Raw genomic sequence first — 229,121 nt, forward strand, 5'->3', positions numbered from 1 at the left:
CCTCGCGGCCCAGCATCAGCACGAGCCCGACGCGCGGGAAGTGGACGGTGTCGCCGCCCAGTCCCTCGCTCATGCCGATGGCCTCGCGCAGCATGCGTTCGCCGTCCTCGCCCTCCTCCGGTACCGAGTCGTCGCCGCCCTCCACCAGGACCATCGCCAACCGGGCCCGTAGCACCGGGACCTGGGCCTCCGCGCCCAGTTCGCGCGCGACACCGGCGGCCCGGCGGTAGTCCCCGGCGGCCTCGGCCAGCCGTCCGCGCCGCTCGTACGCCTCACCCCGTACGGCCAGGGCCTCCGCGACACCCCACCGGTCACCGAGGCGGGTGAAGAGCGCGAGGCTCTCCTCGGCGTCCCGGACGCTCCGGTCGAAGGTGCCGGGGAGTTCGTTGAGCATCCGGCAGCGCATGTGGAGCATCATCGCCAGCTCCCAGTCGCTGCCGGTGTCCCGGCAGCCGCGCACCCCGGCGTCGAGGACCTCGCCGAGGTCCACCGGGTCCCCCAGCAGGAGCATGGCGAAGAACCAGGCCGAGGCGGGCGGGCGGCACACCTGCGGCTGGCCGGGGCGGTACGCGTCCGCGAGGGCCCGCAGCCGCGCGCGGCCCTCGTCGGTGTCGGTCCAGGCGGCGGGGGGTTGGGCGGCGGCGAAGTGGATGATCCACACCTGCCGCCGGGCCTCGGCGAGCATCTCCGGCGCCATGGGCGGGGGTGCGACGGTGCAGCGTTCGGCCAGGGAGGGGGCGCGTACGCCGGGGGTGCCGAACGGGTCGGGGCCGAGGTCGGAGGCCGCCTTCGTCCACGTCACGGCGTCGGAGCTGTGTCCGCGCAGCTCCCAGAACCAGTACAGCGACAGCACCAGGCACAGCGCCTCGTGCTCGTCGCGCGCGGCGACGGCGCGGCGGAGGGCGGTGCGGAGGTTGTCGTGGTCATCCTCCAGCCGTTCCAGCCACTCGCGTTGGGCGGGGCCGCGGAGCAACGGGTCGCCGGTGCGGGCGAGTTCGCGGTACGTGACGAGGTGGCGCCGTTCCACCGCGGCCCGTTCGGCCGCCTCGTCGAGGCGTTCGGCGGCGTACTCCGCGACGGTCTCCAGCAGGCGGTAGTGCATGCCGTCCGGGCCGGACGGGGCCGCGACGACCAACGACTTGTCGACAAGTGCACCCAGCAGGGCGGCCACGTCGCGCGGGAGGACCGCTGGCGCCACGGGCGCGGGCGGGTCCGCCGTACCGCCGACGCCACCGTCCGCGCAGACGGCCTCCGCCTGGTCGAGACGGCAGCCGCCAGAGAACACGGAAAGGCGCCGCAGCACGGCGTGCTCCGCCGCGTCCAGCAGGTCCCAGGACCAGTCGACGACGGCACGCAGCGCCTGCTGCCGCGGCAGCACGGTGCGGCTGCCGCCCGTCAGCAGCCGGAACCGGTCGTCCAGCCGGTCCGCGAGCTGCCTCGGGGTGAGCGAACGGAGCCGCGCGGCGGCCAGTTCGATGGCCAACGGCAGCCCGTCCAGCCTGCGGCAGATCTCGGCGCACGCCTCCGGGTCGGCCTCGATCCGGAAGCCCGGCTGCGCCGCCGCTCCCCGGTCGGCCAGCAGCCGCAGCGCCACGGGCGCGGGCAGCGGCTCCACCGGCCGTACGCACTCCCCCGGCACCCCCAGCGGCTCCCGGCTGGTCGCCAGCACGGTGACCTGCGGGCACTCCAGCAGCAGCGTCTCGGCGAGAGTCGCGGCGGCGTCGATCACGTGCTCGCAGTTGTCCAGCACGAGCAGCATGCGGCGGCTCGCGCAGCGCTCCGCGAGCTGGCCGAGCGGGTCGGAGGCGTGCGGGTCGACGGCGGCCCGCAGCCCCTCAGCCGGGCTGCCGCGCAGCACCGTCTCGCGCCCGCCGAGGGCGGTCAGGACGGTCTCGGCGACGGTGTCCGGGTCGCGTACGGGGGCGAGTTCGGCCAGCCACACCCCGTCGGGCCAGTGGTCGGCGACGGACTCGGCGGCCTCCTGCGAGAGCCGCGTCTTGCCCGCGCCGCCGGGGCCGAGGAGCGTCACGAGCCGGGCGCCGTCCAGGTCGGCGCGGAGGGCGTCGAGGTCCGTCTCGCGGCCGACGAAGGAGGTGAGCCGGGAGCGCAGGTTCCCGGCGGCGGGCGTACGGGCGGGGGCGGGCGCGGTACGGGCGGGGGCGGGCGTACGGGGACGGGTGGCGGGGTGCGCGTCGGGCGTACGGGTCGCGTCCGGCGTACGGGGCGAGCGCGGCTCGTCCGGCCCGTCGCCGGGCCGCAGCAACTCCGCGTGCAGCGAACGGAGTTCGGCCCCCGGGTCGGTGCCGAGGCGATCGGCCAGCACGGCCCGTACCTCCTCGTAGGCCGCCAGGGCCTCCGCCGGGCGCCCCGCGTCGCGCAGCGCCCGCAGGCGCAGCGCGTGCAGCGGCTCGTCCAGCGGGTGGGCGGCGGCGAGTTCGCGCAGCGCGGGCAGCGCCTCCTCGGCGCGGCCGAGCGCGCATTCGGCGGCCAGCCGGTCCCGGCGCGCGGCGAGGTGCCGGGCGCGGGCGCGTACGCCGGTGGCGTCGCCGCCGTCGGGTAGGTCCGCGCAGACGGGCCCGCGCCAGAGGGCGAGCGCCGCGTCCAGTCGCTCGGCGGCCTTGTGCGGGTCGCCGTCGGCCAGCGCGCGGGCGCCCTCGGCGGCCAGCCGCTCGAAGCGGAAGAGGTCGATGTCGTCGCGGTCGGCCACCAGCCGGTACCCGCCGGTCCCCGACGCCACGGCCTCCCGGCCGAGGGCCCGGCGCAACCGCCCGACCAGGGCCTGGAGGGCGGCGGGCGCGTCGCCCGGCGGGTCCTCGCCGGGTCCCCACACCGAGGCGACCAGCGCGCCCGTGCCCACCGTGCCGCCGTCCGCGACCGCCAGCGCGGTCAGCAGCGCGCGCAGGCGCGCGCCGCCGAGCGGCACCGTGGTGCCGTCCGTACGGATGGCCTGCGTGGTCCCCAGCACGGAGAAGCGGTAGCGCACCTGTTCATCCTGCCAGGCCGCGCGGGGCGCCGGACGGCATACGCCGGGGCCCGCGCCCGTACGCCCGTAGGCCGCACGCCCGTACGTCCGCACGCGCGGTGCCCCCGGGTGCCGCACCCGTGCGGGCCGCGCCCCGCGACCGGTACGGTCTGACGCCATGACCAGCGCCGCGTCCGTACACCGTGACCACCGTCGGCCCAGCCCCGTCTTCCTCGGCCTGGTCGCCGTCATGGGGCTGTCCGGATGGCTGGTCTGGTCCGAGCCCGCGTCGCTGACGGGGCTCGCGGTGTTCGTGTTCGTGGTGTCGGGCTGGATCGTCTCGCTCTGCCTGCACGAGTACGCGCACGCCCGTACGGCGCTGCACGGCGGTGACGTGTCGGTCGGCGCCAAGGGCTACCTGACGCTCAACCCCCTGAAGTACACCCACGCGCTGCTGTCCGTCGTCCTGCCGGTGATCTTCGTGATCATGGGCGGCATCGGGCTGCCGGGCGGCGCCGTCTTCATCGAACGCGGTCGGGTACGCGGCCGGTGGCGGCACAGCCTGATCTCCGCCGCGGGCCCGCTGACGAACATGCTGTTCGCCCTCGTCCTCACCGCCCCGTGGTGGCTGGACGCCGTGGACGGGGTGCCGGTGCCGTTCCGCTGCGCGCTGGCCTTCCTGGCGCTGCTCCAGGTGACGGCCGCGCTCCTCAACTCCCTGCCGGTGCCCGGCCTCGACGGCTACGGCGTACTGGAGCCGTGGCTGTCGCCCCGCGCGCGCGGCCAGGCGGAGCCGTTCGCGCCGTACGGGCTGCTGATCGTCTTCGGCTGCCTGTGGATCCCCGAGGTCAACGGGGTGTTCTGGGACGGCATCGACGCGGTGCTGCGGTCGCTGGGCGTCTCGGAGGCGGAGACGTACTTCGGGCTGGAGTTCTTCCGCTTCTGGTCGGGCGAGCCCGACCCGCTGTACGTGGGCCAGCCGTAGTACGTGGGCCCGATCAGCCCTGAGCGGCCGGACCGGCGGCGTTCTCGGCGGCGATGATGCGGTCCCGACGGGCGTAGTACCACGCCATGTTGGACGTCAGCCCGGCGAGCAGCACCCACACGACGCCGAGCCAGCTGCCGCGCGTGAACGCGACGACCGCCGCGACCGTCGCCAGCAGGCAGAGGACCGTGCTGTAGAGCGCGATCCCGCGCGGCACGCGCGGCAGCCGGGAACGCGCCGGGGACGGGGTCGGCGCGGCGGCGGGTCGGGCGGCGGGGTCGGGGGCCGGGGCGGTCATCGGTGCGGACTCCAGGTCGGCGGTGCGGGCGGGGGCGGGCGTACGGAGGTGGGCGTACGGCTGCCATTGTCGCCCCTCGCCCGCCCGCCCCGGTGGCCCGCCCCCGTGCGCGGCCCCGGGCGGCCACGCGCCGACCCCGCGCGGCTCAGACGTCGGTGAGGCGGACGCCCGCGTGCGCGCGGTAACGACGGTTCACCGAGATGAGGTTGGCGACCAGCGACTCGACCTGGTGCGCGTTGCGCAGCCGCCCGGCGTAGACGCCGCGCATACCGGGGATGCGGCCCGCGAGGGCCTGCACGATCTCGACGTCGTCCCGTACCTCGCCCAGCACCATGACGTCCGTCTCGATCTCCTCGACGGCGGGGTCCGCGAGCAGCACGGCCGACAGGTGGTGGAACGCGGCCGTCACGCGGGAGTCCGGCAGGAGCGCGGCGGCCTGCTCGGCGGCGCTGCCCTCCTCGGGCTTCAGCGCGTAGGCACCCTTCTTGTCGAAGCCGAGCGGGTTCACGCAGTCCACGACGAGCTTGCCCGCCAGGTCGTCGCGCAGCGCCTCCAGCGTCTTGGCGTGCCCGTCCCAGGGCACCGCCACGATGACCACGTCGGAACGGCGCGCGCACTCGGCGTTGTCGGCGCCCTCGACGCCCGCGCCGAGTTCGGCGGCGGCCTGCTCGGCGCGTTCGGCGGCGCGCGAGCCGATGACCACGCGCTGACCGGCCCTGGCCAGGCGGTAGGCGAGGCCGCGGCCCTGGTCGCCGGTGCCGCCGAGGACGCCGACGGTCAGCGCGGAGACGTCGGGCAGGTCCCAGGGGTCCTTGCGCGGCGCGGGCTTCGACCCGGCGGCGGGATCGGCGGAGGTGGCGGAGGTGGCGGCGGACGGGGCGGGGTCAGCGGGAGACGTCATACGAAGATCCTGCCAGCCCGTTCCGGACCCCGCCCTACCGGCCGGTAGTGAACGTCGTCACGGGCACCCCGGACCGTTCCGGCGGAACCGCCGCGCCGCACCCGTACCGTCCGGCATCATGCGCGCCATGGATGCCTTACGGGTCGCCCTGCTGCGCGAGGTCCTCGCCGGAACGGAGTGGTCGGAGTCCACGCGCCGCTTCGCCGCGTCGCTGCGCACGTCCGTGGCGCCGCGCGGACGCGGCGGGCTGCTGCTCGTCGGGAGCGAGCGGCACGAGCCGTGGCACCTGGCCGCGCACCTCGACGACGAGGCCGCCTGGTCGGGGCTGCCGGAGCTGTCGCCCACGCTCGTACGGCACCGGGTGCCGGAGTCCGCGCCCGCGCACCTGTCCGTCGGGCTGGGCCGCGTGGCGGCGGCGGGGCGGGGCGAGACGCTGCTCGTGGTGGCGGCGGAACCGCCGGGCGAGGGGCTGCTGGAACGCGTCCACGACGCGCGCCGCGCGGGGGCGACGGTGCTCGCCCTGGACGGCGGCGGGGACCGTACGGGCGGGGGCGCGGGCACGCGCGGTACGGGCGGGGGCGGCGCGGTCGAGTTGCGGGGGCTCGCGCACGACGCGCTGAGCGCCGACCCGGACGCGCTGGACCTGGACACCCTCCAGCACCTGGTGTGCGCGGCGGCCGGGGAGGAGTCGGCGGGGCCGTACGGGACGAACGCCGGGGCGGGCGGCCCCGCGAAGCGCGGGCGCGGCCTCCGCGACCGGCTGTCGCGGCTGGCGGACGGTCTGACGGCGCCGCCCCCGGCGCGCTGGTGACACCCGGCGGGGCGGGGGCGCGGGGCGCGTACGGCGCGCGCCGAAATCCCGTTGCCGCCCGCGAACGGCACGGGGACGATGACCCCTTGTGTCCCCCAAGCTGAGGGCGTTGCTGCCCGACCTCTCCCCCTGGCACGCCTCCCGGGACTTCCGTCTCATGTGGTGCGCCGGTGCCGTCACCGTGTTCGGCAGTTTCCTGACGTTCGTCGCCCTGCCCTTCCAGCTCAAGGAGTTGACGGGGTCGCCGGTCGCGGTCGGCGCGCTCGGCGCCGTGCAGTTGGTGCCGCTGGTCGTCTTCGGGCTGTACGGCGGGGCGCTCGCCGACGCCGTGGACAAGCGGAAGCTGATCCTCTGGAGCGAGATCGCGCTCGGCTTCTCCGCGCTGGGCCTGCTCGTCAACACCCTGCTGCCGTCGCCCATGGTCTGGCCGCTGTACGCGGCCGGCGCCCTGACCAGCGCGCTCGCCGGAATCCAGCAGCCCGCGCTCGACGCGATCGTGCCGCGCATCGTCGCCCACGACCAGCTGAGCGCCGCCGCCGCGCTGAACGCCCTGCGCTGGCAGATCGGCGGCGTCGTCGGCCCGGCGCTGGCCGGGCTGCTGATCGCGTACGCCGGGCTCGAAGTGGCGTACGCGCTCGACGCGTTCACCTTCGTGGTGTCCGTCTCGCTGGCGTGGGGCCTGCGCCCGTCGCCCGCCGCGCACGACGCGGAGAAGCCGTCGCTGAGCGGCATCCTGGCGGGCGCCCGTTACGCGTGGGGCCGGAAGGACCTGCTGGGCACGTACGCGATCGACCTGGCGGCCATGCTGTTCGCCTTCCCGCTCGCGCTGTTCCCGTTCCTCGCGGAACGGCTGGACGCCGAGTGGGCGCTCGGCCTGATGTACGCGACGCTGCCCTTCGGCTCCATGCTGGTGAGCGCGACCAGCGGCTGGACCCGGCGCGTGCACCGGCACGGCCGGATGGTCGCGCTCGCGGCGGTGGGCTGGGGCGCGTCGATGGCGCTGGCGGGGGCGATGGACGACATCTGGCTGGTGCTGCTGTTCCTGACCGTGTCGGGCTGCTTCGACATGGTGAGCGGCATCTTCCGTACGACGATGTGGAACCAGTCCGTGCCCGACGAGCTGCGCGGGCGCCTCGCCGGGATCGAGCTGCTGTCGTACTCGCTGGGCCCGCAGCTCGGGCAGGTGCGCTCGGGCGGTGTCGCGGCGCTGACGTCCGTACGGACGTCGGTGTGGAGCGGCGGGCTCGCGTGCGTCGCGGCGGCGGGGCTGCTGGCGGTGGCGCTGCCGAAGCTGATGTCGTACGACGCCCGTACGGACCCGCACGCGCGGGCGGTCGCGGAGCAGCGCCGGGCCGCGGCGGCGAAGGCCGGGGGCACGGGCGCCGGGACGGCCGAGGAGACGGCCGCCCCGGCCTGACGGGGCGGGGCGTGCGGTACGGCGCCCCGCCCCGGTGCCGGGGCGGGCTCACGGCGTCAGCGCCGCTCCTCCTCGTCGGCGTCCGCGTCGGCGGCGGGCGGCGCGTCGTTCCAGCGGGGGTCGTTCTCCCACTTCAGGTTCCGCTCGCGGGCCGACTCCATCGCGTGCGCGGCCTCCTCGCGGCTCGCGTACGGACCGAAGCGGTCCTTGCCCGGACAGTCCGGGCCCTCCTCGACCGTCTGGTGCTCCAGGCAGTAGAACCACTCACCCGGTCTGCCCGGTGTCTTGCGCTTGAAGAGTGCCATGCCCTCATGCTCCCGCAGGGCCGCTCCGGTGACCACAGCTACACTCGCGGCATGTCTGGCCAGTCTCTTCTCGTCCCCGGCACGCTCTCCCCGCAGCGTGACGTCCCCTCCTCGATCGCCCGCCCCGAGTACGTCGGCAAGCCCGCGCCCACCCCGTACACCGGGCCCGAGGTGCAGGACGACGAAACGATCGAGCGGATGCGCGTGGCGGGCCGTATCGCGGCGCGGGCCATGGAGGAGGCCGCCCGGCACATCGCGCCCGGCGTGACGACGGACGAGCTGGACGCGATCGCGCACACGTACATGTGCGACCACGGCGCGTACCCCTCGACCCTCGGCTACCGCGGTTTCCCCAAGTCCCTGTGCAGCTCGGTCAACGAGGTGATCTGCCACGGCATCCCCGACTCCACCGTGCTGCGCGACGGCGACATCGTGAACCTCGACGTGACCGCCTTCATCGGCGGCGTCCACGGCGACAACAACGCCACGTACCTGTGCGGCGACGTCGACGAGGAGTCGCGGCTGCTCGTCGAGCGCACCCGGGAGTCGCTGAACCGCGCGATCAAGGCGGTGCGCCCGGGGCGGCAGGTGAACGTGATCGGGCGGGTCATCGAGTCGTACGCCAAGCGCTTCGGCTACGGCGTCGTACGGGACTTCACCGGGCACGGCGTCAACTCGTCGTTCCACTCCGGGCTGATCATCCCGCACTACGACGACGAGCGGGCCACCACCGTGATGCGGCCCGGCATGACGTTCACCATCGAGCCGATGCTGACGCTGGGCACGTACGAGTGGGACATGTGGGAGGACGGCTGGACGGTCGTCACCAAGGACCGCAGGCGCACGGCGCAGTTCGAGCACACGCTCGTGGTCACGGAGTCGGGGGCGGAGATCCTCACCCTGCCGTGAGCCGGGGGCCGTTGGGCGGGCGCCGCGCGGAGTGCGGTGCGCGGGGCCGGAGTTGCCGGCGTGGTGGCCGGCAGGGTTGCCGACGGGGCGTCGGGAAGGCGTTGACTTAGGTAAACCTAAGTAGGAGGATCGGCGGTGCGCCGTTCCGCTCGTACGGCGTGCCCGACTCCCCTTTCCGCTTCGGCACCCACGGAGGCCCCGCGATGGCCGCGTCCGATGTCACGCCCGATGCCAGGTCCCACGCCCCGTCCGACGCCACCGCTCCGTCCGACGCGCCACGCGAAGCACCCGCCGGGGCGTCGGCGTTCTCCACGCTCATCCGCACCGCGTCGCGGCAGCAGCACGAGGAGGCGGAGACCTCCGCCTTCATGGGCGACCTGCTCGGGGGACGGCTCGGCGTGGCGGCCTACCGCCGCTACACCGAGCAACTGTGGTTCGTCTACGAGGCGTTGGAGTCCGCCGCCGAGGACCTGCGGGCGGACCCGGTCGCCGGGCCGTTCGTCCAGCCGGGGCTGTTCCGGCTGGCGGCGCTGCGGCGGGACCTGGACCACCTGCACGACGGCGCGGACTGGCGGGCGCGCGTACGGCCGTTGCCCGCCACCGAGGCGTACGCCGCGCGGATAGCCGAGCTGGCCGACGGCTGGCCCGGCGGATACGTGGCGCACCACTACACCCGCTACCTGGGCGACCTCTCCGGCGGCCAGATCATCCGCGGCACGGCGGAACGGACCTGGGGGTTCGCGCGCAAGGGCGACGGCGTGCGGTTCTACGTCTTCGAGGACATCGGCAACCCGGCGGCGTTCAAGCGCGCCTACCGGGAGCTGCTCGACGCGCTGCCCCTGGACGACCTGGAGAAGCAGCGGGTCGTGGAGGAGTGCAAGCGGGCGTTCGCGCTGAACACGGCGGTGTTCCGGGAGTTGGGCGAGGAGTTCCCGCTCAGCGCGTGAGCACGGCGTACGGCCCTACGGGCGCGTCCCCCGGGGCGCGCCCGTACGCGTGCGCGCAGCGCTGTGGCGGTACGCGCACGCGTGCCGTACGCGCCACGGGCCGCGGCCGTGTCCCCGCCCGGAGGGGGTCGGGGACACGGCCGCGGTGGTGCGGGGTCGACTCGCGTCAACTCCGCGCGACGCGGCGGCGGGTGGCGTAGGCCGCCGCCGCGCCGGTCAGGGCCAGGGCGCCCGCGGCGCCCAGCAGACCGGCGACCGGGGTGCCGGAGCCGGTGGACGCGAGGCTGCCCAGGTCGGTGCCGCCCACCGTGCCCGCCGGGCCGGACGAACCGCCGGTGGCGCCCGTACCGCCGTCGGACGCGTCCGACGAGCCGCCGGGACCGCCGGAGCCCGCGCCCGGCAGCCGCGCGCCCTCGTCCAGGGCGACGGAGACGGTGACCGGGTCGAGGGCGTCGCCCTCCTGGTAGAAGCCGCCGAACGCCTCGACGCCCTCCTTCGTCAGCGACGCGGGCAGCTTCGAGAGCGTGACGACGTCCTTCTCCGGCGTCAGGGCACCCTCGGGGACCTCGAGCGCGGCGACCGCCACGGCGTCGTACTCGCTGACCTCACCCGTCGTACGGTCCTTCGACGACACGTCGGCGACCAGCGAGCCCTTCGTGCCGTCGTTCTCCACGCGCAGCGCGGAGAACTTCAGGTCGAGGGCGTACGCGTCGTCCTCCTTGTGCGCGAGGAAGCGGACCGCCCCGTCGAAGTCGGCGCCGAGCGTGGCCGCTTCGGTGTCGAGGTCGCCGCTGCCGCCCGCGAAGCGGTAGCCGTCGCCGTTGTCGCGCGCGCCGCCCGACAGGTCGATCCTCCCGCCGCCGATGGGGCCGGTGACGTACGAGCGGAAGGACTTCTTCACGCCCCAGTCGAGGGTGCCGTCGACGACCGTGCCGTCGGCGGCGGGCTCGCCGGAGCCGGTGCCGGGGCCGGACGCGGGGTCGGCGGAGCCCGTACCGGAGTCCCCGCCGGACGTGCCGGTGGTGCCCGTGGTGCCCGTGGTGCCGGACGTTCCGGTGGTGCCCGTGCCCGAAGTGCCGTTGGTGCCGGAGCCGTTCGCGCCGTTCCCGCTGTCGCCTCCGGTACCGCCGCCGCCCGTGCCCCCCGTGCCGCCGGGCTGGGTGCCGCCCGCCGCCGGGGTCACGGCGAGGGTGGCGGAGTCGAGGGCTTCGCCCCCCTCGTAGAACCCGTTGAACGCCTCCGCGCCCTCGGCGGTCAGCGTCGCGGGCACGTCCGCGAAGGTCATCCCGCCACCGTCGCCGTGCCCGGGCTCGACGGCGCCGAGGTCCAGCGAGGCCACCTCGACGTCGTCGCGCGTGGTGCCGCCGGAGCTGACGTCCGCCGTGATCGCGCCCGCCACCCCGTCGTCCGAGGTCACCTTCAGGTCCGCGAAGGTCAGGTCCAACTGCCCGCCGTGCGCGGCGAAGTGGACGCTGCCCTGGAACGCGACGTCCACGCCGTGGCTGCCCTGGTCGTACGAGCCGGTGCCGTCGGTGAAGCGGAAGGTGCCGTCGGCGTTCAACGCTGCGCCGTCTCCGACGGTGATCTCGCCGCCGCCGATCGGGCCCGTGACGTAGTCCCGGAACGACTTCTTGACCCCCCAGTCCAGGGTGCCGTCGGTCAGGTCGATCGCGGCGGGCGCCCGCTCGCCCGTACGGTCGCGGGCCGCGCCGTCGGCGGCGGTCGCGGGCAGGGTGAGGAACGCGGTCGCGGCGAGGACGGTGGCGGTGGCCGCGGCGAGCGCCGTGCCGGGTCTGGTGAGGCCGTTGGGGGTCATTCGGGCTGATGCTCCTCGGAGTCGGCGGCCGGGTCGGCCGTACGGGTCGGGTCGGGTGTGCCGGGCGACGCGCCCGCCGGGTCGGCGGCCACGGCGCGGTCGGGAAGGTCGGCGGGGTCGGCGGGGTCGGCAGGGGGTGCGGGCGCCGGGGCGGCGGCGGACCGGGCGCGCCGGTACCAGAACGCGCCGCCGAGCAGCGCCAGCGAGCCCGCCGCGAGCCCCACCGGCAGCGCCGTGGAGGACGCGGAGGAGCCGGAGTCGGCGTCCGTTGCCTCGTCCGTACGGGCCGACGCGGACGCGGTGGGCGCGGCGGACGGTGCCGTGGCGGCGTCGCTGCCGAGGTCGGGCAGGGCGGGCAGTTCGGCGTCCCGGGTGAGCGCGACCGCGAGGGACACGGGCGCCATGCCGGTGCCCTTCCGGTAGACGCCGCCGAAGAACTCGGCGCCCTCGGCGGTCAGTTCGGCCGGTGCCTCGGTGACGCGCAGCAGGCCGTCCGCCATGTCGCGAGCGGCGTCACCGCCCGCCGTCAGCGCCTTCACCGGGAAGGTCACCAGCGGCGTACCGTCCGCGGAGAGCGTGCCGCGCCCGTCCCGCACCCGTACGGACACGCCGTCGAGCGCCGTGTCGAGGTGCTCGCCGGTGAAGCGGACGGTGCCGTCGAACTCCGCGTCGAGTTCGCCCTTGGCCAGGTCGTAGCGGCCCTCGCCGGAGGGGAAGCGGTAGACGGCGCCGCCGTCGCGCGCCCCGCCCGACAGCTGCCAGCGGCCCTTGGCGACGGGCCCGGTGACGTACTCGCGGAAGGTGCGCCGTACGCCCCAGTCGACGGCCGCGTCAGCGAACTCCCCGCGTACGGCGGCCTGTCGGGGCGGCGCGGAGGACGCGTCGCGGTCACCGCCCTCGCCCCCGTCGCCGCCGTCGTCACCGCCGCCACCCCCGGCCCGTACGTCGACGGACAGGCTGACCGGGTCGAGCGGGGTGCCCGCCGGGTAGTAGCCCGCGAACGACTTCGCGCCCTCGGCGGTGAGCGTCGCGGGTACGCCCGTGAGCGCGACCGGCGAGCCGCCGCCGCGCATCTCCACGCCGGACAGGTCGAGGGACGCGAGCGGCACCTGGCTGCTGACGGTCACCTTCCCGGAGCCCTTCGCCTTGCTGCGCAGGTCGGCGTGGAGCGCACCCGAACCGCCGCCGGAGACACGGACGGTGGGGTTGCTGATCGTCAGGTCCAGCTCGTGCCCGCCGTCCGCCGTCGGGTGCCCGGTGAAGCGCACGCCGCCGCGGAAGCCCGCCCGGAACGTGCCGTCCCCGGGGTCGTACGCGCCGGTGGCGGAGTGGAAGCGGAACTGGCTCTCGCCGACGGTCCCCGCGCCCCCGCTCAGCTCCCAACCGCCCTCGGCGATCGGGCCGGTGACGTACTGCTGGAAGGACGCCTTGACGCCCCAGTCGAGCCGCCCGCCCGCTACCGTACGGTCCGCCGCCCGGGCGTCGTCGGCCGGGAGCAGCACGGCGGCGAGCGCCGCCAACGGCAGTACGGCGGCGAGCGCACGGAGGGTTCTGGACGCGGGCACGACGGATCTCCTCGGGCAGACCGGGACTGGCAATGAAGGTAAGGCTAACCTAAGCTAACTCCGACCCCGTCTGGAACCCCTCACCCCCGGAAGGCAGTGCGCCGTGCGTCAACCTCCCCGAGCCACGGGCGCGTTGGCCGCCCTGCTCGCCTCCGTCCTCGTACTCGCCGGATGCGGCGGCACGGACGGCGGGGACGCGGACGGCGAGCCCGCCCGCGCGAAGGCGTCCGCCGCACCCGACCGGATCGAGCCGCTGGCGGGCCCGGCGCCCGCACCCCGGCTCCCGGCGACGGTCGCCCCGGACGAGGGCGAGGCGGACGGCGCGGGGGACGGCGGCGGGAAGGTGACCGTACGGAGCGCCGCCCGCGTCGTACCGCTCTCCGGCTCCCTCTCCGAGATCGTCTTCTCCCTCGGCCTGGGGGAACGGGTGGTGGCCCGCGACGTCTCCGCCACCTTCGAACAGGCCGCCGACCTCCCGCTGGTGACGCGCGGCCACGACGTCTCCGCCGAGGGCGTCCTCGCGCTCAAGCCGACGCTCGTACTGGCCGAGACGACCACCGGCCCCGCCGAGGCCGTACGCCAGATACGGGACGCTGGCGTGCCCGTCGTCGTGACCGACACGGCGCGGGAGCTGGACGACGTCGGCTCCCGCATCGACCGGGTCGCGACCGCCCTCGGCGTGCCCGACGCGGGCGACGCGCTGCGCGAGCGCAGCGAACGGCGGATCGCGAAGGTCCGCGCGGACGTCCCCGACGGCGGGGGTGGCGGGAAGGGGAGCGACGGGAAGGGCGGCGGTGGGAAGGGTGACCGGCCGCGCGTCGCGTTCCTGTACCTGCGCGGGACCGCCTCCGTGTACCTTCTCGGCGGCGCCGAGTCGGGCGCGGGCTCGCTCATCGAGGCCGCGGGCGGCGTCGACGCGGGCGCGGAGTCCGGGCTGCGCAAGGACTTCACGGCCCTCACCAGCGAGGCCCTGGTGAAGGCGGCGCCCGACGTGATCCTGGTGATGACGAAGGGACTCGAATCGGTGGGCGGCGTCGACGGGTTGGTCGAGATCCCGGGCATCGCGCAGACCCCGGCGGGCATGGACCGGCGGGTCGCGAGCGTCGACGACGGCGTGCTGCTGAGCTACGGTCCGCGTACGGACGAGGTGCTGCGCTCCCTGGTGCGGCAGATCCACGAGGGTGCCCGGTGACGACGGAACCACGCGCCCCCGCCGGGCGCGAGCGGCAGGACGGCCCGGCCCGGCCCACGGGGCGGGGCGGGGCGGACGAACGGGACCGGGAGGACGCGCCGGACCCGGCGGGTGAACGGGAGTCGGCGGGTGAACCGGACCGGTCGACCGGCCCGGAGCGGCCCGCCGTGCCGGAGCAGCGCACCGTACCGGAGCGGTCCGCCGCGCCCGACGTGTACGCCGTACGGGACACGGCACCCGTACCCGAGGCGCTGCCGCCCCGCGCGAAGGCGCCGTCCCTCCCCCGTACCCGCCGCACCCCCGCGGCCGTACTGACCGTCGCGCTCGTCGTCGCGCTCGCCGTGCTCACGCTCGTGTCCGTCGGCAGCGGCGCGTACGCGATCCCGCTCACCGACGTGCTCGACTCCCTCCTCCACCGGGCCGGGCTCGGCGGGGCGCCGCTGGACCGGGTCGGGGAGAGCGTCCTGTGGGACGTACGCCTCCCGCGCGTCGTCCTCGGCGCGCTCGTCGGGGCGTCGTTGGGCTGCGCGGGCGCGCTCATGCAGGGCATGTTCGGCAACCCGCTCGCGGAGCCGGGCGTCATCGGCATCTCGTCGGGCGCGGCCGTCGGCGCCGTCGCGTCGATCGCGCTGGGGCTGTCGTTCCTCGGGGACTGGACGGTGGCGGCGTGCGCGTTCACCTCGGGGCTGGCCACGGTGCTGGTGGTGTACGTGCTGTCGCGGTCCGGCGGCCGTACGGAGGTCGTGACGCTGATCCTCACCGGCATCGCCGTGAACGCGTTCGCGGGCGCCCTCATCGGCCTCTTCCTCTTCTTCGCGGACAACGCCGCGCTCACCCAGATCACGTTCTGGCAGCTCGGCTCGCTCGCGCAGGCCACCTGGCCGAAGGTGCTCGCGGTGCTGCCGTGCGCGCTGATCGGGCTGCTGCTGGCACCCCGGTACGCGCGGCGGCTGGACCTGCTCGCGCTCGGCGAGCGGCCCGCGCGCCATCTCGGCGTGGACGTCGAACGGTTGCGGCTCGCGCTCGTGCTGGTGGTCGCGCTGCTCACGGCGGCGGCCGTGGCGGTGGCGGGCGTCATCACGTTCGTCGGACTGCTGGTCCCGCACCTGCTGCGGATGGCCGCGGGCCCGGGGCACCGCTTCCTGGTGCCGGGCAGCGCGCTCGGCGGCGCGGTGGTGCTGGTGGCGGCGGACCTCACGGCCCGTACGGCCGTGGCGCCCGCCGAACTGCCGCTGGGCGTACTGACGGCGCTGATCGGCTCGCCGTTCTTCTTCTGGCTGCTGCGCAGGACGCGGCGGCGGCAGGGTGGTTGGGCGTGAACGGACAGCAGGGGCACCACGGACACCGGGGGCAGGACCAGCACGGCCCGCACGGGCCGCGGGCGCGGGGGCGGCAGCCGTACGGGAAGCGGGTGCGCGGGCGGCCCCCCGTGCGCGACGGCGCCCCCGACGGGCCCGGCGCCGACGCGGGTACGGGCACGGGCGGCCCGCGCCCGCGCCGTACCCGGTGGCTGCCCTCCGTCCGCGCCTGGGCCCGGCAGGGCGCGGCGCCGCCGGAGCCGCCGGTGGCGGCCCGTGCGGGGAGCACCGTCGCCTCGGCGCACGGGCTGACCGTGCGGCACGGCGACCGGACGGTGCTGCACGGTGTCGAACTGTCCCTCGCGGCGGGCGAGTTGCTCGCCCTCGTCGGCCCGAACGGCGCGGGCAAGTCCACCCTGCTGGCCGCCCTCGCCGGTGACCTCGCGCCCGACGCGGGCGAGGCGCGCCTCGGCGACCGCCGCTGCCTGGACTGGCCCGCACCCGAACTGGCCCTGCGCCGCGCCGTGTTGCCGCAGTCGGCGGAGCTGGCGTTCCCGTTCACCGTCGAGGAGGTCGTACGGATGGGGCGGGCTCCGTGGGCCGGTACGGACGCGGAGGACGAGGACGCGGAGGCCGTCGCGGAGGCCATGGCGGACACGGAGGTCGGGGAGTTCGCGGGGCGCCCGTTCTCCTCCCTCTCCGGCGGCGAACGCGCCCGCGTCGCGCTCGCCCGCGTCCTCGCGCAGCGCGCCCCCGTACTGCTGCTGGACGAGCCGACCGCCGCCCTCGACCTGCGGCACCAGGAACTGGTGCTGCGCCTGTGCCGGGAGCGGGCCGCCGAGGGCACGGCGGTGGCGGTGGTCCTGCACGACCTGGGGCTGGCGGCGGCGTACGCGGACCGGGCGGCGGTCCTCGACGGTGGCCGCGTGGCGCTGGACGGGCCGCCGGACGAGGTGTTCACGGCGGAGGCGCTGTCGCGGATCTACCAGCAGCCGGTGGAGGTCGTCCGCCACCCGCGCACGGCCGCCCGCCTGGTCCTGCCGGTCCGCGACCGGCGGGACGGCTGAGGAGGCGACGGGCGGGGACGGGCCGGGTGGGAGCGCCGCGACCTTCGGGGCGCGGGCGGTACGAAAGGTGGAGTGCGGGGGCCCGGCTTCGACTTCCGGCGGAGCGCGGTCGATACCGGCGCCCGATATCCCCTGGTGAGCGCCGTACCTAGGGTCCGGACATGCCCGACTCCCCCACTCCCGCGCCCCGTTCACCCGCGTCACCGACGGTCGCGCGCGGCCCCGTACGGCCCGGCGAGCGCGCCCTCGCGCCCGACCTCGCGCGGGGCGCGATGCTGCTGCTGATCGTCCTGTCCAACACCGGCTTCCACCTGTGGGCCGCGCGGCACGGCGCGTCCGGCTGGCAGCCCGTGGACGGTTCGGCGGTGGACCGGGCCGTGCAGTTCGCCATGATCGCGACGCTGGACCTGCGCACGTACCCCCTGTTCGCGTTCCTCTTCGGCTACGGCATGATGCGCCTCCACCAGCGCCAGACGGAGGCGGGCGCCTCCCCGCGCGCCGGGGTCGCGCTGCTGCGCAGGCGCAGTCTGTGGCTGGTCGCGTTCGGGTCGGTGCACGCGTTCCTGCTGATGGCGGGTGACATCACCGGCTGCTACGGGGTGGCGAGCCTGCTGCTGGGCTGGCTGTTCGTACGCCGTGGCGACCGCGTGCTGCTGCTCGCGGCGGGCGGGGCGCTGGCGCTGCTGTTCCTCACCTCCACGCTGCCCGCCCTCGTCGAGGTGCTGGCCGGCGAGCTGGGCCGGTCCGGCGACGCGCCGTCGGAGCCGACGACCGAGGTGTACGCGTCGGGCGAGCCCGACCGGCTCGCCGCGGCCGGGACGCGGATGGCGACCTGGGCGTTCGTCACGCTCGGCGGCGGCCTGCTGGGCTTCGGCGGGCACGCCATGATGCTGCTGGGGTGCTGGGCGGCACGGCGCCGCGTACTGGAACGGCCGTCCGCGCACCTGCCGTTGCTCCGCCGTACGGCCGTCGCGGGCGTCGCCGTGGGCTGGTCGGGCGGGCTGCCGTCGGCGCTGGGGCACGTCGGCGCGTGGCACGTGCCCGCCGACGCCATGGCGGAGGGCGGCGCGCTGCCCGCGCTGCACGAGGCGACGGGGCTGGGGGCGGGGCTCGGGTACGTGGCGCTGTTCGCGCTGTTCGCGCACCGGGTGGCCGTACGGGCGGAGCACGCGCGGGCGGCGGGTGCGGGAGCGGCCGGCGGGCCGGGGCGGGTGGTGCGCGCGGTGGCGGCGCTGGGCAAGCGCTCGCTGTCGGGCTACCTGGCGCACTCGCTGCTGTTCGCGCCGGTGCTCGCCGCCTGGGGTCTCGGGCTCGGGCGGCATCTCTCCAGCGCGACGATGGCGGCGTACGCGTGCGGGGTGTGGCTGGTGACCGTCGTGGCCGCCGACGCGTGCGAACGGGCGGGGCTGCCGGGGCCCGCCGAGACGGTGCTGCGGCGGCTCGTCTACCGCCGTTCCGCGCGCGGGGGTTGAGGGGCGCGCGAGTGGTGGTCGGCGGGGCGTGCGGAGCGCCGTCACCCGCGCCTCCGACTCACCCTCCGTGATGCTCACCGGAATGGTTCCGTCATGTGCAACACCCCAGCTCGGCACGGCGCTGTAGAGCTGTACGCGTATTCCAACCGCCGCGTCCGCGGCGGCCCGTGGGGGTTCCCCGACCGCCGCGCGCCGCGCGGGTCCGGGACCGGGCGGCACCGCCGGTCCCGGGCGCGGCCGGGACAGCGAGGAGCCCGACGATGCAGGTTTCCGGCCAGCACCCCGTACCCGCGCGGCGGCGCCGCTCCGCCCGCCGCGCCGACGACCCCGATCCACGCGCCGCCCGCGCCACCGACACCCACCGCGGCGACGGACGGCGGGAGGCCACGGCATGAGCGAGGCACTGGAGTTGCGGCTGTGCCGGTGGTGCGGACGGCTGACCGTACCGGAGCGCGCCCGGACCGGCACGGAGTGCGTGTACGTGTGCGGCACCTGCCGCAAGCGCGGCGCGACCGAGCAGCTGGCGCCGCCACCGCGTACGTGCGTCGCGCACCCGGCACACCCGGCACACTCCACGCGGACCCACTGACCCACCGACCCACCGACCCACCGACCCGCCGACCCGCCGACCCGCCGACCACGGCGGACCCCGTCCACACGACGCCAACCGACACCGACCCGACGCCAACTCGACGTCACGGGTGGTCACTTCACGTCACCAGCAGTCGCTTCGCGCCAGGAGTGTGCGACGGGCGCGGCGCGCTGCGATCCTGGCGCGATGAGGGCAGACGCACGCGTGCCGCTCGGCCGTACCGGCCTCTCCGTGACCCGGCTGGGCCTCGGACTCGCCTCGATCGGCGGCCTGTTCACGCCCGTGTCCGAGGAGCGGGCGCGCGCGACCGTCGACCGCGCGTGGGAGTGCGGCCTGCGCTTCTTCGACACGGCGCCGGTCTACGGCTACGGCCGCTCCGAGTCCCGTACGGGCCGCGCGCTGCGGACCCGGCCGCGCGCCGAGTACGTGCTGTGCACGAAGGTCGGCCGCCTCATCGAGCCCGGCGGCCCCGACACGCAGCCGGTGTGGGCCGATCCCCCGCCGGGTCTCGGGCCGCGCCGCGACCACTCGTACGGCGCCGTGCTGCGCTCCGTCACGGAGAGCCTGGACCGGCTGGGTCTGGACCGGGTCGACGTGCTGCACGTGCACGACCCCGACGAGGACTACCCCACCGCCCTGACCGGCGCCTACCCCGCGCTGGCCGAGCTGCGCGAGCGCGGCGCCGTACGGGCGGTGTCCCTCGGCGTCAACCACGCCGACGTCGCCGCCCGCTTCCTGCGCGACGCCCCGGCGCCGGGCCCCGACTGCGTGCTCCTGGCCGGGCGTTACGGGCTGCTGGACCAGTCGGGGCTCACCGAGCTGCTGCCCCTCTGCCTGGAGCGCGGCGTCTCCGTCATCGCGGCGGGCGTCTTCCAGGGCGGGCTGCTGACGCGTACGGACAGCGACGACCCGCGCGTGCGCGCGCTGCGCGAGGTGTGCGCGCGGTACGGGGTGTCGCCGCTCGCCGCCGCGCTCCAGTTCCCGCTGGCGCACCCGGCGGTGGACACGGCGCTCGTCGGCGCCCGTACACCCGGTGAAGTGACGGCGGCCGTGGGGCACTTGGAGAACTCCGTACCCACCGCGCTGTGGGCCGCGCTGAAATCCGAAGGGCTGCTCCCGAGCGACGCGCCGACTCCGGCTCCGGACGCCTGAGACGGAGCGTGGTGACGCCGGAAAAGGCTCCGTAAAACCTCACCGTACGGAAAGGGCTTACGGGCAACGCACCGTGACGACCTGCGTGTTCGCTCAGGAACGGCTCGAAAACGCCCCAACCTTCCACAACAAGATGGACATCACAGAGAATCTTGAACAAACATCGACCGAATCCCTTACGTATGACTTATGGTCGCTGGCACACGCGGACGCCGGGCTTGGGGAGGCTCCGTGCGCGTACCGGGGTTGGAGCTTCAGGGGGGTTCGGGTTCATGCGGCGTGACGCCATTTTCCTGTCCGGAGGACCCGGTCGCCCCGGACAGCCGGAACGGGCCCGGGACCCGGAACGGATACCCGCCGCGTCGGCACCCGAGGAGAAGCGCGCACCCGACGCACGGCCGATGCCCGGCAGCGGGCCGGCGCACGACCCGGCGCACGGCGCGGCGCCCGCGCCCGGCGACGGGCTGCGCCGCGTACGGGACAAGGCGGCCTGGTACGCGCCGACGGCCCTGCTCGTCGGCGTGCTGGGAACCGGGCTGCCGGTGCTGCTGGTGTACCGGGCGGCGGCGCAGCCGGGCCCCGGAGCCGCCGCCGTGACGGCGGTCGCCGTCTGGCAGGGCGTGCAGCTCGCGCACAACCGTTACGCCCACCGGTTCCTTGGCGAGTCCCGCGGCCTCGTCTCCGCGCTCCAGGACTGGCTCACGCTGCTCGGCGCGCTGGCCGTCATACGCGCCGCGACCGGTGAGAGTTCCGCGCCCGGGTACGCGCTGCTGGCCCTCGCCCCCGTCCTCGTGCTGACCGGCGCGCTGCGCGTGCTGACCCACCGGCACCTCACCGCGCAGCGGCGCGCGGCGCAGGCCGTCCGCCGCGCGCTGGTCGTCGGCGAGGCCGGGGCGGTGGACGAGGTCGTCGGGCAGCTGGCGTCCCGTACGGACCACGCGTACGTGGTGATAGGAGCGGTGGCGGTCGGTGACTCCGCCCTCCGCGGCGGCGTACCGGAGGCGGGACGGCTCAACGCGTCGCCGTACGGGCCCCACGAGCCCCACGGGCCGTACGCGGCGGGCGGCGCCGACCCGGCGGCGGGCACGGCCGTCGCGGCCGTCACGGCGGACGCCGGTGGCGGGCCCGGCGCCGAAGCCGGGGAGCCGGGGCCGGAGGCCCCGCGCGCGGCGGCGTACGCGGCGGACGGCGAAACGGTTCTGGACGCGGCGCGGCGCTACGGCGCCGAGGTCGTGCTCGTCGTGCCGGGCGCCCGCCTCGGCGGCGACCGGCTGCGCCGCCTGTCGTGGGCGGTGCAGGACGCGGGCCTGCACCTGGTGGTCGCCTCCGGGCTGACCGAGGTGGCGCTGCGCCGCGTACGGCTGGACACCGCCGCCGGACTGAACCTGCTGCACGTGGCGCCACCCGTACGGCGCGGCCCGCAGCTCGCCGCCAAGGGCGCGCTCGACCGGGCCGCCGCGGCGCTCCTCCTGCTGCTGCTGGCGCCGCTGTTCGCGGTGCTGGCGGCGGTCGTACGGCTCGGCTCACGCGGTCCGGCGCTCTACCGGCAGCGGCGGATCGGGCACCTGGGCGTCCCGTTCACGATGTGGAAGTTCCGCTCGATGGTGACGGACGCCGACCGGCTGCGGCCCCTGCTGGCGGCGGCGGACGAGCAGGACGGGCCCGCGTTCAAGATCCGCCGCGACCCGCGCGTGACGCGCGCGGGGCGGCTGCTGCGGCGCACGTCGCTGGACGAACTCCCGCAGCTGGTCAACGTGTTGCGCGGCGAGATGTCACTCGTCGGCCCGCGCCCGCCGCTGCCCGACGAGGTCGCCGCGTACGGGCAGGTCGAGCTGCGGCGGCTGCACGTGAAGCCGGGCATGACCGGACCGTGGCAGGTCGGCGGGCGTTCGGACCTGTCGTGGGACGAGAGCCTGGCGCTGGACCTGCGGTACGCGGACAACTGGTCGCTCACCACCGACGTGGACGTGCTCGCCCGCACCTTCCGCGCGGTGGCCGACGGCCGCGGGGCGTACTGATGCGGCGCGTACCGACGCGGGCCCGACCGGCCCGCGCCGCGCGGCCGTCCGACGCGCCACGCCTACGCGGGCGCGCCCTCCGCCCCGGACCGCAGCCACCACTCGTACGTGTCGCGGATGCCGTCGGCCAGCGCCACGCGCGGGGTGAAGCCGAGCCGCGTCAGCCGCGACACGTCCAGCAGCTTGCGCGGCGTCCCGTCGGGCTTCGAGGTGTCGAAGGCGATCCGGCCGGTGTAGCCGACCACGTCCCGTACGGTCTCGGCGAGTTCGCGGATGGTGAGGTCCGTGCCACAGCCGACGTTCACGGGCCGCTCGTCGTCGTACGTGCGCAGCAGCAGCCCGCACGCCCGCGCCAGGTCGTCGACGTGCAGGAACTCGCGGCGCGGTGTGCCGCTCCCCCACAGCACGACCTCCTCCCGCCCGTCCCGCGCGGCCTCGTGGAAGCGGCGGACCAGGGCGGGCAGGACGTGCGAGGTCTCCAGGTCGAAGTTGTCGCCGGGGCCGTAGAGGTTGGTGGGCATGGCGGAGATGTACGCGGCGCCGTACTGGCGCCGGTAGCCGCGCACCTGGGTGATCCCGGCGATCTTGGCGATGGCGTACGGCTCGTTGGTCTCCTCCAACGGGCCGGTGAGCAGCGCCTCCTCGGTGATCGGCTGGGGCGCCAGCCGCGGGTAGATGCAGGACGAGCCGAGGAACAGCAGCCGGGGGACACCGGCCGCGTGCGCGCCGCCGATGACGCTCAGCTGGATGCGGAGGTTGTCCTCCAGGAACGGCACGGGGTACGTCTTGTTGGCCATGATGCCGCCCACCCGGGCGGCCGCCAGCACGACGGCGTCGGGCCGTACGTCCCGCAGGTACGCCCCCGTCGACTCGGCGTCGCGCAGGTCGAGTTCGGCCCGCGCGCGCGTCAGCACCTCGTGGCCCTCGGCGGCCAGGTGCCGGGCGACGGCGGAGCCGACCAGGCCGCGGTGGCCCGCGACGAAGATCCGCGCGCGGGGCGGCAGCAACAGTCTCGGTGGCGTCATACCACCGGATTCTGCCAGCGCGTCGAGCGCGGCGGACGACGGATCCCGACCACACATCCCGAACAGGGGGCACACGATGGCTGACGGCACCGGCGACGGACCCGGCGGTACGGGCGCTACGGGCGGCGGTGCGGACGGTTCCGACCGTACGCGTCCGACGCGTGGCAGGACCGCCCTGATCACCGGCGTCACCGGCCAGGACGGCTCGTACCTCGCCGAACTGCTGCTGTCGAAGGGCTACACGGTGCACGGCCTCGTCCGCCGCTCCTCGTCCTTCAACACCGCCCGCCTGGACCACTTCTACCAGGACCCGCACGAGTCGGAGCGGTCGCTGATCCTGCACCACGCCGACCTCACCGACGGCGTCGCGCTGGTCAACCTCCTGCGGGACCTGGCGCCGGACGAGGTCTACAACCTCGGCGCGCAGTCGCACGTACGGGTCTCCTTCGACGCCCCCCTCTACACCGGGGACGTCACCGCGATGGGCGCGCTGCGGCTGCTGGAGGCGGTGCGGGCGAGCGGCATCGACACCCGCGTCTACCAGGCGTCGTCCTCGGAGATGTTCGGCGCGGCCCCGCCCCCGCAGCACGAGCGCACACCGTTCCACCCGCGCAGCCCGTACGGCTGCGCCAAGGTCTTCGGCTACTGGTCGACGGTCAACTACCGTGAGGCGTACGGTCTGTTCGCCTGCAACGGCATCCTCTTCAACCACGAGTCCCCGCGCCGCGGCGAGACGTTCGTGACCCGCAAGATCACGCGCGCGGTGGCCCGTATCCGCGCGGGGCTCCAGGAGACGCTGTACCTCGGCAACCTGGACGCCGTACGCGACTGGGGCTACGCGCCCGAGTACGTCGAGGCGATGTGGCGCATGCTCCAGCACGACGAGCCGGACGACTTCGTCGTGGCCACCGGGGAGGCGGCGTCCGTACGGGACTTCCTCGACGCGTCGTTCCGGGCGGCGGGGATGGAGTGGCGGGAGCACGTGCGGTTCGACCCGAAGTACGAACGGCCCAGCGAGGTCGACGCGTTGATCGGGGACGCGGAGAAGGCGGAGCGGCTGCTCGGCTGGAAACCGCGGGTGCGCTGGGAGGAGTTGGCGCGGATCATGGTCGAGGCGGACATCGACGCGCTGGACGCGGAGCTGGCCGGGGCGACGGTCCGCGTCGACCGGTGAGCGGGCGACGGGCGTACGGGCGCGGGAAGTCGCGGGCGTACGGGCGCGGGCGGCGGGCCCGGCGGGTGACGTACGGGTGACGTACGGGGCGCGGCGGGCGCAGTAGCAGGCACGACGGCACGTCGGACACAGGCACGGCGGGCACGAGCACGGCGACAGGCACGGCGGCGGCAAGAGGTGGGGATCATGGGCAGAGCGGTGGCGGGCAGCGGCGGCGGCCTCGGGAGACGGCTCCGGGCGGCGCGGCCCCGGGCGGGGGGCGGCGCGCGGAAGGCCGCCGTGGTCGGCACGGCGCTGGCCGTGGCGTTCGGCGGCTGGAGCGGCGTACAGCTGGTCAACGCCGACCGGGCGCGGGCGGTGACCCCGCCCGTCGGCTTCACCGCCGACGACCTGCCGACCTGGCAGACCAACGGCGTGGTCTGGGCGATGGCGCAGCAGGACGGGGTGGTCTTCGCGGGCGGCACGTTCTCCGCGATCCGGCCGCCGGGCGCGGAGGCGGGCAGCAGCGAGCGCGCCGCCGTGAACTTCGCGGCGTTCGACGCGGCGACCGGCGCCCCCACCGACTGCAAGCTGAGCTTCACCGTCGGCAGCGGCGGCGCGACCGTACGGGCCCTGGAGGTGTCGCCGGACGGCAGGACGCTCTACGCGGGCGGCAAGTTCGGCTCCGTCAACGGCACCCCCGTCAGCAACGTGGCGGCCGTCGACATCGCCTCCTGCACCGTCAAGAGCGGCTTCAAGGTGTCGGTCTCGGCGACCGTACGGACCCTGGACGTCACCGCCGACACCGTCTACCTCGGCGGCGACTTCCTCACCGTCGCGGGCCAGTCCCGCAGCCGCTTCGCCGCCGTCAGCACCGGCGGCGCGCTCCGCGCGTGGAACCCGAACGCCGACAAGGTCGCCCGCGCCCTGGAGGTCACCCCGGACGGCCGACACGTCGTCCTCGGCGGCGACTTCGACACGGTCGGCGGCAAGTCCTCGCACGCGCTGGCCGTCGTCGACTCGTCGGCGGGGGCGGTGAAGAAGGCGTACGGGTCGACGTTCATCCACCGCGCCTCCGTCATCAAGGGCATGACGATGGACGACGACACCGTCTACACCGCGCACGAGGGCAACGGCACCGGCGTCTTCGACGGCCGGATCGCCCTCGGCCTCGACGACTTCGAGCAGCGCTGGCGCGACACCTGCCTCGGCGCCACGCAGGACCTCGCCGTGCACGACTCGGTGCTCTACAGCGTGTCGCACGCGCACAACTGCTCCAGCATGGGCCAGTTCCCCGAACTGCGGGAGCGGCAGCACCTGTTGGCCGAGTCGACCGACAACCCGAAGCCGCTGCTGTCCTGGTTCCCGGACACCGACGACGGGCCGTCCGGCACCGAGCAGATCGGCCCGCGCGCCATGGTCGCCTCCCGCAGCGGCGACACCGACTACATGTGGGTCGGCGGCGAGTTCACCCGGATCGTCACGCACGGGAACATGAAGCAGCAGGGCCTCGTACGGTTCGCGGACGGCCCCGACACCGGGGCGCCCAGCGTGCCCGACGAGGTGACGGCGGCCAACGCCTCCGGCGGTGACGTGAAGCTCAGCTGGCAGGCGGCGCTCGACGAGGACGACAGCAGGCTGACGTACCGGGTCTACCGGAACGGCTCCACCACACCCGTCGGCACCGTCACCGCCGACTCGGTGTTCTGGAAGCGGCCCACCGTGACCTTCACCGACAAGGACGCCGACAGCGGCACCGCGTACTCCTACCGCGTCACCGCCTCCGACGCCGGGGACGCCAACACCAGCGCCCGGTCCACGGCCGCCACGGTGACCACGCCGGGCACCCCGAAGCAGACCACCGTCACCCGCGAGGCCACCGCCGACGCGTACGTCAACGGCGCCTCCACCGGCACCAACTACGGCACGCACCAGCAGCTCGCGGTGCGCGGCACGGCGGCGTACGAGACGTACGCGCGGTTCTCGCTGCCCGCGGCGCCCAGCGGCATGAAGCTCACCAAGGCGCAGCTCGGCGTGACCACGAGCAACGACCCGAACGCCGCCTCCGCCGACTCCCACCGGGTGCGGCTGGTCACCGGCGGCTGGACGGAGGCGGGGGTCACGTACGCCACCCGGCCGTCCCTGGACGGCACCACGCTGGGCACCCTGGCGGGCGCCGCGCAGGCCAACACCGAGCAGGCGGTCACCCTCGACCCGGCGGCGCTCACCCCGAAGCTGGGCGGCACCCTCGACCTGGCGCTGACCGGCACCGGCACGGACAGCCTGTGGCTCTGGTCGAAGGACCGGTCGGCGGCCTCGGGGCCGCGGCTGACCCTCACGTTCGAGGTGCCGTGAGCACCCGTACGCTCCCCGGCGCCGCGGCGGTCCTGGTGACGGCCGCCGCGGTGCTGCTCGCGGGCTGCTCCGGCGGCGGGGACGGCAAGGACGGGGGCTCGGGTGCGCGGCCCTCGGCGGCGAGCACGCCCACGGCGGGCACGGGCGGCGAGGACGGCACGGGTACGGAGGACGGGGAGGACGCCGAGGAGCCCGACCGGGACGAGGCGGCCAAGGGCCCGAAGGTGCCGGAGGCCGAACTCACCCCGGCCACCGGCTCGTTCAGCAAGAAGCAGAAGAAGTACCTGGTCGACCGGGTGCCCGAGGGCATGGACCCGGCGGCCGTCCTCGAAGCGGGCACCGCCGCCTGCGACCGCATCGGCACGACCGCCGACGCCGACCGCGAGGCGGCCGTCAGCGCCCTGAAGGAGGGCGAGATCGCCAACGCGGAGGCGGCCGTCGACCACCTCTGCCCGGAGTACGAGCCGCTGCTGAAGGCCGCCGGTCTGAAGTGACGCACGGCGGGCCCGGAGCCACGGGCCCGCACGAGGAGGAGCACACGCGTGGAGAAGCTGCCGATCGTCGTCGCGATCCCGACGAAGAACGAGGCGGAGAACATCACGACGACCGTCCGCTCGGTCGTCGACCACTTCGAGTCCGTCGTCGTCGTCGACTCCGACAGCACCGACGACACCCGGGCGCTCGCCGAGAAGGCGGGCGCCGAGGTGCTGCCGTACGTCTGGGACGGGCGCTACCCGAAGAAGAAGCAGTGGTGCCTGGAGCACGTCCGCCCCGAACGGGACTGGCTGCTGTTCCTCGACGGCGACGAGACGCCGAGCCCCGAACTCCTCGCCGAGCTGCGGCGGATCTTCACGGTGCCGCCGGGCCGCGCGGTGCGCCCGGCCGCGTTCGACGTCCCCCTCGGCTACTGGTTCGGGGGCCGCCGCCTGCGGCACGGCCACACCATCGTCAAACGGGCGCTGCTGGACCGTACGCGCAGCCGCTTCCCCGAGCCCGACGACCTGGCCGCGCCGGGCATGGGCGAGCAGGAGGGGCACTACCAGCCGCTCGTCGACGAGGGCGCCACCGTCGCCAGGCTGCGGTCGCCCATCGAGCACCGGGACCTGGACCCGGTGCGGACGTGGTTCGACCGGCACAACCGCTACTCCGACTGGGAGGCGTGGCTGGAGCACCACCCGGAGGTGCGGGAGCAGATCCGGCGGGCGAAGACCCGGCAGGGGCAGCTGTTCCACCGGGCGCCGTTCAAGCCGCTGATGTCGTTCGGCTACGCGTACGTGTTCCGGCGCGGCTTCCTCGACGGGCGCGCGGGCCTGGACTACGCCCTGGCCATGAGCTTCTACCGGTGGCAGATCGGGCTCAAGGCCAGGGAGCTGCGGCAGGCCGAACGGGCTGCGGACGCCCCGCCGTTCAGTGCTCCGCGATGACCCGCTCGTAGATCCCGTGCAGGGTCTCCACCACCCCGTCGACGGTGAACTCGTCGCGGACCAGCTCCCACGCGGCCCGCGACGCCGCCCGGTTGGCCGCCGGTTCCAGCAGCTCCAGGATCGCGCGGCCGACCAGCTCGCCGTTGTCGGCGTCGGGACGGCTGTCCACCACCCGTCCCGCGCCCGCGGCGGCCACGTCGGGCGCCAGCCCGCCCGTACCGGTCACCACCACGGGCAGCCCCACGGACATCGCCTCCAGCACGGAGACGGCGAACGGCTCGACCACGGACGGCAGTACGTACACGTCCGCGCTCCGCAGCCGCTTCAGCACGTCCGCGTGGTCGAGCGCGCCCACGTACTCCACGGCGTGGCCCACGCCCAGCCGCCGGGCCAGCGCCAGCATGTCCCCGGCCAGCGCGCCGGTGTCCGGCCCGGCCAGCACGAAGCGCGCGTCGGGGTACCGCGCCAGCACGGTGGGCACGGCCGCCACGAAGTCCTGCGGGCGCTTGCGCTCCTGCACCCGGGCGACGTACAGCACGGTGGGCGCGGCCGGGTCGCCGTCCGTACGGGGCGACTTGATCGGCTGCGGCTGGACCCCGTTGACGAGCCGGTACGCGGGTGCCATCGGCTCCGGGGCCACCACGGCGCGGGTGTCGTCGCGTTCCCGCTCGGTGAGGTGGAGGACGGCGTCGGCGCGCTTCAGGACGCGGCGCAGGCCGAGGACGTCCACGAGCTGCGCGACGCGCTTCTCCGTCGGGTCGATCATGCCGTGCGTCTGGAGGACCAGCGGCCGCCCGCACCGGAGCGCGATCAGCGCCAGCGGCAGCGTGACCAGGTCCCGCATCAGGTGCACGTGCACGACGTCGGCGGAGCGCACCAGCCGCCGCGCGTCGGCGAGCAGCGCGGGCGAGGTGATGCCGCTGACCTCGAACCGGGGCAGCACGTGCCGCGCCTGGTACAGCCGCGCGGGCACCCCGTCCACCTCGCGCGGCAGCGGCCCGTCGAACCCGTCCCCGAGCGCGACGACGGCCGCCTGGACGCCCCGCGCGCGCAGTCCCCGCGAGAGGTTCAGCGCGACGCGGGTCGGCCCGCCGAAGTCGTGCGTGGGCGTGTGGAGCGTGACGGCGTGCAGGACCTTCAACGGAATCCCCTCCCCAGAGTCCCCGAATCCCCGAACGCGCACTCCCCAGGGCGCGTTCGGCCCAGCTTAACGGCGGCGTCACCCGGGCGACGCGGAACGCGGGGCGCGGTCGCGCCACTCGGTAGACTGCGCCGGGGCAGGCGAAGGGGGGCGGCCGCATGACGCTGGACACCGCGCCCGGCACCCGCCGTCCCGGCGGCACGGGCGGACCCGGCAGGCCGGGCGGCACGGGCGGTACGGGTGGCACCGGCCGTACGGTCCCGCCGTACGACCCCGCCGAGCTGCGCCGCTCCACCCCCCGCGCCGCGCTGTCCCGCGCCCTCGCCGTGCCGCTCGTGCTCGGCATGGTCGCCGTACTGCCGGGCGCCGTCGCCACGCAGCCCGGTCCGGGCGTACGGGACACCGCGTTCTGGCTCCAGCTCACCCTGTGCTGCTACGCGGGCGCGCGCCTGTCCTCGATGGTGCTCACCGCCCGGCGGCGGCTGATCCAGGGCTCGTTCTGGCTGTTCACGTACATCGCGATGGGGGTCGCGCCGCTCGCGCAGACCGTGCTGGACCGGACGCCGACGCCCGTGGTGGGGCCGCGCTCCGACACGGTGCTGGCGGTCGCGCTGGTGCTGTGCGGGGTCGTCGCCTTCGACGTGGGCGCGCTGCTGGCCCGGCACCGGCCCGCGCCGCGCCGCAGGCGGGCGCGGGGACCGGCGTCGGTGCACCGGCCGCGGCTGTACGCGCTGGTGCTGTTCTCGTACGCCGCCAGCGCGCTGATGGTCGTCCAACTCGGCGGCGTGGGCGTGTTCTTCAGCAGCCGCGAGGAGATCGGCGCGAGCGTCGGCGCGGCCACCGGCGCCGCCGCGGCGGACGCCGCCGCGTCGCAGGCCGGTTCGGCGTTCCTGCGGGGCTTCGGCACGGTGCCGGTGCTGCTCTCGTTGCTGTTCCTGACGCGCTGGCTGGTGACGTCGCGGACGGCGCGGCGCAGGCCGCTGGTGATCGGGCTGTGGACGGTGACGCTCGGCGTCAACGTGATCGTCAACAACCCGGTTTCCAACCCGCGTTACTGGTTCCTCACGGTGCTGTTCGCGCTGCTGTTCACGGCCTTCCCGCGCAGCCCCGTGATGTACCGCGGCGCGCTGGCGCTCGGCGCGGTCGTCGCGCTGGTCGTCTTCCCGTACGCGGACCGCTTCCGCTACGCCGAGGACGCCGCGCGGCCCGAGACGGAGTCCGTGCTGGAGCCGTTGACGCTCAAGGACTACGACCAGATCGGCATGTTCGCCAACACCATCTCGTACGCCGACGCCGGGGAGGGCCACACCTACGGGCGGCAGGCGGCCGGGACGGTGCTGTTCTTCGTGCCGCGCTCCGTGTGGACCGGGAAACCGGAGGACACGGGCGTGCGCGTCGGCCAGTGGATGGGCATGCGCAACACCAACCTGTCGGCGCCGCTCTGGGCCGAACTGTGGCTGGACTTCGGCCCGTTGGGCATGACCGGCGGTTTCCTCGCCGCCGGGTACGTGGCGTCGCGCGCGGACCGGCGGTACGTACGGCACACGGCGGCGGGCACCGGGTACGCGCCGGGCGCCGTCGCCGCGATCGTCACCCCGCTCGTCGCGGGCTACGGCTTCATCCTGCTGCGCGGCCCGCTGCTCCAGGCCATGGGGCGCATCGGCATCGCCGTGGTGTGCCTGACGCTGGTCACGACGTTCCGTACGGAGGAGCGGGCAGGTCCGGGCCGCCGGGGGAACGCGGCGCGGAAGCTGCTGCGCTGACGGGGCCGTCCGGGTCGGTGGGTACGGCGCCCGGGATGCGCAGCACGCGCCGCACGCGCCGCCAGCTCGCCGCCGCCTTGCACACCGAGCCCAGGCAGAGGCCCCACGCGGCGCCCGGCACACCGCCGAGCGCGTAGCCGCCGAGCAGGAAGCAGACCGTCAGCGACGAGAACGCCACCTGGATGGGCAGCGTCGTACGGGGGCGCAGCACGCGCAGCGCGAGGAGGCCGCACGTGCCGAGCGCCATCGCCGCGTACTGGCTCCCCGTGGCGGGCAGCAGCGCCGACGCGGCGGACCAGGTGTCGCCGAGGAGCATCCGCCCGTACCGGTCCGGCAGCAGCACCAGCGTCAGCGCCCACAGCGCCGCGACGGCCGCGAGCACGCCGCCCGCCGCCGCGGCGGCGCGGGCGGAGCGGCGGGGGCCGCCCGCGCGGCGCAGCAGCGGCGGGCCGAAGCCGGTGGCGGCGTTGAACAGCACGTTCATCGGGCCGAACAGCGTGGTGGCGCCGCGCAGCGCGCCGACGGCCAGCGGGTTGGCCCACAACCCGAGGGCGATGACGGCGAGTTGGGTCCCGGCGTTGCCCACGGCGAACTCCAGGGCGAAGCGCACCCCGAGGTGGCCGCGGCCCAGGTAGCGGCGCACGCCCGGCCGTACGGACACCGGTACGGGCCCGGCCTCGGCACCGGCTCCCGTGGGCTCCGCCGCACCGGTGGGCTCCGCCGCACCGTCCGCGCCGCCGCCGCGACCGGCGCGGAGCAGCAGCAGGAGGCCCAGCAGCAGCGCCGGGAGCGCCGACGCGCCCCACACCGCGATCATCCGGTCCGCGCCCGCCCCGCGCGGCTGCGCGCCCAGCGCCGCCACCGCACCGGCGAGCCGCAGCACGTCCGCCGCCAGCGCGTGGTGCGGGCGTTGGAGCGCGGAGAACGCGTACCGCAGGCAGTCGTGCGTCAGCACCACCGGCAGCACCAGCGCCAGCGCGCCCAGCCCGGCCGCGAGCCGCCCCTCGAAGCCCGTCGCCGCCCACAGCGCGACGCCGCACACGGCGGCGACCGCCGTCGACGCCAGCGCGGTGAACGCGACGGCCGCGCGGCACGCCGCGCGCACCACGTGCGCCGGGCCGCGTTCCAGTACGAGGGCCTGCCCCACGTAGCCGACGCTGAGGCCCAGCAGCACCGTGAACACCGTGTAGACCACGGAGAACGCGGCGAACCCGGCCGCGGTGCTCTGCCGCGCCGCGACCACCAGCACCGCGATGTTCGTGAGCGCGGAGACGCCCTGGTCCGCGACGGAGCAGGCCACCGCGGCGCGGGTGCGCAGCGGCCGGGCGGTCACGGCTGCGAGTTGCGTTCTTCGAGGTCGGCCGGGTCCACGATGCGCAGGCCCCCGGTGTCGACGCCCACGTCGCGGTGCGCGTACGGCACGCCCTGGCGCGTACGGTCCCCGGACCGCCCGTCGCCGCGCCCGTCCGTCCGGGCGCCGCCCGGCGCCCCGCCCGCGCCCGGGTCCGCCGCGCGTCCGCGCCCGCGGCCCGCCGTCACGCGGGGCCGGGCGCGCTCCGCGCCGATGCCCGTACCGCCGTGGTCGCCGCCCTCCCCGGCCCGGGTCTCGCCCGCGCCGTACGAGTGCAGCACCGCGCCGAGCAGTATGCCGCCCGCGCCGACGACCAGTTCCCGCACCCGGTCCAGGTCGTCGCGGCGCACCTCGCGGGGGTCGCAGACGACCAGCACGCCGTCCACGCGGTCGGTGAGCGCGATGGCGTCGGCGTACGACAGGACGGCGGGCGCCAGCACCACCAGCACCGAGTCGCGGGCGTCGGCCTGCGCGATGAGCTGGGTGGCGGCGACGGAGGTCAGCGCGCGCGGCACGTTCCGCACGCGGTGGCCCGGCACCAGGTCGAAGTAGCCGGACTCGCCCGCGTCGATGGGGACGCGGCGGCCCGCGGGCCAGCCGGTGTTGCTGTGCTCGGGGGCGCGGGCCCAGCCCGGTCGGCCGCCGTCCGCGTGGTGCAGCTGGTCGGTGAGGGTGGGGGTGCGCAGGTCGGCCTCGACGAGCAGCACGTCCTTGCCCATCTCCGCGAACGCGGCCGACAGGTTGACGGACGCGGCCAGCGCCGTCTCGATGCTGCCGCGCGGCGCGACGACGAGCAGCCGGCGGCGTTCCGCGAAGACCTCGTCGTACGCCAGCCGGAAGGCCACCGAGCGGTACTCCTCCGCGAGCCGCCCCTCCGCCAGCAGCGTGTCCGGCTGCCCGCGCCGCAGCGGCGGCAGGGTGCCCAGGACGGGCGCGCGCAGGGCCCGTACGACGTCGCCCTGCGAACGTACCGTCGGGTCGAAGACCAGCCGCACCCACGCGGCGAGCATGCCGAGCCCGACGCCGACGGCGGCGCCGAGGCCCAGCAGCAGCAACAGGCCCGGCCCGGCGGGGGACTTGGGCGGCGTGGCGGTCGACACGACGGTGCCGGGCGTCGTGTCGAGCGCCTCCAGCTTGCCGATGTCGCTGTTGATCTCCGCGATACGGCCCACCACGGACGTCTGCGCCGACAGCGCCGAGTCCAGCGCCCGCCCCTCGGACAGGCCGCCCATCTCCTCGGCCAGCCGGTCGCGTTCCTCCTCCAGCGGGGCGCGCTGCTCCCGGTAGGAGAGGACCATGTGCTCGATCAGCCGGTCGGTGCCGAACTGCCGGTTGTCCAGGTACGCCCGCGCGAACGCGTCGGCGCGCTCGGCGGCCTTCTTCGGGCCGTCCGCGGTGTACTCGAAGCGCAGCACCACCGTGTTCGGCGGGTTGACGACCTGGAGGTCGCGGCCCAGCCTGCGGGCGTTGCCCGACCCGTCGGACTCCCCCAGCTTCTCGGCGGCGAGCTTCGCGACGACCTGGCTCAGCGCGGTGCGCCGCTCCGAGCCCATGCTGATCTCCGTCTTCCCGGCCCCGCTGTCGGCGAGCGGGTCGGTGGTGGTGGAGCGTACGGTCACCTCGGTCGACGCCGCGTACGAGTCGCCGCCGGTGATCCCCAGCCAGGCGCCGCCGAGCAGGCCGACCGCCAGGCCCAGCGCGATCAGCGTGCGGTAGCGCAGGAGCTGTCTGAACTGCTCGCGGAGCAGGTCCGGTTCGTCGTACGCGTGCACGCCGCGGGTGTCCTCCCGCGTGCCGCCGCCGTCCGTCATGCGCTGGCCCCCTTCTCCGGCACGCCCGGCCCGGCGGCGCGCCCCGGGGAGCGTACTGCGGGGTGGCCGGGGGTGCTCCCGCCGGTCCCCTCCACTCCCGTCGCGGGGCCCGCCGCGCCCCGGGGGGGTCCGGCGGCGTGCGCCGCGACCGCCTCGTCGAGCAGGTCGGTGATCCGGGCGAGCCCGGCGGCGCGGCTCAGCCGCGAGGCGACGTAGCCGGGGCCGTGCGCCCCGAGCGCGTCCGCCGCGTCCGGGTCGGCGGCCAACTCCCGTACGGCCGCGGCGAACGCCTTCGGGTCCTCCGGCGGCACCAGCCTGCCCGCGCCCGAGCGGCGCACCTCCTCGGCGGTGCCGCCCGCGTCCGCGACGGAGGCGAGGACGGGGCGGCCGGTGGCGAAGTACGAGGTGAGCTTGGACGGCACGCTCATGTCCAGGACGGACGCCCGCTGGGTGACGGCGAGGACGTCGGCGGCGGCCAGGGTGTCGGGGAAGTCGGCGTCGGCGGCGGGCGGCAGGAAGTCGACGTTGGGCAGTCCGGCGGCGAGGGCGCGCAGCCGCGCGTGCTGGTTCCCGTCGCCCATCAGCACGATCCGCAGCCCCGGATCGCGGCGGGCGGTGTCGACCAGCACGTCGAGGCCCTGCTTCAGCCCCATGTTCCCGGAGTGGAGGACGACGGTGCGCCCGTCGTCCCAGCCGAGGCGCCGCCGGGTCTGCGCGCGGGGCCGCGAAGGGGCGGGCACGTGCGACCAGTTGGGCACCAGCCGTATCCGCTCGCGCGGCACACCCATCGCGGCGACCCGGTCGACGAAGCTCTCGTGGATGACGCCGGTGAGCGTCGCGGCGCGCAGCACCCGCCGTTCGACGGCCGCCGCGACGGCCGCCGCGCGGTCCCCGCCGCGTATCCCGCTCTGCGCCGCCGCCGCGCCCATCAGGTCCTGCACGACGGGCACGAACGGCGCGCCGTGCCGCCGCGCGAGCCGCGCGCCGAGCAACCCGCCCGCGAGGCTGGGCAGTTGGGCCAGTACCGCCTGTACGGGCCCACCCGTGCGGGGTGGCGCGACCAGGCCGTGCGCGAGGATCGACGCCTCGTACAGCGCCCGCCGTACGGCCGTCTGCCGCGCGGGCACCGTGTGCCGCCTGCGGTGGACGCGGACCCCGGCGCGGTCCTCGACCGTGCGCCACACGCCCCGGTAAGCGGGGTCGACGCGCCACGCGGGGTAGTGCGGCAGACCGGCCAGCACGTGCGCCTCGGTGGCCGCGTCGGACGCCCAGTGCTCGGCGATCTGCGTGGCGTACGGGCCGATACCGGCCTGCTCCGGCGCGTAGTTGGTGGACACCAGCAGCAGACGCCGTACGGGCTGCACCGCCATGACGGTTCCCCTCCCCCTCAATTCCCCCGATCAGCACTTTAGCGGTACGTCGTACACCATCCGCACGACTTCACCCCGTTGTGTTCTCCTTGTGGTTGGATCGGTGTCACCGCCGCGCCCGGCCCGCGTCATCCGCGTCGCCAGGGCCGCCGTGGCGCGCCGAGTTCGCTGAGTTCCGTGGGGGGAATGGCGGATGAGTCAGACCGTGGGCTACGCGCCCGGAGCGTACGACCTGTTCCACGTGGGGCACCTCAACCTGCTGCGGCACGCCCGCGACCGCTGCGACTACCTGGTCGCGGGCGTCGTCTCGGACGAGATGGCCGCGCGCGCCAAGGGGCGGCCGCCGGTGGTGCCGCTGGTGGAGCGGCTGGAGATCGTCCGCAGCATCCGCTTCGTGGACGCCGCGTTCGTGGAGACCGTGCCGGACAAGCTGGAGACCTGGCAGCAGGTCCGTTTCGACGTGCTGTTCAAGGGCGACGACTGGCGGGGCACCCCGAAGGGCGACAAGCTGGAGGCGGACTTCCGCACGGTGGGCGTGGAGGTCGTCTACTTCCCGTACACGGTGCACACGTCCAGCACCCAACTGCGGCGCGCCCTCGACGCGTTGACCGGCCCGGTGCCGGGGGCGGCGGCGCCCGCGACGGGCACGGCGGGGGGCGGTACGGGTACGGCGGGGGGCGGCACCGGCGGCGGGCCCGGCACGCAGGTCACGCCGCTCGCGGGGCGGACAGCTCCCTGAACCACTTGGCCAGGAACGCCACCAGGAACACGGCGTGCGCGGCGAAGAAGGCCGTGTAGCCGCCGAGGAACAGCCGTTCGCTGCCCAGCAGCAGGAACACCCCGCAGAACACGCCGTAGTCGACGGGCAGCAGCGCCAGCGCGCGGACGAGCGACGGGGCGGGCGGGGCGGCGCCCGGCGCGGGGCGCGGGCGGAGCTTGTCGGTGAGCAGGCCGCCGAAGAAGATCAGCACGGCGGCGAGTTGGAACGCCAGCGGCAGCAACAGCCAGCCGTCGCCCGGCAGTTCGTGGAACCGGTGGAAGGAGATCAGCACCGCCGCGTGCAGCGCCGTGATCTTCGCGCAGTCCACGACGTGGTCCAGCCACTCCCCCGCCGCGCTGCTGTCGCCGCGCAGCCGCGCCAACTGCCCGTCCGCCGAGTCGAAGGCGAAGCCGACGGCCAGCGCCGCGTACACGCACACCGCCAGCGTCCACGACGGCCGCACCGTCGCCAGCGCGCCGACACCGGCCGCGCTGAACGCGGCGCTGACCAGCGTCACCTGGTTCGGCGTGAGCCCCGACCGGTACGCGGCGGCGGCCAGTACGCGCCCCACGGGCCGGTTGACGAAGCGCGAGTAGAGCGACACGCCCTTCGCCGTCTTCTGCGCGTCGCGCAACGCGCGCAGCGCCGTGCCGAAGTCGTCGCGATCCGTCACAAGCCCCCCAACTCTCCGCCCCGGTCCGGCGGAATGATCCCACAGATGCCGCGCCCCGGCCGTACCCCGCCCGCACACACCCCGCCGTACGCCGCGCCCGTACGGCCCGCCCGTACACCGCGCCCCCACGCCCCTGACCACGGCCCGCGCGTACGGGGTCCGCCCCCGCCGCGGGGCCGTGCCGGGCAGCGGTAGGGTTCGAGGCTCGTACGGGTGTGGCAGGACGCGGGAGGCCCCAGGATGAGAGCCCGGATGCTGGCGGCGACGACGACCACGGCGGTCCTCGGCGCCACCCTGTCGGGATGCGTCACCGTGCACGGCGAGGACGCGGTGGTCCCGGCGATCGGCAAGGGCGAGGCCGCGCGGGTCCTCGACGAGTTCACCGCCGTGAACAACCGGTCCAACAGGACGTACGACCCCGCGCTCAACGCCACCGTAGAGGCGGGCGCGCTCGGCGCGATCGACCAGGCCGGGCTGAAGGCGCGCAAGAAGGCGTCCCCCGGCGGCAACGCCGACATGAAGCCGCTGGAGCTGACCGACGCGCGGTTCCTCATCCCCGAACAGGCGGGCTGGCCCAAGTCGTTCGTCGCCGACACCGCCAGCAACCGCGGCAGCGGCGGGCGTTGGCACCTGGTCTTCCAGCGCGCCGACGCGGACGCCAAGTGGAAGGCCGTGTACCTGGCGGTGCTCGACCCGGAGAAGACCCCGGAGATCGTCGTGGACGAGGACGGCCACGCCGAGCCCGTACCGACCTCCGACGGCGAGGACCTGACCGTCGGCCCCGACGAGGTCGGCAAGGCGTACGCCCGCTACCTCCAGCGCGGCGACGGCGACTTCACCGACGGCGCGCACACCAGCGAGTGGCGGGAGAAGCGCGCCGAGACCGCCGAGAAGCCGGGCGTACGTACCGAGTGGGCCGACCAGGGCGCCGAGCCGCCGCAGTTCACGCCGTTCGGGCTGCGGACCGAGGACGGGGGCGCGCTGGTGTACTTCGCGACGCACCACCACATGAAGCAGACCGTCGCCGAGGGCTACACCCCGCAGGTCAAGGACCCGTACGTGAAGGCCCTGATGACGGGCACGCCGAAGAAGTCCCTCACGTACGTACGGGTCTCCGAGCAGGCCGTGACGGTGCCCGCGAAGAAGCGGGGCGGCGACATCACGTTCCTCAGCCGCATCACCGGCCTCACGACGGTCCGGGCGGAGTAGTCGTCACGGGCGTCGCGCGCCCGTGACGACCCGGCGGTGTCGCGCGGGACGCGGCGGCCGTCACGGCAGCGGCACGCCGCCCGTCGCGTTGACGATCTCGCCCGTGATGTAGCTGGCCTCCGGCGAGGCGAGGAAGACGTACGCGGGCGCCATCTCCGCGGGCTGCGCCGCCCGCCCCAGCGGCGACTGCTTGCCGAACGACGCCGTGTCCGGCAGCGTCGCCGGGATCAGCGGCGTCCACACCGGGCCGGGCGCGACCGCGTTGACCCGTACGCCGCGCCGCGCCAGGTCCTGCGCCAGCCCCTGCGTGAACGTGGCGATGGCGCCCTTCGTGGCCGCGTAGTCCAGCAGGTGCGGGCTGGGCTTGTACGCCTGCACGGACGTGGTGTTGACGATCGCGGCGCCCTCGGGGAGGTGCGGCAGCGCGTACTTGCAGAACCAGAACAGCGCGTACACGTTCGTCCGCATCACCCGGTCGAACTGCTCGGTCGTGATGCCCTCCAGCACGTCGGGCTGCGACATCTGGTACGCGGCGTTGTTGACGAGCACGTCGATCCGCCCGAACTCCGCCACCGCCCGGTCCACCACCCGGCGGCACTCCGACTCCTCCCGCACGTCGCACGCGAGCGGCACCGCGCGCCGCCCCGCGTCCTCCACGAGGCGCCGGGTCTCGCGGGCGTCCTGCTCCTCCTCGGGGAGGTGGGTGAAGAGGACGTCGGCGCCCTCGCGCGCGAAGGCGAGCGCGACGGCCCGGCCGATGCCGGAGTCACCGCCCGTGATCACGCACGCCCGGTCGCGCAGCCGCCCGCTGCCCCGGTACGTGTCCTCGCCGTGGTCGGGCCGGGGCCGCATCGCGTCCGTACGGCCCGGATGCGGCTGGTCCTGCTGCGGGAAGTCGGGTTCGGGGTGCAGGTGGGCCGGGTTCCGTACGGTCCCGTCGCCGTCGCCGTGCCCGTCGCTGTCGCCGTCGCTCATGGTGCTCCGTCGCCTCCCGCCGTACTCGCGTCGCCGTGGCGTACGGGGCCCGGCACCGGCGGGAGCCCCCACGCTCCCGGCCGTCCGTCCGACCCCGTACGGACGCGGCGGGTTCCCGCCGCGGGGGCACGCAAACGGGCCGGTACGCGGGCCGGTACGGGTGCCCGCGCGCCACCGGACGGCTACGCATGACGGGCCCCGCACCGGGTACCGCGGGGCCGTGACCGCGGGAAACGGACGGCGGGCGGGCACCGGGCCCGCGGGTCCGACCCGTACGCGCGACGGAACGAGCACGGAGTGGCCATGAGCGACGACGGACGGGCGGACGACGCCTACCAGCCCACCGGCGACAACGAGGAACAGGCGGACGCCGCGCCGCTCGACCTCCAGGACGCCCTCGACGAACGCGACTACGACGAGCTGCTCGACGAGGGCTGGTCGCCGCCCGAGAAGCCGCTCGGCGCGAACAAGCCGGGCACCACGGCGGCCGAGCAGCGCGAGGGCGAGACGCTGGACGAGCGGCTGGAACAGGAGGTCCCGGACACGGCGGCGCCCGAGGGCGACGGCGTCGGCGACCTGCCCGGCGGCGAGGGCGAGCCCGTCGACCCGGAGTCGGGCGCCGCGCGCGCGGGACGCCTCGTCGGGCCGGACGAGGGCGCGCACCCGGTGACCACCAAGGAGCTGGTCGCGGAGGACGAGGGTGTGGACGGCGGCGCGGCGGGCGCCGAGGAGGCCGCCGTGCACGTCGTCCCGGACGACGGGCTCCCGGACGACGGGCTCCCGCCGGAGGAGCCGCCGGAACGGTAGCGGGCGCCGGACACCCGGCGGGGCGGGCGGGTGCGCGGGGACGGCCGGGGCGGCGCTGTCAGTGCGCCGACGTACGCTTCCTCCCACCGCACACCGACCGGGAGGATCAGAAGAGTTGACCGGCCTGCCTGCTTTTCCGCTGCCGTTCCAGGCGTCCCGTTCCCTGCCGTCCGTCGCGCCCCGGACGCTGCGGGAGCTCCAGATGACGCGGTGCAGCGCACACATCCGGGAGAAGCCGGGGTGGTTCGACAAGCGGCACGACGCCGGGATAGCCGCCCGGTGGGCCCGGGAGGCGACCGCCCAGGGCCTCACCGAGGCGCAGGTCCGCTACGTCCTCGCCGAGCTGGCGCACTATGCCGCGCTGCGCGACGCCCGTACCGGCGTCGAGGTGGCCGCCGTCGACGGGGTGTGGCAGTCGGACACCCTGGTCGACGACGGGCTCCGGGCCCGGCTGCGCGAGGCGGTCCGGGTGCTGGAGGAGGTCCCCGAAGCGGAGCGGGACTGGCACCCCGGCTCCGACGGCCAGGTGCTGGACCTGGTCCATCCCTCGCTGTTCTGCCTGGTGAAGGACGTGAGCGCGGCCCCCGAGGGGGCCTGGCGGAACCCGACCGACCGGTACTCGAAGCACGAGTTCTCGGAGCGGTTCCAGTGGCTGCCCACCGACGTCGACGTGAGCGACGACGGCGACGTCGCCTTCCGCTCGTACGTCAACAACGTCCACCCCGAGGCCCATCGCGACCTGGCCGCCGTCCTGCCGGAGCTGTTCGCGCGCTTCCGCCCGCTGCTGGAGCGCGTGCTCACCGACCTGCGCCACCCGCGTCCCCCACGGATCGAGGCCGACCCCTACGGGTGGTACGACGCGAAGCCCGAGTATCCGCGCCAGTCCTCCCCGGACGACAAGGCGGCCCACGCGGAAGCCCTCCGCGCATGGGGCGAGGCGTACGACGCGTGGTGGGAGAACCGCCGCCCGGTCCTCCCGGACGCCCCCGACTTCACCCCGCCCGAGCCGCCCGACGCGGCGGCGCGGGTCGACCTGCGCGGCCGCGGCCTCCAGGTCGTCGTGAAGCTCGCGAACATCCACCTCACCCCGGACAGGCCGGAGTACGCGGGTGGTTCCTGGCACGTCGAGGGGATGCTGAACGAGCGGATCGTCTCGACCGGCATCTACTACTGGGACAGCGAGAACACCACGGAGAGCCGCCTGGGCTTCCGTACGGCACTCGACGACCCGGACTACGAGCAGAACGACGACAACGGCCTGCGTGAGGTCTACGGCCTGGAGGACGAGGACGCGCTGAACCAGCTGCTGGGGTCGGCGCCGACCCCGGCGGGCCGCTGCCTGGCCTTCCCGAACGTCCTGCAACACCGCGTCAGTCCGTTCCGGCTCGCGGACCCCACCCGGCCGGGGCACCGCAAGATCCTCGCGTTCTTCCTGATCGACCCGTCGCAGCGGATCGTCTCCACCTCCGACGTGCCCCCGCAGCAGCCGTGGTCCGGCACGTCGACCATGACCCTGGAGCAGGCGAAGGGGTACCGCGAGGAGCTGATGCGGGAGCGCAAGTTCTTCGTCGACGAGCACAACGAGCAGCTCTACGAGCGGGAGTTCTCCCTCTGCGAGCACTGAGAGCGCCGAGGGCCGCGCCCGCTTCGAGCAGGGGTGACGGCGCGCCCCGGGCCGACTCGGCCTCTCGTGGCCCCGGTCCGCAGGCGTCCGGGCGGCCGACCGGGGTAGACGGCTGACCGGCCCGCCCATCGGCGCGGCCGGACTCAGGAGAGGACACGATAAGCGTGAGCGAAGCCGAGCACCGGAAGCAGACCCCCGACGGAGCGGCCGAACTCCTGGTTCGCTGCCTGGAGAACGAGGGCGTCGAGGTGGTGTTCGGCGTACCCGGTGAGGAGAACATCCGTTTCACCAACGCCCTCGCCCGCTCGGAGAAGATCCGCTACGTCCTCACCCGGCACGAGCAGGCCGCGTCCTTCATGGCGGAGATGCACGGTCGGCTCACCGGCTCGGCGGGGGTGATGTCCGCGACGCTGGGGCCCGGCGCGATCAACCTGATGCTGGGCGTCGCCGACGCCATGACGAACAGCACGCCCGTCGTCGCGATCACCGCGCAGGTCGGCAAGGAGCGCAACTACAAGGAGTCCCACCAGTTCGTGGACCTGGTGAGCATGTTCGCCCCGGTCACGAAGTGGTCGGCGGGGGTCCCGGCCACCCGGGCCATCCCCGAGATGGTGCGGCGCGCGTTCAAGACGGCGGAGTCCGAGCGGCCCGGCGCCGTCTACCTCGCCGTGCCCGAGGACGTCGACGAGGCGGCGGACGGCTCGGACCTGCGCCCGCTGCGCAGGAACGTCGTGCAGCCCGAGGCACCGTCCCCGAAGCAGATCAAGCGGGCGGCGGAGCTGCTGCGGGAGGCCCGCCGGCCGGTGATCCTCGCCGGACACGGCGCGGCGCGCGGCGGCGCCGAGGAGTCTCTGGCGGCGTTCGCCACCGCACTCGACGTGTCGGCGGCGACCACCTTCCACGGCAAGGGCGTCCTGCCCGACGACCACCCGTGCGCGACCGGCACGTTCGGCTTCATGCGGCGCGACTACACCAACTTCGGGTTCGAGGAGGCCGACGTCGTCATCGCCGTCGGCTACGAGCTGCAGGAGTTCGACCCCTCCCGGATCAACCCGGACGGTGACAAGAAGATCGTCCACATCCACCGCGTCCCGGCGGAGGTGGACGACAGCTACTCGGTCGACGTCGGCATCATCGGCGACATCTCCGCCTCCCTCGACGCCCTCGCCACCGAACTCGACGGCCTGCGCTGGACCGTCGACGACGAGGACACCTCGGCCACCCGCACGCTGCTGGCCGAGGAACTGGAGCGGGGCGCCGCGGACGAGCGCTTCCCGCTCGCCCCGCAGCGCGTCGTCGCCGACACCCGCGCCGCGCTCGGTCGCGACGACGTCGTGCTGGTCGACACCGGCGCGCTGAAGATGTGGATGGCCCGGCTCTACCCGACGTACGCGCCGAACACCTGCCTCATCTCCAACGGCTTGTCCACCATGGGCTTCTCGCTGCCCGGCGCGCTCGCGGTCCAGCTCGCCAGGCCGCGGACGAAGGTGCTGGCGGCGGTCGGCGACGGCTCGTTCCTCATGCACTCCCAGGAGATCGAGACGGCGGTCCGCGAGAACATCCCGCTGACCGTGCTGATCTGGGAGGACAACGGCTACGGGCTCATCAGGTGGAAGATGGACCTGGAGGTCGGGGAAAACTCCAACACCGACTTCGGCAACCCGGACATCGTCCAGTACGCCCGCAGCTTCGGCGCGAAGGGCTACGACATCGAGTCCGCCGGGGACCTGCTGCCGACGCTCCGTGAGGCACTGGCGGACCCGGGCGTGTCGATCATCAACTGCCCGGTGGACTACGCCGAGAACATGAACCTCATCGAGCACCTCGGGCACCTCGACTCGGCGCTCTGACCCGCCCGCGGCGCGGCCCGACCCCGTACGGGCCGCGCGGCGGCCCGCCCGCGCGCGCGATGCCCTCGGGCCCGCGGCATAGCGTGGCATTTCCACGGCGCGGGGTAGATGGCCGCCGTGAGGTTCGGCCGGTCGAGGAGAGGAACTCTTGTCATGCGTGCTCGGAAGATAGATGCGGCAGCCGCCACGGGGTTGGCGCTGGTGGCCGCCCGCGACCTCGTGCAGAAGAAGCACGCGTTGCTGAGGAACTTCCCCCTGGTGGGGCACGCCAGATACGTGCTGGAGACGATCGGCCCCGAGCTACGGCAGTACATCGTGGCGTCCAACGACGAGGAGCGTCCCTTCAGTCGTGACCAGCGCAGCTGGATCTACGCGTCGGCGAAGGGGGAGAACAACTACTTCGGGTTCGGCACCGACGACGACATCGAGCACGTGCAGGGTCACGCGTACGTGAAGCAGCGTACGTTCGCCGGTGCGCTGCCCGATCCGAGCGACCCGGAGGCGGCGTTGCCCTCGGCCAAGGTGCTCGGCGGACCGCGCGGCCGCGCGAAGGCGTTCCGCCCGGCGAGCGTCGTCAACATCTCGGCGATGAGCTTCGGCTCGCTGTCCGGCGCGGCCGTCACGGCGCTCAACAAGGGCGCGGCGCTGGCCGGGACGCTGCAGAACACCGGCGAGGGCGGGCTGTCGCCCTACCACCGCAACGGCGGGGACCTCGTCCTCCAGATCGGTACGTCGTACTTCGGCTGCCGCAACGAGGACGGGACGTTCAACCTCGACAAGCTGAAGTCCGTGGCCGCGGGCGCGCCCGTCAAGGCGATCGAGATCAAGCTCTCGCAGGGCGCGAAGCCGGGGCTCGGCGGCATGCTGCCGGGCGCGAAGGTGACCGACGAGATCGCCCGGATCCGCGACATCCCCGCGCACGAGGACTGCGCTTCGCCGTCGCGGCACACCGCGTTCCACGACGTGGACTCGATGCTCGACTTCGTGGAACTGTTGGCCACGGAGACCGGACTGCCGGTCGGGATCAAGAGCGCCATCGGGGAGATGGACTTCTGGGAGGAACTCGCCACCCTGATGGAGCGGGGCGAGCGAGGGGTCGACTTCGTGACCGTCGACGGCGGCGAGGGCGGCACCGGGGCGGCCCCCCTGATCTTCGCCGACTCCGTGTCCCTGCCGTTCCGCATGGGCTTCTCCCGCGTCTACGGCGTGTTCGCCGAGCGGGGCCTGACCGACGACATCACCTTCATCGGGTCCGGCAAGCTCGGCCTGCCCGAGAACGCCGTCGTCGCGTTCGCCCTCGGCGTCGACATGATCAACGTGGGCCGTGAGGCGATGCTGTCCATCGGCTGCATCCAGGCCCAGAAGTGCCACACCGACAAGTGCCCCACCGGCATCGCCACCCAGAACCCGTGGCTCGCGCGCGGCATCGACGCGCCCTCGAAGGGCGTCCGGGCCGCGATGTACCTGCGCACCCTGCGCAGGGAGTTGCTGAAGGTCTCGGGCGCCGTCGGTGTCGCCCACCCGTCGCTCATCACCCCCGACGACATAGACATCCTGAACGGCGACTACGACGCCCGCGGCCTGGGGAGCGTGTACGGCTACAAGGACGGCTGGGGCTCGCTCGGCCCGGAGCTCGCCCAGGAGATCGCCGAACTGCTCACCAGCTGAACGTTCCCGACCCGCTGGGTGTCGACGACGCTCGTGATCAATACGTCTAGGTGGTGTCCGCCTAGCGCGCGGGCCAGGGCGCCGAGGCGTCCTGGCCCGTGGCGCCGCCCGCGTGGACCGCGCAGGCGTCGGTGAGCGGCTCCAGCAGGGTCAGCGGCTCCGGCAGTACGGCGCCGGGCACCGGCGGGCGGACCCAGCGGACCACCGCGTCGGGCCCGTCACCGGGCAGCCGGGACGGGGGCACCAGCACGTAGCTGCCGCGGCAGTGCCAGCGCAGCCCGGGGTGCTCGTCCATCGTCTCCGGGTGGCAGTCCAGCTCGCACGGCCACCACTCGTCCTCGTCGTCCGGGGTGCGGGTGGCGGTGAAGAACAGCATCCGGTCGCCGTCCGAGAGGGCCACGGGGCCGGTCGCGGTGCCCTCCGCGTCGAACCGCTCCAGGGCCATGCGGCCCGCCTCGACGGGCACGTCGAGCACGTCGTGCGTACGGCCGGTGGCGGTGATGAAGTTCGCCTGCGGCTGGCCCTGGGCCCAGCGCGCGATCTGCTCCTGGTCGGTGGTCGCCTGGGTCTGCCAGGCGAACGAGACGGGGTGGCGGCCGGGCGTCGGACAGCCGATGCGTACGCAGGAACAGCCGTACCCCTCGGGGAACGCCGCGGGCGCCAGCGGGAACCCGGCCCCGGCCGCGTCCCGCAGCAGGTCCTCACGGGCGGCCGCGCCGCCCGCTCCCGCGTCCCCGCCGCCCGCGCCGGTTCGGGCACGGCGGCGCAGCCACTGGGAGAACCTGCTCTCGCGTTCCATCTGTCCCCTCACCCTCCCGACCGGGGCCGCACCGCTCCGGATATGTCGAGGGTACGCAGCGGTGGACCGGTGCATGACCGATTCCCCGGATCGCGGGCGACCGGCGTCCAGTCTCCCTCCCGACGCGGCCGGACGCGCACGCGGGGTGCTGGCACCGGCCACCGGTACGGGCGCGCGTACGGGCCGGGGCAGCGGGCGCGCGTACGGGCGGGACGGCGGGCGGGGCACGGGCCGGGGGCGCCACCACGTGTCCTTCACCGTTTCGGGGGCGCGGATCACGCCCGCGACGGTGGACGATGTCCCGGACAGTCCACGGCGATCCCGTGAGGAGACCTCGTTGTTCAGAGCCCGTCGCTATCTGATGTGCCCACCCGAGCACTTCCGCGTCACGTACGCCATCAACCCCTGGATGGACCCCGCGAAACCCGTCGACGTCCCCCTCGCCGTCGCGCAGTGGGAGGACCTGCGGGACCGCTACCGCGCCCTCGGCCACACCGTCGAGGAGCTGGCGCCGCGTCCCGGCCTGCCCGACATGGTGTACGCCGCGAACGGCGCCCTCGTCGTCGACGGCCGCGTGCTGGGGGCCCGGTTCGCGTACCCGGAGCGTACGGCGGAGGCCGTCGCGCACCTGGACTGGTACCGGGAGCACGGCTTCCGCGAGCTGCGTGAACCGGAGCACATCAACGAGGGCGAGGGCGACTTCGCCGTGACCGCGACATGGCTGCTGGCCGGGCGCGGCTTCCGCAGCAGCCCGCTGTCGCACGGCGAGGTGCAGGAGTTCCTCGGGCGTCCGGTGATCGGCCTGGACCTCGTCGACCCGCGCTTCTACCACCTCGACACGGCGCTGTGCGTGCTCGACGACGCGGTGGACGGGGAGGTCATGTACTACCCGGGGGCGTTCTCGGCGGGCAGCCGCGCGGTCCTCGCCCGGATGTTCCCGGACGCGCTGATCGCGCGCGAGGAGGACGCCGAGGTGTTCGGCCTGAACGCGGTCAGCGACGGCCACCACGTGCTGCTGCCGCAGACGGCGCAGGGCCTCTTCGCACCGCTGCGGGAGCGGGGGTACGAGCCGATCGGGATGGACCTGAGCGAGCTGCTGAAGGGCGGCGGCAGCGTGAAGTGCTGCACGGCGGAGCTGCGCGGGTAGCGCGTACGGCTGCCGCGACGGTCACGGCTGGGGTGGCGGCCACTCCGCGCCCCAGCCGGTGTCGCGCGCCGCGCGGTACAGCGGGCCCTGCCGCTTGCTGACAGTCTCCCGGCGCAGCCCTCCGGTGTCGGTGCACAGGTCCAACAGGACCTGGCCCTTGCGCAGTTGGGGCTTGCGTACGACCCGGGCCACCGACGGCTCACCGGCGGGCGCGCCCGTACCGGGCCGTACGGCGGCCACGTAGCCGAACTTCTCGTCCTCGTACGGCAGCGAGCCGCCCTTCACCTGCCGGTGCAGCGAGGAACGGCTGACGCGGGCCGAGAAGTGGCACCAGTCCTCGCCCGGCACGATCGGGCAGCGGTCGCTGTGCGGGCAGGGGGCCAGTACGGTCAGCCCGGCCGCGACCAGGACGTCACGGGCGGCGCGCACCCGCAGGTAGCCGTCCGGGGTGCCCGGCTCCACGACCACGACCGCGCGGCCCGCGGCTGCCGCGTCGGCGACGGCTGACTCCCGGTCGGCGGCGGTGAGTTCACCCAGGACGTACGAGACGGTGACCAGGTCGGCGGTGCCGGGACCGCCCGGCTCCGCACCGTCCGCGGCGGCCGTACCGCCTCGCGCGAGCCGCTGCGACCGCCACTCCGTCGCGCGCAGCGCGGCGGAGGGCGCGGCGGCGGCGAGCGTCCGGCCCAGGTCGAGGGCCGGGGCGGCCCAGTCGAGCACGGTGGTCGCCCGCGTGGCGCCACCCTCCCCCGGCGGGTCGGCCGCGTCCTGCCCACCGGCGGCGTCGCCCCAGGTGCGGGCCGCCGCCCACACGGCGGCGCCGGTGCCGCCGCCGAGGTCCAGGTGGGACGACGGGCGCCAGCCCGGCACCCGTACGGCCAGCGCCTCCAGGGCGGAGGCGGCGGCCTCGAACGTGGCGGGCATGCGGTAGGCGGCGTACGCCGCCACGTCCGCGCGGTCGCGCAGCACGGGCGCGCCGGTCGGCGTCGCGCCACGGTAGTGGGCGATCAGCCGCTCCACCGCGGCCGCGGTCTGCCGGGGCGGCAGACCGTCGAGCAGCGCGTCGAGCGCGGCGCGCAGCTGCTGCCCGACGGGCGGGCCCGTCGGCGCCTCCGCGTGCGGGCGGGACTCCGGGCGAACGGGCTGGTGGAGGGGATCGGGCACCGCGGCAGTCTAGGCGATGCCCGGACACCACCCGGGCCATGCCCGGACACCACCCGGGCCATGCCCGCTTCCCCACCCCCGCACGCCGTCCCCTCACCGCACGGCGCGGGCCAACCGGGTCGCGGCGTCCGCGCGCGGGCGGGAGTCGGGGGCGCGGCGTACGGGGTGGACGGTGTTGGCCAGCAGCACCAGGAACGTGTCGGTCACCGGGTCGAGCACCAGGCTCGTACCGGTGAAGCCCGTGTGCCCGGCGGCGCGTCCGCCACCGCGTGGCCGCTCCCCCGCCGTACCGGCACCCGGCTCCGTGACGGCACCCGTACCGCCCCCCGTCTCCGTACCGCCCCCCGCCAACTCCCCCATGAACCACGGCTGTCCGACCGCGAACCCCAGCCCCGGCGGCGCGAGCAGCGCCGCGACGGAGGACGGCGCGAGGATGCGCGCCGGGCCGTACGCGCCGCCCGTCAGCAGCGTGCGGCAGAGCACCGCCAGGTCGCCCGCCGTGCTGAACAGCCCGGCGTGCCCGGCGACTCCGTTCAGCGCGTACGCGTTCTCGTCGTGCACGTGCCCGCGCAGCATGCCGCGGTCGAGCTTCGCCCACGGCCGCCGCTGGTCCTCGGTCGCGGCGGTGCGCGCGCGCCAGCCGCGCGGCGGGCGGAAGCGGGTACGGGTCATGCCGAGCGGCCGGGTGATGCCCTCGCGTATGAGGGCGTCGAGCGGCTGCCCGGTGACCAGTTCCAGGACGCTCTGCGCGAGCAGCAGGTTGAGGTCGGAGTAGCGGTAGCCGTCGCCGGGCGCGGTGAGCGGTTCCTCGGCCCAGACACGGGCGACGCGGGTCTTCGGTTCGTGGTCGTAGAGCGGGAGTTCGGGCCGGAGCCCGGAGGTGTGGGTGAGCAGGTGGCGGAGGGTCAGCCCGTGCTCGGGCACGGCGCCCTCCGGCACCCGCAGGCCCGGCGGTCTCCGGCCCGGCACCCGCAGTCGGGGCATCCGCGACCGGCCGCCTAACGCGCCGCGCGGACCGCGTGGGCCCCCGGCACCGGCCGCGCCCGGAGCGCCGCTCGCGCCCGTCACGTAGTCGGTGATCGGCCGGTCCAGCTCCAACGCGCCCCGCTCGACCTGCTGTTGCACCGCCACCGCCGTGAACAGCTTGGTGAGGGAGGCCAGGTCGAAGACCGTGTCCGTCCGGGCGGGCACCCACTCCTCGCGGGGCAGTTCGACGCCGAGGCCGCTCTCCGGGTCGTACGCCCCGTAGCGCACCGCCCATCCCGCCGCGTGCTCGACCGCCACGTACGGACCGCGGCCCGCCAGCACCACCGCGCCGGAGCACCAGGTGCCGGGGAGCGCGTCGATGTCCGCGGTGAGTCCGGTCAGTTCGGCGACCCGCAGGCCGGCCCGTTCGGGAGAGGCAGCGTGCCTCAGTCTCGCGTACGCCATGGGCGGCAGAGTGCCACGAAACACAGCACGGCCAGGAGCAGCGTCGCGACCTGGACGACCGCCATGGGCACGGCCGTGTGCTCACCGGCGATCCCGACCAGCGGCGACGCGATCGCGCCGACCAGGAACTGCGAGGTGCCCAGCAGCGCCGAGGCGGAACCGGCGGCGCGCGGAGTACGCATCAGGGCCTGCGAGTTGGCGTTCGGCAGGATCAGCGCCATGCCGGACATCAGCACGAACAGGCCGGTGGCGACGGGCAGCAGCCCGGCGTCGCCGAAGACGCCGGTGGTCAGGGCCAGCAGCGCGACGGCGGCGGCCAGCACCACGGCCAGCCCGAAGGCGATGACCCGGTCCAGCGGCACGCGACCGACGAGGAACTTGCCGTTGATCTGGCCGACGGCGACGAGGCCGACGGAGTTCGCCATGAACAGCAGGCTGTACGTCTGCGGGGAGGCTCCGTAGATCTCCTGCATGACGAACGGGGAGGCGGCCACGTACGCGAACAGGCCCGCGAAGGTGAGCGCGCCCGACAGCAGGTAGCCGGTGAACGCCCGGTCGGCGAAGAGGCCGCGCATCGTGCGCAGGGCCTCCCGTACGCCGCCGCTGTGCCGGTCCCGTTCGGGCAGGGTCTCGGGCAGCCAGCGGTGGACGACGACCACCATTAGCACGCCGATGACGGTGAGGACGAGGAAGACGCCGCGCCAGTCGGTGAAGCGCAGCACCTGGCCGCCGAGGACGGGCGCGAGGATCGGGGCCACGCCGGATATCAGCATCAGCGTGGAGAAGAACCGGGCCATGGCCAGCCCGTCGTACAGGTCGCGGACCACGGCCCGCGCGATGACGATGCCCGCGGCCCCGGTGAGGCCCTGGACCAGCCGGAAGAGGGTGAGCGTGCCGATGGTCGGCGCGACCGCGCAGGCGGCGCTGGCGAGCACGTACCCCGCGGTGCCGATCAGCAGCGGGCGGCGGCGGCCGAAGCGGTCGCTCATCGGGCCGACCACGAGCTGGCCCACTGCCAGGCCCAACAGGCACGCGGTGAGCGTGAGTTGGACGGCGGCGGCCCGCGTGTGCAGGGCGTCGCCGACGTCCGGGAGCGCCGGGAGGTACATGTCCATCGACAGCGCGGGCAGGGCCGTGAGGCTGCCGAGGATGAGGGTGACCAGCAGCCCGGCCCGCTGCGGCCCGCTGAGCTGCGGAGCGGAGGACGGCACGGCCGACGGCGCGGCGGAGGCGGTCGGGGTGACGGGGCCCGTGGCCTTGGCGGGGGCGGGCACGGATACGGGGGCGGGACGGGCGGACGGGGCGGCCGTGGCCGAGGGGCCGGGGTTGGTCATGCACCTCTCCAGGAGATTGTTAACTACGGACACATTCTCCCAGCAATGACCGCCCCGGCCCACCGTATTCCGCGCCGTACCCTCACACCTCGGTGAGACCCGGGTCACCCGCGGCGGAGGTGAACGACCGTGCCGTGCTGACCGTTCCGCCGGGCGAGGTGACCTTGGAGACGACGCGGAAGTCGGCGCGCAGCCCCTTCCGGTCCAGTCTGACCAGCAGGTATCCGCGTCTCCCGTCGAAGTACCGCATGTGCGGGTTCGCCTTCAGCATCACCTCCCAGTCCTCCGGGTGCTCGGCGCCGTCCATGCCGCTGGCGACGGAGGTGGTGACCAATTCCACGCCGAGGGTGCGGGAGTCGGGCTTCGCGTAGTCCTCCTTGATGTCCATCGCGTAGTGCACGTGGACGTCGCCCGAGAGCACGACGAGGTTGCGCACCCCGGCGGCGCGCGCACCGTCCAACACCCGCTCGCGGCTGGCGGGGTAGCCGTCCCAGGCGTCCATGGAGACCGGCGACGGGTCCTGCGTCCGGTTGCGCCGTCGGGCGAAGACGATCTGCTGCGGCAGCACGTTCCAGAGCGCGTCGGACGCCTGCCAGCCGTCGATCAGCCAGCGCTCCTGCTCGGCGCCGGTCACGGTGCGGGCCGGGTCCTCGGACTCGGCGTTCGGCACCTTCCAGCCGTCGTTGTTGGCCTGGTTGTCGCGGTACTGCCGGGTGTCCAGCACGTCGAACTGCGCCAACTTCCCGTACCGCAGCCGCCGATACAGCCGCAGGTCCGCGCCCTGGGGCTGCTGCGGCTTCCGCAGCGGCATGTTCTCGTAGTACGCGCGGTAGGCCGCCGCCCGGCGGACGAGGAACTTCTCGGCGTTGCCGCCGTCCTCGGGCACGTCGTCGGCGTAGTTGTTCTCGGTCTCGTGGTCGTCCCAGGTCACGACCCACGGGTGCGCGGCGTGCGCGGCCTGGAGGTCCTCGTCGGCGTGGTAGAGCGAGTAGCGGAGGCGGTAGTCCTCCAGCGTCATCGTCTCCTTGTCGAAGTGCGCGGGGAGGACCCGGTCCTCGTACGCACGCGCGCCGCCCGCGGAGTCCACGGCGTACTCGTAGAGGTAGTCGCCGAGGTGGAAGACGACGTCGACGTCCTCCGTCGCGAGGTGCTTGAGGGCGGTGAAGTAGCCCTGGTGGTACGCCTGGCAGGAGACGGCGGCGAAGCGCAGCGACTCCACCTCGGCGTCGGTCGCGGGCGCGGTGCGCGTACGGCCCACGGGGCTGGTCCAGTCACCGACGCGGAAGCGGTAGTAGTACACGCGCCCCGGCTCCAGGCCGCCGGGCTCGACGTGGACGGCGTGGTGGTACTCGGGGTGCGCGGTGGTGCTGCCCTCGTCGGCCGTGAGGAGGAAGTCGCGGTCCTCCGCGATCTCCCAGCCGACGGTGACGGTCTCGGCGGGCAGTCCGCTGGCCGCCTCGTACGGCTCGGGCGCCAGCCGCGTCCACAGCACCACGGAGTCGGGCAGCGGGTCGCCGGAGGCGACGCCGAGGGTGAACGGGTCCTTCGTGATGCGCTTCGGGTCGAGGGGCGCGGCGGCGCGCGCGGTGTCGGGGAGGTTCGTGCCGAAGGCCAGCGCGGCCGCGGCGCCGGAGGCGGTGAGGAACCGGCGGCGGCCCAGATGACGGGCGGCGGCGCGGAGTTCGTGGTCGGCGCTCACTGGTTGCGTCATACGGACGAGTGCAGCGGACGGGGGCGGCGTCTCGTTGTCGCGTACGCGACAGACATATGGCCATCGGATGGCGGCCGGCACCCGCCCCCGCTCGCATAGCCTGCCGCCATGACGGCAGAGCAGGGCACGGACGGCACGGGCGGCACAGGCGTCCCGGACGGCACGGACGCACCGCGTACGGACGGAACGGCGACGGGAAGCGGTACGGCGCCCGGCGTCGCGGTGGTGACCGGGGCGGGTTCCGGCATCGGGCGCGCGGTGGCGGTGGCCCTCGCGGCGGCGGGTTGGCGGGTGACGCTCGCGGGACGGCGGGCGGCGGCACTGGAGGAGACGGCGGCACTGGCACGGAGTGGCAGCTCGATGACTGCCGTATGCACGGATGTCACCGACCCAGAATCGGTCACCGCGCTGTTCCGCGCCGTTCGGGACCGACACGGGCGGGTCGACCTGCTGTTCAACAACGCGGGCGCGTCCGCCCCCGCCGCCACCCCCGACGACGTGGCCGTCGAGGACTGGAACCACGTGGTCGCGGTCAATCTGACCGGGTCGTTCCTCTGCGCGCGGGCCGCCTTCCGGCTGATGCGCGAGCAGGACCCGCGGGGCGGACGCATCATCAACAACGGCTCGATTTCCGCCCATGTGCCCCGCCCCCATTCGGTGGCATACACCGCCACCAAGCACGCCGTCACCGGCCTGACGAAGTCGCTCTCCCTGGACGGGCGCCCGTACGGCATCGCCTGCGGCCAGATCGACATCGGGAACGCCGCCACCGACATGACCGCCCGCATGCGGACCGGCATCCGGCAGGCCGACGGCAGCACGGCCGTGGAACCGGTGATGGACGCGGCCGACGTGGCCCGTACGGTGCTGCACATGGCGACCCTGCCCCCGGAGGCCAACGTGCAGTTCGCGACGGTGATGGCGACGACGATGCCGTACGTCGGGCGCGGCTGACGCACCGTCCGACGGCCCCGGTGACGGCCACGACGCGGGCGCGGCGGGCACGGTGGACCGCGTCGGGGCGGGTACGGCACGTACGCACCCACCGCGGGCGCCGCGCGTACGGCACCCAGGCATCCAGGCACGCACCGAAGGGATGGACCCGTTGAGCGACCCCGGCTTCGGCACCTACCAGAACGAGATCTACCTGCACGGCCTGGAGGGCCGGCACCCGCCCTTCACCACCGACCTGACCGCCCTGGAGGCGTCCGCGCGGGAACGCCTGGCCCCGGAGCCGTACTGGTACGTCGCCGGGTCCGCGGGGTCCGGCGCCACCGACCGCGCCAACCGCGAGGCGTTCGACCGGTACCGGCTGGTGCCCCGCATGCTGACCGGCGCCACCGAACGGGACCTGCGCACGACCGTGCTCGGCCAGGAGCTGCCCGCCCCGGTGCTCCTCGCCCCCGTCGGCGTGCAGTCGATCGTGCACCCGGACGGTGAACTGGCCACCGCGCGCGCGGCGGCCGGGACAGGACTGACGACGGTGCTGTCCACCGCCTCCTCGCACACGCTGGAGGAGGTGGCGGAGGCGAACGGCGACGGGTCGCGCTGGTTCCAGCTGTACTGGCCGAACGACGACGACGTGTGCGCCTCGATACTCCGCCGCGCGCGCGGCGCCGGATACCGCACCCTCGTCGTCACCCTCGACACCTGGACCCTCGCCTGGCGCCCGCACGACCTGGACCACGCGTACCTCCCGTTCATCCGGGGCGTCGGTACCGCGATCGCCTTCTCCGACCCGGCGTTCCGCGCGGGCCTGGCCGCGCCGCCGGAGGAGGACCTGACCTCGGCGGTGCTGCGCTGGGTGCCGATGTTCACCGGCACGGACCGTACGTGGGACCGGCTGCCGTTCCTGCGCGAGCACTGGGACGGGCCGATCGTGCTCAAGGGCGTCCAGCACCCCGACGACGCCCGCCGCGCGGTCGACGCGGGCATGGACGGGGTCGTCGTCTCCAACCACGGCGGGCGCCAGGTGGACGGCGCCGTCGCGTCGCTCGACGCGCTGCCACGGATCGCGGAGGCGGTGGGCGACCGTACGGAGATCCTGTTCGACTCGGGCGTGCGCACCGGCGCCGACGTGCTCAAGGCGCTGGCGCTCGGCGCGAAGGCGGTGCTGCTGGGCCGCCCGTACGTGTACGGGCTGGCGCACGGCGGCGAGGACGGCGTACGCCACGTGCTGCGCGGTCTGCTCGCGGACCTGACGCTGACGCTGGGGCTGACCGGGCACTCCTCGCCCGCCGAGCTGTCCCCGGACGACCTGTGGCACGGCCGGTGACGGGCGGCTGACACCACGTCGGGCGGCGGGGGCGGGCGTACGCGGGCCCGCCCCCGCGCCCGTTCCCCGTCCGTTTCCGGACAGCCGCCGCTCCGCCGCGCCTCCGTCCTCCTTCCGCTTACGCGCCGCTCACCCGATCGGGTGAGCGAATACCCGAACGTATGAGCGGGCTCGATTCCGGCCAATCCTTCGACGCTTTCACGCAGCGTTTACATGCCGACTTGCAAACTGCCACGAAGCGTTGTGCACAATGGAGTTCGCTGTCGACGACCGGGAAGGCGGAAGATGCCACGCAGAGCGATCGCCGTCGTCATCAACGCCGTCGCGATCCTGCTGTCCTTCCTGCTCGCCGCCGACACGGCGGCCGCGCAGGTCGTTCCGGTCGTCAAGAGCAGCACAGCCACCACGCAGCAGACCACGTCCGCACCGGCCGCCGAGACCGACGCCGAGACGGCCGACTCCGAGTCGCGCCGCCGGGCCCGCGTCCAGACCGGCACGGGCGTGCCGACGCTTCACTCGCTTCCCGTGTGCGCCTGCGATTTCCGGGCGTCGCACGCGGTCACCCGCGCGCCGAAGGGCGCGGGAAGCAAGGGGCTGCCAAGAGAGAGATCGGTGGGCGTCCAGGTGTTGCACCAGACGTTCCGCTGCTGAGCCTCCCTCCCGCGGGCACACCCGCCCGCCACGCCCGCCCGTACGACGCCCGCGCGCCGTACGGCGGCTCCGTATCACCGCACGGCGTACCGCCGCGTACGCGTGCGTCTTTCCGTAACGCCGCACACTGACGCTACGAGCCCCCCACCCCGCAGGCACACCCGGCCGGGCACGCGCCCCTCGCCGCTCCTCCACGGACGGCGCGGCGCCACGCCACCGGCGGGTGCCCCCTGCGCACGGCGGGGGGACGGAGGTGACCCCCATGCAGTCCTTCATCCACCACGCCCGCGACTTCCACGCCCGGATCAGCAGCCGGGCCGACGAGCGCGAGAGCTTCGGGCGGCTGGCCGAGGGCCAGTCCCCGGAAGCCCTCTTCATCACCTGCTCCGACTCGCGGGTGGTGCCGAGCATCTTCACCGGCGCCCGTCCCGGCCAGCTCTTCGAGCTGCGCACGGCGGGCAACGCGGTGCCGCCCCACGACGCGACGGAACCATTCAGCAGCGAGGCCGCGACCATCGAGTACGCGGTGTGCGTGCTCGAAGTGCCGGACATCGTCGTGTGCGGCCACTCGCACTGCGGCGCCGTCGGCGCGTGGGTGCGCGGCGACGACCTCGCCGCCGTACCGGCCGTGCACGGCTGGCTGAACCGCCAACTCGCGGACCCCGCCGACCTGGCCGTCGACAGCCGGGGCGGCGCGTACGGGAACGGCCCGCGCGGCGACACCGGGGGCGCGGGCGAGGCGGACCAGCCCGACGTGTCCGCCGCCGTGCAGCGGCACGTACGGGCGCAGTTGGCGCGGCTGCGCGGCTACCCGCACATCGCGGAACGGGAGGCCGCGGGCCAACTGCGGCTGCACGGCTGGTTCTACGCGGTCGACACCGGTCTCGTGCTCGGACACGACACCGAGACCGACGCGTTCCTGCCGCTGTAGGGCACGCCGCGGCGGCCCGGCACGCCCCGGGCCGCCGCGCCCCACGCCCTCCCCCACCCGTGCAGCGACTGCACCCCACCTCTGCGGAGAACCGATGAACAAGCTCAACCCGTTGCGGCACCGCGACACGTTGCGGGCCGACTTCACCGCGTCCCTCGTCGTCTTCCTCGTCGCCCTGCCGCTCTGCGTCGGCGTCGCCGTCGCCTCCGGCGTGCCCGCCGAACTCGGCCTGATCACCGGCATCGTCGGCGGTCTGGTCGCCGGGTTCCTGCCCGGCAGCAGCCTCCAGGTCAGCGGCCCGGCCGCCGGGCTCACCGTGCTCGTCTACGAGGCGGTCGACACGTACGGGCTCAGCGCGCTCGGCGTGCTCGTGCTCCTCGCCGGACTGCTCCAGCTGCTGATGGGCGCGCTGAAGCTCGGCCGCTGGTTCCGCGCCATCTCCGTCTCCGTCGTGCAGGGCATGCTCGCCGGTATCGGACTGGTGCTGATAGCCGGTCAGGTCTACGCCCTCGCCGACCAGCCCGCGCCCAGCACCGGCGTCGAGAAGCTGACCGGGCTGCCCGACCTCGTCGTCGACACCCTCAGCTCGGGCACCGCCCTGACGGCCGCCGGGATCGGGGCGGCGACCGTCCTGCTGCTCGTCCTGTGGCCGAAGTGGCGGGCGGGCGCGCGGGTGCTGCCCGCGCCGCTGGCCGCCGTCGCCGCCGCCACGGCGGTGACCGTCGCCTTCGACCTGTCGATCGCGCGCGTGGAGGTCACCGGCCTCGTCGAGGCCGTGCAGCCCCCCGGCGCCGACGACTTCGGCGCGCTGCTGAGCACCGGCATGATCGGCACCGTCCTCGCGTTCACCCTGATCGCCTCCGCCGAGTCGCTGTTCAGCGCGGCGGCCGTGGACGGCATGCACGACGGCGAACGCACCGACTACGACAAGGAGTTGCGGGCCCAGGGCGCGGGCAACGCCGTCTGCGGCCTGCTCGGCGCGCTGCCCATGACGGCGGTCATCGTGCGCAGCTCCGCCAACGTCGCGGCGGGCGCCCGGACCAAGGCGTCCCGCGTGCTGCACGGCGTGTGGCTGCTGGTGTTCGCCGCCGCGTTCCCGGCCGCGCTCGAGATCATCCCGCTGGCGTCGCTGGCGGGCGTACTGGTGCACGCGGGCTGGAAGTTGATGCCCGTCAAGGACATCGTGCCGCTGTGGCGCGACCACCGCGCCGAGGCCGTCGTCCTGGCGGTCACGGCGGTGTCGATCGTCGTCACCAACATGTTCGAGGGCGTGCTCATCGGCCTGCTGCTGTCCGTGGTGAAGACGGCGTGGGAGATCTCGCACGTGCACGTGGAAGCCGAGGACCCCGGTGAGGACCTGCCCGTACGCGTCCACGTCCGCGGCAACGCCACGTTCCTGCGGCTGCCCCGGCTGGAGGACGAGCTGGCGGAGCTGCCCACGGACCGTACGGTCGAGCTCCAGCTGAGCGGGCTGCGGCACATGGACCACGCGTCCGGACTGGCCCTCTCCACCTGGGAGGAGCGGCACAACCGCATGGCGGCGCGCCTCTCCGGCGAGCGCCGGGCCCGGCTCGACGCGCAGGTGCAGGAAGCTTCCTCCTACGCGCGGGAGAACCGCGAGAGCTACGCGCAGGAGGGGCAGAGCCCCCGGTAGGTGACCTCCGCGGTGGAGACCGTGAAGCCGAACCGCTCCTCGGCCGGAAGGTCGTCGAGCGGTTCGGCCGCGGGGTGCACGTCGCGTATGGTGCCGCAGCCCGAGCACACCAGGTGGTGGTGCGGATGGTGGGCGTTGGGGTCGTAGCGCCGGGCGCGGCCGTCGGTGGAGACCTCCGCGACCTCGCCGAGCGCGACCAGCTCGCCCAGGGCGTTGTAGACGGTCGCCCGGGAGATCTCCGGCAGCCGCCGCGCCGCGAGGGCGTGCACCTCGTCGGCGGTCAGGTGCACGTGGTCGCCGTCGAGGACCTCCGCGACGACGCGCCGCTGGGAGGTCATGCGCCAGCCGCGCTCCCGCAGCCGCTCCAGCAGGTCGCTCATCTCGTCCATCCTCTTCCGGTCCGGCGGACGTCCGTGCGCGTCGGCACACGTCCGGGTGCCGGGCGGATACGGACTTGGCCCGCTTCTTGACTTGGACTCCGTCCATCGTAGGATCGGTTCCGGCGATAGCCAAGGGACAGCGTAAGGCCCTCCCCCCACGCCACCGCGGCGGGACCCGCGGGCAACAGCGCGACCCGACGGGTCCGTACGGCGGCACGGCCCGGTTCCGCACATCCGCACAGCACCACGACCCGCCCGGTCCGGAAGGATTTCTCCATGTCTGACACCCCCGACGCACACGGCGCCGACGCGAAGGCGGAGGGCGAAGGCGGCTGCCCCGTCGCGCACACGCGTGCGCCGCACCCGACCCAGGGCGGCGGCAACCGCCAGTGGTGGCCGGAGCGCCTGAACCTCAAGATCCTCGCCAAGAACCCCGCCGTGGCGAACCCGCTGGGCGAGGAGTTCGACTACGCCGAGGCGTTCCAGGGCCTGGACCTCCCGGCCGTGAAGCGGGACATCGCCGAGGTGCTCACCACGTCCCAGGACTGGTGGCCCGCGGACTTCGGCAACTACGGCCCGTTCATGATCCGGATGGCCTGGCACAGCGCCGGCACCTACCGGATCAGCGACGGCCGCGGCGGCGCCGGCGCCGGTCAGCAGCGCTTCGCGCCCCTGAACAGCTGGCCGGACAACGCGAGCCTGGACAAGGCCCGCCGCCTGCTGTGGCCGGTCAAGAAGAAGTACGGCCAGAACATCTCGTGGGCCGACCTCATGATCCTCACCGGCAACGTCGCGCTGGAGACCATGGGCCTGGAGACCTTCGGCTTCGCCGGTGGCCGCGCGGACGTGTGGGAGCCCGACGAGGACGTCTACTGGGGCCCGGAGAACACCTGGCTCGGTGACGAGCGCTACAGCGGCGACCGCGACCTCGAAGAGCCCCTCGGCGCCGTCCAGATGGGCCTCATCTACGTCAACCCCGAGGGCCCCAACGGCAACCCCGACCCGATCGCGGCGGCCCGCGACATCCGCGAGACGTTCCGCCGCATGGCGATGAACGACGAGGAGACCGTCGCGCTGATCGCCGGTGGCCACACGTTCGGCAAGACCCACGGCGCGGGCCCGGCGGACAGCGTCACGGCTGACCCCGAGGGCGCCCCGATCGAGCAGCTGGGCCTCGGCTGGAAGAGCTCGCACGGCACCGGCTCCGGCGCCGACGCGATCACCAGCGGCCTGGAGGGGATCTGGACGAACACCCCGATCACCTGGGACAACAGCTTCTTCGAGATCCTCTTCGGCTACGAGTGGGAGCTGTTCAAGAGCCCCGCCGGCGCCTCGCAGTGGCGGCCGAAGGACGGCGCGGGCGCGAACACCGTGCCCGACGCGTTCGACGGCGCGAAGACGCACGCCCCGACGATGCTGACGACGGACCTGTCGCTCCGCTTCGACCCGGCGTACGAGCAGATCTCGCGGCGCTTCCTGGAGAACCCGGACCAGTTCGCGGACGCCTTCGCCCGCGCCTGGTACAAGCTGACGCACCGCGACATGGGCCCGGTCGTCCGCTACCTCGGCCCGGAGGTGCCCGGCGAGACGCTGCTGTGGCAGGACCCGCTGCCGGACCTGGCGCACGAGCTGGTCGACGCCGCCGACGTGGCCGCCCTCAAGGAGAGCATCCTCGCCTCCGGTCTCACCGTGCCGCAGCTCGTGTCCACCGCGTGGGCGTCGGCGTCGACGTTCCGCGGCGGCGACAAGCGCGGCGGCGCCAACGGCGCGCGCGTGCGTCTGGAGCCGCAGAACGGCTGGGAGGTCAACGAGCCGGAGCAGCTGGCGACCGTACTGCGCACCCTGGAGGGCGTGCGGGACGACTTCAACGGCGGCGACCACGGCGGCCGTCAGGTCTCCCTCGCCGACCTGATCGTCCTCGCGGGCGGCACCGGTGTCGAGAAGGCCGCGAAGGACGCCGGGTTCGCGGTCGAGGTGCCGTTCACGCCGGGCCGCGTCGACGCGACCCTGGAGCAGACGGACGTCGAGTCGTTCGCCGCCCTGGAGCCCGCCGCGGACGGCTTCCGCAACTACCACGGGAAGGGCACCCGGCTCCCGGCCGAGTTCCTCCTCGTGGACCGCGCGAACCTGCTCACGCTGAGCGCCCCCGAGATGACGGTGCTCGTCGGCGGCCTCCGGGTCCTCGGCGCGAACCACGGGCAGTCGAAGGCCGGTGTCCTCACCACCACGCCCGGCACGCTGACGAACGACTTCTTCGTCAACCTGCTCGACATGGGCACGGAGTGGAAGGGCACCTCCGAGGACGCGAACGCCTTCGAGGGCCGCGACCGGGAGACCGGCGAGGTGAAGTGGACCGGCACCCGTGCCGACCTCGTCTTCGGCTCGAACTCCGAACTCCGCGCGCTCGCCGAGGTCTACGCGAGCGACGACGCGAAGGAGAAGTTCGTACGGGACTTCGTCGCGGCGTGGCAGAAGGTCATGGAGCTGGACCGCTTCGACCTGGCCTGAGCGGCCGCTGTGAGCCGTGCGGTCCGGCCGCCCCTCGACGGGTGGCCGGGCCGTACGGCTCCGGCCGTGGGCGCGGTGCGCGCGCGGCGGGGGTGTGGCGGCAGACGAGTCGTGCTGTAAGCCGGATTCTGTGCCGGGTGGACCTCGCGGTCCGCCCGGAGACGGCCATCCATCTACGGTCGCCGTCACCGGCGACCTCCTGCGGTCTACCCGCGGACTCGGGCGGGCAGCCCTCGGACATCCGCGCGGGGCCGCCGCGCCGTTGACGCGGACGACCCTCTCTTGACCTTGCTCCAGGTGGGGTTTACCGAGCCGACCGGGTCACCCCGGCCGCTGGTGGTCTCTTACACCACCGTTTCACCCTTACCGGGTGCCTCGCGGCCCCGGCGGTCTGTTTTCTGTGGCACTTTCCCGTGGGTCGCCCCAGGTAGGCGTTACCTACCACCCTGCCCTGCGGAGCCCGGACTTTCCTCGGCGGGACCCTCGGGTCCCGACGCGACCGCCCGCACGACTCGTCTGCCGTGCCGCCCATCGTACCCGGGTGACCAGCCCCGCGTACCCGGGTGACCAGCCCCGCCCCGAACCGCCCGACGGTGTACGGGGACCCGCGGGCGTACGTGCCCGTGCGGACGTACGTGACCATGTACGGGAACGCGTACGTGAACGTGAGGAGACACAGGTGCTCGTGCTGCTGCCCCCGTCCGAGGGCAAGGCCACCGTCCGGTCGCGGACCCGGCTCGACCTGGGGGCGCTGTCCCTGCCCGGCCTGACCGGGGCCCGCGCGACCGTGCTGCACGAACTGGTCGCGCTCTGTTCCGGCGACACGGAGAAGGCGCGCGCGGCGCTCGGCCTCAGCGAGGGGCTGCGCGGCGAGGTGGCGAAGAACGCGGGCCTGCTGTCCGCGCCCGTACGGCCCGCCGGGGAGATCTACACCGGCGTGCTCTACGACGCGCTGGGCCTGGCCACCCTGAGCCCGGCGGCGAAACGGCGGGCGACGCGCGCGCTGCTGGTGTTCTCCGGGCTGTGGGGCGCGGTCGGCGTCAAGGACCCGATCCCCGCCTACCGCTGCCCGGCCGGGGTACGGCTGCCCGGCACCGGCCCGCTGGGCGCGCACTGGCGGCGGCCGCTGGCGGAGGTGCTGCCGGAGGTGGCGGGCCGTGGGCTCGTGCTGGACCTGCGGTCCTCGTCGTACGCGTCCATGTGGCGGCCCGAAGGGGAGTTGGCGGAACGCACGGCGACGGTACGGGTGCTCCAGTCCACGGTGGTCGACGGCGTGGAGAAGCGCGGCGTGGTCTCCCACTTCAACAAGGCGACGAAGGGGCGGCTCGTACGCGACCTGCTGGAGTCCGGCGCGGCACCGCGCGATCCGGCGGCGCTGGCGACCGTACTGGAGGAACTCGGGTACGTGGTGGAGGGTTCCGCTCCGGAGAAGCCGGGCAGCGCGTGGCGGTTGGACGTGATCGTGACGGAGCTGTGAGCGTCGTGCCCGGTACGGGCGGCGCTCCGGCCGACTGCGGCGCAGGCGGCGGGCGTTGCGCGGAGCACGGCACGACGGCAGGATGTGCCGCATGAGCGCCCCGCCGTCCTTGCTGGACCTCGCCCCCGTGATCCCCGTGGTCGTCCTCGACGACGCAGCCGACGCGGTGCCCCTCGCCCGCGCCCTCGTGGCGGGCGGACTGCCCGCGATCGAGGTGACGCTGCGCACCGAGGCGGCACTCGACTCGATCCGCGCCATCAACGAGGAGGTGCCCGACGCCCTGGTCGGCGCGGGCACCGTACGCGCCCCGGAACAGGTGCGGAAGGCCATGGCGGCGGGGGCGCGGTTCCTCGTCAGCCCCGGCAGCACCGTACGGATACTGGACACCATGCAGGCGTCCGGGCTGCCGTTCCTGCCCGGTGTCTCCACCGTGTCCGAGACGCTCGCGCTGCTCGAACGGGGCATCGCGGAGCTGAAGTTCTTCCCGGCGGAGGCCGCCGGAGGGGCGCCGTTCCTGAAGGCGATGGCCGGGCCGCTGCCGCAGGCGCGGTTCTGCCCGACGGGCGGGATCTCCCCGTCGATCGCGCCGGAGTACCTGGAGCTGTCCAACGTGGGCTGTGTCGGCGGCTCCTGGATGATCCCGCCGGACGCGCTGGCGGAGAAGGACTGGGAGCGGGTGACCCGCCTCGCCGAGGAGGCGGCGTCGCTGGGCCTGGGCCTGGACTGACGGCCCGACCCGGGCCCCCCGGGGCGGGCCGCGCCCCGACCCGGGCCGCGCACCTCCCGACCCGGGCCCGGCAGCTCACCGGCCGCCGTGCCGCGGCGGCCGTCCCTCCGAACACCGCCGCTCCGGCGGCCGCCACGACTCCGCCACGGGCCGCCCGCGCTCAGCGCAGGTGGCCCGTGTCGTTGAGCAGGCGGAGGGAGGCGTTCCCGTCCGCGTAGTAGGCGACCGCGGAGAACGACGCGGCGGACAGCTCCATGCGGAACAGCGACTCCGGCGGGGCGTCCAGCGCCAGCCGGACGAGCGTCTTGACCGGCGTCACGTGCGTGACGAGCAGCACCGTACGGCTCGGGTAGCGGGCGAGCAGCTTGTCCCGTGACAGCGCGACGCGGCGCGCGACGGCCGTGAAGCTCTCACCGCCGCCGGTCGGTTCGGCCTCCGGCGAGGACAGCCAGGCCGCGAGGTCGTCCGCGTACCGCTCCCGTACCTCCGCGAACGTCAGCCCCTCCCAGGCGCCGAAGTCCGTCTCCCGCAGCCCCTCGTCCGTACGCACGTCCAGGCCGAGGCGTGCCGCCACGGCGTCCGCCGTCTCGCGGCAGCGGCGCAGCGGCGAGCTGACGACGGCCTGCACGGTGCCGCGCGCGGCGAGCGCCGCGGCGGCGGCCTCGGCCTGGCGGCGGCCGGTGGCGGACAGCTCGGGGTCGGCGCCGCCGCTGCCCGAGAAGCGCTTCTCGGGCGTGAGCGCGGTCTCGCCGTGCCGGAGCAGCACGAAGGTGGTGGGCGGGCCGAGGTCGGGGCCCCAACCGGCGGGCGGCGCGGCCGACTTGGCCGGTACGTCGACGGGTGCGTCGGCCACGTGCACGTCGGCGGCGGACGCCGGTGCGGCTCCCCCGGCACGCGTGTCCAGTTCGGCCGTGGACCGGCTCGGCGTCCACTGCTCGCCGCGCTTGCCCGCGTCCATGGCCTCGTTGGCCAGCCGGTCCGCGTGCTTGTTCTTCTCGCGCGGGATCCACTCGTAGGCGACCGCGTCGCGCGGGTAGACGGCGCCCGCCTCCGCCGCCAGCGGCCGCATGTCCGGGTGCTTGATCTTCCAGCGGCCCGACATCTGCTCGACGACGAGCTTCGAGTCCATCCGCACCCGTACGGCCGCCCCCGGGTCCAGCGCGTACGCCGCCCGCAGTCCGGCCACCAGGCCGCGGTACTCCGCGACGTTGTTCGTGGCCCGCCCGATGAACTCGGCGGCCTCCGCGAGCGTTTCTCCCGTGGCGGCGTCCAGCACCACGGCGCCGTAGCCCGCCGGGCCCGGGTTGCCGCGCGAGCCGCCGTCCGCCTCGACGACGAAGCGGCGGCGCTCCGCCCCGGCCATCAGAGGCCGGACTCGGGCGTACGGACCAGGATGCGGCGGCAGTTCTCGCACCGCACCACGGTGTCGGCGGCGGCGCTCCGCACGTCGTTCAGCTCGGTGATGTTCAGCTCCAGGCGGCAGCCCTCGCAGCGCCGCTGGAACAGCTTGGCCGCGCCGACGCCGCCCTGCTGCCCGCGGATCTTCTCGTACAGCTTCAGCAGGTCGTCGGGGAGCGCGCCCGCCACGACGTCGCGCTCCTTGCCCGCCACGCGCGCCTCGTGGTCGATGGCCTCCAGCGCGAGGTCGCGGCGGCCCTCGGCCTCGGTGACGCGCTGGCCCACCGAGCCGACGCGCTCGGTCAGTTCGGCGGCGCGCTCCTGCGCGGACTCGCGGCGCTCCATGACCTCCAGGACGACGTCCTCCAGGTCGCCCTGGCGCTTGGCGAGCGAGGTGATCTCGCTCTGGAGGCTCGCCAGGTCCTTGGGGTTGGTGACCGCGCCGGAGTCCAGCCGCTGCTGGTCGCGTACGGCGCGCTGGCGCACCTGGTCCACGTCCTGCTCGGCCTTGGTCTGCTCGCGGGCGGTGTCGCTCTCCTCGGTCTGCGCGGCGACCAGCAGGTCCCGCAGCTGGCCGAGGTCGGCCTCCAGCGTCTGGATCTCCTCGTGCTCGGGCAGGCTGCGGCGCTTGTGCGCGAGCTGCGAGAGACGCGTGTCGAGATCCTGTACTTCGAGGAGGCGGATCTGGTCGGCGGGCGCGGCGTTCAGTTGGGGGCTCCAGTGGTGTGCGGTTCGGCTGTGGCGGACGGCGCCGCGTGGGCGGTCCAGGGATCGGTGACCGTACGGGAGACGTGCGTGCGCAGGCCCCATCCGTTCCGGTCGGAGAGCGCGTCCAGCTGCGCCGCCGCCTGCTCGCACCACGGCCACTCGGTGGCGAAGTGGGCGGCGTCGACGAGCGCCAGCGGGGAGTGTTCGCGTGCCTCGGAGGCGGGGTGGTGCCGCAGGTCGGCGGTGACGTACGCGTCGACGTCGGCGGCCCGCACCTCCGCGAAGAGACCGTCGCCGGACCCTCCGCAGACCGCGACGCGACGGACCGTCCCGTCCGGGTCCCCGGCCGTACGGACACCCTGCGCGGTGGCGGGCAGCGCGGCGGCGACCGTACGCGCGAACTCCGCGAGCGGTACGGGCCGGTCGAGTTCGCCGATCCGGCCGAGGCCGCGGCGGCCCGCCGGGTCGTCCGGGTCGGGCACGAGCGGGCCCAGCACGCGGAGGCCGAGCGCGCCCGCGAGGGCGTCAGAGACGCCGGGGTCGGCGCGGTCGGCGTTGGTGTGGGCGACGTGCAGGGCGACGCCGTTCCTGATCAGGGTGTGCACGACGCGGCCCTTGAAGGTCCCGGCGGACACGGTCGTCGTGCCGCGCAGGTAGAGCGGGTGGTGCGTGACGAGGAGCTGGGCGCCGAGGGCGACCGCCTCGTCCGCGACGCGCCGCACCGGGTCGACGGCGAAGAGGACGGTGGTGACCTCCGCGTCCGGGTCACCGCAGACCGTACCGACGGCGTCCCACTGCTCGGCGCGTCCGGGGGGCCAGAGGTCTTCCAGCGCGCTGATGACTTCGGAGAGTGCGGGCACGGGTGAAAGGCTACCTGCCGACCGCGGCCGCACGTCGAGGCGTCGGGCGGGAGCGGACGGTACGGGTCCCGGCGGGAGCGCGGTGGGGGCGCGGTGGGGGCGCGGTGGGGGCGGACGCGCCCGCGCGCGCTCGTACGTCCACCGCGCCGCGGCTCACCGCACCGCGCCCACCAGCGGGTTGACCGTACGGAACGGGGCGCGCGCCCGGCGGGCGTACGGACGGCGCGCGGACAGCACAGGGACACCCTCCGGTGCAGGCGAACCGTTACCGCGCCATCCGTACGTGTGAAGGCCCTCAACTCACGTTGTTCGGGCGGAAGTACGACCCCTAGCGTCGTCGCTGGAGGTGATCGCGTCATGACTGTCTGTGCAAACGAGATGACCGCAGTCGACCGCGGTGACGGCGACGGTGGCAACGGCGGGGGCAAGGGGGGCGACGGCGACCGGGCCGGGGGGCGCGCGGGGTGCGTGCTCTCGGCGGACGGGGCGTACGCCGCGCGGCTCGCGCTGGCGCCCGGGACGGCGCACGACTGGTACCCCGAGCGCTGGACGCTCGACAGCCCGGAGCCGTACGCCGTGCCGCTCCCCGGCAACCGCCCCGAGCACCCCACGACACAGATGCTGCCGCTGGCCGACGGGCGCGTGCTCGTCGCGCGCCGGGTCGAGCGCGCGCACCAGCTCGCGCTCCTCTACCCCACCGGCCCCGGCACCGGCGAGACGCCGCTCGGCGTCATCGACTCGGCCCGGCTCACGCTGCTGCCGCCCGCGCCGGGCGGGCGCCTCGCGTACGCCCTCGTGCCCGGCGCGCACTCCAGCACCGTCTGGCTGGTGGCGGGCGGCCCGTACGGACCGCAGCAGGTCGCGTCCGTCCAGGGCCGCTGTTCCGGCGGCGGCTGGCTGGACCGGGACGGGCGGCTGCTGGTGCTCGACCGGGCCGAGCGGGCGCGGGACTCGCGGACGACGACCAAGTCCGTCGTGGTCGACCTCGGCCGGGGCGGCGAGACCTCGCCCCTCCTCCAGATCACCGAACGGAGCGACGACCGGCTGCTGCTGGCGGACCCGGACAGCGGCCTGCTGCTCGTACGGTCCGACGCGCCGTCGCCCGGCGAGGCCCGGCTCGGCTGGGGCGTCTCCGGCAGCCACCGGCCGATGCGCTTCCCCCTGGCGCTGCGCCCGGCGGGCGTACGGCTGACCCCCTTCGCCGTACAGCCCGGCCAGCCGCTCGAACCGGAGAACTGCGCGGTGGCGCTCCGCGCCGACGGGCCCAACGGCACCTGGATCGCGCTGTGGCGGCCGGGGAACCGGCTGCTGCGGCACATCGCGGCACCGGACGGCTGGCTGACGGGCACCGGCACCTGGACGGCGGACGGGGAGCTGCGACTGCCGTACGTGACGGCGCAGGCGACGTGCGGGGTGGCGCGCGTACGGGCCGACGGGCTCGAAGAGGGCGGCGGGGCCGCCGAGTTGACGGCGGGGCCGGGCGCCGGGGGCGGGCCCGTGGCGGTGACCGTGGCGGGTACGGGTACGGGTACGGGTACGGGTACGGGCGCGGGTGCGACGGGCGGCGGCGCGGCGGGCGCGGGTGCCGCGCTGGAGGTGAGCGCGACCGGCCAGGCGGCGCGTCCCCCGGGAGCCGGGCGCTTCCGTACGGTCGTGGTGGCGCGGCGGACCGGCTCCTGGCGCCCGGAGTCCCTGCCCGGACCGCCGGAGAGCACGGTGACGCTGGGCCTGGTGACCACCCTGGCGGTGGGGGACGCGGGCGGTGCCGGAGACACGGCGGCACCCGCGCCGCGTACGGGCACGGGCGGCGGCACGGGCGCGTGGCCCGGCGTGGGCCCCGGCGCGCACGCGGGCGCGGAGTACGCGGCGGGCGCCACCGGAGCGCATGCCTGGGACACCCCGCCGGGCGGCACCCCCCGCCCCGTGCACCTGCGCCACGCGCCGATCACCCGCGGCTGACCGGCCCGGCCCCGGACGCCCGACAGCCGCCCGCCCCCGCCCACGGGCCGGGCCGACGCCCCTCTTAGAATTCGGAGTGAGCGTCACTTCGCACTGACGCACGGGGGGAGGACCGGCACACCCGCCTTCGGGCCGGGTGGCGACCGGCCGACCGGCCATGCGCACGCGCGGGACGCAGCGACAGAGCCACCGTCACGGAGTCACCTCGTATGTCCGACGCCGCAGAACACACACCCGGGCCGCACGGCCCCTCGTCCGGAGACGCCTCGGGACACGGCAGGCACCGCGGGCCGAAGGAGGCGGGGGACACGTCCCCCTCGGCCTCCCCCGGCCACGGCCGCCACCGCCGCCCGAGCGAGCAACAGCTCCTCGACCGTCCGGAGAGCTGACCGCGAGACCGCGGGACGGGTCGCGGACAGGTCGCGGAACGCGTACGCGCGGCAGCCGCCGTCGTTACGCTCACCGCATGACCACGTCACCGTCCACCCACTGGGAACCGGCCGGGGCAGGCGTACTGCGCCTGCCCTCGGGCCGTCTCGTACGCGGCCGGGGGCTGCGCCGCCCGCCCCCGCCCGGCCCGGCGCCGGACTTCGCGCTGCACCTGCTGGGCCGCGCCCCGGCCGCCGTCGACTGGGAGTCGCGCTGGGTCCGCTGGCCGGACTTCCGGCTGCCCGCCGAACGGGCCGCCGCGCACGCGGCGTTGACCGAGGCGTGGGAACGCGCCGCCACCGAGCGCGTCGAGATCGCGTGCGGCGGCGGGATCGGGCGTACCGGCACCGCGCTGGCCTGCCTCGCCGTCCTGGACGGCGTCCCGAACGGCGACGCCGTCGCGTACGTACGCGCGCACTACGCCCGCCGCGCCGTCGAGACCCCCTGGCAGCGCCGCTACGTCACCCGCTTCCCCGCGCGGGGCTAGAAAGGGCGCCGTGCGTACGGCCGTGGCACCCCCGCCCGTACGTCGCCCGGTTCAGGCGCCGGGTTCAGGCGCCCGGTTCAGGCGTCGGCGTCCGTGCGCGGCAGCGTGAGGAGCATCATCAGCGCGCTGCCCAGCAGGATGCACGTGCTGGTCTGGAAGGCCGCGCCGTAGCCCTCCGCCTGGCTCGCCGGTCCGTGGTCGTCACCGATGCGCGTGGCGGCGACCGTCGAGAGCACCGCCAGGCCGAGGGCGCCGCCCATGGTGCGGGAGGTGTTGACCAGCCCGGAGACGAGCCCCTGGTCGCCCGCCGCCGCGCCGCTCGTGGCCACCGACGCGAGCGGGGTGGCGGCGAGCCCGGCGCCGAGCGCCATGAGCACGCCCGGCCCGAGGACGGTGTCCACGTAGCCGCCGCCCGCGTGCATGCCGCTCTGCCACAGGCAGCCGACGCTGCCCAGGCTCGCGCCGATGATCGCCAGGCGGCGGGCGCCGACGCGCTGCATGAGACGGGGTGCGAGCTTCGAGCCGAGCACGATGCTGAGGGACTGCGGTACGAAGCCGAGGCCGGTCTCGATGGGTGTGTAGCCGAGGACGTTCTGCATGTAGAGCGACATGAAGTACCACATCGAGAACTGTGCGGCGCCGTTCGCGAACATCGCCGCGTTCGCGGCCGACACCGACCGCAGCCGGAACAGCTTCAGCGGCACCAGCGGCTGCCGCGACCGGGCCTCCACCGCGACGAAGCCCGCGAGCAGCAGCAGGCCGCCCACGAGCGGGACGAGGGCGCGCGCCGACGTCCAGCCGTACGACTCCGTGGTGACGATGCCGTACGCCAACGCCCCGAGCCCCGTGGTCACCAGCAGCGCGCCCGGCACGTCGAGCCGCCTGCCCACGGCGCCACGGCTCTCCGCCAGCCACAGCGCGGCGGCGACGAGGACGACGGCGCCGACCGGCACGTTGATCAGCAGCACCCAGCGCCACGACAGCCCGTCCGTCAGCACCCCGCCGACGAGCCCGCCCGCCGCGCCGCCGCCCGCGCCGACGGCGGTCCAGGTGCCTATGGCGCGCGTACGGGCCGGACCGTCCGGGAAGCTGGTGGTGAGGATGGTCAGCGTGGCCGGGGCCAGCACGGCCGCGCCCATGCCCTGCACCGCGCGGGCGGCGACCAGCTGCCAGCCCTCCTGCGCGAGTCCGCCGCCGAGGCTGGCCGCGACGAACAGGCCCAGACCGACCAGGAACATCCGCTTCCGGCCGAAGAGGTCGCCCGCCCGGCCGCCGAGCAGCATGAAACCGGCGAAAGTGAGCGTGTACGCGTTCAGCACCCACTGGAGTCCCACCGCGCTCAGTCCCAGGTCCGTACGCATCGACGGCAGCGCGACGTTCACCACCGACACGTCCAGCACGACGAGGAACTGCCCGGCGCACGCCGCCAGCACGACGGCCCAGAGGCGGGGAGGGGAGGCGGGCGCGGGGCGGTCGGGGCGGTCGGGGCGGTCGGGGCGGGAGACGCCGGGCACGGAGCCGGAGACGGGAGGGGGCTGGGCCATGGCCGCCATGCTGCCACCCGCACCCGCGACGGCACACCGGGATATCCGCCGGTCCGCGCCGGTCCGTCGGTCCTAGGACCGGGGAACCGGGGCGGGCCGGGGGACGGCCTCGGCGAAGGCGATCTCCTCGCAGCGCGCCACGCTCCGCCGGATCGACGCGTGGTCGAGGCCGAGCAGCGCCGTGAGCCATACGCCGTTCTGTACGACGTCGATGTCGGCCGCCCGCCGGTCCGCCTCCGCGCGGGGCAGGTCGGGGCGGGCGGCGCGGATGAGGGCGGCGAGGGCCGTACGGTAGCGGCGCTGGGCGGTGGTGTTGATCTCCTCGAAGTCCGGGTGCGCCTGGGCGAGGGACCACAGCTGGAGCCGCAGCGACAGGTACTCGGTGGTGAGGAAGCCCGGGTCCGCGACCCTGCGGAGCGCCGTCCGGAGGTTGTCGTCCGGGTGCCCGGCCGGGTCCGGCGCGACCATGGCCATGTCTTCGGCCTCGATACGGCGGAGGGCGGCGCCGATGAGGGCGGACTTGGTGTCGTAGTAGTAGTTGACCAGCCCGAGCGCCACACCCGCCTCGCGCGCCACGGCGCGCATGCTGACGCCCGCGATGCCGTGCCGGGCGAGGAGTACGAGGACGGCGTCGAGGATCCGCCGCTCCTTGCTGTCCCCGCCCGTGCCGTCCCCGCTGTCCCCGCGGTCCGTGCCGTCCCCGGGGGTGCCGCCGCCCGTACGTTCGCCCATCCGCCGGAGCCTAGGCGATGTCCGGCCTAAGCGATGCCCGTACGCTCCCCGCCCTCCGCCCACGCGCGGTACGCGTCGAGGACGAGGCCGTGGAAGTGGTGCACGCCGTGCTCGGACAGCCCCGACGCCTCGCCCTGGACAATGCGGCCCTGGTCGAACGCCGGTGTGGCCATGCCCCGTTGGACGCTCTCGACCAGCGCGATGTCCTGCACCTGGAGCACCTCGTCGATGTAGCGCACCGACTCCTGCTCCGCCGCGTCGAGTTCGGTGCTCTCCAGGAAGAAGTCCCAGGTTTCCAGGGTGCGTTCGGGTCCGTCCGGGAGCACCTGGAAGACCATGAAGTTGCCGCGTCCCGGATAGCGCAGGAGACAGGTGTTGGGCCAGAGCCACCACACGGCGTGCTCGTTGACCGTGGCGCCGGACACGTCGTACGCGGTGTTCTCCCGCTTGCCCGCCTCCGCGAAGTGGCTGGACCAGATGCCGTGGGTGCGCACCTCGTACGTCGCCATGTCGACGAGGGAGACGAACTCCCGGTGCGCGACGTGGCAGTGGTAGCACTCCAGGAAGTTGTCGATGACTTTCTTCCAGTTGGTCCGCACGTCGTACGTCAGCCTCTTCGCGTGCGTGAGCCGGTCCACGTCCGGGGCCCAGCGGGCGATCTCGGCGGCGAGGTCCGGGGCCTGCTCGGCCAGCGGGCGGGCGGCGGGGTCGAGGTTCACGTAGACGAAGCCGCCGAACTCCTCGACCCGGACGCCGTCCAGGCAGATCCGCGTCCGGTCGAAGGTCTCCATCCGGTCGGTCCTGCGCGCGCCGATCAGCGCGCCCTCGAGGTCGTACACCCAGGCGTGGTACGGGCAGACGATGGTGCGCGTGGTGCCCGTACCGGAGAGCAGTTCGTGCGCCCGGTGCTTGCACACGTTGTAGAAGGCGCGCAGGGTGCCCTCCCGGCCGCGTACGACGGCCACGGGCATGCCGGCGACGGTCGCGGACACGTAACTGCCCGGCCGCGCCAGCTTCTCGACGTGGCAGACCCACTGCCAGGTGCGGCCGAAGATCGCCGTGAGGTCGGCGTCGTGCCACTTCTGCTCGGTGTACGCCATGGAGCGGAGGGACAGGGAGCGCGCCGGGTCGGCGTCGTAGCCGGAGGCGACAGCGCGGACGTCGGCTGCGGTGACGGTGGCCATGGGGCCACGGTAGGGCGCGTTGGACGATCGTTCAATGGTGCGGTCGCGCGGACGCCTCCGCGTCCTGACCGTCCCGCCCACCGCTCTGTCCGCCGTTCTCTTCGGCGTCCGGGTCGAAGTCCTCCGACGGGGGCCGCCACAACGGGTGTTCGCGGCGGGCCCACGCGCGGGCGACCCGCCCCGTACGCATCCCGCGCCGCGACTCCGGGTCGTTCGCCGCCAGCCACACGTGCCCGACGAGCACCACGCCCACGGCGAGCGCCAGCCAGTCGTGCACGAACGTCGCAGCCGTACGCCACACCAGCGGCGCCGGACCCGTCGACCACATCAGCAGACCGGTGCCCGTCATCACCAGTACGGCGCCCGCGATCCACGCGGCCCACACCTTCTGCCCGGCGTTGAACTTGCCCGCCTCCCGGGCCCGTTGGCGCCCCCGCGCCAGCGCGGAGGCCAGCCAGGCCCGGTCGTGCGGCCCGAAGCGGTTGAGGAGCCGGAGGTCGGCCCGGAACGCGCGCGAGGCCAGCCCGCACAGGAACGGCACGGGCAGCAGCAGCCCCGACCACTCGTGCACGGTCACCAACAGGGCGCGTCGGCCGACGAGTTGGGCGAACTGCGGCAGATAGAGGCAGGCCGCGGTGGCCACGCAGACGCCCATCAGGACGGCGGTGGCCCAGTGCACGGCGCGCTCGCCCGGGGTGAAGCGCCGTACGTCGCGCGGGAGTTCGCCGTGCGGGCCGCGAGCGTCGTACGGAACATGGGCGCCGTGCGACACATGCGCGCCGTGCGCCGCGTGCGGTTCAGGCGACGGTGGGGGCATCGTCACGTCCGTTCGAGCGGCCGACCCAGGCGTCGACGTCGTAGCCGCGTTCCTCCCAGTACCCGCGCCGTACGCCGCGGGTGAGGGTGATCCCGGAGAGCCACTTCGCGGACTTGTAGAAGTACATCGGCGCGACGTAGAGCCGCGCGGGCCCGCCGTGGTCGTGCCCGAGCGGCTCGTCCCGCAGCTCCAGGGCGACCAACACGTCGGCGCGGCGGGCCTGTTCGAGGGTGAGGCTCTCGCTGTACGCGCCGTCGAAGCAGGTGAAGCGGACCGCCGTCGCCTCGCTCCGCACCCCCGCCGCGTCCAGCAGCCGCGACAGCCGTACGCCCGTGAACGGCGTCCCCGGCACCCGCCAGCCCGTCACGCACTGCACGTCCCGTACGAGCCGCGTCTGCGGCAGCGCGCGCAACTCCGCGAGGGAGTAGTCGGCGGGCCGTTCGACGAGGCCGTCGACGGTGAGGCGGTAGTCCTCCGGGCCCTTCTCCGGGACGGAGGAGACGACCGAGTAGTAGCGGAAGCCGCCGCCGTTCGGCAGCAGCCCGGTGAGCCCCGTGGGGTCCTTGCCCGCGACGGCGCCGAGGCCGCGCTCCATGCCGCGCTGGAGGTACGGGGCTGCCGCCAGCCCGGCGGCGCCCAGCGCGAGCGTGCCGAGCAGCACCCGTCGCCCGACGGGTGCGCCCTCGCCGTCGACGGCCCTGCCGAACGGCCCGCCGGAACCCTCATCCGTACTGTCCACCCCCTGATTCGAGCACCACCCCGCCCCCCGCGCCATCCCCTCCGCACCACCGTCAGACTTCCGTCACATCCCGGACAGCGGCCGTAGAACCACGGTGTCCGGAGCGGAGGCCGTCGGCGTTCGACGGCGCGGGGCGGGCGGTGGAGTTCAACGAGATGACGCTGGACGCCTCGGCGTACGTGCTGGAGTACGACTTCGACGCCTGAGCCGCCGCCCCCGACCACACACTCCCGCCCGGCCCCGGCGGTGGGCGGCGTGCGAGGGTGGGGGCGTCCCGGCGTACGGTGCCACGCCGCGGACGGGAACCACGTACCGCACCGCACCACGCCGAGAACGGAAGCCGGACCGCCGCATGCCTCAGTCACAGCCCGCCCCGCCGGTGCTCGCCGCGTTCGAGGCGGCGCCGGGGTTCATGCCCGTGGACGAGGGCCTGGCCCTGTACGCGGCCGCCGCCGACGCCGCCGGACGGCTGGGGCTGCCGCTGCTGGAGGTCGGCACGTACTGCGGGCGTTCGACGGTGCTCCTCGCGGACGCCGCGCGTACCGCCGGGGTGACGGCGCTGACCGTCGACCACCATCGCGGGAGCGAGGAGCAGCAGCCGGGCTGGGAGTACCACGACGCGTCGCTCGTCGACCCGGAGGTGGGCCGGATGGACACGCTGCCCACGTTCCGCCGTACGCTGCACGCCGCCGGGCTGGAGGAGTACGTCGTCGCGCTCGTCGGGCGGTCGCCACAGGTGGCGGCGGTGTGGGGCGGGCCGTTGGGGCTGGTGTTCGTCGACGGCGGGCACACCGACGAGCACGCCTCGGCCGACTACGCGGGCTGGGTGCCGCATCTGGCGGACGGTGGGCTGCTGGTGATCCACGACGTGTTCCCGGACCCGGCGGACGGCGGGCAGGCCCCGTACCGGATCTACCGGCGCGCGCTGGAGTCCGGCGCCTTCACCGAGGTCTCGGCCACCCGCTCGCTCCGCGTTCTGCGGCACAACCGCCCCGCCGCCTGAGCCGCGGCGCTACGATCGCGAACCGTGTCCTACCGAACCCCGTCCCGCCGTGGCGGGACCCTGGTGATCGTGCTCGCCTCGCTGGTGCCGCTGTGCTTCGCGGGCTGGCTCGTCTGGCAGTCGATGCGCGGGGACACCGAGGACGAGGGCTCGGGCTCGCCGCCGGTCAAGCCGGGCCCGTCCGCCTCGGGCACCGCGGGCCGGGACGGTGACGAGCAGGGCAGGCCCGGCGGGGAGGGCACGGGCGACGGGGACGACGCCGACGGCGGGGCGCGCGAGCCGCTCGCGGGCAGGACCGTCGTACTCGACCCCGGGCACAACCCGACCAACCGGAAGCACCCGACGGAGATCAACCGCCAGGTGGACATCGGCACCAACAAGAAGGAGTGCGACACCACCGGCACCGAGACCAACTCCGGTTACGCGGAGGCCGAGTTCACGCTCGACCTCGCCCGCCGCGTCCGTACGGAGCTGCGGGCGCGCGGCGCCACCGTACGGCTCACGCAGGACGGCGACCGCCCCTGGGGCCCGTGCGTCGACGAACGGGCGGAGATCGGGAACGAGGCGAAGGCGGACGCCGTCGTCTCCCTGCACGCGGACGGCGCCGCGCAGGGCGGGCACGGCTTCCACGTGATCGTTCCCGCGTCCGTACGGGCGGGCGGCGCGGACACGTCGGCGATCAGCGCGCCGTCGCGTCGGCTGGGGATCTCGCTGGCGGCGGCGTTCGACGAGGTGGAGGGGGCCCGCAGGTCCAACTACATCTCCGCCGAGGAGGGTTACGTGACGCGGGACGACCTCGGCGGACTCAACCTCAGCAAGGTGCCGAAGGTCTTCCTGGAGTGCGGGAACATGCGGGACGCGGGCGACGCCGGGCTGTTCACCGACGCCAAGTGGCGCGGGCGGGCGGCCGACGGGATCGCGCGCGGCATCGCGGACTTCCTCACCGGGAAGCGCTGACCGGCGGCGGTACGGAGGAGGAACGGTCCCCGGTTCGTCCGGGCACCAGTCCGCACCCGCCCGTGCGCGCCTGGCCGGAAACGGCCGGAACGACTCCGGAAACCACCGGCGCGAGCCCCACGGCACCGCGCCCACGGGGCGCCGGAGCACGCCCGTGCACACGGGCGCGGGGACAGGCACAGAACGGAAACGAAGCGGGCGGCCCGCCACATCAGGCCATAGTGTCGCCCGTACGATGGGGTTCTACCCCGGCAGACGGAAAAACGGACCATCAAGACCGACTAAGGACCCACGTTGAACATCCGCGCACTCACCCGAGGCGACGCAGCGATGATCGGAGCAGCCGTCCTGCTCCTCGTCGGCTCGTTCCTCGACTACTTCACCGCTGACATCCCCGACGGTGTGCCGGACGACCAGAAGCCGGACTTCCCCTCCCTGTGGGACATGGACGAGGTCGGAGTGGCCCTGACCTCGGTGACGATCCTCGGTATCGTCGCCGCCGCCCTGACGGTGATCGGGCGGTTCCTGCCGGAGGGCCGCCGGGTCGTGGGCCTCACCCTGCCGCAGCTGGGCCTGGGTCTCGCGCTGGCCACCGGCTGGAACGCGTTCACCATGCTGTTCACCAAGCCCGAAAGCCCCAGCGGTGGCCCGGACCTGGAGTTCGGCGCGGGTCTGCTGATCTCGGTGCTCGCGGGTCTCGCGCTCGCGGCCGTCGCGGTCCTGAACGAGATGCTGCCCGCGCTCAAGGCGCCCCTCGCCGGTGCCGCCGGTCCCCGCATGCCGGGTCCGTTCGGCGGCCAGCAGCCGCAGGGCGGCTACGGCTACCCGGGTCAGCCCCAGCCGTACGGCGGCCAGCCGGGCGCCCCGATGCCGTACGGCGGTCAGCCGGGCCAGCCGGGTCCGGGCCAGCCGCAGCCGGGTCAGCCCGGTCCGGGTCAGCCGCAGCCGGGTGCGCAGCAGCAGCCCGCGCAGCCGCAGCAGGCGCAGTCGGCGCCGGGTGGCGGCGGCGACTTCCAGCCGTTCTGGTTCGCGGTGCCGGTGGCGCGTCCGCTCTTCGCCGAGGACGGCTCGCCCAACCCGGTGGCCGAACTGGCCCCCGGCACCTGGTACCTGGCGGTCGAGCAGCGTGGCCAGGCCCTCGTCGCGCAGACGCAGGACGGGCGGCGCGGCGTCCTCCAGGACAGCTCCGGCATCCAGCGCGGCTGACGGACGGCGGGTCCCCGTCGGCGCCCGCCGGGCGCTTGACGGACGGAGACGTGGCACGGCGGCGGTCCCTCCCCCTCGGGAGGGGCCGCCGCCGTTCGCGTACGGGGTGGCGTACGGCCTCTGAGCAGCCAATACGCCTGCGATGCGGGAGAGTTGGTTTGCGTTCCCGGATACCGGTTATCCGATCGTTATGTCTGTCGCAGCGAGACGTTCCTCAGCCAACCAGATCGCCGTCGCGATACGCCTGGTCGCCGATGTGGCCGCGGGCATCATCGCCCTGTGGGTGCTCCTCTACCTACTGGACGCGAACCCCGACAACGATCTGGTCAGCGTCGTCCACGACGGGGCCCGCACCCTCGCCGCCTGGTCGTACGACCTCTTCGACATCTCGCGCGACTGGGTGCGCGTGGTGGTGAACTACGGCATCGCCGCGGTCACCTACCTCGTGCTCGGCCACCTGGTGGCCGCCCAGCTGAGCCGCAGATGACGACCCCGGGGCGGCTCTCGGCCGCCCCGCCACGCGCCCCATGATCGTCGGGCCGCGACGCACCGCGCGTCGCGGCCCGACGGTTGTCCGGGGCTCCGCGTGCGGCCCACGCAGGACCCGCCCACGGCCCGGGTACGCCGACTCCCGTCAGCAGCAGCGGGGTTCGAGACCGGAGGGCAGCGTCCCGCCGTCGAAGACCGCGGCCGTCGGCTTGTCGCCGCCCAGCGCCGCGACCGCCAGCAGCAGCGAACCCGCCGTCCAGGACGTCAGTTCGCGCGGCCAGACGGCGTCGTCCTCGAAGACGTAACCGGTCCAGTAGAGGCCGCCGTCCGCGCGGAGGTGCTGGATCGACCGGAGGATGTCGACGGCCCGGTCGTTGTCCCCCAACGCCCAGAGCGCCAGGGCCAGTTCGGCGCTCTCGCCGCCCGTCACCCAGGGGTTGGGGTCGACGCAGCGGACGCCGAGGCCGGGCACGACGAAGCGGTCCCAGCCCGCCGCGATGCGCTCCTCGGCGGCCGCGCCGCGCAGGGCGCCGCCGAGAATCGGGTAGTACCAGTCCATCGAGTAGCGGTTCTTGTCCAGGAAACGCTCGGGGTGCCGCCGTACGGCGTGCCCCAGCCAGCCCGCCGCCAACTCCCAGTCGGGCTGCGGCTCCCCGCGGTGCTCGGCGAGGGCGAGGGCGCAGCGCAGCGCCTGGTAGACGGAGGAGGAGCCGGTGAGCAGCGCGTCCCGTACGGGCGTGCCGTCCGCCTCGCGCTTCCAGCCGATCTGCCCGCCGGGCTGCTGGAGTTCGAGCACGTGCGTGACGGCGCGCGCGACGACGGGCCACATCCGTTCCGTGAACGCGTCGTCGCCGGTGGAGAGATGGTGGTGCCAGACGCCGACGGCCACGTACGCGCAGAAGTTGCTCTCGCGGGCCCGGTCGGTCGGCCGGTCGGCGTCCCCGTCGGCGTACGCGGCGTACCAGCCGCCGTCCGGCAGTTGGTGTTCCGCGAGCCAGCGGTACGCGGCCTCGGCGCGGGCGTGTTCGCCCGCGGCGTCCAGCGCCATGGCCGCCTCGACGTGGTCCCAGGGGTCGAGGTGGTGGCCGCGGAACCACGGGATGGCCCCGTCCGCACGCTGCACGCCCGCGATGGCCGCCACCGTCTCGGCGGCCTGCGCGGCGGTCAACACCCCGGGGAGTACGAGCCGTTCGGTGCGCCCGGGGCTCGTCACGCGCGCCCCAGCGGCGCGGCGGCGGCCGCGGGGTCCGGGGCGGCCTCGACGTCGGGCACGTCCGGCGCGTGCGGCTTGGTCGCGTACGCCACGAAGCTCTTGCCGATGAGCGGGTCCAGGGCCCGTTCCGCGACGCGGGTGGCGAGCGGCTTCTTCATGATGTCCCAGACGAGCAGCTTGTGGTACGCGCGCACCGGCAGCGCCGCCTCGTCGCCGTCCTTGTGCACGCCGAAGGCGCACTTCAGCCACCAGTACGGCGCGTGCAGCCCGTGCGCGTGGTGCGTGCCGTACGGGCGGAGGCCCGCCTCCCGCATCCTGCCGAGGAGTTCGTCGCCGCGGTAGATGCGGATGTGCCCGCCCTCGACCTCGTGGTACGCGTCGCTGAGCGCCCAGCAGACCTTCTCCGGGCCGTAGCGGGGGACGGTCACGGCGATCCGGCCGCCGGGGCGCAGCACCCGTACCATCTCGGCGAGCACGCCCTTGTCGTCCGGTATGTGCTCCATGACCTCGGAGATGATGACGACGTCGAAGCTGTCGTCGGGGAACGGCAGCGCGAGCGCGTCGCCCTCCATCGCCGTGGCGGTGGCGCCCGCCGGGGCCTCGCCCGCCTCCTTCATGGCCGCGAACCAGGTGGCGACCTCGCGGATCTCCTCGGCGTTCCGGTCGAGCGCGACGACGCGGGCGCCGCGCCGGTAGCACTCGAAGGCGTGCCGCCCGGCGCCGCATCCCAGGTCGAGTACGCGGTCGCCGGGCGCGAGCGGGAAGCGGGAGAAGTCGACGGTCAGCACGTGGTCTGCCTTTCGGGCGGGGGCGGTGCGGTGTGGCGGGTGGCGGTGGCGGATGGGCCGCTGCGGGCGGGGTCGGTACGGGCCGGGGGTGACGCGGCGTCAGCCGCCCGCGGTGGACGGGTCGTCGCGGAGGGCCGTGCGGGCGCCCGCTCCGGTGCCCGCTCCCCCGGCGGCCACGGCGGGCGCGTGGGTGCCGCGCGCGGCGGCGATCGCCGCGCGGTACCGCTCGACCGTGCCGCGCGCCGCGTGCTCCCAGGTGAAGCGGCCCAGCACGCGTTCCCGCCCGGCCGCGCCGAGCCGGGCGCGCAACTCCGGGTCCGCGAGGAGCCGTTCGAGCGCGGCGGCCAGCGGGCCCGCCTCGCCGGGCGGCACGGCGAGGCACGTCTCGCCGTCCGGGCCCGCCACCTCGGGGATCGCGCCGCCGGTGGTGGCCACGAGCGGGGTGCCGGTGGCCATGGCCTCGGCGGCGGGCAGCGAGAAGCCCTCGTACAGCGACGGCACGCACGCCACCTGCGCGCCGCGCACCAGGTCGGCCAGTTCGGCGTCGCTGACGCCCTTGACGAACTCGACGGCGTCGCCCAGCCCGTAGCGTTCCAGCGCGGTGGCGACGGGGCCCTCCGCGGGCCGCTTCCCGACGACGACGAGGTGGGCGTCGGGGCGTTCCGTACGGACCTTCGCGAGCGCCTCCACCAGGTGGACGAGGCCCTTGAGCGGTACGTCGGCGCTGGAGGTGGTGACGATCCGGCCGGGCACCTCGGGGACGGCCGGGTCGGGCGCGAACAGCCGTGTGTCGGCGCCGACATGGACGACGCTGATCCGGTCGGCGGGCACCCCGAGCTGCGCGCTGATCTCCCGCTGCGAGGACCCGGAGACGGTCAGCACCGACGGCAGTCGCCGGGCCACCCGCTTCTGCATGCGCGTGAAGCCGTACCAGCGGCGTACGGACGCGCGCCCGCGGCGGCTCCCGGCCGCGTCCAGCTCCAACCGCCGGTCCACGGTGACGGGATGGTGGATGGTGGTGACCAGCGGGGCGCCCGTACGGGAGGGCAGGCCCAACAGCCCGTAGCCCAGCGTCTGGTTGTCGTGGACGACGTCGAACTCGCCGTGCCGCGCGGCTAGATGGCGGCGGGCGCGCAGCGAGAACGTGAGGGGTTCGGGGAAGCCGCCCGTCCACATGGTGCCGACCTCCAGGAGGTCGATCCAGTCGCGGTACTCGCCGCGGCCCGGGGTGCGGAACGGGTCGGGCTGCCGGTAGAGGTCCAGGCTGGGCAGCTCGGTGAGGGTGACGCCGTCGTCGAGGACCGGGTACGGCTGGGCGCCGAACACCTCGACGTGGTGGCCGAGTCGGACGAGTTCGCGGGAGAGGTGGCGGACGTACACGCCCTGGCCACCGCAGAACGGGTTGCCCTTGTAGCTCAACAGCGCGATGCGCAGGGGCCGTTCACCACCGGAGCCGTAGCCGGTGCCGGGCCCGGTGCCGGGACCCGCGCCCGTACGCGTGCCGGTGGGCGCGGCCGGGCGGGTGCCGCCGTCGTCCGGTCCGGAAGCGGTGCCGTCGTCCGTGGGCGACGGCCCGTACGCTGCGTCCCGTACGGCCTCTGCGGTCACTCCCGGCCTCCTTCTGCACGGCGTGCTCGTGCACTGCGTATCGGCCGGAGCGCAGCCGTCCGCTTCGATCTGGACCAAATTCAGGATTGTGCCGATCCTGCCGTATCCACCGGTAAGAATCTACCGGCCGGTCACTTCGGCGGACGGGCCGGAGCAGGTGATTCCCGCCACCCGGCACGGCCCGGCGACCCTCTCGGGCCCCGTGCGCACAGGCCGGTACGGGCCTCCGTCCAGCCGCCGGATCGCTTCCGCCCGGCTACGGCATCCGGGTCCCGGTGCCGCCACCGGGCGCCAGGGGCGCGGCGGGCGCGCTCCCTTATGGTGGACGCGGAAGACTGCCCTCGGGCGGGGGAAGCCGGTGCGAATCCGGCGCTGACCCGCAACCGTGAACGGCGGACCGCACCGGTACGCGCCCAGCGCGCGCGGCGCGTACCGCCGAGCCGGAGCACCCGGCCGTGGGCCAGGCTCCCGGAGCCGTCGGCCGCAGCAGCGGGGCGGCGGCCCCGGCCCCGTCGAGGTGTACGGAGCTGAGCCCGGAGTGCCACCGCGTGCCGCGCGCGCGGGCGGGACAGCCGTGCCCGGCTGCGTCCCCGCCCACCGAAAGGCATCCGTCATGTCGTCACTCCGCCGCGGCACCGCGGTACTCGCGGCGTCCGTGCTCTGTACGGCCGCGGCACCGCTGGCACTCACCGGTACGGCCTCGGCGGCGCCCGCCACGAGCCCCGCGCGCGCGGCGGCCGCCGGGGACGACGGCCTGTACGGGAAGGGCGACCCGAAGTTCGACGGCGTCTGGCGCCAGTCCGTCGCGCTCCTCGCGCAGGACACCGCCGGGGTGTCCCCCGCCGACCGCGCCGTGGCCTGGCTGACCGACCAGCAGTGCGCGAACGGCTCGTTCACCGCGTACCGCGCGGACCCCCGCGCCGACTGCGACGGGAAGACACCCGCCGACACCAACGCCACCGCCGCCGCCGTGCAGGCGCTGGCGGCGCTCGGCGGGCGGAGCGACGCCGTACGGAGCGCCGCGAAGTGGCTGGTGTCGGTGCGGAACGAGGACGGCGGCTGGGGCTACAACCCGGGCAGCCCCACCGACGCCAACTCCACCGGCGTCGTCATCGGGGCGCTGGCCGTCTCCGGCGGCGACCCTGCGAAGCCCGGCGAGCCGTCGGCGTACGAGGCGTTGCTCGGGCTCCAGCTCGGCTGCGACGCGAAGGAGGGCGAGCGCGGCGCGTTCGCGTACCAGCCGGACAAGAAGGGCGACCTCGCGCCGAACGACGACGCCACGGCGGCGGCGGTCCTCGCCGCGCGCGGCGGCGGGCTCGTCGTCGAGCCCGCCGAGGACGACGGCGAAACCCCCGCCCCGACCGACTGCGGGACGGACAGCGGCAGCGGCAGCGGAGGCGGCGGCGAGGACGGCGCGGACGAGAAGATCTCGCCCGACGCGGCGGCGGGCGCGGGCGCCGCGTACCTGACGGAGGTGCTGCGGGCCAACGGGCGGCACCTGCCGTCCGCGATGCCCGGCGAGAAGGGGAAGCCGGACTACGGCAACACCGCCGACGCGGTGCTGGCCCTCGCGGCCAGCGGCCACGACGACACGGCCGAGGACACGCTGGACTGGCTGGAGGACCACGCGAAGGACTGGGACAAGTCCGCGTCCGACCCGGCGGCGCTCGGCGCGCTCGTCCTGGCCGCGCACGCCGCCGACGGCGACCCGCGCGACTTCGGCGGCGCCGACCTGGTGAAGCGGCTGAACGCGACCGGGCCCGCGCCCGCGAAGGACGCGCCGCCGGAGGAGGACGACGACAAGGACGGCGCCGGCACGGCGGTGACCGTCTCGCTCGTGGTGGCGGGGCTCGCGGCGGGCGCGGGCATCGGCATCCTGTTCAGCGGGCGCCGGAAGCAGCAGGGCCTGTGACGGCGGGCGCGGCCGTGGCGGCGGTGGCGCTGTACGCGGCGGTCGCCCCGTTCGCGGCGGGTCCGGTCGACGCGCGCCCGGTGGCGTACGGTCCGGCGCGGGCCGACGCGGGCGGCTACCGCTACTGGTCGTTCTGGGAGCGCGCCGACGGCGCCTGGTCGTACGCCTCGCAGGGCCCGTCGACACTGCGCCCGTCCGACGGCGACGTGCTGGGCTTCCGTTTCGGCGTCAGCGAGGACTCCGGCGACGCGTCGAAGCCGCGCGGCGCGGCGGACTTCGCCCGCGTCTGCGCGGGCGAGGAGCGGCGGTCCGGGAGCGCGCGGGTGGCGCTGGTCGTGGACTTCGGTACGGCCGCCGACGCGCCCTCCGGCGAACGGCCGCCCGCGCCCCGTACGGCCTGCGCGCGGGTGGACGCGGGCAGCGGTACGGCGGCCGACGCGCTGGCGGCCGAGGCGGAGCCGCTGCGCTACAACTCCGACGCGCTGCTGTGCGCGATCGCGGGCTACCCGGAGTCCGGCTGCGGCGAGCGGACGGCGGCCGACGGCGGTACGGCGGAGAGCGACGACGGGGACGGTGGGGACGAGGGGGGCGTCCCGCCGTCCCTCGGCGCCGCCGCCGGGGTCGGGGCCGTGCTGGCGCTCGGCGCGGCCGCGTATCGGCGTACCCGCCGCCGTCGCCGCGGATGACCGCGCGCGCCCCGGACGCACCGACCGCGCCGCGCGCCCTGTCCCGGCTACGCGCCCCCGAGGCGGCGCGCGGCAACGCGCTGCACGCGGGCGCCTGGTGGCTCTGGGCCCTCGGCCTCGCCACGGCCGCCTCCCGCACGACCAACCCCCTGCTGCTGGCCCTGCTCGTCACCGTCGCGGGCTACGTGGTGGCGGCACGCCGTACGGACGCGCCCTGGGCCCACTCGTACGTCGCGTTCCTGAAGCTGGGCCTTCTGGTGCTGCTGATCCGGCTGGTGTTCGCCTTCTTCCTCGGCTCCCCGATCCCGGGCACGCACGTCCTGGTCACGCTGCCCGAACTGCCGCTCCCCGACTGGGCGCAGGGCGTGCGCGTGGGCGGCCGGGTGACGGCGGAGGGGATGCTGTTCGCCGCGTACGACGGGCTGAAGCTGGCCACGCTGCTCGTCTGCGTCGGCGCCGCCAACGCCCTGGCCAGCCCGGCCCGGCTGCTGAAGTCCCTGCCGGGGGCGCTGTACGAGGTGGGTGTCGCCGTCGTCGTGGCCATGACGTTCGCGCCGCATCTCGTCGCCGACGTACGGCGGTTGCGCGCCGCCCGGCGGCTGCGCGGGCGCGCGGACCGGGGGGTCGCGGCACTGCTCCAGGTCGGACTGCCGGTGCTGGAAGGTGCGTTGGAGCGTTCGGTGGCGGTGGCGGCGGCGATGGACGCGCGCGGCTACGGGCGTACGGCGCACGTGCCCGCGCCCGTACGCCACGCCACGTCCGCGCTGGTGCTCGGCGGGCTGCTGGGGGTCTGCGTCGGGACGTACGCGCTGCTCACGGCGGACGGTGCCGCGTACGGCACACCGCTGCTGGCCGCCGGGCTGGCCGCCGCGCTCGCGGGGCTGCGGCTCGGCGGGCGGCGCAGCGTACGCAGCCGCCACCGGCCCGACCGCTGGGGCGTACGCGCCTGGCTGGTCGCCGGGTCCGGGGCGGCCGTCGCGGCGGCGACCGTCTGGGCCGACGGGCGGTGGCCGGAGGCGCTGCGGCCCGCGACCGTACCGCTGGCCGCACCCGAACTCCCGCTCTGGCCCGCCGCGTCGCTGCTGCTCGGGCTGCTGCCCGCGTTCGTCGCGCCGCTGCCACCCGCGCCCACCGGCCCGGAGCCGGAACGCGGCGCGGAGCGCGACGCCGAGCCGGAGCGCCGTCCGGAGCCGCCCCCGTACCGCCGCCCGCACCGTTCCGAGGAGTCGCCGTGATCCGCTTCGAGCAGGTCTCCGTGACCTACGAGGACGCCGCCGCGCCCGCGCTGCACGGTGTCGACCTCACCGTGCCGGAGGGCGAACTCTGCCTGTTGGTCGGCCCGTCCGGGGTCGGCAAGTCCACGCTGCTGGGCACGGTCTCCGGGCTGGTGCCGCACTTCACGGGCGGCACGCTGCACGGACGTGTCACCGTCGACGGCCGCGACACCCGTACGCACCGCCCGCGCGAACTCGCCGACGTCGTCGGCAGCGTCGGGCAGGACCCGCTCGCCCACTTCGTCACCGACACCGTCGAGGACGAACTCGCCTACGGCATGGAGTCCGTGGGCCTCCCCCCGTACGTGATGCGCCGCCGCGTCGAGGAGACCCTCGACCTGCTCGGCCTGGCCGCCCTCCGCGAACGGCCGCTCGCCACGCTCTCCGGCGGGCAGCAGCAGCGCGTGGCCATCGGCTCCGTACTCGCCGTGCACCCGCGCGTCCTGGTGCTCGACGAGCCGACGTCCGCGCTCGACCCGGGCGCCGCCGAGGAGGTGCTGGCCGTGCTGCAACGCCTCGTGCACGACCTCGGCACCACGGTGCTGATGGCCGAGCACCGGCTGGAACGCGTCGTGCAGTACGCCGACCGCGTCCTCCTGCTCCCCGGGCCCGGCGCCCCGCCGGTGCTCGGCACGCCGGAGGAGGTCATGCCGCTGTCGCCGGTACGGCCGCCGGTGGCCGAACTCGGCGCGCTGGCGGGCTGGGCACCGCTCCCCCTGTCCGTACGCGACGCCCGCCGCCGCGCCGCCCCCCTGCGCGACCGGCTGCCCGCCGCGCCACCACGCCCCACGCGGACGGACCCGGCTCCCGGGGCGCCACCGGCGGCGGACGTACGGGCGCTGACCGTACGGCGCGGCCGCGCGGACGTGCTGCGCGCGCTGGACCTGCGGGTGCGGCCGTACGAGACGGTGGCCCTGATGGGCCGCAACGGCGCGGGCAAGTCCACCCTGCTGGGCGCCCTGACCGGGATGTACGAACCGGCGGGCGGCAGCGTCCTGTTGGGGCCCGCGTCCCTGCCCGGCGGTCCGGGGACGGCGCGGGCGCCGGAGGCGCGCGCCGGGCTGCTGGCCCGCCTCCGGCACCGCCCCGCCACCGGCCGGGAGGGGGACACCGGCGGCCGGTCGGCCGTACCGCACCGGACTCCGCCGGACCGGCTGCTGCACCACGTCGGGCTGGTTCCGCAGCAGCCGCTGGACCTGCTGTACGCGGACACGGTGGCCGCCGAGTGCGCGGCGGCCGACGCCGACGCGGGCGCCGCGCCGGGCAGTTGCCGCGCGCTGGTCGCCCGGCTGCTCCCGGACGTGCCGGACACCACCCACCCGCGCGACCTGTCCGAGGGCCAACGCCTCGCGCTCGCCCTCGCGGTGATCCTCACCGCCGCTCCCCCGCTGCTGCTCCTGGACGAGCCGACGCGCGGCCTCGACTACGCCGCGAAGGGCCGCCTCGTCGCCGTGCTCCGCGAACTCGCCGCCACCGGGCACGCCATCGTCCTCGCCACCCACGACGTGGAACTCGCCGCCGAACTCGCCCACCGCGTCGTCATCCTCGCCGAGGGCGACGTCGTCGCCGACGGCCCCACCCCGGAGGTCGTCACCGGCTCACCCGCCTTCGCCCCGCAGGTCGCCAAGATCCTCGCGCCGGGCCCGTGGCTGACCGTGCCGCAGGTACGGGCCGCGCTCGCGCCCGACGCGGACCGCGCCGAGGGGGCGGGGCGGTGAGGGCGCGCGCCGGGAAGCCGCGTACGGGCGGCGCGTCCGGGCGGCGGGCCGGGCCCGTACGGCAGGCACGGGCCGTACGGCTGGGCCCCCGCTCGGTGGCGGCGCTCGCGCTGGTCTCCGCGACCGGGGTGGCCGCGTTCGGCTGGCCGCTGCTGGCCGACTCCGCGTCGGGGCTCGCGCACGCGCGGGACGCGCCGTGGCTGTTCGCGGCGCTGCTGCCGCTGCTGCTCGCGGTGGCCGTCGCGACCGTCGCGGACGCGGGCCTCGACGCGAAGGCCGTCGCGATGCTCGGCGTCCTCGCGGCGGCGGGCGCGGCACTGCGGCCGCTGGGCGCGGGTACGGCCGGGCTGGAGCCGATGTTCTTCCTGATGGTGCTGTCCGGGCGGGTGCTGGGGCCGGGCTTCGGCTTCGTGCTGGGCGCGGTGTCGATGTGCGCGTCGGCGCTGCTGACCGGCGGGGTCGGCCCGTGGCTGCCGTTCCAGATGCTGTCCATGGGCTGGGTGTCCATGGGCGCCGGGCTGCTGCCCCGCCCCGACACCCTGCGAGGACGGCCCGAACTGCTGCTGCTCGCCGCGTACGGCGCCGTCGCGTCCGTCCTCTACGGCACGGCGATGAACCTCCAGGGCTGGACGTACATCGCCGGGCTCGGCTCCGGCGTCTCCTTCGTGCCCGGCGACCCGCTCGGCGCGAACCTGTCGCGCTTCCTCGCGTACGTCCTCGCCACGTCCCTGGGCTGGGACCTGCCGCGCGCGGCGCTCACGGTCGTGCTGACGCTGACCGTGGGCGGCGCCGTGCTGAAGGCGCTGCGGCGGGCCACCCGGCGCGCGGCGTTCGACGCGCCGGTGGCGTTCGCGCCGCCGGAGCGGCCGGAGCCGTGACCGCCGGGGCGGCTACGCGCCGGGGGCGGACGCCCCGGAGCGCTCGCCGTCCCGCTGCTCGTCGGCGGCCTTCCCGGGCTCGGGTTCGGCCTCCGGCTCCGCTCCGGCTGGCGTGCCCGCGTCCGCCGTACGCGTCACCGCGTCCGCCGTGGTCTCCGTACCCGCCTCCGGCTCCGTCACCGGCAGGAAGCGCGCGGTGAGCCGCTGGAGGCCGAAGCCCGCCGCGATCACGGCGACACCGCCCACGGCGTCCAGCAGGTAGTGGTTGGCGGTGGCCATCACCACGAAGGTGGTCATCAGCGGGTAGAGGACGCCCAGCGCCCGCAGCCACACGTTCGGGGTCAGCCGTACGATCACCACCGCGCACCACAGCGACCAGCCGACGTGCAGCGACGGCATCGCCGCGTACTGGTTGGACAGCTCCGTCAGCGCCCCGAAGTCCGGGTCGCTCAGGTCCTGCGGGCCGTGCGCCGTGTCGATGAAGCCGAGGCCGGGCATCAGCCGCGGCGGCGCCAGCGGGTAGAACCAGAAGCCGACCAGGCCGAGCACGGTGGCGAAGCTCAGCGCGGTGCGCGACTCGCGGTACGACGGCGGGCGCCGGACGTAGAGCAGCGCGAGCAGCGCGATCGGGACGAGGAAGTGGAACGTCGTGTAGTAGAAGTTGCAGAACTCCTCGATCCACGGGTGCCGCACCGTGAACTGGTTGAGCGCGTGCTCCCAGTCGACGTGCAGCATCCCCTCGATGTCGAGGATCTGCGTGCCGTGCGCCTCGGCGGTACCGACGCCGTCGTCGGCCTGGCCGCGCACGTAGGAGTAGCCCCAGTAGCCGACGCGGATCAGCAGCAGTTCCAGCAGCAGGTTGGGGCGGGTGAACGGACCGGAAGGCTCCGGGGTGGCCCAGCTGTCGGCCGTACGGGACAGGAACGGGATCACGCACGCCGCGAGCACGGCCGCGACCAGCGGGCCGTTCTCCGCGAGGAACCGCAGGACCGACATGTTCGGGACGAGCGCGCTGCTTTCCAGGGACATGACCAGGACCACGGTCACCGGCCACATCAACCGGTCGCCCCGGCGCCGTCCGGCACGGCCGACGACGGCGAGGAGGACCCACAGCTGCTCGTGCTGCCAGGCGGTCGGGGACACGGCGACGACCGCGCACCCGGCGATCGCGGCGGCGAGCAGCAGCTGGCCGTCCAGCGCGTAGTGGACGGCGCGGCGCAGCCCGAACCAGGCGACGGCACCGGCGAGCACGGCCAGCAGGGCGAGTTCGAGGGGGCCGCTCAGGCCGATCCGGAGCAGCGCGCCGTGCAGCGACTGGTTGGCGAGCCCGTCGGACGGGGCGCCGAGCCCGGCGCCCGCGACGTGGTGCACCCAGTACGTCCAGGAGTCGCCGGGGACGACCGCCCACGCCGCGGCCGTACCGGCGGCGAAGGTGGCGCCAGCGGCCACGGCGGCGTTCCGGCGGCCGGTGAACCACAGCAGCGGTACGAACAGCAGCACCGCGGGCTGCAACGCGGCGGCCAGGCCGATCAGCACGCCGCCCGTGTGCCGTTCCCGGCCGCGCAGCAGCCAGCCGACGAGCACGAGCAGCACGGGCAGGATGCTGGTCTGGCCGAGCGTGAAGGCGTTGCGCACGGGGACGGAGACCACGAGCAGGCTGAGGGCGACCGGCACGGCGAACAGCGCCGTACGCCGCGACACCGGCTCCGGCAGCGCCCGCGCGGCGACGACCCCGACGGCCGCGACGAGCAGCAGCGTGCCGAAGGTCCAGGCGACGCCGAGGCTGTGGTCGGCGGCGCTGGTGAGCGGTTTGAGCACGAGGCCCGCGAAGGGCGTGCCGGTGAACGGGTTCGCGCCGTCGTAGAACGAGCCGCGCACGCGCAGCACGCCGTTGTCACCGATCCAGCCGAGCAGGTCGGTCAGCCGCTCGTCCGACGGCTGCCGCAGCACCGCCGCCAGCTGCCGCGCCGCGAGCGCGCCCGCCAGCAGCCACAGGCCGACGAGGGCCATGCCACCGCGCGAGCCCAACTGGCCCGTGAGGCCGCCCGGCCGCGGCATCCCCGCGGCGTTTCCGTTCGCCCGTTCTCCAGACGTATCCGCCGTCACGCGCCGAAGTCTCCCGTTCGATCCGCTCCGCTGTCCCGCCCCATCATCCCGTTGGTCAGACGCGGGACACCCACCGGCTACCTGACACGGCCCCGACAGGAGCCGTCAACAGGCGATTCGACCCCCACGAGCGGCGAAGAACGCCGAAATCGCTGACAACCGGTCCATATCAGCGTATGCCATGACATCGAGGCACCCGCACCGCTCCCGTACGACCCCGGGAACGGGGCGTACAGCCACCGGTACGCGGTGTCGCGTGGCCCGGAGGGGCCCCTCGGCCGGTCCCGGTGAGCGGGAGCACGGGCCGGGTACCCGCCGGGGCAGGCGTCACCCTATCGGGGTCGGCGCGGGCTCCGTACCCGGAAGCGCGGGCGGTACGGGACGGCGCGGGGCGTCGTCCGCGCGCGGGACGCGGGAGGCGGCACGGACGGTGGACGCGGGAAGCGCGAGGGGCGGCCTGCGGGCACAGGTGCCGCAGACCGCCCCCTGAGCGGCGAACCGGGGTGTCAGCCGCCGACGTTGACGTCGATGCAGGCGTAGAACGCGTTCGCCGTGTCGGCGACGTTCCAGACCGCGAGCACCTTCTGGTTGCCGGAGAGGCCGTCGAAGCTGACGTTGTGCGTCACGGTCGCACCGGGCTGCGCGCCGCCGTCGTCGAACTCGGCGATCTTCTGGCCGCCCGCGAAGTACTGCCACGTGCTGGTCGCGTGGCGCGCGGTCAGCTTCCAGGTGAAGTCCGTGGAGCTGCCGACGTCGTGGACCTGCCAGCCCTTGCTGTCGTCGTCCAGCTCGGAGAACTGCTCGTTGCCGCCGCTGCAACTGGTCAGGCCCTTGGGACCCTCGACGCTCTGCGGCTCCCACTGGATGTCGCCGCACTCGATGGAGCCCGCGGCGCACTGCGCCTGGCGGCTGGCGGGCGAGTCGACGTAGCCGTGCGCGCCGGCGGGGCTGGCCGGCAGGGACAGGGCGATCATGGGGGCGACACCAGCGCCGACGAGGGCGGCGAGCTTGCGTTTCCGGTTCATGCCAACTCCTTCACGATGACGGCCGCCCGTCAGGGTGGGGGCCGGCTCCCGGTATGGCGTACCGGGGCCGTTTCGGCGGCCTGGTCGAGCGTCGGCAACGCGAGAACGGACACATCGACGACGGTGAGGACACGACCGCGAGATGCGGAACCGCGGTCGCGAAGTGACGAGTCGATATCACGTGCCGAGGTCTAGACCTATCTTTCTTGACGGAGTGCGGTCAAGACCTTTGACACAGGGAAAGCCGCACGGGAAGCACCCGGACCAGCGGCCGGCCCGCCGCCCAACCGCGCCGTCCGGCACGCCGGTTGACGGCCCCCGTACCCGCCCCCGTACGCGTACGGTGCGCGTTTCCCGCCGGGGAGGGTGCGCGGGCGCCGTACGGCGGATGGCCGGGACCGGACGGCGGGCGGCGCCCGTCGGGAACGATGGAGGGTGGACGACGCGGGTACGGAGGGGACAGTGGCGTGGACGTGACGGAGTGGACGTGACGGAGGGACCGGACGACCGGCGGGGCCCCGACGGACAGGCCGCCCTGGAGGGGCTGCTCCGCGAGGTGCGGCGGCAGGCGGCGACCGGAACGGGCTCCGGCGTACGGGGAGTTCTCGACTGGCTGCACCGGCAGACCGGCGCCGGGGCAGCGCTGCTCGCGCCCGACACGGAGGGCACGCGCGACCCGGCGGGTACGGAGGTCACGCCCGCACCGGAGGCGTCCACCCCGGACTTCCCGCCGGAGGTGCTGCCGCCGCTGGCACCGCTGCTCGCGCGGCTGCGCGACGGGCGGCTGGCCACGGCGGCGACCGAGGCCGCCGGTCTGCACGTACGGTGCGAGGCGCTCGGGTCCGGCGTACCGCACCCGGTGCTGGTCGTGGCCTCCCCGGCCGAACCCGCGCGCGCGACGGCCGCGTTGGCCTCCCACGCGGGCAGCGTCCTCACCCTGCTGAGCCTCGCCGGGGAGGGCGACCGGACCAGCCGCCGCTACCAGGACAAGGCACGGCAGCTGCGGCTCGCCGTACTGCACGCGCTGCTCGCGGGCGAACCCGTGCTGGCGCGCCGGATGACGAGCGGCGCCGTACCGCCGCTGCTGGACGCCGAACGGCTCCGCGTCTACCTGCTGCGCTGCCCGCCGTCCGACCGCGACCGGATCACGCGGGCGCACCAGGACCCCTCCGGTTACCAGGGTCCGGACCTGATGGTGCACTGCCCGGTCTTCAAGGACCACCTGATCTGCCTCGTCACGGACGACGGCGGGGGCGGCGTGGACGACGGCGGCGACGGCTCGGACGGCGTCGCGGACGGCGGGCCGGGTGGCGCGTACGGGCTGGGCCCGGCGCTGCGCCGCCTGGTGCGGGCGCACCCGCGCTACGCGCTGGGCGTCAGCGGCGCGCACCCCCTCGCGGCGACGGCCGAGGCGTACGGGCAGGCGGCGCACGCCCTCGCCGCCGCGCACACCGCCGACGGGCGCGTGGGCTACTACCACGGCCGGACGCCGCTGGAGGCCGTCCTGCCGCGGCAGCGCGCCCACGACTGGGCCCGCGCGCTGCTGCGTCCGCTGGACGGCGCGCCGCGGACCAGCGCGGAGATCACGCGCATGGCCATGAGCATGCCGCGCTCCGGGGTGGCCGGGCTGCTCGGCCTCAGCCGCAACACCGTCGCCGCGCACATCCGGAGGGCGGAGGACGTCCTCGGGCTCGACCTCGCGGACGTACGGAACCGGGCGGCGGTCCATCTCGCCCTCGCGCTGAGCGGCGCGTCCCCGGCGCCGGAAGGCGCGGCACCGGAAGGCGCGGAACCCGAAGGTCCGGCACCTGACGGCCCCGTGACCGGGCACGCGGGACCCGACCGCCCGGAGCGCCCCGGCAACGGCCGCCACCGGCCGCCGCCCGCCCTGGACGAGCTGCTCGTCGGCGAGGCGCCGGGCGCCTGGGCCCGCGCGGCGCTGCGCCCGCTCGACGCCCGCCACCAGCGCACGCTCCACGCGTGGATCGACGCGAACGCCGACGCGCAGCGGACCGCGCGGCGACTGGGCATCAGCCGCAACACCGTACGGGCCCATCTGCGCGGCGCCGAGGCCGCGCTCGGCCTGGACCTGCTGACGCACGGCACCGGCATCCACACCGTCGTCCTGGCCCTCCGTATCGCGGACGCCCCGTACGGCGGTGGGAGCGTCGACCCGCCCGCGCCCGCACCCGCGCCGCGCTGAGCACCGTGCACAACTCCCGGCTCCCGTTGGGCAGCGTGCACGTTGGCCACGCGCGCCGCGCCCTCTAACGTCGTGTGTCAGGGGCCCGAGCGGTCCCGCGCGGCGCGCCCACCGAGGGGACACCCGGCGGCGCGCCGAAACCGGGGGAACAGCGGTGCGCACCCGACGATCCGTCGTCGCGGTGCGCACCGCATCGGGCCGTCCGCGTACGACGGGCGCGTGACGGCGGGCGCGTACGGGCGCCGCCCCCGACCGCCGCCCCGGAGCCGTACGGCGGCATGGCGCCGTGGGAGCATCGGAGCGCCCTGCGTCCACCCGGTGAGAGGTGTCCCGTGCCCAGCATCGTGAAGATCAACGTCCTGACCGTCCCCGCCGAGCAGCGCGAGACGTTCGAGCAGCGGTTCGGCGCGCGGGCCGGGGTGGTGGAGGGCGCGGACGGCTTCGAGTGGTTCGAGCTGCTGCGCCCGCTGGAGGGGACCGACGAGTACCTGGTGTACACGCGGTGGCGGGACGAGGAGTCGTACCTGGCCTGGATGGAGGGCCCGATGAAGGGCGCCCACCAGCGCGGGACCGCCGCCCCGGGCGAGAGCGGCGGGGAGCGTCCGAAGCCGGTGTCGGCCAGCTCGGCGCTGTGGTCGTTCGAGGTGGCGCAGCAGGCGGCGCCGAAGCCCGCGTGACGCCCGCGCCGTAACTCCCGCGCTCCCCGGCTCGTACGACGGCCTCCCGGACGCCCGGGAGGCCGTTCCGGCGTACGGGGGCGACCATGGGAAGGGCACCCCCGCACGCGGAGCGAGGAGGGCCCATGTCGGCGGAGCACACCCCGGAGGCGGCGACCGCCGCCCCGGGCGGTCCGGAGGCCCCGTCGGGGCGCGCCCTGTGGCTGGCCATGGGGGCGCTGCTGCTGGGCATGCTGCTGGCGGCGCTGGACCAGACGATCGTCGCCACCGCGCTGCCGACCATCGTCAGCGAACTGGGCGGCCTGGACCACCTGTCGTGGGTGGTGACGGCGTACCTGCTGGCCGCGACCGCCGCGACTCCGCTGTGGGGCAAGCTCGGCGACCAGTACGGGCGGAAGCGGCTGTTCCAGGCGGCGATCGTGCTGTTCCTGGCCGGTTCCGCGCTGTGCGGCGTCGCGCGGGACATGCCGCAGCTGATCGGCTTCCGCGCCGTGCAGGGGCTGGGCGGCGGCGGGCTGATGACGCTCTCCATGGCGATCGTCGGCGACCTGGTGCCGGCCCGCGAACGGGGCCGCTACCAGGGCCTGTTCGGCGCCGTCTTCGGCATGTCGAGCGTGCTGGGGCCGCTCCTCGGCGGCTTCTTCACCCAGCACCTCGACTGGCGCTGGGTGTTCTACGTCAACCTGCCGCTCGGCGCCGTCGCCCTGGCCGTGGTCGCGACGGTGCTGCGGCTGCCCGTGCACCGGCGTCGGCACCGGATCGACTACCTGGGCACGTTCCTCGTCGCCTCCTTCGCGACGTGCCTGGTGCTGATCGCGTCGCTGGGCGGTACGAGTTGGCCGTGGCTGTCGGCGCGTACGGCGGGGCTGGCCGTACTGGCGGTGCTGCTGCTCGCGTGCTTCGTGGCGGTGGAACGGCGGGCGGCGGAGCCGGTGGTGCCGCTGCGGCTGTTCCGGATCAGGACGTTCGCGCTGTGCGCGGTGATCGGTTTCGTGGTCGGCTTCGCGATGTTCGGCGCGATGACGTACCTGCCGACGTTCCTCCAGGTCGTGCACGGGGTGACGCCGACGATGTCGGGTGTGCACATGCTGCCGATGGTCGCCGGGATGCTGGTGTCGTCCACGCTGTCGGGGCAGTTGGTCAGCCGTACGGGCCGCTGGAAGGTGTTCCCGGTGGTCGGCACGGCGGTCACGGCACTGGGCCTGGTGCTGCTGCACGGGCTGGACGAGCGCAGCTCGACGGCGGAGATGAGCGGGTGTTTCGCGGTGTTCGGGCTGGGTCTGGGGCTGGTGCTCCAGGTGCTGGTGCTGGCCGTGCAGAACGCGGTGGACTACGCGGACCTCGGCGTCGCCACCTCCGGCGTGACGTTCTTCCGTTCCGTCGGGGCGTCGTTCGGGGTCGCGGTGTTCGGCACCGTGTTCACCGGCCGCCTCGGGGACGGGCTGGCGGACGCGCTGCGCGGCCGTCCGCTGCCGGAGGGCGTGACCGCCGCCTCGCTCCAGCACGACCCGCGCGCGGTGGGGGCGTTGCCCGAGGGGGCGCGTACGGAGGTGCTGGGGGCGTACGCGACGGCGATCACCGACGTGTTCCTGTACGCGGCGCCGGTGGTGCTGGTGGCGTTCACGCTGGCGTGGTTCCTGCGCGAGGAACCGCTGCGCCGCAGCGTGCTGTCGCCGGACGAGAGCGAGACGTTGGCCGCCAACCCCGTGGAGCGGTCCTCCGAGGACGAGGTGTGCCGGGCGCTGTCGCTGCTGAGCACCCGGCAGGGCCGCCGGGACCTGTACGCGGACGTGGCCGCCCGCGCGGGGGTGGACCTGCTGCCCGCCGCGTGCTGGATGCTGCTGCGGGCCCGGCGGCACGGCGCGGTGGACCCGACGGGCCTCGCGGACCGGGGTGTGGTGCCGCGCCCCGTGGTGGCGCGGGCGGCGCGGCAGGTGGAGGAACGCGGCATGGCCGTACGGGAGGGCCGGACGCTGGCGCTGACCCCGGCGGGCGAGCGGGCGGCGGTACGGCTGGGGCGGGCGCGCGAGGACGCGCTGTCGGAGCTGCTGGGCGACTGGTGGTCGCCGGACCGGCCACAGGAACTGACGGTGCTCGTACGGGAGTTGAACGCCGAGCTGGGCGGGGCTGACGGCGAGTGCCCGCGCGCGGAGCGCCCCGCGCGCGCGATGGCACGCTGACCACGAGGGGCGGACGGGGGCTCGGGCCGGCGCACCGGGCGGGGGCGGGAGGCGTACGAGACGTGTACAGGACGTGTACGTCGCGCGGGGGCACTGGCGCGCGAGGCCCCCGTTTTGTATGTTGAAGGAACAAAGTGGTTCCGCCCGTGCCCCTCACCTGACGGATGGGGCGTCCCTGACCGGCGGGCGGGGCCATCTTTCCCTGCCGACGGGAGTCCGAACGCCATGCCGAACGCCCCGCTCACCGCCCGCGCGCTGCTCCTCGACATGGACGGCACGCTCGTCGACTCGGACGCCGTCGTCGAACGCGTCTGGCGCCGCTGGGCCACCGCGAAGGGCATGGACCCCGACCACGTGATGCGGGTCGCGCACGGCAGGCAGGGCCACTCCACGATGGCCGAACTCCTCCCCGACCGGCCCATGGCCGACAACTTCGCGGAGAACCGCGAGCTGCTCGCCCAGGAGACCGCCGACCTCGACGGGGTCGTACGGGTCCCGGGCGCCGACACCTTCCTGGCCGCGCTCACCACCGCGGCCGTCCCGCACGCCCTGGTGACCTCGGCCGACCTCGGCCTCGCCACCGCCCGCATGGGCGCCGCCGGGCTCGCGCTGCCCGACACCCGCGTCACCGCGGAGTGCGTCAGCGCCAGCAAGCCCGACCCCGAGGGCTTCCTCAAGGGCGCGGCCGAACTGGGCTTCGCCCCCGCCGACTGCGTCGCCTTCGAGGACTCCGGCGCGGGCATCCGCGCCGCGCTCGCCGCCGGGATGCGCGTGGTGGGCGTCGGCCCCCGCGCGGACGCGCACGGCCCGACGGTGACGGTGCCCGACCTGACGTGCGTACGGGTCACGTCGGACGCGGCGGCGGGGACCGTACGACTCGACTTCACGGCCTGAACGCACGGGCCGGACGCACGGGTTGGGACGTACGGGCCCGGACGTACAGGCGCGGGGGCACGCTCACGGACCCGCACCCCCGCGTACGTCAGCCCGCCAGCGCCTCGTACAGGCTGAACGCCGCGAGCGCCAGCATCAGACCGGCCGCCACCTTCGTGATCAGCCGCAGCGGCACGTAGCGCAGCAACGTACGACCGCCCAGGATGCCCAGCCCGGCGACCGCCCACAGGGCGAGGACCGCGCCGAGGCCGACGGACAGCGGATCGTCGTAGCGGGCCGCGAGGTTGGCCGTCATGATCTGCGTCAGGTCGCCGAACTCCGCGACCAGGATGAGCGTGAAGCCGCTGCCCGCCACCTTCCAGAACGACTGGTCGGCGGGCGCCTTCGTCTCCTCCTCCTCGTCGTCGTCGCCCTTGCGGAGCAGGACGATCGCGCCGACGAGGAACAGCGCGCCGACGACGCCCTGGACCAGCCGGTGCGGCAGCAGCGTCAGCACGCTCCCGGCGGCGATGGCCAGCGCCACGTGCACGGCGAAGGCGGCGGCGACGCCCGCGAAGACGTACGACGCGCGGTAGCGGGTGCCGAGCATCAGCCCGGCGAGGGCGGTCTTGTCGGGCAGTTCCGCGAGGAAGACGACGCCGAACGTGACGGCGGCGACACTGAAGCTGAACACGGGGTACCTCGGTGGTTCGGGCCGCGGGCCGCCGCGCCGGGGAGGTCCGCGGGAGCGCGCACACTTCGGCTCGACAGCGTCGCGGCGTACGGATGACGTACGGGACACTGCGGCCGAAGGTCTCGCTGGCGTGTGCGGACACGAGATCCCACCGCACACGCTCCGGGCGCCGGGGCAGACGCGCTGCCCAGTGTGTCGACGGTCCGGCGAAGAGCTACTCCCCTTCAGACTCCGCACAGCGTACGTGACGCGGCCGCTCGCGCGCGATCCGCTCCGGTACGACGGCCACCGCGCCCCTCCGCACCGGCAGCGGCGCGTCGGCGGCGAGCACGCGGCTCACGCCAGGGGCCCGGTGAGGCGCGTCGGCCGAATGGCGTCGTCCGCGCGCGCGGTGTGCGGGGAGTGCGCGGAGTGTGGGTGTTCCGTGGGCGGAAGGAGGGCTTCCCGTACGTGACCGGCCGTCGGCGCCCACGACCCGTACAGGAGCACGCCATGTCAACCCCTCGGGGTCTTGATGTGACGTGCACACGTCGGCACGCTGTTACCTGTCGACCGCCGGGACGACACCCGGTGGACCGAGCATGGTGACTCCGCAATCCCCCCACACCACAAGGGAGTTCGTATGCGCGGCATACGCAAGCTCTACGCGCGTCGTCCGGTGGCCGCCACGGCCGCGGCTGCCGCTCTGGCCGCCGTCTGCGCCACCGCCACGCTGACCGGCGGCTCCGCCCAGGCGGCCCCGCCCGCCCCGCCGAGCGCCGCCGAGGCCAAGACGATGCTCGCCGGGCTGACCGAGTCCACCGAGGGCTCGATGGACGGCTACGACCGTGAGAAGTTCCCGCACTGGAGCGACCAGGGCGACAGCTGCGACACCCGCGAGGCCGTGCTGAAGCGGGACGGCGAGGGCGTCGAGACGGGCAGCGACTGCAAGGCGACGAGCGGCAGTTGGTACAGCGAGTACGACGGCGAGACCTGGACCGCGACCGGCGACGTCGACATCGACCACGTCGTACCGCTCGCGGAGGCGTGGCGCTCCGGTGCCGCCGACTGGACGGACGCCCAGCGCGAGGGCCTGGCGAACGACCTGGACATCTCCCAGCTGATCGCCGTCACCGACAACGTCAACCAGTCGAAGGGCGACAAGGACCCCGCCGACTGGCTGCCCCCGAAGGCCGACTACCACTGCACCTACGCCTCGATGTGGGTCTGGGTGAAGGACACGTACGCCATGACCGTGGACGCCGACGAGAAGGCCAAGCTGGACGAGATCCTGAACGGCTGCTGACCCGGCCGGGGTGGGCGCCCGCGGGAGTCCGGCGCCCACCCGTCCCACCCTCCGGTACGCGCCGCCCCCGAGCGCGCGCACGCGGCCCCGTATCCGCCACCCCCGTACGCGCCCGGTCGTGTCCAGCGGGAAACTACCCTTCTCCGGCCGTCGTTCCGTACGGTTGCGGAGCGAGGGAGGGAGACCGCGATGACCGCGCTACGCCTGGGGCCGCTGCTGCGGTACGTGGACGAGGACACCGCGACCGTGTGGGTGGAGACCGACGGCCCGTGCGAGGCGGAGGTCCGCTGCGACGGTTCCGCCGCGGGCGGCACCGCCGCCACCTGGCAGGTCGCGGGGCACCACTACGCGCTGGTCACCGTCGTCGGCCTGGAGCCCGGCACGACGACGCCGTACCGCGTGCTGCTCGACGGCGACCAGGTCTGGCCGCTCCCCGACCCCGGCGCGGGCGTACGGCGCCTGCCGCCGAGCACCATCCGCACCCCCGCCCCCGACGGCGCGGGCGCGCTGCGGCTCGCCTTCGGCTCGTGCCGCTGGGCGGCCCGCCCCTCCGGCAGCTTCCACGACCCGGTCGGGCCCGACGCCCTCGCCGCGCTCGCCGAACAGGCCGCGGGCGGCGGTGACGTGCCGGACGTCCTGCTGCTCCTCGGCGACCAGGTCTACGCGGACGAGACCTCCGAGGCGATGCGCGCGCAGCTCGCCGCGCGGCGCGACATCGAGGAGCCGCCGTGGGGCCAGGTCGCGGACTACGAGGAGTACACCGCGCTCTACTACGAGTCCTGGCTCGCGCCCGACGTCCGCTGGCTGCTGTCCACCGTGCCCAGTTGCATGATCTTCGACGACCACGACGTGATCGACGACTGGAACACCAGCGAGGCGTGGCAGCGCGACATCCGCGCCACGAGCTGGTGGCGCGAGCGGCTGCTCGGCGGCCTCACCTCGTACTGGGTGTACCAGCACCTCGGCAACCTGTCGCCGGGCGAGCTGGCCGAGGACCCGGTGTTCACCGCCGTACGGGAGGCCGGTGACGGCACCGAGCTGCTCCGCGAGTTCGCCGCGCGCGCGGACGCCGACCCGGAGGTGACCCGCTGGAGCTACCGGCGGGACTTCGGGCGCGTACGGCTGCTGATGGCCGACACCCGCGCCGCCCGCGTACTCGCGGAGCAGGACCGGGCGATGCTCGACGCCGACGAGATGAAGTGGCTGCGCGAGCAGGCCCTCACCGACCGCGCCGCCTACGACCACCTGCTGATCGGCTCGTCCCTGCCGTGGCTGCTGCCGCCCGCCATCCACGGCGTGGAGAGCTGGAACGCGGCGCTGTGCGCGGGCTCGCGCGGCCCGCGCTGGGCGCGCTTCGGGGAGAGGCTGCGGCGGGCCTCCGACCTGGAGCACTGGGCGGCGTTCCCGCGCTCCTTCGAGGAGTTGGCCGCGCTGATCGCGGAGGTCTCCCTGGGGGAGGACGCCCCGGCGACGGTCTGCGTGCTCTCCGGCGACGTGCACCACGCGTACGTCGCGGAGCCGCGCGCGGACGCGGGTACGGGCTCCGGTACGGGCACGCGGGTGGTGCAGCTGACCTGCTCCCCCATGCACAACAGCATCCCGGGCTTCATGCGGGCCGGGTTCCGCTTCGGCTGGAGCGGCGCCGGGCGGCTGCTCGGCCGGATGCTGGCCCGGCACGGGAGGGCGGAACGGCCGTCGCTGCGCTGGGACCGTACGGGCGGACCCTGGTTCGGCAACCAGCTGATGACGCTGACGCTGCGGGGACGCTCCGCCCTGCTCGGCATGGACCGGGCGCGTACGGCGGAGGCGGGCGTACGGCTGACGCCCGTGCTGGAGCGGACGCTGTCCTCCGCGAGTGAGACATCCCACACCGGAGGCTGATCGTCCGGAACGCCCGTTCCGGGCCGGGCATGATGGTCCGGCACATGACGGTCCGGCACGTCCCGGGGGCAGTTGCCGCGGGCGGTTCCGTGACCGCGTAGCCTGTGCCGCGCGGTACGCACCACCGTCCCGTGGCGACGCGAACGACCAGCACCGCACGCATGCACATGCACCGGGAGAGGACTCTTGGCCGCCCTGCACCATGCCATCGCCGTGGTCGGCGCCGGTCCGCGCGGCACGAGTGTGCTGGAGCGGCTGTGCGCGTCCGTGCCCCGACGGCTCGGCCCCGACGACCGGTTGACCGTCCACGTGGTGGACCCGGAGCCACCGGGTGCGGGCCGCGTCTGGCGCACCGACCAGCCGGGCGAGCTGCTGATGAACACCGTGGCCTCGCAGGTCACGCTGTTCACCGACGCCACCGTGACGGCCGACGGCCCGATCCGCCCCGGCCCCAGCCTGCACGAGTGGTACGCGTCCGGCGCCCCGGGGGCCGACGGCGACGCCACGCCGCACACCCGCCCGCTGGGCCCCGACGACTACCCGACGCGGCGGCTCTACGGCGCCTACCTGCGCTGGGTGTTCGCCGAAGTGCTGCGCCGCGCGCCGGAATCGGTGACCGTACGGACGCACGCGGCACGCGCCGTACGGCTGGCGGACGAGATACCCGGCGAACGCGCGGCCCAGCGCCTCGAACTGTCCGACGGCACCCGGCTGACGGGCCTCGCCGCCGTCGTGCTCGCCCAGGGCCACCTCCCCGCCGTACCGTCCCGGCCGGAGCGCGAACTCGCCGCCCACGCGCGGCGGCACGGCCTCCAGTACCTCCCGCCCGCCAACCCGGCCGACCTCACCACCGAACTGGACGCCCTCGCGCCCGGACAGCCCGTGCTGCTGCGCGGCCTCGGCCTGAACTTCTTCGACCACCTGGCGCTGCTCACCGGCGGCCGCGGCGGCACGTTCGTACGGGAGGGCGCGGGGGAGGACGGCGTGCGGGAGGGCGGCGCACCGGCCGCGCTGCGCTACCTGCCCTCCGGCAAGGAGCCGCGGCTGTACGCGGGTTCGCGCCGGGGCGTCCCGTACCACGCGCGGGGGGACAACGAGAAGGGCGCGCACGGCCGTCACGACCCCCTGCTGCTCACCCCGGAGACCATCGCCCGGCTGCGCGCCCGCGCGGACGCGGGCGACCCGCCGGACTTCCGCGCGGAGGTCTGGCCGCTGGTCGCCAAGGAGGTCGAGACGGTCTACTACGAGGGGCTGCTCGCCGCCCGCGCCCCGGACGGCGCGCCGTGCCCCGGGGCGGGCCCCGACGGCTTCCGCGCGCGCTTCCTGGCCACCGCGCACCGCGGCGCCGAAGAGGCCGCCGTACTGGCCGCGTTCGGCATACCCGACGACGCGCGCTGGTGCTGGGACTCCGTACAGGCGCCGCACGCCGGGCGGGTCTTCACCGGCCCGGACGGCTTCCACTCCTGGCTGCTGGACCGGCTGCGCGAGGACGTCGCGCACGCCCGTGCCGGGAACGTGCGCGGCCCCGTCAAGGCCGCCCTCGACGTCCTGCGCGACCTGCGCAACGAACTGCGGCAGATCGTCGACCACATGGGGCTCGGCGGACCGTCCCGCCGCGACCACCTGGACCACTGGTACACGCCGCTGAACGCCTTCCTCTCCATCGGCCCCCCGCGCCGCCGCATCGAGGAGATGGCCGCGCTGATCGAGGCGGGCGTCCTCACCGTCCTCGGCCCCGGCACGGAGGTACGGGCAGACGACGCCGCGGGCGTCTTCCACGCCCACTCCCCCGCCGTCCCCGACAGCGCCGTCACGGTCACCGCGCTGGTCGAGGCCCGGCTGCCGGAGCCGGACGTACGGCGTACGGCCGACCCGCTGCTGACCGCCCTGCTGCGGGCGGGCGAGTGCCGACCGCACGCCCTAGACGGCTACGAGACGGGCGGACTCGACGTGAGCGGGCGCCCGTACCGGCTGCTCGACCGCCAAGGGCGCCCGCACGCGCGCCGGTTCGCGGTCGGGGTGCCCACCGAGGGCGTGCACTGGGTGACGGCCGCGGGCGCGCGCCCCGGCGTGAACTCGGTGACGCTCACCGACACGGACGCCGTCGCCTGCGCCGCCCTGGACACCCTGCGGCCCACCACGGGCGCCGCCCGCGCGGCGGCGACGGCCACCGCGCCGGTCCCCGGCCCGCGCACGCCCCTCGGCTCCGGCACCCCCGCTCCCGCGCCCTGAGCGCGGGAGCGGGCCGCCTCAGCTCCCGGCGCCTTCCCCGCCGCCGCTTCCGTGCCCGCCGCCGTCGCCGCCGTCGCCGAGCAGCGGCACGGTGAAGCAGCCCACGCGCCCGCCCGCCATGCCCGCCTCGCCGGGCGCCGTACGGGTCGCGTGCTCGTGCAGCACCACCGAGCGGGCCTCGCCCGTACGGAAGTTCCACGGATGGAGCGTGGCCGCGCGGCCGTCGCCGCCGGGGCCCGCGGTGAGGTCGAGCCAGATCTCGTTGCCGGGGTTGGCGTACGCCGGGTCGGTGGAGGGCCGCACCGGGTCGGGGCGGTGCTGGTAGTGCGGCCCGGCGTCGTCCGGGTCGGCGCCGCACGGCGCGGTGTGCACGTGCACCCCGTACGTGTGCCCCGGCAGCAGGCCGCGCACGGCCACCGCGACGCGCGTCCCCGCGCCGTCCACCCGCTGTTCCACGGCGATCCGGGCCCCCTCGGGCACCAGCCGCCGGTCGTACGTGACGGCCCGCGGCACCCCCGTACCGTCCGGCGGCGCGAACCGGCCCTCAGCGCGCAGCCGTTGGCCCTCCCCGCCCGAACGGGCCGCCGCGTCCGCGCCGTTCACCCGGGCCGACGGTTCCGCCCGGTCCGCCCGGTCCGCCCCGTCGACCGGTCCCCCGGCCGCTACCGCCAGCAGTGCCGCGGCGGGCCGTCGCGCCGATCATGCGTGAGGTCTTCACCGATACTCCTCATCAGGTCTGTCCGTTCGGTGGGAAAGTCGGTTCGATCCGGGATACTTCTTGTCCTGGACGCCGCGTGATCGACAGCGGCGCCCCGCCCACCACGGGTGAAGTACCCGGGCGTACGCTGTACGGCGGTATGTGGCGGCCAAACACAGTCGAACGGGGGAGCCTGCCGTGCCGGAAGCCTTGGTGTCGGTGATCGGCACCCCATGGCTCTACGCACTCATCGCGCTCTCCGTGCTGCTCGACGTCTTCCTCCCGGTGCTCCCCAGCGGCGTGCTGGTGATCGGGGCCGCGACGGCGGTCGCGGGCACGACGGCGGCCGAGGCCGCCAGTTCGGCCACGCACTTCCCGCAGATGCTCGCCCTGGTGCTGTGCGCGGCGGCGGCGTCCGTCCTCGGTGACTTCGCCGTCTACCGGCTGGCGTGGCGCGGCGGCGCGCGGCTCGACCGCGCCATCGCCCGCTCCCGGCGGCTGACGCACGCCCAGGAACACCTGGGGCACGCGTTCGTGCGCGGGGGCGGCGCGCTGGTCGTGCTGGCCCGGTTCGCCCCGGCGGGACGCTCCGTGGTGAGCCTGATGGCGGGCGCCGCGCACCGCCGCGCCAAGGACTTCGTGCCGTGGTCGGCGCTCGGCGGCCTGGCCTGGGCGGCGTACACGGTCGGCCTCGGCTACCTCGGCAGCCGCTGGCTGCACACCGCGTGGATCGGCACGGCCGTGTCGCTGTGCGCGCTGTTCGCGGCCGGGTCGCTGGCGGCCTTCCTGATACGCCGCCGCCCCGTGCCCGTACCGGCGACTCCCGTACCGACGCCCGCCAACTGACGCGCGCGGCACGGGAGTCGGCCCACCGCACCCCGGCCGACGCACCCGGGCCCGCCGCCGTACGCGCCGCGCCCTATCCCACGTACCCGGTCAGCGCCCGCGTGTACGCCCACGGCCGCTGCCGTACGCCCGAGCAGGTGTCGTCCGCGCGGTAGCCGCCACCGCCGCACGCGCGGTCGCGGTTCACCGACCAGAACGCGAGCCGGGCCAGCCCGGTGCGTTCCGCGTAGCGCTTCAGCTCAGCGAAGTGCTCCAGGGTCATCACCTCGCCGCGCCCCGCGAGCCCGTTCATCGTGGACACGCCGCTGCGCCGGTACGCCTCGGCGTCGCCGTAGCCGTACGCGCTCCGCAGCGTGTCCTTCAGCCCCTCCACCGCCTCGATGGTGAGGGTGCCCATGTCCCGGCCCCGCGCGGACTCCCCGAAGGCGAACGGCATGATCGTCCAGGCGTCCACGTCGACGCCCTCCCGCGCCGCCTCGTCGATCAACGCGCGGTCGGGGCCGTGCGGATGGCTGGGGAGGGTGACGTACAGCGTCAGCCCGGGGTTGCGGGCGCGCACCCGCTTCAGCGCCTCGACGGTCTTCGCCCGCGCCGCCGGGTCCTCGTACGCCTCGGTCTCGATGTCGACGTCGACGGCCTCCAGCGCGTACGCGTCGATCACCCGCTGGTACGCGTCGGCCAGGGACCGCCCGTCCGGGCAGCTCTGCTCCAGCCGGTGCCCCAGCCCGCCGCCGAACGACGCGATGACGTCACCGCCCGCCGCCCGTACGGCCCGTACGGCCTCCTCGTCCGCGCCGCCGGTCAGCGGACGTACGCCGTCCCAGCGCGGCGCGCACTCCCCGTCGCTCAGCACGAACGCGAGCGTGAACCAGCGGACACCCGTCTCCCGCATGACGTCCAGCGGGTCGGGCGCGTCGCCCCAGCCCAGCGAGAGGTACGGCGAGACCGCGCCGGGCAGCGCGGGCCGTAAGGGGGCCGCCAGCGTCCGGCTCGGCGCGACGGCGCCGCGGCCCGGCAGGCCCGCCTCGGCGGCGCCGCCGGGCGCAGCGGGCGCCCGCCCGCGGCCCGCCACGGGGGCGGGGTCGGCGGACGGCGGCGGAGCGGCCGGGGCGGCCGCGGCGAGGGCCGCGAGGAGCGCGGCCGAGAACGCGGAGGCGCGGGCGGTGGCGTGACGGCGTACCCATCGGATCATAGGCGGAACGTAACGTCGCCCTCACCCTCCGGCATCCCGGGGCGGCCCATCCGGTCGGGCCGCGCCGCCGGTCGGCGGGCACGGCGCCCCGGGTCCGTACGCGCGGAGGTCAGTCCGCGAACGAACCGTCCCGGCGGCGGGCGTGGCGGGCCAGCAGATGGTTGCACTGCGGGCAGTGGGACCTCATGCCGCGCTTGATGATGTACGCGATCCCCACCGTCAGCAGGTAGAGGAGGCCGACCATCCACTTCTCAAAGACCCGCACGAGGCCGGGCTTGGTACAGGTCGAGCAGTCACGGCAGCCGGTCGACATCGGTACTCCTTCGCTCGTGCGTGCCCACCCGGCACGCGGTCCCGGCGATACTAGGCGGTGGGAGCCCGCCGGATGTCACCGGCCGATCCCCCTCACGTAACCGTTCACCGGCCCCTCCCACCCCACGACCCGCCAAGGGACCGGAGTTGGCGGCGCGGAACGGCAACGTCCGCCCGGGGCACGGGCGTTGTACGGCGTCACCGCGGGCCGTACGCGGAAGGCCCCCGGTCACGAGGTGACCGGGGGCCGGGAAGTGGGCGCAACAGGGATCGAACCTGTGACATCTGCCTTGTAAGGGCAGCGCTCTACCGCTGAGCTATGCGCCCCGACCGCGTGGCGGGGTGCCAGACTACCCCGCCCCCACCGCACGGGCGAAAGCCGGTGCCCGGCACGGTCCGTTCCGGTCTCCGCGTACGGCTGCCGGTGGCCGGCGCGAACGGATCGACCCGTGTGTTCGTTGTGTCCGGGTGGGAGAATGGGGCAGGTCCACCGGCTGCGGGACACGGGGAGAGGATGACGTGACGACGAACGGCGGCAGCACCCGGCGTTGGGGATGGGGCGGCGGCCGTGCCGAGAGCCTGCGGGCCGACGCGCAGGCCGCGAAGGACGCAGCCGCAGCGGCGTTCTACGAGCTGGACACCGCGCAGCGCGACCTGCGCATCTCCATCGAGACGATCACCGCCGTCGAGGACTCCCCGGCCGGACGGCGAGCCGTGAGCGACTTCGCGGCGCTGGGCACCCGGATCGACCAGGTGAGCCAGGAGTACATCACCGTCGTCGACGCCCACGACCTGGACCGCGACGACCTCGACTCCGCGGCGGCCACACGCGCCCGCGCCGAGCTGACCCGGACGAAGGAGGCGCTGGAGCGGACCAAGGGCGAGCTGGACCGCTTCGAGCAGGGCCTCGGCGGCCTGCTGGAGCAGGCCGAGACGCAGCTCGCCCGGCTCGCGCCCGCCGTCGAGCGGGCCCGGCAGGGGCTGCTCGCCGCGTCGAACGCGCTGGACGCCGCCCGCGCCGCCGGACTCTCCGCCGACGATCTCGCGGCCCGACTGGCCGCGCTCTCCCCGAGTTGACGAAGCTGAACGAGGGCGCCGGGCAGCACGGCATCCGCGACACCCTCCAGCGCGCCGACCGCGTCGCCCGCGAGGCCGAGGCCGTACGCGGCCGGGCGGCGCGGCTGCCGGAGACCGCGGCGGAGACGGACAAGCGGCTCAGCTCCCTGCGGACCCGCACCCAGGCGCTGCACACCCGCGCGGGGAAGGTCGAGCCGGTGCTGAGCGAGCTGCGCCGCCGGTTCAGCGCCGACTGCTGGCAGGACCTCCAGCAGGTGCCGGACGAGGCGGTACGGGCGGTGCGGCAGGCCGAGGAGAAGCTGCGGGAGGCCCGGAAGGCCCGCGACGAACAGCGCTGGCCGGACGCCACGTCGCTGCTGTCGACCGTACGGGCCCTGCTGAACACGGCGGACGAGGCCGTCAAGGCGGCGGGCGACCGCCTCCAGCGGCTGAACGAGGTGAGCTTCGACCAGACCGCCGAGGTGGAACGGACGCGCTTCGCCATCCGCGACGCGCAGCGGCTCGCGATGGCGGGGCGGACGACGCCCGACCCACGGCACGCGCGCCCGCTGGACGACGCGGTGGCACGGGTCGACCGCGCGGTGGCGGGCCTCACCGGGCGGCACCCGGACTACTGGCGGTTCCTCACGGAGCTGGACGCGGTGAAGGAGACCGTGCAGCGGGTCGTGGAGCAGCTCCGGCAGGAGATGGGCGCGGGCGGCCCCGGCGCGGGGCCCGGCCAGGGCCCGGGGCGGGCCCGGCGGAACGGCCGCTGAGCCCGGCGCCGTACGGCCGTCGGCGGCCCGTCACGCCCGGCGGGCGGCGTACGGGCGGCGGCTATGCTTCCGGGCATGCCGCGATACGAGTACCGCTGCCGCCGGTGCGGGGACGACTTCGAACTGAGCAGGCCGATGGCGGAGTCGGGCGCGCCCGCGCCGTGTCCGCGGGGCCACGACGACACCGTGAAGCTGCTGTCGACGGTCTCCGTGGGCGGCGCCGCCCCGGCACCGCGCGGCGGTGGCGGGGGTGGCGGCGGTGGCTGCTGCGGGGGCGGCTGCTGCGGCTGAGCCGCCGGGGGGCGTCCCCGTCCCGGTCGTCCCGGCGGCCCCGGCTCTCCCGGTTGGCGGCGGGGCGCGGTGGGCGGATGCTGGAGGGGCGCCCCTCCCGTCCGGCGGGGCGCCCTCGACCGAGGAGGCCGCCATGGCCACACTGCACACCCTGCGCCACCCGCGCCGCCGCCCGAGCACCGTGCTCGACGAACACCTTCCCGTGGACCACGGGCTGAGCCAGGTGTACCGGGTGGGGGCCGGACTCGTCGGGCTCCTGCTGCTGGTCTTCGGCGTCCTCGGGTTCACCGACCGCGTCGGCCTCTTCGACCGGGGCGGGGACACGGTCGCCGGACTCAGCACCAACGGCGCGCTCAGCACGGTGTCCGTGGTCGTCGGCCTGCTGCTCTGCTACGGCATGGTGCGCGGCGGCAACTTCGCCTCCACCCTCAACACCGTGCTCGCGGTGGGCTTCCTGCTGAGCGGCTTCGTGAACCTGGCGCTGCTCGAACGGGACGCCAACATCCTCGCGTTCGAGCTGCCGAACGTCCTCTTCAGCTTCGCCGTCGGCCTGCTGCTGCTGGTCTTCGGCATGTACGGGCGGGTCAGCGGCGGCCTGTCGCACGACAACCCGTACTGGCGCGCCCGCCACCCCGACCAGGCCGCGCGCGAGGACCGGCACCGCGCGCGGGCGCTTCCCGGCGACCCGCGTCGGCGCCCGCTGCCGCCGCCCGCGGCGCGGGACCGGCGACGGGCGGGCGCGGTCCCGGACGTACGGGATGAGCGGGGCGTACGTGGGGAGCGGGGCGTACGCGGCGTACGGCGGCGGCGCGGCCTCCGGGGGTGAGCGCGGCTCCGGCGGCTACTCCCGTGCCAGCACCGCCAGCGCCTCCCGCAGGATGCGCTCCCCCGCGGCCACCCCACGCTCGTCGAGCGCCGCGACGTGCGCGGCGTCCCAGCCGCTGTCGGCCAGTTCGCCGTGTCCGGGGCGCCAGCCGTGGTCGGCGGCGAGCAGCAGGTCCGAGTCGAGGAGCGAGTCCCCGGCCGCGTACGTGACGGGGGCGCCGGTGCGGCGCGCGACCTCCGCGACGGCGGCGCTCTTGGTGAGCGGGCGCGGCACCGCGTAGATCTTGCGGCCCTGGAGCGAGACGGTCCAGCCGCGCGGCCCGGCCCAGTCGCCCAGCTCCTTCACGTACGTGTCGGGCAGCCGTTCCCGGTCCACCACCAGGTACGCGAACAGCTCCTCCGCCACCCGCTCCTTCAGCAGCCAGTCGCTGTCGGCGGAACGGCGGAGGTGGGCGCGTACCTCGTCGAGGGGCGCGCAGCCGGTCAGTTCACGCCGTACGTGTGCCTGCCACGCCGGATCGGACTCACCGTCCACGAGCAGGTGACCGCCGTTCGCGCACACCGCGTACGCCGCGGGCGGGCCGGGCAGCCGCACGCGCCGGTACTGCTCGCGGGTCCGCGTCGTGGTGGGGACGAGCACGGCCCGCGCGGCCAGTTCGGCGTAGAGCGCGGCGGCGGTCTCGGTCATGTACGACAGCGGGCGGCGCTCGTACGTCTCGACGCAGAGCAGCCGGGGCGCCTCCGGGTCCGGCATGGTCAGGCCGAGGGCCGCCGCCGAGTAGATCAGCGTGCGGTCGAGGTCGCTGGCGACCAGCACGGCGCGCGCGCCGCCCCGGCCACCGTCCGCCGCCGTGCCCGTGCCCGCCGCCGTGCCCGTACGCGTGCCCGTGGTCCGTGGACCGGTCACCTGGCCGCCTTCCCGTCCGCGCCCGTGGCGCCCCTGGTGAAACGTGGATGGATCAACCCGACGCAGCTGTACGGCAGCCCGTCGACCTCCTCGACCGGCACACCGCGCTGCCCGGCGAGCAGGCGTACGTGCTCCAGGTCCCGCCCCGCGCCCCGGCGCGCGAGCACCCGCCAGGGCACACGGCGCAGCAGCACGCGGGTCGTCTCACCGACGCCCGGCTTGACCAGGTTCACGTCCCCGATCCCGTACTCCTCGCTGATCCGCTCCACCGCCCGCCAGCCCTCCCAGGTCGGCGCGCGGTCGGCGGCGAGCAACGCCCGCACGTCGTCCGCGACGGCCTCCCGCACCTCGTCGAAGCGCGCGGCGACGGTGTCCAGGAAGAGGCCGGAGACGTCCGCGTCCGCCAGCTCGCGGTAGAACTTCCCGCCGTGGAAGTCGTCCGGGCCCACCAGGTCGGCGCGGAGCACCGTACGCGAGATCAGCCCGGACACCGTCGAGTTGAGGCACGCGGAGGGGATGAGGAAGTCCTCGCGGGTGCCGTACGTCCGCACGCAGCCGCCGGGGTCCGCGAGCACCGCGATCTCCGGGTCGAAGCCCGGATGAGGGGCGACGGCGTCGGCCAGCTCGCGCGTGATGGCGCCCTTGCCGGTCCAGCCGTCGACGAAGACGACGTCGGCGGGGTCGTGGTGGGCCGCGAGCCAGCGCAGCGCGGTGGTGTCGATGCCGCGTCCGCGCACGATGGACAGCGCGTAGTGCGGCAGGTCCACGCCGTGCGCGTGCCGCGCCCAGCGCCGCATCAGCACGCCGACCGGCGTACCCGCACGGGCGAGCGAGACCAGCACGGGGCGCGGGCCGCGCTCGGCGAGCACGGTGTCCGTCACCGCGCCGACCGCGCGGGCGATGCGGGCGGCGGAGTGGTCCAGGGCGCCGTGGAAGAGGCGCTGGTACTCCTCACTGGGCTGGTACTCGACGGGCAGCGACTCCGCGTAGTGCGCGCCCCCCTGCTGGATCGCCTCCTCGCGCTCCTCCGTGGGCGCCTCCAGCCGTACGTCGGACAGGTCCTGGAGCAGCCAGCCGACGTCGTCCGGCGCGTACGACGAGAACGCCGGGCCGCGCAGCGGGCGCGGCAGCGGCACGTACGAGGGGAGCGCGGCGCACAGCACCGCGCCGGTGTGCGGGGCGAGGCACGCGAGGAGGCCGTCCGGGGCGTGCAGGGCGGGGGTGTCGGCGGTGGAGTCGACGACCGCGACGACGGCGTCGAAGCGGCGGGCGGGGTCGGCGCCGGGGGCGACGTTGTACGCGTACCGCTCGGCGGCGGAGGGCGTGGGCGCGTCGGGCGGGAGGGTGGGGTGGGGGGCCTCGTGGCTGCCGTCGTGGCCGCCGTGGACGTCGTGGGCGGGGAAGGTCAGCCGGGTGCGGATGGCGTACGCCGGGTCGTCCACGGCCAGCACCGGCGACCGGGTCGTGGTGGAGAACCGCACCTCGACCGCGTCGCCCAGCGCCTCCTCCAGCGCGACGGCGAGGCGCAGGGGCGCGTACATCAGCTCCTCGCACCCGAGCACGAGCACCCGCGCACGCTCCCCCGGCACGCCTCCCGCCGGTACGCCTCCCGCCGGTACGTCCGTCCGTACGCCCGCCTCCCGCAGCGCCGCCACGAGCCGGTCCGCCATGCCCGGCAGGGCCGCCTCCAGCCGCGCGCGGTGGCCGGTGGTGAATCCGTGCCGCCCGCCGTCCGGGAGGCCGAGGGGCCAGCCGAGGTCGACCCGTACGGGCGGCCGCAGCGGCGACCGTACGCCGCCACCGGCCGGACCCCCGGCGTGCGCCCCGGCCGCGTGCGCCGTCACCTCCGCGCCGTGCTCCGCGACCAGCTCCGCGCCGCGCGCCAGCGCGTCCGCCGGGAGCCGTACGCCGCCGGTGGCGAGGGCCACCACGTCCACGCGCGCGCCGAGTTCGGCCGCGCACTTCTCCAGCGCGGCGTGGTCGGCGGGCGCGCGCATGTCGACGAGCGCCACCACCACGTACCGCCCGCGCGGGAAGCTCCGGTGCAGGGCGGTGATCGTGTTCCGTACCGTCCGGCCGGTCGAGAACTCGTCGTCGACCAGCACCAGCGGCCCGTCCCCCGCCAGCAGCCGCGGGTCCTCGGGCAGCAGCAGATGCGACGTGGCGTGCGAGTGCTCCTCCTCGAACCCGCCCACGGCGCGCACCCCGCGCACCGCGCGCCGGGTGGAGTGCAGGTACGTCGCGCCGGTGCCCGCGCCGGTGCTCTCGTCCGCGCCGGTGCCCTCGTTCACGCCGTCCGCGACGCTGTGCCCGAGCGCGGTGGCCGTCTCCGCGTAGCCCACCACCACCGCCCGGTCCGCCTCCGCGTCGCCCAGCAGGCGCCGTACGCGTCGGCCGAGGTCGACACCGGTGCCGTGCACCAGGCCGGGCCGCTGCGGTACGTGCTTGCCCAGCAGGTGCGAGACCAGCAGATGGGCGCGTTTCGGGTTGCGGCGCAGGGCGAGGCCCATCAGGTCCCGTACGTCACCGGTCAGTTCGACGCCGAGCCGCCGCGCGACCCACTCCCCCGGCCAGACCTCCGCGCCGGGCTCCCCCGTACGCCCCGCCGCCTGCTCCCGCTGCCGTTCCGCCGTCACGCGCTCCCGCTCTCCGTCGCCGTTCACCGGACCCCCGCCGACAACAGGTCCACGAAACCGATGCCCTCCCGCGCGACGCCGAATACCTCGCCGCGCAGCAGGGTGCGTTCGGCCCAGGCGCGGTGGGGCTTCACCTCGTTCATCTTGTTCGTGTACGCGGAACGCAGCACGCCGCCCCCGTCCCGCTCCGGCCGCAGCACGTCGGTCGCGTCGCTGTACTCCTCGTGCGTGACCACCGACAAGGCGTGCACCGGCGCCACGTGCGAGGGGTGGATGCAGGTCTTGCCCAGCAGCCCGTTCGCCCGGTCCATCTCGATCTCGCGCAGCAGCCCGTCCATGTCGTGCTCGATGAGGGCCGTGCGCAGTTCCTCCGCCCGCCCGCTGAGGAACGGGCTCTGCCGCAGCTGGGGCTTGAACATGCGTTCCTGCAACCGGAAGTACTCCCACACCGGCCCCGTCACGGTGAAGCCCGTGCCGTCGGCGCGACCCAGCACGTTGACCACGTCACCGATCACCGAGGCGACGAGCTGCACGTCGTACGCGGTCATCTCCGGCGTCCTGCGCAGCCCGTACGCCGAGCACAGGTCGGTCACCCCGAGGCGCAGCGCCAGCACCCGCTGGCGGTGCTCGTCCACCGCGCGGGCGATGCCCGCCAGCGTCTCCGCGCGAGTCTCCAGGTGCAGCAGCTCCGGCGACTCCAGCACGGGCATCGCGAGCAGACGCCGCCCGCCGCCCGTACCGGTGTCGACGGTGCCGGTGTCCGCCAGCGCCTCCAAGAACGGCAGGCCCGTGACCGCCGTGAACTTCGGCAGCACGAACCCGGCGAGCAGCCGCACGGCCGGGCCGAGCCGCTTCACCAGGTCCGGGATCTGCTCGGGATGGCGCACCCGGATGAACAGCAGCAGCGGGCCGCCGTCACCGGCCGCGTCCCCCTCGGCGGTGAGCCGGTCCAGCCGGGCGAGCTGGCGTACGAGGTTCTCCTCGGCCTCGGCCACCTCGCCGTCGTCGATCGAGTCCTCCAGGCACAGCACCATGGACACGACGCCCCGGTCCGCCTGGCGCAGCACGTCGTCCGCGAGGCGGGGGCGGGTGGCCGGGCTGTAGAGCGTGGCGCCGAGCGCCGAGGCGAGCGTGCGCAGCGGTGAGGTGGGGCCGAACTCCGTCGGGTCCCGGTGGAACAACGTGCGCTGGACGTCGGGCGCGAGATGCCTGAAATGGCGCATGGAACCCCGTCTTCCCGTCTGACCGTGAGCTGCTTCCACCCCTGGAAGGGGCGACTTCTGGCCACTCATCGTACGTTCGGATCGGGGTACCGGGCGTGCCCGAGCGTGCCCACACAGGTGAAGAACGGGTTACCGCCAAGTATGGACAGCCGTCCGGCGTTGTCCGCGACGGGCACCGGAGGGCAGGATTGTGCGTATGACCCACACAATGGTGAAGGGCTCGAACATTCAGCTGAGCGCCCGGACGGTACGCGCCGTACTGCGCTGGACGCCTGGTTCGGGCGTGCCGGATGTCGATGCCTCTGCGCTGGTGCTGGGTGCGGACGGACGGGTCCGCTCGGACGACGACTTCGTGTTCTACAACCAGCCCCGGCACCCCTCCGGCCTGGTGCGCCACCGCGCCAAGGCGCGCGGCGCGGACGGACTGATCGACACGGTCGAGGCGGACCTGTCGGCGCTCGACGACGCCGTCACGTGCGTGATGCTCGCCGCGTCGGCGGACGGCGGGTCCTTCGCCGGCGTACGGGACCTCCGGCTCACCCTGCACGACGCGGCCGGCGACGAACTGCTGGCCACCTTCCCGATCCAACCGGAGACGGGCTCCGAAACGGCCATGATCTGCGGCGAGTTGTACCGCCGCGAGTCGACGTGGAAGTTCCGCGCCCTCGGCCAGGGCTACGACACCGGGCTGATCGGGCTCGCGACCGAGTTCGGCATCTCGGTGGACGACGGGAGCGCCGACCCCTCGGGGCTCCCGGCCCAGCCCGGCGCCACCGTGCCGGAGCCGCCGTCGGAGCCGGACGTCCCGCAGCCCCAGCCCGTACCCGAGCCCCGGCCCGAGCCGCAGCCGAGCCCCGAACCGCCGCCGCGGCCGCCGGGCCCGCCGCCGGGTCCCGGGCCGGAACCGCAGCCGCAGCCCGCGGGGGCGCACCCCGCCCCGGCCGCCTTCACCGTGCCCGACGAGCAGGCCACACAACCGGCGTACGGCTACCCGCCGCAGCCGCAGCACCCGCCGACCACCCAGCCCGCGTACGGGTACCCGCAGCCCGTCTACGGCTATCCGCACCACCCCGACCCGGCCGCCGCCCACGCCCCGGGGCCCGGCCACGGGCCGGGGCGTGGGCCGGAGACGACGGAACTGCCGCCGCAGGGGCCCCAGTTCCTGAACCGTTGAGGACGTCTCTCCGCGAGCGCGCGCACCGGCGGTGCGCGCGCTCCGGCGCGTCCGGGGCGGTAGGTCGTGGGCGGGTGCGTCGTGGGCGATAGGGCCGGGGCGGCTCAGATCTTCGACTTGTAGCCACGGCCCCACTGGAGGCCCCAGCCGTACAGCCGGTCCAGCTCCGACTGGAAGCCGTACACGTAGCGCACCTCGCGCCGTACGACCAGGTCGCCCTTGTTGTCGTGCTCCATCAGCAGCACCGCGCACGAACGGGCCTGCGGGGCATGCTGGTCGACGGCGACCTCGACCCGTACCCCGTTGCCGGGGATGAGCGTCAGCAGGGCGTTCGCGCGGTCGAACGCCGGGGTGTTGTCGTAGATGTAGACGAAGAACAGCATGCGCCTGATCTCGTCCTTGTGGTCGAGATTGACGTAGATCGTCTCGCCCGACGGCGAGCCGAACCGGTCGTCACCGGTGAGCTTGACGAACGGCGGCGCGTGGAAGTCCCCGAAGAGCTTGCCGAGCGGCTGGACCACGCCCTTGCTGCCGTCCACCAGCTCGTACATGCAGGCCAGGTCCAGGTCGACGTTGACCACGCCCTGGGTGTGCGCCTGCACCACCTCCGGCTTGAACGCGCGCAGCGGGTGCCGCAGCGAACTGCCCCGGTACGCGCGGCCCGTCATGTCCGAACTCCGCATCCGCCAGGAGAGGTTGACCTGGAGGCTGCCCGTGTCGCTCCCCTGCTTGGTCAGGGACAGCACCGAGTTGCGCTTCGTCAACTCGACCGCGTACGTGGACGGGCCGCCGACCGTGTCGAACTTCGGCCACTTCCCCATCCCCTGCCGCCAGTTCTCCCACAGGGAGACCATCTCGTACCCCCACACCCACTCGGTCGTACGGCCAACTGCCGCGGGGCGGCGCCGAGTCCGACTCGACGCCGCCCCGCAGAGAGCGTTCCTCATTCGGTCCGCGATGACACACCCGCGGCCTGGACGATCACACGCCCGACGATACCTCCGGCTTGGACTCGCTCTCCTCGCCACCGTCGTCGTCCCCGCCACCGGCCGCCGCGATCGCGTGGTTGCGGCGGACCGAGGACCAGAACGAGAGACCGATCAGCGCGACCCCGATCAGGCCGGTGACCACCTCGTGGATCTCGTACTTGATGGTGACGAGGAGGATCGCGGCGAGCGCGCCGATGGCGTAGTGCGCGCCGTGCTCCAGGTAGACGTAGTCGTCGAGGGTGCCCTGACGGACCAGGTAGACCGTGAGCGAACGGACGTACATCGCGCCGATGCCCAGACCGAGCGCCATCCAGAAGATGTGGTTCGTGATGGCGAAGGCACCGATGACGCCGTCGAACGAGAAGGACGCGTCCAGCACTTCGAGGTAGAGGAAGAGGAAGAACGCGGCCTTGCCCGCGACGCCGACCAGCGTCGGGTCCTTGCCCTCGCGCCTGGCCTCTTCCTCGGCCTCGTGCTCGCGCTCGTCCTCCTCTTCGAGCTTGTCCTCGAAGTGGCCGGAGAGGCCGGCGACGACGAGATACGTGATCAGACCCGCGATGCCCGAGAGCAGCACCGTCGACGTCTTGTCCGCGTGCGTGCCGCCGTGCTGGTGGGCGGCGGTGGCCACGGTGAGCGCGGAGACCAGGAGGACGATCAGGGCGATGCAGGCGGACAGCATGTCGACCTTGCCGAGCCTGGACAGCGGACGCTCCAGCCAGCCGATCCACTTGATGTCCCGCTCCTCGAAGATGAAGTCGAGGAAGATCATCAGCAGGAACATCCCGCCGAACGCGGCGATGGCCGGGTGGGCGTCCGTGACCAGCTGCTCGTACCTGTCCGGGTTGTCGAGCGCGACCCGGACCGCCTCGATCGGGTCGATCTTGGCGCTGACGGACACGATCACGACCGGGAAGACCAGCCGCATTCCGAAGACCGCGATCAGGATGCCGATGGTGAGGAAGATCTTCTGCCAGAAGGCGTTCATCTTCTTCAGCACACCGGCGTTCACGACCGCGTTGTCGAAGGACAACGAGATCTCCAGGATGGAGAGGATCGCCACCACGGCGAAGCCCTCCCACCCCCAGAAGTACGCGGCCAGAGCCAGCCCGACAGCAGTGATGCCGAAGGACCAGCCGAAGGTTTTCAGAATCACTGGCTACCCAATCGTCTGAATCTCTTGCTGAGACGCTCTTTACGAAACGTTGACTCCGAAGTCTAGGGCGATGCCTCGCAGCCCGGAGGCGTACCCCTGGCCGACTGCACGGAACTTCCACTCGCCGCCGTGGCGGTAGAGCTCGCCGAAGATCATCGCGGTCTCCGAGGAAGCGTCCTCCGTGAGGTCGTACCGGGCGAGCTCCTGCCCGTCTTCCTGGTTGATCACACGGATGTACGCGTCGGTGACCTGACCGAAGGTCTGGTGCCGGGAGTCGGCCTCGTAGATGGAGACGGCGAAGACGACCTTGTCGATCTGCCCGGGGACACCGGGCAGGTCCACGAGGACTGTCTCGTCGTCGCCGCCGGAGCCGCCGACCAGTTCGTCACCGGTGTGCTCGACCGAACCGTCGGGGCTCTTGAGGTTGTTGTAGAAGATGAAGTACTCGTCCCCGAGGACACGGCTGTTCGCGCAGAGCAACGCGCTGGCGTCGAGGTCGAAGTCGACGCCGGTGGTGGAGCGGGCCTTCCAGCCGAGGCCGATCTGCACCTTCGTCAGGTTCGGTGCGGCCTTGGAGAGGGAGACATTGCCCCCCTTGGCGAGCGTGACACCCATGTTGTTTTTCCTCTCCCCTGTGATGCGCCCAGTGTGGTGAAGCGCTCGGCGCCGCACACTTCCCCGACCGGGAAGTGTGCGGCGCCGTACCTTTGCCGAGATCAGGTGGACCCGTGGACGAGTGACCTGCCGGTCCTGTCGTACGTCAGACGTTGACGCCGAAGTCCTGAGCGATACCCCGCAGACCGGAGGCGTAGCCCTGGCCGACCGCGCGGAACTTCCACTCGGTGCCGTGCCGGTAGAGCTCGCCGAAGACCATGGCGGTCTCGGTCGACGCGTCCTCGGTGAGGTCGTAGCGCGCCAGCTCGTTGCCGTCGGCCTGGTTCACCACGCGGATGTAGGCGTTGCGGACCTGGCCGAAGCTCTGCTGACGGGTCTCGGCCTCGTAGACGGAGACCGGGAAGACGACCTTGTCGACGTCGGCCGGCACACCCGCGAGGTTCACCTTGACGACCTCGTCGTCGCCCTCGCCCTCACCGGTGAGGTTGTCACCGGTGTGCTCGACCGAGCCGTCGGGGCTCTTGAGGTTGTTGAAGAACACGAAGTTCTGGTCGTTGGTGACCTTGCCCTCCGCGTTCACCAGCAGCGCGCTGGCGTCGAGGTCGAAGTCGGCTCCTGTGGTGCTGCGAGCGTCCCAGCCGAGACCGACCATCACGGCGGTCAGGCCCGGGGCTTCCTTGGTCAGCGAGACGTTGCCGCCCTTGCTGAGGCTGACTCCCACGAGTCCTCCTGACAGTTGCTGGTGAGGAGCACGGCGTGCCCCCGTGTCTTACGGATGCTGCTGGATCAACGATTCGATCCTAGTGAGCGGTTCCCCTCCCACCCAGGGAAACCACTCAGAGAGTTCCGATCGCCTTGATGTACTCGTTCAGGTCACGGGCGTCCGGCAGACCGTTGATCACGGTCCAGCGCACGACGCCCTCCTTGTCGATGACGAACGTTCCACGCACCGCGCAGCCCTTGACCTCGTCGAAGACGCCGTAGGCCCGGGAGGTCTCGCCGTGCGGCCAGAAGTCCGACAGCAGCGGGTACTCGAGGCCCTCCTGCTCGGAGAAGACACGCAGGGTGAAGGGGGAGTCGTTGGACACGGCGAGGAGCTGGACGTCGTCGTTGACGAAGTGCGGCAGCTCGTCGCGGAGGGCGCACAGCTCGCCCGTGCACACACCGGTGAAGGCGAAGGGGTAGAACAGCAGAACGACGTTCTTCCGGCCCTTGAAGTCGGAGAGCGCAACGGTCTCGCCGTGCTGGTTCTTCAGAGAGAAGTCCGGGGCCTTGGCGCCGACCTCGAGAGCCTTCATGGGTTCGCTTCCCCTCGGTAGTGCGGTGAGTGACGAGGTCAAGCGTACGCATGCCCCGTCACGAAGCCCCCGGCAGCCATGGCTGCCGGGGTGCACTCACCCGGGGGCGCCCGTACGGCTGCCGCCCGTGGGACCTTCTACCGCTTGCCGGACTTCGCCGCCTTCGGGGTGACCAGCCGGGAACCGGTCCAGTCCTTGCCCGCGTTCACGTTGCTGGTCTGCGCCAGCCCCGCGGTCTGCGCGGCCTCGCCGATGTCACTGGCCTCGACGTAGCCGGGACGGCCGGTCTTGGGTGTCAGCAGCCAGACAGGGGCGCCTTCGTCGATCATCGTGGTGGCGTCCACCAGCGCATCCGTCAGATCGCCGTCCTCCTCGCGGAACCACAGCATCACGGCGTCGGCAACGTCGTCGTGATCCTCGTCGACGAGTTCCGTGCCCGTGATGGCCTCGATTCCCTCACGGAGTTCCTGCTCGGCGTCGTCGTCGTAGCCGAGCTCCTGGACCACCTGCCCGGGCTGGAAACCCAGCCTGGCGGCAGGGTTGGTCCGCTCCTCCGCGTGGTCCGCGGTCGCGCTCACGGATTGCCTCCTGTCTCTTCCGGTATCAGTCTTGCGCCTCGCACATACGCGAGGCATGGGCCGTAGTCCACACGGGCGGGACGGATCGCGCAAGTACCCGACCGTGCATCCCGCCCATACGTTGACGTGTCATCCCACAATGCATGATCGAGAGGGGTTCGCACCAGATCGATCCACCCGGCCGATGCCCGGATTGCCCCGGCTGATCCTCGCGGACCCGGAGGGTTACCCATCAGTAGAGATGACGTTTCCCCGGCAGCAGTACACGATGGAGTCGGCGCGATACCAGGCACTACACGACCGAACAGCGAAGGAACAGCGTGGCTTCCGGATCCGATCGCAACCCGATCATCATTGGCGGCCTTCCCAGCCAGGTCCCGGATTTCGATCCCGAGGAGACCCAGGAGTGGCTTGACTCGCTCGACGCTGCCGTCGACGAGCGCGGCCGGGAACGGACCCGTTATCTCATGCTCCGGCTCATAGAGCGCGCCCGCGAGAAGCGCGTGGCGGTACCGGAGATGCGCAGCACGGACTACGTCAACACCATTGCCACCAAGGCCGAGCCCTTCTTCCCCGGCAACGAGGAGATCGAGCGCAAGGTCCTCAACGCGACGCGGTGGAACGCGGCCGTCATGGTCTCCCGGGCCCAGCGTCCGGGCATCGGGGTGGGCGGCCACATCGCCACCTTCGCTTCCTCCGCCTCCCTCTACGACGTGGGCTTCAACCACTTCTTCCGGGGCAAGGACGACGGCAGGGGCGGCGACCAGATCTTCTTCCAGGGACACGCGTCGCCCGGCATCTACGCGCGCGCGTTCCTCCTCGACCGCCTCAGCGAGGCGCAGCTGGACGGCTTCCGACAGGAGAAGTCGCGGTATCCCGACGGCCTCTCCAGCTATCCGCACCCGCGGTCGATGCCCGACTTCTGGGAGTTCCCGACGGTCTCCATGGGCCTCGGCCCGATCGGCGCGATCTACCAGGCCCGGATGAACCGCTACATGGAGGCCCGCGGCATCGCCGACACCTCCGCCTCGCACGTCTGGGCGTTCCTGGGCGACGGTGAGATGGACGAGCCGGAGTCGCTCGGACAACTGTCCATCGCCGCGCGCGAGGGCCTCGACAACCTGACCTTCGTGGTCAACTGCAACCTTCAGCGGCTCGACGGCCCCGTGCGCGGCAACGGGAAGATCGTGCAGGAGCTGGAGTCCGCCTTCCGCGGCGCCGGTTGGAACGTCATCAAGGTCGTCTGGGACCGCTCCTGGGACCCGCTGCTGGCACAGGACCGCGACGGCGTGCTCGTGAACAAGCTGAACACGACGCCCGACGGTCAGTTCCAGACGTACGCCACGGAGTCGGGGGCGTACATCCGCGACCACTTCTTCGGTGGGGACCAGCGGCTGCGGGCGATGGTCGAGGGCATGACCGACGACCAGATCCTGCACCTTGGCCGCGGCGGCCACGACCACCGCAAGGTGTTCGCGGCGTACAAGGCGGCCAAGGAGCACAAGGGCCAGCCGACGGTGATCCTGGCGCAGACGGTGAAGGGCTGGACCCTCGGTCCGAACTTCGAGGGGCGCAACGCGACCCACCAGATGAAGAAGCTGACCGTCGAGGACCTCAAGCGCTTCCGCGACAGGCTTCACCTGCCGATTGCCGACCGGGAGCTGGAGTCCGGCCTTCCGCCGTACTACCACCCGGGCCGGGACTCGGAGGAGATCCAGTACATGCACGACCGCCGCAAGGAGTGCGGCGGCTACGTGCCGACCCGGATCGTGCGGGCGAAGCCGCTGCCGCTGCCGCCGGACAAGACGTACGCCGCGGTCAAGAAGGGTTCCGGGCAGCAGCAGATCGCCACCACCATGGCCTTCGTCCGGCTGCTGAAGGACCTGATGCGGGACAAGGAGATCGGCAAGCGCTTCGTGCTGATCGCCCCCGACGAGTACCGCACGTTCGGTATGGACTCCTTTTTCCCGTCGGCGAAGATCTACAACCCGCTCGGGCAGACCTACGAGTCCGTCGACCGGGAGCTGCTCCTCGCCTACAAGGAGAGCCCCAACGGCCAGATGCTGCACGACGGCATCTCCGAGGCGGGCTGCACCGCGTCGCTCATCGCGGCCGGGTCCGCCTACGCGACGCACAACGAGCCGCTGATCCCGATCTACGTCTTCTACTCGATGTTCGGTTTCCAGCGGACCGGTGACCAGTTCTGGCAGATGGCGGACCAGCTGTCGCGAGGTTTCGTCCTGGGCGCGACAGCCGGCCGTACGACTCTGACGGGCGAGGGTCTCCAGCACGCGGACGGCCACTCCCAGCTGCTGGCGTCGACGAACCCGGCGGCCGTGGCCTACGACCCGGCGTACGCGTTCGAGATCGCGCACATCGTGCAGGACGGTCTGCGCAGGATGTACGGCGAGGACAGCGAGGACGTCTTCTACTACCTCACCGTCTACAACGAGCCGATCCGGCAGCCCGCGGAGCCGGACAACGTCGACGTCGAGGGCATCCTGAAGGGCCTCTACCGCTACCGGGCGGGCGAGAAGGGCGCCGTCGGCGCCCAGATCCTCGCCTCCGGTGTCGCCATGGCCTGGGCCCTGGAGGCACAGCAGATCCTGGCGGAGGAGTGGGACGTCAAGGCGGACGTCTGGTCCGCGACCTCGTGGAACGAGCTGCGCCGCGACGCCGTCGACGCGGAGGAGCACAACCTGCTCCACCCGGAGGAGGAGCAGCGCGTCCCCTACGTCAGGCAGAAGCTGGAGGGCACCGAGGGCCCGAAGGTGGCGGTGTCGGACTGGATGCGCGCGGTGCCGGACCAGATCTCCCGCTGGGTACCGGGGACGTACCAGTCGCTCGGAGCCGACGGGTTCGGCTTCGCCGACACCCGGGGCGCGGCACGGCGCTTCTTCCACATCGACGCGCAGTCGATCGTGCTGGCCGTGATCACGGAGCTGGCCCGCGAGGGCAAGATCGACCGTTCGGCGCTGAAGCAGGCCATCGACCGCTACCAGCTGCTGGACGTGTCGGCGGCGGACCCGGGCGCGGCGGGCGGCGACGCATAACCACCCGCGCGGGCACGTGAGTCGAGGTGAGGGTCCGGCCACCGGCCGGGCCCTCACCGCGTTCCGGGCGGCGACGCCGAGACGCCGTACGAGTGCTGCTCCCGTCATCAGCGCTCCCAGATCTTGAAGGCCCGTACCTGGTAGGCCGATTCGGGGGTGTAGGAGCCGTCGGGGTGGGTGTGGAAGTCCCCGGTCGAGGCGCACTCCGCGCTCTGGTAGAGCGTCACAGGCCTGCCCGTGTGGTTGGCGTAGGCGTCCGCGGTGAAGCCCTTCGGCAGCACGACACAGCTCTCGATGTCGGTGTCGGCCAGCTCGAACGTCAGCCGCTCCCCCTTGAACTGCGGCTTCTCCCACAGGCACAGCTGCCCGGCGCCGCAGTCACCCAGTCGGCCCCCGGCCGCCACGGCCTGACCGGGCGTCAGGAACCCGGTGGCCACGGCGACGACGGTGGCGGCGGTGAGCGCGGCGGTCACGGCACGGTGTGACGCGCCCGCCGGGCGGGGCGAGCTCCCGGTCGCGCGGGTCCCGGTGCCGGTCGCGCGGCTGCCGGACGGGACGGGCTGCGTGTGGACGGCGGATCGGCGGTGGCTGTTCATGGTGGTCACTCCCCGTTCGGGGCCGGACGGCGTTCCGCCCGGCGATGTGACCAGCCTTCAGCCCCAACTCGCCTGCTGCCAAGCATGATCGGCCCGATTCACCGGTACCGGTGGCGGAGTTGTCCACAAGCCGCAAGTTGTCCACAGGCCCCGGCGAAGGGCATGGCGGAGGGGTACGGTTCCGCAGATCCGTACCCCTCGTCGCACCCCCGTGGGCCGGGCGGAACGCGCGTTCCGCCGTCGTCAGATGTGCACGGACGGCCCCGCGTCGTTCTCGCCGCTCTTGGTGAAGACGGCCACCCCGGCCGCGAGCACCGCGACGATCCCCGCACAGGTGAAGGCCAGACCCATACCGGAGACGAACGACCCATGCACGACATCCGTCATCGCGCTCGCGACCTGCTCAGGCGTGCCCTTGGGCGGGTCGGGCGCATAGCCGACCTCGGCGGCGCTCTTCAACTGCTCGGCCTGGCCCTCCCGGAGCGGGGGAAGGTCCGCCTCGGACCACTTCCGGGGCAGCACGGTGTCCACCCGCGAGGCCATCACGGCGCCGAGCACCGCCGTGCCGAGGCTGCCGCCGACCTGCATGCCCGCCTGCTGGAGACCGCCCGCGATCCCGGCGTGCTCCAGCGGCGCGTTGCCCACGATGACGTCGGTGGCACCGACCATGACCGGCGCGAGACCCAGTCCCAGCATCGCGAACCAGAGCGAGGTGGTCACGGAACCGCTGTCGGCGTCCAGCGTGGACGTCCCGAACATCGCGACGGCGGTGACGAGCATCGCCACGACCAGCGGCACGCGCGGGCCGATCCTGGTGATCAGCAGACCCGCCAGCGGCGAGGAGACGATCATCATCAGGGTCAGCGGCAGCAGGTGGAGACCGCTTTCGACCGGCGTCATCCCGTGCACGTTCTGGAGGTAGAACGTCACGAAGAAGAGGCCGCCCATGAAGCCGAAGGCCATGAGGACCATCAGCGCCGTGCCCGCCGACAGCGGGACGGACCGGAACATCGCGAGCGGCAGCAGAGGTTCGGCGGCCTTGGTCTCCCAGTACGTGAACACCGCGAAGGAGGCGAGCGAGACGAACAGGAACACGAGGGTTCCCGAGTCTCCCCAGCCCCATTCCGGGGCCTTGATGAGTGCCCAGATCAGGCAGAACATCGCTCCGGACAGCAGCACGATCCCCGGGATGTCGAACGACCTCGGCGCGTTCTCCGCACGGTGGTCGGCCAGGATCGTCAGTCCCATCACCAGGGCGAGGACACCGACCGGGACGTTGATGAAGAAGACCGACTCCCAGCTCACGTGCTCGACGAGGAGTCCGCCGACGATGGGACCGGCCGCGGTCGAGGCACCGATGACGGACCCCCAGGCGCCGATCGCCGCGTTCAGCTTCTCCGCGGGGAAGGACGCCCGCAGCAGGCCGAGCGCCGCGGGCATGAGGAGCGCGCCGAACAAGCCCTGGAGCACCCGGAACGCGATCACGAGGGACACGCTGCCGCCGAAGCCGATGGCGGCGGAGGCGGCACCGAACCCGACGACGCCGATCAGGAAGGTCTGCCGGTGACCGAAGCGGTCACCGATCTTGCCGGCCGTGATCAGGGCGACGGCGAGCGCGAGCAGATAACCGTTGGTGATCCACTGGACGTCGGCAAGGCTCGCACCGAGGTCCCGCTGGATCTCGGGGTTGGCGATGGCGACGATCGTGCTGTCGAGGGCGACCATGGTGACGCCGAGCGCCACGGTGAGAAGTGTCAGCCAGGGACGACCGCGTACTCCACTGGCGGTCTCCCTACTCCCCGGTTCCGGCGGCTCCTGCCCGTCCTTCGTGGCCGTGGAGGTCTGGTAACTCATGCGAAAAAGATTAGTGTCAGCCGCTGACAATTGACAAACCAATCAATGAGTCGGTAAGTGTCAGGCAGCTCACAACGACCGTGGGCGCGAGGACTGGAGGTGCCGGACCGTGACCGGCCTGCGTGAGCGCAAGAAGCAGCGCACCCGGGATTCCCTGATCCGTGTGTCGCACGAGCTGTTCGTCGACAAGGGGTACGACGAGACCACCGTCGACGAGATCGCCGACGCGGTGGACGTCTCCCAGCGCACGTTCTTCAGGTACTTCGCGAGCAAGGAAGCCGTCGCCTTCGCGCTCCAGGACGAAGTGGAGTCCCAGTTCATCGACGCCGTCGCGGACCGGCCCGCCGACGAGGCGCCGCTCCGCGCGCTGCGCAGCGCCCTCGACGCGAACTGGAGCCGCATAGGCGACGCGATCCAGGAGGTCGTACCGATCAGCGTGCACATGCGGTTGTCGCAGGTGATCGAGACGACTCCGTCCCTCCTCGCGGTGCAGATGCGCCGCGCCTCGGAGACGGAGGACCGGCTCGTCACCGTCCTCGCGACCCGCGAGGGCCTCGACCCGCGCGAGGACCCGCGCCCGCGGGTCCTGGTCGCGCTGTTCGCCGGGGTCATGCGTGCGGCCGGGCGCCAGTGGAGCGCCGGTGACGACATCACGGTGGAGAGCCAGCGGCGGGCGGTCGAGCAGTGCATGGACCTGATGGGCCCGGTGCTGAGCGACGACTGGTCGGCCCGCCCCAGCCGCACGGAAAGCTGAGTCCGGACCGTCCGGACAGCGTCCGGGAACCCTTGTGGGGCACGGATTAACGCGCGTAGCGCAGCAGAGGGGGACGTGCGGGCAGCCGCCGCATACGATGGCCCACATGGGTGATGTACTGGCTGGAATTCATTCCACCTGGGAGTTCGACACGGACTCCGTGCTCATCCGCTTCGAACGGGGGATCCGCACACCGAAGCTGTTCCACGTACTCGCGGAGCGGCGGATTCCGTACGAGGCCCTGAGCACGGTCGAGATGGCGCCGGGCGGGAAACGCGGCACGGTCGCGTTGCGCATGGTGCCGCGGGAGGGCGCCGATCCACTGCTGGAAGTCGCTGACGGGCAGCTGAAGGAGGCCAGCGACCCGTACCGGCTGGTGCTGCCCGCCGAACGGGAGCTGCTTGCCGACTACTACGCCACCGAACTGCGCTCCGCGCTGGGCCCGGACGCCGACAAGCCCGCCGAGCGCCACCTCGTGGAGGCGCCGCCGCCACCGCTCAACTTCAAGGCGTACGACGGCAAGGCGTCCTTCGACGGCAAGTCCGTGACGTTCCGCTGGTTCTGGACGGGTGCGTCGTCCGCGAAGTGGCGGGCCGGGGACCAGTCGTTCAGCGTGGACGAGCTGGAGGGCGTGGAGTGGCGGTCGCCGGAGGTGTTCCAGGGGCACCTGCGACTGCGCCGCCATGCCGGCGACGGCCCGCAGGACTCCGGGGACGCGCCGGAGGCAGAGGCGGACCAGGACCCGGCAGCCGTGGTGTTCGGTCTCGGATACGGGCTGGTGTACGAGTCGCTGCCGTTCGCCGCGTCCGTCCTGGCGGCCGTGCGCGCCGCCGAACCCGCCATGGCGCTGGAGACCGCACACCACGGTGACTCGCGTCGGCGCCAGCGCGACAGCGCGGAGCGGATGGGCCGCGCGGACCCGGCGGACATCGCCGAACGCATTCGGCACCTCGGCGAGTTGCACGAGGGCGGGCTGCTCACGGACGACGAGTTCTCGGCGAAGAAGGCGGAACTCCTCGCGGAGTTGTGAGCCCGCCGGGGCGGGCGGGATTCACAGGGTCCGGGGGACAGCTCCCCCGGCCCGGGTCTCGCCGGGCGCCGAGCAGCGCGGCGCGTCCGTCCGCCCGTACTCGTGCGCGCCGACAGCAGTGAGCGACCGCCGATGCGGAGCACCGCGTCGGAGCACCCCGGCGGCGCACGCCGTCAGACCGCCACGTCAGTCGGATCACGACCGCGTCGGACCACCACCGCGTCGGACCGCCGCGTCAGAGTGCCGCGAGCACCGCGTCCGTGAACGGGGGCCACGCCTCGACGGCCCACGGCCCGAACGCCCGGTCCGTCAGCACCACGCAGGCGGCCCCCGCGTCCGGGTCCACCCACAGGAACGTACCCGCCTGCCCGAAGTGCCCGAACGTACGCGCCGACGACGAACCCCCCGTCCAGTGCGGCGACTTGCCGTCCCGGATCTCGAAGCCCAGCCCCCAGTCGTTCGGCGCCTGGTGCCCGTAGCCGGGCAGGACGCCCTTCAGCCCCGGGTGGACGACCGTCGTCGCCTCCCGCACCGTGACCGGCGCGAGCAGCCGCGGCGCCTGGAGCTCCGCCGCGAAGCGCGCGAGGTCGTCCGCCGTCGAGACCCCGTCCTTGGCGGGCGACCCGGCCAGCCGCGTGCCGGTCATGCCGAGCGGCCCGAGGACGGCGTCCCGCAGGTACGTCTCGAAGGGGATGTCGGTGGCCTTGGCGATGTGGTCGCCCAGCACCTCGAAGCCCGCGTTGGAGTAGAGCCTGCGGTCGCCGGGGGGCGCCATCACGCGGTGCTCGTCGAAGGCGAGGCCGGAGGTGTGCGAGAGCAGGTGACGGACGGTGGACCCCTCGGGCCCGGCCGGTTCGTCCAGCTCGATCGCGCCTTCCTCGACGGCGACGAGCGCGGCGTACGCGGCGAGCGGTTTGGTGACCGAGGCCAGCTCGTACGGGTGGTCGGTCCGCCCGTACGTCCCGGCGAGGCTTCCGTCCGCCCGTACGACGGCCGCCGCCGCGGACGGCACCGGCCAGCTCTCGATCGTCCGCAGCGCGCTCTCCATGTGCCGAAGCCTAACGCGCCCGTAACCGACCCCGGCTCCCTCTTGCTTCGAGTGCGCTCCAAGTCCGTAGCGTGCGGGTATGACCGTGACGGAGACGCACACAGCGGAAGAGGCCACCGCGCGGGACGACTGTGTCGCCGACCGGCGGGTGCTGCCGCCACGCCCGGAGGGCAAGGACCGGTACACGATCAGCGAGGTCGCGGCCTGTACGGGACTGAGCGCGCACACCCTGCGCTGGTACGAGCGGATCGGCCTGATGCCGCACGTCGACCGCTCACACACGGGCCAGCGCCGTTTCACCGACCGGGACCTGGACTGGCTCCAGCTGGTCAACAGACTGCGGTCGACGGGCATGCCGGTGGCGGACATGGTGCGGTACGCGGAGCTGGTACGGGCCGGGGAGCACACCTGCGGTGAGCGGCTGGAGCTGTTCGAGGCCACGCGCCGGGACGTGCTGCGGCGCATCGAGGAGCTTCAGGAAACCCTCACGGTCCTCGACTACAAGATCGACATCTACGCGAACGCCCAGCGGGCGTCGGAAGGGACGTGAGTCCATGAGCACGGACAGCGGCACGGAGAGGATCCCGACCGCGCGGCTCGGCAACGGCGGTCCGGAGGTGGGTGTCCAGGGCCTGGGTTGCATGGGCATGAGCTTCGCCTACGGCCCGACCGACGCCGACGAGGCGCGCGCCACCCTGGAACGGGCCCTGGAGCTGGGCGTCACGTTCTACGACACCGCGGACGCCTACGGGGCCGGGGACAACGAGGAGTTCCTCGCGCCGTTCGTCGCCGCGCACCGCGACGAGGTGGTCGTCGCCACCAAGTTCGCGTTGAGCATCCCCGCCGACGACCCCACGAAGCGGATCGTCCGCAACGACCGCCCGTACCTGCGGGAGTGCGTCGAGGCCAGCCTCCGCCGCCTCGGCGTCGACGAGATCGACCTCTACTACATGCACCGCAAGGCGCCCGAGGTGCCGATCGAGGAGAGCGTCGGCGCCATGGCGGAGCTGGTACGCGAGGGCAAGGTCAAGCACCTGGGCCTGAGCGAGGTGACCGCGAGCGAGCTGCGCGCCGCGCAGGAGGTGCACCCGATCGCGGCCCTCCAGTCGGAGTGGTCGGTGTTCAGCCGGGACATCGAGGAGGGCGTCGTCGACGCGGCGCGGGAGCTGGGCGTCGCCCTCGTCCCGTACTCGCCGCTCGGCCGCGGCTTCCTCACCGGTGCCTTCGCGGACGCCGAGAAGGACCTGAGCGCCGGTGACCAGCGGCGCGTCCACCCGCGCTTCACCGGCGACAACGCGGCGAAGAACGTCTCGCTGCTCGCGCCCGTACGCGAGATCGCCGCGGCCCACGGCGCGACGCCCGGCCAGGTCGCCCTCGCCTGGGTGCACCAGCGGGCGGCGGCGCACGGGCTGACGGTCGTCCCCATCCCGGGCACGCGCAGGCGGAGCCGGGTGGAGGAGAACACCGGCGCGACGCGCGTCGAGCTGTCGGCGGCCGAACTGGCGCGGCTGGAGCCCGTCGCGGCGCAGGTCTCCGGGGCGCGCTACCCCGACATGACGCTCACGTCCGCCGGGCGCGACTGACCCGGGCGCAGCGCCGGGAGCGTACGCCCGCGAATCGGTACGGACGTACGCTCCCGGCCGCTCGACACGGCGCCGCACCGCACGGCCTCGACACCGCACGGCCATCACACCGCACCGGCCCTGACCAGGGCCGGGGTTCAGCCGTAGACCGGTTCGGCGTGCATCTCCCAGAGCAGCAGTTCCGCGTCGCCCACCGCTCGCGCCTCCAGTCCCCGCGCGTCCGTCACCCGCGCCGCGTCCCCCGCGGCGAGCCGCTCCCCGCCGAGGTCCACCGCGCCGCGTACGACGTGGACGTACACCCACTCCGCGTCGGGGACGGCGGTACGGGCGCCGTCCCCCAGCCGCCGTACGTGCAGCACCGCGTCGGTGCGCGGCATCGCGTACGGCGTGCTGTCGGCGATGCCGCGCACCACCTCGTACTCGGGCTCGGCCCACGGGTGGTCCGCCCTGTCGCCCCGGCCGCCGCTGCCCCCGCCCCCGGCGTCGCCGCCGCCACGGGGCCCGGGCACGAGCCACATCTGTACGAAGCGCAGCTCCCCCTCCCCCGCGTTCCGCTCCGCGTGCCGGACCCCGTCGCCCGCGCTCAACCGCTGCACGTCACCGGGGCGTACGACCGTCACCCTGCCCGTCGAGTCCTCGTGCGCGAGGAGCCCCTCCACGACCCAGGTCACGATCTCGACGTCGCGGTGCGGGTGCGTGTCGAAACCCGCGCCGGGTGCGAGGCGTTCCTCGTTGCAGGCCACGAGCAGGCCGAATCCCGTGTTCTCCGGGTCGTAGAAGCCGGAGAAGGAGAAGGCGTGCAGGGTGTCGATCCCCGCCGTGCCGTCCCCGCCCCGATAGCGGTCCGCCGCGCGCCACAGCTGAAGCATGCGGTCAAAGGTAATCCGCCCCAGGCCCCCCGTAACCCGTCCGATGAGGCAGGCTGGTCATGTGCCTGAAGCAACCGAGCCCGCCGAACCGCCGTCCAACCGAACGACCGACCACCCCCACATCGCCACGTTGAGAAGGCTGGAGCAGTCCTCCGGCAAGCTCGCGGCGGCCGCGATCGCGCGGATGGACGAACAGCTTCCCTGGTACCGCGCGATGCCACCGGAGAACCGCTCCTGGATCGGACTGGTCGCGCAGGCGGGCATCGCGGCGTTCACCGAGTGGTTCCGCCACCCGGAGACGCCGCAGGCGATCAGCACGGACGTCTTCGGCACGGCGCCGCGCGAGCTGACCAGGGCCATCACGCTGCGTCAGACCGTGGAGATGGTGCGTACGACCATCGAGGTCGTGGAGCGCGCCATCGACGAAGTGGCCGCCCCCGGCGACGAGTCGGTGCTGCGCGAGGCCACGCTCGTCTACGCGCGGGAGATCGCCTTCGCCACCGCGCAGGTGTACGCGCAGGCCGCCGAGGCACGCGGCGCCTGGGACGCGCGACTCGAATCGCTCGTCGTCAACGCGGTGCTGTCCGGCGAGGCCGAGGAGGGCGCCGTCTCCAGGGCGGCGGCACTGGGCTGGAACTCCCCGGAGCACGTGGCCGTTGTCCTGGGTACGGCGCCTGACGGCGACAGCGAGTTGACCGTCGAGGCCATCCGCCGCGCCGCCCGGCACGCCAAGCTCCAGGTGCTCACCGGCGTGCTCGGGGACCGGCTGGTGGTCATCGCGGGCGGCTCCAACGACCCGTTGCGCGCCGCGAAGTCGCTGATCGGGCCGTACGCGCCCGGCCCCGTCGTGGCCGGCCCGGTGGTGGGCGACCTGCTGTCCGCGACCCGGTCCGCGCAGGCCGCCGCGGCCGGACTGCGGGCGTGCGCGGCCTGGCCGGACGCGCCCCGGCCGGTGCTCGCGGACGATCTGCTGCCGGAGCGCGCGATGGCCGGAGATCCCATCGCCGCCGAGCTGCTGGTGGAGGAGATCTACAGACCGCTGGAGGCCGCCGGTTCCGCCCTGCTGGAAACCCTGAGTGTCTACCTGGAGCAGGCCACGAGCCTGGAAGGGGCCGCACGCATGCTGTTCGTGCACCCCAACACCGTGCGCTACCGGCTCCGACGTGTGACTGATGTCACCGGATGGCTACCCTCCGATGTGCGCTCCGCGTTCACGCTGCGTGTCGCGCTGATCCTGGGGCGACTGGCCGACGGGGACGCGCAGCATTAGCCAACCCCCGGGTTTTTGTCGTGCCCCGACAATTCCTCCGACACTTCTTCGTACCGGTCCCCACGGGCGGTGGACGCCGTCCGCAAGAGAGAGTGTGAGAGTGCTCGTACTCGTCGCTCCCGGCCAAGGCGCCCAGAAGCCTGGCTTCCTGTCCCCCTGGCTCGACCTCCCCGGCGTCACCGAACGCCTCGAGGAGTGGTCGGCCGCCATCGACCTGGACCTGATCCGCTACGGCACCGAGGCAGACGCCGACGAGATCCTGGACACCGCCGTCGCCCAACCCCTGCTGGTCGCGGCCGCGTTGGTGTCCACCGGGGCCCTGCTGGAGGGCCACGACCCGGTCCGCGCCCTCGGCGCCACCAGCGGCCACAGCGTCGGCGAACTCGCCGCGACCGTCACCGCGGGCGTGCTGCCCGCGGACACCGTGATGTCCCTCGTACGCACCCGGGCCGACGCCATGGCCGACGCGGCCGCCGTCACCGAGACCGGCATGGCCGCGGTGCTGGGCGGCGAACCGGAGGCCGTCACCGCGTACCTGGCGGAGCTGGGCCTCACCCCGGCCAACATGAACGGCGGCGGCCAGATCGTCGCCGCGGGCACCACCGAGCAGGTGGCCGCGCTGGTGGCGGCCCCTCCGGAGGGCGCGAAGGTCCGCGCGCTGAAGGTCGCGGGCGCGTTCCACACCTCGCACATGGCGCCCGCGGTCAGCACGTTGGAGACCGCCGTCAAGGACGTCGACCCGAGCGACCCGGTGATCCCGTACGTCTCCAACAAGGACGGCCAGGTGGTCCGTTCGGGTACGGAGATCGTCCGGCGGCTGGTCGGGCAGGTCGCCAACCCGGTCCGCTGGGACCTGTGCATGGAGACGTTCGGCGCGCTGGGCGTGACCGCGATGATCGAGGTCTGCCCCGGTGGCACCCTCACCGGCCTGGCCCGGCGGGGACTGCCCGGCGTGGAGCGGGTCGCGCTCAAGTCCCCCGATGATCTCGATAAGGCCCGCGCGCTCGTGAGCGAGCACGAAGCCGCAGCGGCCACCGCTGCCGGCACGGCCGAATAGCCGAGGAGGAGCCGGACAGCATGACCGCCAAGATCAGGCCCGCGAAGGGTGCCGCTCACGCGCGCATCCACGGCGTCGGCGGCTACCGCCCGACACGTGTGGTGCCGAACGAGGAGATCCTGAAGCACATCGACTCCTCGGACGAGTGGATCCGTTCCCGTTCCGGCATCGCCACGCGGCACTGGGCGGGCCCGGACGAGACCGTCGCGGAGATGAGCCTGGAGGCCGCGGGCAAGGCGGTCGCGGACGCGGGCATCACCGCGGAGCAGATCGGCGCCGTCATCATCGCGACCGTCTCCCACTTCAAGCAGACCCCGTCGATCGCCGCGGAGATCGCCGACCGGCTCGGCACCGAACGGGCCGCGGCCTTCGACATCTCCGCCGCGTGCGCCGGGTTCGGCTACGGCCTGACCCTCGCCAAGGGCCTGATCATCGACGGCAGCGCCGAGTACGTGCTGGTCGTGGGCGTCGAGCGGCTGTCCGACCTGACGGACCCCACGGACCGGTCCACCGCCTTCCTGTTCGGGGACGGCGCGGGTGCCGCGATCGTCGGACCGGCCGAGGAGCCGGGCATCGGCCCGTCGGTCTGGGGCTCCGAGGGCGACAAGCACCACGCCATCGAACAGACCGTGCCCTGGGACGCGTACCGCGACCAGCACCTCGAGAAGTTCCCGGCACTCCGCCAGGAGGGCCAGACGGTCTTCCGCTGGGCGGTGTTCGAGATGGCCAAGGTCGCCCAGCAGGCGCTGGACGCCTCCGGGGTCACGACCGACGACCTGGACGTCTTCATCCCGCACCAGGCCAACATGCGGATCATCGACTCGATGGTGAAGACACTCAAGCTGCCGGACCACGTCACCGTAGCCCGTGACGTGGAGACGACCGGCAACACCTCGGCCGCCTCCATCCCCCTCGCCATGGAGCGGATGCTGGCGACCGGGCAGGCCAGGAGCGGGGATCTCGCGCTCGTCATCGGGTTCGGGGCGGGTCTGGTCTACGCCGCGACGGTGGTTACCCTCCCCTAGCAAGATCCCGTACGGCGTCAACGGACGCCGTGGGCAGTACCGCACAGCAAGTTCTCAGCGCACAGCAAGCCGGAACACACCAGAAGGAGCGCCGCACATGGCCGCCACGCAGGAAGAGATCATCGCCGGTCTCGCGGAGATCGTGAACGAGATCGCCGGTATCCCCACCGAGGACGTCCAGGAGGACAAGTCCTTCACGGACGACCTGGACGTGGACTCGCTGTCGATGGTCGAGGTCGTCGTCGCCGCCGAGGAGCGCTTCAACGTGAAGATCCCGGACGACGACGTCAAGAACCTCAAGACGGTCGGCGACGCCACCAAGTACATCCTGGAGCACCAGGGCTGAGCCGGACTGTCGCTGCCCTGCGGTGGCGCCGGCTCGCCACCGCGTACCCCTCAACCGTGGAGAAATCATCCCGATGAACGCGACCCACAAGTCCGTGGTCGTCACCGGTATAGGCGCAACCACACCGCTGGGTGGCGACAGTACGTCGACCTGGGAGGCACTGGTCGCCGGCAAGTCCGGAGTCGCCCTGATCGACGAGGAGTGGGCGACCGACATGCCTGTGCGCATCGCCGCGCAGGCGGTCGTCGACCCCGCCACCGAGTTCACCCGTCCGCAGGCCCGGAAGCTCGACCGCTCGGCACAGTTCGCCCTGGTTGCCGCGCGGGAGGCGTGGAAGGACGCGGGCTTCTCCGGCCGTGCCGGTGAAGTCCCCCTGGAGGACGGCGCGAAGGGCGCCACCGTGGACCCCGACCGGCTCGGCGCGGTCGTCGCCTCCGGTATCGGCGGCGTCACGACGCTGCTCGCGCAGTACGACGTGCTCAAGGAGAAGGGCGTACGTCCCGTCTCCCCGCACACCGTGCCGATGATGATGCCGAACAGCCCCTCGGCCAACGTGGGTCTGGAGTTCAACGCGCGTGCCGGCGTGCACACTCCGGTCAGCGCCTGCGCGTCCGGGACCGAGGCCATCGGCTACGCCATCGAGATGATCCGCTCGGGACGTGCGGACGTCGTCGTCGCGGGCGGTACGGAGGCGGCGGTCCACCCGCTGCCGCTCGCCGCCTTCGGCAACATGATGGCGATGTCGAAGGCCAACGACGACCCGGAGGGCGCGTCCCGCCCGTTCGACGTCGGCCGGAACGGCTTCGTCCTCGGTGAGGGCGCCGGTGTGATCGTGCTGGAGTCGGCGGAGCACGCCGCCGCCCGCGGCGCGCGGGTGTACGCGGAGGCGGTGGGCCAGGGCGTGTCGGCCGACAGCCACCACATCACCCAGCCGGAGCCCAGCGGGAACGGCATCGCGCACGCGTTGCAGAACCTGCTGGAGAACTCCGACCTGAAGCCGTCCGAGCTCGCGCACGTCAACGCGCACGCGACCTCGACGCCGCAGGGTGACGTCGCCGAGATCAAGGCGATGCGGAAGGTGTTCGGCGACGACACCGACCACATGGTGGTGTCCGGCACCAAGTCGATGACCGGTCACCTGCTGGGTGGCGCGGGCGGTATCGAGACGGTGGCGACCGTGCAGGCGGTGTACCACCGACTGGCGCCGCCGACGATCAACGTCGAGAAGCTCGACCCCGAGGTGGAGGCCGACGTCGTACGCGACGAGGCACGGGCGCTGCCCGACGGCAGGATCGCCGCGCTCAACAACTCGTTCGGCTTCGGCGGGCACAACGTGGTGCTGGCCTTCCGTACGGTCTGAGTGACCGTCGGGCCCGCACCGGTCCGACGGTTGTCGAGGGGTGGTTCCGCGCCGCAGGGCGCGGGGCCACCCCTCGCGCGTGCGAACGCCCGCCGGGCCGGTGCGGGCGCGTTCGCTACGCGAAGCTGGCGTAGTACGAGGCGGCCATGTCCTCGCCGCCGTGGCCCTGCCGGGAGGCGCGGCGGAAGCGTTCGGCCCCGGCGGCCGCGACGTCCAGCCGTACGCCCGCCGACTCCGCAGCCTCGACGATCAGGCGGGCGTCCTTCTCGGCGGTGTCGACGGCGAAGCTCGGCTCGAACCGACCGGCGCGGATGACCTCCGACTTGGCCCGCAGGTAGCCCATGTCGAGCGGGCCGCCCGCGACCGCGTCGAGGAAGTCGCCGGGCTCCACGCCGAGTCCCTCGGCCAACGCGACGGCTTCGGCGACGCCGTGCGTGACGGTGAGGACCCAGCTGTTGCACACGAGCTTGAGCCGGGTCGCGGCCCCGGGCTCTCCGCCGACCCAGACCGTACGCGCGGCGACGGCGTCGAGCACCCCGGCGAGCGTCGTACGCGCTGCTTCCGGGCCTGCGGCGAGCACGGTCAACTGCCCGTTCTCGGCGGGCTCCCGGGTGCCCAGTACGGGGGCGTCCACGAATGTCAGGCCCCGCTCGGCGGCGAACCCCACGAGCGGAACCAGCCCCTCCGGTCCCGTGGTGCTGCTCTGCATCCACACCGCACCGGGACGGAGTACGGGAGCGGCGGCACGTACGGCGTCGAGGCTGGCGGGGCCGTCGTGGAGGACCGTGAGAACGACGCCCGCTCCGTCGGCGGCCTCGGCAGGGGTGTCGCAGACGCGGGCGCCGTCGGCCGCGAGCGGTTCGGCGCGGGTCCGCGTACGGTTCCACACCCGTACGTCGTGGCCCGCGCGGCAGAGGTTGCGCGCCATGGCCGCACCCATGATCCCGGTGCCGAGCACGGCGACTGAAGTGTTGTCAGACATGGGAGCACGCTAGGTCCTCGTACGCCTGCCAGGACAGGACGCGCTCAGACCACTTGGTGCAGCCAGCGCACCGGCGCGCCCTCACCGGCGTGCCGGAACGACTCCAACTCGTCGTCCCAGGGCTTGCCGAGCAGCTTGGCGATCTCCGCCTCCAGGTCGCTCTCGCCCCGCGAGGCGCGGGCGGCGGCGGCGCGCAGCCGGTCCTCCGGGATGAGGATGTCGCCGTGGAGTCCGGTGACGGCGTGGAAGATGCCGAGCTCGGGCGTGGAGCTGTAGCGCTCGCCCTCGGCCGTGGCGCAGGGCTCGGCGGTCACCTCGAAACGCAGCAGGTGCCAGCCGCGGAGCGCGGAGGCAAGCTTCGAGGCGGTGCCGGGATCGCCCTGCCAGGAGAACTCGGCACGCCAGGTGCCGGGAGAGGCCGGCTGTCTGATCCAGTCGAGGTTGACGCGTGCGCCGAGGACACCGGCCACGGCCCACTCGACGTGCGGGCACAGCGCGCGGGGCGCGGAGTGCACGAACAGAACTCCACGTGTCATCACCGGGACCTCCAGTGCGGTTCGAGGGTCGCCTTCCCCAGCGGCCTCGAGTACCTACCGGTCATGCGCCGGTTCAGCGCCTGACATTCTGCGCCAACGGTCACTTGCCTATCAGCTCCCGAGGTTACGAGCAGTAAACACCACTGCGGGCAATTATCCCCGAAAGGGACATGAAGTGACGCGATGTAATCTTCGATTGCGGCCTGTTCTCCGCACCCTCTCTGCTAGGGAAAAGCTACCGCGCGGCGGGCCACGGTGAGTGACGTACCGTCGGATGGGACCCGGAATCAGCCGAGCGGGCGGGAACCGATCACACGGGGGCAACGGATGCGAGAGGCCGAAGGGCACGGGTCGATGCGTACGCGAAGGAGTGCGGTGACCGCGACGGTCGCCGCGGTCCTCACCGGCGGACTGCTGCTGGGCGCGTGCGGCGGCGGCTCGGACGGCGACGGCGACGACGGGTCACGTGGCCGAAAGACGTCTCCGTCGGCGGAAGCGTCGCCGTCCACGGGCGGCTGGGACACGCGACCCGACTCGATCGCGGCCGTGGGTGATTCGATCACCCGCGGCTTCGACGCCTGCTCGGTGCTGTCGGACTGCCCGGAGGTGTCATGGGCGACCGGCACCGACCCGGCCACCCGAAGCCTGGCCGTGCGGCTGCTCGACGAACCCGCGGGCCGCAGCTGGAACTTCGCCGAGACCGGTGCGCTGACGGCCGATCTGCCCGCGCAGATGGAGCGGGCGGCTGCCCGCGAGCCGGAGTTGGTCACCGTGATGACGGGCGGGAACGACGCGTGCCGACCGTCGGTCGACGCCATGACACCGGTGGACGACTTCCGTGCCGATTTCGCGCGGGGGCTGCGCACCCTGCGTGAGAAGCAGCCGCGCGCGCAGGTGTACGTGGCGAGCGTGCCCGACCTGAAGCGGCTGTGGTCGGAGGGGCGGAAGAACGAGGCGGCGAGGCAGGTGTGGAAGCTGGGGATCTGCCAGTCGATGCTGCGCGACGCGGAGGCGACGGGCGCGGCCGCCGAGGAGCGCCGACAGCAGGTCCAGGACCGGGTGGTGGCGTACAACGAGGTCCTTGAGGAGGTGTGCGCCGAGGACCGCCGCTGCCGTTACGACGGCGGCGCCGTCTTCGCGTACCGCTTCACCGGTGACGAACTGAGCAAGTGGGACTGGTTCCACCCCGGCAAGCAGGGGCAGCGGACGCTGGCGCGACTGGCGTACGGGCGGATCACCGCGCCCTGAGCCGGAGCGGTGGGCGTACGGGTCCGGGGCGGTGCCCGCGCATTGCCCGGCTGGCGAGCACTGGACTAGGCTCCGTTCGTCATCTCGATCAGGATTCGATATCTCGAACTTCACCACTGCTCCTCGCAGGGAGAGGCGGGCACCGTGGGGCGTCTCGTACCGGCCGTGACCAGAGCGCTGGACATTCTCGAACTCTTCCTGGACAGCGAAGGCCCGCTCACCGCACCCGACATCACCCGCAGGCTGCAACTGCCGCGGACGACCGTGCACGAGCTGGTGACCACCCTGACCGCACGGGGGTACCTGGTGCCCGTGCCGGACCAGCCGGGACGCTATCGGCTGGGCGTGCGCACCTACCAGTTGGGCAGCCGCTACGCGGAACAGCTCGACCTGGCCGCCGAAGGACGGCAGGTGGCGCGGAACGTGGCCGAGACCTGCGACGAGACGGTCCATGTCGCGGTCCTCGAAGGCATGGAGGTCATCTACATCGCGAAGATCGACAGCACCCATGCCGTCCGTATGGTGTCGGCTGCGGGAAGGAAGCTGCCCGCGCACTGCACGTCGGTCGGGAAGATGCTGCTCGCGTCGCTGTCGGAGGCGGAGTTGGACGCCCGCCTGGAGGCGCACGGTCCGCTGACCGCGATGACGCCGAACTCCCTCACCGAACCCGACGCGCTGCGCGACGCGCTGACCGAGGTGCGCGCCCGGGGCGTCGCGGTCGAGCAGCGGGAGTCGAATCCGGACGTGAGCTGCGTGGCCGCGCCCGTACGGGACTCCGGCGGACGGGTCGTCGCCGCGCTGAGCGTCTCGGTGCCCATGATCCGCTGGAGCGACGAGCGGCGCGACGAACTGGCCGCCCTGGCGGTGAAGGGCGCGGCCGAGCTGTCCGGGCGGCTGGGCCACCGGGGGCGGGCATGACCGGCCGTCCGGAGGTGGCCGTACGGGCGGGCGCCACGCTCGGCGAGGGCCCGACGTGGGATGCCGCGCGGCAGCGACTGATCTGGGTGGACATCCTGTCCGCGCGGGTGCACACCTTCGACCCCGCCGACGGCCGCCGCACGGTGCTGGCCACCGAACAGCACGTGGGCGCGGCCAAGCCCCGCGCCGGCGGGGGTCTCGTGGTCAACCTCCGTGACGGGGTGGGTTGTTACGGTCCGGACGGGCGCTTCGCCTGGCTGCACCGCGCCCCTCTGCCGGGGCGACGCGGGAACGACGCGGCGGTGGCACCCGACGGAGCCCTGTGGGTGGGCACGATGCGCTACGACGAGGGCGCGGGCGGCGGCGCCCTGACCAGGGTCGCCGCGGACGGGTCCGCGGTGACCGTGCTCAAGGGGGTCACCATCAGCAACGGCGTGGGATGGAGCCCGGACGGGCGCCTCATGTACTACGTCGACACCCCCACCCGTCGCGTCGACGTCCTCGACGTGGAGGGCGCGACCGTCACCGGGCGCAGAACGCTCGTGGAACTGGAGCCGGGCGCGGGGATGCCGGACGGGCTGACCGTGGACGCCGACGGGTGCGTCTGGGTCGCGCTGTGGGACGGCGGCGCGGTCCGCCGCTACACGCCGGGGGGCGTGCTCGACCGGGCGGTGGAGATGCCCGCCTCGCGGATCACCTCCTGCGCCTTCGGCGGGGCGGGGCTGACGGATCTGTACATCACGACGGCGCGCACCGGGACGGACCCGGGAGCGGAACCACTCGCGGGCTCGCTGCTCGTACTGCCGGAGGCGGGACACGGGCTGGCTCAGCCTCCCTTCGCGGGCTGATCCCCCGCGGGGCCGGGGTCTTCCGGCTGTTCGTCACCCAGCATCCGGCGGAGCAGGTCACGGAGCATCTTTCGCTCCAGCGAGGTGAGACCGGCGAGCGGCTCGCGCGCGAAGTCGAGCGCGTCGCGGAGCACGTCCGCGGTGGCCCGGCCCTCCTCCGTGGCGGCGGCGACCTTGACCCGGCGGTCGGAGGGATCGGGGCGGCGCTCGACGAGGCCGCGGGCCTCGAGCCGGTCGACTATCCCCGTGACGTTCGACGGCTCGCACTTCAACTGCCTCGCCACGTGCCGCATGGGCGCCGGCTCGCGGGCGAGGAGCCCGAGGACGCGGGCCTGGGCACCGGTCAACGAGTGCTGCGACGCGACCAGTTCGTACTCCTCGTGATACCGCATGACGACGGTCGCGATGAGGTCGACGACCTCGCGGGTGAGCGGGTCGGTACGAGGTTCTGTCGCTGCCATGGAATCAGCCTACAGCATTGCTTGACATCATGAAATATTCAGCCGATGATTCTTTCAGCACCTGAAACACACTGGAGGCCAGTTCCGTGACCCCGTCCGAGTCCTCGTCCAGCTCCGCCGCCGGAGCGCTGCCCACCACCGGCCGCGAATGGCACCTGACGGCCCGCCCCGAAGGCTGGCCGACGCCTGACGGCTTCGCGCTGCGCGAGGCGCCCGTCGCCGCGCCGGGCGCGGGCCAGATCCTCGTGCGCAACCTGTACCTCTCGGTGGACCCGTACATGCGGGGCCGGATGAACGACGTCAAGTCGTACGTCCCGCCGTTCAAGCTGGACGAGCCGATGGAGGGCGGCGCGGTCGGCGTCGTGCTGGCCTCGGAGGCCGAGGGCTTCTCCCCCGGCGACCACGTGCTGCACTTCCTCGGCTGGCGTGAGTTCGCCACGCTCGACGCCCAGCACGCGACCCGCGTGTCGGCAGATGTGGCCCCGCTCAGCAACTACCTGGGGGTGCTCGGCACGACCGGTCTGACCGCGTACGCCGGTCTGCTGGAGTCCGCCTCCTTCCAGGAGGGCGACGCCGTCTTCGTGTCGGGCGCGGCGGGCGCGGTCGGCAGCATCGTGGGGCAGATCGCCCGGCTCAAGGGTGCGTCGCGGGTCATCGGCAGTGCCGGTTCCGACGAGAAGGTCCGGCTGCTCACCGAGGAGTACGGCTTCGACGCCGCGTTCAACTACAAGAACGGCCCGGTCGCGGAGCAGCTCAAGGAGGCCGCGCCGAAGGGCATCAACGTCTACTTCGACAACGTCGGAGGGGAGCACCTGGAAGCCGCCATCAGCTCCCTCAAGGTGCACGGCCGGATCACGATCTGCGGCATGATCGCGCAGTACAACGCCACGGAGCCGCCCGCCGCCCCGCGCAACCTCACCATGGTGATCGGCAAGCGCCTGCGGCTCCAGGGGATGCTCGTCATGGACCACGCGGGGCTCCAGGACCAGTTCACGGCGGATGTCGCGGGCTGGCTGGCGTCCGGCGAGCTGAAGAACAAGGAGACGTTCGTCGACGGTGTCGAGAACACGCTGGACGCGTTCCTCGGCGTGCTGAAGGGCGAGAACGTCGGAAAGATGGTGGTCCGGCTGGACGGCTGACCGTCATCGGCCCCGCCCGGGGGCCCGACGGAGCCGTGGCGTCCGAAGCCGCTCCGCCACTCACCGGGCTCGGGCCGGGAGACCACGGAGATCGTGGACCCGAGCCCGAGTCAGCAACCTGATCAGGAAGGAACCTCCATGCCCATCCAGCCGATCGACGTCAAGTACCAAGCGGTCGCGACGGCCGAGAACGGCCGTGACGGCCGGGTCGCCAGCGACGACGGCCAGCTCGACGTCGTCGTCAACCCGCCCAAGGAGATGGGCGGCAGCGGTGCGGGGACCAACCCCGAGCAGCTGTTCGCCGCGGGCTACAGCGCCTGCTTCCAGAGCGCCCTGGGAGTCGTCGCCCGCAGGGAGAAGGCCGACATCACCGGGTCGACGGTGACCGCCAAGGTCGGCATCGGCCCCACTCCCGACGGCGGCTTCGGACTGACGGTGGCTTTGTCCGCGCACATCCCGACCGTGGACGCGGCCACCGCCAAGGACCTGCTGGAGAAGGCGCACCAGGTCTGCCCGTACTCGAACGCGACCCGCGGCAACATCGAGGTCACCCTCACGGTCGACTGATCGGGCCGCCCCGTTCCGATCACGCCCGTGCCCGTGTGTCCGCCCCGCGCCCCCGCGGAGGGCGGGGCGGACACACCAGGGCACCGGCCCGGTCGACACACATCGTGTCGACACGGCTTCCTGCCTGGCTTCCTGGAGGTGAGCACCCGGCTGAAGGCTCCGCACCGGTACGGCTATGAACCCGCCCGGCGCTTGTTCCACACGTCGAAGCCGACGGCCGCCAACAGCACCAGGCCCTTGATGACCTGCTGGTAGTCGGTACCGATCCCGACCAGCGACATCCCGTTGTTCAGCACACCGAGCACCAGGCCGCCGATGACGGCGCCCAGCACGGTGCCGACGCCGCCGCTCATCGACGCCCCGCCGATGAACACCGCCGCGATGGCCTCCAGTTCGAACATCGTCCCGGCCTGTGGTGTCGCCGCGTTGAGGCGGGCGGCGTAGACGCAGCCCGCGAGAGCGGCCAGTACGCCCATGTTGACGAAGACGAGGAAGGTGACCCGCTTGTCCTTGACGCCGGACAGCATCGCGGCGGCCTTGTTCCCGCCCAGTGCGTAGACATGGCGCCCGATGACGGCGTTGCGCATGACGAAGCCCAGGCCGATCAGGAGTCCGCACATGATGAGAAGGACCACCGGCACGCCCCGGTAACTGGCCAGCGTCATCGCGAAGGCCGCCACCGCGGCGACGATGGCCACGCACTTGAGCACCCACAGGTTGAACGGCAGCACGTCCAGCTCGTACGCCAACTGCCGCCGCCGGTCGCGCCATTCCTGGAAGACGATGACGACGGCCAGCACCACCGCGATGAGCACCGTCAGGTCGTGGTAGTTCTCCAGCGGCCCGCCCTCGGGGAGGAAACCCTGGCTGATCTTCTGGAAGCCCTGCGGATAGGGCGAGATGGACTGGCCTTCGAGCACGATCTGGGTGGCTCCCCGGAAGAGGAGCATCCCGGCGAGGGTCACGATGAAGGAGGGGATTCCGATGTAGGCGATCCAGAACCCCTGCCAGGCTCCGGCAAGGGCGCCGATGAGCAGCGAGATCACCAGGGCCAGTGGCCAGGGGAAGTCGTGCTTGACCATCATCACGGCCGAGAGGGCGCCGACGAAGGCGACCACGGAGCCGACGGAGAGGTCGATGTGCCCGGCGATGATGACGAGCATCATCCCCATGGCCAGGATCAGGATGTAGCTGTTCTGCTGGATGATGTTGGAGACGTTGACCGGCTGGAGCAGTGTGCCGTCGGTCCAGATCTGGAAGAGCACGATGATCAGGGCGAGCGCGATCAGCATGCCGTACTGACGCATGTTGGTGCGTACGGACTCCAACAGGGCCGCGATCAGACCGCCACGGGAGCCGGTCGGTCCGGCGCCCGGAGCGGGGATCGTGGGCTGTTTCTCGGTGATGCCCGTGCTCATCTCTCTACCCTCTGTCCATGGTCATGTGGCGCATCAGCACTTCCTGGCTGGCCTGCGCACGGGGGATGTCACCGGTCAGCCGTCCCGCCGCCATCGTGTAGATGCGGTCGCACATCCCCAGCAGTTCGGGGAGTTCGGAGGAGATAAAGATGACGGCCTTGCCGCGGGCGGCGAGTTGGTCGATGACCGTGTAGATCTCGTACTTCGCGCCGACGTCGATGCCGCGGGTCGGTTCGTCGAGGATGAGCACCTCGGGATCGGCGTTGATCCACTTGCTGAGGACGACCTTCTGCTGGTTTCCGCCGCTGAGGCGGCCGACCTTCTCGAAGACCGTGGGGGCCTTGATGTTCATCGACTTGCGGTACCGCTCGGCGACGCGGCGTTCCTCGTGCTCGTCGACGATGCCGTGGCGGGCGAGCTTGGGCAGGGAGGAGAGGGAGATGTTGCGGCTGATGTCGTCGATCAGATGGAGACCGAACTGCTTGCGGTCCTCGGTGACATACGCGAGACCGTGCCGGACGGCTTCGGGGACGGTACGGGTGCGGATCTCGCGGCCGCCGAGACTGACCGTGCCACCCGCGTACCGCCCGTAGCTCCGGCCGAAGACGCTCATCGCCAGTTCGGTGCGGCCCGCGCCCATCAGGCCGGCGACGCCGACGATCTCCCCGCGCCGAACCTCCAGGGACACGTCGTCGACCACCTTCCGGTGGTGGTCGATGTGGTGCCGCACGCTCCAGCCGGAGATGCGGAGCGCGGTCTGTCCCGCGTCGTCGCCCGCGTAGTGGGTGCGTTCGGGGAAGCGGTGGTCCAGGTCGCGGCCCACCATGCCCCGGATGATGCGCTCCTCGGAGACCTCGGGCTCCGTTCCGGGACCGTCCCGGACGGCGAGGGTCTCCACGGTGCGCCCGTCGCGCAGGATCGTCACGGAGTCGGCCACACGGCGTATCTCACCGAGCTTGTGGGAGATGACGATGCAGGTGATGCCCTGGTCACGCAGTTCCCGGATGAGATCGAGCAGGGTCTCGCTGTCCTCGTCGTTGAGGGCCGCGGTGGGCTCGTCCAGGATGAGCAGCTTCACCTTCTTCGCCAACGCCTTGGCGATCTCGACCAGTTGCTGCCGACCGACACCGAGATCCGCGACGCGCGTCTGCGGTTTCTCCGGCAGCCCGACGCGTTGCAGCAGCCGGGCGGCGTGCCGGAGTGTCTCGTTCCAGCTGATGACCCCTTTGGAGGCGAACTCGTTGCCGAGGAAGATGTTCTCCGCGATGGAGAGAAACGGGACCAGGGCGAGTTCCTGGTGGATGATCACGATGCCACGCCGCTCGCTGGCGCCGATGTCCTTGAACCGGCACGGCTCGCCGTCGAAGTGGATCTCCCCCTCGTAACTGCCGTGCGGGTGCACCCCGCTGAGCACCTTCATCAGGGTGGACTTCCCGGCGCCGTTCTCGCCGCAGATCGCGTGGATGGCGCCCCGACCCACTTCCAGTTCGACGCCGGAGAGGGCTTTGACGCCGGGAAAGGTCTTGGTGATCGCGCGCATCTCCAGGAGGGGCGGGGTCACTTGAGTTGCCCCGCCTTGTAGTAGCCCTCGTCGACGAGCATCTGGGCGTTGTCCTTGTCGACGCTCACCGGGTCCAGCAGGAAGGAGGGCACGACCTTGTTGCCGTTGTCGTAGCTCTTGGTGTCGTTGACCTCGGGCTTCTTGTCGTGCAGGACGGCGTCCGTCATGGCGACGGTCTGCTTGGCCAGCTTGCGGGTGTCCTTGAAGACCGTCTGCGTCTGCTGTCCGCGCAGGATCGACTTCACCGAGGCCAGTTCGGCGTCCTGTCCGGTGATGACGGGGTACGGCTTGGACTTGGCGCCGTAACCGGTGCTCTTGAGCGCGGAGATGACGCCGATGGAGATGCCGTCGTACGGGGAGAGGACCGCGTCGACGCGGGCGGAACCGTAGTTCTTGGAGAGGAGGTCGTCCATGCGTTTCTGGGCGGTGCCGCCGTCCCAGCGCAGTGTCGTGGCCTGGTTCATCCGGCTCTGACCGCTGCGCACCGTCAGCTGCTTGCTGTCGAGGTACGGCTTGAGCGCGCTCATCGCGCCGTCCCAGAAGTACTTGGTGTTGTTGTCGTCGGGGGAACCGGCGAACAGCTCGATGTTGTACTTCTCGTCGCTGTTCTTCTCCAGCTCCAGGGTGTCGACGATGTACTGGGCCTGGAGCTTGCCGACGCGTTCGTTGTCGAAGCTGGCGTAGTAGTCGACGTTCTCGGTGCCGGTGATGAGGCGGTCGTAGGAGATGACGGGGATGCCGCGTTCCTTGGCCTGGCTCAGCACGTTGGTGAGGGCGCTGCCGTCGATGGCCGCGATGACCAGGGCGTCGCGGCCCTTGGAGATCATGTTCTCGATCTGGGCGACCTGGTTCTCGACCTTGTCGTCCCCGTACTGGAGGTCGGTCCCGTAACCCTTGGCCTTGAACTGCTCCACCATGTTCTTGCCGTCGGCTATCCACCGTTCCGACGACTTGGTGGGCATGGCGATCCCGATGGTGGCGTCGTCGGCGCTGCCCTTCTTCTCGTCGCTGCCGCCCTCGCTCTGCTGGCCGCAGCCCGTGGCGGTGAGCGCCACGGCGAGCAGGGTGCCGGCGGCGGCGGTGGCGCGCCGGGTGTACGGGCTTCTCGCACTGCGCATGATGGTCAGTTCCCTTCGGGGGCGGAGGTGGAGGACGGAGCGGGAGCGGAGAGATCGGACGGTGAGGAGGGAACGGGGAAGCGGTCGAGAGGGCCCGGCAGCCGGGCACCGGGCGGTGACATACCGGCGCCCGCGCCGAGCCGGTCGAGGAGGTCGAGAGCGAGACGCCCGCGACGTACGCGTTCCCGCGCGCTGTCGAGGGTGACGTCCCGCAGATGGGCCCCGTACGGGTAGAGGCCGGGGGCCTTGCTGAGGCCGAACTTCAGGTACACGGGCGCGGCGCGGCGGATGAGTTCGGCGATGTCGTACATCCGCACGTAGCCGCCGAGGTCGTCCGGTGACTCCACGTAGAGGTCGACGGGTGCCCGGCTGACGCGGCGGATCTCGGTGAGGTGCCCGAGGGTGAGGTCGGAGGGCACGTTCAGGGAGTCGGCGCCGAGGCGCTCGTGCACGGTGTACGAGGCGGGGTTCACGGGCCCGGTGAGGGCGGACACCTTGAGGGTGGTGTCGGCGGGCAGCAGCCCCGTGGCGCGCATGCGGTGCAGCGTCCACAGCACGCCCTCGTCGGCCACCAGCAGGCAGCGGACGCCGAGTTCGGTGGCGCGGACGGCGTCCTCGACGCACCCGGCGAGCCCGTCGTGGCCGCGCGGGCGCAGCCCGGCGCCGCCGGAGGCCGTACGGGTGGCGGCGCCGATGTCCCAGGTGCCGCGCGGCCCGGTGAACAGGCACAGGTCGGTGCGGTGTGCGGCGCAGGCGGAGACCATCTCGGTGATCTCGGCGTCGGTCAGCATCCACACGCCGCTGCCCTGGCTGACGCGGTGGACGGGCACGTCGAGATCGCCCGCCTCCTTGAGTACGGCCGCGAGCGCTTCCGGGCCCTCGACGGACGGGATCTCGACGCGCCACGCGCCGCCGTCGGGAAAGCGGTGCGGGGAGGCGTCGGCGGGGTCGGGGGCGGGGGCCGGCAGGCCCAGGGTGGTGAGCGCGGGTTCGCCGGGGCGGCGGCCGGTGGGAAGGGTCGTCACGGCTCTCCAGGTGTCGGGCGGTGGACGGTGGACGGCGAGAGACGAAGGAGGACAGGGGAAGGTGTTCGGTATTTCGGACTGCGTTCGGATCATGGGGCGTACGTGGGGGGCGGTGCGTGCCGCCACCCGTACGGTCCCGGGAGGTCGGCGGGTACGGGGTCGGGGGCGGGGGCGGGGAGAACGGCGGGCGGGCCGCGACCGGGAGGCCGGGGCCACGGCCGGAGCGGGCCCCACCCGCCCCGGCCGCCTCACCCGGTCCGGGCGCCCGCCCCTACGGCGTCAGCAGCACCTTCCCCACCGCCGGTTCCCCGCCCCCGACGAGGGCGATCGCCTCGTCGAAGCCGGTCAACGGCAGCTCGTGGGTGATCAGCGGCGCGGGGTCGAGCAGCCCGGCCGCCAGCGCCCGTACGGCGAACGCCCAGGCCGACGACGGCGCCCCGAAGACGGAGCGGACCGTGAGCTGGCTGACCGAGAGGTGCACCGGATCGATCCCCTCCGCCCCCGGCTCGAACATCCCCGTGAGCACCACCCGCCCCCCGCGCCGCGCCAGCAGGCACGCGTCCCGTGCCGTGCCGGGCCCGCCCGCCGTCTCGACGACGAGGTCGAACCGGCCGCGTTCGGCACGGCTCTCCTCCGGGGTGCGGATCTGCCCGGCGCCCAGGGTGAGGGACTGCTCGGCGCGGCTCACCCGCGGGTCGACGACCAGCAGTTCGGCCGGGGAGTACGCCGCGAGGAGCTGTACGGCGAGCAGCCCCAGCGTCCCCGCGCCGACGACCGCGATCCGGTCTCCGAGCCGCGGCTCCCCCGCCAGTACGGCGGCGGCGCTCACCGCCGCGGGTTCCAGCAGCGCCGCGGCCCGCAGGTCCACGCCGTCCGGAAGGAGGTGCAGCAGCCGGGCCGGGGCGAGCACGAAGTCGGCGAAGGCGCCGGGCCGCGTGAAGCCCGTCTCGTCGTACGCGCTCTCGCACAGGCTGGTCTGCCCCTCGCGGCAGCGGTCGCAGGCGAGGCAGGTACGGATGCCCTCACCGACCGTCTTGCGGCCGACGAGCGTGGGCGCGACGCCCTCGCCCACGGCGTCGACGGTGCCGGACCACTCGTGCCCGGGGGTGACGGGGTAGCGGACGTACTCGGGCAGCCGCGTGCCGTCGTACACCTCGCGGTCGCTGCGGCAGATCCCGGCCGCGTGCACGGCGATCCGGGCCTCACCCGGCCCGGGTTCCGGCCGGGGGCCGGTGACCAGGCGGTGCTCGCCTGGCTTGTCGATGACGATCGCTCGGGCGGGTGGTGTCACTTCGGGCCTGCCTTGTCGGGGTCACGTTTCTCCCAGCCTTCGGCCCAGAGGTCGAACCGGGCCTGCTGCTGGGGGAATTCTGCCGCCGCGTCCGTGTCCAGCTCGACCCCGAGACCGGGCGCGTCGGGCAGCGTGAAGTACCCGTCGACGACCTGCGGGGCGCCCTTGACGACGTTCTTGATCTCGGCGTCCGCGAAGTCGTTGAAGTGTTCCAGGATCTTGAAGTTGGGTGTGCAGCCCGCGAGTTGGAGGGAGGCGGCGGTGAGCACGGAACCACCGACGTTGTGGGGGGCGATGAGGGTGTAGTGCGTCTCGGCGGTGGCGGCGAGCTTGCGCGCTTCGAGGATGCCGCCGATGTGACCCAGGTCCGGCTGGATGATGTCGACGGCGCCGGAGGCGAACAGCTCGCGGAACTCGATGCGGTCGTGGATGCGTTCACCGGTGGCGACGGGCTGGTCGACCTTCGCGGCGACCTTGGCGAGCGCCGCGAGGTTCTCGGGCGGTACGGGCTCCTCCAGCCAGGCGGGGGCGTACGGCGCCATCTCGCGCGCGAGGCGTACGGCGGTCGAGGGGCTGAAGCGGCCGTGCATCTCCAGCATCAGTTCGCAGTCGGGGCCGATGGCGTCGCGTACGGCCTCGATGAGGGCGACGGCCTGGACGGTCTCCTGGTGGCCGAGTTCGAGGTGGCCGGTGCCGAACGGGTCGATCTTCAGGGCGCGGTAGCCGCGGGCGATCACGGCGCGGGCGGCCTCGTGGTACGCCTCGGGGGTGCGCTCGGTGGTGTACCAGCCGTTGGCGTACGCCTTCACCCGGTCGGTGACCCGCCCGCCGAGCAGCTGCCAGACGGGTACGCCCAGCGCCTTGCCCTTGATGTCCCAGCAGGCCATCTCCACGCAGGCGATGCCGGACATGACGATCTCCCCGGCCCGCCCGAAGTCGCCGTACTTCATGCGCCGTACGAGGGCCTCGGTGGCGAACGGGTCGGCGCCCTCGACGTGGTGGGGCACGGCTTCGCGCAGGTAGCCGAGGAGGGCGTCGGTGTGGCCGGTCATCCGGGTCTCGCCGACCCCGGTGAGGCCCTCGTCGGTGTGCACCTGGACGTAGGTGAGGTTGCGCCAGGGGGTTCCGACGACATGGGTGGTGATACCGGTGATACGCACGGCAGGCGGCCCCTCCGTAGGTGTTTCGGGTGCGGTGTGCGGGGTGATGGGTCCGGGGGTGGGATACGTGGCGGTGGTGCGGTGAGGCGTACAAGTACGTGGTGCGGGTGCGTGGTGCGGCGTCACGTGTCACGCCGGTGCGGCGCGGGGCGCGGTACGTGGCGGGTGGTACGCGTACGGGTGCGGGGCGCGGTGGCGCGCGGCGGCGGTACGTACGGCCGCGCGGCACGTGCCCGTGGAACGTGTTCGTGATTTCGAACGTCGTTCGAAATGCTGACGTGAACGTAGAACGCGCGACGCGTGACCGTCAATGGCCCGGACGGCACGGGAAGTCCGCGGGAAGGGCACGGCCCGAGAACGCCAGCGGGAGCGGCCGCCCCCGAGCCCGAGGCCCGGCCCCGAGCCTCCCACCGCCCATCCCGGCCCGGCCCTGGTCAGCCGGGCCGAGCCCGGCTCAGCCCGACCGGGCGGGCCCGAACTCGCCCTTCAACCGCATCGTCCGCAGCGCCAGCTCCAGCTCGAAACGGCTGTCGGGGTCGTCGATCTCCGCGCCCCACAACTCCCGTATCTGGCGCAGCCGGTAGCGCACGGTCTGCGGGTGCACCCCGAGCCGACTCGCCACCTCCGGCGCGCCGCCCCGGGTCTCCAGCCAGGCGAGCAGCGTCTCCGCGAGGCGCCGCCCGTGCGTGGGCGCGCAGCTCTCCAGCGGCGCGAGACGGCGCCGGGCGAGGTCCGCGATCAGCTCCTGCGGCGGGAGCAGCACCAGCGCCTCGGTGTACTCGGAGCAGTGCAGGAGGCCGCCGCTGGGCAGCAGACCGCGTTCCATCAGCCCGACCGCGGCCTGCGCCCAGTACAGCGACTTGGCCGCCTGCATCAGCGGCACCTGCGGCCCCATCGCCCCGGTCCAGCCGGCCGTGGCCCGCCGCAGCAGCTCGGCGCGACCGGCGGCGTCGGGCTCGGGTACGACCATGCGCGGCTGGTCGCAGTCCATGTCGAGGAGGACCTCGTCCCCGACGGCGGGCGGTACGGCGGAGCGCGCGGGCCGTACGAGCACGGCGACGGAGACCGTGTTCGGCACCGTCCAGCCGATGCGGGCGGCGCGGTCGGCGAGCAGCTCGGTGAGGTCGCCGGGCGCCCGGTGGTGCTCGGTGAGCAGCAGGTCGAGGAGCCGCCGCTGGAGCCGGAGCCGTTCGCCCGCGCGCCGGGCGGCGGCCTCGGCGTAGCCGCGTACGGACTCCGCGACGAGGCCGTCGAGGAACTGGAAGCCCGCGTCGGCCAGCTCGTACATCGCGGGCGCCGGGATCTCCATCCGGGTGCCGATGTCCGCGAGCCGCCGCCAGGACATGCGGATGCCGAGCCGGTAGATCGCCTGGAGCGAGTCGAGGCTGCGGCCCTGGAGCACCTCGCCGCGGCCGAACTCCTGGAAGACCTGCGGCGGCGGGGGCACCTGCGGGGCCTCCAGCCCCTGGCCGAGGTGCTCGACGAAGTGCTCCAGCGCGCGCCGTATGCCGATGAGCGCCATCGGGTCGCCGGACTCGTCGAGGGCCAGCGGCACCTGCGGGTACTCGCGCCGGATCTCGCCGAGGATGTCCTCGGCGAGTCCGGGCACCTCAGCGAGGGCGCGCTCGGCGAACTCCCGCACACGCAGCGGCGGTACGTCCTGCCAGGCGGAACGCGCCGTGGCGGCGGGCACCGGTCACTCCCCCGGCCCGGTTTCCGCGGGGTCGGGTGCGGAGGTCTCGGACGGCGCCGGGGACGACGCGGGGTCGCCCGGTGCCGCGGACTCGGCGGCGTCCGCCGGTGCCGACGCGTCCGGTGACGCGGAGGCGTCCGCCGGTGCCGACGGCGCGGCCTCCTCCGAGGGCCCCGACCGCGGCGCGTCCGTGCCGAAGTGCACGAGCGGAACGTTGGGCTGCTCCGGCGTCGCGTTGAGCGCGGCGACGATGCCGAACGCCGCCCCGACCGCGAGCACCGCTGCTGCGGCGCAGGTCAGGGCGGCTGCGATGAATCTGTGCATGGCGCGGCAAACCTCTTTCCGTGAATGCGCACCGGCCCCGCCCCAGGGGCAGCTGGCTAAGTTACCCGAGTGTCAAAGAAGCATTGACGCCATGTCAAGGCGTCGCTTACGTTTCCGGCTCATACGGACCCTGTACGGAGCCTGTACGGCTTCCTTACGGCTCCCCCACGGCTTCGTCGAACGCGCACCGTCGCCCGTAGCATCGCCTGACCCTCCGGAGACCCAAACCATGCGCCGTTCCTGTTCCCCGCTCTCGCTGGTCCTGCTGGGTCTCGGCGTGTTCCTGCTGGTCCTGGCACCGATGCTGGCCTGGTACGTCGAGCCGCGCGCCCAGCGCACGCCCATCGACATCGACTCCACCACCGTGCTCGCGGGCACCGGAAGCTACTTCGACCAGCAGGAAGTGGCCACCAAGGACGACCAGAAGCTCACCGTCACCCGCCGGGTGCTGGGGAACGTCTCGGAGAGCGAGAAGCACGGCGTGGCCGTGTGGGACGTGTCGCAGACCATCGACAACCCGAAGACGCTGAAGCTCGCGGACCCGCGGAAGTCGTTCCAGTGGACGACGGAGCGCTGGGTCACCGACCGCGAGACGAACCGCCCGGTGCACTGCTGCGGCGAGACGCCGAAGCGCTTCGGCGGCGACGCGTACCTGAAGTTCCCCTTCGGCATGGAGGAGCGCGGCTACACCTGGTGGGACGCCACCCTCGGGGACACCGTGCCGCTGAGCTACAAGGGCCGCCAGAAGGTCGCCGGCTACGAGGGCCTGCGCTACACCGGCTCCGTGAAGGACCAGGTCAAGGTCGGTTCGCGGCAGGTGCCGGGGGTGCTCGTGGACGAGAAGGACCGCGGCCAGGTGAACGCCGAGGAGTGGTACTCCAACGCCGGGATCGACATCACCGTCGACGAGCGCACCGGCCGTATCCTGCGCGTCAGCATCGCCCCGAAGGTCGTCCTGCGGGCGCCCGGCAAGGACGAGGACAAGGTGACCCTGCTCCAGAGTGACAAGCTGGAGTTCACCGGGAAGACCCAGCGCGAGCAGGTCGACCTGGCCCGTACGGACAGCGACAGGCTGAAGCTCGTCGGGGAGACGGCCCCGGTGGGGAGCGCCGCCGCGGGCGGGCTGCTGGCGATCGGCGGCGGGTTCCTCGTCGTACGCGGCCGGAACCGGCCCGCCGGACAGGGCGCGGCGGGGAGCGCAACGTGATGAATCGCGGGCGCCCCGGAGGCCGGAAATTGTCACCCCGGTGAGTAGCCCCGTTCCCGGGGTGAGCGAACACTGAGCTAGCCACAGCGCACCCCGCCCCGGAACCGCCCCTTCCTGAGCACGACTCCTGAGCACCACGTACCCCCCGCGCCTGTCCCCGTTCGATCCGCACACAGACGAGTTGGAGCGCAGATGCCCCAGCACGTACGACCGTCGCTGGTCTCCCCGCGCGGCGCGGCTCCCCACGCGCCCGCCGCCGACACCGCGTCCGTCACCGCCGTCACCGCCGCTCCCGGCGCGGGCGCCGTCGGTACGGCACACGCCGTCGGTACGGCGAGCGGCGACACCGCGCGTGCCCGGCGGCGCCCGGAGCCGGAGCAGCCCAGACGCATCGTGTTCCTCGCCCGGCGCGACCTGGACAACCCGGCGGCGGGCGGCTCCGAGCTGCTCGTCGACCGGATAGCCGACGGGCTGACCGCACAGGGCCACCAGGTGACCCTGCTGTGCGGCGGCCCGGCCGCCTACCGCGACTACCGCGTCGTCTCCGCCGGGGGCGACGCCGACCACTTCCTGCGCGCCCGCCGCGCCTTCGACCGGCAGGTCGGGGACTGCGACCTGCTGGTCGAGGTCTCGAACGGCATGCCGTACCTCGCGCCCCTCTGGTACCGCGGTCCGACGGTGTGCCTCGTCAACCACGTGCACACCGACCTGTGGGGCATGCGCTACCCGGCGCCCGCCGCCCGCCTCGGGCGCAAGCTGGAGCACTGGGCGCTCGCCAGCAACCACCGCGGCAACCTCAAGATCGCCGTGTCCGGTTCCACCGCCGAGGCGCTGGCCGGGCTGGGGGTGCCGCGCGACGAGATACGCATCGTCTACAACGGCGTCGAGGACCCCGGCCCCCTCGTCCCCAAGGCGCCCGAGCCGCTGTTCCTCGCGATGGGGCGGCTCGTCGAGTACAAGCGCATCGACCTGCTGCTGCGGCTGTGGGAGCGGGTCCGCCCGGTCACCGGCGGGCGGCTGGTGATCGTCGGTGACGGCCCGGAGCGGGCCCGGCTGGAGGCGATGGCCGGTCCCGGTGTCGTCTTCACCGGCCACATCGGTGAGGCCGAGAAGCACCGGCTGCTGTGCCAGGCGTGGCTGCTGCTGCACCCGTCGCTGGTCGAGGGGTGGGGCCTGGTCGTCACGGAGGCCGCCGCCCGCGGCACCCCCGCCGTCGGCTTCGACATCCCCGGCCTGCGCGACTCCATCGAGGACGGCCGTACGGGCCTGCTGGCGCGCGGCGAGAGCTCGTTCGCCGCGCACTGGTGCTCGGTGGCGCTGTCCGCGCAGCGGCGCGAGGCGCTGGGCCGTGCCGCGGAGCTGCGGGCGGAACGGTTCCGCTGGTCGGACACGGTACGCAGCTTCCGTACGGTCGCGGCGGAGGCGTACGCCCGCGCGGCCACACCCTCCCTGAGCCGGAAGCGGGGCTGACGCGGAGTGCGGGACCCCTCGTTCAGAAGATCCGTCGCCCTCTTCCGGGCCTTCATGCGGGAGCAGACGGAGCCCGAGGAGTGCTACGGGCTGCTGGCGCGCGACGCCGCGCAGCAGGTCGAGCGGTACGAGCCGCTGAAGGGCGCGACCGTCGTCGACATCGGCGGCGGGAACGGCCATTTCACGGAGGAGTTCCGGCGCCGCGGCGCACAGAGCTTCCTCTTCGAGCCGGACATGGCCGAGTTGCTCGCGGGCGGGCGCCGCCCCGAGGGCGCGGTGCTCGCGGACGGCTACCTGCTGCCGCTCGCGGACGGCTCCGCCGACGTCTGCTTCTCCTCGAACGTGCTGGAGCACGTGGCCGACCCGGCGACCTTCCTGTCGGAGATGGTCCGCGTGACCCGTCCCGGCGGGCTGATCTACGTGTCGTTCACCAACTGGTACTCCCCGTGGGGCGGCCACGAGACCGCACCCTGGCACTACCTCGGCGCCGAACGGGCCCGCGCGCGCTACCGCAGGCGCACCGGCCACGACGCCAAGCACACCCTCGGCGAGAACCTCTTCGCCGTGCACATCGGTCCCACCCTGCGCCAGGTGCGCGCCCGCGACGACGTGGAGGTCCTCTCCGCGCGCTCGCGCTACTGGCCGTTCCTGCCGGGAGCGATCACGCGCGTGCCGGGCCTCCGCGAGTTCGCCACCTGGAACCTCCTCCTCATCCTCCGGCGGTGCCCCTCATGACCACGAGCGCAATCAGCCCGCCCGCCCCCGCGGGCCCGGGACGGCCGCAGCACGCCAGGACGGCGGCGCTGCCTCCCCCGGACGACCAGCCGCGCGACCGGCGCTGGCTGCTCGCCGCCTGGCTGACCGTGCTCGTCGGCTTCCTGGTGTCGTCGCCGGGCAAGATGACGTTCGAGACGAAGCTCGGCGTCGCCACCGACCCGTGGCGCTTCATCGGTGAACTCGGTGAACTCTGGCACCACCAGGGCGGTTTCGGCGGCATCGCCGACCAGTACATCGGCTACGCCTTCCCGATGCTGCCGTTCTACGCGCTGACCGACCTGCTCCACATCCCGGTCTGGCTCGCCGAACGCCTGTGGCTGTCCCTCGTGGTGACCGCCGCGTTCTGGGGCGCGCTGCGGCTGGCCGAGCGGTTCGGCGTGGGCACCGCCCGCTCCCGGCTGCTGGGTGCCGCGGTGTACGCGCTGTGGCCGACGTTCACCATCGTCATCGGCTCCACCTCGGCCGCGGCCCTGCCCGGCGCCGTACTGCCCTGGGTGATCCTGCCGCTGACCTCGGTCACCGCGTCGCCGCGCGTGGCCGCGGCCCGCTCGGCGCTGATCATCCCGTTCATGGGCGGCGTGAACGCGGCGTCGACGCTCGCGTCGCTGCTGCCCGTCGGCCTGTACGTGCTGAGCCGCACCGGCCGCCGACGCCGTACGCTCGTCGCCTGGTGGACGCCCGGCGTGATCCTCGCGTGCCTGTGGTGGATCGTGCCCCTGCTGCTGCTCGGCGCGTACGGCGAGGACTTCATGCCGTACGTGGAGCAGGCCGACACCACCACCGGCACCATGTCCGCGACGGAGATGCTGCGCGGCGCGGGCAACTGGGTCGCCTACCTCAACTACGGCGAGCCCTGGCTGCCCGCCGGTTGGGACATGGCGACCGGCGTCCTCGCCGTCCTCGCCAGCGCGGCCGCCGCCGCGCTCGGCCTCGCCGGGCTGGCCCGCCGCGACCTGCCGGAGCGGCGCTGGCTGGTGCTGACCGCCGTCACCGTCACCGGGATCATGCTGGCCGGTTACGCGGGCGGGCTGGGCGGCCCGTTCGCCGGGACGGTGCAGGACCTGCTGGACGGGGCGCTGCGGCCGTTCCGCAACATCTACAAGTTCCAGCCGGGGCTCGCGCTGGCGCTCGCCCTCGGTCTCGCCCACCTGGTGGGCCGGTCGACGCTGTCGGAGCGGACCCGTACGGTCCGGGGCGGGCGGTTCGTGCCCGCGGCCGTCGCCGTACTGCTGCTGCCCGGCCTGGCGCTGCCGTACCTCAAGGGCGACATCATGCAGTCCGGCGCGTTCGACGGGCTGCCGAAGCACTGGGAGCAGACCGCGGGCTGGTTGGAGAAGAACTCCCCCGACACCCGCGCGTACGTCACCCCGTCCACCGCGCACGGCATCTACACCTGGGGCTCCCCCATCGACCAGCCGCTCGACGTGCTGGCCGAGTCGCCGTGGGCGCAGCGGGACTTCGTCCCCTTCGGCACGCCCGGCAACCGGCGCGCGATGGACGCCGTGGAGCAGGCGCTGAAGTCCGGCGGCGAGGTGCCGGGGCTGGCGGCGTTCCTGGCCCGCTCGGGCCTGTACGACGTGGTGGTGCGGAACGACCTCGACCCCGGCGAGATCGGCTACGTGCCGCCGGAGACGGTGAAGCGCACCCTGGAGGCGTCCGGCTACCGCAAGGTGAAGGGCTTCGGCCCGAAGATCACCGGCGGCACCATCCCGGCGAACACCCCGGTCGACGTCGTCGGCCTCTACCCGCGCCCGCAGGCCGTGGAGATCTACGAGCCCACGGACGTCGAGCGCCCCGGCGAGGTCACCGCCAAGGCCGCCGCCGACACGGCCGTCGTCAGCGGCGGCCCCGAGTCGCTGCTGCCGCTGGCCGCCGACCCGCGCCTGGCGGGACGGCCCACCGTGCTCGCCGGTGACGACCACCCGGGCATCACCGCCCCCGCGCTCCAGGTGCAGGGCGACGGGCTGCGCCGGGCCGACACCCGCTTCGGGCTGCTGACGAACAACACCTCGGCCACGTACGGGCCGAAGGAACGCAACCACCCCGACAGCGAGCAGGACGCGGGCGAGGAGCCGAAGCAGATCCTGCCGACGGAGGGCACCGAGCACCAGACGACCGCCGACCTGCGCGGCGCGAAGTCGGTGACGGCGTCCAGCAGCGGCAACTGGCTGTTCCACCTGCCGCAGTTCGAGCCGGTCAACGCCTTCGACGGCAACCCGGACACCGGCTGGGCCGAGGGCACCGCGGGCGACCCGGAGGGGCAGTGGCTCCGTATCGCCTTCGACGACCCGACGGACATCCCCGCCGAGCTGAAGATGACGCCGCTCCCCGGCGACCAGGTGCGCGCGGTCCCGACCGGCGTGCGCGTCGAGACGGACCAGGGCGAGGTGGAGAGCCCGCTCCAGGCGAACGGGTCGCAGCAGACCGTCAAGGCGCCCAAGGGCGCGGCGAAGTGGCTCAAGGTGACGATCACCGGCACCGAGAGCGCGCAGCCGGGCCTGACCGGTGCCGGGTTCTCGGAGATCTCCATCCCGGACGTGCAGGTCACCAAGCTGCTGAAGCTCCCCGCGGACGGCGGCGGCGCGGACGACGACGGCGTCACCAGCAGCGAACTGGTGTCGCTGCACCGCGAGAGCGACCCGGGCGGCCTGATGTCGACGTCCGCCGAGGTGGGCCTGCACCGCGAGTTCGCGACGCGCGGCACGGACGACTTCGCCGTCAGGGCGCGGGCGTTGCCGGTGCCGAGCGACGAACTGGACGACGTACTGGACGAGGTGGCGCCCGGCTCCCGTGACCGGCTGGTCGCGACCGCCGACTCCACCAGCCGGTTCGGCGCGGGGACCAGTCCGCGCAGTCTCGTCGACAAGAACCTGACCACCTCCTGGATCGCGGGCAACGAGCCCACCATCCACCTGAGTTGGCCGGAGAAGCGGAAGATCAGCGAGATCGTGCTGGCGGGCGCGGGCGGCATCACCGCGGCGCCCAGCGAGGTCCGCGTCAGCTCCGACGACGGCGCCGCGACGACGTCCGTCGACCAGAACGGGTGGGCCCGTTTCGAGGAGATGGAGACCGACTCGCTCGACATCACCGTCACGGACACCGAGCAGAAGACCGTGCACAACCCGTTCGCGGACAAGGCGCTCCAACTCCCGGTCGGCCTCAGCGAGATCCACGTACCGGAGCTGGACGACCTGCGCGCGCCGGCGGCCGACCCCGACGAGGAGTTCACGCTGCCCTGCGGCCGGGGCCCCGCGCTCGCGGTCGACGGCACGCTGCACGCCACGAAGGCGTCCGGGAAGGTCCGGGACCTGACCGAGGGTCGGCCCGTCGACGTGGAGCTGTGCGCGGGCGACGAGAAGGACGGCACGCTCGAACTCGGCAGCGGCACCCACTCGGTGGAGGCAGGTGGCGAGGGCCCGCTCGCGCTGACCGACGTCACGCTGGGGCGCGGCGAGGGCGCGCGGGACGGCACGGACGCCTCGGCCGCCTCGGCCGCCTCTTCGGCGCCGGACGCCGGTGACGCCCGCGAGGTCACGGCGGAGGACTGGAGCGGCGACACCCGCTCGGTGCGCGTCGGGGACGGCGAGGCGGCGTACCTCCAGACGTACGAGAACGTCAACGACGGCTGGAAGGCCACCCTCGACGGCGAGGAGCTGAAGCCGCTGCGGCTCGACGGCTGGCAGCAGGGCTTCCTCCTGCCGGAGGGCGCGAGCGGCACCGTGAAGCTGGAGTACGAGCCCGCGGCCTGGTACGACGGCGGGCTGATCGCCGGTGTCCTCGGCATCCTGGGCCTGCTCGGGCTGGCGTTCCTCCGCCGCCGGGAGGGGACGCCGCTGGGCGTCGACGACGACACCGTGCCGCCGCCGGGACCGGTGCTGGGCGTGCTCGCGCTGACGCTGGTCGTGGCCCTGGTGGCCGGTCCGTACGCGCTGATCGTGCCCGCGCTGGCGCTGCTGGCGCGCGTACGGCCCGCGCTCCTCGTGCCGACCGCGCTGGTCGCCATGGCGGCGGCGGGTGTCGCCGCGGCCGTCGGCGCCGGTACGGGCAGCCCGATCGGTGAGGGCGAGGGCACGTTCGGGCGGGTGGCGCAGGCGCTGGCGCTGCTGGCGCTGGCGGCGGCGCTGGTGACCGTGCCGGGCAGGACGGAGGACACTTCGGAGGACGACGGCGACGACGACGGGGCGCTGGGCACGTTCGGGCCCCGGCCGCCCGAGTTCGACGACCCGACGCGGCCGCGGCCCGTCGTGGGCCCCGTGGTGTCGGGGCGGGCGGCGGCCGGTCCGGCCGTACTGCCCGGCCAGGCGCCTCCCACGGGCGCGCCGGGCTCCGACCGGCCGACGCACGAACTGCCGCCGCTGCCGCAGCGGCACGGCACTTCGGGCCCGCAGGGGCAGGGACCGGGCCAGGGGCAGCAGGGCCAGCACCCGCCGGAGAAGGGGGAGGAACCCGGTCGATGACGGCACCACAGCAGGGGTTCGACGGCCCGGCCCCGGCGGGCGAGGGTCCGCCGGGTGCCGGGGCCGCCGGACCGGCCCCGGTCCCCGTCCCGGACCGGGGCCCGGCTCCCGCCGTCCCGGGGGCCCCGGCGGCGCGGCGGGCGCGCGGCACCGGCCGCGTCCCGTTCCCGACGGTCGACGAGATCAGCCGGCACTGCGTCGCGGACGACGAGCCCGAGACCGTGCACATCGAGATCCACCTCCCCACCCGCCCCGACCCGGCCCGGCTGCGCGCCGCCGTCACGGGCGCGCTGCGCGCGCACGCGCGCATCCTCGTACGGCAGGCGCCGACCCGCTGGTGGCACCGGCGGTACGTGTGGGAGCTGACCGACGGGCCGGACCGCGACCCCGTCTCGTACCCGGGCGGCACGCTGGCCGAGGGCCGCCGGCGGGCGCTCGCCGACTGCCCGTCGCTCCGGGCGTCGCCGCCGATCCGCGTCGAGGTCATCGAGAACGCGGACGGGGACGCGGGCGGCTGGGTGCTGCTCGTCACCATCAACCACACCGCGCTCGACGGCCCCGCCTGCCTGCGCGTGCTCGCCACCGCCGCCGAGCTGTACGGCGGCGCCGACAACTCCCCCGCGCCGCCGCCCGTACGGGCCGGGGCCGTCCCGGACGGCCCGCCGCCCGCGCCCGCGACGTCCTCCTGGACGCGGCCCGCGCGCGTCGCGGCGGACACCGCGCACCGGGGCGCGTCCGGCAACGGCATGCTGGTCTGCGACCTGCCCGTCCCGGCCCGCCCGCCGCGCGGCCCCGGCGGCGGCGCCGCGTACACGGTCAACGACCAGCTGCTGGTGGCCACCTGGATCATGTCCGCCCGCTGGAACCGGCAGCACGGGCGGCCACCCCGGCCCGTACGGATCACCATGCCGGTGGACGACCGGCCGCGTACGGCGGACATGCCCATCGGCAACGGCACCCGCCTCGTCGAGGTCACCTTCGGCAGCGAGGAACGCGAGCTGCACGACGCCCTCACCGCGTCCGGCCCGCCCGACCGCGAGGCCATCGACCGGCTGCTGCGCGTCACGGCGGCCCGTACGCGCGCGCTCAAGCAGGCCGACCGACCGCAACTCGGCTTCAGCGGCGACCTGTTGACCACCCCGTGGCTGCCCGTCGGGCTGCGCCGGGCGTACACGCGCGCGCTGCGCGAGGGTGCCGGGCCGTGGGCGTCCACGACGCTGCTGTCGAACATCGGGCGCGTCCCGTACGCGCTGGACTTCGGTGACGCGGGGCGCGCGACGGCCGTCTGGTTCTCGGCTCCGGCGCGTTCGCCGCGCGGGCTGTCCGTCACGACGGTCTCCACCGGCGGCCGTCTCCAACTGGCGCTGCGCTGGTCGCGGGCGCGGCTGGACGACACGGCGGGGCACCGGCTGGGCGAACTGTTCGCGGCGGCCCTGGCGTCCACCTCGTACGAACCAGGAACGGACGCGGACACGGGAACGCGAACGGAAGCGGAAGCGGAAGCAGCACCGGGAACGGAAGCGGGAGGTGCCGAGGCATGACGCGGACGACGACCGGTACGGGCACGGGAACCGGCACGGGCACGGGAACCGGCACGGGCACGGGCAGGCGCCCCGCCCAGCTGCGCGACCTGTACGAGGACCCCGCCACCCCCGTCGCCTCCGGCCCGGACCGCAGCCGCCGCCAGGCGGCCATCCTGGCGCGCGCCCTGGGCACCGAGCCGCAGACCGTCCTCGACGTCGGCTGCGGCGACGGCTCCGCGGCCGCCACCGCCGCGGAGACGCTGTCCCGGCACCGCATGGTCGGCGTCGACTGGTCGCAGGACGCGCTGCGCCGCGCCTCCTCCCACCTCACGGCCGTACGGGGCGAACTCACCGACCCCGGGCTGCCGTTCGCCTCCGGGGTGGCGGACGCGGTGCTGTTCAGCGAGGTCATCGAGCACCTCGTGGACCCCGACGCGGCCCTCGACGAGCTGCGCCGCGTGCTCCGCCCAGGCGGGCACCTGCTGCTGTCCACGCCCAACCTGGCCGCCTGGTACAACCGCGGGCTGATCCTCGCCGGGGTGCAGCCGGTCTTCTCCGAGGTCAGCCTGCGCGGCATCCACGGCAGGCCCGGCTCGCAGGTCGTCGGCCACCTGCGGCTCTACACGGCGCGCGCGCTGCGCTCGCTGCTGCCCGCCTCGGGCTTCGACGTCGTACGGATCACCGGCGCGCCGTACCACGACGTGCCGCGCCCGCTCCGCCCGCTGGACCGGCTCGCCTGCCACGCGCCCTCGCTCGCGTCGATCCTGCTCGTCCACGCCCGGCGGCGCTGATGATCTGGGGGGTCGCGGCGGCCCTGCTGGCCAACGTCCTCTTCAGCGCGGGCTTCGTCATCGAGAAGCGGGCGCTGTCCGCGCTGCCGCCGCTGTCCGCCGGACGCCCGGCGGAGGTCGTACTGGCGCTGGTGCGCAGCCCGTTGTGGATCGTCGGCGCCTGCTCCCTGCTGACCGGTTTCGCCGCGCAGCTGATCGTCTACCGCACGCTGCCGCTGATCGCCGCCCAGGGCCTCTTCGTCACCGGCCTGGTGATGCTCCTGCTGCTCTCCGCGCACTTCCTCGACGAGAAACCGTCCGGGCGGGAACGCCGCAGCATGGTCGCGATCGTGGCCGCGCTGGTGATGATCGTGCTCTCGCTGCGCGGCAGCACCGAGCAGATCAGCCGCCTCGCGCCGATGCCCGTGATGCTGCTGATCTGCGTACCGTCGCTGGCGATCGGCCTCGGCACGTTCCTCGCCGCCGAACGCCGCTCCGGCCGACGGCACCGGCTGCCGACGGCGGGCGTGCCGTACGGGGTGGCCGTCGGTTTCCTGTACGGCGTCAGCTCGCTGGCCATCAAGGGCGTCTCCGGGCTCCTCGACCTCGGCGACCCCGTCGGCACCCTGGGCGACATCCTCACGTCCCCGTACCCGTACCTGTTGATGGTCACCGGCTCCACCGGCCTCGTCCTCTCCCAGACGGCGCTCCAACGGTGCCGGGCGTCGCTGATCGTGCCGGTGTGCACGACGGTGACGTTCCTCTACACGGTGGTCAGCGGCACGGTCGCGTTCAGCGAACCGCTGCCGGACGAGCCGCTGCGCTTCGCGCTGCGGCTGGGCGGGGCGGCGCTGGCCGTGTCGGTGCTGCTGGCGCTGCCGCGGCACGAGGAGCAGCCGGACGCGGAGGGCGGCACGGGCGGCGGCCGGGACGCCGACGGGCCGGGCGCGGCGGAGCGGGCGGCGGAGCCGCCGCGCGTCGTCGGGCGCCCGCTGTCGGCGGCGGGCCCGACCGCGCGGGCGCTGCCCGCGGGGGCGGCGCCGCCCGCGCTGCCGCGGCGGCGGCCGGGGCCCGGACCGTTGCCGGGGCCGTGCCCGCGCCCGTGCCGGGGGACGGGGGCGGGGACGCGGGCGCGGAGCCGGTGGGCGGGACGGAAGCGGAACGGGAACCGGAGCCCGTACCGGAAGCCCCGCCGGAACCGGAGCCCGACCCGGAGCCGGAGCCCGACCCCGCCGCGGCCCCGGAGACAGCCCCCGACCCCACCCGTACGACCTCCTCACCCGCCGATCCACCACCGGCACCGCCCGCGTCCCGCAAGGAAGGCCACCCGCATGTCGCCCGATGACCCCCTGCTGAAGATCCTCGCCTGCCCCCTCGACAAGGGCCCGCTCACCCTGCTCCAGCCCGAGGAGGTGCTCTACAACCCCCGGCTGCGCCGCAGCTACCCCATCGTCGACGGCATCCCGCAGCTCCTGCCCGCGTCCGGCGAGCAGGTACGCGACGAAGAGCACACGCAGTTCCTCGAACGCATCGCCGCACCGGAGGAGCCTCCCTCGTGACACTCGCCGCCCGCCTCGCGCCCCACGTACCGCCCCGCGTCCTGGCCACGGCCACGGACCTCCTCTACCCGCGCTTCGAACCGGAGTTGGGCCGCCTCGACGACTTCTGCACGAGGGGCGGCACGGCGGTGGACATCGGCGGCTGGTTCGGCCCGTGGACCCGCCGCATGGCGGAGCGCGCCGACCGCGTCGTGACCGTGGAACCCGTACCGCACCTCGCCCGGCGGCTGCGCGCCACCACCCCGCCGCACGTCGAGGTCCTCCAGGCCGCCGCCACCGACCACGCGGGCACCGCCACCCTGTGGCTCCCGCCGGACGGGCGCGGCGACCGCGGCGTCTCCTCCCTCGTACGGCGCGACGTGCACGAGACCACCGTGGACGTGCCCTGTCTACGCCTCGACGAACTCGCCCTGCGCGACGTCTCCCTGGTGAAGATCGACGTGGACGGCAGCGAACTCGCCGTGCTGCGCGGCGCGGAGGAGACCGTCGTACGCGAACAGCCCGCCCTGTTCATCGAGTTGGAGGCGCGCATCCAGCCCCTGGAGCCGGTGCTCGACCTCCTCGACGCGCACGGCTACACCGGCTGGGTGCTGCCCGCCCAGGACTGGCTGCCGCTCGCGGACTTCGACCTCACCGCCCACCAGGCACGCACCTCGCACGTGGCCGAGGACGGCCTGCTGCGCCGTACGCTGGCGCCCCACCGCCGCTACGTGAACTCCGTACTCTTCCTCCCCCGGGGCCGCCGCCCCGGCGCGTGACCGCCGGAACCCGGCAACGCGACCCGCGGACGAACTGCCCGGACGAGGCGGTGCGTCCGCGTTCCCACGGTGCGACCCTGGAGGGATGACAGCACTCGTCCTGGGCCTCCTCGTACCGGCCGTCAGCATCGCCTGCGCCTTCGCCATCCTCCACCGCCGACGGCGCCGCGACGCGGCCCCGGCCACGTACGCCGACACGGGCCCCACGGCGACGGACGCGGGCCGCGAGGCACGGCGTACGGCTCGACTGGGCCGCCGTACGGAGCACAGCGGCGTCCGCGACGGCTTCCGCACCAGCTGACCCGCCCGGCGCGCGCCGCCGCGCGGCCGTCACGCCGAGTGGTCGGTGCCCTCCCCGGCGGCGGGAGACGCCCGTACGCGTCAGGCGGACTTGCGCGGGGTGCGCTTGGCGGCGGACCTCGCCGGGGACCCTGCCGCGGACTTCTTCGAAGTCGCCCCCGTGGGCGCCGACTTCTTCGCGGTCGTCTTCTTCGCGGCGCTCTTCTTCGCGGCCGTCTTCTTCGCGCCACCCGACGCGCCGGACCGTGAACCGGTGGACTTCGACGCGGACTTGGTGGCCGCCGACCCCGAAGCGGCCTTCTTCGCGGGTGACTTGGCGGCGGACTTCGTGCCCGTCGCCTTCTTCGCCGCCGTACGCTTCCCCGCCGCCTTCCCCGCACCGCCCGTTTCCGTCCCCGCCCCCGTACCGCCCTGCTGCCGCAGTTCGTGGACCGTCGCCGCTCCGCCGTCCTCACCGCGCGACTGCCGGGCGGCCTGTACGGAGTTCTCCAGTACGGCCATCAGGTCCACGACCGTCCCCGTCGACTCGGCGGGCGCCGCCACGCCCTCCTCGGGCACGGTGCCGCCCTCCTTCGCCGCGACGAGCGCCTCCACCGCCTCCCGGTACTCGTCGTGCAGGTCCTCCGTGTCCAGCTCCCCCAACGTCTCCATCAGCGTGTCCGCCAGGTCCAGCTCCGCGTCCCGTACGGCGATGCCCCCGCCCGGCGCCATCCCGTCCGCCGACCGGATCTCGTCCGGCCACAGCATGAGGTGCAGGGTCAGCGTGTCCTCGTAGACCCGCAGCATCGCCAGGCTCTCCCGGCCGCGCAGCGCCAGCTTGGCGACCGCGACCTTCCCGGACCGGCTCAGCGCCTCGCGCAGCAGCACGTACGGCTTGTCGGCGCTCGTACCGTCGCCCGCCAGGTAGTACGAGCGGTCCAGCCGGATGGGGTCGATGTCCTCGGCGGGTACGAACGCCAGGATCTCCACGGTCTTCGCCGTGGGCAGCGGCAGGGACGCCAGCTCCTCGTCGGTGAGCTGGACGTGCGTACCGTCGGCGGTCTCGTACGCCTTGCCGATCTCCCCGCCGGACACCTCCTCGCCGTCCAGCTCGCACACCTTGCGGTAGCGGATACGGCCGCCGTCGGCGGTGTGCACCTGCCGGAACGACACGCTGTGGCTCTCCGTGGCCGAGAACACCCGGACCGGGATCGAGACCAGTCCGAACGAGATGGAGCCCTTCCAGATGGAACGCATCCTCTGCCCCTTCTATGGGACGCTCGGAACATGCCCATAGCGGACATCGAAGGCCACCGGGTGCCACTCAGCAACCTGGAGAAGACCCTCTATCCGGCCACCGGCTTCACCAAGGGCGAGTGCGTCCACTACTACGCGTCCGTCGCGGACGTGCTCCTCCCCCACCTGCGCGACCGGGCCGTCTCGTTCCTGCGCTGCCCGGACGGCGTCGAGGGCGCCACGTTCTTCGCCAAGCACGTACCCCCGGGCACCCCCGACTGGGTGACCCGGCGCGAGGTCACCCTCCGCGGGGGCACGACCGCGCGGCAGATCGTGCTCCAGGACCTCGCCTCGCTGGTCTGGGCCGCCAACCTCGCCGCCCTCGAACTGCACACGCACCAGTGGCGCACCACTTCCGCGCGCCGCGCGGACCGCCTCGTCCTCGACCTCGACCCGGGCGAGGGCGCGGGCCTGCCGGAGTGCCGCGAGGTCGCCCACTGGCTCCGCGCGCGGCTCGCCGCCGACGGGCTGACCGCCCTCCCCAAGACGTCCGGCGCGAAGGGCCTGCACCTGCTCGCGGGGCTCCGGCCGACGGACTGCTCGGAGGTGTCCGCGTACGCGAAACGGCTGGCCGTCGAGGCCGAGGCGGCGCTGCCCGACCTCGCGCTGCACCGGATGACCAGATCGCTACGGGCCGGGAAGGTGTTCGTCGACCACTCGCAGAACTCGTGGGCGAAGACCACGGCCGCCCCGTACACCCTGCGCGCCCGCTCCCACCCGACGGTGTCCGCGCCCGTCACGTGGGAGGAGTTGGCGGCCGCGGAGAGCACCGAAGCGCTCGTACCGCACGCCGGAGACATGGCGGAACGGCTGCGCCGGCACGGCGACCTGCTGGCGCCCCTGCTCGCCCCGCCGGAAGCACAGCCGCCCCTGCCCTGACGGCTCCGCCTCCCCGCGCCGGTACCGGCGCTGTCACCGGCACCGGCACCGGGCCCTCAGCGGGTCGTCAGCAGATCACGCGCCGCTGGTCCCCCAGTCGTCGTCCACGGGCGTACGCCGGTCGCGCAGCGCCTGCACCTTCTCGGTGACGGACTCGGGCAGCCGGTGACCGACCTTCTCGTTGACGGAGTCGAGAGCCTTCGTCGCCATGTCGCGCCCGTTGTGCGCGGCGGACTCGGCGGCGTTGCGGACGGCGGGGTTCTGCGCGAACTGCTGCGCGCCGCTCCGCATCTGCTCGTAGCGGTCCCTGCCGGAGCGCGTACCGAGTACGTAGCCGACGGCCAGCCCGGCGAGGAACGTGAGGCGATGCATGGGACACCCTTTCCTTGGTCCTGGTTCCAGGGGTTCCCAGTTTCGCGCGCCCCGGTCGCGGCGACCGACACCGATACCGATTTCGGCGCAGCCCCCGGCATGCGCTAATGTATTGCCCGCAGCGAGGGAAAGCCCCCCGGTCACCCGGGAAGGCGTTCCGATCGATCCCCTGTAGCTCAATCGGCAGAGCAGCCGGCTGTTAACCGGCAGGTTACTGGTTCGAATCCAGTCGGGGGAGCACCACACCACGAAGGGCCCTCCGGGGCCCTTTCGTCGTGTTCCGTCCCCCGTCACCTGACGCGGACTCAGCCGCCCCTCCCGCACGCACCCCACACGTACCCCGCACCTCCCCCGTACGGCCCAGCGAACGGGCCCCGGACGCGCGCCGGGGGCACGGCGGGAGCGGCACACCGTACGGGGCAAGGGGAGCGCGCGGAGAACGAACCCGCAGGTGACCGGCGTTGCACGGGTCCACGGCGTCAACATCGCGAGCGGTGTCCCCCCGGCACGGGCGGGAGATCGTATGAGCGGCTATGCTGCGGCAGACGGCGCGTACACCTGTGCGCGGCACGCCGTTACGGGGCGGTAGCTCAGCCGGTTAGAGCAGCGGACTCATAATCCGTCGGTCGTGGGTTCGAGTCCCACCCGCCCCACTCCAGCACGTGGCGCGTGACCTGCGAAAATGGCTTCGCGGTCCGGTCGGGTGGGCGCATTCACCGCACGAACGCCGCACCGGCGCCGGCCTCTCGATGGCCTCCCTCGCATGGCGACGTCATAACCACCGAACACCTCGGCGGGGCCTCCTCGTTCGCGGCGATGCGGCGCACCGGTGGGACCCGAAACGGGAGGACCCCACGTGCGCCCTTCGACGACGAAGGCGTAGCGGAACGCTTCCGCGATCTCGTCACCGGCCACCGGCAGCGGTGGCTGCCCGGCTGGATCGAAGGACTCGGGTTCGCCGAGCCGGACGAGCACTTCGTCGCGATCACGTGAACCAGTGGACTCTGGACCCCAAGGGTGGGAACGCGCGGCTGGTCGCCGTTCGACCGCCACCTCCTCACCGGGATCGCCAAGGAGCAGTCCGCCGCCGTGCTTTCGTACGGCGTGTACGCGCCCGCACTCCTCTCCGAGCCGACCGCGCCGTGGCTCGGCGTGGCGATCGAGCGCGCACAAGGGCACCTCGGCGCCGTACAGGGCAAGTCCCAGTCGCGGCCGACGCGGCAGGCGAAATCGGCTGGGAATCCCGTGCGGGACCGGTCAGTTCCGGTATCGCTGGGCCACTGCCGTGAAGGCGGCCTTGGGTTCCCATTCCATGTCGGGATAGGTCTGCCCCCGGCGCCCTTCGAGGAGTTTGACGATCCCCAGGCTGGCCCGGTCCAAGTCGTCCCCGGGATCGCCGTCCGGGCGGTGCGGATAGCCGGGCAGGGAGAACAGGAAGACGAACGCGCTGTCCACGCCCTCGGTGTCGAAGATTTCCAGCAGTTCGCTCAGATACGCGGCCTGACCGGCTTCGTCCCGCTCGTACATGCCTTTCAGTCGCACAGGCGTCCTGGTCCGCGGGTCGTGCTCGACCACTTCCAGTACGCGTCCGCCCCGGTCGCCCGCACCACGGTAAGCGGCGGTGCCGAACCCGGTGATGGCGAGCGGCTTCGGGCCTCGGGCCAGGGTGCGTACCGCGTCCCGGAACCGGTCGGCGACCTCGGCGGAGCGGATCAGCTCGAACGTCACCAGGTCGAAGGGAGTCCAGTCGACCTGCTCGAACTGAATGGCCGCGTAGGTGAGCTTGCCGTGAAAATGCTCGCGGACCGTGGCTGCGGCATCGCGGAGGAACCCGTTGACGCGCACGCCGAGCTCACGCATCGCTCCGGCCCGTCGCCCGGGCTGGCCCATCAGCCGCTCGACCCGTTCCTCGGGGCTGTCCCCGGGCAGGAAGCCACGGTTCATCACGCTCAACTCGACCCCCGTGACGAGCACGACGGCGGCCCCCTGCCGTCGGAGCCGCTCCGCTCGCGCGGCGCAGTCCCGGAGCAGCGTGAGGATCTGCTCCGGGTCCAGTTCCAGTGGATAAGGCGAGAACCAGACCTCCAGGCCCAGCTCCGCGGCGGCACCGGCGGCCAGCTCCAGTCGGTCCGGGTCGCCTCCGATGATCTGCACCGCGTCGCAGTGCAGGTCGTCGCGGATGATCGCGAGCTCGCGCCGGACCACCGCGGGGTCGAAGTGCTCACGTGACATCCGGCCGTGCACGACGAACCCGGTGTCGTAGGTCATGCCTCTCGCGCGCATGGTGACGTCCTCTCCGTCGGTCTCGAACGGGTCGAGACTGACAAGAAAAGTGCGTGCACGCAAGTTTGCGTGTACGCAGTCCGGTCTGGGACGCTGAGCACCGTGACGACACCACCGCCGGGACTGCGGGAGCGGAAGAAGCAGGCCACGCGTGAGGCGCTACGCGATGCGGCCCTGCGCTTGGCCGTGGAGCGCGGGCCCGACCAGGTACGGGTCGACGACATCGCCGAGGCGGCCGGGGTCTCGCCGCGCACCTACAACAACTACTTCGCCAGCCGCGAGCAGGCGATCGTCTCCGCTGTCACCGCGGACCGGGAGACCCGGATCGCGGCGGCGGTCGCCGCCCGACCCACCGGCGTACGCCTGGCGGACGCCGTCACCGAAGCCGTGGTCGAGCAGTACACGAACCCCGGGGAGCGCGAGCAGCAGGCGTTGTTGTTGTTCACCACCCAGACCACGTTGCGCGACGCGTTCCTCGACGCCGCCGCCGACATCGAGCCCCCGCTCACGGCGGTGATCGCCGAACGCGTGGGTGACACCGGAGCGCACACAGCCCGCGTTCTCGCGGCCAGCGTGGCCGCGGCGGTTCGCGTCGCGCTGGAAGGCTGGCTCGTACCGGCCGGGAACGCGGAAGCCACCGCGAGTTCCAGCCCCGGAGGTCTCGTCGTGCCCTCGGGCTCGCTGCCCGACCAACTCCGCGCGACGCTGGCCCCACTCGCGCCCGCGTTCGACGCGGCCGACAAACGCAGGGACAGGTCTGCCGGGGAACGCTTCGAGAAGGCCGCCCCTCCGGCGAAGACCTGACCACCTCTTCACGTCGACGTCCGCCCGGACGGCGACCTCGTCCTGCCACACGCGGTCGCCCGCGAAGCCGAGCGCGCCCCGACGGCGATGGCCCGGATCACCCCGTACCCCCACGGGGCGGCGGCGTGGCAGGACTACCGGTCCCGGTTCCCGGAGCGGTACAGCACCGGAACCGTCGTCCCCGTACGCGAGTTGACCGACCCGGACACCGGCCTCGGCCTCCCCGTCGGGTACCGCGGCACGGTCCTGCCGACGGGTGGGACGGGTAGGTTTCGGTCGCGTGGACGCAGGGCCGACGTGTCAGGCCTCGGCGCGCAGGATCGAGTACAGGGCCATGTCCCGCCACGCGCCGTCGCGGAAGCAGGCGCCGCGCAGGACGCCCTCGCGGGTGAAGCCGACGCTTTCGAGGGCTTTCTGTTCCGCGACGTTCATCGTCTCCGTGCTCGCCTCGACGCGGTTCACCCGGGTGTGCGCGAACAGGTAGCGCACGAGGAGGCGTTGGGCCTGTTTGCCGTAGCCCTTGCCGCGTTCGGCGGTGAGCAGCGAGATGCCGATGTTCCAGCACGGGGAGGCCGGGCCCTGGAACACCTGGTGCCACTGGACCTCGCCGAGGAACCGGCCGTCGTCGTACGTGGCGACGGCCAGGCGTCCGCCCTCCGCGCCCAGGAACCCGGGGTCGGCCCACTGCCGCCGCAGCGACCCGGGGTTGCGGAAACCGAAGAAGCCGAAGTCGCCGGACTCGTCCGGGCCGCCGTGCAGGTGCTCCAGCAGGTCGAGGTCCGGCTCCAGGAGGGGGCGCAGTCGCACGGTGTCAGCCATGCCGCTCAGCCTAGGGTCCGCCCGGGTCCACCGCCCCGCCCACCCGACCGGCCCCCTCCCCCGGGTGGCGGCTCCCGCTCCCCCGCCGGGTCGCCAACGCCCTTACCGCACAAGGACGTTGAGGAGAGCCGTCCCCGTACCGGGTCGCGCCCGGCGCCCCGTGGGCCGAGTGCGGCGCCGCGCGGGCGGGCATCATGCACAGGCACGCCTCGTCGTCCGGACATGGGATGTGATGTCCGGTAGATCGGCTGAAGGGACGCACCATGCCGTCGATCCTCTCCACGATCACCCGTACCGGACATCCCCCCACCAGCGCACGCACCCGCGCCTTGCGTACCCGGCGCCGCGCCGCCCTGTCGCTCGCCGTGGCGGTGCTGGTGTCACCCGACGTGACCGTACGGGCCACCGCGGCGGACGAGGGCCCGGCGGGGGCCGGTGGCGGCTTCGAGCAGCAGGTGCTGTTCAAGGCGTCCCAGGACCCCGGCTACGCCTGCTTCCGCATCCCCGCGGTCGTCCGCACCGTCGAGGGCACCCTGCTCGCCTTCGCCGAGGGGCGCGTCGCGAACTGCGGTGACGCCTCCGACATCGACCTCGTGCTCAAGCGTTCCCACGACGGCGGGCGCACCTGGGGCGCACTCCAGGTCGTCGACGAGGGCGGGGGCGACACCCACGGCAACCCGGCGCCCCTGGTCGACCGCGAGTCCGGCCGGATCGTGCTCGCCACCACGTACAACGAGGGCCGCGACGACGCCGGTTCCTGCGACACCCCGTGCGACCGGACGCCGCACCTCCAGTACAGCGAGGACGACGGCGCCACCTGGTCCGCGCCGGAGGACATCACGGCGTCCGTACGGCCGCCCGGCTGGAACTCCTGGTACGCCACCGGCCCCGTGCACGGCATCCAGCTGACCCGGGGGCCGCACGCGGGCCGCCTGGTGTTCGGCGTCAACGCCGAGACGTACGAGGGCGACCGCGTCACCGCCAACCACGCCGCGCTCCTGCACAGCGACGACGCGGGCCGCAGCTGGCGCGTCGGCGCCGTGGACTCCTGGCCGACGGGGGACGACCGGTCGTTCCGGCAGAAGCCCTCCGAGGTGACCGTCGCCGAACGGAACGACGGCTCCGTGTACGTCAACGGCCGCGAGCAGGACGGCACCGACCTCGGTCACCGTACGTACGCGGTCAGCCGCGACGGCGGCGCCACCTTCGACCACCCGTTCCGCGCCCAGCCCGACCTGTACGCCCCGATGGTGCAGGGCGCGCTCCTGCGGGAGGGCGGCGAGCCGGGCGACGGCCGCGACCGGATGCTGTTCTCCGCGCCCGCCGACCCGGACCGGCGCCGGACGATGACCATCCGCTCCTCGTACGACGAGGGGCGCACCTGGGAGGGCGTCGACCGCGGGAAGCAGGTCACCGCCGACTGGTCCGGCTACTCGGACATGGTCGCCCTCTCCGACGACGAGACGGGCCTGCTGTACGAGGGCGGCGCCGTCGACGCGCGGGACGAGATCCGCTTCGCGCGCTTCACCGACGCGTGGCTGGGGCCGCGGCGCGGACCCGACCCGCGTACCCCGGACCTGGCGCCGTCCGCCGAGGGCGCGGCGGTGCTCGGGGGCGCGCGGGCGACGGACGGGCGGTTCGGGCGGGCGCTGGCGTTCGACGGGAAGGACGACGCCGTACGGCTCCCGTACCGCGATTCGCTGCGGCTGGGCTCGGGGGACTTCACCGCCAGCCTGTGGTTCCGCTACCGCGCGACCTCCGGCGACCAGCCCTTCCTGTGGATGGGCGGGGTCGGCGCGAACAACCCGCAGATGTGGGTGCGCGGCGAACCCGACCGGGGCCGGGTCACCGCCCTCGTCACCGCCGCCGAGGGTGTCACGCCGGAGGGCCGACCGGCGGTGCGTACGGCGACGGTGGGCACCGGCGAGGCGTACAACGACGGCGCGTGGCACCACCTGGCGCTGCGGCGCGCGGGCGGCCAACTGCGGCTCGCGGTCGACGGCGCGCAGACGGCGGCGCCGGACGTACCGGGGACGGTGAGCCTCAGCTCGACGTTCGGCGTGCACCTGGGGCAGAAGGCGGACAGCCGCGGGTGGCTGGACGGCGCGCTGGACGAGGTGCGGGTGTACGACCGGGCGCTGTCCGACGCGGAACTGGCCGCGCTCCGGGAGACCGGCTCCCCGGACTCCCCGGGCGCCCACCCGTCGGTCCTCCGGCTCCCGTTGGACAGCGCGGGGTAGTCCCGGGGTCGCGGACCGGGTCGGCGCGCGGATGTACGGGGAGTACGAGAGCACCGAGGTCAGGGGGGTGGGGTCGTGGTGGCGAGGGTGGAGAGGTGGGTGAGGGAGTCGGTGAGGTGGTGGGGGCCGAGCATCGGGAAGCGGAGGTACGCGCGGACGGAGTCCGGGACCGCCGACCAGTCGTAGGTGAGGGTGACCGCCGTCGTGGACGGGTCGAGGCGTTCCAGGTCGTAGCGCCAGTACCAGCCGCCGAACTCCAGCTCGCCGTCGTCCCGGCGGTAGCCGGTGAACCAGCCGACGGCGCGCGGCGGTTCGTACACGTGGACGCGGTTGACCACCTCGTAGGTGCCGTCGGGGTGGCCGGAGTGGTACATGCCCATCCGGAAGAGCTGCCCCACCGCGGTGAGCGGCGCCAGGTCCACCGGCTCCTGGACCCAGCCGGTGCCGTCGATCGCGGCGTGCGCCGCCGGGTCCGCCAGCACCGCGAAGACCCGGGCGGCGGGCGCGGGGACGGTCAGGGTGGCGCTCACGTGCTCGTCGGTCCCGTCGGTCTCCTGGGTCACGTGGGTCTCCTGGGTCACGTGGGTCTCGTCGGTCATGCGGTGCACGCTCCTCTTGTGTCGCGGCTTCGGGCGGGCGGGCCCCCGGTCTCTGTGTGGACCGTGCGGCGGGGCGGGACTCATCGGTCCGCGTACGGGTTCCGGGCGGGCCCCGCGTTCGTACGACAGCGGCGAACAGCTCAGCGCGAGCGAGTACGGCTACTCATGCCCCGGGCACGGCGCGCGGCCGACGATGGCCGACAGCCCTGCCGAGTACGGGAGTACGGGAGTCCGCCCATGATCAGCCGTATCGCCGACACCCTCGTGTCCGCCGCCGCGGGTCGCCTCACCGTGACCGCCGACGCGGGTGCCGAGGTCGTGCCGGGGAGCATCGTCGTCGCGAACCACACGTCGTACGTGGACCCCGCCGTCGTCTTCGCCGCGCTGCACCGCCTCGGCGTACGGCCCGTCGTCATGGCGGCGGCGGAACTGTGGCGCGTGCCGGTGCTCGGGCGGGCGCTCGCCCGCGAGGGGCACATCCCCGTACGCCGCGGCGACGCGCGCGCGGCGGACGCCCTGGAGCGCGCCGCCGAGGCGCTGGGGCGGGGGCGCGTCGTGCTGGTCTATCCGGAGGGCGGTCTGCCGACCCGTACGGACGTGGCGGAGGCGGCGCCCCGCGCCTTCCGCAGCGGGGTCGCCCGACTGTCGCAGCGGTCCGGCGCCCCGGTCGTGCCGATGGGGCAGGCCGGTGCGCGGCGGGTGGCGTCCGGGCGCGTACCGAAGCAGCTCGCGGGCGTGTGCACGGCGCCGCTGCGCCGACCCGCGCTCCACGTGCACGTGGGCATGCCGCTCGCCCTGCCCGGTGACCGCGCCGCCGCCACGGAACGCGCGCGGCAGGCGCTGACGGCGGCATGGCGTACGGCGGCCGCCCGGCTCGGCTGATCCGGCGCGCGGGAGGGGCGGGCCAGGAGGGGCCAGCCGCCAGGACCGGTCCGTACGCGGCGGGCGCGCTGAACGCCGCGTACGGTGCGCGGCCGGCGGGCCCGTGCGCGTCCGGTGGTCCGCCTACTCCCCGATGTCGCACTCCTTCTCGGTCAACGGCTCGGTGTTTCCCGCCATCCGTTCGCAGACGACGGTCGCGTCGTACGTGCCCTTGCCCGGGTTGGCGATCTTCATCAGCGTGATCCCGTACCCGTCGCGGGTGCCGTGGAACGGCATGGCGGTGAAGTCGATGGTGCCTGTCGCCAGGCCGCCGACCTTCTGGAGGCGCAGGTTCGCCCACGTCTCCGCCTTGCCGCGCGGTCGGCCGCCCGCGGTGGCGGCGCGGTAGAGCACCTCGGTGGCGTCGTGGGTCAACGCCGTCTGCCCGTTGGAGAGATCGGGAGAGGCGAACGTCGTCCCCGGTCTGACGCGGAGGCTCTCGCGCTGCTCCGCGGGGAGGCCCTTCAAGCGCTCGTAGAAGTCGGTGTGTTCGGCGGCGGGCCGCAGGGCGGTCAGCGTCGGGTGGTACAGCGTGACGTTGTCCGCGACGTGGGTCTCCTTCTGTGCGAAGCCCGCCTTGGAGAGGTCGTCGCCGCCGAGGATCGCGATCGGCTCGCCCTCGCAGTCGGGAGAGCTGAGCCCCTCCATGAGCGGTCCGACGTCCTCGGAGCGGCCCGCGAAGTACACCACCCTCGACACGTCGCCCCGTCCGCAGATGTCCGCGGTCTGGTCGTCCAGGTTGGCGCTGCCGCCGGGCAGTTCGTAGTCCGGCAGCACCTTCACGTCGTAACCCGCGGCGTCGAGCATCGTCGTGGCGTACTTCTTCTGGTCGCGGGTGTACTGGTCGTGGCTCGCGGGCGCGCGGGCGAGCACGACGGCCCGCGGCCGCTCCGGCCGCGCGGCCCCGGACTTCTTCCCGCCGCCGGGCGCGGAGCGCCGTGCCAACTGCTCCGCGACGAGTTGGAGCTGCTCGCTCTGCCACTGGTCGGTGGCGGCGAGTCCGAAGAAGTTCGGGTAGTCCTCGGCCAGCTTGGTGCCGGAGTTGGTGCCGGAGACCACCGCGAGCGACGCCTCGCGGAACATGTCCTGCACCTCGCGGCTGTCGGTCATGTTCCGGCCCATGCCGACGACGCCGACGATCGTCGGGTCGCGGCGCGACAGTTCGACGACGCGCTCGGCCATGGCCCGCTGGTTGTACATGTCCCGGCCGCCGCTGGCGACGAGGATCCGCAGCTTCACGGACTTGCCGACCTTGGCGCGCTGCACGGCGTACGCGCCGCGCAACTCCTGGAAGCCCTTGACCAGTTCGTCGCCGTCGCCGCCGAGTGGACCCGCGTAGACGATGGTCACGTGGCGGTCGCCGGCGATCTCCTCGTTGGTGTCCCGGATGAACCCCTGCACACTGCGGGAGTTCTCCCCCGCGAAGGTGACCGAGCCGGTGGCGACGCCCACGCACTCCTTCTCCCGCTTCGGCTTCCGCCCCCGTTCCTCCTCCGTGCTCACGACCTGCTCCCAGCGGGAGTCGCGGTTGATCCCGCGCAGGTCCCCGTCGCAGAACTCGTCGCCCCGCTTCCGGTCCTCCCACGCCGCGCCGAGCGCGCCCGCCGCGAGCACCACCACGAGCGCGGGCAGCGACCACAGCCAGGTCCAACGGGGTCTGCCCGCCCGCAGTTCCGTGCGGTGGGTCCTCAGGTCGGGCACGGCGGTGGCGCCGTCGTCCACCGGGACGCGGAACACCCAGGGGAGGTGGGCGACGCCGATGCTCGGCGCCTGGTTCACCCGCCGCTCGTGGTTCCACGTCACGTACCACTCCGGGAGGGACGCCATCGGGCCCGCCACCGGGCCGCCGCCCCCTTCGGGGGTGGTCAGGCGGTGGCTGTGCTCGAGGTCGTCCACGTGCGCGCCGCGCACGGTGGCCACGACGAGCAGCGGGTCCAGCTCGCTGCGGATGCTGCGGATGTCGCTCAGCGCCTTGATCAGCTCGATGCCGCCGTTCTCGTAGTCGGCGCCGGGCAGCAGCAGGACGGGCGGGGTCGGCCGCTTGCGTCCCCGCAGGTCGAGCCCCCACACGTTGTGGGCGTCGCGCAGGTCCTCGCGCAGGGCGTGCATCCGGAGGTGGAGGTGGCGGCGTTGGGCGGCCTCACCCTGCGGGGTCAGGGAGTCGGACGGCGGGCCGTCTTCCCGCAACAGGCCGCTGTCCGAGATGTCGTCGGCCACGGCGACGAGGCGCTGCCGGACGGAGCCGGGCGGCCACAGTCTGAGCAGGTGCCACGGTCCTCCCTCGCCACGGTCGGCGTGCGGGCCCTGGTCGAGATACGTGGTGCCGAGGAACCAGCGGATCTCCCGTCGCCTGCCGAGCAGCAACGGTGCCCGGCCCAACAGCGCGCCGAGCACGAGGGCCAGCACGACGAGCAGCACCACGGCACCCACCAGCAGGTGGGCGGGCCACTCCGCGACCAGCGCGGTCACGAGCACGATCAGCAGCGCGGGCAGCGTCTGGGAGCTGTCCTTGAGCGCGTCGAGCAGGCGGGCGGAGGTGCGGCTGCCGTTGGGGCGCCAACCCAGCCCGTTCAGCTCCTCCGTGAGGTCGAACACGTTCCAGGTGCCGTCGTGCTTCGCGACCGCGTTCTCGATGACGGTGAGGAGGTCGCTGCGCGGGAAGGCGTAGCGACCGTACTGCTGCCCCTTGGCCACCCAGTGGTCGTCCGCCAGGCAGGAGGGGCGTGGTGTGTCCTCCGGCGGCTCCGCGCCCGAGCGGGTGGCGCGGGAGGGGGACCGCTCGGAGGCCGTCCGGGCGAGGTCCTGGACGAGGTGCAGGGCGCGCATCCGGGCGCGCCACGCCCTGGCCCCGGCGTGGTCGTCGGGGGCGGGCTCCGGGGCGCCGTCGGCGTCGGGTCCGGGGGCCGGATCGCCCCGGCCGTCCGGGTTTCCGCCCTGGCCGCCCTCACCGTCGGAGGGCGACTTGCGCAACGTGGCGTACGGCACCCCTCCGCTGCGCAGTTTGGCGGCCAACCCTTCGAGGGCCTCCTCGACCTGGACGTCCGGATGGGCCCCCGGGTCCGCCGGGGCCGCCGGGCCGTCCGGCGCCTCCGGGTCTTCGGGGGTCGCGGGGTGCCGCGGCGCCACGTGCAGCACCAGCTGCGGCAGCGCCATGGGATTGCTCCTGCGGAACGCCTGGAACAGCACGTTCAGCATGTCGGTCGACTGCCGGGCCGCGACGGTGTGCCACTTCCGCTCCGGTCCCCCATGCGTCGTCAAGCGAGCCTCCCCCGTAGCAGCGGTCGCGAAGTCGACCGAGCCGTACGTACCCTCTTGGACACAGAGCGTATACATCACGGCTACGGAACGACCGGCCCCACCGAGGCCCTCGGACCGCTCCGGAAGCGGATCGTCCGAAGCCCGTTCCGTGGTCAACGGCCCCGTACCCTCGGGCGATTCACCGGAAGCGGACATTCCCCCGACATTCGTACACCACTCGTACGAGTGACCCAACGCCCCGACCTCCGTGGGAACTTGGCCGAATGCGGTAGGTCCGCAGCCGCCCGTACGCCGTGCCGTGCGCGCCCCGCTACTCGCCCGCCGCGCGTGCGCGTCGCCTGCGTTCGCCCTCCTCCTCGTCCCTGCGCATCCGGTCCTCGATGCGCAGTTCGTGGCCCTCGTACGCCTCGACCGCCCGGGTCCAGCGGGGTACGGGTTCCGGCGCGCGTTCGCCGTCGAGGCGTGCCTCCAGGCAGCGGCGGACGTCCTGGCGGGCGAGGAAGAGCAGGCTGCCCGCGTTCTCGTCGGTGCCGTCCTGGAGGTACTCGCCGTCCGTGGAGGCGTGGGCGACGAGGGTCACGGACGCGGTGAGGCGTTTGCGCAGTGCGCGGTCGCGGATGGCCAGCACGCCGGCGAGGCACTCCTCCTCGAACTCCACGCGGGCGGCCCGGTCACGCACCGTGTCCGGGTCGACCCGGACCGCGCGGAGTTGGGCCAGGAGCTGGGCGGCGCCCGCCTGTTCGGCTGCTTGGCGGCGCCCCTTCCGGGTGTCGCGGACGACGAGCAGCGTGCCGTAGAGGGCGATGGCGGCGCCGAGCAGGGTGGGGACCAACGCGGCAAGTGCTTCCTGGAGTTGTTCGACCATGACCCAAGTCTGGCCACCAAGGCCCCGGTTGGGGGCCGGGCGCCATCGACCGGCGCGGGACGTACGGGCCCGACGCGTACGGTCACGGCACGGTGCGCGTAAATGAACGTCGCGTTCACTTCTTCGCACCCACAAACACCCCGCACCCGCGTCCGGCACACCACCCCGACCCGCGGCAGTACGCACCCCCTCCTCCGCAACCCTCCACGTCCACGGTCGTTTCCAGCCTCGATCACCAGGCCCCGACCGGGCGTCGCCGGACCGGGTGGACGCGTGGCGCCGACCCGTTGACACAGCCCGGACGGAGTGCTGAACATGAACGTGGCGTTCGCATGCTGAACGTTTCGCGGTCGAACGCCCGCTGCGCCCCTGCGGCACCCACCCCGCGGGAAGCCTTCTCGTATCCGTTCTGGAGGTCCGGGATGAGCAACGAGCCCCTGAAGCTGTTCGCCTTCGACGTCACCGCCCCCGCCCATCTCACGGCGGGCTCCTGGCGCGACGTCGCCGACGCGGGCATGCGCTACACCGACCTGTCGTACTGGACCGGCATCGCCCGCATGCTCGAAGAGGCCCGTTTCGACGGGGTGTTCTTCGCCGACACCGTCGGCTGCCACGACGTGTACGGCGGTTCGCCGGACGCGGCCGTACGCGACGCCGCGCAGTTCCCGATCAACGATCCCGCACTCGTCGTCCCGGCGATGGCCGCCGCTACGCGCCACCTGGGTTTCGGGGTGACGGCGTCGCTGACGTACGAGCAGCCGTACGCGCTGGCGCGCCGGATGAGCACGCTGGACCATCTGACGGCGGGCCGCGTGGCCTGGAACGTCGTCACGTCGTACAGCGAGTCCGCCGCCCGCAACCTCGGGCTGGCCGGGCAGATCCCGCACGACGAGCGGTACGACATGGCGGAGGAGTACCTGGAGGTCTGCTACAAGCTGTGGGAGGGCTCCTGGCAGGACGACGCCGTCGTACGGGACGCCGCGTCCGGCACGTACGTCGACCCGCGCCGCCTGCGTCCCGTCGGGCACCGCGGCCGGTACTTCGACGTGCCCGGCGTCCACCTGTGCGAGCCGTCGCCGCAGCGCACACCGCTGCTGTTCCAGGCGGGCGCGTCCGCGCGCGGGCTGCGGTTCGCCGCGCGGCACGCGGAGGCCGTCTTCGTGAACACGATGACGCCCGAACTCACCCGCCGTGGCGTCGAGAAGACGCGCGCCGCTGTCGTCGAGGCGGGGCGCGACCCGCGGAGCGTGAAGGTGTTCGCGCTAGTCACGGTCGTCGTGGCGCCGACCGACGCGGAGGCGTGGGAGAAGTACGAGCGGCACGTGCGGCACGCGAGCTACGAGGGCGCGCTCGCCCGCTTCTCCGGCTGGACCGGCATCGACCTGAGCGGCGTGGACCCGGACGCGCCGCTGGAGTACGCGGCGGTGGACGGGGTGCGCTCGATCGTGGACATGTTCTCCCGGGCGGACCCGTCGCGGCGGTGGACGGCGCGGCAGATCGCGGAGTTCCTCGGCGTCGGCGGGACCGGGGCGACGGTCGTGGGGTCGCCCCGTACGGTCGCCGCCGAGCTGCGCAGGTGGCGGGACGTGGCGGACGTGGACGGCCTGAACCTCAGCTACGCCACCAAGCCCGGGAGTTGGGAGGACTTCATCGAGCTGGCGCTGCCGGAGCTGCGCGACCAGGGGCTGGTCGGGGAGGGCGGCGGAGCGCGGGACGGCGGCGGTACGGCGACCCTGCGGGAGGGCTTCTACGGCGCGGGGCAGCGGCACACCCTGCCCGACCACCCCGCGTCGCGGATTCGCGCCTCCGCGCGCGCGGAGGCGGAAAGCGCGCGGAGGGAGGCGGAGAACGGACACGGCGACGGCACCGGCGCGGGACCCAGAGACGGCGCGTCGTCCGCGTACGCGCCGCTCGCCGGGTCCGCCACCACACCGCCGCGCTGACCGTCCGGCCCGGACGGCGCGCACGGCCCGTCCGACGGAGCAGCGGCAGGACGGGGCAGCGACAGGACGGGGCCGACGCACACAGCGGGACGGCGCGCGGAGGGACCGGGGGAACGGCGCGGACAGGGGCACAGCGGGGCACGACCGGAGAGGGGAAACGCGATGGCAGTGACACCGGACACCGACGTGGTGATCGTCGGCGGTGGCGTGGCCGGGCTGGTCGCCGCCCGGGAGTTGGGGCGGGCCGGGCGGCGCGTCACGGTCCTGGAGGCGCGCGACCGGCTCGGCGGCCGGGTCTGGACCGACCACCGGCTCGGCCGTGACCTGGAGATGGGCGGCACGTGGCTGCACTGGACGCAGCCGCACGTGTGGGCGGAGATCACGCGGTACGGGCTCGGGGTGACGCGCGGCCCGCGCGCGGAGACGGCGTACTGGCTGGCCGGGGGCGAGGTGCGTACCGGTTCGCTGCGGGACTTCATGGACCTGATCGACCCGGGCATGCGCCGTCTGCTCGCGGACACCATGGACCTGATCCCCCGCCCGTGGGACCCCGTCGCGCACGAGGGGCTGGCGGCGGCGGACGCGTGGAGCGTACGGGACCGGCTGGACGCGCTGGGGCTGTCCGTCGAGGAGTACCAGGCCAACGAGGCCGCCTGGGTGGGCCACTTCAACGCGCCGCTGGACGAGGGCGCGTACGTGGGCGCGCTGCGCTGGACCGCCGCGTCGGCTGGGCACTGGCACCTGATGCACGAGGCGTCGGCGGTGTTCCGGCTGACGGACGGTACGCGCGCGCTGGTCGACGCGCTGGCGGCCGACAGCGGCGCGGAGATCCGTACGGGCGCCCCCGTACGCGCCGTCGAGCACGGCGGGCCGGAGGCGCGCGTCCACCTCGCGGACGGGACGCAGGTCACGGCGGGGGCCGTGGTGGTGACGCTCCCGCAGAACATCCTGGACAGCGTCGCGTTCACGCCGCCGCTGGGCCCGGAGAAGCGGGCCGCCGCGCGGGAGGGGACGGCGTCGCGGGGCGTGAAGCTGTGGATACGGGTACGCGGGCCGCTCGCGCCGTTCTTCGCGTACTCCTCGGGGGCGCACGCCCTGTCGGTGGTCCGCACCGAGTACCTGGGCGAGAACGACGCCGTCCTCGTCGCCTTCGGCGCCGACGCGCGCCGCATCCGTACCGACGACGTGGACGCCGTACGGGACGCGCTGCGGGTGTGGCGCGACGACCTGGAGGTGCTGGAGGTCACCGGGCACGACTGGATGGCCGACCCGTACGCGGGCGAGACGTGGCTGATGCAGCGGCCGGGCCAACTCACCTCGTACCACCGGGGGTTGCGGCGCCGCGAGGGGCTGTTGCACTACGCGGGGAGCGACAACGCCGACCTGTGGGCCGGTTTCGTCGACGGGGCGGTGGAGAGCGGCCTGCGGGTGGCGCGGGAGATCACCGGACCGCCGGGCTGACGCCCGTACGCACAGCGACACACGTGCACCCGAGTCGGGGGGCACCGGCACACACGCACACCGGCACGACAGACCGAAGGGAAGCCGCCATGATCACCACGACCACGACGACCGCCGCGACCGAGTACCGCGCCGACGACCAGCTGGACTTCCGCCACGTCATGTCGCACCTGCCGACGGGCGCCGTCGCGGTGGCGGGCGTGGCGGCGGACCCGGAGACGGGGGCGGCACGGGCCGCCGGGCTGATCGTCGGCACGTTCCAGTCGCTGTCGCTGGCGCCGCCGCTGGTGACGTTCAGCGTGGCCCGCACGTCGGGGAGTTGGCCCCTCGTACGCGGCTGCGGCACGTTCACGGCGAGCGTGCTCGCGGAGGGGCAGGACGCGGTGTGCGGGGCGCTGTCGCGCAAGGCGGGCGACAAGTTCGCCGGGGTGGACTGGCACCCGTCGCCCGAGGGGGCGCCGCGCGTCGGCGGTGCCGTCGCCTGGATCGACTGCGTGTGGGAGCGGGAACTCGACGGCGGGGACCACGTCATCGTGATCGCCCGCGTGCTGCGCATGCGCACCGGTCCCGGCGAACCCCTCGTCGTGCACCGGGGCCGCCTCGGCGGCTACCGCGCGCCCGCCGCCGCCTGACCCTCCCAGCCGGGCCACAGCAGACGTTCGAGCTGCTCCATCGCGTCCCGCATCCGCTGGAGCGTGGCGGGGATGCGGTCGCGCCCGAAGCGGTAGCGGGGGCCGTCGACGGTGACGACGGCCACCAGACCGCCCGCCGAGTCGTGCAACGGGCGGGAGACGGACAGCAGTCCCTCCTCCAGCTCGTTGTCGATGACGGAGTAGCCCTGCTCGCGGACCTGCCCCAACTCCTTGAGCAGGGCACGGCGTTCACCGATCGTGTCCGGGGTGAACCGTTCCAGCTCCTCCGGGAGCAGTTCGAGCAGCGCCTCCTCGTCGAGGGAGGCCAGCAGGACCTTGCCCCCGGCGCTGGCGTGCAGCGGCCAGCGCTGCCCGATCAGCTGGCCCACCGAGACCCCCACCACGTGGGAGCCCTTGGCGGCCGCGATCAGGTCCAGCTCCCGCGCCGGGGTGGGCACGGACAGCGTGACCGTCTCCTTCACGTCCTCGGCGAGCGCGTCCAGTACGGGCTGGATGCGGCCGACGAGTCCGGCGTACGGGTCGGCGCGGCGCGCGAGGCGGGAGAACTCCCAGCCGAGCGAGTACTTGCTGTCGCTGCGGTCGACGAACCCGGTCTGCTCCAGGCTGTTGAGGATGCGGAACGCCGTGGGCCGCGAGAGGCCCACCGCGCTCGCCAGCTCGGTGACCGTGGCGCCCTGCTCGTGGCGCGCCAACTCGCGCAGGATCAGCGCCCCTTTGACGACCGATTTGTTGGTCAGTCCGTCCGCATCGGACATCGCGTCCACCGCGCCTCTCCCCGTCGCCTTCCCCGTCGGTCGCCACCGGCTGTCGATCCTACGCGGGACGCCGTGTACGGCCCCGGCGCCGCCCGCCCCGGCGTCCCGGCACCCGCGCGCGTCAGCCCGGCCCGCGTCAGCCCAGGCCCGCGTCGCGCGCGAGCAGGGCCGCCTGGACGCGGTTGCCGCAGCCCAGCTTGGTGAGGATGCGGCTGACGTACGTCTTCACCGTCGACTCGCTCATGTGCAGCCGGGCGCCGGTGTCCGCGTTCGACAGGCCCTCCCCCAGCAGGGCCAGCACCTCGCGCTCCCGGCCGGTCAGCACCTCCAGGCGCCGCCTGGCCGTCTCGCCGCGCTCCGCGTCGCCGCCGGAGGCGAAGGTGTCGGCCACGTGCCGGGTCGCCACCGGCGACAGGTACGCGCCGCCCGCGGCGGCCGCCCGTACCGCGTGGATCAGTTCGTCCGGCGCGGAGTCCTTGAGGAGGAACCCGGCGCCGCCGTCGCTGAGGGCGCGCAGCACGTTGTCGCGCTCCCCGAACGTCGTGAGGATCAGCGCCCGTACGGAGGGTGCCGCGCGCCGCAGTTCGGCGAGGGCGGAGAGGCCGTCGAGGACCGGCATCTGGATGTCGAGGAGGGCGACGTCGACCGCGTGGCGCAGGGCGAGGTCGACGGCCTCCCGGCCGTTGCCCGCCTCCTCGACGACCTCGATGCCGTCGTCGGAGTCGAGGATCATGCGGATACCGGCCCGTATCAGCGGCTCGTCGTCGGCCACGAGGACCCGGATCACTCGGCCTCCAGGGCGGTGGTGGGGTGGGGTGCACCGGGGTGGGTGGTGCGGGTGGGGGACGACCGTAGCCTAGGCCATGGCCGCGCGCGCCTCCCCCGTACGCCCACCCCCGCCGGGGCGCGCGCCCCCGCTCGTACGCGCCCCGCCTCCGTACGCCCGCGCACCCCCGGTCCGTCGCCCGACCGGGCCCCCGCCCGCGGCCCGGTCGGGCGACGGGTCAGAGCTTGACCTCGAAGGACTGCTTCTCCACGAGCTTCCCCTCACGGAAACAGAAGCGGTACACGAGCTCCTTCTCCAGGTTCTCCTTGGTCGCGGAGGACATGAAGTGGCGGCATGTGGCGCCCTTGGGGATCGCGGGCCCCTCGGACTCGTACTCGCCGGTCATCAGGTCGCTGCCCTCCGGCAGTCGCGACTCCACGTCGTCGAGCGAGGACCCCAGCTCGATCCTCCGGTACGTGTCCTCCGAGATGGTGGCCTTGTCGACCTCCTCGAAGAGCTTCATCGCGCCCCAGCCGAGGAGCGCGAGGCCCCCGACGACCACGATGACGCAGACGGCGGCGCACCCGATGGCGGTGTTCTTCCTGGTGGACATGACGGCGTTGTACTCCTCGGACAGTTGGGAACGGTCGATGACCGGTCCACCGTCGCCGAGCGCGCCCACCCCGGTCTGCCGCCGGAAGTCGCCCTCCGCAGCGACGAACGTCGCGTCCGCGGGCGCCCCGGCACCTCCGTCCGTACCGCCGGACGCGCCCCCGTACGCGCCGTCCTCCTCGCCGTACGGCAGCACCGCCGCCAGCCGGAAGCCGCCGCCGGACGCGGGCCCGTGGTGCAGCATCCCGCCGACCCGCCCGGCCCGCTCCTCCAGGCCGCGCAGGCCCGCGCCGCCGCTGACCGCGCTGCCCGCGGCGGCGCGGGCGGCGTCGTCCGCCGGGCCGTTGGCGACCTCGACGAGCAACGAGTCCGGCTCGTAGCGCAGGGTCACGGTGACGGGGGCGCCGGGGGCGTGCTTGTGGATGTTGGTGAGGCCCTCCTGCACGACGCGGTACGCGACCTGGTCGCCCGCCGTGCCCAACGGACGGGCGCGGCCGAAGCGCCGCAGCTCCACGGTGGCCCCGGCGGCCCGCGACGCGTCCACCACGGCGTCCACGTGCGCGACACCGTGCAGCTCCGCGCGGTCGGCGCGCACGTCCTGGGTGTCGTCGCGCAGCAGGCCGACGACGTCGCGGAGTTCGTGCATGGCCAGCCCGGAGGCGTCGCGCAGCACGCCGACGGCCTCGCGCTGCCGGTCCGAGAGCGTCGGGTCGACCTGGAGCGCGCCGGTGTGGACGGCGATGAGGGCCAGCTGGTGGCCGAGGCTGTCGTGCATGTCCTGGGCGATGCGGTGGCGCTCCCGCAACCGGGCCTGCCCGGCGATCAGTTCCCGCTCGCGCAGCAGCTGGGAGTTGTGCTTGTGGAGGGTGAGCAGGAGCATCCGGCGCTGCGCGCGGTAGCGGCCGATCAGGGCGGGGACGACGGCGACGCCCACGAAGTACACGGAGACGAAGGCCGCGTCCCGGGCGAGCGAGAACACCCACGGGTTCGTGTGCACCGTGAGCGCGGTCTGCACCGCGAACGTCGCGGCGAACGCCGCCACCGCGTTCCTCGGCCGCTCGATGCGCCAGCCCGCGGACCAGCTGGCGACGACCAGCAGCGGCGTCGCGCCGTCCACGATCCCGCCGTTCAGCGCCCCGGCGATCACCAGCACCGTCGCGGGAAAAGCCATCCGCAGGAGGCCCAGCACCAGGACGGCGAGCGTGCTCAGGACGGTCGGCAGGAGGCCGTGGTCCGTATTGAGCTGGATCAGCACGCACGACCCCGCGAGCTGGACGCCGACGGCTGCCTCCTTGAGGAGGCGCGTACGGGTCCAGGGGCCGGGGAGTAGCCGGCGGGCGAGGGCACGCGCGGCTGTCGCTGTCGCTTCCACACGGTGACGATAGTGAGGGCCGTAGGGGGCGCGCACCCCTCCTTGGTGCCGGGCGGGGGCGACGAAGGTGCCGGGCGCGCGGGGACCGTACGTACGCGGGGCGCGGGGACCGTACGTACGCGTGTGACCACCTAGGGGCCGTCGGGTGGCGCTCCCTCGTCGGGCACCCGGCGGAGCACGTCGCCCGGCTGGCACTCCAGGACGCGGCAGATCGCGTCGAGGGTCGTGAACCGTACGGCCTTGGCGCGGCCGTTCTTCAGTACGGCGACGTTGGCGGGCGTGATCCCGACGGCCTCCGCGAAGTCCCCCACCGACATCCCGCGCCGGGCCAGCTGCACGTCGAGGTCGACGACGATCGCCATCAGACCACCCCGGCCAGCTCGGTCTGGAGGTGCGTCGCCTTGTGCAGCAGGCCGCGCATGACGACGACCAGCAGCGCGAACCCCGCCCCCACGCCGGTACCCGCCGCCGCCGTGAAGAGGGCGCCGAGCAGCTCCATGCCGTCGTCGGGCGAGGGGATGTCGGCCACCAGGAGGTGCCCGGTGACACCGAGGGCGAGCAGGGTCGCCACGGCGGAGGCGCCGATGATCATGTCGACCCAGCGGAACGCGCGGGGTGTGAAGAGGGCGTCGCGCCGGACCATGCCGAGCAGCACCCACGTGGCGACGAGCGCGACCTGGACGCAGGCGACGCCGAGGACGGCGACGGTGACGTACGGCAGTTCGTACGGGCCGTACGGCGGGAAGCGGTCGACCTCGTCGGCGGCGGTGGTCGGGATGACCACCGCCTGACCGAAGAATCCGACGAGGAGGGCCAGGGCGACACCGGCCCGGAGCGTGGAGACGACAGCACCGTTCATCCATCGATTTTCGATCGATGTCGATCGAAAATCAATAGGTCGCGGGATCTCGACGTGACTGCGGCTCGCGGCCGGACGCCGCCCGTTCCCTCAGAGGTCCACCACCAGCCGGGGCGAACGGGCGCGGGACACGCACGCGTACATCCGGCCCGCCGGGGCGCCGACGTCGTCGCGGTGCTCCGGTTCCCCTTCCAGCACGGCCAGTTCGCAGCTGCCGCAGACGCCCTCCCGACAGCCGGACGGCAGCGGGAGCCCGGCGTACGCCAGCGCGTCCAGCAGCGACTCGTCCGCCGCGACCTCGACGACGCGCCCCGAGCGGGCGCACGCCACCTCGAACGGCGCGGCGGGCGCGAACTCCCGCTCCCGGGGCCGGAACCGCTCCGTCCGCAGCCGCTCGGCGGGGAACACCGCCTCCGCGTCGGCGAGCATTGAGGCGGGCCCGCAGCAGTAGACGAGCGTGCCGGGAGCCGTACGCGCCGCCAGCGCGGCGAGGTCCGGCCGCCCCTCCTCCGCCGTGACGACGGTCCGCACCCGCTCGCCGTACGCGGCGCGCAGCTCGTCCGCGAACGGCATGGCGGACGCCGACCGCCCCACGTACACCAGCTCCGCCCGCGCCCCGGCCGCGACGGCGGCCCGCAGCATCGGGGCGACGGCGGTGACGCCGATGCCGCCCGCGAGGAAGAGGTACGCGGGCGCGGGCAGGAGCGGGAAGTGGTTGCGCGGCAACGACACCTCCAACGGCCGCCCCGTACGCAGGAACCGGTGCACGTACTCCGAACCGCCCCGGCTCAGCGGGTCGTGGCGGACCGCGACGCGGTAGCGCTCGGGGTCGGCGGGGTCGCCGCACAGGGAGAACTGCCGGGTGAGCCAGTTCGGGAGCGCCAGGTCGATGTGCGCGCCCGGCTCCCAGGGGGCCAACGGGCCGTCGGCGCCGCGCAGTTCGAGGGAGAGGACGTCGTCGGCGAGCGGGTCGGCGCGGTCGAGGACGGTCTGCTGCATCGGTCGATCACCTCGCGGGAGGGAGGGGTGGGAGAGAGAGGGGGGCGCGTACGGGCGGATCGCGGAAACCGTCACGGTCAGGGTTCGGGCGGTCAGAACAGCTTGCGGTAGCCCGTCTCCAGGCCCTGGTCGACGAGCGCCGGGTCCATGTCCAACCCGAGCTGGTCGACGGCGACTTGACCCGGTGACGGCAGCTCCGCCGCGAGTTCCTGGCTGGCCGGGTCCCACAGGCGGGAGCGGATGAGGGCGCGGCCGCAGTGGAAGTAGACCTCCGCCACCTCGACGACGAGCGCCAACGCCGGTTCCCTCGCCTCGGTCCGCATCCGGGCGAGCACGTCGGGCTCGTCGGTGGGATGGGCGCGGCCGTTGACGCGCAGCGTCTCGCGCACGCCGGGGACGAAGAACAGCAGGCCGACGCCGTCGTTCTCTGCGAGGTTGCGGAAGGAGTCGGCGAGCCTGTTGCCCGGCCGGTCGGGCAGCGCGAGGGTGTGCGCGTCGAGGACCTTCACGAAGCCGGGGTAGTCACCGCGCGGCGAGCAGTCGGCGCGGCCCCGCGCGTCGGCGGTGGCGAGGGTGAGGAACGGCGAGTGCGCGATGAAGCGGTGCGCGTGCGCGTCGACGCGGTCGCGGACCTTCGCCCGGGTCATCGGCTCGGGCTCCCCGAGGCGGGCGCGCACCTCGTCCGGGGACACCCTCCGGGCGGTGGCGTGGGCAGGCGTCATGACGACCTCCGGAGCACTGCTGGAAGAACACGGACGGACGACCGCACCGCGGGTATCGGTGCAGCTCATGGCAGAATTATGAGCAATCATTCGCTTCGCGCGCCACTCGCGTACGCGCGTCCGCCAGGGAGGCGTCATGGCTTCGGACGACCGCAGGCTTGAGCCGCGGAAACAGCCCCGGCAGGCCCGCGCGGAGCTGACCCGGCAGCGCATCCTGGACGCGGCTGCTCACGTTTTCGCGGAGTACGGCTACGCGGCGGGCACCACCAACCGCATCGCGGAGCGCGCGCGGATCTCGATCGGCTCGCTCTACCAGTACTACCCGAACAAGGACGCCATCCTGAGCGAGCTGGTCACCCGGCACCTGGACGACGGGGTGGCCGCCATGGAACGCGACCGGGCGGACGGGCTGCCGGAGTCGCTGGAGGGCACGGTGCGCCTCTTCGTACGGACCGCCGTCGAGAACCACCGCGACGACCCGCAGTTGCTGCGCGTCATGGTCGAACAGGCGCCGCGCACCCGCGAGTTGCTGGCGAAGGTCGACGAACGGCAGCGGGAGCGCGTCGAGTTCTTCCGCGCTCTCTTCGACCGGCATCCGGAGGTACGGGTCGAGGACACCGAGACCGCCGCCCGGCTCGCGGTCTTCTCCGTCGAACTCGTCGTCCACCAACTGGTCGCCGCCCCCGACCCGGTGGACCTGACCCGGCTGGAGAACGAACTGGTCGCCATGGTCACCCGCTACCTCACGGCCCGCGACACCTGACCGCCCCCCGTACGCGTACGGGCACGGGTGCGCGTAGGGGAACGGGGAGGCGTACGGCGGCCCGCGCGCGCCCGTACGGCGGCGGCCCCGCGCGCGCCCGGGGGGTGCCGGGGCGGACGGGGCCGTCGTGGGGTGGTGCGGGGCGCGGGGCCCGGTGGGACTCAGAGCCCTTCGTTGAGGCGGTAGATCGCCTTCGGCAGGTCCGCGGCCTCGCTGCCCGCGAAGTCGAGGAGGATCGCGCCGTAGACGGGGCGGTCGCCGCGGTCGTACTCCTCGTTGAGGCGGGTCTCGACCTTCGGGTTCAGCTCCTTGGCGTAGTTGCGCGGCGCCGGGAGGAGTTCGCCGGTGGTGGTGCTGACGTAGTTGACCGACAGCCGCTTGGTGCCGCCCGCCTCGGACTTGGCGGCGTCGAGGTGCTCCTGCACCCGGTCCCACTTCTCCGCGACCGGCAGCTGGTAGTCGTCCTGGACGGAGAGCAGCGGGCCGTTGCGGTCGATGCCGCCGATGCCGGGCTCGCGGGCGACGAGCACGACCTTGCCGCGTACCGCGCCGAGCGAGGGCAGCGCGTCCGAGTCGCGGTGGACCAGGGAGTCGAAGCCCTGCTCCTTCATGTAGAGGTCGTTGAAGATGGCGGCGAACTCCTCGGCGGAGGCGTCCGAATGCTCCTTCTTCACCGACATCAGCACGGTCTCGCCCGGGTTCGCGGAGAGGAAGTCGCGACACTCGGTGAGGACGTTGTTGAAGTTCTTGTTCTGGTAGATCACGCCGTGGTGGATGGCGAACGCGCCGTCGATCGGGCGGCACCGGATGTCGAGGAAGCGCACGCCGCCGCTCAACAGGTCCGGCAGCGACAGGTCCTGGCACTTGGCGGTGTCGAAGGGGCCGCCGACCGTCGCGCAGCTGTTGTGCGTGCCCGGGATGGTCAGGTCGTCGATCGTACGGTCGTCGGGCAGCCCGGACATCCAGTTGTGCGGCTCGGCGGCGAACGCGGCCCGCGCGGCGGGCCGTCGGGGTGCGGCGCTCGCGCCGTTGGCGAGCAGTGTGCCGCCCGCGGCGAGGCCGAGCGCGGCGCCCGCCGCGCCGCGCAGCACGCCGCGTCTGCTGACGCGCTGGTCGCCGGAGTTCGCGAAGGTGTCGCGCACGGGGGTCTCCCTCGGTAGGTGGGGGGGGGTGGTGCCGCTCCCGCCCGGCGCTGCCGGGTGCCGTGCGGCGGGGTGCCGGAGCCTCGGGGTGCCGGGGGCGTCCGGCGCCGAAGTTACTCCACGGGAGCCCGCATTGGTAGAGGCCAATGCGCGCGGACGCAGGTGGGACGGGTCACGCCGACGCGCGCCGGGCGGGCGCCGGGCGCCGTACCCCGGGGTGTCCCACGCCACAGGGCGGCCTGTTGCACAGACCTCGCAACAACTTGTTGGATGCATATGCCGTACGCCGCCCCGGCCCGGCGGCGCCACCCGTTCCAGCGGCGCCACCCGTTCCAGCCGTTCCACCACCGCCCGCCCCCGCAGGAAGGTCCGCCCGCATGCCGGTCACCCCCACCCGCCGGAGCGTCCTCACCGCGGCGGCCGCCGCCGGTGCCGTACTGCTCACCGGGTGCGAGTCGGCGGGGAGTTCGGGCGGTACGGGCTCCGGCGGGCCGCGGCGCGGCGGGAGTCTGCGGGCGGCGTTCCCCGGCGCGGGCGTGAAGGAGACGATGGACCCGCACGCGCAGCGGCAGTTCGTCGACATCGCCCGGCACAAGGCGGTCTTCGACAAGCTCGTCGACCTGGACGCCACCCTGCGCCCCGTGCCCCGGTTGGCGCGCTCGTGGACCAGCGACCGTACGGCGCGCGTGTGGCGGTTCGAGCTGCGCGAGGCCGCGTTCCACGACGGGCACGTGCTCGACGCCGACGACGTGCTGTACTCCCTCTCCCGCATCCTCTCCCCCGACGCCGCCGACCACCTCGCGAAGCACTCCCTGTCCCACATCGACCTCCGCGAGTCCCGCGCGGTCGGCGCGCGCGGCGTGGAGATCGCCCTCGACCGGCCGGACGCGGAGCTGCCGACGCTGCTCGCGATGACCGGTACGGCCGTCGTCCGCAAGGGCTGGGACGACCCCGAACACCCCGTCGGCACCGGCCCGTTCCGCTTCGTGTCGTTCACCGCCGGGCGTTCCTTCACGGCCCGCCGCTTCGACGACCACTGGGCCGGGGCGCCGCACGTGGACGAGGTGCGCGTGCTGTCCGCCGACACCGAGGCGCGCGCCGCCGCCGTACGCGGCGGGGAGGTGCACTACGCGCACGAGCTGACGCCGACGTTCGCCCGCACCGTCGCACACGACAGCCGGGTACGGGTGGTGGCGACGAAGCGCAGCGGTGTGCAGGGCTTCGCGCTGAAGACGGACCGGCCGCCGTTCGACGACCCGAGGGCGGCGCTGGCCGTGAAACTGCTCGTCGACCGGGAGCGGCTGGTCGAGGTGGTGTGCGCGGGGCGCGCGGAGGTCGGCAACGACCTGTACGGCAAGGGCTACGCGTACTACCCGTCCGGCCTGGAGCAGCGCGAGCGGGACGTGGCGGAGGCACGGCGACTGCTGCGCCGTACCGGCCTGTTCAACAAGAAGGTGTCCTTCCACACCTCCACCGCCGCCGACGGCTTCGCGCAGGCCGCGCACCTCTTCACCGAGCAGGCGGGCGAGGCGGGCCTGCGGGTGGACGTCACCAACGGGCCGCCGGAGTCGTACTTCACGGACGTCCTCACCCGCGGCACCGTCACCAACCACCGCTGCGGCGCCATGCCCATCCCCACGTACCTCAGCGAACGGCTGCTGACCGACGCCCCGCAGAACGCCACCGCCTGGCACGACCGGGACTTCGACGCGTCCTACGCCGACGCCCGCGCCGTCGTCGACACCGGCGACCGTACGGCCCGTTACCGGAAGGTGCAGACGACGCTGCGCGACCGTGGCGGGCTGGTGCTGTGGGCGCACCCGGAGTGGCTGAACGCGGTCGCGCGCACGCTGCACGGCGTACGCGAGGCCCCGCCCAACACCGTGGACTGGGCCCGGTTCGACACGGTGTGGCTGGACTGAGGTGCTGCGCTACACCCTGCGCCGGTGCGCCTGGACCGTCGTGCAGCTCGCGGTGCTGGCCGTCGTCGTGTTCGCGCTGACGAACCTGCTGCCGGGGGACGCCGCCACCGTCGACTTCAACGAGCAGGCCGGGTTGGAGCAGGTCGCGGAGTTGCGCGCGCAGATGGGCCTGGACCGGCCGTGGGGCGAACGCCTCCTCGACTGGGCGTACGGCGTCGCCCACGGCGACCTCGGCACGTCCCTCGTCGGCGGCGGCCCGGTGAGCGGGGTGCTGGCCGCGTCGATCGGCGTCACGGCGACGCTCGCGGCGGTCACGCTGCTGCTCCTCGTCCCGCTGGCCACCGCCGTCGGGCTGCTGACGGGGCTGCGCGCGGGCGGCCGTACGGACCGGGCGGTGTCGGCCGTGACGCTCACGCTGACGTCGGTGCCGGACTTCGTGCTGGCGCTGCTGCTCGTCGCGTTCTTCTCGCTGCGCCTGGGCTGGCTGCCGTCCACCTGGGTGGGCGTCGACGGCGCGTGGTGGGAGCGGCCGGAGCTGTTCGTGCTGCCGGTGGCGGTGCTGCTGGCGCGCACGGTGTGCACGCTGTCGCGGCAGGTACGGGCGGGCACGATCGCGGCGCTGCACTCCGGTTGGGCGGTGCAGGCGCGGCGGCTCGGCGTACCGCGCGGGCGGCTGGTGCTGCGGCACGTACTGCCCAACGCGGCCGTGCCCGGCGTACAGGAACTGGCCCGTACGGGCGACCAGTTGCTCGGCGGCGTCCTCGTCGTCGAGGCCGTCTTCGCCATCCCCGGCACGGCCACGGCGCTGGTCGAGGCGGTGCAGAACCGCGACGTGCCGACCGTGCAGGGGCTGGCCCTCGCCCTGGCCGCCGTGGCCTGCCTGCTGAACCTCGGCGCCGACCTGGTCACGCGCCGCCTGGCGCCCCGTACGGAGGTGCTGCGGTGAAGGCCGCACGGGTGGCGAACGGCGCACGGGTGGTGAACGGCGTACGGGCGCTGGTGGAGCGCGTACGGCGGGTGGCGCGCGTACGGCGGGACGGGCCCGTACGCGGGGTGCCGCGCGGGTCGCGGGCCCGGCGCGGGCGGGCGCTCGGTGGCGGGCTGCTGCTGGTGCCGCCGGTGGCGGCGGCGCTGCTGGGTCCGTTCCTGGCACCCGACCCCGTACCGTCCGACGGCGCCCCGTACGCCCCCGACGAGGGGCCGCTGGGCACGGACGCGCTCGGCCGCGACGTACTGGCGCTGGTGCTGCGCGGCGGCGCGAGCGCGCTGGGCGTGGCGTGCGCGGCGGTGGCGCTGGCCGTCGTCCTCGGCGGCGCGCTGGGGCTCGCGGCGGCGGCCTCGCGCAGCCGCCGGGTGGACGACCTGCTGATCCGGCCGGTCGAACTGCTGCTGCCGCTCCCCTCGTTGCTGGTGATCAGCCTCGTCGGCGTCGGCTGGCGCGGCCACCCGGTGGCGGTGGCGCTCGCGGTGGCCGCCCTCAACGTGCCCGCCGTCGCCCGCCTGTTGCGCGCGGCGGCGCTGGACGCGGCCAGTGGGCCCGTCGCCGAGGCGATGCGGCTCCAGGGCGAGTCGCGGGCGCGCGTCCTCTTCGGGCACGTCGGCCGGGCGGTGCTGCCGGTGGCCGCCGCCGACGCGGGTACGCGCGTGGGCACGGCCGTCTTCACCGTGGCCGCCGCCAACTTCCTCGGCCTGGGCCTGGATCCGACCTCCCCCGACTGGGGCGTGGTCATCGCGGCGAGCCGCGAGGCGCTGTTCGTGCAGCCGTGGGCGGTGTGCGCGCCGACGCTGCTGCTGGTGATGTTCACGGTGGGCGCGAACCTGCTGGCGGACGGCCTGCTGGGGGGCGGGGCGGTGGGCGGGGCCCGTACGGGGAGCGGCTCGCGTACGGGTGGCGGGCGTACGGGTGGCGCACGTACGGGTGACGGGCGTACGGGTGGCGGGCGCGGCGACGGGAAGGCGACGGCATGACGGGGGCGACGGGACGTGAACAGCCGGGCGGCGATGGCCGGGTGGGCTCCCCGTACGGGCCGGGCCCACTGGTCGAGGTGCGCGGGCTGACGGCGCGCGCCGGTACGGCGACCCTCCTCGACGGCGTCGACCTGACCGTCACCCCGGGCACGGCGACGGCCCTCGTCGGCCCGTCCGGCAGCGGCAAGACCACCGCCGCGCTGGCCCTGCTGGGCGAGGCGGCGCCGGGCGTACGGCTGGCCGGGAGCGTACGGGTCGGGGGCGTCGCCGTGGTCGACGACGACGGCCCGGCCGCCGGAGCGGCGGACGTACGCGGGCGCCTCCTCGCGTACATGCCGCAGCACCCCGCGCACGCCCTCAACCCGGCCCGGCGGATCGGCGCCGTACTCACCGAACTGGCGCGCCTGCACCGCCCGTTCGGCACCGGCGGCCGGTCCGCGGCCGAGGCGTACGCGGCCGGGGCGCTGCACACCGCCGGGCTGACCCCGGACCCCGGGGGCAAGGGCATGGACGGGGGCGGCGAGCAGGGCGGCGGCGTGAGCGCGGCCGAGGGGCGGGCGCTGCGGCGGCGCTTCCCGCACCAGTTCTCCGGCGGGCAGCGCCAACGGGTCGCGCTGGCACAGGCGTTGGCGTGCGGCCCGCGCGTCCTCGTCCTCGACGAGCCCAGCACCGGCCTGGACACGGTGGCGCGTGCCCGGCTGGCCGGGCAGCTGAACCGGCTGGTGGCGGACGGCTTCGGCGTACTGCTGCTCAGCCACGACCACGACCTCGTACGGGCGGTCGCGCCCCGTACCGTGCTGCTGGACCGGGGCCGCGTCGCGGACACGGGCGCCACCGCCGACGTCCTCCCGCCACCCCGACCGGCGCCCCAACGGCCTTACACAGACCGGCCGTTGCCCCCACCCGCCGCCGGGGACACCGCCGTTCCCGCCCTCGTCGCGCACGGCCTGACGGCCTGGCTGCGTACGGGGCGGCGCGGCGCCGTGCTGCACGACGTGTCCGTGACGGTGCCGGAGGGCGGCTGCGTCGCCGTCGTCGGGCCGTCCGGCAGCGGCAAGACCGTACTGGCCCGCTGCCTCGCCGGACTGCACGAACGCCACGACGGGCGGCTCGTGTTGCGCGGCGAGCCGCTGCCCGTACTGCGGCGGCGGACGGCGCGGCAGATCCGCGGCGTGCAGTACGTGTGGCAGGAGGTGCGCGGCTCGTTCGACGAACGGCGCACCGTGCTGGAGCAGGTGGCCCGTACCGCCGTACGGCTGCGTGGCCTTCCCGCGCCGGAGGCGGCGGAGCGGGCCCGCCGGATCGCGGAACGGCTCGGCCTGACGCCCGCTCAGCTGACGCGATACGCCGCCGAGTTGTCCGGCGGGGAGCTGCAACGGGCCGCGCTCGTACGCGCGTTGCTCGCCGCGCCCGACGTGCTGGTCTGCGACGAGATCACCACCGCGCTCGACGCCACCGCCACCGCCCTGGTGACGGCCGAGATCGCGCGGCTGCGCGGGCGCGGCACGGCGGTGCTGTGGGTCGGCCACGACCTCGCGCTGGTCGAGGAGTTGGCCGACACCGTTGTCATTCTGGACGCGGGCTCTGTCGTGGAGGCCGGGAACTGCCGTACCGTCCTCGCGTCGCCCCGGTCCGGAACCGCCCGCCTGCTGCTGCGGTCCCGGCGCCTGGGCGCGGAAGTCCCCGCCGTACCTCCGGAAGCGGAGTCCCCGGAAGCCGTACCTCCGGAGACCTCGCCGCCGGAGGTCCGGCCGCCGAGCGAGACCGACTCCCCCGTTCACCGAGAGGACCGACCGCAGCCATGACCCCCACGACCACCCCCGCGCCCACGACCACGACCACGTCCGACTGGCAACGTTGGCAGACCAGTTGGGACCGTCAGCAGGAGTGGTACATGCCCGACCGGGAGGAGCGCTTCCGGGTCATGATCGACCTGGTGGAGGCCCTCGTCGGCACCACGCCCCGCGTGCTGGACCTCGCCTGTGGCACCGGCAGCATCTCCGAACGGCTGCTGCGGCGGCTCCCCGGCGCCACCACCGTCTGCGTGGACATCGACCCGGCGCTGCTCACCATCGGCCGCGGCCACTTCACCGGCGACGAGCGCGTGTCGTTCGTCGAGGCGGACCTGACCAGGCCCGGCTGGACCGAGGAGCTGCCCCACACCTCGTACGACGCCGTGCTGACGGCCACGGCCCTGCACTGGTTCGACACGGAGCCGCTGCGCGACCTGTACGGCGCCCTGGCCGGACTGGTCCGCGAGGGCGGCGTCTTCCTCAACGCCGACCACATGCGGGACGAGTCGGCGCCCCGCATCAACGCCGCGCTGCACGAACTGCACTCCGCACGCCAGGAGAAGCAGCGCGCCGACGGCGCCCTCGACTGGTCCGCCTGGTGGCAGGAGGTGTCCCGCGACCCGGCCCTGGCGCGGCCCGCCGCCAAGCGCTTCGCCCTGCTGGGCGACCCCCGCAAGCCCGCCCCGGAGGGCGCGAAGCGGGACCGCCCGACCGCGACGGACTGGCACGTCGACACCCTGCGCGAGCAGGGGTTCAGCGAGGTCAGGCAGGTGTGGTGCTCCGCCAGCGACGCACTGGTGGCCGCGCTGCGCTGACCCCACCGGCCGTCACCCGTACGCGTGCCGCCGACCGCACCCGGCACGCGTACGGCCCGACCCGGCCCGACCCGGACGAACCGGACGGCAGGGGTCGTACGGTCGCGGCACGCGCACGGTCGGGGGCCGTACGGTCGGGACATGCGCATCGTCTCCCTGCTGCCCGCCGCCACCGACATCGTCGCCGAACTCGGCCTGGCCGACGCCCTGGTGGGCCGCACCCACGAGTGCGACTGGCCGCCCGCGCGAGTGGCGGACGTCCCCGTGGTGACGTCCGCCGGGTTCGCGCCGGACGCGCTGAGCAGCCGCGAGATCTCGGCGGCGGTGGGCGGTCGCGGAGAAGGGGGCGGGACCGTCGCCGGGGCGTCCGGCGCGGGCGAACACCAGGGGTCGTCGCTCTACGCCCTGGACGTCGAGGCGCTGGCCCGCCTCGCCCCGGACGTGGTCCTCACCCAGGACCTGTGCGACGTGTGCGCGGTGTCGTACGGGAGCGTCACCCGGGCCGTACGCGTCCTCGACGGCGGCGGCCCACGCGTGCTCAGCCTCGAACCCCGCACCCTGGACGACGTGTTGGACTGCCTGGTCCGCGTGGGCGACCTGCTCGGGGTACGGGCGACCGCCCTGGAACGCCGGGCAGAGCTGCACCAACGGCTGGCGGACGTACGGCAGTTGACGCGCGGCCTGCCCCGTACGCGCACCATGGCCATCGAGTGGCTGGACCCGCTGTGGCCCGCCGGGCACTGGGTGCCGGACCAACTCGCCTGCGCGGGCGGCGCGTCCCTCCTCGCCGCCCCGGGCGAGCACACGAGCCCCGTGAAGTGGGACGCCGTACGGGCCGCGCGCCCGGACGCGGTACTGCTCATGCCGTGCGGCTTCAGCCCCGAACGCACCCTGTGCGAAACGGAGTCGCTCACCTCCCTGCCCGGCTGGGCGGAACTGCCCGCCGTACGCGCCGGACGCGTCTGGGTCCTCGACGGCCCCGCGTACTTCAACCGGCCGGGCCCCCGCGTCGTACGCGGCGCGGAGGTCCTGGCCCGCCTCCTGCACGACGTCCCGGCGGGCGCGCCGCTCCACCCGGACGAGGCCCGCCACCTGGGGTGACGCGGCCCGTCACCCGTCGCCGTCGTCCTCCAGCCGCTCGCCGGGCAGCGCCGCGTACGCCTCCCGGAGCCGCAGCACCACCTCGTGGTCCACGGGGAACGCGGTGTCGTCGATCGCGGCCAACGCCCGTACGCCGACAGCGGTGTTGGTGACGAACGCGGCTGCCATGCCCTTCGCCCGCTCCGGCGTCACGGGGCTGACGCGGTGCGTGCCGTACGGCCGGAGCAGGGCCCGCGTCACACCGGGGAGCACGCGGGCGTCGGGCCACACGACGGTGCCGTCGTGGTCGACGAAGGCGACGTTCCAGGTGGGGCCCTCGGAGACCAGCCGGTCGCGGCCGACGAACAGCGCGTCGTCGGCACCGACACGCTGCGCCGTCCGCCGCGCGTGCAGGGCGCCGAACAGGCCCGTGTGCTTCACCTCGGGCAGATCGCGTTCGTACACCACGCTCCGTACGCGTAGGGGTTCCGCCGCCGGCGGGCCCGCCTCGCGCACGGACACGAACACGCGCGGCGCGCGGGCGTCGGCGGGACGCCCCAGGTCGACGCCGGGATCGTGCACCGTGACCCGTACGACGCACGGCAGGCTCCGCCCCTCCAACGCCTGCCGCACGTACGCCCGCACGCGGCCGGTGTCGAGCGCCGTGTTCCACACGGCGGAACAGTCCCGTACGAGCCGCTCCATGTGCAGCGCCAGCCCCCGCACGCTCCCGTCGCCCTCGACCCGCAGGGACGTGAAGTGCCCCATGTTCGTGAGGGCCAGGGCGGCCAGATCGTCGGCGGAGACGGGCCGCCCATCGAGAGTCACCATGCCCCCAGCCTGCCAGGACCGCCCGCGACCTGCCGCGTTCAGCCGAAGTGGGGCGGCAGGCCACAGCGTTCGGGGACAGGAAACGGACCCGGTGGCAAAACCGTTGCCACCGTGGGTGTCCGCTCGCGGCGACACGGTCGAGCATCAACCCGCCCACCACACTCTTACCGGACTTCGCAGCCTGAGCGGTGCTCGGTGATCTCGTCGGGCCCGTCAGGCGAAGAGCAGGGTGGGTTCGGTGAGGATGTCGCGGTCCAGCTCGCTCTTGTAGATGAGGTCGATGCTTCCGAAGCGGGCCTGTGCGTAGTCGAAGCCGAGGTCCGACACAGCTTTGCGGACCGCTTCCTCGGAGTCGGCCTCGACCTCCAGGAAAGTGGGGAGACCGGGCCAGGTGTCGAGGTCGTAGGCAACTCCGTCCAGCTGCCATTCCTCGCGGTAGTTCTGCTGATACCGCACCTGGCGAAGACCGAGAGCGGCGAGAAGTTCCGCGGTGCGGTCCAGGTCGTCGACCTCGACCTCGATCTCGGTGGTGCCGTTGATGTGAGTGGCGTCGCTGACCTGCTTGAGCGTCAGTGTGGTCTTGCCGCCCTCATCTCGCAGGCGCAGCCATTGCTCACCCTGGACGGCATCGTTCTCGAAGATGAGCCGGGTGAACATCGTCCTGTCGAAGGCCCTCTCGGCGCCGACAGCCCGCAGCCGGTCGCGGACGACATCGACGTCGACCCGCAGGAACTTCGCTTCGTATTCGTGCCGAGCCAAAACATTCTCGCTTTCGATCAGTTGGTGTCTTCCGTGCGGTACTCCGCTACGGAGGGCTTACGACGGTTCTACGCGGTCAGGGCTTGGAGTTCGCGCAGATCCTGCTCGCGGGTCCTGCGAACCTCGGCGCACATCTGGCTGTCCACGAACTCTTCCACGGACAGACAGAGATCCATGCGCTGGATGCACACGCCCACGTGGAAAACGCCTTCCCGGTCGCGGTACAACCGGACGCCGTAGTAGCCCTCCTGACAGTCGGTGCTGTTGTTGAGGGGGCACCTCGTACAGGTCCCCAGCAGTCGCAGCGGGCGTATGTGCTTGACGACCAGTCGTTGGCCATCAGGCAGCCGGTAGGCGATGCGAAATCCGGAGGTGCCGGCGATCAGATGGACCTCTTCAGGCCGGGCATCGAGTTGGTCCAGAAGCGCGCCGACTGCGTCGAGGGAAGCGGGACCGTCAGCCAACGAGGTCAGAACGCGTACGGACACCCGTGGCGAGTACCTCTCCAGCAGGCGGTGGACCCTGGGGATGTGGCTGTGGTCGGGGATGACGATGTTCGCGCGTACGCCGATACCGAGGGAGCTTGCGAGTCGTATCGACTGCTCCAGTGCCATGATCTTGTGGGTGGCTCGCCGTCGGGAGCGGTACCGGCTGTCCTGGACCTGAGCGAGTTCCTCGGAAGTGGTGCCGAAGATCGAGAAGTTGGCGTGGTCGAGGCCCGCCCGAGCGCACTCGGGCAGCGATCGCGCGCCATTCTCGCCGTTCGAGGTGACGCTGGCGGAGTAACCGGCGCCCCTGGCAAGGGTGATGATCTGGGCAAGGCGCGGATGAAGGGTCGGCTCACCGCCAGTGAGGTGGACCTCGTCGAAGCCGAGCGCGTCTCGCAGTTGGGAGAGGGCTGTACGGAACGACTCGTCGGGGACGATGGGAGCGCTGAGGAAGCGGGCGCCATTCGAGCCGAGATAGATCGATGTCCGCCCCGATCTACCTGCGGACGCGAAGGGAACCGATCGGCGACCGGGGTTGTCCGCGCTGACAGGGGTCCCTTCGTTGTGGCAGAAGGTGCAGGTCAGACCGCAGGCGTCGATGACCTTCACCCTCAGCGTGCGGTCCATCGAGACCCGTACGGGCACGTCGCTGCTGATCTGCCGTAAGGCATGGTGCTGGAACATGACCGCTGCTCCTTGGAGACGGGAGTGATTCATGGCGCGAAGACCGCGCCGAGGACTTCCTGCCGGGCGGGCGGAGAAGCAATTGAGGGCCAAGCCCTGCTCAGCACGGGCCCGGGCATTGAACGCGCTCCCACAGGCGGGACAACGAATTGCTGAGCCAAGCCGAGCTGTCGAGTACCCGTGATGTCCCAAGTGGCAGTGGTGCCGTGGACGCGAGCCAGTGGAGAGCGGGCCCGTGCGGGGCCTCGATAACGGCGCCGCTGCGGGAGCTCAGCAACTCCAAGACGCGTATACCCGCGCGGCGTGGGACACAGATCGCGCCTCAACAGATGCAAACGGCTTGGAGCTTGTAGCCGCCAATAGTATCTATTGCGGACATATCCGCCTTATCTCGTGATCGTGTCATGATGTGGGGCTCCTAGCCGGAAGGCTGGAATATGGAGCTGTCATCGTCGCGATCGAAAAGGGCTCTTTCGAGGACTTTCAGAGGTCATCTACAGGGCCTCAAGAGGGCTTCAATCTGAACCTGTTGGTGATTTCACGCCCTGAAGGGGGCCTTCCGTGAGATCGTCAGACCAGAGCCCGTCGCGTCACGGAGGTGCCATGCCCCGTCCCATAGGCAACACCCGCCTGAAGGCCGCTCGTGTAGCGGCGGGATACAACTCCCAGCAAGCCCTGACCGATGCCATTACGCGGGCGGCACCCCAACTCGGCATCCCCGGCTTGGCCGTTGGCGTCCGTCAAGTTCGGCGCTGGGAGTCCGCCGACCCCCCGTGGCCCCAGCCTGACGTCCGTCGGGTTCTCACGCATGTCCTGGGCCAGGACATCGAGGTCCTCGGCTTCACCGCTCCCTGGGGGCCGGGCCAGGGGCCACAAGAACCCGGTCGCGCAGTTTCAACGAGCGCGCCCGCGCCCCGGATGCGCCTAACCTCGGTCCCCGCACAGGCCGCGCTCGTCACGCAGCCGGCCACCGTCAGCACGGACTTCGAGGCAGTGACCCGCTCTCACCGCCACCTCTACTGGTCCGTCGCCCCGGCCATCCTCCACCCGGCCGTCCTGGAACACTCACGGCTCGGCTGCGCACTGCTCCCCGAGGTCGCTCCGCCCGCCCGCCCCCGCCTGGCAGCCGCGCTGGCCGAGACGTATCTCCTGGCCGGGCGCATCCAATTCTTCGACCTACGCGAACCCGAGCAGGCTGGCGAGACCCTGTTCAGGGCTCTGCAAGCAGCAGGAGAAGCGGACGACTCCCTCATGGGTGCCGCCGTCCTCGCCCACACCGCTTTCATCTCCGGTTGGGACGAGGACCGCGATGCGGCGGTCGAGCGCATGGTCGCCGCCCGTACCTACGCCCGCCGAGGCCGTGCCTCCGCCGAGTTCCGGGCCTGGCTCGACGCCGTCGAGGCCGAATGCGAGACACGCTGCGGCAACACCCGCATCGCTCTGCACCTCATAGGGCACGCCGAAGACGTCCTCGCAGACGGCTCGGAGCACACGACACCCCCATGGATGGACTGGTTCAGTCCCACCCGCTTGGCCGCGTTCAAGGGCAACACTCAGCTCAAAGCTGGCCACATCCCTCAAGCGCGCGAAACACTTCTCCAGGTCCTCGATGCGCTCCCGCCCGAGTCCAACAAACAGCGCACCGTCGTCCTCGGAGACCTCGCCGCCGTCGAGGTGGCGGACAGCAACCCGCAGCCAGCTTGCGCGTTCGCGGGTGAAGCCCTCGATCAGCTCGCCCTGACCTGGTACGCGACCGGCATGGACCGCATCCGCGAGGTCCGCCGCGCCCTCGCCCCCTGGCAGAAGGAGCAGTGCGTACGGGACCTTGACGACCGGCTCTACGACTGGGGAATGACGGTCAGCGCTCTCCAGCGTTGAACTTCGCCACCCTCTCGGGCAGTTCGGCCAGGGAGCCGATCCGCATCGTCGTGATCGCGTCCGCGTCCGGATCATTCTGCTGGATGGTTCCCCAGGGGCCGCGACGGATCAGCGCCGTCAGGAGTCCAGCCTGCACGGCGGGCCGGATGTCGTTGTCGAGCCGATCGCCCACGTACAGAATCTCGCCGGCCTCTGCGGGGGCCGCCTCGATGACGTGCTCGAAAAACGCCACGTCCGGCTTGGAGGCGCCCCAGTCGTCGCTGGTGGCGATCATGTCGGTGGGCAGGTCGAGGCCGCGCAACAGCCCTCCGGCGCGCACAGTCTGGTTCCCAGCGATTCCCACCCAGAGCCCGTCCCGGCGCAGCGCCTCCAGCGAGGGTCGTACGTCTGCGTACAGATCGTCCTCACCGAACCACTCGGGTCGCCCGGCATCGGCCCGCTTCTCCCGCTCCTCAGCCAGATCGAAGCCCGGCCGGAAGACCTGGAACGTCTCCCTGTAGTCCTGCCCCCGTGCGATGACCGCGCCGAACATCGCGGCGAACGTGTGCCGCGGCACCCCCAGCCAGTCCGCCCATGTCCCGTACTCACGGGTCTCGTCCACCAGGCACTCACCGACGTCGAACACCACTGCACGAATCATGGGCGGCAGCGTAGAACATCTGGGTGGCAGAAGGGCGGGGACCGAAGGAGACGAAGTCAGTCGCCCGTGCCATCAACCCCACCTGCAGCACCTCCAGTTACGCCGCCTCTGACCGGCTCTGCGTGGGAGAGTGGTATTTGGCCCCTGTCCTGGCGCCTGCTGGAGCCGTTGAACAGGAGGGCGGGGCACGGTTGGAGGAGAGTGTGAAGGGCCCTGATATGTCCCGCGGTGCTCGTCTGGCCGCCCACGGCGCCGTTTCCACATCGCTGGCGCTGCGCAGTGACCGCAATCTGCGCGAGTTCGTGGACGCCGGCGCACCGCTGGGATCGGGCATCGGTGGGACAACGGTCCTGCTGGAGGTCGAGGGAACCCGGGTCTTCGTCAAGCAGGTACGGCTGACCGATTTGGAGCGACGGCCGGAGCATATTCACTCCACCGCAAATCTGTTCGAGCTCCCGACCTTCTGCCACTACGGCATCGGCACCATCGGCGGCCCGGGGTTTGGAGCCTGGCGGGAGCTGGCCGCGCACACCATGACGACGAACTGGGTGGTCGCGGGGGACTACGAGGGCTTCCCTCTGATGTACCACTGGCGGGTGATCCCAGACTCTGGCCAGCCGCTGCCCGAGGAACTGGCCGATGTGGACCGAGCCGTCGCCTACTGGGGAGGCGGATCAGCGGTACGCCGACGGATCGAAGCTCTCCAGCATTCCACGGCAAGCCTTGTGCTGTTCCTGGAGTACATCCCGCAGAATCTGCACGACTGGCTGAGCGTCCAGGTCGGGGCCAGCGACGAAGAGGCCGAACGGGTCTGCGCCATGGTCGACGAGGAGCTGAAAGTCGGCATCTCGTTCATGAACACCCACGGACTTCTGCACTTCGACGTCCACTTCGAGAACATCCTCACCGACGGCCAACAGCTCTTCTTCACCGATTACGGACTCGCGGTCTCCTCACGCTTCGACCTCTCGCGGGACGAGGCCGACTTCTTCGACGAGCACCGCACTTACGACCAGTGCTATGCCGTCACCCACCTGATGAGCTGGCTGGCCGTCGCTCTCTACGGACACACACCGGAAGAACGCAAAGCGTTTGTGACCGCGTGCGCCCAAGGGGTGACTCCGGAAGGGGTTCCGGCGTCGGTCGCGGCGCTCCTTGTCCGTTACGCACCGGTCGCGGCGGTGATGGGCAACTTCTATCGCGAGTTTCAACAGGAGAGCCGAGCGGCTCCCCATCCGCTGGCAACGATCTCTCGGATGGGGCGAAGTACGTGATCGGAGGCAGCCCGTTACAGGCGGGGGGGGTGAATCGGCCGTCGGGTAGCGTCCGCAGCCAGCCCCCGGTCGAGAGGACGGCCGGGGCCGCCGCCCGGGAGTTCGAGGAGGAGACGGGCTGGCGGCCAGGCCCGATGCGGCTGTTGGTGGCCATGGACCCGATGCCCGGCATCTCGACGTCCCACCACCGCGTGTACTGGTCGGACACGGCCGAGCAGGTACGCGAGGTCCCGGTGGACGAGATCGAGTCGGCCCGCAGGGAGTGGGTACCGCTGGAGAGGGTGCCCACGCTGGTCGAGCGCGGCGAGGTCCGCTCCGCGAACGCGCTCGCCGCGCTGCTCATGCTCCACCGGCTGCGGTCCCGTACGGGCCGGGGGCAGGCGCCACGACCCGAACTCGCCGCCGCACCGGCGCTGTTGGGACGGGCTTTCCGCTATGACAGGTGCGCCGGGGGCCCGTACCCGGCGCGGGCGGCCTCGGGGCCGGGGCCCCCGGGTCAGGTCAGGGGGCAGTCGCCGCAGGTGCCGCCCGACGGGGTGCGGTAGAGGAGGCAGCAGCTGCGGCGGCGGAAGACCGGGCCCGGTCCGGTGACGCCGCCGGTCCCGGCCAGGCGGCCCGTGGCGAGGAGTTCGGCGGTCAGCGCGGTGAGCGGGGTGCGCAGGGCGGGGCGGGCGGTGAGGAGTACGCGGGCCGAGCCGACCAGGGCGGAGGCCGCGTTCCCGGCGAGCAGCCGGGGTGCGACCTTCACCCGCAGTCCGGCGGCGAGTACGTCCAACTGCCCGCGCACCACCGTGTCGTAGAGCTTCGCGGCGAGCGCCGGGCCGTCCGGCGCGTACGTGCCGGACGCGGTGGGCAGCCGCAACGCCATCCCGTCGTCCGCCCGTTGGAGGTCCGTCAGGGACGGGACCACGCCGTGCAGCACGGCGCACGCCAGTACGGGGGACCAGAGGCGGGCGGCGTGTGAGAGCTGTACGAGGGAGGCGCCGACGCGGAGTTCGGCCGTGCCGTAGCGGGCGGCGGTGGCGGTGACGAGGTCGTCGTAGCCGCGCGCGTACGCGTCCCGTACGGGGTGCCAGCCCGCGTCCGGGCCGCCGACGCGGACCGCGAAGAACATGCCGAGGTCCGCCACGTCCCGCAGGGCCGCGGCGACGGCCCCGCCGGGCGCGGCAACTCCCGCGGGCGCGGGGCGCGGTGGCTCCGTCACGCCGCCGGGCCGGGTTCCGCTGGCGCGCCCGCCCCGCCTCGCCCCGGCGCGGTGAACGTGTGCAGGTCCAGGATGTCCGGCAGCGGTACGACGCCGGGTCCCCCGGCCCGTACCCACTCGACGACGTCGTCCGTGGCCGCCTCCTGGTTCACCAGCCCGAGCCAGACCGGCCGCCCGCCCGCCGCGCGGCCCTCGGCGGACGGCTGCACGACGATCACGTTCGCCTGCTCGCACACGTCGAGGCACTCCGAGATCCGTACGGGCACCTCCCGCCGCAGCCGCGCGGTCTGTGCCGCGTGGTCGACGCCGCGCACCTTCGCCGTACCGCAGCAGCAGTCCCGGCACACCGTGACCCGGCACGGCACCGCACCTGTCGCCGTGCCCGTGCCCCTGCCCGTCCCTGTCGGCTCCCCGGCCATACGCGCACCATCCCCTCCGGGGTACACCGCCCCGGGTCGTCGAGGAGGCGACCGCGTGAGTCTCCTGGCTCCCGGGTCACCGCTCGCCCCCGCCTTCCCGCCCGTCGCCGGGCAGTGGCTCCGCGGGGTCCGCTCGCCGGTCACAGTGGCGGTACCGCGCCGGATTCCCACCGGCTTCCTCGTCCCGCCGTCGCCTGTTACCCCGCCATCCTGGCAGAGGACGGCGGCCCTTCCCACAGCGCCCGAGGTCCGAAGCCCGGGGCCCGGACCCCGGGGCGTGCCGGTCAGCCGTCGTCCGCGAGGGTGTCGAGCACCTGCGTGAGGCGGTACGGCAGCAACTCCCGCATCGCCAGCGACGTACGGGTGCGGCGCACGCCGGGGCACGCCAGGATGCGGCCCGCGACGTGGTACAGCTCGTCCGCGTCGGACGCGATGACCCGGACCAGCAGGTCCATGTCGCCGCTGACGCCGATCACCTCGACGACCTCGTCGACGCGCGCCAGCTCCCGTACGACCTCGTCGAGGCGGCTCTGTTCCACCTCGGCGTTGACGAACGCGGTCAGCGGGTAGCCGAGGGCGGCCGGGTCGATGCGGCTCTCGAACGGCCGGAGGACGCCCTCCCGTTCGAGCTTCGCGAGGCGCGCCTGCACGGTGTTGCGGGAGATCCCGAGACGGCGGGCGAGCGCCAGGACCGTGGCGCGGGGCTCCTCGTTCAGGGCGCGGAGGACACGCGCGTCGGTCGCGTCGAGGGCTCCGGCCCTCCTCACATTGCTCACGGTGGGCACTCCTGGTGCGGTACGGACTGGGCAGTTTGGCGCATCCCGGGGGCGTTGATTGCGCACGTGGCGGTGGACCTGCGATTTTGCTCGTCTGACGATGCGGTGCAGGACGAGGTCGGAGGGCACGGGGAGTGACGTTGAACGGACTGCGGGACGGCGCGGCGGCGGACGGGCGGGACGCGGGGTCGTCCGGAGCGGGTGCGGCGGTGGACGGGCGGGGCGCGGAGGCGACCGGCGCGCTGCTGGAGTCGGTGGAGCGCCGCGTGAAGTGGCTGTCGACGGCGATCGTCGACCACGCCAACCGGGTCCGCCCCAACCCCACGGGGCTGAAGGTCGGCGGCCACCAGGCGTCCAGCGCGTCGATGACGTCGCTGATGACGGCGCTCTGGTTCGGGCGACTGACGTCGGCCGACCGGGTCTCCGTGAAGCCGCACGCCTCCCCCGTACTGCACGCCGTGAACTACCTCCTCGGCCATCTCCGGCCCGAGCAGCTGGAGACGCTGCGCGCCTTCGGCGGCCTCCAGAGCTACCCGAGCCGCACCAAGGACCCCGACCCCGTCGACTACTCCACCGGCTCCGTCGGCATCGGCGCCACCGCGCCGCTGTGGGGCGCGCTGGCGCACCGGCTCGTACGGGACCGGTTCGGCGAACCGGCGCCGCGGGGGCGGCAGTTCTCGCTGCTCGGTGACGCGGAGCTGGACGAGGGCGCCGTGTGGGAGGCGCTGCGCGACCCGATGGTCGCCGGGCTGGGCGAGGTCGTGTGGGTCGTGGACCTCAACCGGCAGTCGCTGGACCGTGTCGTGCCCGGCTCGACCCCGGCGGGCCTGGCCCGGATGTTCGAGGCCGCGGGCTGGCAGGTGCTGACGCTGAAGTACGGCAGCCTGCTGGAGGAGCTGTTCGCGCGGCCGGGCGGCGACGCGCTGCGGGCCCGTATCGACTCGATGAGCAACCCCGAGTACCAGCGGCTGCTGCGCTGCTCCGCCGACGAGCTGCGGCGCAGGCTGCCCGGCGAGGGCGGCGAACGCGCCGCGCTGGCCCGGCTGGTGGCCGACCTGGACGACGAGACGCTGCTGCGCGCGCCGCGCAACCTGGGCGGGCACGACATGCCGTCGCTTCTCGGCGCGTTCGACGCGATCGACGACACCCGGCCGACGGTCGTCCTCGCGTACACGGTGAAGGGCCACGGCCTGCCCACCGAGGGCCACCCGCAGAACCACTCGACGCTGCTGAACGCCGACCAGATGCGGCAGGTCGCCCACGACCTCGGCGCCGCGCTCGACGACCCGTGGGCCGCGTTCCCGGAGGGCTCGGCCGAGGCGGCGCTGTGCGCGGCGACCGCCGAGCGGCTGCGCCGGCCCGCGCTGCCGGAGTCCGTACCGCCGCCCGTACCGCCGGACAGCGGCCGTACGGCGCCCACCGGCGTGGGCAACACCCAGCAGGCGCTGGGCCGTACGCTGCTGGACCTGTCGCGGACCGCGCCGGAGGTCGCGGAGCGGATCGTGACGACCGCGCCCGACGTCACCTCGTCCACGAACCTCGGCGGCTGGCTCAACAAGGTCGGCGTGTGGTCGCCCACGACGGGCCACGACTGGTTCACCGACGACCCCGAGACGATGCTGCACTGGCGGGAGAGCGCCCGGGGGCAGCACGTGCAGCTGGGCATCGCGGAGACCAACCTGGTGGGTCTGCTGGGCGAGTTGGGCACCACGTGGAGCCGCTGGGGCAAGCCGCTGCTGCCGATCGGCGTGCTGTACGACCCGTTCGTCAACCGCGCGCTGGAGCCGTGGTCGTACGGGATCTACGCGGGCGGGCAGTCCGTCCTCGTCGGCACCCCGTCCGGGGTGTCGCTGGCGCCGGAGGGCGGGGCGCACCAGTCGGTGACGACGCCGTCGCTGGGCATCGAGCAGCCGGGCTGCGTCAGCTACGAACCGGCCTTCGCCCTCGACACCGAGTGGTGCCTCCGCGCGGCGCTCGGCCGTATCGGGAAGCCCGGCGGCGAGTCGGCGTACCTGCGGCTGTCGACCCGGCCCACCGACCAGTCCCTCGCGGCGGTGCCGACGGACCCGGCCGCGCGGGAGCGGCGCCGCCGCCAGGTCACGGCCGGGGGCTACGTGCTGCGGCACGCGGCGGAGCGGCCCGCGGTGACGCTCGCGGCGATGGGCGCGCTGGTGCCGGAGGCGCTGGCGGCGGCGGAACGGCTGGCGGCGCTCGGGCACGACGCGGACGTCGTCTGCGTGACCAGCGCGGACCTCCTCTTCCGTGCCACCCGGGGGCGGCGCGGGCAGGAACGGGCGGAGGACTGGATCCTCGACCAGGTGCTGCCCGCGCACCGGGCCGCGCCGATGGTGACGCTCGTCGACGGCCATCCGCACACGCTGGCGTTCCTCGGCACCGTGCACCGCGTCCCCCTCACCACTCTCGGCGTCACCGCCTTCGGACAGTCCGGGGCGCTGGACGACGTGTACCGGCACCACGGGATCGACGCCGACAGCGTCATCGGCGCCGCCCTCGACCTCGTCGAGGGCTGACCGGGTCCGCCGACCGGACGCCGACCGGCCCGGCCGGGGGACCGCCCCCGGCCGGGCCGCGTCGCGCCCGTGCGGCGCCGCGTCGCTCAGCGGACGGACGCCGTCTCCCGTACGTCCCCCGCGCCGCGTCCCGTACGCCGCCCGATTCGCCGTACACGTCGCCGTACGCCAGCGCGTCGCAGAGCGCGAGGAGCGCCGCCTCCACCAGGTTGGCGTGCGTGCCCACGGTGGTCCACTCGCGCCCGCCCAGGCGGGAGGTGAGGGTGACGCGGATCGCGGCGCCCGCGCCGTCCGCGTCGTCGAGGACCCGCACGTCGTAACGGGTCGGTTCCAGCGCGTCCAGCCACGGCAGCCGGGCACGCAGGGCGCCGCGCAGCGCGGCGTCCAGCGCCTCCACCGGCCCGTCGCCCCGCGCGGTGTGCCGGATCTCCCCCGTGGGCTCCCCCGCGTCCGCGCGCAGCCGTACGGTCGCCTCGGACAGCGCCGTACCGTCCGTACGCCGCTCCGACCGCACCTCGTGCGCCAGCACGGCGAACGGCGCCCGGAAGCCGCCTTCCACCGCACCGTCCCCCGCCAACTCCGCGCGTAGCAGCAGCTCCAGGGAGGCGTCGGCCGCCTCGTACGACCAGCCCGCCGCCTCCCGCTCCTTCACCTTCGCCACCGCGCGCGTCAGGGCGTCGGGCGCGCCCGCGAAGTCCAGGCCGAGTTCGGCGGCCTTCAGCTCCAGGCTGGCGCGGCCGGACATCTCGGACACGAGGATGCGCGTGCCGTTGCCGACGGTCACGGGGTCGACGTGGTTGTAGAGGAGCGGGTCGACCTTGACGGCGCTCGCGTGCAGCCCCGCCTTGTGCGCGAACGCCGAGTCGCCCACGTACGGCTGGTGCGGGTCGTGCGGCAGGTGCGCCAGCGCGGCGAGTTCGCGGGCCGTACGGGACAGTTCGGCCAGTCGTCCCTCGGGCAGCACGGCCATGCCGAGCTTCGTGCTGAGGTTGCCGACGACGGCGAACAGGTCGGCGTTGCCCGCGCGTTCGCCGTAGCCGTTGGCGGTGCACTGCACGTGCGTGGCGCCCGCCCGTACGGCCGCGATGGTGCAGGCGACCGCGCAGCCGGTGTCGTTCTGGCAGTGGATGCCGACGCGCAGGCCCGTGCGGGCGACGACCTCCTCGACGGTCGCGCCGAGGTCGTCGGGGAGTCGGCCGCCGTTGGTGTCGCACAGTACGGCGACGTCGGCCCCGGCACCGGCGGCGGCCTCCAGGACGCCGAGGGCGGTGGCGGGGTCGTACGCGTAGCCGTCGAAGAAGTGCTCGGCGTCCAGGAACACCCGGCGGCCCTCGCGGACGAGGAACCGGACGGTGTCCTCGACCATGGCGCGGTTCTCCGCCACGTCCGTACGGAGCGCACGCCGGATGTGCCGGGCGTCGGACTTGGCGACCAGCGTGACCACCGGCGCCTGCGCGTCGAGCAGCGCCCGCACCTGCGGGTCGCGGTCCGCGCGCGTCCCGGCCTTCCGGGTGCTGCCGAAGGCGACGAGCGCGGCGTGCCGCAGGGACAGTTCGTCCTGCGCGCGCCGGAAGAACTCGGTGTCCTTCGGCATGGCGCCGGGCCAGCCCGCCTCGACGAAGCCGACGCCGAGGGCGTCGAGCACGCGGGCGGCGGCGAGCTTCTCGGCCACGGAGTAGGAGATGCCCTCGCGCTGGGAGCCGTCGCGGAGGGTGGTGTCGTAGAGGTGGAACGCGTCGTTCAGGGGCGTTCCCGCCGGGGTCGTACGGGTCACTGGTGGCTCGTTTCCCTGCCCGTGCGTGCGGGCAGCGTGGGTCGCGGAGGAAGGCGTACGGGCCCGCCGTCCGGGCGCACTCGGCCGCCGCCCCGGCACGCGTACAGGACGCGGCGGGCGGGCGGGCGCGGGGTGCGGGGACGGGACGGGCGGAGGTGACGGACGTGGCGCGCGGGGCGTACGGCGGCGCCGCGCGCCGGGTCAGGGGTGGCGGCGCCGGGCCGTCACACGGCGCGGGGCGGCGGGCACGGGCCGCCGTACGGGACGGGGTGCCGGTACGGGACGCGCGCGCGGCCGGGGGGAGCCGAACAGTCGGTGCGGGCAGGGCTGTCGGACCGGGCGGCGCCGGAACGGGCTTCGCGGCGGGGCCGGGTTTCGCGGCAGGGCGGCACGGAAGACATGACGCGTCAGCTCCATCCTCGTGGGCTTCGTCGTGAAGCCTGCGGGCGGCGATCTGACTTCCGGAGCACCCCCGCGAGGGCACCCCGGTCACAGTGGCGGGACCGTGCCGGATTCACACCGGCTTCCCCACCTCGCAGGCACTTGCGCCCAGGTATAGCAGCCCAACTCCGCCGAGGGCGCCCGCTATCCACCCCTAGGTCCGCCCATAGGTCCACCCGCCGGTCGATGTCGTCCCGCTGGTGGGGGTCGGCCGTCAGCGACGGTAGCGTCCGCACGTTCCGCTGAAGACCTCGCGCAGGGCGGTCTTCAGGATCTCCTCGGCGCAGCTGTCGAGGCCGCGGTGGCCGACAGCGCGGGCCGGGTCCTGGTGCAGTTGGTCGGCGAGGCCGTCGAGGAGGGCGGTGATGCGGGTGGCGGCCAGCTCGGGGTCGGTGTCGGCCGGGACCTCGCCGCACTCCTTGCCGTTGGTGACGGCTCGGGCGAGTTGGGCGCGCAGGTCCGCGGCGGTGCTCCGGACGGTGTCGGCGAAGTCGGGGTTGTCGAGCGCCCGGCCGCGGAAGGTGCGGGTGACGCGGTACTCGTCCCGCCGGGCGGCGTCGAGGGGGAGCATCTCCTTGAGCGAGGCGAACGCGGTGGTCCTGATGGCCTGTTCGCGCTTCTCCCCCTCGGTGATGAGTGCCGCCACCCGCGTGTTCACGTCTGCCATGACCTGGCGGCAGGTGTGCAGCAGCAGGGCGTCCTTGCTGGGGAAGTAGTGCTGCACCAGTCCGACCGAGAAGCCCGCCTCGCGTGCGACGCGGGCCATGGTGGCGACGTCCAGGCCCTCTTGGACGACGATGCGGCGCACCGCCGCGCAGATCTGCCGACGGCGGGCGTCGTGATCAGCGGTGCGCGCCATGCGGCGACCGTACCAAGGTAGTGTGCGGCCATAACCATATGCTCATACGGTTATGGCGGCGCACGGCCGCCGGAACGGGGGAGAAGTTGAGACCACACGCTTGCCGCGCCGCCCTGCTCGCGGCCCTGCTGACACTCTGCGGGACGGCCGCGCCCGCCTCCGCGGCGCCGCGCGAGGACACGGGACGCGAAGTCGACCGGTACCTGCGCGAGCGGATGGCGGAGACGGAGACACCCGGCATGGCCTACGCGATCGTGGACCGCGAGCGGATCGAACGGGTCGGTACGAGAGGACACGACGGCCGGGGGAAGCCCGTGACCAACCGGACACCGTTCCTGTGGGGTTCGGTCGCCAAGCCGGTGGCCGCGACCGCGGTGATGGGGCTCGTCGAGGACGGCAGAGTCGCCCTCGACCGCAGCGTGCGGAGCTACCTGCCCGGATTCACCCTCGCGGACCGTGAGGCGGCTGCCGACATCACGGTCCGGCACCTGCTCACCCACACCAGCGGAATCCCCGAGAGGACCGGCGCCACCGACCGTTTCGACCGGCACGAGGACCCCTACGGCGAAGCGGTCGACGACCTGGCCTCGGTCACCCCCGCTGCCGAACCGGGCACCCGGCACCTGTACTCCAGCGCCAACTACCTCCTGCTCGGCGCCCTGGTGGAGGCCGTCACCGGCCGTTCCTACGCCGACCACCTGAAGACGGCCGTACTCGACCCGCTGCGCATGGACGGCACCGTCGCCACCCCCGCACGGGCCGCGCGGCTGCCCGACGGGCACAGCTACGTCTACGGACGACCGGTCGCCGTTCCGGCGCGGTTCGACCGCACCGGCCCGAGCTACGGCTACCTCGGCGGCGACGTCGAGGACCTCGCGCACTTCGCCATGGCCCACCTCGCGGAGGGCCGGCTCGGGAAGAGTCGGCTGCTGCGACCCGACTCGGTACGGGCCATGCACCACGGCACCGCGCGCGTCCACGACTCCGCCGCCTACGGTCTCGGCTGGCGCGACGACGACGCCAACGCCGACCTGGGCACCCGCACCGTGTGGCACGGCGGCGCCGCCCCCGGCTACCACGCCGCGGTCGTCCTCCTGCCCGACACCGGCCGGGCCCTGGTCGTGCTCCAGAACATCTACGGCTACTTCCAGGACTCCGCACTCGCCGCCACCTCCCTGGGCGCCGCCCGCATCCTGGCCGGAGGCACGCCGGAGGACGCCGGTGAGGACCCCGCGTACAAGCCGCTGCTCGCCGTGGGGACGACCGTCGCCGTCGCCGTCGCCGCGGCGACCGGCTGGACGCTCTTCCGACTCCTGCGCCCGGCGGGGACGTCCGCGTCGCGGCGGCGCGTCGCCCTGACGACGGCGGTCTGGGTGCTCCTCGGTGCGGGCCTCGCCCACGGCGCCTGGTTCGCCGTCCCGGACCTCCTCGGCGCCGGACCCGACCTCGTCCGCCTCTACGCCCCCGACCTCGGCTGGCTGCTGGTGGCCGTCGCGGTGGGCGGATCGGCGCTGGCCGTCGTACGCCTCGTCCAGGGGCTGACGCTCCTGCGCCGGGCCCGGGACGGCGCGCCCTCCTCCCCGGCACGGTCGGTACCGGCGGACACGGAAGGGGTCTGACCCGGGCAGCGGGACGGCCTGGTCCCGCGGAGAAGGGGACTCCGCGGGACCAGGCCGTGTGCGGGCCGCCGGGCCTCAGTCGGTGAGGGAGTCCTTGAACTTCTCCTTGGCCTGGCGGGCGTCGCCCTTGGACTGCTCCGCGCGGCCCTCCGCCGTGAGGCTCTCGTTGCCGACGACGCGGCCGACGGCCTCCTTCACCTTGCCCTTGGCCTGCTCGGTCTTGGCCTGGCTCTTCTCATCGGCAGCCATGTCACTCACCTTCGCTGTACGTACTTCGGCGTCCCCCACCGGTTGACCGCATTCGCGGCGGACAAACCTGCCTCCGCGTCCGTTCCACGACCGCCGCCGACGCGTCGTACCCGATCCGCGGCCCAACTCCTGGGGCCAGTAACCCCGTTGGACGCCGGTGGGCGGCGCGACGGACTTCCCCCGCGGCTCTCCCCCGCCCGGCTTCCTCAACGGCCCCTTAACCGCGCCTTAGCGGACGGTCAGCGGCGGCCCGGTTTGCACAGCCTTTCCCTTACGCCCACTGGTCCAGGCCATTGGGGCGCGCTAGCGTTCGTGCGTCCTCACCCCCCACGCATAGGACTTCACGTGGCTTCTCGTATCTCAGCGCGCAAGCGGCTCGCCATAGGGCTGGCCATCGGGGCCGTCACCGCAGGTGGGCTCGCCGTGAACGCGCAGGCCAACCCGGACGACGCGGCGAAGGCCGGACAGAAGACCGAGCACAGCACCGCCGGGAAGGCCGCCATGGGCGACACCCCGCCGGACGAGTTCTGGGGCGACACCGGGAGCATCCCGCCCGCCGAGAACGTACTGACGGTCAAGGTCCTCAACCGGACCAACGACAAGTACCCGGACGACCAGGTCTTCTGGACGTTCAACGACGAGACGCACTCGATCGCCGAGAAGGACACCGTCGACATGGCGGCGAACAGCGCGGGCCGGATGACGTTCCACCTGGGCTCGCCGGACGGCAAGCTGACGGACTTCATCGAGTTCACCGTCGGCGACGACGTGTTCAACGGCAACACCACCCGCGTCGACGGCTTCGGGCTGAAGCTGGCCATGCGGCTCAAGTCGCACGACGGCAACGACGTGCAGGTCGGCGAGGACTACTCGACCTTCCAGCAGAGCCGCGAGGAGACCATCGCGCAGTTCAAGGACGAGATGCCGGACGAGTTCGACGGCCTCGCCGCCGAGGACGGCTCCAACATCCTCGCGCCGCGCAGCTCCCCCGACTTCCAGGACGGCGGCGCGCACGCGGACTACTTCAAGTCGTACGCCGAGTCCTCCGGCATCAACGCGTCCACCGCCGAGATCATGGGCTGCTCCGGCGCGCTGGCCGAGGAGGCCGGCAAGTGCTCCGCCGTCAACCGGCACGTGGCGCACCTGTCCGAGGGCGACTGGTCCGACCCCGCGAAGTACTACCAGGAGGGTCCGGCCAACTACTACGCCAAGTTCTGGCACGACCACGGCATCAACAACCTGGCGTACGGCTTCCCGTACGACGACTTCGCCGGTCAGTCGTCGTTCGTCTCGCACAACGACCCGCAGTGGCTCGCGGTGGCCGTCGGCTACTGACGCCGCACGGGCCCGGCCCGTACGCACGCGCACCGCGTGAGCACGTGGCACCCACCACGTGGCGCGCACCGCTTGAGCGGGCCCGGCGCCCCCGGTACGTCCGGGGGCGCCGGGCCCGTGGCGTGCGCGCGGGGGCGCGGCGGTACGGTCGTACCGGACGTCCGGGTGCGGAAGGCGCAGGCGGGCGGGTGGGGACGGGCGCCGGGAGGCCACGGGGCACGCCCCGTCGGGCACGGCGCAGGAAGAGGAACCACCCGTTGGACACCGGCAGTTACTACGAACCCCGCGGCGCGCACCGCTACCGGCCCACCCCGCACGCGGGCGGCGCCTGGGACCCGGCCGAGCAGCACTTCAGCCCGCTCGGCGGCCTGATCACGCACGCCCTGGAGCGCCACCCGGCGGCGGCGCCGGAACGCGGCATGGCCCTGTCCCGGATCAGCTTCGACATCCTGGGGCGGCTCGCGCTCGACGAGTGCGAGATCCGGGTGGAGAGCGTACGGCCGGGCCGCACCATCGAACTCCTCGAAGCCGTCGTCCTGATCGCGGACCGCCCCGTCGTACGGGCCCGCGCCTGGCTCCTCGCGCACGGCGACACCGCCGCCGTCGCGGGCGGCGGCCCCGAGCCGCTCACGCCGCCCGACGGGCTCGCGTCGTGGTCGCTGGCCGACCAGTGGCCGGGCGGCTACATCGCGTCCGTGGACATCCGCCCGGTCGGCACACCGCGGCCGGGCCGTACGGCGGCCTGGGTGCGCACGCCCCTCGACCTCGTCGCCGGGGAGGCGTCGGGGCCGCTGGCGTCGTACGTGGCGCTGGTCGACACCGCGAACGGGATCGCCGTACGGCAGCCGCCCACGAAGTGGATGTTCCCCAACGTCGACCTGACGCTGCACCTGCACCGGCAGCCCGAGGGCCCCTGGACCGGCCTGGACACGACGGTGGTCTTCGGCGCGGGCGGACACGGGACGACGAGCAGCGTGCTGCACGACGTGGCGGGACCGGTCGGGTACGCGCAGCAGATGCTCACCGTACGGCCGCTGTGAGCCGCCGCCGCACCGGGCGGGCCGCCGGGGCTACTTGCCCCCGCCCACCTCGAACAGCAGGAAGAGGAAGCCCGCGATGAAGTGGCCGCCGACCAGGTAGACGAACAGCCGCAGGGCCAGCCCCCGGGGGAACCGCCCGTCGCCGCGCTCGGCCCCCGGCTCGTCCCTCGCCGCCATCTCGTCCTTCGCCGCCATGACGCCTCAACTCCCTTGCCCGGGTGCCCTGACGGGCCGGTGTCCCGCGCCGTCGCGGCCCGCGCCGCCGAGGCACAGCTCGGCGGCGCCGCTGCGGAGCAGGGTGTGCACGAACAGCAGCTCCACGCCGTCCGCCGTGGCCGCCGAGAGCCGGTGCGGCGTACGGGAGTCGAAGTGCGCCGAGTCCTCCGGCGCCAGCAGGTGCTCGGCGTCCCCGAGGCCGAGCCGCAGCTCACCCCGGAGCACGTACAGCAGCTCCTCCCCCGGGTGCACCCGTACGAGGTCCCGCTGCGCGCCGCCCGCCGGTACCCGTACGCGCAGGGCCTGCATCGCGCGCCCGGAGCCGCCCGCCTCGCGGTACACCCAGCCGTCGGCCTCGGTGTCCCGGGCGCGCGCGGCGCGGATCACCGGCTCCCGCTCTGGCGGCGCCTCGCCGAGGAGTTCGGAGACCGTCGTACCGTAGGTGCGGGCCAGCGTCAGCAGCATCGGCAGCGACGGCTGCCGCCGCGCCGTCTCCAGCCGGGACAGGTGCGCGGGCGACAGCCCGACGCGGCGGGCGGCGGCCTCCAGCGTGAGGCCGTGGGCGCGCCGCAGCTCGTACAGCCGGGGGCCGACGCCGGGCGGTTCCCCGGCGGTGGCGCCGCCGGGGGCGGGGCGGTCGGAGGGCATGCGTCCATTGAGGCAGGCGCCGGTCCGTGGGGCAAGTTTTTTGCCCCAGAGGCAAAGCGCCGGGAGTCGGCGGGCCCCGCGGTCCGTCCCGTGCCCGCCCGCACCGCGACCGGGGTCGGCCGCGGGCGCTCCGGCGGGAGTCGGCGGGCCCCGTACCCGTGCGCGTTGACACCGGGAGCCACGGGGACAACGATGTCCGCTGCGACGGCGCGCAGCCCGCGCTCCGGACGGCAGAGGGAGACCCCCCGTGCGAACGACCCGCGCGAAGACGGCCGTTCTGGCCTTTGTCATGGGCATGTTGGCCCTGTTCGGGGCCACGACCGCGGGGGCCGGCGCCCCGCAGGCCGACGACGAGCGCCGGGCCGCCGACGAGTACACGGTCACCCTGGTGAACAACACCGGCGGGCGCCTCTGGATCGGCAGCGTCGCGGAGCCCGGCTCCCAGGAGCTGACCGGCCTGCCCACCCTGGACGACGGCCAGCGGGCCACCGTCCCGATCCCGGAGAACGCCGAGGGCAAGTGGTACGGCAAGTTCGTGCCCCGCCAGGGCTGCTCCGGCGAGGACGGCGGCGACTTCCACTGCCAGGTGGGCGACTGCGGCCCGTACTCCGACCGCTGCTCGATCTACACCCCGCAGCCCGCCAGCTTCGCGGAGTTCCACTTCGACCGGAACGACCCGCTGGGCCTCTGGTACAACACCAGCTACGTGGACGGCGTCTCCGTACCCGTCACCGTCGACTCCGACGTGGACCCGATCCCCGAGACCGGGGAGTGCTCCACCGCGGGCTGCCCCGAGGACCTGCTGCCCGCCTGCCCCGCCGCCGACCTGGTCACCGACCCGGCCACCGGCGACCCCCTCTACTGCGACAACCCGGAGCCGGACTCGCCCGACACCGACTACAGCCGGACCATGTCGGAGCGCTGCCCCAAGGCGTACTCCTGGTCGGGCAACGACTCGGTGCCCGGCAACGACGTCGTCCGCAACTGCACCAGGTGCTCCGGCTTCACGGTCACCTTCCACTGACCCGCTGACCCGCTGACCCGCTGACCCGCGCGGCGCGAGCCCGCACCCCGCCCGTACGCCCCCACGCCGCGTACGTCTCACCCCGTACGCCTCACCCCACGGAGGACCGTGCCCATGACCCCCGCCCTGTCCCGGCGCCGCTTCCTCGGCGGCGCCGCCGCGCTCGGCGCGGCCACCGCCGCCGGTGCCGCCCTCGCCACCACGTCCGAGTCCACCGCCTCCGCCGGGGCGCCGCGCGCCGCCGCGGCCGGGGGCAAGGGCGTCAGCGCCACGTCGTTCCAGGGCGCGGGCGCGGCCCTGACCGACGTGGGCGCGTCCTGGTACTACAACTGGGCGTCCGGTACGGGCGACGTCACGCGCCCCGAGGGCGTCGAGTTCGTGCCGATGATCTGGGGCGCCGACTCCGTCAACGCGGACGACCTCGGCAAGGCCGCCCGCGAGGGCGAGCAACTGCTCGGCTTCAACGAGCCCGACATGGCGGGCCAGGCGAACATGCCCGCGTCCCGCGCCCTGGAGCTGTGGCCCCAACTGGAGGGCACCGGCATGCGGTTGGGCGCTCCGGCCGTCGCGTACGGGGCGGACCAGCCGGGCTCCTGGTTCGAGCAGTTCATGTCGGGCGCGAACGACCGCGGGCTGCGCGTCGACTTCATCCCCCTGCACTGGTACGGCGCCGACTTCGGCCCGGACGCCGTGGACCACCTGCGCGGCTACCTGGAGGCGACGCACGAGCGCTGGAACAAGCCGATCTGGCTGACCGAGTACGCCCTGACCGACTTCACCGGCTCCAGCCCGCGCTACCCCTCCGAGGGCGAGCAGACCGCGTTCGTCAGCGCCGTGGTGCCGATGCTCAACTCGCTCGACTTCGTGGAGCGCCACGCCTGGTTCACGCTGTCCACCGAGGCCAGCCCGACCGGCCTGCACTCCGGCGGCGCCCTCAACGCGACCGGCCGCGCCTACCGCGACGCCCCCGCGTAACGGGCCACGCGGGCACGTCCCGTACGACGGCGCGCGGTGCGGCTGCCCAGCCGTACCGCACGCCGTTGGCGTTGCCCGTGGCGCGTACGTCCTACGCGCCGCCCCCGTCGCCGTCCTCCGGCGCCGTACGGCTCACCAGCCGCTCGTAGCGCTGGCGGGCCGCCTGCTGGGTGCCGAGGCCGAGGCCGAACGCGATGTCCTGCCAGGTCATGCCACGGCCACGGGCCATCCGCAGCAGGCCCGCCTCCAGTTCGTCCAACTCGCCGCGCGCCCGGGGGACGAGGCTGAGCGCCGCCGTGAGGTCGGCGCGGTCGACCTCCGGTTCCCCCTCCTCCGGCTGCGCCGCGCCGCTGAGCAGGAACGCCACCAGCCGGACCGCCTCGTGCGGGCCGAGCACGGTCGGGTGGACCTGGCGGGCGCGCTGCGCGTCGGTCGCCGCGTGCCGTTCGGCGATGCGGAAGAGGGAGGCGTGCACGCGGTGCCGCCGCTCCTGTTCCGGGCTGGGGGGCGTGAAGGGGTCGTCGACCGGCCCGCTGTTCCGTGCGCTGTTCGCTGCCATGCGGACCAGCATGGACGGCACATGGAGCCGGTGTCAACGTTTCGTTGTGAACATCTCGTTCATACGCCCCCGCGCGGCGACCCGTTCACCCCACCGCCTTCGCCATCCGCCGCACCGCCTCCGCGAGCACCTCGGGCGACGTCGCCAGGTTCAGCCGTACGTGGCCCGCGCCGCCCGTGCCGAAGGACGTCCCCGCGTTGAGCGCGACCCGGCCGCGCTCCAGGAACGCGTCCGCCGGTTCGTCGCCCAGGCCGAGCGCCCGGCAGTCCAGCCAGGCCAGGTACGTGGCCTCGCCCGGCCGGTGGCGCACACCCGGCAGGTGCTCGGCGAGCAGCGCGGCGAGCGACCGGCGGTTGGCGTCGAGACCGGCGAGGACCGCGTCCAGCCAGTCGCGGGCGTGGTCGAGCGCCGCCGTGTGCGCGATGATCCCCAGATGGCTCGGCCCGTGGCTCACCTCCTCCGGGAGGCGGGCCAGGTCGGCGGCGGAGTCCGGTCCGGCGACGGCGACGGCCGCCTTCAGGCCGGGCAGGTTCCACGCCTTGGACGCGGACAGCAGCGACAGCCCGTCCTCGCCGCCCGGCACGCTGAGGTACGGCACGAAGGTGGCACCGCCCGCCACGACCGGCGCGTGGATCTCGTCCACCACGACCCGTACGCCGTGCTCCCGCGCCAGCGCCGCCACGGCGGCCAGTTCGGCGGCGGTGTGCAGCGTGCCGGTGGGGTTGTGCGGGCTGCACAGCAGGTACGCGGCGGGGCGCCCGCCCGCGGTGGCGCGCGCGAAGGCGGCGGCGAGGGCGGCGGGGTCGAGGCGGCCGTCGGCGTCGAGGGGTGCCTCCTCGACGCGGCGGTCCATGTTCCGTACGAACTGGTAGAAGGGCGGGTAGACGGGGCAGTTGACGACCACGGCGTCGCCCCTGCCGGTGACCAGCTTCAGCATCTCGACGGCCCCGAGCATCACGTCGGGCACGATCGCGGTGCGCCCGACGGCGAGCCCGTCCCAGCCCCAGCGGTCGGCCGCGAACCGGGCCAGCGCCTCCGCGTACGCCGTCCCCGCCGGGTAGCCGGTGTCCCCGCGCCGCAGCGCGTCGGTGAGCGCGCGGACGACGGGTTCGGCCTGCGGGACGTCCATCTCCGCGACCCAGAGCGGCAGTACGTCCTCGGGGTACGCGCGCCACTTCATGCTCGTACGGCGGCGCAGCTCGTCGAGGGAGAGGCGGTGCAGCGGGGAGGCGGCCAGGGGGTCGGGGGCGGGGGCGGGGTCGGGGGTGTCCGGTCCGGCGGCGGCAGCGGTGGCGGGGTGGCGCGGAGGGCTGTCCATGGCCTCACGATAGGCACGGGCGACCGTAAGCGACAGACCGTGTCACGCCCCTTACCGGCGGGGGTGGTCGCCGTGCCGTACGGGCCCCTGCCCGACCGCGCGAAAAGGGCGTGCCCGGCCGGGGTCCGCGCGGTAGGGTCGCGGCCGATCGCGCCGGGCCCCCGGCGCGCGGGAGCGGTGGCCGGAACGGCCGGGCACGGACAGGGAGTCGGGATGCGGCGAGCCTTCGGAGCAGTCGAGTCGCAGTGCGCCACCTTCCTGACTCCCGAGGACTCACGTGCCCCACTCTTCCCACCCGTCCCGCGCACCCCACCACCCGGCGCCCGCTGAGCCGCCGCCCCCACCGGCGTCCGGCCCGAACCGCGCACCCGGTACGCCCGGTACGCCCCGGACGCTGAACCTCGGTGTCCTCGCCCACGTGGACGCGGGCAAGACCAGCCTCACCGAACGGCTGCTGTACGACCACGGCGCCGTGCCCGAGTTGGGCAGCGTCGACGCGGGCAGCACCCGTACCGACTCCGGCGCGCTGGAGCGGCGGCGCGGCATCACCATCCGTTCCGCCGTCGCCGCGTTCCGCGTCGGCGACCTCCAGGTCAACCTCGTCGACACCCCCGGCCACCCCGACTTCGTCGCGGAGGTCGAGCGGGCGCTGTCCGTGCTCGACGGCGCCGTGCTGGTGCTGTCCGCCGTGGAGGGCGTGCAGGCGCAGACGCGTGTGCTGATGCGGTCGTTGCGGAAGCTGCGGCTGCCGACGCTGGTGTTCGTCAACAAGATCGACCGTACGGGCGCGCGCGACGCCGCCCTCCTCGCCGACGTACGCCGCCACCTGGCGCCCCACCTCGTACCGTTGAGCGCCGTACGGCACCCCGGCACGCCCGCCGCGCGCGCCGTACCGCTCCGCCTGGACGACGAAGCGGAACGGGAGCGCGCGGCCTGGACCGCCGCCGAGCACGACGACGCGCTGTTGGCGCGGCTGGCCGACGGGAAGGTGCCCGCGCGGGCGGAGTTGGAGGCGGTGCTCGCCGCGCAGACGGCGGCGGGGCTGCTGCACCCGGTCTGGTTCGGGTCCGCGCTGAGCGGGGAGGGGACGGCCGAACTGGTCGCGGGCATCGGCACGTTCCTGCCCCCGGCCGGGGACAGGGGCGGGGCGGACGACACCGGCGACACGGACGGCGGGCCGCGCGGCACGGTCTTCGCCGTGGAGCGGGGCGACGGCGGCGAGAAGACCGCGTACCTGCGGCTGTTCGCCGGGGAGGTACGGGAGCGGCAGCGGCTGACGTTCCGGCGGCGCGAACCGGGCGGCGCGGTCGGCGGGTTCACGGCCCGGCTGACCGGCCTGGACGTCGTCGCCCCGCCCCCGCCGCCCGGCGCGGACCCGCGCACGCCGGGCCCCGCCCGGCCCCCGGTGCTCGCGGCGGGCGGCGTCGGCAGGCTGCGCGGCCTCGCGGAGGTACGGGTCGGGGACCGGCTCGGCGCGCCGTACGGCGGCCGGGCGGACGAGCCGCACTTCGCCCCGCCCGGCCTGGAGACCGCCGTACGCCCCGCGCGGCCCGGCCCCGGGCGCGCGGCCGGACTGCACGCCGCCCTCGCGGCCCTCGCGGACGAGGACCCGCTGATCCGCACCCGCGACACCGGCGACGGCGCCACCTCCGTACTGCTCTACGGCGCCGTGCAGCGCGAGGTGATCGCGGACCGGCTCCGTACGGCCGGGATCGAACCCGTCTTCGCGCCCATCCGGCCCGTGCACGTCGAACGGCCCGTCGGCACGGGCGAGTCCGTGACCGAACTCCGGCGGCACGGCGGGAACGACTTCTGGGCGACCGTCGGCCTGCGCGTCGAGCCCGCCCCACGGGGCAGCGGCGTCACCTTCGCGCGGGACGTCGAGTGGGGCACCCTGCCGCGCGCCTTCCACCGCGCGATCGAGGAGGCGGCGCTGCGCACCCTCGAACAGGGCCTGTACGGCTGGGAGGTGACCGACTGCCGCGTCACCTGCACGCGGGTCGGCTACGAGGCCCCGATGAGCACCGCCGCCGACTTCCGGCACCTCACCCCCGTCGTCCTGCTGCGCGCGCTGCGGTCGGCGGGCAGCAGGGTGTACGAGCCGTGCCGCGCCGTGGAGGCCGAGGTGCCGCCGGACACGCTCAGCGGGGTCGTCGGCGCGCTCGCGGCGCTCGGCGCGGAGGTCACGGGCACGGCGCCACGGGACGCCGGGCAGGAGCGGGGGCGGGGGCGGGACGCCGGGGCGGACGCGCCCTGGCTGGTCACGGCGGAGCTGCCCGCCCGGCTCGTGCAGCACGTGACGGAGGCGCTGCCCGGACTGACGCGCGGCGAGGGCGCGGCGTGGTCGGGGCCCGGCACGGACCGGCCGGTGCGGGGGACGCCGCCGCGGCGCGCGCGCACCGACGGCGATCCGCTGCGCTACGACGCGTACCTGCGCTTCCTCTCGGACCGCACCCTGTCCCGTACGGACACGGGCTCGCGCACGGGCGCGGGGTCCCGTACGGACACGGGGTCCCGTACGGACGGCGCGCCGGACTGACGGGTCGGCGGCGGGGGCCCGTACGCGGCGTCCCCGCCGCCCACCCCTTTCGATGCACGGACGTATCCGATACATTCGCGCATCGGAAGAGGGTGGTCGCCATGTCGGCGTCAACGGCCCCGGCCCGCCGGGGGACTTCGCCGTCCGGTCGGCGGGTGACCGCGCGCCGCGCGGACACGCGGCGGCGGCTGCTGGACGCGGCGCTGGAGGTGTTCGCCGGGGACGGCTTCGGGCGGGCCACCGTCGAGCGGGTCTGCGAACGGGCGGGCTTCACGCGCGGCGCCTTCTACTCCAACTTCTCGTCCCTGGACGAGCTGTTCCTCGCCATGTGGCAGGAGCGTTCGGCCCGGATGGTCGACGAACTGCGGGCGGCGCTGGCCGACATGTCCGCCGTCGCGCCGGACGCGACGCTGCGGGCCGCGCTGAGGGCGATCCCCCTGGACGACACCTGGCAGCGCGTGACGGCGGAGTTCACCGCGCACGCCCTGCGCGTACCGGCCCTGCGCCGCGAGGTGGCCGCCCGCGAACGGGCCATCCGGGACGCCCTGCTGCCCGTCCTCGTCGAAGCCCTCGCCCGCGCCGGGCGGCGGGTGCCCGACCGGACCACGCTGGGCCGGGCGCTGGTCGCCGTGCACGACGGCACGGCCGCGCAGGTGCTGTTGGAGCCCGACGACGCGGAGGCCGTACGGCGCCGCGAGGAGCTGTTCCTGCACGTGCTGGCGGCGTACAGCACACCGGCCGGGGACGGGACCGACGGCCCGTGGCACGTACGGGAACCGGCGGACGACGTGACGCACGCGGGCGGCACCAGGGCCGCGCCGCGCACGGGGAGCACGCCGGTCGAGGCACCGGCCGAGGAGGAGCAGCGTCCATGAGCAGCAGCCAGCACGGGCCCGTACCGGCCGCGGACGGCACCGCCCGCCGTACCGCGCTCGTCACCGGCGCCTCCTCCGGCATCGGCGCGGCGGTCGCCACGGCCCTCACCGCGCGCGGCTACCGCGTGCTGGGCACCAGCCGCGACCCCGCCACCGTGGCCGCGCCGGTGCCCGGCGTCGAGTACCTCGCGCTGGACCTGACCGAGGACGACAGCGTCGAGGCGTGCGCGGCCGCCGCCGGGCCGGTGGACGTCCTCGTCAACAACGCGGGCGAGAGCCAGAGCGGTCCGCTGGAGGAGCTGCCCATGGCGGCCGTCCGGCGGCTGTTCCAGACGAACGTCTTCGGGGCCGTACGCCTCACCCAGCTCGTCCTGCCCGGGATGCGGGAACGCCGGTACGGGCGCGTCGTGATGGTCGGCTCGATGCTCGCCAGCTTCCCGCTCGCGTACCGCTCCTCGTACGTCGCCTCCAAGGCCGCCCTGCGCGGCTTCGCGTCCGCCGCGCGCCGCGAGGTAGCCCCGTACGGCGTGCGGGTCTGCACCGTCGAGCCGGGGTCGATCAGCACCGGCATCAGCGAGCGCCGCACCCAGTACCTCGCGGACGGCTCCCCGTTCGCGGACGAGTACGCCGCCATGCTCGCCGCCCTCAACTCCCACGAGGCGCACGGCATCCCGGCCACGAAGGTCGCCGCGACCGTCGTCCGCGCCGTCGAGGCGCGGCGCCCGCGCCCGCTCTACGGCGTGGGCAGCAACGCCCAGCTCGTCTTCCCCCTCAAGCGCCTCGTCCCCCGCTCGGCCGTCGAACGGATCGTCTCCCGCCGCCACGGCCTGGGCTGACCCGCGCCCGAGCCCTCGCCCGAACCCCCGCCGCGACGGCCGGGTTTCGGCCACGGCCGAAACACCTCGCGGCGCCGCGCGCCCCCGCCGCACACTCCTCGTACGCCCCGAGGCCGTACGCCGGGGGCGGACGGGGGGATCATGCGGGCACGGGTACGCCGGAGCGCCATCGGCGCGTGGCGCTCGACGGCGGCGGGGGTGGCGGGAGCGCTGCTCCTCGTCACCGCCGCGAGCGGCTGCGGCGGCGACGGGGACGCGGACGGCGGCGCGGGCGACGGGGGGACGGACCGGCCGAGGCGGGCGACCGCGCACGAACTCGCCCTGCTGGACCGGGCGGAGGAGACCCTCGTCGCCCGCTGCATGACCCGGCACGGCTTCCGCTACCACCGGACTCCGCCGCCCGCGCCCGACGCGCTGCGCGACTTCCCGTACGTCGTCGACGACACGGGCTGGGCCCGCAGGCACGGCTACGGCGGCGACCTGCTGCGCGCGGCCGAACGGGAGCGGACCCACCACCCCGCCGCCGCGTACGTGCGCGGCCTGGCGCCCGAGCGCAGGCGGGCGTACACCGCCACCCTGTACGGGGGCGACGGCCCGGCGCTGGAGGTGACCGTCCCCACGGGCGGCGAGATCCGGCAGTCCCGTACGGGTTGCCTGGCTGAGGCGCAGGGGCGGCTCTACGGCGACTTCCGCGAGTGGTTCCGCGTCGACACCCTCGCCTCGAACCTCCCCGACCACGGGGAAGCGCTGCGCCGTACGCCGGACTTCCGCGCCGCCGTGGACCAGTGGGCCGGGTGCATGCGGGAAGCGGGGCACCCGTACGACAGCCCCGACGAACTCCAGCGCAGGCTGCCCGCCCTCACCGAGGGCGCCGACGCCGAGCGCGCCCACCGCACCGAGGTGCGGCTCGCCACCGCGGAGGCGGAGTGCGCCGCGGCACCCCGCTCGCGGACACGGTGCGCCGCCTGGCACGGAAGCTCGCGCTCCGCGACCGGGAGCGGTACGGCGCGGAGATCGCGGCCCGCGACCGGATGCGGCTGGCCGCGCTGGAGCGGGCGAAGGACCTCGTCGGCACCGGACGGGCCGCCGACTCGAAGGAACGTACCGGGCCGCACTGAGCCCGGACGCACGGTACGCGGTCACCGGACGACGACCACCGCGTGCCGGGGGAATCATCACCGATCACAGGGGGAACAACGATGCGCAAGCTCACGCTCGCACTCACCGCCGCGGCCTCCGCCGCCGTCCTCGGGACCGTGGTCCCGGTCACGACGGCCGCCGCGGACACGACGGCGTCGGCCACCGAGGTGCGCGACGTCGCCGCGGCCGACCTGAACTGCTCGGAGACCGTCGCCAAGTACCACGACACCGGCACCGTCAACGTCTACAACGCGGGCGACTGCGGCGGCGCCGCGATGTGCAAGGACGTCGACAACGACAAGGACTACTCGCGGGACGGCGACTGCACGGGCAGCGACAACGACAGAACCAGCTCCGCCGTGAACCTGGGTTGGAGCGGGACCAACGACGACGTGCGCTTCTACTTCAACGCCGGCTACAACGGATACGTCGGCTGCCTCGGGCGCGGGAAGTTCTGGAGCTCGATGGGCACGTACGACGACAGGGTCTCGTCCCACAAGTGGGCGAACTGCTGACCCGCGCCGCCCGTCGGTGACCGTCCCGCGCGGGTACGGCCGGAGCGCTCCGGCCGTACCCGCGCGCGGCCCGTACGCGCGCGTACGCACCGTGCCGGGGGTGTGGAGGGACTGTGCGGCGGGGCGCGATCATGAGGCATCATCTGGAGTCATGGGGATAGTCGCCGGTCTGGACAGTTCAGCTGAGTACACGCGCATCGTCGTCTGCGACGCGGAGACGGGCGCGGTCCTCAAGCAGGGGTACGCGGAGCACCCGGCCGAGCGCGACGACCCGCAGTCGTGGCTGATGTCCCTGGGCCGGGCCGCGGGCGCGGGGCAGTTGGCGGACGTCACGGCCATCGGCGTCTCCGCGCAGCAGCAGGGGCTCGTCGCCCTCGACGCGACCGGCCAGCACGTCGGCCCGGCGCTGCTCGGCAACGACCGGCGCGTGCAGACCGCCGCGGCCGACCTGAGCGAGGCGCTGGGCGGCCGGGAGGCGTGGGCGCAGGCCGTGGGCGCCGTACCGCAGGCCGCCCACCCGGTGTCGAAGCTGCGCTGGCTGGCACGGAACGAGCCGGAGGCCGCGCAGCGCGTCACCGAGGTGATGCAGCCGCACGACTGGCTGGTGTGGCAGCTGCTGGGCCGCCCCGAGCGGCGTACGACGGACCGCGGCGACGCGTCCGGCACCGGCTACTGGTCGGCGGCCACCGGCACGTACCGTCCCGACCTCGTCGAACTGGCCCTCGGCCGACAGGTGCGGCTGCCCGACGTGCTCGGCCCCGCCGAGGCCGCGGGACGTACGCCCGAGGGGCTGCTGATCTCCGCCGGTACGGGCGAGACGATGGCCGCCGCGTTCGGGCTGGGGGTCGGCGTCGGGGACGCGGTGGTGTCGCTGGGCGCCTCCGGTTCCGTCTTCGCCGTGCACCACGAGGCGCTGTCCGAACCGACCGGCATGATCACGTCGTTCGCGGACGCCACCGGCATGCACCTGCCGGTCGTACGGACCCTCAACGCCGTACGCGTGCTGCGCGGCACCGCGGAGCTGCTCGGCACCGACCTGGACGGGCTGTCGGAGCTGGCGCTGAAGTCCACACCGGGCGCGTCCGGGATGGTCCTCCTCCCCTACCTGGAGGGCGAGCGCACCCCCGAACTCCCGCACACGGCGGGCTCGTTGCACGGGATGCGGCGCGAGAGCATGCGGCCCGAGCACCTGGCGCGGGCCGGTGTCGAGGGCATGCTGTGCGGGCTGGCCGACGCCCTGGACGTGCTGCGGAACCGCGGTGTGCAGGTGCGGCGCGTGTTCCTGCTCGGCGCGGCGGCCGACCTGCCCGCCGTACGGGCGGCGGCGCCCGGCCTGTTCGGCGCGCAGGTCCTCGTGCCGCAGCCCGCCGACTACGCGGCGCTGGGCGCGGCCCGGCAGGCGGCGTGGGCGCTGACCGGCGGCGGCGCGCCCCCGGCGTGGCCCGCGCCGGAGTGCCAGGTCCTCGACCCGGGCGAGGAGGGGCCGGTGGGGGCGGCGGTGCGGCAGCAGTTCGTGACGGTGCGGGAGCAGGCGTACCCGGGCGCGTTCGGCTGAGGCCGAGGCGAGGGCGGGCACGGGGGCGGGCGCGGACGGTGGGGCGCGGGGCGGGGT

At 73.9% G+C, this 229,121-nt stretch carries 195 protein-coding genes, 3 tRNA genes, 1 other RNA gene, 7 pseudogenes and 3 riboswitches (1 of these 209 cut by a window edge); of the genes and pseudogenes, 115 read left to right on the forward strand and 91 right to left on the reverse strand.

Going from position 1 to position 229,121, the window contains the following annotated elements:
• Positions 1–2,983 carry the 5' portion of a BTAD domain-containing putative transcriptional regulator gene (locus D7M15_RS06115; RefSeq protein ID WP_240649151.1) on the reverse strand. 497 nt of this gene lie to the left of the window's left edge, so the window shows 2,983 of its 3,480 coding nt (coding positions 1–2,983); the start codon lies at positions 2,981–2,983; the stop codon falls past the left edge of the window.
• Between the two features lie 157 nt (positions 2,984–3,140).
• Here D7M15_RS06115 and D7M15_RS06120 point away from each other — a divergent pair, with 157 nt between their 5' ends.
• The gene (locus D7M15_RS06120; protein WP_121516563.1) at positions 3,141–3,947 is read left to right on the forward strand and encodes a site-2 protease family protein; all 807 of its coding nucleotides are present in this window, start codon (positions 3,141–3,143) and stop codon (positions 3,945–3,947) included.
• A gap of 13 nt (positions 3,948–3,960) precedes the next feature.
• Here the strand turns inward: D7M15_RS06120 and D7M15_RS06125 are convergent, their stop codons facing one another.
• Both D7M15_RS06125 and npdG read right to left on the reverse strand, forming a co-directional pair.
• A complete protein-coding gene (locus D7M15_RS06125) occupies positions 3,961–4,245 on the reverse strand; it encodes a hypothetical protein (protein ID WP_240649152.1) in 285 nt (94 codons plus the stop codon).
• 145 nt (positions 4,246–4,390) lie between these two features.
• Positions 4,391–5,146, reverse strand: a complete 756-nt coding sequence (npdG, locus tag D7M15_RS06130) for an NADPH-dependent F420 reductase (protein WP_121516564.1) — start codon at positions 5,144–5,146, stop codon at positions 4,391–4,393.
• Positions 5,147–5,273: 127 nt separating this feature from the next.
• Between npdG and D7M15_RS06135 the strand changes: the two genes are divergently transcribed.
• Together D7M15_RS06135 and D7M15_RS06140 are read left to right on the forward strand one after the other, a co-directional pair.
• Positions 5,274–5,957, forward strand: coding sequence for a hypothetical protein (locus tag D7M15_RS06135; protein ID WP_121520295.1), 684 nt, complete (start codon positions 5,274–5,276; stop codon positions 5,955–5,957).
• Between the two features lie 88 nt (positions 5,958–6,045).
• Positions 6,046–7,374: an MFS transporter gene (locus tag D7M15_RS06140; protein WP_240649153.1), complete on the forward strand. Its 1,329-nt coding sequence runs from the start codon at positions 6,046–6,048 to the stop codon at positions 7,372–7,374.
• Positions 7,375–7,430: 56 nt separating this feature from the next.
• Here the strand turns inward: D7M15_RS06140 and D7M15_RS06145 are convergent, their stop codons facing one another.
• The gene (locus D7M15_RS06145; protein WP_121520299.1) at positions 7,431–7,679 is read right to left on the reverse strand and encodes a hypothetical protein; all 249 of its coding nucleotides are present in this window, start codon (positions 7,677–7,679) and stop codon (positions 7,431–7,433) included.
• Between the two features lie 51 nt (positions 7,680–7,730).
• Here D7M15_RS06145 and map point away from each other — a divergent pair, with 51 nt between their 5' ends.
• Together map and D7M15_RS06155 are read left to right on the forward strand one after the other, a co-directional pair.
• The gene (gene map, locus D7M15_RS06150) at positions 7,731–8,588 is read left to right on the forward strand and encodes a type I methionyl aminopeptidase (RefSeq protein ID WP_121520301.1); all 858 of its coding nucleotides are present in this window, start codon (positions 7,731–7,733) and stop codon (positions 8,586–8,588) included.
• A 203-nt stretch (positions 8,589–8,791) separates the two neighbouring features.
• A complete protein-coding gene (locus D7M15_RS06155; protein WP_121516565.1) occupies positions 8,792–9,535 on the forward strand; it encodes a biliverdin-producing heme oxygenase in 744 nt (247 codons plus the stop codon).
• Positions 9,536–9,701: 166 nt separating this feature from the next.
• Here the strand turns inward: D7M15_RS06155 and D7M15_RS06160 are convergent, their stop codons facing one another.
• Both D7M15_RS06160 and D7M15_RS06165 read right to left on the reverse strand, forming a co-directional pair.
• Entirely contained in the window at positions 9,702–11,351 is a 1,650-nt protein-coding gene (locus D7M15_RS06160; RefSeq protein ID WP_121516566.1) for an HtaA domain-containing protein, read from the reverse strand.
• Positions 11,348–12,916: an HtaA domain-containing protein gene (locus D7M15_RS06165; RefSeq protein WP_121516567.1), complete on the reverse strand. Its 1,569-nt coding sequence runs from the start codon at positions 12,914–12,916 to the stop codon at positions 11,348–11,350. The genes D7M15_RS06160 and D7M15_RS06165 overlap by 4 nt, the downstream gene beginning before the upstream one ends.
• 103 nt (positions 12,917–13,019) lie before the next feature.
• On the opposite strand from D7M15_RS06165, the gene D7M15_RS06170 reads away from it, so the two are divergent.
• The 8 genes from D7M15_RS06170 to D7M15_RS06200 all read left to right on the forward strand — a co-directional run bounded on the left by D7M15_RS06170 (position 13,020) and on the right by D7M15_RS06200 (position 21,707).
• Entirely contained in the window at positions 13,020–14,108 is a 1,089-nt protein-coding gene (locus tag D7M15_RS06170; protein ID WP_121516568.1) for an ABC transporter substrate-binding protein, read from the forward strand.
• Between the two features lie 251 nt (positions 14,109–14,359).
• A complete protein-coding gene (locus D7M15_RS06175) occupies positions 14,360–15,427 on the forward strand; it encodes an iron ABC transporter permease (RefSeq protein ID WP_240649586.1) in 1,068 nt (355 codons plus the stop codon).
• A 245-nt stretch (positions 15,428–15,672) separates the two neighbouring features.
• Positions 15,673–16,473, forward strand: coding sequence for a heme ABC transporter ATP-binding protein (locus tag D7M15_RS06180; RefSeq protein ID WP_240649587.1), 801 nt, complete (start codon positions 15,673–15,675; stop codon positions 16,471–16,473).
• Positions 16,474–16,634: 161 nt separating this feature from the next.
• Positions 16,635–17,945 (forward strand): DUF418 domain-containing protein, encoded by a 1,311-nt coding sequence (locus D7M15_RS06185; RefSeq protein ID WP_206337325.1) that lies wholly within the window; start codon positions 16,635–16,637, stop codon positions 17,943–17,945.
• Between the two features lie 260 nt (positions 17,946–18,205).
• Positions 18,206–18,340: a hypothetical protein gene (locus D7M15_RS29360; protein WP_276314437.1), complete on the forward strand. Its 135-nt coding sequence runs from the start codon at positions 18,206–18,208 to the stop codon at positions 18,338–18,340.
• On the forward strand, positions 18,337–18,534 hold the full coding sequence (locus D7M15_RS06190; RefSeq protein WP_121516569.1) for a hypothetical protein: 198 nt from the start codon (positions 18,337–18,339) through the stop codon (positions 18,532–18,534). The genes D7M15_RS29360 and D7M15_RS06190 overlap by 4 nt, the downstream gene beginning before the upstream one ends.
• A gap of 189 nt (positions 18,535–18,723) precedes the next feature.
• Complete coding sequence (locus D7M15_RS06195) at positions 18,724–19,689, forward strand: aldo/keto reductase (RefSeq protein ID WP_121516570.1); 966 nt, start codon at positions 18,724–18,726, stop codon at positions 19,687–19,689.
• A gap of 401 nt (positions 19,690–20,090) precedes the next feature.
• A complete protein-coding gene (locus D7M15_RS06200) occupies positions 20,091–21,707 on the forward strand; it encodes an exopolysaccharide biosynthesis polyprenyl glycosylphosphotransferase (protein WP_121516571.1) in 1,617 nt (538 codons plus the stop codon).
• A gap of 62 nt (positions 21,708–21,769) precedes the next feature.
• On the opposite strand, the gene D7M15_RS06205 is transcribed toward D7M15_RS06200, so the two are convergent.
• A complete protein-coding gene (locus D7M15_RS06205) occupies positions 21,770–22,732 on the reverse strand; it encodes a GDP-L-fucose synthase (RefSeq protein ID WP_121516572.1) in 963 nt (320 codons plus the stop codon).
• A gap of 76 nt (positions 22,733–22,808) precedes the next feature.
• Between D7M15_RS06205 and gmd the strand changes: the two genes are divergently transcribed.
• The 4 genes from gmd to D7M15_RS06225 all read left to right on the forward strand — a co-directional run bounded on the left by gmd (position 22,809) and on the right by D7M15_RS06225 (position 27,664).
• Complete coding sequence (gmd, locus tag D7M15_RS06210) at positions 22,809–23,906, forward strand: GDP-mannose 4,6-dehydratase (RefSeq protein ID WP_121516573.1); 1,098 nt, start codon at positions 22,809–22,811, stop codon at positions 23,904–23,906.
• Between the two features lie 186 nt (positions 23,907–24,092).
• A complete protein-coding gene (locus D7M15_RS06215) occupies positions 24,093–26,240 on the forward strand; it encodes a DNRLRE domain-containing protein (protein WP_121516574.1) in 2,148 nt (715 codons plus the stop codon).
• On the forward strand, positions 26,237–26,734 hold the full coding sequence (locus D7M15_RS06220; RefSeq protein ID WP_121516575.1) for a hypothetical protein: 498 nt from the start codon (positions 26,237–26,239) through the stop codon (positions 26,732–26,734). The genes D7M15_RS06215 and D7M15_RS06220 overlap by 4 nt, the downstream gene beginning before the upstream one ends.
• A gap of 48 nt (positions 26,735–26,782) precedes the next feature.
• The gene (locus tag D7M15_RS06225; protein ID WP_121516576.1) at positions 26,783–27,664 is read left to right on the forward strand and encodes a glycosyltransferase family 2 protein; all 882 of its coding nucleotides are present in this window, start codon (positions 26,783–26,785) and stop codon (positions 27,662–27,664) included.
• Here the strand turns inward: D7M15_RS06225 and D7M15_RS06230 are convergent.
• Positions 27,648–28,805: a glycosyltransferase gene (locus tag D7M15_RS06230; protein WP_121516577.1), complete on the reverse strand. Its 1,158-nt coding sequence runs from the start codon at positions 28,803–28,805 to the stop codon at positions 27,648–27,650. The two genes, D7M15_RS06225 and D7M15_RS06230, sit on opposite strands and share 17 nt — an antisense overlap.
• 344 nt (positions 28,806–29,149) lie before the next feature.
• Between D7M15_RS06230 and D7M15_RS06235 the strand changes: the two genes are divergently transcribed.
• Positions 29,150–30,568 (forward strand): hypothetical protein, encoded by a 1,419-nt coding sequence (locus tag D7M15_RS06235; RefSeq protein WP_165906362.1) that lies wholly within the window; start codon positions 29,150–29,152, stop codon positions 30,566–30,568.
• Here the strand turns inward: D7M15_RS06235 and D7M15_RS06240 are convergent.
• From D7M15_RS06240 to D7M15_RS06250, 3 genes are read right to left on the reverse strand one after another with little or no spacing between them, the layout of a single operon-like run.
• A complete protein-coding gene (locus tag D7M15_RS06240; protein ID WP_121520311.1) occupies positions 30,495–31,886 on the reverse strand; it encodes a hypothetical protein in 1,392 nt (463 codons plus the stop codon). The genes D7M15_RS06235 and D7M15_RS06240 overlap by 74 nt on opposite strands.
• An 11-nt stretch (positions 31,887–31,897) precedes the next feature.
• On the reverse strand, positions 31,898–33,730 hold the full coding sequence (locus D7M15_RS06245; protein ID WP_121516578.1) for a lipopolysaccharide biosynthesis protein: 1,833 nt from the start codon (positions 33,728–33,730) through the stop codon (positions 31,898–31,900).
• Positions 33,727–35,100 carry a glycosyltransferase family 4 protein gene (locus D7M15_RS06250; protein WP_121516579.1) on the reverse strand — a complete coding sequence of 458 codons (1,374 nt, stop codon included), beginning with the start codon at positions 35,098–35,100 and terminating at the stop codon, positions 33,727–33,729. Before D7M15_RS06250 ends, D7M15_RS06245 begins: the two co-directional genes overlap by 4 nt.
• Positions 35,101–35,293: 193 nt before the next feature.
• Here D7M15_RS06250 and D7M15_RS06255 point away from each other — a divergent pair.
• Positions 35,294–35,701: pseudogene (locus D7M15_RS06255) on the forward strand (adenylyltransferase/cytidyltransferase family protein); the annotation flags it as partial.
• A 106-nt stretch (positions 35,702–35,807) separates the two neighbouring features.
• Here D7M15_RS06255 and D7M15_RS06260 read toward each other — a convergent pair.
• On the reverse strand, positions 35,808–36,533 hold the full coding sequence (locus D7M15_RS06260; RefSeq protein WP_240649154.1) for a CDP-alcohol phosphatidyltransferase family protein: 726 nt from the start codon (positions 36,531–36,533) through the stop codon (positions 35,808–35,810).
• Between the two features lie 240 nt (positions 36,534–36,773).
• On the opposite strand from D7M15_RS06260, the gene D7M15_RS06265 reads away from it, so the two are divergent.
• Positions 36,774–37,742: a hypothetical protein gene (locus D7M15_RS06265; RefSeq protein ID WP_240649155.1), complete on the forward strand. Its 969-nt coding sequence runs from the start codon at positions 36,774–36,776 to the stop codon at positions 37,740–37,742.
• Between the two features lie 60 nt (positions 37,743–37,802).
• Here D7M15_RS06265 and D7M15_RS06270 read toward each other — a convergent pair whose 3' ends face one another.
• Complete coding sequence (locus D7M15_RS06270; protein WP_121516581.1) at positions 37,803–38,717, reverse strand: SDR family oxidoreductase; 915 nt, start codon at positions 38,715–38,717, stop codon at positions 37,803–37,805.
• A 303-nt stretch (positions 38,718–39,020) separates the two neighbouring features.
• Between D7M15_RS06270 and D7M15_RS06275 the strand changes: the two genes are divergently transcribed.
• The 4 genes from D7M15_RS06275 (at position 39,021) to D7M15_RS06290 (ending at position 44,666) form a co-directional block, all read left to right on the forward strand.
• Positions 39,021–39,524, forward strand: coding sequence for a DUF5709 domain-containing protein (locus D7M15_RS06275; RefSeq protein WP_121520315.1), 504 nt, complete (start codon positions 39,021–39,023; stop codon positions 39,522–39,524).
• Positions 39,525–39,639: 115 nt separating this feature from the next.
• The gene (locus D7M15_RS06280; RefSeq protein WP_121516582.1) at positions 39,640–41,148 is read left to right on the forward strand and encodes a DUF4246 domain-containing protein; all 1,509 of its coding nucleotides are present in this window, start codon (positions 39,640–39,642) and stop codon (positions 41,146–41,148) included.
• 164 nt (positions 41,149–41,312) lie between these two features.
• Entirely contained in the window at positions 41,313–42,998 is a 1,686-nt protein-coding gene (locus D7M15_RS06285; RefSeq protein ID WP_121516583.1) for an acetolactate synthase large subunit, read from the forward strand.
• A gap of 153 nt (positions 42,999–43,151) precedes the next feature.
• Positions 43,152–44,666, forward strand: a complete 1,515-nt coding sequence (locus tag D7M15_RS06290; protein WP_121516584.1) for an FMN-binding glutamate synthase family protein — start codon at positions 43,152–43,154, stop codon at positions 44,664–44,666.
• 61 nt (positions 44,667–44,727) lie between these two features.
• Here the strand turns inward: D7M15_RS06290 and D7M15_RS06295 are convergent, their stop codons facing one another.
• The gene (locus D7M15_RS06295; RefSeq protein ID WP_121516585.1) at positions 44,728–45,465 is read right to left on the reverse strand and encodes a bifunctional DNA primase/polymerase; all 738 of its coding nucleotides are present in this window, start codon (positions 45,463–45,465) and stop codon (positions 44,728–44,730) included.
• A 289-nt stretch (positions 45,466–45,754) separates the two neighbouring features.
• Here D7M15_RS06295 and ddaH point away from each other — a divergent pair, with 289 nt between their 5' ends.
• Positions 45,755–46,612: a dimethylargininase gene (ddaH, locus tag D7M15_RS06300; protein WP_346428829.1), complete on the forward strand. Its 858-nt coding sequence runs from the start codon at positions 45,755–45,757 to the stop codon at positions 46,610–46,612.
• Positions 46,613–46,633: 21 nt separating this feature from the next.
• Here ddaH and D7M15_RS06305 read toward each other — a convergent pair whose 3' ends face one another.
• The 4 genes from D7M15_RS06305 to D7M15_RS06320 form a co-directional block, all read right to left on the reverse strand.
• Positions 46,634–47,692, reverse strand: coding sequence for a small ribosomal subunit Rsm22 family protein (locus D7M15_RS06305; protein WP_240649588.1), 1,059 nt, complete (start codon positions 47,690–47,692; stop codon positions 46,634–46,636).
• Between the two features lie 177 nt (positions 47,693–47,869).
• The gene (locus D7M15_RS06310; RefSeq protein WP_240649589.1) at positions 47,870–49,216 is read right to left on the reverse strand and encodes a serine hydrolase domain-containing protein; all 1,347 of its coding nucleotides are present in this window, start codon (positions 49,214–49,216) and stop codon (positions 47,870–47,872) included.
• Entirely contained in the window at positions 49,189–50,541 is a 1,353-nt protein-coding gene (locus D7M15_RS06315; RefSeq protein WP_121516589.1) for a multidrug effflux MFS transporter, read from the reverse strand. Before D7M15_RS06315 ends, D7M15_RS06310 begins: the two co-directional genes overlap by 28 nt.
• An 82-nt stretch (positions 50,542–50,623) precedes the next feature.
• Complete coding sequence (locus D7M15_RS06320) at positions 50,624–52,252, reverse strand: alkaline phosphatase D family protein (protein ID WP_121516590.1); 1,629 nt, start codon at positions 52,250–52,252, stop codon at positions 50,624–50,626.
• Between the two features lie 108 nt (positions 52,253–52,360).
• Between D7M15_RS06320 and D7M15_RS06325 the strand changes: the two genes are divergently transcribed.
• From D7M15_RS06325 to D7M15_RS06345, 5 genes are all read left to right on the forward strand, one after another.
• Complete coding sequence (locus D7M15_RS06325) at positions 52,361–53,206, forward strand: SDR family oxidoreductase (RefSeq protein WP_206337326.1); 846 nt, start codon at positions 52,361–52,363, stop codon at positions 53,204–53,206.
• A 151-nt stretch (positions 53,207–53,357) separates the two neighbouring features.
• Positions 53,358–54,527: a lactate 2-monooxygenase gene (locus D7M15_RS06330; protein WP_240649156.1), complete on the forward strand. Its 1,170-nt coding sequence runs from the start codon at positions 53,358–53,360 to the stop codon at positions 54,525–54,527.
• A 285-nt stretch (positions 54,528–54,812) separates the two neighbouring features.
• Positions 54,813–55,178: a hypothetical protein gene (locus D7M15_RS06335; RefSeq protein WP_121516592.1), complete on the forward strand. Its 366-nt coding sequence runs from the start codon at positions 54,813–54,815 to the stop codon at positions 55,176–55,178.
• Between the two features lie 262 nt (positions 55,179–55,440).
• Positions 55,441–56,109, forward strand: a complete 669-nt coding sequence (locus tag D7M15_RS06340; RefSeq protein ID WP_121516593.1) for a carbonic anhydrase — start codon at positions 55,441–55,443, stop codon at positions 56,107–56,109.
• Between the two features lie 94 nt (positions 56,110–56,203).
• Positions 56,204–57,763, forward strand: a complete 1,560-nt coding sequence (locus D7M15_RS06345; RefSeq protein WP_121516594.1) for a SulP family inorganic anion transporter — start codon at positions 56,204–56,206, stop codon at positions 57,761–57,763.
• On the opposite strand, the gene D7M15_RS06350 is transcribed toward D7M15_RS06345, so the two are convergent.
• Entirely contained in the window at positions 57,733–58,143 is a 411-nt protein-coding gene (locus D7M15_RS06350; RefSeq protein ID WP_121520319.1) for a Fur family transcriptional regulator, read from the reverse strand. The genes D7M15_RS06345 and D7M15_RS06350 overlap by 31 nt on opposite strands.
• A 276-nt stretch (positions 58,144–58,419) precedes the next feature.
• On the opposite strand from D7M15_RS06350, the gene katG reads away from it, so the two are divergent.
• Positions 58,420–60,651 carry a catalase/peroxidase HPI gene (katG, locus tag D7M15_RS06355; protein WP_121516595.1) on the forward strand — a complete coding sequence of 744 codons (2,232 nt, stop codon included), beginning with the start codon at positions 58,420–58,422 and terminating at the stop codon, positions 60,649–60,651.
• A 101-nt stretch (positions 60,652–60,752) separates the two neighbouring features.
• On the opposite strand, the gene rnpB is transcribed toward katG, so the two are convergent.
• Positions 60,753–61,166: RNase P RNA component class A (rnpB, locus tag D7M15_RS06360), an RNA gene on the reverse strand.
• A gap of 164 nt (positions 61,167–61,330) precedes the next feature.
• Between rnpB and yaaA the strand changes: the two genes are divergently transcribed.
• The gene (gene yaaA / locus D7M15_RS06365) at positions 61,331–62,128 is read left to right on the forward strand and encodes a peroxide stress protein YaaA (RefSeq protein ID WP_165906209.1); all 798 of its coding nucleotides are present in this window, start codon (positions 61,331–61,333) and stop codon (positions 62,126–62,128) included.
• Positions 62,129–62,219: 91 nt separating this feature from the next.
• Positions 62,220–62,855, forward strand: coding sequence for a bifunctional 4-hydroxy-2-oxoglutarate aldolase/2-dehydro-3-deoxy-phosphogluconate aldolase (locus D7M15_RS06370; RefSeq protein ID WP_276314438.1), 636 nt, complete (start codon positions 62,220–62,222; stop codon positions 62,853–62,855).
• 160 nt (positions 62,856–63,015) lie between these two features.
• On the opposite strand, the gene D7M15_RS06375 is transcribed toward D7M15_RS06370, so the two are convergent.
• The 3 genes from D7M15_RS06375 to D7M15_RS06385 are packed head-to-tail and all read right to left on the reverse strand — an operon-like array spanning position 63,016 to position 65,821.
• Positions 63,016–64,218, reverse strand: coding sequence for a bifunctional RNase H/acid phosphatase (locus D7M15_RS06375; RefSeq protein WP_121516598.1), 1,203 nt, complete (start codon positions 64,216–64,218; stop codon positions 63,016–63,018).
• A complete protein-coding gene (locus tag D7M15_RS06380; RefSeq protein ID WP_206337457.1) occupies positions 64,218–64,961 on the reverse strand; it encodes a C4-type zinc ribbon domain-containing protein in 744 nt (247 codons plus the stop codon). The genes D7M15_RS06375 and D7M15_RS06380 overlap by 1 nt, the downstream gene beginning before the upstream one ends.
• Positions 64,958–65,821 carry a Nif3-like dinuclear metal center hexameric protein gene (locus D7M15_RS06385; RefSeq protein WP_121516600.1) on the reverse strand — a complete coding sequence of 288 codons (864 nt, stop codon included), beginning with the start codon at positions 65,819–65,821 and terminating at the stop codon, positions 64,958–64,960. The genes D7M15_RS06380 and D7M15_RS06385 overlap by 4 nt, the downstream gene beginning before the upstream one ends.
• A 357-nt stretch (positions 65,822–66,178) precedes the next feature.
• Here D7M15_RS06385 and D7M15_RS06390 point away from each other — a divergent pair.
• Both D7M15_RS06390 and D7M15_RS06400 read left to right on the forward strand, forming a co-directional pair.
• Positions 66,179–67,246, forward strand: a pseudogene (locus D7M15_RS06390) (hypothetical protein); the annotation flags it as partial.
• 1,000 nt (positions 67,247–68,246) lie between these two features.
• On the forward strand, positions 68,247–68,696 hold the full coding sequence (locus tag D7M15_RS06400) for a protein-tyrosine phosphatase family protein (RefSeq protein ID WP_121516603.1): 450 nt from the start codon (positions 68,247–68,249) through the stop codon (positions 68,694–68,696).
• A gap of 77 nt (positions 68,697–68,773) precedes the next feature.
• Here D7M15_RS06400 and D7M15_RS06405 read toward each other — a convergent pair whose 3' ends face one another.
• From D7M15_RS06405 to D7M15_RS06425, 5 genes are all read right to left on the reverse strand, one after another.
• Complete coding sequence (locus D7M15_RS06405) at positions 68,774–70,240, reverse strand: MFS transporter (RefSeq protein ID WP_121520321.1); 1,467 nt, start codon at positions 70,238–70,240, stop codon at positions 68,774–68,776.
• Between the two features lie 72 nt (positions 70,241–70,312).
• On the reverse strand, positions 70,313–70,972 hold the full coding sequence (locus D7M15_RS06410) for a TetR/AcrR family transcriptional regulator (RefSeq protein WP_121516604.1): 660 nt from the start codon (positions 70,970–70,972) through the stop codon (positions 70,313–70,315).
• A 26-nt stretch (positions 70,973–70,998) separates the two neighbouring features.
• Complete coding sequence (locus D7M15_RS06415) at positions 70,999–72,156, reverse strand: ring-hydroxylating oxygenase subunit alpha (RefSeq protein ID WP_121516605.1); 1,158 nt, start codon at positions 72,154–72,156, stop codon at positions 70,999–71,001.
• Between the two features lie 31 nt (positions 72,157–72,187).
• Positions 72,188–72,973: a cytochrome b/b6 domain-containing protein gene (locus tag D7M15_RS06420; protein ID WP_121516606.1), complete on the reverse strand. Its 786-nt coding sequence runs from the start codon at positions 72,971–72,973 to the stop codon at positions 72,188–72,190.
• Positions 72,954–73,712 carry a molybdopterin-dependent oxidoreductase gene (locus tag D7M15_RS06425; RefSeq protein ID WP_240649157.1) on the reverse strand — a complete coding sequence of 253 codons (759 nt, stop codon included), beginning with the start codon at positions 73,710–73,712 and terminating at the stop codon, positions 72,954–72,956. The genes D7M15_RS06420 and D7M15_RS06425 overlap by 20 nt, the downstream gene beginning before the upstream one ends.
• Positions 73,713–73,825: 113 nt before the next feature.
• Here D7M15_RS06425 and D7M15_RS29505 point away from each other — a divergent pair.
• From D7M15_RS29505 to D7M15_RS06450, 5 genes and pseudogenes are all read left to right on the forward strand, one after another.
• Positions 73,826–73,918 (forward strand): annotated as a pseudogene (locus tag D7M15_RS29505) (GntR family transcriptional regulator); the annotation flags it as partial.
• A 146-nt stretch (positions 73,919–74,064) separates the two neighbouring features.
• A complete protein-coding gene (locus tag D7M15_RS06435) occupies positions 74,065–74,715 on the forward strand; it encodes a class I SAM-dependent methyltransferase (RefSeq protein WP_121516608.1) in 651 nt (216 codons plus the stop codon).
• A 66-nt stretch (positions 74,716–74,781) separates the two neighbouring features.
• Positions 74,782–75,672, forward strand: a complete 891-nt coding sequence (locus D7M15_RS06440) for an N-acetylmuramoyl-L-alanine amidase (protein WP_121520323.1) — start codon at positions 74,782–74,784, stop codon at positions 75,670–75,672.
• A gap of 294 nt (positions 75,673–75,966) precedes the next feature.
• The gene (locus D7M15_RS06445) at positions 75,967–76,878 is read left to right on the forward strand and encodes a hypothetical protein (protein ID WP_121516609.1); all 912 of its coding nucleotides are present in this window, start codon (positions 75,967–75,969) and stop codon (positions 76,876–76,878) included.
• 190 nt (positions 76,879–77,068) lie between these two features.
• Entirely contained in the window at positions 77,069–77,365 is a 297-nt protein-coding gene (locus D7M15_RS06450) for a hypothetical protein (RefSeq protein ID WP_121520325.1), read from the forward strand.
• Positions 77,366–77,512: 147 nt separating this feature from the next.
• Here D7M15_RS06450 and D7M15_RS06455 read toward each other — a convergent pair whose 3' ends face one another.
• The 3 genes from D7M15_RS06455 to D7M15_RS06465 all read right to left on the reverse strand — a co-directional run bounded on the left by D7M15_RS06455 (position 77,513) and on the right by D7M15_RS06465 (position 80,802).
• Entirely contained in the window at positions 77,513–78,580 is a 1,068-nt protein-coding gene (locus D7M15_RS06455) for a prenyltransferase/squalene oxidase repeat-containing protein (RefSeq protein WP_121516610.1), read from the reverse strand.
• Positions 78,577–79,368: a class I SAM-dependent methyltransferase gene (locus D7M15_RS06460; protein WP_121516611.1), complete on the reverse strand. Its 792-nt coding sequence runs from the start codon at positions 79,366–79,368 to the stop codon at positions 78,577–78,579. The genes D7M15_RS06455 and D7M15_RS06460 overlap by 4 nt, the downstream gene beginning before the upstream one ends.
• A 99-nt stretch (positions 79,369–79,467) precedes the next feature.
• A complete protein-coding gene (locus tag D7M15_RS06465) occupies positions 79,468–80,802 on the reverse strand; it encodes a glycosyltransferase family 4 protein (protein WP_121520327.1) in 1,335 nt (444 codons plus the stop codon).
• 523 nt (positions 80,803–81,325) lie between these two features.
• A riboswitch (cobalamin riboswitch) is annotated at positions 81,326–81,375 on the forward strand.
• A gap of 214 nt (positions 81,376–81,589) precedes the next feature.
• On the opposite strand from D7M15_RS06465, the gene D7M15_RS06470 reads away from it, so the two are divergent.
• From D7M15_RS06470 to D7M15_RS06490, 5 genes are all read left to right on the forward strand, one after another.
• Positions 81,590–82,888, forward strand: a complete 1,299-nt coding sequence (locus D7M15_RS06470; RefSeq protein WP_121516612.1) for a prenyltransferase/squalene oxidase repeat-containing protein — start codon at positions 81,590–81,592, stop codon at positions 82,886–82,888.
• Between the two features lie 80 nt (positions 82,889–82,968).
• Entirely contained in the window at positions 82,969–83,574 is a 606-nt protein-coding gene (locus D7M15_RS06475; protein ID WP_240649591.1) for an SCO2322 family protein, read from the forward strand.
• Positions 83,571–84,809 carry a CbiQ family ECF transporter T component gene (locus tag D7M15_RS06480; RefSeq protein ID WP_121516614.1) on the forward strand — a complete coding sequence of 413 codons (1,239 nt, stop codon included), beginning with the start codon at positions 83,571–83,573 and terminating at the stop codon, positions 84,807–84,809. The genes D7M15_RS06475 and D7M15_RS06480 overlap by 4 nt, the downstream gene beginning before the upstream one ends.
• The gene (locus D7M15_RS06485) at positions 84,806–86,566 is read left to right on the forward strand and encodes an ABC transporter ATP-binding protein (RefSeq protein WP_121516615.1); all 1,761 of its coding nucleotides are present in this window, start codon (positions 84,806–84,808) and stop codon (positions 86,564–86,566) included. Before D7M15_RS06480 ends, D7M15_RS06485 begins: the two co-directional genes overlap by 4 nt.
• An 80-nt stretch (positions 86,567–86,646) precedes the next feature.
• Positions 86,647–87,444, forward strand: coding sequence for an ECF transporter S component (locus tag D7M15_RS06490; RefSeq protein ID WP_121515581.1), 798 nt, complete (start codon positions 86,647–86,649; stop codon positions 87,442–87,444).
• A 12-nt stretch (positions 87,445–87,456) separates the two neighbouring features.
• Here D7M15_RS06490 and D7M15_RS06495 read toward each other — a convergent pair whose 3' ends face one another.
• Complete coding sequence (locus D7M15_RS06495; RefSeq protein WP_240649158.1) at positions 87,457–89,502, reverse strand: bifunctional glycosyltransferase 87/phosphatase PAP2 family protein; 2,046 nt, start codon at positions 89,500–89,502, stop codon at positions 87,457–87,459.
• A 554-nt stretch (positions 89,503–90,056) separates the two neighbouring features.
• Positions 90,057–90,575 (reverse strand): lytic polysaccharide monooxygenase auxiliary activity family 9 protein, encoded by a 519-nt coding sequence (locus D7M15_RS06500; RefSeq protein WP_121516617.1) that lies wholly within the window; start codon positions 90,573–90,575, stop codon positions 90,057–90,059.
• Positions 90,576–91,062: 487 nt separating this feature from the next.
• On the opposite strand from D7M15_RS06500, the gene D7M15_RS06505 reads away from it, so the two are divergent.
• From D7M15_RS06505 to D7M15_RS06520, 4 genes are all read left to right on the forward strand, one after another.
• Positions 91,063–92,778, forward strand: coding sequence for a helix-turn-helix domain-containing protein (locus D7M15_RS06505; RefSeq protein ID WP_240649159.1), 1,716 nt, complete (start codon positions 91,063–91,065; stop codon positions 92,776–92,778).
• Between the two features lie 332 nt (positions 92,779–93,110).
• On the forward strand, positions 93,111–93,455 hold the full coding sequence (locus D7M15_RS06510) for an antibiotic biosynthesis monooxygenase (RefSeq protein WP_240649160.1): 345 nt from the start codon (positions 93,111–93,113) through the stop codon (positions 93,453–93,455).
• A gap of 125 nt (positions 93,456–93,580) precedes the next feature.
• Positions 93,581–95,635 (forward strand): MFS transporter, encoded by a 2,055-nt coding sequence (locus tag D7M15_RS06515; RefSeq protein WP_121516620.1) that lies wholly within the window; start codon positions 93,581–93,583, stop codon positions 95,633–95,635.
• 225 nt (positions 95,636–95,860) lie between these two features.
• A complete protein-coding gene (locus tag D7M15_RS06520; RefSeq protein ID WP_121516621.1) occupies positions 95,861–96,529 on the forward strand; it encodes an HAD-IA family hydrolase in 669 nt (222 codons plus the stop codon).
• Between the two features lie 88 nt (positions 96,530–96,617).
• Here D7M15_RS06520 and D7M15_RS06525 read toward each other — a convergent pair whose 3' ends face one another.
• Positions 96,618–97,202, reverse strand: a complete 585-nt coding sequence (locus D7M15_RS06525; protein ID WP_121516622.1) for a TMEM165/GDT1 family protein — start codon at positions 97,200–97,202, stop codon at positions 96,618–96,620.
• Between the two features lie 622 nt (positions 97,203–97,824).
• On the opposite strand from D7M15_RS06525, the gene D7M15_RS06530 reads away from it, so the two are divergent.
• From D7M15_RS06530 to D7M15_RS06540, 3 genes are all read left to right on the forward strand, one after another.
• The gene (locus D7M15_RS06530) at positions 97,825–98,487 is read left to right on the forward strand and encodes an HNH endonuclease family protein (protein ID WP_121516623.1); all 663 of its coding nucleotides are present in this window, start codon (positions 97,825–97,827) and stop codon (positions 98,485–98,487) included.
• Between the two features lie 189 nt (positions 98,488–98,676).
• Positions 98,677–100,368 carry an alkaline phosphatase D family protein gene (locus tag D7M15_RS06535; RefSeq protein ID WP_121516624.1) on the forward strand — a complete coding sequence of 564 codons (1,692 nt, stop codon included), beginning with the start codon at positions 98,677–98,679 and terminating at the stop codon, positions 100,366–100,368.
• Between the two features lie 186 nt (positions 100,369–100,554).
• Positions 100,555–102,600, forward strand: a complete 2,046-nt coding sequence (locus D7M15_RS06540; RefSeq protein WP_121516625.1) for an FAD/NAD(P)-binding protein — start codon at positions 100,555–100,557, stop codon at positions 102,598–102,600.
• 18 nt (positions 102,601–102,618) lie between these two features.
• Here D7M15_RS06540 and D7M15_RS06545 read toward each other — a convergent pair whose 3' ends face one another.
• The gene (locus tag D7M15_RS06545; RefSeq protein WP_121516626.1) at positions 102,619–103,203 is read right to left on the reverse strand and encodes a superoxide dismutase family protein; all 585 of its coding nucleotides are present in this window, start codon (positions 103,201–103,203) and stop codon (positions 102,619–102,621) included.
• A 292-nt stretch (positions 103,204–103,495) separates the two neighbouring features.
• Between D7M15_RS06545 and D7M15_RS06550 the strand changes: the two genes are divergently transcribed.
• Entirely contained in the window at positions 103,496–104,143 is a 648-nt protein-coding gene (locus D7M15_RS06550) for a VTT domain-containing protein (RefSeq protein ID WP_121516627.1), read from the forward strand.
• A 73-nt stretch (positions 104,144–104,216) separates the two neighbouring features.
• On the opposite strand, the gene D7M15_RS06555 is transcribed toward D7M15_RS06550, so the two are convergent.
• The 3 genes from D7M15_RS06555 to D7M15_RS06565 form a co-directional block, all read right to left on the reverse strand.
• A complete protein-coding gene (locus D7M15_RS06555) occupies positions 104,217–105,335 on the reverse strand; it encodes a chitinase (protein WP_240649161.1) in 1,119 nt (372 codons plus the stop codon).
• 109 nt (positions 105,336–105,444) lie between these two features.
• Complete coding sequence (locus D7M15_RS06560; protein ID WP_121516628.1) at positions 105,445–105,648, reverse strand: hypothetical protein; 204 nt, start codon at positions 105,646–105,648, stop codon at positions 105,445–105,447.
• Positions 105,649–105,902: 254 nt separating this feature from the next.
• Positions 105,903–105,974, reverse strand: a tRNA-Val gene (locus tag D7M15_RS06565).
• 192 nt (positions 105,975–106,166) lie between these two features.
• Between D7M15_RS06565 and D7M15_RS06570 the strand changes: the two are divergent.
• The 3 genes and pseudogenes from D7M15_RS06570 to D7M15_RS06580 all read left to right on the forward strand — a co-directional run bounded on the left by D7M15_RS06570 (position 106,167) and on the right by D7M15_RS06580 (position 108,596).
• Positions 106,167–107,479, forward strand: a pseudogene (locus D7M15_RS06570) (hypothetical protein).
• A gap of 75 nt (positions 107,480–107,554) precedes the next feature.
• Positions 107,555–107,770, forward strand: coding sequence for a zinc ribbon domain-containing protein (locus D7M15_RS06575; RefSeq protein WP_121520333.1), 216 nt, complete (start codon positions 107,555–107,557; stop codon positions 107,768–107,770).
• 133 nt (positions 107,771–107,903) lie between these two features.
• The gene (locus D7M15_RS06580) at positions 107,904–108,596 is read left to right on the forward strand and encodes a DUF4383 domain-containing protein (RefSeq protein ID WP_121516629.1); all 693 of its coding nucleotides are present in this window, start codon (positions 107,904–107,906) and stop codon (positions 108,594–108,596) included.
• 15 nt (positions 108,597–108,611) lie between these two features.
• On the opposite strand, the gene D7M15_RS06585 is transcribed toward D7M15_RS06580, so the two are convergent.
• The 3 genes from D7M15_RS06585 to D7M15_RS06595 all read right to left on the reverse strand — a co-directional run bounded on the left by D7M15_RS06585 (position 108,612) and on the right by D7M15_RS06595 (position 113,361).
• The gene (locus D7M15_RS06585) at positions 108,612–109,412 is read right to left on the reverse strand and encodes an HAD family hydrolase (protein WP_121520335.1); all 801 of its coding nucleotides are present in this window, start codon (positions 109,410–109,412) and stop codon (positions 108,612–108,614) included.
• 86 nt (positions 109,413–109,498) lie between these two features.
• Positions 109,499–112,138 carry a phosphoribosyltransferase gene (locus D7M15_RS06590; protein WP_240649592.1) on the reverse strand — a complete coding sequence of 880 codons (2,640 nt, stop codon included), beginning with the start codon at positions 112,136–112,138 and terminating at the stop codon, positions 109,499–109,501.
• A gap of 23 nt (positions 112,139–112,161) precedes the next feature.
• Positions 112,162–113,361: an HpcH/HpaI aldolase/citrate lyase family protein gene (locus D7M15_RS06595; RefSeq protein WP_121516630.1), complete on the reverse strand. Its 1,200-nt coding sequence runs from the start codon at positions 113,359–113,361 to the stop codon at positions 112,162–112,164.
• Between the two features lie 196 nt (positions 113,362–113,557).
• Here D7M15_RS06595 and D7M15_RS06600 point away from each other — a divergent pair, with 196 nt between their 5' ends.
• Positions 113,558–114,535, forward strand: coding sequence for a TerD family protein (locus tag D7M15_RS06600; protein WP_121516631.1), 978 nt, complete (start codon positions 113,558–113,560; stop codon positions 114,533–114,535).
• A gap of 104 nt (positions 114,536–114,639) precedes the next feature.
• Here D7M15_RS06600 and D7M15_RS06605 read toward each other — a convergent pair whose 3' ends face one another.
• From D7M15_RS06605 to D7M15_RS06630, 6 genes are all read right to left on the reverse strand, one after another.
• Entirely contained in the window at positions 114,640–115,389 is a 750-nt protein-coding gene (locus D7M15_RS06605; protein WP_121520345.1) for a Tellurium resistance, read from the reverse strand.
• Between the two features lie 127 nt (positions 115,390–115,516).
• Positions 115,517–116,677: a DUF475 domain-containing protein gene (locus tag D7M15_RS06610; RefSeq protein ID WP_121516632.1), complete on the reverse strand. Its 1,161-nt coding sequence runs from the start codon at positions 116,675–116,677 to the stop codon at positions 115,517–115,519.
• A gap of 39 nt (positions 116,678–116,716) precedes the next feature.
• The gene (locus D7M15_RS06615) at positions 116,717–117,292 is read right to left on the reverse strand and encodes a TerD family protein (RefSeq protein ID WP_121516633.1); all 576 of its coding nucleotides are present in this window, start codon (positions 117,290–117,292) and stop codon (positions 116,717–116,719) included.
• 145 nt (positions 117,293–117,437) lie between these two features.
• The gene (locus tag D7M15_RS06620; RefSeq protein ID WP_121516634.1) at positions 117,438–118,013 is read right to left on the reverse strand and encodes a TerD family protein; all 576 of its coding nucleotides are present in this window, start codon (positions 118,011–118,013) and stop codon (positions 117,438–117,440) included.
• A gap of 115 nt (positions 118,014–118,128) precedes the next feature.
• Positions 118,129–118,590 carry a peroxiredoxin gene (locus D7M15_RS06625; RefSeq protein WP_121516635.1) on the reverse strand — a complete coding sequence of 154 codons (462 nt, stop codon included), beginning with the start codon at positions 118,588–118,590 and terminating at the stop codon, positions 118,129–118,131.
• Between the two features lie 137 nt (positions 118,591–118,727).
• Complete coding sequence (locus D7M15_RS06630) at positions 118,728–119,168, reverse strand: DUF3052 domain-containing protein (protein WP_121516636.1); 441 nt, start codon at positions 119,166–119,168, stop codon at positions 118,728–118,730.
• Between the two features lie 320 nt (positions 119,169–119,488).
• On the opposite strand from D7M15_RS06630, the gene aceE reads away from it, so the two are divergent.
• Positions 119,489–122,221: a pyruvate dehydrogenase (acetyl-transferring), homodimeric type gene (aceE, locus tag D7M15_RS06635; protein ID WP_121516637.1), complete on the forward strand. Its 2,733-nt coding sequence runs from the start codon at positions 119,489–119,491 to the stop codon at positions 122,219–122,221.
• 107 nt (positions 122,222–122,328) lie between these two features.
• On the opposite strand, the gene D7M15_RS06640 is transcribed toward aceE, so the two are convergent.
• Together D7M15_RS06640 and D7M15_RS06645 are read right to left on the reverse strand one after the other, a co-directional pair.
• Positions 122,329–122,817, reverse strand: coding sequence for a peptidase inhibitor family I36 protein (locus D7M15_RS06640; protein WP_121520347.1), 489 nt, complete (start codon positions 122,815–122,817; stop codon positions 122,329–122,331).
• Between the two features lie 243 nt (positions 122,818–123,060).
• Positions 123,061–124,671 carry an MFS transporter gene (locus D7M15_RS06645; RefSeq protein ID WP_121516638.1) on the reverse strand — a complete coding sequence of 537 codons (1,611 nt, stop codon included), beginning with the start codon at positions 124,669–124,671 and terminating at the stop codon, positions 123,061–123,063.
• Between the two features lie 109 nt (positions 124,672–124,780).
• Between D7M15_RS06645 and D7M15_RS06650 the strand changes: the two genes are divergently transcribed.
• Positions 124,781–125,425: a TetR family transcriptional regulator gene (locus D7M15_RS06650; RefSeq protein WP_240649162.1), complete on the forward strand. Its 645-nt coding sequence runs from the start codon at positions 124,781–124,783 to the stop codon at positions 125,423–125,425.
• A 106-nt stretch (positions 125,426–125,531) separates the two neighbouring features.
• On the forward strand, positions 125,532–126,455 hold the full coding sequence (locus D7M15_RS06655) for a DUF4429 domain-containing protein (RefSeq protein ID WP_121516639.1): 924 nt from the start codon (positions 125,532–125,534) through the stop codon (positions 126,453–126,455).
• A 235-nt stretch (positions 126,456–126,690) separates the two neighbouring features.
• Here D7M15_RS06655 and D7M15_RS06660 read toward each other — a convergent pair whose 3' ends face one another.
• Positions 126,691–127,503 carry a serine hydrolase domain-containing protein gene (locus tag D7M15_RS06660; protein ID WP_121516640.1) on the reverse strand — a complete coding sequence of 271 codons (813 nt, stop codon included), beginning with the start codon at positions 127,501–127,503 and terminating at the stop codon, positions 126,691–126,693.
• Between the two features lie 79 nt (positions 127,504–127,582).
• Here D7M15_RS06660 and D7M15_RS06665 point away from each other — a divergent pair, with 79 nt between their 5' ends.
• Together D7M15_RS06665 and D7M15_RS06670 are read left to right on the forward strand one after the other, a co-directional pair.
• Positions 127,583–128,053, forward strand: coding sequence for a MerR family transcriptional regulator (locus tag D7M15_RS06665; RefSeq protein WP_121516641.1), 471 nt, complete (start codon positions 127,583–127,585; stop codon positions 128,051–128,053).
• Positions 128,054–128,057: 4 nt separating this feature from the next.
• Positions 128,058–129,086 (forward strand): aldo/keto reductase, encoded by a 1,029-nt coding sequence (locus D7M15_RS06670; protein WP_121516642.1) that lies wholly within the window; start codon positions 128,058–128,060, stop codon positions 129,084–129,086.
• A 137-nt stretch (positions 129,087–129,223) separates the two neighbouring features.
• Here the strand turns inward: D7M15_RS06670 and D7M15_RS06675 are convergent, their stop codons facing one another.
• On the reverse strand, positions 129,224–129,955 hold the full coding sequence (locus D7M15_RS06675; RefSeq protein ID WP_121516643.1) for a pirin family protein: 732 nt from the start codon (positions 129,953–129,955) through the stop codon (positions 129,224–129,226).
• 61 nt (positions 129,956–130,016) lie between these two features.
• Here D7M15_RS06675 and D7M15_RS06680 point away from each other — a divergent pair, with 61 nt between their 5' ends.
• The 5 genes from D7M15_RS06680 (at position 130,017) to D7M15_RS06700 (ending at position 135,013) form a co-directional block, all read left to right on the forward strand.
• On the forward strand, positions 130,017–131,225 hold the full coding sequence (locus D7M15_RS06680) for a helix-turn-helix domain-containing protein (RefSeq protein ID WP_206337327.1): 1,209 nt from the start codon (positions 130,017–130,019) through the stop codon (positions 131,223–131,225).
• A gap of 100 nt (positions 131,226–131,325) precedes the next feature.
• Positions 131,326–132,282, forward strand: a complete 957-nt coding sequence (locus D7M15_RS06685; protein WP_121516644.1) for an ACP S-malonyltransferase — start codon at positions 131,326–131,328, stop codon at positions 132,280–132,282.
• Positions 132,283–132,302: 20 nt separating this feature from the next.
• Positions 132,303–133,307, forward strand: coding sequence for a ketoacyl-ACP synthase III (locus D7M15_RS06690; protein ID WP_121516645.1), 1,005 nt, complete (start codon positions 132,303–132,305; stop codon positions 133,305–133,307).
• A 97-nt stretch (positions 133,308–133,404) separates the two neighbouring features.
• Entirely contained in the window at positions 133,405–133,653 is a 249-nt protein-coding gene (locus D7M15_RS06695) for an acyl carrier protein (RefSeq protein WP_121516646.1), read from the forward strand.
• Positions 133,654–133,726: 73 nt separating this feature from the next.
• On the forward strand, positions 133,727–135,013 hold the full coding sequence (locus D7M15_RS06700) for a beta-ketoacyl-[acyl-carrier-protein] synthase family protein (protein WP_121516647.1): 1,287 nt from the start codon (positions 133,727–133,729) through the stop codon (positions 135,011–135,013).
• Positions 135,014–135,128: 115 nt separating this feature from the next.
• On the opposite strand, the gene D7M15_RS06705 is transcribed toward D7M15_RS06700, so the two are convergent.
• A complete protein-coding gene (locus tag D7M15_RS06705) occupies positions 135,129–135,995 on the reverse strand; it encodes an NAD(P)-dependent oxidoreductase (protein ID WP_121516648.1) in 867 nt (288 codons plus the stop codon).
• Positions 135,996–136,039: 44 nt separating this feature from the next.
• Entirely contained in the window at positions 136,040–136,534 is a 495-nt protein-coding gene (locus tag D7M15_RS06710; RefSeq protein WP_121516649.1) for a DUF3145 domain-containing protein, read from the reverse strand.
• A 372-nt stretch (positions 136,535–136,906) separates the two neighbouring features.
• Here D7M15_RS06710 and D7M15_RS06715 point away from each other — a divergent pair, with 372 nt between their 5' ends.
• The 3 genes from D7M15_RS06715 (at position 136,907) to D7M15_RS06725 (ending at position 139,545) form a co-directional block, all read left to right on the forward strand.
• Positions 136,907–137,779 (forward strand): SGNH/GDSL hydrolase family protein, encoded by an 873-nt coding sequence (locus D7M15_RS06715; protein WP_240649163.1) that lies wholly within the window; start codon positions 136,907–136,909, stop codon positions 137,777–137,779.
• A 144-nt stretch (positions 137,780–137,923) separates the two neighbouring features.
• Complete coding sequence (locus D7M15_RS06720) at positions 137,924–138,697, forward strand: IclR family transcriptional regulator (protein WP_121516651.1); 774 nt, start codon at positions 137,924–137,926, stop codon at positions 138,695–138,697.
• A complete protein-coding gene (locus D7M15_RS06725; protein ID WP_121516652.1) occupies positions 138,694–139,545 on the forward strand; it encodes an SMP-30/gluconolactonase/LRE family protein in 852 nt (283 codons plus the stop codon). The genes D7M15_RS06720 and D7M15_RS06725 overlap by 4 nt, the downstream gene beginning before the upstream one ends.
• On the opposite strand, the gene D7M15_RS06730 is transcribed toward D7M15_RS06725, so the two are convergent.
• Positions 139,524–140,006: a MarR family transcriptional regulator gene (locus tag D7M15_RS06730; RefSeq protein WP_121516653.1), complete on the reverse strand. Its 483-nt coding sequence runs from the start codon at positions 140,004–140,006 to the stop codon at positions 139,524–139,526. The two genes, D7M15_RS06725 and D7M15_RS06730, sit on opposite strands and share 22 nt — an antisense overlap.
• 86 nt (positions 140,007–140,092) lie before the next feature.
• Between D7M15_RS06730 and D7M15_RS06735 the strand changes: the two genes are divergently transcribed.
• Positions 140,093–141,145 carry an NADP-dependent oxidoreductase gene (locus D7M15_RS06735; RefSeq protein ID WP_121516654.1) on the forward strand — a complete coding sequence of 351 codons (1,053 nt, stop codon included), beginning with the start codon at positions 140,093–140,095 and terminating at the stop codon, positions 141,143–141,145.
• A 138-nt stretch (positions 141,146–141,283) separates the two neighbouring features.
• On the forward strand, positions 141,284–141,712 hold the full coding sequence (locus D7M15_RS06740) for an organic hydroperoxide resistance protein (RefSeq protein WP_121516655.1): 429 nt from the start codon (positions 141,284–141,286) through the stop codon (positions 141,710–141,712).
• Between the two features lie 173 nt (positions 141,713–141,885).
• Here D7M15_RS06740 and mmsB read toward each other — a convergent pair whose 3' ends face one another.
• The 8 genes from mmsB to D7M15_RS06780 all read right to left on the reverse strand — a co-directional run bounded on the left by mmsB (position 141,886) and on the right by D7M15_RS06780 (position 151,302).
• Entirely contained in the window at positions 141,886–143,130 is a 1,245-nt protein-coding gene (gene mmsB / locus D7M15_RS06745) for a multiple monosaccharide ABC transporter permease (protein WP_121516656.1), read from the reverse strand.
• A 4-nt stretch (positions 143,131–143,134) separates the two neighbouring features.
• Positions 143,135–144,670 carry a multiple monosaccharide ABC transporter ATP-binding protein gene (mmsA, locus tag D7M15_RS06750; protein ID WP_121520352.1) on the reverse strand — a complete coding sequence of 512 codons (1,536 nt, stop codon included), beginning with the start codon at positions 144,668–144,670 and terminating at the stop codon, positions 143,135–143,137.
• A 17-nt stretch (positions 144,671–144,687) separates the two neighbouring features.
• A complete protein-coding gene (gene chvE, locus D7M15_RS06755) occupies positions 144,688–145,809 on the reverse strand; it encodes a multiple monosaccharide ABC transporter substrate-binding protein (RefSeq protein WP_121516657.1) in 1,122 nt (373 codons plus the stop codon).
• A 5-nt stretch (positions 145,810–145,814) separates the two neighbouring features.
• Positions 145,815–146,834 carry a hypothetical protein gene (locus D7M15_RS06760; RefSeq protein WP_121516658.1) on the reverse strand — a complete coding sequence of 340 codons (1,020 nt, stop codon included), beginning with the start codon at positions 146,832–146,834 and terminating at the stop codon, positions 145,815–145,817.
• 271 nt (positions 146,835–147,105) lie between these two features.
• Complete coding sequence (locus D7M15_RS06765) at positions 147,106–148,125, reverse strand: alcohol dehydrogenase catalytic domain-containing protein (protein ID WP_121516659.1); 1,020 nt, start codon at positions 148,123–148,125, stop codon at positions 147,106–147,108.
• A complete protein-coding gene (locus D7M15_RS06770; protein WP_121516660.1) occupies positions 148,122–149,285 on the reverse strand; it encodes a mandelate racemase/muconate lactonizing enzyme family protein in 1,164 nt (387 codons plus the stop codon). Before D7M15_RS06770 ends, D7M15_RS06765 begins: the two co-directional genes overlap by 4 nt.
• Before the next feature lie 454 nt (positions 149,286–149,739).
• A complete protein-coding gene (locus D7M15_RS06775; RefSeq protein ID WP_121516661.1) occupies positions 149,740–150,978 on the reverse strand; it encodes a PucR family transcriptional regulator in 1,239 nt (412 codons plus the stop codon).
• A 3-nt stretch (positions 150,979–150,981) separates the two neighbouring features.
• On the reverse strand, positions 150,982–151,302 hold the full coding sequence (locus D7M15_RS06780) for a hypothetical protein (protein WP_121516662.1): 321 nt from the start codon (positions 151,300–151,302) through the stop codon (positions 150,982–150,984).
• A 229-nt stretch (positions 151,303–151,531) separates the two neighbouring features.
• Here D7M15_RS06780 and D7M15_RS06785 point away from each other — a divergent pair, with 229 nt between their 5' ends.
• From D7M15_RS06785 to D7M15_RS06835, 10 genes and pseudogenes are all read left to right on the forward strand, one after another.
• Positions 151,532–152,509: a DUF3068 domain-containing protein gene (locus D7M15_RS06785; protein ID WP_121516663.1), complete on the forward strand. Its 978-nt coding sequence runs from the start codon at positions 151,532–151,534 to the stop codon at positions 152,507–152,509.
• A gap of 192 nt (positions 152,510–152,701) precedes the next feature.
• Entirely contained in the window at positions 152,702–153,979 is a 1,278-nt protein-coding gene (locus D7M15_RS06790; RefSeq protein WP_121516664.1) for a glycosyltransferase family 4 protein, read from the forward strand.
• 6 nt (positions 153,980–153,985) lie between these two features.
• A complete protein-coding gene (locus tag D7M15_RS06795; protein ID WP_121516665.1) occupies positions 153,986–154,714 on the forward strand; it encodes a class I SAM-dependent methyltransferase in 729 nt (242 codons plus the stop codon).
• Complete coding sequence (locus D7M15_RS06800) at positions 154,711–159,213, forward strand: alpha-(1->3)-arabinofuranosyltransferase family protein (protein ID WP_121516666.1); 4,503 nt, start codon at positions 154,711–154,713, stop codon at positions 159,211–159,213. Before D7M15_RS06795 ends, D7M15_RS06800 begins: the two co-directional genes overlap by 4 nt.
• Positions 159,210–160,754 carry a condensation protein gene (locus D7M15_RS06805; RefSeq protein ID WP_121516667.1) on the forward strand — a complete coding sequence of 515 codons (1,545 nt, stop codon included), beginning with the start codon at positions 159,210–159,212 and terminating at the stop codon, positions 160,752–160,754. The genes D7M15_RS06800 and D7M15_RS06805 overlap by 4 nt, the downstream gene beginning before the upstream one ends.
• Positions 160,751–161,527: a class I SAM-dependent methyltransferase gene (locus D7M15_RS06810; protein ID WP_121516668.1), complete on the forward strand. Its 777-nt coding sequence runs from the start codon at positions 160,751–160,753 to the stop codon at positions 161,525–161,527. The genes D7M15_RS06805 and D7M15_RS06810 overlap by 4 nt, the downstream gene beginning before the upstream one ends.
• Positions 161,527–162,363 (forward strand): annotated as a pseudogene (locus tag D7M15_RS06815) (DMT family transporter); the annotation flags it as partial. The gene D7M15_RS06810 and the pseudogene D7M15_RS06815, both read left to right, overlap by 1 nt.
• 474 nt (positions 162,364–162,837) lie before the next feature.
• Entirely contained in the window at positions 162,838–163,065 is a 228-nt protein-coding gene (locus tag D7M15_RS06825) for a Trm112 family protein (RefSeq protein WP_121520354.1), read from the forward strand.
• A complete protein-coding gene (locus D7M15_RS06830) occupies positions 163,062–163,823 on the forward strand; it encodes an FkbM family methyltransferase (protein WP_121516669.1) in 762 nt (253 codons plus the stop codon). The genes D7M15_RS06825 and D7M15_RS06830 overlap by 4 nt, the downstream gene beginning before the upstream one ends.
• Before the next feature lie 85 nt (positions 163,824–163,908).
• A complete protein-coding gene (locus tag D7M15_RS06835; protein ID WP_121516670.1) occupies positions 163,909–164,124 on the forward strand; it encodes a hypothetical protein in 216 nt (71 codons plus the stop codon).
• A gap of 80 nt (positions 164,125–164,204) precedes the next feature.
• Here the strand turns inward: D7M15_RS06835 and D7M15_RS06840 are convergent, their stop codons facing one another.
• Positions 164,205–165,359 (reverse strand): Ku protein, encoded by a 1,155-nt coding sequence (locus D7M15_RS06840; RefSeq protein WP_121516671.1) that lies wholly within the window; start codon positions 165,357–165,359, stop codon positions 164,205–164,207.
• A 30-nt stretch (positions 165,360–165,389) separates the two neighbouring features.
• Between D7M15_RS06840 and ligD the strand changes: the two genes are divergently transcribed.
• Complete coding sequence (gene ligD, locus D7M15_RS06845) at positions 165,390–166,277, forward strand: non-homologous end-joining DNA ligase (RefSeq protein ID WP_121516672.1); 888 nt, start codon at positions 165,390–165,392, stop codon at positions 166,275–166,277.
• Between the two features lie 75 nt (positions 166,278–166,352).
• On the opposite strand, the gene D7M15_RS06850 is transcribed toward ligD, so the two are convergent.
• Positions 166,353–166,649, reverse strand: a complete 297-nt coding sequence (locus D7M15_RS06850) for a YtxH domain-containing protein (protein ID WP_121516673.1) — start codon at positions 166,647–166,649, stop codon at positions 166,353–166,355.
• A 165-nt stretch (positions 166,650–166,814) separates the two neighbouring features.
• Here D7M15_RS06850 and D7M15_RS06855 point away from each other — a divergent pair.
• The 3 genes from D7M15_RS06855 (at position 166,815) to D7M15_RS28165 (ending at position 167,642) form a co-directional block, all read left to right on the forward strand.
• A tRNA-Asn gene (locus D7M15_RS06855) sits at positions 166,815–166,887 on the forward strand.
• A gap of 341 nt (positions 166,888–167,228) precedes the next feature.
• A tRNA-Ile gene (locus tag D7M15_RS06860) sits at positions 167,229–167,302 on the forward strand.
• Positions 167,303–167,318: 16 nt separating this feature from the next.
• Positions 167,319–167,642, forward strand: coding sequence for a hypothetical protein (locus D7M15_RS28165; protein ID WP_127201714.1), 324 nt, complete (start codon positions 167,319–167,321; stop codon positions 167,640–167,642).
• Between the two features lie 264 nt (positions 167,643–167,906).
• Here D7M15_RS28165 and D7M15_RS06865 read toward each other — a convergent pair whose 3' ends face one another.
• Positions 167,907–168,917: a hypothetical protein gene (locus D7M15_RS06865; protein WP_121516674.1), complete on the reverse strand. Its 1,011-nt coding sequence runs from the start codon at positions 168,915–168,917 to the stop codon at positions 167,907–167,909.
• Between the two features lie 117 nt (positions 168,918–169,034).
• On the opposite strand from D7M15_RS06865, the gene D7M15_RS06870 reads away from it, so the two are divergent.
• Entirely contained in the window at positions 169,035–169,736 is a 702-nt protein-coding gene (locus D7M15_RS06870; protein WP_121516675.1) for a TetR/AcrR family transcriptional regulator, read from the forward strand.
• 15 nt (positions 169,737–169,751) lie between these two features.
• A pseudogene (locus D7M15_RS06875) lies at positions 169,752–170,000 on the forward strand (lantibiotic dehydratase); the annotation flags it as partial.
• 36 nt (positions 170,001–170,036) lie between these two features.
• Here D7M15_RS06875 and D7M15_RS06880 read toward each other — a convergent pair.
• Complete coding sequence (locus tag D7M15_RS06880; protein WP_121516676.1) at positions 170,037–170,555, reverse strand: GNAT family protein; 519 nt, start codon at positions 170,553–170,555, stop codon at positions 170,037–170,039.
• Positions 170,556–170,818: 263 nt separating this feature from the next.
• Here D7M15_RS06880 and D7M15_RS06885 point away from each other — a divergent pair, with 263 nt between their 5' ends.
• A complete protein-coding gene (locus D7M15_RS06885) occupies positions 170,819–172,795 on the forward strand; it encodes a sialidase family protein (RefSeq protein WP_121516677.1) in 1,977 nt (658 codons plus the stop codon).
• Positions 172,796–172,854: 59 nt separating this feature from the next.
• Here D7M15_RS06885 and D7M15_RS06890 read toward each other — a convergent pair whose 3' ends face one another.
• On the reverse strand, positions 172,855–173,394 hold the full coding sequence (locus D7M15_RS06890; RefSeq protein ID WP_240649164.1) for a polyketide cyclase: 540 nt from the start codon (positions 173,392–173,394) through the stop codon (positions 172,855–172,857).
• 237 nt (positions 173,395–173,631) lie between these two features.
• Here D7M15_RS06890 and D7M15_RS06895 point away from each other — a divergent pair, with 237 nt between their 5' ends.
• Positions 173,632–174,276, forward strand: coding sequence for a lysophospholipid acyltransferase family protein (locus D7M15_RS06895; RefSeq protein WP_121516678.1), 645 nt, complete (start codon positions 173,632–173,634; stop codon positions 174,274–174,276).
• A 123-nt stretch (positions 174,277–174,399) separates the two neighbouring features.
• Here the strand turns inward: D7M15_RS06895 and D7M15_RS06900 are convergent, their stop codons facing one another.
• Both D7M15_RS06900 and D7M15_RS06910 read right to left on the reverse strand, forming a co-directional pair.
• Positions 174,400–177,573: an ABC transporter substrate-binding protein gene (locus D7M15_RS06900; RefSeq protein WP_165906165.1), complete on the reverse strand. Its 3,174-nt coding sequence runs from the start codon at positions 177,571–177,573 to the stop codon at positions 174,400–174,402.
• A gap of 310 nt (positions 177,574–177,883) precedes the next feature.
• Positions 177,884–178,438, reverse strand: coding sequence for a hypothetical protein (locus D7M15_RS06910; RefSeq protein ID WP_127201715.1), 555 nt, complete (start codon positions 178,436–178,438; stop codon positions 177,884–177,886).
• Between the two features lie 422 nt (positions 178,439–178,860).
• Here D7M15_RS06910 and D7M15_RS06915 point away from each other — a divergent pair, with 422 nt between their 5' ends.
• The 3 genes from D7M15_RS06915 (at position 178,861) to D7M15_RS06925 (ending at position 182,474) form a co-directional block, all read left to right on the forward strand.
• Positions 178,861–180,381 carry an LLM class flavin-dependent oxidoreductase gene (locus tag D7M15_RS06915; protein WP_121516682.1) on the forward strand — a complete coding sequence of 507 codons (1,521 nt, stop codon included), beginning with the start codon at positions 178,861–178,863 and terminating at the stop codon, positions 180,379–180,381.
• Between the two features lie 162 nt (positions 180,382–180,543).
• The gene (locus D7M15_RS06920) at positions 180,544–181,842 is read left to right on the forward strand and encodes an NAD(P)/FAD-dependent oxidoreductase (protein WP_121516683.1); all 1,299 of its coding nucleotides are present in this window, start codon (positions 180,544–180,546) and stop codon (positions 181,840–181,842) included.
• An 89-nt stretch (positions 181,843–181,931) separates the two neighbouring features.
• Positions 181,932–182,474, forward strand: a complete 543-nt coding sequence (locus tag D7M15_RS06925; protein WP_121516684.1) for a flavin reductase family protein — start codon at positions 181,932–181,934, stop codon at positions 182,472–182,474.
• Here D7M15_RS06925 and D7M15_RS06930 read toward each other — a convergent pair.
• From D7M15_RS06930 to D7M15_RS06960, 7 genes are all read right to left on the reverse strand, one after another.
• Positions 182,450–183,250: an IclR family transcriptional regulator gene (locus D7M15_RS06930; protein ID WP_121520358.1), complete on the reverse strand. Its 801-nt coding sequence runs from the start codon at positions 183,248–183,250 to the stop codon at positions 182,450–182,452. The genes D7M15_RS06925 and D7M15_RS06930 overlap by 25 nt on opposite strands.
• Positions 183,251–183,386: 136 nt before the next feature.
• The gene (locus D7M15_RS06935; protein ID WP_121516685.1) at positions 183,387–184,037 is read right to left on the reverse strand and encodes a response regulator transcription factor; all 651 of its coding nucleotides are present in this window, start codon (positions 184,035–184,037) and stop codon (positions 183,387–183,389) included.
• A 217-nt stretch (positions 184,038–184,254) separates the two neighbouring features.
• On the reverse strand, positions 184,255–186,000 hold the full coding sequence (locus tag D7M15_RS06940; RefSeq protein WP_121516686.1) for a histidine kinase: 1,746 nt from the start codon (positions 185,998–186,000) through the stop codon (positions 184,255–184,257).
• 131 nt (positions 186,001–186,131) lie between these two features.
• Positions 186,132–186,362: a helix-turn-helix transcriptional regulator gene (locus tag D7M15_RS06945; protein ID WP_121516687.1), complete on the reverse strand. Its 231-nt coding sequence runs from the start codon at positions 186,360–186,362 to the stop codon at positions 186,132–186,134.
• Positions 186,362–186,859: a DUF2975 domain-containing protein gene (locus tag D7M15_RS06950; RefSeq protein WP_121516688.1), complete on the reverse strand. Its 498-nt coding sequence runs from the start codon at positions 186,857–186,859 to the stop codon at positions 186,362–186,364. The genes D7M15_RS06945 and D7M15_RS06950 overlap by 1 nt, the downstream gene beginning before the upstream one ends.
• 90 nt (positions 186,860–186,949) lie before the next feature.
• Complete coding sequence (locus tag D7M15_RS06955) at positions 186,950–187,858, reverse strand: PDR/VanB family oxidoreductase (protein WP_121516689.1); 909 nt, start codon at positions 187,856–187,858, stop codon at positions 186,950–186,952.
• Between the two features lie 92 nt (positions 187,859–187,950).
• Positions 187,951–188,580, reverse strand: coding sequence for an MSMEG_1061 family FMN-dependent PPOX-type flavoprotein (locus D7M15_RS06960; RefSeq protein WP_121516690.1), 630 nt, complete (start codon positions 188,578–188,580; stop codon positions 187,951–187,953).
• 136 nt (positions 188,581–188,716) lie between these two features.
• Here D7M15_RS06960 and D7M15_RS06965 point away from each other — a divergent pair, with 136 nt between their 5' ends.
• Complete coding sequence (locus tag D7M15_RS06965) at positions 188,717–189,343, forward strand: TetR/AcrR family transcriptional regulator (RefSeq protein ID WP_121516691.1); 627 nt, start codon at positions 188,717–188,719, stop codon at positions 189,341–189,343.
• A gap of 161 nt (positions 189,344–189,504) precedes the next feature.
• Here the strand turns inward: D7M15_RS06965 and D7M15_RS06970 are convergent, their stop codons facing one another.
• Positions 189,505–190,485, reverse strand: coding sequence for a phosphatidylinositol-specific phospholipase C (locus D7M15_RS06970; protein ID WP_121516692.1), 981 nt, complete (start codon positions 190,483–190,485; stop codon positions 189,505–189,507).
• Positions 190,486–190,862: 377 nt separating this feature from the next.
• Here D7M15_RS06970 and D7M15_RS06975 point away from each other — a divergent pair, with 377 nt between their 5' ends.
• From D7M15_RS06975 to D7M15_RS07000, 6 genes are all read left to right on the forward strand, one after another.
• Positions 190,863–192,407, forward strand: coding sequence for an ABC transporter substrate-binding protein (locus tag D7M15_RS06975; protein ID WP_121516693.1), 1,545 nt, complete (start codon positions 190,863–190,865; stop codon positions 192,405–192,407).
• A 1-nt stretch (position 192,408) separates the two neighbouring features.
• Positions 192,409–193,353, forward strand: coding sequence for an ABC transporter permease (locus tag D7M15_RS06980; protein WP_121516694.1), 945 nt, complete (start codon positions 192,409–192,411; stop codon positions 193,351–193,353).
• A complete protein-coding gene (locus D7M15_RS06985) occupies positions 193,350–194,375 on the forward strand; it encodes an ABC transporter permease subunit (RefSeq protein ID WP_240649165.1) in 1,026 nt (341 codons plus the stop codon). Before D7M15_RS06980 ends, D7M15_RS06985 begins: the two co-directional genes overlap by 4 nt.
• The gene (locus D7M15_RS06990; protein WP_121516695.1) at positions 194,372–196,180 is read left to right on the forward strand and encodes an ATP-binding cassette domain-containing protein; all 1,809 of its coding nucleotides are present in this window, start codon (positions 194,372–194,374) and stop codon (positions 196,178–196,180) included. Before D7M15_RS06985 ends, D7M15_RS06990 begins: the two co-directional genes overlap by 4 nt.
• On the forward strand, positions 196,177–196,983 hold the full coding sequence (locus D7M15_RS06995; RefSeq protein ID WP_165906211.1) for a class I SAM-dependent methyltransferase: 807 nt from the start codon (positions 196,177–196,179) through the stop codon (positions 196,981–196,983). The genes D7M15_RS06990 and D7M15_RS06995 overlap by 4 nt, the downstream gene beginning before the upstream one ends.
• Positions 196,984–197,124: 141 nt before the next feature.
• Positions 197,125–198,084, forward strand: a complete 960-nt coding sequence (locus D7M15_RS07000; protein ID WP_121516696.1) for a cobalamin-binding protein — start codon at positions 197,125–197,127, stop codon at positions 198,082–198,084.
• 9 nt (positions 198,085–198,093) lie between these two features.
• Here the strand turns inward: D7M15_RS07000 and D7M15_RS07005 are convergent, their stop codons facing one another.
• The 3 genes from D7M15_RS07005 to D7M15_RS07015 all read right to left on the reverse strand — a co-directional run bounded on the left by D7M15_RS07005 (position 198,094) and on the right by D7M15_RS07015 (position 200,825).
• On the reverse strand, positions 198,094–198,894 hold the full coding sequence (locus tag D7M15_RS07005; RefSeq protein WP_121516697.1) for an aminotransferase class IV: 801 nt from the start codon (positions 198,892–198,894) through the stop codon (positions 198,094–198,096).
• Between the two features lie 213 nt (positions 198,895–199,107).
• Positions 199,108–199,653 carry a CYTH domain-containing protein gene (locus D7M15_RS07010; protein WP_121516698.1) on the reverse strand — a complete coding sequence of 182 codons (546 nt, stop codon included), beginning with the start codon at positions 199,651–199,653 and terminating at the stop codon, positions 199,108–199,110.
• A gap of 68 nt (positions 199,654–199,721) precedes the next feature.
• Positions 199,722–200,825, reverse strand: coding sequence for a radical SAM protein (locus D7M15_RS07015; RefSeq protein ID WP_121516699.1), 1,104 nt, complete (start codon positions 200,823–200,825; stop codon positions 199,722–199,724).
• A gap of 603 nt (positions 200,826–201,428) precedes the next feature.
• Between D7M15_RS07015 and D7M15_RS07020 the strand changes: the two genes are divergently transcribed.
• The gene (locus tag D7M15_RS07020; RefSeq protein ID WP_121516700.1) at positions 201,429–202,703 is read left to right on the forward strand and encodes a transcriptional regulator; all 1,275 of its coding nucleotides are present in this window, start codon (positions 201,429–201,431) and stop codon (positions 202,701–202,703) included.
• Here the strand turns inward: D7M15_RS07020 and D7M15_RS07025 are convergent.
• The gene (locus D7M15_RS07025) at positions 202,684–203,343 is read right to left on the reverse strand and encodes an HAD family hydrolase (protein ID WP_121516701.1); all 660 of its coding nucleotides are present in this window, start codon (positions 203,341–203,343) and stop codon (positions 202,684–202,686) included. The genes D7M15_RS07020 and D7M15_RS07025 overlap by 20 nt on opposite strands.
• Positions 203,344–203,561: 218 nt before the next feature.
• On the opposite strand from D7M15_RS07025, the gene D7M15_RS07030 reads away from it, so the two are divergent.
• Both D7M15_RS07030 and D7M15_RS28915 read left to right on the forward strand, forming a co-directional pair.
• Positions 203,562–204,617, forward strand: a complete 1,056-nt coding sequence (locus tag D7M15_RS07030) for a protein kinase family protein (RefSeq protein WP_121516702.1) — start codon at positions 203,562–203,564, stop codon at positions 204,615–204,617.
• An 80-nt stretch (positions 204,618–204,697) separates the two neighbouring features.
• Positions 204,698–204,976 (forward strand): annotated as a pseudogene (locus D7M15_RS28915) (NUDIX domain-containing protein); the annotation flags it as partial.
• A 137-nt stretch (positions 204,977–205,113) separates the two neighbouring features.
• Here D7M15_RS28915 and D7M15_RS07040 read toward each other — a convergent pair.
• The 3 genes from D7M15_RS07040 to D7M15_RS07050 form a co-directional block, all read right to left on the reverse strand.
• Complete coding sequence (locus tag D7M15_RS07040; protein WP_121520364.1) at positions 205,114–205,731, reverse strand: (2Fe-2S)-binding protein; 618 nt, start codon at positions 205,729–205,731, stop codon at positions 205,114–205,116.
• Between the two features lie 86 nt (positions 205,732–205,817).
• On the reverse strand, positions 205,818–206,240 hold the full coding sequence (locus D7M15_RS07045) for a (2Fe-2S) ferredoxin domain-containing protein (RefSeq protein WP_121516703.1): 423 nt from the start codon (positions 206,238–206,240) through the stop codon (positions 205,818–205,820).
• A gap of 57 nt (positions 206,241–206,297) precedes the next feature.
• A riboswitch (cobalamin riboswitch) is annotated at positions 206,298–206,423 on the reverse strand.
• A gap of 101 nt (positions 206,424–206,524) precedes the next feature.
• Positions 206,525–207,016: an Lrp/AsnC family transcriptional regulator gene (locus D7M15_RS07050; protein ID WP_240649166.1), complete on the reverse strand. Its 492-nt coding sequence runs from the start codon at positions 207,014–207,016 to the stop codon at positions 206,525–206,527.
• Positions 207,017–207,225: 209 nt separating this feature from the next.
• Here D7M15_RS07050 and D7M15_RS07055 point away from each other — a divergent pair, with 209 nt between their 5' ends.
• A complete protein-coding gene (locus D7M15_RS07055; protein WP_121520366.1) occupies positions 207,226–209,547 on the forward strand; it encodes a pyruvate dehydrogenase in 2,322 nt (773 codons plus the stop codon).
• On the opposite strand, the gene cimA is transcribed toward D7M15_RS07055, so the two are convergent.
• A complete protein-coding gene (gene cimA, locus D7M15_RS07060; RefSeq protein WP_121516705.1) occupies positions 209,513–211,321 on the reverse strand; it encodes a citramalate synthase in 1,809 nt (602 codons plus the stop codon). The genes D7M15_RS07055 and cimA overlap by 35 nt on opposite strands.
• A gap of 427 nt (positions 211,322–211,748) precedes the next feature.
• Positions 211,749–211,883, reverse strand: a riboswitch (cobalamin riboswitch).
• A gap of 93 nt (positions 211,884–211,976) precedes the next feature.
• Complete coding sequence (locus D7M15_RS07065) at positions 211,977–212,621, reverse strand: TetR/AcrR family transcriptional regulator (RefSeq protein WP_121516706.1); 645 nt, start codon at positions 212,619–212,621, stop codon at positions 211,977–211,979.
• Between the two features lie 86 nt (positions 212,622–212,707).
• Here D7M15_RS07065 and D7M15_RS07070 point away from each other — a divergent pair, with 86 nt between their 5' ends.
• A complete protein-coding gene (locus D7M15_RS07070) occupies positions 212,708–214,240 on the forward strand; it encodes a serine hydrolase domain-containing protein (RefSeq protein ID WP_165906212.1) in 1,533 nt (510 codons plus the stop codon).
• Positions 214,241–214,315: 75 nt separating this feature from the next.
• On the opposite strand, the gene D7M15_RS07075 is transcribed toward D7M15_RS07070, so the two are convergent.
• Positions 214,316–214,489 (reverse strand): CsbD family protein, encoded by a 174-nt coding sequence (locus tag D7M15_RS07075; RefSeq protein ID WP_121516708.1) that lies wholly within the window; start codon positions 214,487–214,489, stop codon positions 214,316–214,318.
• Positions 214,490–214,834: 345 nt separating this feature from the next.
• Between D7M15_RS07075 and D7M15_RS07080 the strand changes: the two genes are divergently transcribed.
• Positions 214,835–215,824, forward strand: coding sequence for a glycoside hydrolase family 64 protein (locus D7M15_RS07080; RefSeq protein WP_240649167.1), 990 nt, complete (start codon positions 214,835–214,837; stop codon positions 215,822–215,824).
• Positions 215,825–216,081: 257 nt separating this feature from the next.
• Complete coding sequence (locus D7M15_RS07085) at positions 216,082–216,864, forward strand: thioesterase family protein (RefSeq protein ID WP_121516709.1); 783 nt, start codon at positions 216,082–216,084, stop codon at positions 216,862–216,864.
• Positions 216,865–216,894: 30 nt separating this feature from the next.
• On the opposite strand, the gene D7M15_RS28395 is transcribed toward D7M15_RS07085, so the two are convergent.
• Both D7M15_RS28395 and D7M15_RS07090 read right to left on the reverse strand, forming a co-directional pair.
• On the reverse strand, positions 216,895–217,041 hold the full coding sequence (locus D7M15_RS28395) for a DUF6126 family protein (RefSeq protein WP_240649593.1): 147 nt from the start codon (positions 217,039–217,041) through the stop codon (positions 216,895–216,897).
• A 24-nt stretch (positions 217,042–217,065) separates the two neighbouring features.
• A complete protein-coding gene (locus D7M15_RS07090; RefSeq protein ID WP_121516710.1) occupies positions 217,066–217,728 on the reverse strand; it encodes an XRE family transcriptional regulator in 663 nt (220 codons plus the stop codon).
• A 247-nt stretch (positions 217,729–217,975) separates the two neighbouring features.
• Between D7M15_RS07090 and D7M15_RS07095 the strand changes: the two genes are divergently transcribed.
• Both D7M15_RS07095 and D7M15_RS07100 read left to right on the forward strand, forming a co-directional pair.
• Positions 217,976–218,752, forward strand: a complete 777-nt coding sequence (locus D7M15_RS07095) for a thaumatin family protein (protein ID WP_127201716.1) — start codon at positions 217,976–217,978, stop codon at positions 218,750–218,752.
• A gap of 114 nt (positions 218,753–218,866) precedes the next feature.
• Complete coding sequence (locus tag D7M15_RS07100; protein WP_121516712.1) at positions 218,867–219,727, forward strand: glycoside hydrolase family protein; 861 nt, start codon at positions 218,867–218,869, stop codon at positions 219,725–219,727.
• A 91-nt stretch (positions 219,728–219,818) separates the two neighbouring features.
• On the opposite strand, the gene D7M15_RS07105 is transcribed toward D7M15_RS07100, so the two are convergent.
• Both D7M15_RS07105 and D7M15_RS07110 read right to left on the reverse strand, forming a co-directional pair.
• Complete coding sequence (locus D7M15_RS07105; RefSeq protein WP_121520370.1) at positions 219,819–220,286, reverse strand: DNA-binding protein; 468 nt, start codon at positions 220,284–220,286, stop codon at positions 219,819–219,821.
• Between the two features lie 85 nt (positions 220,287–220,371).
• Positions 220,372–221,466, reverse strand: coding sequence for an aminotransferase class I/II-fold pyridoxal phosphate-dependent enzyme (locus D7M15_RS07110; protein ID WP_240649594.1), 1,095 nt, complete (start codon positions 221,464–221,466; stop codon positions 220,372–220,374).
• A gap of 532 nt (positions 221,467–221,998) precedes the next feature.
• Between D7M15_RS07110 and D7M15_RS07115 the strand changes: the two genes are divergently transcribed.
• From D7M15_RS07115 to D7M15_RS07140, 6 genes are all read left to right on the forward strand, one after another.
• Positions 221,999–224,143, forward strand: coding sequence for a GTP-binding protein (locus tag D7M15_RS07115; protein WP_121520372.1), 2,145 nt, complete (start codon positions 221,999–222,001; stop codon positions 224,141–224,143).
• Positions 224,144–224,298: 155 nt separating this feature from the next.
• The gene (locus tag D7M15_RS07120) at positions 224,299–225,018 is read left to right on the forward strand and encodes a TetR/AcrR family transcriptional regulator (RefSeq protein WP_240649168.1); all 720 of its coding nucleotides are present in this window, start codon (positions 224,299–224,301) and stop codon (positions 225,016–225,018) included.
• A complete protein-coding gene (locus D7M15_RS07125; protein WP_121516715.1) occupies positions 225,015–225,854 on the forward strand; it encodes an SDR family oxidoreductase in 840 nt (279 codons plus the stop codon). Before D7M15_RS07120 ends, D7M15_RS07125 begins: the two co-directional genes overlap by 4 nt.
• 141 nt (positions 225,855–225,995) lie before the next feature.
• Positions 225,996–227,189 (forward strand): hypothetical protein, encoded by a 1,194-nt coding sequence (locus D7M15_RS28920; RefSeq protein WP_240649169.1) that lies wholly within the window; start codon positions 225,996–225,998, stop codon positions 227,187–227,189.
• Entirely contained in the window at positions 227,162–227,509 is a 348-nt protein-coding gene (locus D7M15_RS07135; RefSeq protein WP_240649170.1) for a hypothetical protein, read from the forward strand. Before D7M15_RS28920 ends, D7M15_RS07135 begins: the two co-directional genes overlap by 28 nt.
• A gap of 151 nt (positions 227,510–227,660) precedes the next feature.
• Complete coding sequence (locus tag D7M15_RS07140) at positions 227,661–229,064, forward strand: FGGY family carbohydrate kinase (protein ID WP_121516718.1); 1,404 nt, start codon at positions 227,661–227,663, stop codon at positions 229,062–229,064.
• Positions 229,065–229,121 lie beyond the last annotated feature (57 nt).

It is taken from the genome of Streptomyces sp. Z26 (assembly GCF_003665095.1).
Taxonomy (GTDB): Bacteria; Actinomycetota; Actinomycetes; order Streptomycetales; family Streptomycetaceae; genus Streptomyces; species Streptomyces phytohabitans.

Excerpts from the sequence above, each read along its gene's own strand:
- D7M15_RS06120 (WP_121516563.1), top strand. The coding sequence starts at position 3,141 with ATGACCAGCGCCGCGTCCGTACACCGTGACCACCGTCGGCCCAGCCCC.
- D7M15_RS06125 (WP_240649152.1), bottom strand. The coding sequence starts at position 4,245 with ATGACCGCCCCGGCCCCCGACCCCGCCGCCCGACCCGCCGCCGCGCCG.
- npdG (WP_121516564.1), bottom strand. The coding sequence starts at position 5,146 with ATGACGTCTCCCGCTGACCCCGCCCCGTCCGCCGCCACCTCCGCCACC.
- D7M15_RS06135 (WP_121520295.1), top strand. The coding sequence starts at position 5,274 with ATGGATGCCTTACGGGTCGCCCTGCTGCGCGAGGTCCTCGCCGGAACG.
- D7M15_RS06145 (WP_121520299.1), bottom strand. The coding sequence starts at position 7,679 with ATGGCACTCTTCAAGCGCAAGACACCGGGCAGACCGGGTGAGTGGTTC.
- map (WP_121520301.1), top strand. The coding sequence starts at position 7,731 with ATGTCTGGCCAGTCTCTTCTCGTCCCCGGCACGCTCTCCCCGCAGCGT.
- D7M15_RS06155 (WP_121516565.1), top strand. The coding sequence starts at position 8,792 with ATGGCCGCGTCCGATGTCACGCCCGATGCCAGGTCCCACGCCCCGTCC.
- D7M15_RS06160 (WP_121516566.1), bottom strand. The coding sequence starts at position 11,351 with ATGACCCCCAACGGCCTCACCAGACCCGGCACGGCGCTCGCCGCGGCC.
- D7M15_RS06185 (WP_206337325.1), top strand. The coding sequence starts at position 16,635 with ATGCCCGACTCCCCCACTCCCGCGCCCCGTTCACCCGCGTCACCGACG.
- D7M15_RS29360 (WP_276314437.1), top strand. The coding sequence starts at position 18,206 with ATGCAGGTTTCCGGCCAGCACCCCGTACCCGCGCGGCGGCGCCGCTCC.
- D7M15_RS06190 (WP_121516569.1), top strand. The coding sequence starts at position 18,337 with ATGAGCGAGGCACTGGAGTTGCGGCTGTGCCGGTGGTGCGGACGGCTG.
- D7M15_RS06195 (WP_121516570.1), top strand. The coding sequence starts at position 18,724 with ATGAGGGCAGACGCACGCGTGCCGCTCGGCCGTACCGGCCTCTCCGTG.
- D7M15_RS06200 (WP_121516571.1), top strand. The coding sequence starts at position 20,091 with ATGCCCGGCAGCGGGCCGGCGCACGACCCGGCGCACGGCGCGGCGCCC.
- D7M15_RS06205 (WP_121516572.1), bottom strand. The coding sequence starts at position 22,732 with ATGACGCCACCGAGACTGTTGCTGCCGCCCCGCGCGCGGATCTTCGTC.
- gmd (WP_121516573.1), top strand. The coding sequence starts at position 22,809 with ATGGCTGACGGCACCGGCGACGGACCCGGCGGTACGGGCGCTACGGGC.
- D7M15_RS06215 (WP_121516574.1), top strand. The coding sequence starts at position 24,093 with ATGGGCAGAGCGGTGGCGGGCAGCGGCGGCGGCCTCGGGAGACGGCTC.
- D7M15_RS06235 (WP_165906362.1), top strand. The coding sequence starts at position 29,150 with ATGGTCGCCGTACTGCCGGGCGCCGTCGCCACGCAGCCCGGTCCGGGC.
- D7M15_RS06245 (WP_121516578.1), bottom strand. The coding sequence starts at position 33,730 with ATGACGGACGGCGGCGGCACGCGGGAGGACACCCGCGGCGTGCACGCG.
- D7M15_RS06250 (WP_121516579.1), bottom strand. The coding sequence starts at position 35,100 with ATGGCGGTGCAGCCCGTACGGCGTCTGCTGCTGGTGTCCACCAACTAC.
- D7M15_RS06265 (WP_240649155.1), top strand. The coding sequence starts at position 36,774 with ATGAGAGCCCGGATGCTGGCGGCGACGACGACCACGGCGGTCCTCGGC.
- D7M15_RS06270 (WP_121516581.1), bottom strand. The coding sequence starts at position 38,717 with ATGAGCGACGGCGACAGCGACGGGCACGGCGACGGCGACGGGACCGTA.
- D7M15_RS06275 (WP_121520315.1), top strand. The coding sequence starts at position 39,021 with ATGAGCGACGACGGACGGGCGGACGACGCCTACCAGCCCACCGGCGAC.
- D7M15_RS06290 (WP_121516584.1), top strand. The coding sequence starts at position 43,152 with ATGCGTGCTCGGAAGATAGATGCGGCAGCCGCCACGGGGTTGGCGCTG.
- D7M15_RS06295 (WP_121516585.1), bottom strand. The coding sequence starts at position 45,465 with ATGGAACGCGAGAGCAGGTTCTCCCAGTGGCTGCGCCGCCGTGCCCGA.
- D7M15_RS06315 (WP_121516589.1), bottom strand. The coding sequence starts at position 50,541 with ATGACCAACCCCGGCCCCTCGGCCACGGCCGCCCCGTCCGCCCGTCCC.
- D7M15_RS06320 (WP_121516590.1), bottom strand. The coding sequence starts at position 52,252 with ATGACGCAACCAGTGAGCGCCGACCACGAACTCCGCGCCGCCGCCCGT.
- D7M15_RS06325 (WP_206337326.1), top strand. The coding sequence starts at position 52,361 with ATGACGGCAGAGCAGGGCACGGACGGCACGGGCGGCACAGGCGTCCCG.
- D7M15_RS06335 (WP_121516592.1), top strand. The coding sequence starts at position 54,813 with ATGCCACGCAGAGCGATCGCCGTCGTCATCAACGCCGTCGCGATCCTG.
- D7M15_RS06340 (WP_121516593.1), top strand. The coding sequence starts at position 55,441 with ATGCAGTCCTTCATCCACCACGCCCGCGACTTCCACGCCCGGATCAGC.
- D7M15_RS06345 (WP_121516594.1), top strand. The coding sequence starts at position 56,204 with ATGAACAAGCTCAACCCGTTGCGGCACCGCGACACGTTGCGGGCCGAC.
- D7M15_RS06350 (WP_121520319.1), bottom strand. The coding sequence starts at position 58,143 with ATGAGCGACCTGCTGGAGCGGCTGCGGGAGCGCGGCTGGCGCATGACC.
- katG (WP_121516595.1), top strand. The coding sequence starts at position 58,420 with ATGTCTGACACCCCCGACGCACACGGCGCCGACGCGAAGGCGGAGGGC.
- D7M15_RS06370 (WP_276314438.1), top strand. The coding sequence starts at position 62,220 with ATGAGCGCCCCGCCGTCCTTGCTGGACCTCGCCCCCGTGATCCCCGTG.
- D7M15_RS06375 (WP_121516598.1), bottom strand. The coding sequence starts at position 64,218 with ATGGCCGGGGCGGAGCGCCGCCGCTTCGTCGTCGAGGCGGACGGCGGC.
- D7M15_RS06400 (WP_121516603.1), top strand. The coding sequence starts at position 68,247 with ATGACCACGTCACCGTCCACCCACTGGGAACCGGCCGGGGCAGGCGTA.
- D7M15_RS06405 (WP_121520321.1), bottom strand. The coding sequence starts at position 70,240 with ATGGCCCAGCCCCCTCCCGTCTCCGGCTCCGTGCCCGGCGTCTCCCGC.
- D7M15_RS06410 (WP_121516604.1), bottom strand. The coding sequence starts at position 70,972 with ATGGGCGAACGTACGGGCGGCGGCACCCCCGGGGACGGCACGGACCGC.
- D7M15_RS06415 (WP_121516605.1), bottom strand. The coding sequence starts at position 72,156 with ATGGCCACCGTCACCGCAGCCGACGTCCGCGCTGTCGCCTCCGGCTAC.
- D7M15_RS06420 (WP_121516606.1), bottom strand. The coding sequence starts at position 72,973 with ATGCCCCCACCGTCGCCTGAACCGCACGCGGCGCACGGCGCGCATGTG.
- D7M15_RS06435 (WP_121516608.1), top strand. The coding sequence starts at position 74,065 with ATGCCTCAGTCACAGCCCGCCCCGCCGGTGCTCGCCGCGTTCGAGGCG.
- D7M15_RS06450 (WP_121520325.1), top strand. The coding sequence starts at position 77,069 with ATGTCTGTCGCAGCGAGACGTTCCTCAGCCAACCAGATCGCCGTCGCG.
- D7M15_RS06470 (WP_121516612.1), top strand. The coding sequence starts at position 81,590 with ATGTCGTCACTCCGCCGCGGCACCGCGGTACTCGCGGCGTCCGTGCTC.
- D7M15_RS06480 (WP_121516614.1), top strand. The coding sequence starts at position 83,571 with ATGACCGCGCGCGCCCCGGACGCACCGACCGCGCCGCGCGCCCTGTCC.
- D7M15_RS06495 (WP_240649158.1), bottom strand. The coding sequence starts at position 89,502 with ATGCCGCGGCCGGGCGGCCTCACGGGCCAGTTGGGCTCGCGCGGTGGC.
- D7M15_RS06500 (WP_121516617.1), bottom strand. The coding sequence starts at position 90,575 with ATGAACCGGAAACGCAAGCTCGCCGCCCTCGTCGGCGCTGGTGTCGCC.
- D7M15_RS06515 (WP_121516620.1), top strand. The coding sequence starts at position 93,581 with ATGTCGGCGGAGCACACCCCGGAGGCGGCGACCGCCGCCCCGGGCGGT.
- D7M15_RS06520 (WP_121516621.1), top strand. The coding sequence starts at position 95,861 with ATGCCGAACGCCCCGCTCACCGCCCGCGCGCTGCTCCTCGACATGGAC.
- D7M15_RS06530 (WP_121516623.1), top strand. The coding sequence starts at position 97,825 with ATGCGCGGCATACGCAAGCTCTACGCGCGTCGTCCGGTGGCCGCCACG.
- D7M15_RS06535 (WP_121516624.1), top strand. The coding sequence starts at position 98,677 with ATGACCGCGCTACGCCTGGGGCCGCTGCTGCGGTACGTGGACGAGGAC.
- D7M15_RS06555 (WP_240649161.1), bottom strand. The coding sequence starts at position 105,335 with ATGATCCGATGGGTACGCCGTCACGCCACCGCCCGCGCCTCCGCGTTC.
- D7M15_RS06560 (WP_121516628.1), bottom strand. The coding sequence starts at position 105,648 with ATGTCGACCGGCTGCCGTGACTGCTCGACCTGTACCAAGCCCGGCCTC.
- D7M15_RS06575 (WP_121520333.1), top strand. The coding sequence starts at position 107,555 with ATGCCGCGATACGAGTACCGCTGCCGCCGGTGCGGGGACGACTTCGAA.
- D7M15_RS06580 (WP_121516629.1), top strand. The coding sequence starts at position 107,904 with ATGGCCACACTGCACACCCTGCGCCACCCGCGCCGCCGCCCGAGCACC.
- D7M15_RS06595 (WP_121516630.1), bottom strand. The coding sequence starts at position 113,361 with ATGCGCCATTTCAGGCATCTCGCGCCCGACGTCCAGCGCACGTTGTTC.
- D7M15_RS06600 (WP_121516631.1), top strand. The coding sequence starts at position 113,558 with ATGACCCACACAATGGTGAAGGGCTCGAACATTCAGCTGAGCGCCCGG.
- D7M15_RS06605 (WP_121520345.1), bottom strand. The coding sequence starts at position 115,389 with ATGGTCTCCCTGTGGGAGAACTGGCGGCAGGGGATGGGGAAGTGGCCG.
- D7M15_RS06615 (WP_121516633.1), bottom strand. The coding sequence starts at position 117,292 with ATGGGTGTCACGCTCGCCAAGGGGGGCAATGTCTCCCTCTCCAAGGCC.
- D7M15_RS06625 (WP_121516635.1), bottom strand. The coding sequence starts at position 118,590 with ATGAAGGCTCTCGAGGTCGGCGCCAAGGCCCCGGACTTCTCTCTGAAG.
- D7M15_RS06640 (WP_121520347.1), bottom strand. The coding sequence starts at position 122,817 with ATGAACAGCCACCGCCGATCCGCCGTCCACACGCAGCCCGTCCCGTCC.
- D7M15_RS06645 (WP_121516638.1), bottom strand. The coding sequence starts at position 124,671 with ATGAGTTACCAGACCTCCACGGCCACGAAGGACGGGCAGGAGCCGCCG.
- D7M15_RS06655 (WP_121516639.1), top strand. The coding sequence starts at position 125,532 with ATGGGTGATGTACTGGCTGGAATTCATTCCACCTGGGAGTTCGACACG.
- D7M15_RS06660 (WP_121516640.1), bottom strand. The coding sequence starts at position 127,503 with ATGGAGAGCGCGCTGCGGACGATCGAGAGCTGGCCGGTGCCGTCCGCG.
- D7M15_RS06665 (WP_121516641.1), top strand. The coding sequence starts at position 127,583 with ATGACCGTGACGGAGACGCACACAGCGGAAGAGGCCACCGCGCGGGAC.
- D7M15_RS06670 (WP_121516642.1), top strand. The coding sequence starts at position 128,058 with ATGAGCACGGACAGCGGCACGGAGAGGATCCCGACCGCGCGGCTCGGC.
- D7M15_RS06675 (WP_121516643.1), bottom strand. The coding sequence starts at position 129,955 with ATGCTTCAGCTGTGGCGCGCGGCGGACCGCTATCGGGGCGGGGACGGC.
- D7M15_RS06690 (WP_121516645.1), top strand. The coding sequence starts at position 132,303 with ATGACCGCCAAGATCAGGCCCGCGAAGGGTGCCGCTCACGCGCGCATC.
- D7M15_RS06695 (WP_121516646.1), top strand. The coding sequence starts at position 133,405 with ATGGCCGCCACGCAGGAAGAGATCATCGCCGGTCTCGCGGAGATCGTG.
- D7M15_RS06700 (WP_121516647.1), top strand. The coding sequence starts at position 133,727 with ATGAACGCGACCCACAAGTCCGTGGTCGTCACCGGTATAGGCGCAACC.
- D7M15_RS06705 (WP_121516648.1), bottom strand. The coding sequence starts at position 135,995 with ATGTCTGACAACACTTCAGTCGCCGTGCTCGGCACCGGGATCATGGGT.
- D7M15_RS06725 (WP_121516652.1), top strand. The coding sequence starts at position 138,694 with ATGACCGGCCGTCCGGAGGTGGCCGTACGGGCGGGCGCCACGCTCGGC.
- D7M15_RS06730 (WP_121516653.1), bottom strand. The coding sequence starts at position 140,006 with ATGGCAGCGACAGAACCTCGTACCGACCCGCTCACCCGCGAGGTCGTC.
- D7M15_RS06740 (WP_121516655.1), top strand. The coding sequence starts at position 141,284 with ATGCCCATCCAGCCGATCGACGTCAAGTACCAAGCGGTCGCGACGGCC.
- mmsB (WP_121516656.1), bottom strand. The coding sequence starts at position 143,130 with ATGAGCACGGGCATCACCGAGAAACAGCCCACGATCCCCGCTCCGGGC.
- mmsA (WP_121520352.1), bottom strand. The coding sequence starts at position 144,670 with ATGCGCGCGATCACCAAGACCTTTCCCGGCGTCAAAGCCCTCTCCGGC.
- chvE (WP_121516657.1), bottom strand. The coding sequence starts at position 145,809 with ATGCGCAGTGCGAGAAGCCCGTACACCCGGCGCGCCACCGCCGCCGCC.
- D7M15_RS06780 (WP_121516662.1), bottom strand. The coding sequence starts at position 151,302 with ATGCACAGATTCATCGCAGCCGCCCTGACCTGCGCCGCAGCAGCGGTG.
- D7M15_RS06785 (WP_121516663.1), top strand. The coding sequence starts at position 151,532 with ATGCGCCGTTCCTGTTCCCCGCTCTCGCTGGTCCTGCTGGGTCTCGGC.
- D7M15_RS06790 (WP_121516664.1), top strand. The coding sequence starts at position 152,702 with ATGCCCCAGCACGTACGACCGTCGCTGGTCTCCCCGCGCGGCGCGGCT.
- D7M15_RS06800 (WP_121516666.1), top strand. The coding sequence starts at position 154,711 with ATGACCACGAGCGCAATCAGCCCGCCCGCCCCCGCGGGCCCGGGACGG.
- D7M15_RS06805 (WP_121516667.1), top strand. The coding sequence starts at position 159,210 with ATGACGGCACCACAGCAGGGGTTCGACGGCCCGGCCCCGGCGGGCGAG.
- D7M15_RS06810 (WP_121516668.1), top strand. The coding sequence starts at position 160,751 with ATGACGCGGACGACGACCGGTACGGGCACGGGAACCGGCACGGGCACG.
- D7M15_RS06825 (WP_121520354.1), top strand. The coding sequence starts at position 162,838 with ATGTCGCCCGATGACCCCCTGCTGAAGATCCTCGCCTGCCCCCTCGAC.
- D7M15_RS06835 (WP_121516670.1), top strand. The coding sequence starts at position 163,909 with ATGACAGCACTCGTCCTGGGCCTCCTCGTACCGGCCGTCAGCATCGCC.
- D7M15_RS06840 (WP_121516671.1), bottom strand. The coding sequence starts at position 165,359 with ATGCGTTCCATCTGGAAGGGCTCCATCTCGTTCGGACTGGTCTCGATC.
- ligD (WP_121516672.1), top strand. The coding sequence starts at position 165,390 with ATGCCCATAGCGGACATCGAAGGCCACCGGGTGCCACTCAGCAACCTG.
- D7M15_RS06850 (WP_121516673.1), bottom strand. The coding sequence starts at position 166,649 with ATGCATCGCCTCACGTTCCTCGCCGGGCTGGCCGTCGGCTACGTACTC.
- D7M15_RS06865 (WP_121516674.1), bottom strand. The coding sequence starts at position 168,917 with ATGACCTACGACACCGGGTTCGTCGTGCACGGCCGGATGTCACGTGAG.
- D7M15_RS06880 (WP_121516676.1), bottom strand. The coding sequence starts at position 170,555 with ATGGCTGACACCGTGCGACTGCGCCCCCTCCTGGAGCCGGACCTCGAC.
- D7M15_RS06885 (WP_121516677.1), top strand. The coding sequence starts at position 170,819 with ATGCCGTCGATCCTCTCCACGATCACCCGTACCGGACATCCCCCCACC.
- D7M15_RS06890 (WP_240649164.1), bottom strand. The coding sequence starts at position 173,394 with ATGACCGACGAGACCCACGTGACCCAGGAGACCCACGTGACCCAGGAG.
- D7M15_RS06895 (WP_121516678.1), top strand. The coding sequence starts at position 173,632 with ATGATCAGCCGTATCGCCGACACCCTCGTGTCCGCCGCCGCGGGTCGC.
- D7M15_RS06910 (WP_127201715.1), bottom strand. The coding sequence starts at position 178,438 with ATGGTCGAACAACTCCAGGAAGCACTTGCCGCGTTGGTCCCCACCCTG.
- D7M15_RS06915 (WP_121516682.1), top strand. The coding sequence starts at position 178,861 with ATGAGCAACGAGCCCCTGAAGCTGTTCGCCTTCGACGTCACCGCCCCC.
- D7M15_RS06920 (WP_121516683.1), top strand. The coding sequence starts at position 180,544 with ATGGCAGTGACACCGGACACCGACGTGGTGATCGTCGGCGGTGGCGTG.
- D7M15_RS06925 (WP_121516684.1), top strand. The coding sequence starts at position 181,932 with ATGATCACCACGACCACGACGACCGCCGCGACCGAGTACCGCGCCGAC.
- D7M15_RS06930 (WP_121520358.1), bottom strand. The coding sequence starts at position 183,250 with ATGTCCGATGCGGACGGACTGACCAACAAATCGGTCGTCAAAGGGGCG.
- D7M15_RS06945 (WP_121516687.1), bottom strand. The coding sequence starts at position 186,362 with ATGGCGATCGTCGTCGACCTCGACGTGCAGCTGGCCCGGCGCGGGATG.
- D7M15_RS06950 (WP_121516688.1), bottom strand. The coding sequence starts at position 186,859 with ATGAACGGTGCTGTCGTCTCCACGCTCCGGGCCGGTGTCGCCCTGGCC.
- D7M15_RS06955 (WP_121516689.1), bottom strand. The coding sequence starts at position 187,858 with ATGCAGCAGACCGTCCTCGACCGCGCCGACCCGCTCGCCGACGACGTC.
- D7M15_RS06960 (WP_121516690.1), bottom strand. The coding sequence starts at position 188,580 with ATGACGCCTGCCCACGCCACCGCCCGGAGGGTGTCCCCGGACGAGGTG.
- D7M15_RS06965 (WP_121516691.1), top strand. The coding sequence starts at position 188,717 with ATGGCTTCGGACGACCGCAGGCTTGAGCCGCGGAAACAGCCCCGGCAG.
- D7M15_RS06975 (WP_121516693.1), top strand. The coding sequence starts at position 190,863 with ATGCCGGTCACCCCCACCCGCCGGAGCGTCCTCACCGCGGCGGCCGCC.
- D7M15_RS06990 (WP_121516695.1), top strand. The coding sequence starts at position 194,372 with ATGACGGGGGCGACGGGACGTGAACAGCCGGGCGGCGATGGCCGGGTG.
- D7M15_RS06995 (WP_165906211.1), top strand. The coding sequence starts at position 196,177 with ATGACCCCCACGACCACCCCCGCGCCCACGACCACGACCACGTCCGAC.
- D7M15_RS07000 (WP_121516696.1), top strand. The coding sequence starts at position 197,125 with ATGCGCATCGTCTCCCTGCTGCCCGCCGCCACCGACATCGTCGCCGAA.
- D7M15_RS07005 (WP_121516697.1), bottom strand. The coding sequence starts at position 198,894 with ATGGTGACTCTCGATGGGCGGCCCGTCTCCGCCGACGATCTGGCCGCC.
- D7M15_RS07015 (WP_121516699.1), bottom strand. The coding sequence starts at position 200,825 with ATGTTCCAGCACCATGCCTTACGGCAGATCAGCAGCGACGTGCCCGTA.
- D7M15_RS07020 (WP_121516700.1), top strand. The coding sequence starts at position 201,429 with ATGCCCCGTCCCATAGGCAACACCCGCCTGAAGGCCGCTCGTGTAGCG.
- D7M15_RS07025 (WP_121516701.1), bottom strand. The coding sequence starts at position 203,343 with ATGATTCGTGCAGTGGTGTTCGACGTCGGTGAGTGCCTGGTGGACGAG.
- D7M15_RS07030 (WP_121516702.1), top strand. The coding sequence starts at position 203,562 with ATGTCCCGCGGTGCTCGTCTGGCCGCCCACGGCGCCGTTTCCACATCG.
- D7M15_RS07040 (WP_121520364.1), bottom strand. The coding sequence starts at position 205,731 with ATGTTCTTCGCGGTCCGCGTCGGCGGCCCGGACGCGGGCTGGCACCCC.
- D7M15_RS07045 (WP_121516703.1), bottom strand. The coding sequence starts at position 206,240 with ATGGCCGGGGAGCCGACAGGGACGGGCAGGGGCACGGGCACGGCGACA.
- D7M15_RS07065 (WP_121516706.1), bottom strand. The coding sequence starts at position 212,621 with ATGGCGCGCACCGCTGATCACGACGCCCGCCGTCGGCAGATCTGCGCG.
- D7M15_RS07075 (WP_121516708.1), bottom strand. The coding sequence starts at position 214,489 with ATGGCTGCCGATGAGAAGAGCCAGGCCAAGACCGAGCAGGCCAAGGGC.
- D7M15_RS28395 (WP_240649593.1), bottom strand. The coding sequence starts at position 217,041 with ATGGCGGCGAGGGACGAGCCGGGGGCCGAGCGCGGCGACGGGCGGTTC.
- D7M15_RS07090 (WP_121516710.1), bottom strand. The coding sequence starts at position 217,728 with ATGCCCTCCGACCGCCCCGCCCCCGGCGGCGCCACCGCCGGGGAACCG.
- D7M15_RS07100 (WP_121516712.1), top strand. The coding sequence starts at position 218,867 with ATGACCCCCGCCCTGTCCCGGCGCCGCTTCCTCGGCGGCGCCGCCGCG.
- D7M15_RS07105 (WP_121520370.1), bottom strand. The coding sequence starts at position 220,286 with ATGGCAGCGAACAGCGCACGGAACAGCGGGCCGGTCGACGACCCCTTC.
- D7M15_RS07110 (WP_240649594.1), bottom strand. The coding sequence starts at position 221,466 with ATGAAGTGGCGCGCGTACCCCGAGGACGTACTGCCGCTCTGGGTCGCG.
- D7M15_RS07125 (WP_121516715.1), top strand. The coding sequence starts at position 225,015 with ATGAGCAGCAGCCAGCACGGGCCCGTACCGGCCGCGGACGGCACCGCC.
- D7M15_RS28920 (WP_240649169.1), top strand. The coding sequence starts at position 225,996 with ATGCGGGCACGGGTACGCCGGAGCGCCATCGGCGCGTGGCGCTCGACG.
- D7M15_RS07140 (WP_121516718.1), top strand. The coding sequence starts at position 227,661 with ATGGGGATAGTCGCCGGTCTGGACAGTTCAGCTGAGTACACGCGCATC.